Source organism: Streptomyces sp. CA-181903, from assembly GCF_050937075.1.
Classification (GTDB): Bacteria; Actinomycetota; Actinomycetes; order Streptomycetales; family Streptomycetaceae; genus Streptomyces.
In genome coordinates, this window is the sequence record NZ_JBNJLY010000001.1 from 4,232,489 (window position 1) to 4,457,765 (window position 225,277).

Annotated in this window: 199 protein-coding genes, 1 tRNA gene, 3 rRNA genes, 15 pseudogenes and 2 riboswitches (2 of these 220 cut by a window edge); of the genes and pseudogenes, 106 read left to right on the forward strand and 112 right to left on the reverse strand. The window is 72.6% G+C overall.

Going from position 1 to position 225,277, the window contains the following annotated elements; translation table 11 throughout:
• From cseB to ACQEVS_RS18975, 4 genes and pseudogenes are all read right to left on the reverse strand, one after another.
• Nucleotides 1-175: pseudogene (gene cseB, locus ACQEVS_RS18960) on the reverse strand (two-component system response regulator CseB) (it extends 535 nt beyond the left edge of the window).
• A 16-nt stretch (nt 176-191) separates the two neighbouring features.
• Complete coding sequence (locus tag ACQEVS_RS18965) at nt 192-878, reverse strand: hypothetical protein (RefSeq protein ID WP_433021905.1); 687 nt, start codon at nt 876-878, stop codon at nt 192-194.
• A 36-nt stretch (nt 879-914) separates the two neighbouring features.
• A pseudogene (locus ACQEVS_RS18970) lies at nt 915-1,413 on the reverse strand (SigE family RNA polymerase sigma factor); the annotation flags it as partial.
• 218 nt (nt 1,414-1,631) lie between these two features.
• Nucleotides 1,632-2,558 carry an A/G-specific adenine glycosylase gene (locus ACQEVS_RS18975; protein ID WP_433021907.1) on the reverse strand — a complete coding sequence of 309 codons (927 nt, stop codon included), beginning with the start codon at nt 2,556-2,558 and terminating at the stop codon, nt 1,632-1,634.
• 173 nt (nt 2,559-2,731) lie between these two features.
• On the opposite strand from ACQEVS_RS18975, the gene ACQEVS_RS18980 reads away from it, so the two are divergent.
• From ACQEVS_RS18980 to ACQEVS_RS18990, 3 genes are all read left to right on the forward strand, one after another.
• Nucleotides 2,732-2,974 carry a hypothetical protein gene (locus ACQEVS_RS18980; protein WP_433021909.1) on the forward strand — a complete coding sequence of 81 codons (243 nt, stop codon included), beginning with the start codon at nt 2,732-2,734 and terminating at the stop codon, nt 2,972-2,974.
• Between the two features lie 212 nt (nt 2,975-3,186).
• Nucleotides 3,187-3,735, forward strand: coding sequence for a pyridoxamine 5'-phosphate oxidase (locus ACQEVS_RS18985; RefSeq protein ID WP_433021911.1), 549 nt, complete (start codon nt 3,187-3,189; stop codon nt 3,733-3,735).
• A 202-nt stretch (nt 3,736-3,937) separates the two neighbouring features.
• Entirely contained in the window at nt 3,938-4,792 is an 855-nt protein-coding gene (locus tag ACQEVS_RS18990; protein ID WP_433021913.1) for a hypothetical protein, read from the forward strand.
• An 83-nt stretch (nt 4,793-4,875) separates the two neighbouring features.
• Here ACQEVS_RS18990 and disA read toward each other — a convergent pair whose 3' ends face one another.
• The gene (disA, locus tag ACQEVS_RS18995; protein WP_185942240.1) at nt 4,876-6,009 is read right to left on the reverse strand and encodes a DNA integrity scanning diadenylate cyclase DisA; all 1,134 of its coding nucleotides are present in this window, start codon (nt 6,007-6,009) and stop codon (nt 4,876-4,878) included.
• A gap of 97 nt (nt 6,010-6,106) precedes the next feature.
• Entirely contained in the window at nt 6,107-7,597 is a 1,491-nt protein-coding gene (gene radA / locus ACQEVS_RS19000; protein ID WP_433021915.1) for a DNA repair protein RadA, read from the reverse strand.
• A gap of 470 nt (nt 7,598-8,067) precedes the next feature.
• Here radA and ACQEVS_RS19005 point away from each other — a divergent pair, with 470 nt between their 5' ends.
• Nucleotides 8,068-9,888, forward strand: a complete 1,821-nt coding sequence (locus ACQEVS_RS19005) for a BACON domain-containing protein (RefSeq protein ID WP_433021917.1) — start codon at nt 8,068-8,070, stop codon at nt 9,886-9,888.
• Between the two features lie 708 nt (nt 9,889-10,596).
• On the opposite strand, the gene ACQEVS_RS19010 is transcribed toward ACQEVS_RS19005, so the two are convergent.
• Complete coding sequence (locus ACQEVS_RS19010) at nt 10,597-11,400, reverse strand: hypothetical protein (RefSeq protein ID WP_433021919.1); 804 nt, start codon at nt 11,398-11,400, stop codon at nt 10,597-10,599.
• A 45-nt stretch (nt 11,401-11,445) separates the two neighbouring features.
• Between ACQEVS_RS19010 and ACQEVS_RS19015 the strand changes: the two genes are divergently transcribed.
• From ACQEVS_RS19015 to ACQEVS_RS19035, 5 genes and pseudogenes are all read left to right on the forward strand, one after another.
• The gene (locus ACQEVS_RS19015) at nt 11,446-12,378 is read left to right on the forward strand and encodes a Ppx/GppA family phosphatase (protein ID WP_433021921.1); all 933 of its coding nucleotides are present in this window, start codon (nt 11,446-11,448) and stop codon (nt 12,376-12,378) included.
• 23 nt (nt 12,379-12,401) lie between these two features.
• Nucleotides 12,402-13,226, forward strand: a complete 825-nt coding sequence (locus ACQEVS_RS19020; protein WP_078588148.1) for a sugar phosphate isomerase/epimerase family protein — start codon at nt 12,402-12,404, stop codon at nt 13,224-13,226.
• Nucleotides 13,223-13,861, forward strand: a pseudogene (locus ACQEVS_RS19025) (TetR family transcriptional regulator); the annotation flags it as partial. The gene ACQEVS_RS19020 and the pseudogene ACQEVS_RS19025, both read left to right, overlap by 4 nt.
• Nucleotides 13,862-14,060: 199 nt before the next feature.
• The gene (gene ilvD, locus ACQEVS_RS19030; protein ID WP_433021923.1) at nt 14,061-15,902 is read left to right on the forward strand and encodes a dihydroxy-acid dehydratase; all 1,842 of its coding nucleotides are present in this window, start codon (nt 14,061-14,063) and stop codon (nt 15,900-15,902) included.
• A 126-nt stretch (nt 15,903-16,028) separates the two neighbouring features.
• Nucleotides 16,029-16,790, forward strand: a complete 762-nt coding sequence (locus tag ACQEVS_RS19035) for a PepSY domain-containing protein (RefSeq protein WP_433021925.1) — start codon at nt 16,029-16,031, stop codon at nt 16,788-16,790.
• A 301-nt stretch (nt 16,791-17,091) separates the two neighbouring features.
• On the opposite strand, the gene ACQEVS_RS19040 is transcribed toward ACQEVS_RS19035, so the two are convergent.
• Complete coding sequence (locus ACQEVS_RS19040) at nt 17,092-19,341, reverse strand: serine/threonine-protein kinase (protein WP_433021927.1); 2,250 nt, start codon at nt 19,339-19,341, stop codon at nt 17,092-17,094.
• A gap of 164 nt (nt 19,342-19,505) precedes the next feature.
• Here ACQEVS_RS19040 and ACQEVS_RS19045 point away from each other — a divergent pair, with 164 nt between their 5' ends.
• The 6 genes from ACQEVS_RS19045 to rrf all read left to right on the forward strand — a co-directional run bounded on the left by ACQEVS_RS19045 (nt 19,506) and on the right by rrf (nt 26,095).
• The gene (locus ACQEVS_RS19045; protein ID WP_433021929.1) at nt 19,506-19,868 is read left to right on the forward strand and encodes an SH3 domain-containing protein; all 363 of its coding nucleotides are present in this window, start codon (nt 19,506-19,508) and stop codon (nt 19,866-19,868) included.
• A gap of 54 nt (nt 19,869-19,922) precedes the next feature.
• The gene (locus ACQEVS_RS19050; protein ID WP_433021931.1) at nt 19,923-20,261 is read left to right on the forward strand and encodes a hypothetical protein; all 339 of its coding nucleotides are present in this window, start codon (nt 19,923-19,925) and stop codon (nt 20,259-20,261) included.
• Nucleotides 20,261-20,413: a hypothetical protein gene (locus tag ACQEVS_RS19055; protein ID WP_433021933.1), complete on the forward strand. Its 153-nt coding sequence runs from the start codon at nt 20,261-20,263 to the stop codon at nt 20,411-20,413. Before ACQEVS_RS19050 ends, ACQEVS_RS19055 begins: the two co-directional genes overlap by 1 nt.
• Nucleotides 20,414-20,976: 563 nt before the next feature.
• Nucleotides 20,977-22,502, forward strand: a 16S ribosomal RNA gene (locus tag ACQEVS_RS19060).
• A gap of 275 nt (nt 22,503-22,777) precedes the next feature.
• A 23S ribosomal RNA gene (locus ACQEVS_RS19065) occupies nt 22,778-25,902 on the forward strand.
• A gap of 77 nt (nt 25,903-25,979) precedes the next feature.
• A 5S ribosomal RNA gene (gene rrf, locus ACQEVS_RS19070) occupies nt 25,980-26,095 on the forward strand.
• The 16S, 23S and 5S rRNA genes sit together here, the layout of an rRNA operon.
• Before the next feature lie 82 nt (nt 26,096-26,177).
• Here rrf and ACQEVS_RS19075 read toward each other — a convergent pair.
• Together ACQEVS_RS19075 and ACQEVS_RS19080 are read right to left on the reverse strand one after the other, a co-directional pair.
• Nucleotides 26,178-27,149 carry a hydroxyacid dehydrogenase gene (locus ACQEVS_RS19075; RefSeq protein ID WP_433021935.1) on the reverse strand — a complete coding sequence of 324 codons (972 nt, stop codon included), beginning with the start codon at nt 27,147-27,149 and terminating at the stop codon, nt 26,178-26,180.
• A gap of 148 nt (nt 27,150-27,297) precedes the next feature.
• A complete protein-coding gene (locus tag ACQEVS_RS19080; RefSeq protein ID WP_433021937.1) occupies nt 27,298-28,236 on the reverse strand; it encodes an alpha/beta hydrolase in 939 nt (312 codons plus the stop codon).
• A 132-nt stretch (nt 28,237-28,368) separates the two neighbouring features.
• On the opposite strand from ACQEVS_RS19080, the pseudogene ACQEVS_RS19085 reads away from it, so the two are divergent.
• Nucleotides 28,369-29,359 (forward strand): annotated as a pseudogene (locus tag ACQEVS_RS19085) (GlxA family transcriptional regulator).
• Nucleotides 29,360-29,410: 51 nt separating this feature from the next.
• Here the strand turns inward: ACQEVS_RS19085 and ACQEVS_RS19090 are convergent.
• From ACQEVS_RS19090 to ACQEVS_RS19115, 6 genes are all read right to left on the reverse strand, one after another.
• Nucleotides 29,411-30,580 carry a type VI secretion protein gene (locus ACQEVS_RS19090; RefSeq protein WP_433028181.1) on the reverse strand — a complete coding sequence of 390 codons (1,170 nt, stop codon included), beginning with the start codon at nt 30,578-30,580 and terminating at the stop codon, nt 29,411-29,413.
• Between the two features lie 346 nt (nt 30,581-30,926).
• Nucleotides 30,927-32,348 carry an ATP-binding protein gene (locus ACQEVS_RS19095; RefSeq protein WP_433021939.1) on the reverse strand — a complete coding sequence of 474 codons (1,422 nt, stop codon included), beginning with the start codon at nt 32,346-32,348 and terminating at the stop codon, nt 30,927-30,929.
• 117 nt (nt 32,349-32,465) lie between these two features.
• Nucleotides 32,466-34,019 (reverse strand): SCO6880 family protein, encoded by a 1,554-nt coding sequence (locus ACQEVS_RS19100; RefSeq protein ID WP_433027686.1) that lies wholly within the window; start codon nt 34,017-34,019, stop codon nt 32,466-32,468.
• Nucleotides 34,020-34,021: 2 nt separating this feature from the next.
• On the reverse strand, nt 34,022-35,401 hold the full coding sequence (locus tag ACQEVS_RS19105; protein WP_433021941.1) for a hypothetical protein: 1,380 nt from the start codon (nt 35,399-35,401) through the stop codon (nt 34,022-34,024).
• Entirely contained in the window at nt 35,391-36,263 is an 873-nt protein-coding gene (locus ACQEVS_RS19110; RefSeq protein WP_433021943.1) for a hypothetical protein, read from the reverse strand. Before ACQEVS_RS19110 ends, ACQEVS_RS19105 begins: the two co-directional genes overlap by 11 nt.
• Before the next feature lie 239 nt (nt 36,264-36,502).
• Nucleotides 36,503-36,811, reverse strand: a complete 309-nt coding sequence (locus ACQEVS_RS19115; protein WP_004955155.1) for a hypothetical protein — start codon at nt 36,809-36,811, stop codon at nt 36,503-36,505.
• 463 nt (nt 36,812-37,274) lie between these two features.
• On the opposite strand from ACQEVS_RS19115, the gene ACQEVS_RS19120 reads away from it, so the two are divergent.
• Complete coding sequence (locus ACQEVS_RS19120) at nt 37,275-38,717, forward strand: serine/threonine-protein kinase (RefSeq protein WP_433021945.1); 1,443 nt, start codon at nt 37,275-37,277, stop codon at nt 38,715-38,717.
• Nucleotides 38,718-38,775: 58 nt separating this feature from the next.
• On the opposite strand, the gene ACQEVS_RS19125 is transcribed toward ACQEVS_RS19120, so the two are convergent.
• The 3 genes from ACQEVS_RS19125 to ACQEVS_RS19135 all read right to left on the reverse strand — a co-directional run bounded on the left by ACQEVS_RS19125 (nt 38,776) and on the right by ACQEVS_RS19135 (nt 40,610).
• Nucleotides 38,776-38,994 carry a DUF397 domain-containing protein gene (locus ACQEVS_RS19125; RefSeq protein WP_433021947.1) on the reverse strand — a complete coding sequence of 73 codons (219 nt, stop codon included), beginning with the start codon at nt 38,992-38,994 and terminating at the stop codon, nt 38,776-38,778.
• A 69-nt stretch (nt 38,995-39,063) separates the two neighbouring features.
• Nucleotides 39,064-40,017 carry a GlxA family transcriptional regulator gene (locus ACQEVS_RS19130; protein WP_433021949.1) on the reverse strand — a complete coding sequence of 318 codons (954 nt, stop codon included), beginning with the start codon at nt 40,015-40,017 and terminating at the stop codon, nt 39,064-39,066.
• On the reverse strand, nt 40,014-40,610 hold the full coding sequence (locus tag ACQEVS_RS19135) for a cysteine hydrolase family protein (protein WP_433021951.1): 597 nt from the start codon (nt 40,608-40,610) through the stop codon (nt 40,014-40,016). The genes ACQEVS_RS19130 and ACQEVS_RS19135 overlap by 4 nt, the downstream gene beginning before the upstream one ends.
• Nucleotides 40,611-41,038: 428 nt before the next feature.
• Here ACQEVS_RS19135 and ACQEVS_RS19140 point away from each other — a divergent pair, with 428 nt between their 5' ends.
• The gene (locus ACQEVS_RS19140; RefSeq protein ID WP_433027689.1) at nt 41,039-41,464 is read left to right on the forward strand and encodes a DUF3995 domain-containing protein; all 426 of its coding nucleotides are present in this window, start codon (nt 41,039-41,041) and stop codon (nt 41,462-41,464) included.
• 19 nt (nt 41,465-41,483) lie between these two features.
• On the opposite strand, the gene ACQEVS_RS19145 is transcribed toward ACQEVS_RS19140, so the two are convergent.
• Both ACQEVS_RS19145 and ACQEVS_RS19150 read right to left on the reverse strand, forming a co-directional pair.
• Nucleotides 41,484-41,684, reverse strand: coding sequence for a DUF397 domain-containing protein (locus ACQEVS_RS19145; protein ID WP_433021953.1), 201 nt, complete (start codon nt 41,682-41,684; stop codon nt 41,484-41,486).
• A gap of 10 nt (nt 41,685-41,694) precedes the next feature.
• On the reverse strand, nt 41,695-42,582 hold the full coding sequence (locus tag ACQEVS_RS19150) for a helix-turn-helix domain-containing protein (protein ID WP_433021955.1): 888 nt from the start codon (nt 42,580-42,582) through the stop codon (nt 41,695-41,697).
• A gap of 235 nt (nt 42,583-42,817) precedes the next feature.
• On the opposite strand from ACQEVS_RS19150, the gene ACQEVS_RS19155 reads away from it, so the two are divergent.
• The 4 genes from ACQEVS_RS19155 (at nt 42,818) to ACQEVS_RS19170 (ending at nt 47,215) form a co-directional block, all read left to right on the forward strand.
• A complete protein-coding gene (locus tag ACQEVS_RS19155; protein ID WP_433021957.1) occupies nt 42,818-43,279 on the forward strand; it encodes an ATP-binding protein in 462 nt (153 codons plus the stop codon).
• Nucleotides 43,280-43,365: 86 nt separating this feature from the next.
• Nucleotides 43,366-45,147 (forward strand): protein kinase domain-containing protein, encoded by a 1,782-nt coding sequence (locus tag ACQEVS_RS19160; protein WP_433021959.1) that lies wholly within the window; start codon nt 43,366-43,368, stop codon nt 45,145-45,147.
• Nucleotides 45,148-45,284: 137 nt separating this feature from the next.
• Nucleotides 45,285-46,289 (forward strand): NlpC/P60 family protein, encoded by a 1,005-nt coding sequence (locus tag ACQEVS_RS19165; protein ID WP_433021961.1) that lies wholly within the window; start codon nt 45,285-45,287, stop codon nt 46,287-46,289.
• A 191-nt stretch (nt 46,290-46,480) separates the two neighbouring features.
• Nucleotides 46,481-47,215, forward strand: a complete 735-nt coding sequence (locus tag ACQEVS_RS19170) for a phosphatase PAP2 family protein (RefSeq protein ID WP_433021963.1) — start codon at nt 46,481-46,483, stop codon at nt 47,213-47,215.
• A 78-nt stretch (nt 47,216-47,293) separates the two neighbouring features.
• Here ACQEVS_RS19170 and ACQEVS_RS19175 read toward each other — a convergent pair whose 3' ends face one another.
• Together ACQEVS_RS19175 and ACQEVS_RS19180 are read right to left on the reverse strand one after the other, a co-directional pair.
• Nucleotides 47,294-48,871: an FAD-binding oxidoreductase gene (locus tag ACQEVS_RS19175; protein ID WP_433021965.1), complete on the reverse strand. Its 1,578-nt coding sequence runs from the start codon at nt 48,869-48,871 to the stop codon at nt 47,294-47,296.
• 102 nt (nt 48,872-48,973) lie between these two features.
• Entirely contained in the window at nt 48,974-49,207 is a 234-nt protein-coding gene (locus ACQEVS_RS19180) for a hypothetical protein (protein ID WP_433021967.1), read from the reverse strand.
• A gap of 210 nt (nt 49,208-49,417) precedes the next feature.
• Here ACQEVS_RS19180 and ACQEVS_RS19185 point away from each other — a divergent pair, with 210 nt between their 5' ends.
• On the forward strand, nt 49,418-50,407 hold the full coding sequence (locus tag ACQEVS_RS19185) for a hypothetical protein (RefSeq protein WP_433021969.1): 990 nt from the start codon (nt 49,418-49,420) through the stop codon (nt 50,405-50,407).
• Nucleotides 50,408-50,582: 175 nt separating this feature from the next.
• On the forward strand, nt 50,583-50,777 hold the full coding sequence (locus tag ACQEVS_RS19190) for a hypothetical protein (RefSeq protein WP_433021971.1): 195 nt from the start codon (nt 50,583-50,585) through the stop codon (nt 50,775-50,777).
• Between the two features lie 204 nt (nt 50,778-50,981).
• On the opposite strand, the gene ACQEVS_RS19195 is transcribed toward ACQEVS_RS19190, so the two are convergent.
• Nucleotides 50,982-51,470, reverse strand: a complete 489-nt coding sequence (locus ACQEVS_RS19195) for a metal-sensitive transcriptional regulator (RefSeq protein ID WP_433021973.1) — start codon at nt 51,468-51,470, stop codon at nt 50,982-50,984.
• A gap of 287 nt (nt 51,471-51,757) precedes the next feature.
• On the opposite strand from ACQEVS_RS19195, the gene ACQEVS_RS19200 reads away from it, so the two are divergent.
• Both ACQEVS_RS19200 and ACQEVS_RS19205 read left to right on the forward strand, forming a co-directional pair.
• On the forward strand, nt 51,758-52,378 hold the full coding sequence (locus ACQEVS_RS19200; RefSeq protein WP_171171115.1) for a DUF47 domain-containing protein: 621 nt from the start codon (nt 51,758-51,760) through the stop codon (nt 52,376-52,378).
• A gap of 6 nt (nt 52,379-52,384) precedes the next feature.
• Nucleotides 52,385-53,383, forward strand: a complete 999-nt coding sequence (locus ACQEVS_RS19205) for an anion permease (RefSeq protein WP_433021976.1) — start codon at nt 52,385-52,387, stop codon at nt 53,381-53,383.
• A gap of 226 nt (nt 53,384-53,609) precedes the next feature.
• Here the strand turns inward: ACQEVS_RS19205 and pstB are convergent, their stop codons facing one another.
• The 4 genes from pstB to pstS form a co-directional block, all read right to left on the reverse strand.
• Complete coding sequence (pstB, locus tag ACQEVS_RS19210) at nt 53,610-54,389, reverse strand: phosphate ABC transporter ATP-binding protein PstB (protein WP_433021978.1); 780 nt, start codon at nt 54,387-54,389, stop codon at nt 53,610-53,612.
• A 46-nt stretch (nt 54,390-54,435) separates the two neighbouring features.
• Nucleotides 54,436-55,503, reverse strand: coding sequence for a phosphate ABC transporter permease PstA (gene pstA / locus ACQEVS_RS19215; RefSeq protein WP_433027692.1), 1,068 nt, complete (start codon nt 55,501-55,503; stop codon nt 54,436-54,438).
• 11 nt (nt 55,504-55,514) lie between these two features.
• Nucleotides 55,515-56,483, reverse strand: a complete 969-nt coding sequence (pstC, locus tag ACQEVS_RS19220; RefSeq protein WP_433027695.1) for a phosphate ABC transporter permease subunit PstC — start codon at nt 56,481-56,483, stop codon at nt 55,515-55,517.
• Between the two features lie 170 nt (nt 56,484-56,653).
• Nucleotides 56,654-57,784, reverse strand: a complete 1,131-nt coding sequence (pstS, locus tag ACQEVS_RS19225; RefSeq protein WP_433021980.1) for a phosphate ABC transporter substrate-binding protein PstS — start codon at nt 57,782-57,784, stop codon at nt 56,654-56,656.
• Nucleotides 57,785-58,262: 478 nt separating this feature from the next.
• On the opposite strand from pstS, the gene ACQEVS_RS19230 reads away from it, so the two are divergent.
• Nucleotides 58,263-59,336: an NlpC/P60 family protein gene (locus ACQEVS_RS19230; RefSeq protein WP_433021982.1), complete on the forward strand. Its 1,074-nt coding sequence runs from the start codon at nt 58,263-58,265 to the stop codon at nt 59,334-59,336.
• A 484-nt stretch (nt 59,337-59,820) separates the two neighbouring features.
• Nucleotides 59,821-61,071: a PP2C family protein-serine/threonine phosphatase gene (locus tag ACQEVS_RS19235; protein ID WP_433021984.1), complete on the forward strand. Its 1,251-nt coding sequence runs from the start codon at nt 59,821-59,823 to the stop codon at nt 61,069-61,071.
• A gap of 23 nt (nt 61,072-61,094) precedes the next feature.
• On the opposite strand, the gene ACQEVS_RS19240 is transcribed toward ACQEVS_RS19235, so the two are convergent.
• From ACQEVS_RS19240 to ACQEVS_RS19250, 3 genes and pseudogenes are all read right to left on the reverse strand, one after another.
• Complete coding sequence (locus tag ACQEVS_RS19240) at nt 61,095-61,433, reverse strand: DUF2516 family protein (RefSeq protein ID WP_398278000.1); 339 nt, start codon at nt 61,431-61,433, stop codon at nt 61,095-61,097.
• Between the two features lie 141 nt (nt 61,434-61,574).
• A complete protein-coding gene (locus ACQEVS_RS19245; RefSeq protein ID WP_433021987.1) occupies nt 61,575-62,231 on the reverse strand; it encodes a hypothetical protein in 657 nt (218 codons plus the stop codon).
• A gap of 61 nt (nt 62,232-62,292) precedes the next feature.
• Nucleotides 62,293-62,652 (reverse strand): annotated as a pseudogene (locus tag ACQEVS_RS19250) (helix-turn-helix domain-containing protein); the annotation flags it as partial.
• 161 nt (nt 62,653-62,813) lie between these two features.
• Here ACQEVS_RS19250 and ACQEVS_RS19255 point away from each other — a divergent pair.
• Complete coding sequence (locus tag ACQEVS_RS19255) at nt 62,814-63,272, forward strand: DUF6228 family protein (protein ID WP_433021989.1); 459 nt, start codon at nt 62,814-62,816, stop codon at nt 63,270-63,272.
• Between the two features lie 118 nt (nt 63,273-63,390).
• Here ACQEVS_RS19255 and ACQEVS_RS19260 read toward each other — a convergent pair whose 3' ends face one another.
• Entirely contained in the window at nt 63,391-63,744 is a 354-nt protein-coding gene (locus tag ACQEVS_RS19260; protein ID WP_433021991.1) for a DoxX family protein, read from the reverse strand.
• A gap of 116 nt (nt 63,745-63,860) precedes the next feature.
• Between ACQEVS_RS19260 and ACQEVS_RS19265 the strand changes: the two are divergent.
• Both ACQEVS_RS19265 and ACQEVS_RS19270 read left to right on the forward strand, forming a co-directional pair.
• Nucleotides 63,861-64,749, forward strand: a pseudogene (locus ACQEVS_RS19265) (LysR family transcriptional regulator).
• Nucleotides 64,750-65,044: 295 nt separating this feature from the next.
• Nucleotides 65,045-65,500: a GNAT family N-acetyltransferase gene (locus tag ACQEVS_RS19270; protein WP_433021993.1), complete on the forward strand. Its 456-nt coding sequence runs from the start codon at nt 65,045-65,047 to the stop codon at nt 65,498-65,500.
• A 13-nt stretch (nt 65,501-65,513) separates the two neighbouring features.
• On the opposite strand, the gene ACQEVS_RS19275 is transcribed toward ACQEVS_RS19270, so the two are convergent.
• The 5 genes from ACQEVS_RS19275 to ACQEVS_RS19295 form a co-directional block, all read right to left on the reverse strand.
• A complete protein-coding gene (locus ACQEVS_RS19275) occupies nt 65,514-65,858 on the reverse strand; it encodes a winged helix-turn-helix transcriptional regulator (RefSeq protein ID WP_433021995.1) in 345 nt (114 codons plus the stop codon).
• 61 nt (nt 65,859-65,919) lie between these two features.
• Nucleotides 65,920-66,513 (reverse strand): NADPH-dependent FMN reductase, encoded by a 594-nt coding sequence (locus ACQEVS_RS19280; RefSeq protein ID WP_433021997.1) that lies wholly within the window; start codon nt 66,511-66,513, stop codon nt 65,920-65,922.
• 404 nt (nt 66,514-66,917) lie between these two features.
• On the reverse strand, nt 66,918-68,156 hold the full coding sequence (locus ACQEVS_RS19285) for a GNAT family N-acetyltransferase (protein ID WP_433021999.1): 1,239 nt from the start codon (nt 68,154-68,156) through the stop codon (nt 66,918-66,920).
• A 97-nt stretch (nt 68,157-68,253) separates the two neighbouring features.
• The gene (locus ACQEVS_RS19290) at nt 68,254-69,243 is read right to left on the reverse strand and encodes an asparaginase (RefSeq protein WP_433022001.1); all 990 of its coding nucleotides are present in this window, start codon (nt 69,241-69,243) and stop codon (nt 68,254-68,256) included.
• A 38-nt stretch (nt 69,244-69,281) separates the two neighbouring features.
• Nucleotides 69,282-69,935, reverse strand: a complete 654-nt coding sequence (locus ACQEVS_RS19295; RefSeq protein ID WP_433022003.1) for an RsiG family protein — start codon at nt 69,933-69,935, stop codon at nt 69,282-69,284.
• 147 nt (nt 69,936-70,082) lie between these two features.
• On the opposite strand from ACQEVS_RS19295, the gene dtd reads away from it, so the two are divergent.
• Complete coding sequence (gene dtd, locus ACQEVS_RS19300; protein WP_351504943.1) at nt 70,083-70,508, forward strand: D-aminoacyl-tRNA deacylase; 426 nt, start codon at nt 70,083-70,085, stop codon at nt 70,506-70,508.
• A 164-nt stretch (nt 70,509-70,672) separates the two neighbouring features.
• Here dtd and ACQEVS_RS19305 read toward each other — a convergent pair whose 3' ends face one another.
• From ACQEVS_RS19305 to ACQEVS_RS19330, 6 genes are all read right to left on the reverse strand, one after another.
• Nucleotides 70,673-71,653 (reverse strand): YgfZ/GcvT domain-containing protein, encoded by a 981-nt coding sequence (locus ACQEVS_RS19305; RefSeq protein WP_433022006.1) that lies wholly within the window; start codon nt 71,651-71,653, stop codon nt 70,673-70,675.
• 53 nt (nt 71,654-71,706) lie between these two features.
• A complete protein-coding gene (locus tag ACQEVS_RS19310) occupies nt 71,707-72,159 on the reverse strand; it encodes a Fur family transcriptional regulator (protein WP_433022008.1) in 453 nt (150 codons plus the stop codon).
• A gap of 19 nt (nt 72,160-72,178) precedes the next feature.
• Complete coding sequence (locus ACQEVS_RS19315; protein ID WP_433027698.1) at nt 72,179-73,204, reverse strand: ABC transporter substrate-binding protein; 1,026 nt, start codon at nt 73,202-73,204, stop codon at nt 72,179-72,181.
• Nucleotides 73,205-73,245: 41 nt separating this feature from the next.
• Nucleotides 73,246-74,016 carry an ABC transporter ATP-binding protein gene (locus tag ACQEVS_RS19320; RefSeq protein ID WP_433022010.1) on the reverse strand — a complete coding sequence of 257 codons (771 nt, stop codon included), beginning with the start codon at nt 74,014-74,016 and terminating at the stop codon, nt 73,246-73,248.
• On the reverse strand, nt 74,016-75,098 hold the full coding sequence (locus ACQEVS_RS19325; RefSeq protein WP_433022012.1) for a FecCD family ABC transporter permease: 1,083 nt from the start codon (nt 75,096-75,098) through the stop codon (nt 74,016-74,018). The genes ACQEVS_RS19320 and ACQEVS_RS19325 overlap by 1 nt, the downstream gene beginning before the upstream one ends.
• Before the next feature lie 99 nt (nt 75,099-75,197).
• A riboswitch (cobalamin riboswitch) is annotated at nt 75,198-75,327 on the reverse strand.
• Nucleotides 75,322-75,927 carry an FABP family protein gene (locus ACQEVS_RS19330; RefSeq protein WP_185941587.1) on the reverse strand — a complete coding sequence of 202 codons (606 nt, stop codon included), beginning with the start codon at nt 75,925-75,927 and terminating at the stop codon, nt 75,322-75,324. Its footprint overlaps the riboswitch before it by 6 nt.
• A gap of 276 nt (nt 75,928-76,203) precedes the next feature.
• Here ACQEVS_RS19330 and ACQEVS_RS19335 point away from each other — a divergent pair, with 276 nt between their 5' ends.
• Nucleotides 76,204-76,569 carry a DsrE family protein gene (locus ACQEVS_RS19335; protein ID WP_004949161.1) on the forward strand — a complete coding sequence of 122 codons (366 nt, stop codon included), beginning with the start codon at nt 76,204-76,206 and terminating at the stop codon, nt 76,567-76,569.
• Between the two features lie 62 nt (nt 76,570-76,631).
• Here the strand turns inward: ACQEVS_RS19335 and ACQEVS_RS19340 are convergent.
• The 6 genes and pseudogenes from ACQEVS_RS19340 to ACQEVS_RS19365 all read right to left on the reverse strand — a co-directional run bounded on the left by ACQEVS_RS19340 (nt 76,632) and on the right by ACQEVS_RS19365 (nt 81,296).
• Nucleotides 76,632-76,909: pseudogene (locus tag ACQEVS_RS19340) on the reverse strand (DUF3099 domain-containing protein).
• A 173-nt stretch (nt 76,910-77,082) separates the two neighbouring features.
• A complete protein-coding gene (locus ACQEVS_RS19345) occupies nt 77,083-77,370 on the reverse strand; it encodes a DUF1416 domain-containing protein (protein WP_433022015.1) in 288 nt (95 codons plus the stop codon).
• 57 nt (nt 77,371-77,427) lie between these two features.
• Entirely contained in the window at nt 77,428-78,270 is an 843-nt protein-coding gene (locus tag ACQEVS_RS19350; RefSeq protein WP_433022017.1) for a sulfurtransferase, read from the reverse strand.
• Nucleotides 78,271-78,538: 268 nt separating this feature from the next.
• Nucleotides 78,539-79,336, reverse strand: a complete 798-nt coding sequence (locus ACQEVS_RS19355) for an LmeA family phospholipid-binding protein (protein ID WP_433022019.1) — start codon at nt 79,334-79,336, stop codon at nt 78,539-78,541.
• A 199-nt stretch (nt 79,337-79,535) separates the two neighbouring features.
• Nucleotides 79,536-81,014 carry a hypothetical protein gene (locus ACQEVS_RS19360; RefSeq protein WP_433022021.1) on the reverse strand — a complete coding sequence of 493 codons (1,479 nt, stop codon included), beginning with the start codon at nt 81,012-81,014 and terminating at the stop codon, nt 79,536-79,538.
• 21 nt (nt 81,015-81,035) lie between these two features.
• The gene (locus ACQEVS_RS19365) at nt 81,036-81,296 is read right to left on the reverse strand and encodes a MoaD/ThiS family protein (RefSeq protein ID WP_433027701.1); all 261 of its coding nucleotides are present in this window, start codon (nt 81,294-81,296) and stop codon (nt 81,036-81,038) included.
• 284 nt (nt 81,297-81,580) lie between these two features.
• On the opposite strand from ACQEVS_RS19365, the gene ACQEVS_RS19370 reads away from it, so the two are divergent.
• Both ACQEVS_RS19370 and ACQEVS_RS19375 read left to right on the forward strand, forming a co-directional pair.
• On the forward strand, nt 81,581-83,314 hold the full coding sequence (locus tag ACQEVS_RS19370) for an ABC transporter ATP-binding protein (RefSeq protein ID WP_433022023.1): 1,734 nt from the start codon (nt 81,581-81,583) through the stop codon (nt 83,312-83,314).
• Nucleotides 83,315-83,549: 235 nt separating this feature from the next.
• Nucleotides 83,550-85,445, forward strand: coding sequence for an ABC transporter ATP-binding protein (locus ACQEVS_RS19375; protein WP_433022025.1), 1,896 nt, complete (start codon nt 83,550-83,552; stop codon nt 85,443-85,445).
• A 141-nt stretch (nt 85,446-85,586) separates the two neighbouring features.
• On the opposite strand, the gene ACQEVS_RS19380 is transcribed toward ACQEVS_RS19375, so the two are convergent.
• Nucleotides 85,587-86,438, reverse strand: coding sequence for an alpha/beta hydrolase (locus ACQEVS_RS19380; protein WP_433022027.1), 852 nt, complete (start codon nt 86,436-86,438; stop codon nt 85,587-85,589).
• Nucleotides 86,439-86,709: 271 nt separating this feature from the next.
• Here ACQEVS_RS19380 and ACQEVS_RS19385 point away from each other — a divergent pair, with 271 nt between their 5' ends.
• Both ACQEVS_RS19385 and ACQEVS_RS19390 read left to right on the forward strand, forming a co-directional pair.
• Complete coding sequence (locus tag ACQEVS_RS19385) at nt 86,710-87,513, forward strand: winged helix-turn-helix domain-containing protein (protein WP_433022029.1); 804 nt, start codon at nt 86,710-86,712, stop codon at nt 87,511-87,513.
• Between the two features lie 24 nt (nt 87,514-87,537).
• Nucleotides 87,538-88,566 carry a LacI family DNA-binding transcriptional regulator gene (locus ACQEVS_RS19390; protein ID WP_004943907.1) on the forward strand — a complete coding sequence of 343 codons (1,029 nt, stop codon included), beginning with the start codon at nt 87,538-87,540 and terminating at the stop codon, nt 88,564-88,566.
• A 155-nt stretch (nt 88,567-88,721) separates the two neighbouring features.
• On the opposite strand, the gene ACQEVS_RS19395 is transcribed toward ACQEVS_RS19390, so the two are convergent.
• The gene (locus ACQEVS_RS19395; protein WP_433022032.1) at nt 88,722-89,990 is read right to left on the reverse strand and encodes a damage-control phosphatase ARMT1 family protein; all 1,269 of its coding nucleotides are present in this window, start codon (nt 89,988-89,990) and stop codon (nt 88,722-88,724) included.
• A gap of 343 nt (nt 89,991-90,333) precedes the next feature.
• On the opposite strand from ACQEVS_RS19395, the gene ACQEVS_RS19400 reads away from it, so the two are divergent.
• The 6 genes from ACQEVS_RS19400 to ACQEVS_RS19425 all read left to right on the forward strand — a co-directional run bounded on the left by ACQEVS_RS19400 (nt 90,334) and on the right by ACQEVS_RS19425 (nt 96,069).
• On the forward strand, nt 90,334-91,599 hold the full coding sequence (locus ACQEVS_RS19400; protein ID WP_433022034.1) for a S1C family serine protease: 1,266 nt from the start codon (nt 90,334-90,336) through the stop codon (nt 91,597-91,599).
• Nucleotides 91,600-91,822: 223 nt separating this feature from the next.
• Nucleotides 91,823-92,662: a response regulator transcription factor gene (locus tag ACQEVS_RS19405; protein WP_433022036.1), complete on the forward strand. Its 840-nt coding sequence runs from the start codon at nt 91,823-91,825 to the stop codon at nt 92,660-92,662.
• A complete protein-coding gene (locus ACQEVS_RS19410) occupies nt 92,659-94,056 on the forward strand; it encodes a sensor histidine kinase (RefSeq protein WP_433022038.1) in 1,398 nt (465 codons plus the stop codon). Before ACQEVS_RS19405 ends, ACQEVS_RS19410 begins: the two co-directional genes overlap by 4 nt.
• Nucleotides 94,057-94,141: 85 nt before the next feature.
• Nucleotides 94,142-94,384, forward strand: coding sequence for a hypothetical protein (locus tag ACQEVS_RS19415; RefSeq protein ID WP_433022040.1), 243 nt, complete (start codon nt 94,142-94,144; stop codon nt 94,382-94,384).
• A complete protein-coding gene (locus ACQEVS_RS19420) occupies nt 94,385-94,930 on the forward strand; it encodes a Clp protease N-terminal domain-containing protein (RefSeq protein WP_433022042.1) in 546 nt (181 codons plus the stop codon).
• Nucleotides 94,931-95,181: 251 nt separating this feature from the next.
• A complete protein-coding gene (locus tag ACQEVS_RS19425) occupies nt 95,182-96,069 on the forward strand; it encodes a hypothetical protein (protein WP_433027704.1) in 888 nt (295 codons plus the stop codon).
• A 95-nt stretch (nt 96,070-96,164) separates the two neighbouring features.
• Here ACQEVS_RS19425 and ACQEVS_RS19430 read toward each other — a convergent pair whose 3' ends face one another.
• Nucleotides 96,165-97,994 carry a bifunctional metallophosphatase/5'-nucleotidase gene (locus tag ACQEVS_RS19430; RefSeq protein WP_433022044.1) on the reverse strand — a complete coding sequence of 610 codons (1,830 nt, stop codon included), beginning with the start codon at nt 97,992-97,994 and terminating at the stop codon, nt 96,165-96,167.
• Nucleotides 97,995-98,197: 203 nt separating this feature from the next.
• Between ACQEVS_RS19430 and mshD the strand changes: the two genes are divergently transcribed.
• The 7 genes from mshD to ACQEVS_RS19465 all read left to right on the forward strand — a co-directional run bounded on the left by mshD (nt 98,198) and on the right by ACQEVS_RS19465 (nt 105,890).
• A complete protein-coding gene (gene mshD, locus ACQEVS_RS19435; protein WP_433022046.1) occupies nt 98,198-99,130 on the forward strand; it encodes a mycothiol synthase in 933 nt (310 codons plus the stop codon).
• Nucleotides 99,131-99,231: 101 nt separating this feature from the next.
• Nucleotides 99,232-99,765 carry a GntR family transcriptional regulator gene (locus ACQEVS_RS19440; RefSeq protein ID WP_433022048.1) on the forward strand — a complete coding sequence of 178 codons (534 nt, stop codon included), beginning with the start codon at nt 99,232-99,234 and terminating at the stop codon, nt 99,763-99,765.
• Nucleotides 99,762-100,697 carry an ABC transporter ATP-binding protein gene (locus tag ACQEVS_RS19445; protein WP_433022050.1) on the forward strand — a complete coding sequence of 312 codons (936 nt, stop codon included), beginning with the start codon at nt 99,762-99,764 and terminating at the stop codon, nt 100,695-100,697. The genes ACQEVS_RS19440 and ACQEVS_RS19445 overlap by 4 nt, the downstream gene beginning before the upstream one ends.
• Entirely contained in the window at nt 100,694-101,722 is a 1,029-nt protein-coding gene (locus ACQEVS_RS19450) for an ABC transporter permease (protein WP_433022052.1), read from the forward strand. Before ACQEVS_RS19445 ends, ACQEVS_RS19450 begins: the two co-directional genes overlap by 4 nt.
• 499 nt (nt 101,723-102,221) lie before the next feature.
• Nucleotides 102,222-104,348: an RNA degradosome polyphosphate kinase gene (locus ACQEVS_RS19455; protein WP_433027707.1), complete on the forward strand. Its 2,127-nt coding sequence runs from the start codon at nt 102,222-102,224 to the stop codon at nt 104,346-104,348.
• Nucleotides 104,329-105,465, forward strand: a complete 1,137-nt coding sequence (locus ACQEVS_RS19460) for a CHAD domain-containing protein (RefSeq protein ID WP_433022054.1) — start codon at nt 104,329-104,331, stop codon at nt 105,463-105,465. Before ACQEVS_RS19455 ends, ACQEVS_RS19460 begins: the two co-directional genes overlap by 20 nt.
• On the forward strand, nt 105,462-105,890 hold the full coding sequence (locus ACQEVS_RS19465) for an NUDIX hydrolase (protein ID WP_433022056.1): 429 nt from the start codon (nt 105,462-105,464) through the stop codon (nt 105,888-105,890). Before ACQEVS_RS19460 ends, ACQEVS_RS19465 begins: the two co-directional genes overlap by 4 nt.
• Before the next feature lie 206 nt (nt 105,891-106,096).
• On the opposite strand, the gene ACQEVS_RS19470 is transcribed toward ACQEVS_RS19465, so the two are convergent.
• Nucleotides 106,097-106,912 carry a class I SAM-dependent methyltransferase gene (locus ACQEVS_RS19470; RefSeq protein ID WP_433022058.1) on the reverse strand — a complete coding sequence of 272 codons (816 nt, stop codon included), beginning with the start codon at nt 106,910-106,912 and terminating at the stop codon, nt 106,097-106,099.
• Between the two features lie 187 nt (nt 106,913-107,099).
• Between ACQEVS_RS19470 and mshA the strand changes: the two genes are divergently transcribed.
• A complete protein-coding gene (gene mshA / locus ACQEVS_RS19475) occupies nt 107,100-108,467 on the forward strand; it encodes a D-inositol-3-phosphate glycosyltransferase (RefSeq protein ID WP_433022060.1) in 1,368 nt (455 codons plus the stop codon).
• Nucleotides 108,460-108,987, forward strand: a complete 528-nt coding sequence (locus ACQEVS_RS19480) for a YbjN domain-containing protein (RefSeq protein ID WP_433022062.1) — start codon at nt 108,460-108,462, stop codon at nt 108,985-108,987. The genes mshA and ACQEVS_RS19480 overlap by 8 nt, the downstream gene beginning before the upstream one ends.
• 12 nt (nt 108,988-108,999) lie before the next feature.
• On the opposite strand, the gene ACQEVS_RS19485 is transcribed toward ACQEVS_RS19480, so the two are convergent.
• Nucleotides 109,000-110,298, reverse strand: coding sequence for an MDR family MFS transporter (locus ACQEVS_RS19485; protein ID WP_433022064.1), 1,299 nt, complete (start codon nt 110,296-110,298; stop codon nt 109,000-109,002).
• Nucleotides 110,299-110,438: 140 nt separating this feature from the next.
• On the opposite strand from ACQEVS_RS19485, the gene ACQEVS_RS19490 reads away from it, so the two are divergent.
• Nucleotides 110,439-111,200, forward strand: a complete 762-nt coding sequence (locus ACQEVS_RS19490; protein WP_185941564.1) for a phosphoglyceromutase — start codon at nt 110,439-110,441, stop codon at nt 111,198-111,200.
• Nucleotides 111,201-111,564: 364 nt separating this feature from the next.
• On the opposite strand, the gene phoU is transcribed toward ACQEVS_RS19490, so the two are convergent.
• Complete coding sequence (gene phoU, locus ACQEVS_RS19495; protein WP_433022066.1) at nt 111,565-112,254, reverse strand: phosphate signaling complex protein PhoU; 690 nt, start codon at nt 112,252-112,254, stop codon at nt 111,565-111,567.
• Nucleotides 112,255-112,466: 212 nt separating this feature from the next.
• Between phoU and ACQEVS_RS19500 the strand changes: the two genes are divergently transcribed.
• Both ACQEVS_RS19500 and ACQEVS_RS19505 read left to right on the forward strand, forming a co-directional pair.
• Nucleotides 112,467-113,723: a sensor histidine kinase gene (locus ACQEVS_RS19500; protein ID WP_433022068.1), complete on the forward strand. Its 1,257-nt coding sequence runs from the start codon at nt 112,467-112,469 to the stop codon at nt 113,721-113,723.
• Nucleotides 113,724-113,799: 76 nt separating this feature from the next.
• Entirely contained in the window at nt 113,800-114,480 is a 681-nt protein-coding gene (locus tag ACQEVS_RS19505; RefSeq protein WP_433022070.1) for a response regulator, read from the forward strand.
• A 131-nt stretch (nt 114,481-114,611) separates the two neighbouring features.
• On the opposite strand, the gene ACQEVS_RS19510 is transcribed toward ACQEVS_RS19505, so the two are convergent.
• Nucleotides 114,612-115,331 (reverse strand): DUF461 domain-containing protein, encoded by a 720-nt coding sequence (locus ACQEVS_RS19510; RefSeq protein WP_433022072.1) that lies wholly within the window; start codon nt 115,329-115,331, stop codon nt 114,612-114,614.
• Nucleotides 115,332-115,853: 522 nt separating this feature from the next.
• Between ACQEVS_RS19510 and ACQEVS_RS19515 the strand changes: the two genes are divergently transcribed.
• The 4 genes and pseudogenes from ACQEVS_RS19515 to ACQEVS_RS19530 all read left to right on the forward strand — a co-directional run bounded on the left by ACQEVS_RS19515 (nt 115,854) and on the right by ACQEVS_RS19530 (nt 118,573).
• Nucleotides 115,854-116,336 carry a CarD family transcriptional regulator gene (locus ACQEVS_RS19515; RefSeq protein ID WP_003953493.1) on the forward strand — a complete coding sequence of 161 codons (483 nt, stop codon included), beginning with the start codon at nt 115,854-115,856 and terminating at the stop codon, nt 116,334-116,336.
• Between the two features lie 367 nt (nt 116,337-116,703).
• Nucleotides 116,704-117,524, forward strand: a pseudogene (gene ispD, locus ACQEVS_RS19520) (2-C-methyl-D-erythritol 4-phosphate cytidylyltransferase).
• Complete coding sequence (gene ispF / locus ACQEVS_RS19525) at nt 117,514-118,005, forward strand: 2-C-methyl-D-erythritol 2,4-cyclodiphosphate synthase (protein ID WP_433022074.1); 492 nt, start codon at nt 117,514-117,516, stop codon at nt 118,003-118,005. The pseudogene ispD and the gene ispF overlap by 11 nt, the downstream one beginning before the upstream one ends.
• 169 nt (nt 118,006-118,174) lie before the next feature.
• Nucleotides 118,175-118,573, forward strand: a complete 399-nt coding sequence (locus ACQEVS_RS19530) for a PPOX class F420-dependent oxidoreductase (protein WP_433022076.1) — start codon at nt 118,175-118,177, stop codon at nt 118,571-118,573.
• A 50-nt stretch (nt 118,574-118,623) separates the two neighbouring features.
• Here ACQEVS_RS19530 and ACQEVS_RS19535 read toward each other — a convergent pair whose 3' ends face one another.
• Both ACQEVS_RS19535 and ACQEVS_RS19540 read right to left on the reverse strand, forming a co-directional pair.
• Nucleotides 118,624-119,880 carry an acyltransferase family protein gene (locus tag ACQEVS_RS19535; protein WP_433022078.1) on the reverse strand — a complete coding sequence of 419 codons (1,257 nt, stop codon included), beginning with the start codon at nt 119,878-119,880 and terminating at the stop codon, nt 118,624-118,626.
• Between the two features lie 106 nt (nt 119,881-119,986).
• A complete protein-coding gene (locus tag ACQEVS_RS19540) occupies nt 119,987-121,114 on the reverse strand; it encodes an acyltransferase family protein (protein WP_433022080.1) in 1,128 nt (375 codons plus the stop codon).
• A gap of 301 nt (nt 121,115-121,415) precedes the next feature.
• Between ACQEVS_RS19540 and cysS the strand changes: the two genes are divergently transcribed.
• From cysS to ACQEVS_RS19555, 3 genes and pseudogenes are all read left to right on the forward strand, one after another.
• The gene (cysS, locus tag ACQEVS_RS19545; RefSeq protein WP_433022082.1) at nt 121,416-122,804 is read left to right on the forward strand and encodes a cysteine--tRNA ligase; all 1,389 of its coding nucleotides are present in this window, start codon (nt 121,416-121,418) and stop codon (nt 122,802-122,804) included.
• A gap of 90 nt (nt 122,805-122,894) precedes the next feature.
• Nucleotides 122,895-123,845, forward strand: coding sequence for a 23S rRNA (guanosine(2251)-2'-O)-methyltransferase RlmB (gene rlmB / locus ACQEVS_RS19550; protein ID WP_433022084.1), 951 nt, complete (start codon nt 122,895-122,897; stop codon nt 123,843-123,845).
• Between the two features lie 141 nt (nt 123,846-123,986).
• Nucleotides 123,987-125,587 (forward strand): annotated as a pseudogene (locus ACQEVS_RS19555) (DoxX family membrane protein).
• 66 nt (nt 125,588-125,653) lie between these two features.
• Here the strand turns inward: ACQEVS_RS19555 and ACQEVS_RS19560 are convergent.
• The 3 genes from ACQEVS_RS19560 to ACQEVS_RS19570 all read right to left on the reverse strand — a co-directional run bounded on the left by ACQEVS_RS19560 (nt 125,654) and on the right by ACQEVS_RS19570 (nt 128,196).
• Nucleotides 125,654-126,376, reverse strand: a complete 723-nt coding sequence (locus tag ACQEVS_RS19560) for a nucleotidyltransferase family protein (RefSeq protein ID WP_433022086.1) — start codon at nt 126,374-126,376, stop codon at nt 125,654-125,656.
• A 66-nt stretch (nt 126,377-126,442) separates the two neighbouring features.
• Nucleotides 126,443-126,859, reverse strand: a complete 417-nt coding sequence (locus tag ACQEVS_RS19565; RefSeq protein WP_433022088.1) for a hypothetical protein — start codon at nt 126,857-126,859, stop codon at nt 126,443-126,445.
• Between the two features lie 200 nt (nt 126,860-127,059).
• Nucleotides 127,060-128,196: an ABC transporter ATP-binding protein gene (locus ACQEVS_RS19570; protein ID WP_433027710.1), complete on the reverse strand. Its 1,137-nt coding sequence runs from the start codon at nt 128,194-128,196 to the stop codon at nt 127,060-127,062.
• A 212-nt stretch (nt 128,197-128,408) separates the two neighbouring features.
• On the opposite strand from ACQEVS_RS19570, the gene ACQEVS_RS19575 reads away from it, so the two are divergent.
• A tRNA-Thr gene (locus ACQEVS_RS19575) sits at nt 128,409-128,482 on the forward strand.
• A gap of 244 nt (nt 128,483-128,726) precedes the next feature.
• Here ACQEVS_RS19575 and ACQEVS_RS19580 read toward each other — a convergent pair.
• A pseudogene (locus ACQEVS_RS19580) lies at nt 128,727-130,894 on the reverse strand (MMPL family transporter).
• Nucleotides 130,895-131,174: 280 nt separating this feature from the next.
• Here ACQEVS_RS19580 and ACQEVS_RS19585 point away from each other — a divergent pair.
• Complete coding sequence (locus tag ACQEVS_RS19585) at nt 131,175-132,311, forward strand: aminopeptidase P family protein (protein ID WP_433022090.1); 1,137 nt, start codon at nt 131,175-131,177, stop codon at nt 132,309-132,311.
• A gap of 8 nt (nt 132,312-132,319) precedes the next feature.
• On the opposite strand, the gene ACQEVS_RS19590 is transcribed toward ACQEVS_RS19585, so the two are convergent.
• From ACQEVS_RS19590 to ACQEVS_RS19600, 3 genes are all read right to left on the reverse strand, one after another.
• Nucleotides 132,320-133,873, reverse strand: coding sequence for an MFS transporter (locus ACQEVS_RS19590; RefSeq protein WP_433022092.1), 1,554 nt, complete (start codon nt 133,871-133,873; stop codon nt 132,320-132,322).
• Between the two features lie 145 nt (nt 133,874-134,018).
• Nucleotides 134,019-134,516 (reverse strand): hypothetical protein, encoded by a 498-nt coding sequence (locus tag ACQEVS_RS19595; RefSeq protein WP_433022094.1) that lies wholly within the window; start codon nt 134,514-134,516, stop codon nt 134,019-134,021.
• 90 nt (nt 134,517-134,606) lie between these two features.
• Nucleotides 134,607-136,160 (reverse strand): M4 family metallopeptidase, encoded by a 1,554-nt coding sequence (locus ACQEVS_RS19600; protein ID WP_433027714.1) that lies wholly within the window; start codon nt 136,158-136,160, stop codon nt 134,607-134,609.
• A gap of 426 nt (nt 136,161-136,586) precedes the next feature.
• On the opposite strand from ACQEVS_RS19600, the gene ACQEVS_RS19605 reads away from it, so the two are divergent.
• Nucleotides 136,587-137,144, forward strand: a complete 558-nt coding sequence (locus tag ACQEVS_RS19605; RefSeq protein ID WP_433022096.1) for a GNAT family N-acetyltransferase — start codon at nt 136,587-136,589, stop codon at nt 137,142-137,144.
• Nucleotides 137,145-137,301: 157 nt separating this feature from the next.
• Here the strand turns inward: ACQEVS_RS19605 and ACQEVS_RS19610 are convergent, their stop codons facing one another.
• From ACQEVS_RS19610 to ACQEVS_RS19620, 3 genes are all read right to left on the reverse strand, one after another.
• Nucleotides 137,302-137,490, reverse strand: coding sequence for an antitoxin (locus ACQEVS_RS19610; protein WP_398271580.1), 189 nt, complete (start codon nt 137,488-137,490; stop codon nt 137,302-137,304).
• A 152-nt stretch (nt 137,491-137,642) separates the two neighbouring features.
• The gene (locus tag ACQEVS_RS19615) at nt 137,643-137,927 is read right to left on the reverse strand and encodes a hypothetical protein (protein ID WP_433022098.1); all 285 of its coding nucleotides are present in this window, start codon (nt 137,925-137,927) and stop codon (nt 137,643-137,645) included.
• A gap of 273 nt (nt 137,928-138,200) precedes the next feature.
• Nucleotides 138,201-138,776: a TerD family protein gene (locus ACQEVS_RS19620; RefSeq protein ID WP_433022100.1), complete on the reverse strand. Its 576-nt coding sequence runs from the start codon at nt 138,774-138,776 to the stop codon at nt 138,201-138,203.
• 217 nt (nt 138,777-138,993) lie between these two features.
• Between ACQEVS_RS19620 and arfB the strand changes: the two genes are divergently transcribed.
• Nucleotides 138,994-139,422: an alternative ribosome rescue aminoacyl-tRNA hydrolase ArfB gene (gene arfB, locus ACQEVS_RS19625; protein ID WP_433022102.1), complete on the forward strand. Its 429-nt coding sequence runs from the start codon at nt 138,994-138,996 to the stop codon at nt 139,420-139,422.
• 188 nt (nt 139,423-139,610) lie between these two features.
• Nucleotides 139,611-139,874, forward strand: a complete 264-nt coding sequence (locus ACQEVS_RS19630) for a chaplin family protein (protein WP_433022104.1) — start codon at nt 139,611-139,613, stop codon at nt 139,872-139,874.
• A 45-nt stretch (nt 139,875-139,919) separates the two neighbouring features.
• On the opposite strand, the gene ACQEVS_RS19635 is transcribed toward ACQEVS_RS19630, so the two are convergent.
• Nucleotides 139,920-140,471: a flavin reductase family protein gene (locus ACQEVS_RS19635; RefSeq protein ID WP_433022106.1), complete on the reverse strand. Its 552-nt coding sequence runs from the start codon at nt 140,469-140,471 to the stop codon at nt 139,920-139,922.
• 433 nt (nt 140,472-140,904) lie between these two features.
• On the opposite strand from ACQEVS_RS19635, the gene cdgB reads away from it, so the two are divergent.
• From cdgB to ACQEVS_RS19650, 3 genes are all read left to right on the forward strand, one after another.
• Nucleotides 140,905-142,770 (forward strand): diguanylate cyclase CdgB, encoded by a 1,866-nt coding sequence (gene cdgB / locus ACQEVS_RS19640; RefSeq protein ID WP_433022108.1) that lies wholly within the window; start codon nt 140,905-140,907, stop codon nt 142,768-142,770.
• Nucleotides 142,771-142,936: 166 nt separating this feature from the next.
• Entirely contained in the window at nt 142,937-143,275 is a 339-nt protein-coding gene (locus ACQEVS_RS19645; RefSeq protein WP_433022110.1) for a hypothetical protein, read from the forward strand.
• 11 nt (nt 143,276-143,286) lie between these two features.
• Nucleotides 143,287-143,862, forward strand: coding sequence for a hypothetical protein (locus tag ACQEVS_RS19650; RefSeq protein ID WP_433022112.1), 576 nt, complete (start codon nt 143,287-143,289; stop codon nt 143,860-143,862).
• Nucleotides 143,863-143,923: 61 nt separating this feature from the next.
• On the opposite strand, the gene ACQEVS_RS19655 is transcribed toward ACQEVS_RS19650, so the two are convergent.
• Nucleotides 143,924-144,781 carry a helix-turn-helix domain-containing protein gene (locus tag ACQEVS_RS19655; protein ID WP_433027717.1) on the reverse strand — a complete coding sequence of 286 codons (858 nt, stop codon included), beginning with the start codon at nt 144,779-144,781 and terminating at the stop codon, nt 143,924-143,926.
• Between the two features lie 177 nt (nt 144,782-144,958).
• Between ACQEVS_RS19655 and ACQEVS_RS19660 the strand changes: the two genes are divergently transcribed.
• From ACQEVS_RS19660 to ACQEVS_RS19670, 3 genes are all read left to right on the forward strand, one after another.
• Nucleotides 144,959-145,279: a hypothetical protein gene (locus ACQEVS_RS19660; RefSeq protein ID WP_433022114.1), complete on the forward strand. Its 321-nt coding sequence runs from the start codon at nt 144,959-144,961 to the stop codon at nt 145,277-145,279.
• Nucleotides 145,279-145,548, forward strand: a complete 270-nt coding sequence (locus ACQEVS_RS19665; protein ID WP_433022116.1) for a DUF6255 family natural product biosynthesis protein — start codon at nt 145,279-145,281, stop codon at nt 145,546-145,548. The genes ACQEVS_RS19660 and ACQEVS_RS19665 overlap by 1 nt, the downstream gene beginning before the upstream one ends.
• 117 nt (nt 145,549-145,665) lie before the next feature.
• Nucleotides 145,666-145,905, forward strand: coding sequence for a hypothetical protein (locus tag ACQEVS_RS19670; RefSeq protein ID WP_433022118.1), 240 nt, complete (start codon nt 145,666-145,668; stop codon nt 145,903-145,905).
• 115 nt (nt 145,906-146,020) lie between these two features.
• Here the strand turns inward: ACQEVS_RS19670 and ACQEVS_RS19675 are convergent, their stop codons facing one another.
• The 5 genes from ACQEVS_RS19675 to ACQEVS_RS19695 form a co-directional block, all read right to left on the reverse strand.
• Nucleotides 146,021-146,869: a class II fructose-bisphosphate aldolase gene (locus ACQEVS_RS19675; RefSeq protein ID WP_433022120.1), complete on the reverse strand. Its 849-nt coding sequence runs from the start codon at nt 146,867-146,869 to the stop codon at nt 146,021-146,023.
• Nucleotides 146,870-147,157: 288 nt separating this feature from the next.
• Entirely contained in the window at nt 147,158-148,090 is a 933-nt protein-coding gene (locus ACQEVS_RS19680) for a 1-phosphofructokinase family hexose kinase (protein WP_433022122.1), read from the reverse strand.
• Between the two features lie 122 nt (nt 148,091-148,212).
• The gene (gene nagA / locus ACQEVS_RS19685; RefSeq protein WP_433022124.1) at nt 148,213-149,367 is read right to left on the reverse strand and encodes an N-acetylglucosamine-6-phosphate deacetylase; all 1,155 of its coding nucleotides are present in this window, start codon (nt 149,365-149,367) and stop codon (nt 148,213-148,215) included.
• Nucleotides 149,367-150,344 (reverse strand): ROK family protein, encoded by a 978-nt coding sequence (locus ACQEVS_RS19690; RefSeq protein ID WP_433022126.1) that lies wholly within the window; start codon nt 150,342-150,344, stop codon nt 149,367-149,369. Before ACQEVS_RS19690 ends, nagA begins: the two co-directional genes overlap by 1 nt.
• Nucleotides 150,345-150,630: 286 nt before the next feature.
• Nucleotides 150,631-151,542, reverse strand: a complete 912-nt coding sequence (locus ACQEVS_RS19695; RefSeq protein ID WP_433022128.1) for an SIS domain-containing protein — start codon at nt 151,540-151,542, stop codon at nt 150,631-150,633.
• 296 nt (nt 151,543-151,838) lie between these two features.
• Here ACQEVS_RS19695 and ACQEVS_RS19700 point away from each other — a divergent pair, with 296 nt between their 5' ends.
• The 3 genes and pseudogenes from ACQEVS_RS19700 to otsB all read left to right on the forward strand — a co-directional run bounded on the left by ACQEVS_RS19700 (nt 151,839) and on the right by otsB (nt 154,534).
• On the forward strand, nt 151,839-153,125 hold the full coding sequence (locus ACQEVS_RS19700; RefSeq protein WP_433022130.1) for an extracellular solute-binding protein: 1,287 nt from the start codon (nt 151,839-151,841) through the stop codon (nt 153,123-153,125).
• Between the two features lie 144 nt (nt 153,126-153,269).
• Nucleotides 153,270-153,502, forward strand: a pseudogene (locus ACQEVS_RS19705) (DUF3263 domain-containing protein).
• 171 nt (nt 153,503-153,673) lie between these two features.
• Nucleotides 153,674-154,534: a trehalose-phosphatase gene (gene otsB, locus ACQEVS_RS19710; protein ID WP_433022132.1), complete on the forward strand. Its 861-nt coding sequence runs from the start codon at nt 153,674-153,676 to the stop codon at nt 154,532-154,534.
• 209 nt (nt 154,535-154,743) lie between these two features.
• Here otsB and ACQEVS_RS19715 read toward each other — a convergent pair whose 3' ends face one another.
• The 3 genes from ACQEVS_RS19715 to ACQEVS_RS19725 all read right to left on the reverse strand — a co-directional run bounded on the left by ACQEVS_RS19715 (nt 154,744) and on the right by ACQEVS_RS19725 (nt 158,151).
• Entirely contained in the window at nt 154,744-155,517 is a 774-nt protein-coding gene (locus ACQEVS_RS19715; RefSeq protein ID WP_433022134.1) for a hypothetical protein, read from the reverse strand.
• Between the two features lie 153 nt (nt 155,518-155,670).
• Nucleotides 155,671-157,137 (reverse strand): alpha,alpha-trehalose-phosphate synthase (UDP-forming), encoded by a 1,467-nt coding sequence (locus tag ACQEVS_RS19720; RefSeq protein WP_433022136.1) that lies wholly within the window; start codon nt 157,135-157,137, stop codon nt 155,671-155,673.
• Between the two features lie 66 nt (nt 157,138-157,203).
• On the reverse strand, nt 157,204-158,151 hold the full coding sequence (locus ACQEVS_RS19725; protein WP_433022138.1) for a glucosyl-3-phosphoglycerate synthase: 948 nt from the start codon (nt 158,149-158,151) through the stop codon (nt 157,204-157,206).
• A gap of 164 nt (nt 158,152-158,315) precedes the next feature.
• A riboswitch (SAM riboswitch) is annotated at nt 158,316-158,450 on the forward strand.
• A 17-nt stretch (nt 158,451-158,467) separates the two neighbouring features.
• Here ACQEVS_RS19725 and thrC point away from each other — a divergent pair.
• The 4 genes from thrC to groL all read left to right on the forward strand — a co-directional run bounded on the left by thrC (nt 158,468) and on the right by groL (nt 162,951).
• Complete coding sequence (gene thrC / locus ACQEVS_RS19730) at nt 158,468-159,748, forward strand: threonine synthase (protein ID WP_433022140.1); 1,281 nt, start codon at nt 158,468-158,470, stop codon at nt 159,746-159,748.
• A 54-nt stretch (nt 159,749-159,802) separates the two neighbouring features.
• The gene (locus tag ACQEVS_RS19735) at nt 159,803-160,078 is read left to right on the forward strand and encodes a MoaD/ThiS family protein (protein WP_433022142.1); all 276 of its coding nucleotides are present in this window, start codon (nt 159,803-159,805) and stop codon (nt 160,076-160,078) included.
• Nucleotides 160,079-160,609: 531 nt separating this feature from the next.
• Complete coding sequence (locus ACQEVS_RS19740) at nt 160,610-160,813, forward strand: cold-shock protein (protein ID WP_004954158.1); 204 nt, start codon at nt 160,610-160,612, stop codon at nt 160,811-160,813.
• Between the two features lie 515 nt (nt 160,814-161,328).
• Complete coding sequence (gene groL, locus ACQEVS_RS19745; RefSeq protein WP_004954155.1) at nt 161,329-162,951, forward strand: chaperonin GroEL; 1,623 nt, start codon at nt 161,329-161,331, stop codon at nt 162,949-162,951.
• A gap of 52 nt (nt 162,952-163,003) precedes the next feature.
• On the opposite strand, the gene ACQEVS_RS19750 is transcribed toward groL, so the two are convergent.
• From ACQEVS_RS19750 to ACQEVS_RS19760, 3 genes are all read right to left on the reverse strand, one after another.
• Nucleotides 163,004-164,332 carry a PTS transporter subunit EIIC gene (locus tag ACQEVS_RS19750; protein WP_433022145.1) on the reverse strand — a complete coding sequence of 443 codons (1,329 nt, stop codon included), beginning with the start codon at nt 164,330-164,332 and terminating at the stop codon, nt 163,004-163,006.
• A gap of 275 nt (nt 164,333-164,607) precedes the next feature.
• Nucleotides 164,608-165,546, reverse strand: coding sequence for an N-acetylmuramic acid 6-phosphate etherase (murQ, locus tag ACQEVS_RS19755; RefSeq protein WP_433022147.1), 939 nt, complete (start codon nt 165,544-165,546; stop codon nt 164,608-164,610).
• 22 nt (nt 165,547-165,568) lie between these two features.
• A complete protein-coding gene (locus ACQEVS_RS19760) occupies nt 165,569-166,516 on the reverse strand; it encodes a MurR/RpiR family transcriptional regulator (RefSeq protein ID WP_433022149.1) in 948 nt (315 codons plus the stop codon).
• 62 nt (nt 166,517-166,578) lie between these two features.
• Between ACQEVS_RS19760 and ACQEVS_RS19765 the strand changes: the two genes are divergently transcribed.
• Together ACQEVS_RS19765 and ACQEVS_RS19770 are read left to right on the forward strand one after the other, a co-directional pair.
• Nucleotides 166,579-166,941, forward strand: a complete 363-nt coding sequence (locus ACQEVS_RS19765) for a hypothetical protein (protein ID WP_433022151.1) — start codon at nt 166,579-166,581, stop codon at nt 166,939-166,941.
• Nucleotides 166,942-167,158: 217 nt separating this feature from the next.
• Nucleotides 167,159-167,434, forward strand: a complete 276-nt coding sequence (locus ACQEVS_RS19770; RefSeq protein WP_152262052.1) for a DUF4031 domain-containing protein — start codon at nt 167,159-167,161, stop codon at nt 167,432-167,434.
• 175 nt (nt 167,435-167,609) lie between these two features.
• Here ACQEVS_RS19770 and ACQEVS_RS19775 read toward each other — a convergent pair whose 3' ends face one another.
• Nucleotides 167,610-168,272 carry an HD domain-containing protein gene (locus tag ACQEVS_RS19775; protein ID WP_433022153.1) on the reverse strand — a complete coding sequence of 221 codons (663 nt, stop codon included), beginning with the start codon at nt 168,270-168,272 and terminating at the stop codon, nt 167,610-167,612.
• A gap of 66 nt (nt 168,273-168,338) precedes the next feature.
• On the opposite strand from ACQEVS_RS19775, the gene ACQEVS_RS19780 reads away from it, so the two are divergent.
• On the forward strand, nt 168,339-169,037 hold the full coding sequence (locus ACQEVS_RS19780) for a copper homeostasis protein CutC (RefSeq protein WP_433022155.1): 699 nt from the start codon (nt 168,339-168,341) through the stop codon (nt 169,035-169,037).
• 104 nt (nt 169,038-169,141) lie between these two features.
• Here ACQEVS_RS19780 and ACQEVS_RS19785 read toward each other — a convergent pair whose 3' ends face one another.
• The 4 genes from ACQEVS_RS19785 to ACQEVS_RS19800 all read right to left on the reverse strand — a co-directional run bounded on the left by ACQEVS_RS19785 (nt 169,142) and on the right by ACQEVS_RS19800 (nt 174,857).
• Nucleotides 169,142-170,359, reverse strand: a complete 1,218-nt coding sequence (locus tag ACQEVS_RS19785) for an MFS transporter (RefSeq protein WP_433022157.1) — start codon at nt 170,357-170,359, stop codon at nt 169,142-169,144.
• Nucleotides 170,360-170,404: 45 nt separating this feature from the next.
• A complete protein-coding gene (locus ACQEVS_RS19790) occupies nt 170,405-170,677 on the reverse strand; it encodes a hypothetical protein (protein ID WP_433022159.1) in 273 nt (90 codons plus the stop codon).
• Nucleotides 170,678-171,194: 517 nt separating this feature from the next.
• Nucleotides 171,195-172,310 carry an FAD-dependent oxidoreductase gene (locus ACQEVS_RS19795; RefSeq protein WP_433022161.1) on the reverse strand — a complete coding sequence of 372 codons (1,116 nt, stop codon included), beginning with the start codon at nt 172,308-172,310 and terminating at the stop codon, nt 171,195-171,197.
• A gap of 471 nt (nt 172,311-172,781) precedes the next feature.
• Nucleotides 172,782-174,857 (reverse strand): HelD family protein, encoded by a 2,076-nt coding sequence (locus ACQEVS_RS19800; RefSeq protein WP_433022163.1) that lies wholly within the window; start codon nt 174,855-174,857, stop codon nt 172,782-172,784.
• 289 nt (nt 174,858-175,146) lie between these two features.
• Here ACQEVS_RS19800 and ACQEVS_RS19805 point away from each other — a divergent pair, with 289 nt between their 5' ends.
• Complete coding sequence (locus ACQEVS_RS19805; RefSeq protein ID WP_433022165.1) at nt 175,147-175,308, forward strand: hypothetical protein; 162 nt, start codon at nt 175,147-175,149, stop codon at nt 175,306-175,308.
• Nucleotides 175,309-175,316: 8 nt separating this feature from the next.
• On the opposite strand, the gene ACQEVS_RS19810 is transcribed toward ACQEVS_RS19805, so the two are convergent.
• On the reverse strand, nt 175,317-175,610 hold the full coding sequence (locus ACQEVS_RS19810) for a hypothetical protein (RefSeq protein WP_433022167.1): 294 nt from the start codon (nt 175,608-175,610) through the stop codon (nt 175,317-175,319).
• A gap of 120 nt (nt 175,611-175,730) precedes the next feature.
• On the opposite strand from ACQEVS_RS19810, the gene ACQEVS_RS19815 reads away from it, so the two are divergent.
• Nucleotides 175,731-176,138 (forward strand): hypothetical protein, encoded by a 408-nt coding sequence (locus ACQEVS_RS19815; RefSeq protein WP_433022169.1) that lies wholly within the window; start codon nt 175,731-175,733, stop codon nt 176,136-176,138.
• Between the two features lie 21 nt (nt 176,139-176,159).
• Here the strand turns inward: ACQEVS_RS19815 and ACQEVS_RS19820 are convergent, their stop codons facing one another.
• Nucleotides 176,160-177,809: a DNA repair helicase XPB gene (locus ACQEVS_RS19820; RefSeq protein ID WP_433022171.1), complete on the reverse strand. Its 1,650-nt coding sequence runs from the start codon at nt 177,807-177,809 to the stop codon at nt 176,160-176,162.
• A gap of 346 nt (nt 177,810-178,155) precedes the next feature.
• Between ACQEVS_RS19820 and ACQEVS_RS19825 the strand changes: the two genes are divergently transcribed.
• Genes ACQEVS_RS19825 through ACQEVS_RS19835 form a run of 3 tightly spaced genes read left to right on the forward strand, consistent with a single transcriptional unit; the run spans nt 178,156 to nt 179,555 of the window.
• Nucleotides 178,156-178,344 (forward strand): ribbon-helix-helix protein, CopG family, encoded by a 189-nt coding sequence (locus ACQEVS_RS19825; protein WP_433022173.1) that lies wholly within the window; start codon nt 178,156-178,158, stop codon nt 178,342-178,344.
• A complete protein-coding gene (locus ACQEVS_RS19830) occupies nt 178,331-178,702 on the forward strand; it encodes a VOC family protein (protein WP_433022175.1) in 372 nt (123 codons plus the stop codon). Before ACQEVS_RS19825 ends, ACQEVS_RS19830 begins: the two co-directional genes overlap by 14 nt.
• Entirely contained in the window at nt 178,695-179,555 is an 861-nt protein-coding gene (locus ACQEVS_RS19835; RefSeq protein ID WP_433022177.1) for a class I SAM-dependent methyltransferase, read from the forward strand. Before ACQEVS_RS19830 ends, ACQEVS_RS19835 begins: the two co-directional genes overlap by 8 nt.
• A gap of 18 nt (nt 179,556-179,573) precedes the next feature.
• On the opposite strand, the gene ACQEVS_RS19840 is transcribed toward ACQEVS_RS19835, so the two are convergent.
• From ACQEVS_RS19840 to ACQEVS_RS19850, 3 genes are all read right to left on the reverse strand, one after another.
• Nucleotides 179,574-182,369 carry a helicase C-terminal domain-containing protein gene (locus tag ACQEVS_RS19840; RefSeq protein WP_433022179.1) on the reverse strand — a complete coding sequence of 932 codons (2,796 nt, stop codon included), beginning with the start codon at nt 182,367-182,369 and terminating at the stop codon, nt 179,574-179,576.
• A gap of 327 nt (nt 182,370-182,696) precedes the next feature.
• Nucleotides 182,697-184,202 carry an MFS transporter gene (locus ACQEVS_RS19845; protein WP_433022181.1) on the reverse strand — a complete coding sequence of 502 codons (1,506 nt, stop codon included), beginning with the start codon at nt 184,200-184,202 and terminating at the stop codon, nt 182,697-182,699.
• A gap of 612 nt (nt 184,203-184,814) precedes the next feature.
• A complete protein-coding gene (locus tag ACQEVS_RS19850) occupies nt 184,815-185,237 on the reverse strand; it encodes a tail fiber domain-containing protein (protein WP_433022183.1) in 423 nt (140 codons plus the stop codon).
• Nucleotides 185,238-186,246: 1,009 nt separating this feature from the next.
• Here ACQEVS_RS19850 and ACQEVS_RS19855 point away from each other — a divergent pair.
• Together ACQEVS_RS19855 and ACQEVS_RS19860 are read left to right on the forward strand one after the other, a co-directional pair.
• Entirely contained in the window at nt 186,247-187,389 is a 1,143-nt protein-coding gene (locus ACQEVS_RS19855; protein WP_433022185.1) for a hypothetical protein, read from the forward strand.
• A 471-nt stretch (nt 187,390-187,860) separates the two neighbouring features.
• Complete coding sequence (locus tag ACQEVS_RS19860) at nt 187,861-188,493, forward strand: hypothetical protein (RefSeq protein WP_433022187.1); 633 nt, start codon at nt 187,861-187,863, stop codon at nt 188,491-188,493.
• A gap of 254 nt (nt 188,494-188,747) precedes the next feature.
• On the opposite strand, the gene ACQEVS_RS19865 is transcribed toward ACQEVS_RS19860, so the two are convergent.
• Entirely contained in the window at nt 188,748-189,236 is a 489-nt protein-coding gene (locus ACQEVS_RS19865) for a MarR family winged helix-turn-helix transcriptional regulator (RefSeq protein ID WP_433022189.1), read from the reverse strand.
• Between the two features lie 40 nt (nt 189,237-189,276).
• On the opposite strand from ACQEVS_RS19865, the gene ACQEVS_RS19870 reads away from it, so the two are divergent.
• Together ACQEVS_RS19870 and ACQEVS_RS19875 are read left to right on the forward strand one after the other, a co-directional pair.
• Nucleotides 189,277-190,173 (forward strand): alpha/beta hydrolase, encoded by an 897-nt coding sequence (locus ACQEVS_RS19870; protein WP_433022191.1) that lies wholly within the window; start codon nt 189,277-189,279, stop codon nt 190,171-190,173.
• A gap of 501 nt (nt 190,174-190,674) precedes the next feature.
• Nucleotides 190,675-191,058, forward strand: coding sequence for a hypothetical protein (locus tag ACQEVS_RS19875; protein ID WP_433022193.1), 384 nt, complete (start codon nt 190,675-190,677; stop codon nt 191,056-191,058).
• A gap of 362 nt (nt 191,059-191,420) precedes the next feature.
• Here the strand turns inward: ACQEVS_RS19875 and ACQEVS_RS19880 are convergent, their stop codons facing one another.
• Nucleotides 191,421-192,368: a helix-turn-helix domain-containing protein gene (locus ACQEVS_RS19880; protein WP_433022195.1), complete on the reverse strand. Its 948-nt coding sequence runs from the start codon at nt 192,366-192,368 to the stop codon at nt 191,421-191,423.
• Nucleotides 192,369-192,785: 417 nt separating this feature from the next.
• Here ACQEVS_RS19880 and ACQEVS_RS19885 point away from each other — a divergent pair, with 417 nt between their 5' ends.
• Entirely contained in the window at nt 192,786-193,601 is an 816-nt protein-coding gene (locus ACQEVS_RS19885) for a class I SAM-dependent methyltransferase (protein ID WP_433022197.1), read from the forward strand.
• Between the two features lie 10 nt (nt 193,602-193,611).
• Here ACQEVS_RS19885 and ACQEVS_RS19890 read toward each other — a convergent pair whose 3' ends face one another.
• The 3 genes from ACQEVS_RS19890 to ACQEVS_RS19900 are packed head-to-tail and all read right to left on the reverse strand — an operon-like array spanning nt 193,612 to nt 196,576.
• Complete coding sequence (locus ACQEVS_RS19890; RefSeq protein ID WP_433022199.1) at nt 193,612-194,448, reverse strand: ABC transporter ATP-binding protein; 837 nt, start codon at nt 194,446-194,448, stop codon at nt 193,612-193,614.
• A complete protein-coding gene (locus tag ACQEVS_RS19895; protein ID WP_433022201.1) occupies nt 194,445-195,545 on the reverse strand; it encodes a FecCD family ABC transporter permease in 1,101 nt (366 codons plus the stop codon). The genes ACQEVS_RS19890 and ACQEVS_RS19895 overlap by 4 nt, the downstream gene beginning before the upstream one ends.
• Nucleotides 195,542-196,576 carry a FecCD family ABC transporter permease gene (locus tag ACQEVS_RS19900; RefSeq protein WP_433027720.1) on the reverse strand — a complete coding sequence of 345 codons (1,035 nt, stop codon included), beginning with the start codon at nt 196,574-196,576 and terminating at the stop codon, nt 195,542-195,544. The genes ACQEVS_RS19895 and ACQEVS_RS19900 overlap by 4 nt, the downstream gene beginning before the upstream one ends.
• Nucleotides 196,577-197,088: 512 nt before the next feature.
• Here ACQEVS_RS19900 and ACQEVS_RS19905 point away from each other — a divergent pair.
• A complete protein-coding gene (locus tag ACQEVS_RS19905) occupies nt 197,089-197,757 on the forward strand; it encodes an HAD family hydrolase (RefSeq protein ID WP_433022203.1) in 669 nt (222 codons plus the stop codon).
• A gap of 60 nt (nt 197,758-197,817) precedes the next feature.
• Here ACQEVS_RS19905 and ACQEVS_RS19910 read toward each other — a convergent pair whose 3' ends face one another.
• Nucleotides 197,818-198,063, reverse strand: coding sequence for a hypothetical protein (locus ACQEVS_RS19910; protein ID WP_433022205.1), 246 nt, complete (start codon nt 198,061-198,063; stop codon nt 197,818-197,820).
• Between the two features lie 345 nt (nt 198,064-198,408).
• Here ACQEVS_RS19910 and ACQEVS_RS19915 point away from each other — a divergent pair, with 345 nt between their 5' ends.
• Nucleotides 198,409-198,792 carry a cold-shock protein gene (locus tag ACQEVS_RS19915; protein ID WP_433022207.1) on the forward strand — a complete coding sequence of 128 codons (384 nt, stop codon included), beginning with the start codon at nt 198,409-198,411 and terminating at the stop codon, nt 198,790-198,792.
• Between the two features lie 123 nt (nt 198,793-198,915).
• On the opposite strand, the gene ACQEVS_RS19920 is transcribed toward ACQEVS_RS19915, so the two are convergent.
• The 4 genes from ACQEVS_RS19920 to ACQEVS_RS19935 form a co-directional block, all read right to left on the reverse strand.
• Entirely contained in the window at nt 198,916-199,785 is an 870-nt protein-coding gene (locus ACQEVS_RS19920) for a 1,4-dihydroxy-6-naphthoate synthase (RefSeq protein ID WP_433022209.1), read from the reverse strand.
• Nucleotides 199,785-200,678, reverse strand: a complete 894-nt coding sequence (locus ACQEVS_RS19925; RefSeq protein ID WP_433022211.1) for a futalosine hydrolase — start codon at nt 200,676-200,678, stop codon at nt 199,785-199,787. Before ACQEVS_RS19925 ends, ACQEVS_RS19920 begins: the two co-directional genes overlap by 1 nt.
• A 2-nt stretch (nt 200,679-200,680) precedes the next feature.
• Nucleotides 200,681-201,139, reverse strand: a complete 459-nt coding sequence (locus ACQEVS_RS19930; RefSeq protein ID WP_433022213.1) for a DUF2771 domain-containing protein — start codon at nt 201,137-201,139, stop codon at nt 200,681-200,683.
• Between the two features lie 152 nt (nt 201,140-201,291).
• On the reverse strand, nt 201,292-202,764 hold the full coding sequence (locus ACQEVS_RS19935; RefSeq protein ID WP_433022215.1) for an MFS transporter: 1,473 nt from the start codon (nt 202,762-202,764) through the stop codon (nt 201,292-201,294).
• A gap of 344 nt (nt 202,765-203,108) precedes the next feature.
• Between ACQEVS_RS19935 and ACQEVS_RS19940 the strand changes: the two genes are divergently transcribed.
• Nucleotides 203,109-204,017, forward strand: coding sequence for a DUF3027 domain-containing protein (locus tag ACQEVS_RS19940; protein WP_433022217.1), 909 nt, complete (start codon nt 203,109-203,111; stop codon nt 204,015-204,017).
• Between the two features lie 103 nt (nt 204,018-204,120).
• Here ACQEVS_RS19940 and ACQEVS_RS19945 read toward each other — a convergent pair whose 3' ends face one another.
• From ACQEVS_RS19945 to ACQEVS_RS19955, 3 genes and pseudogenes are all read right to left on the reverse strand, one after another.
• Nucleotides 204,121-204,495, reverse strand: coding sequence for a PIN domain-containing protein (locus ACQEVS_RS19945; protein WP_433022219.1), 375 nt, complete (start codon nt 204,493-204,495; stop codon nt 204,121-204,123).
• A complete protein-coding gene (locus ACQEVS_RS19950; RefSeq protein WP_433022221.1) occupies nt 204,492-204,746 on the reverse strand; it encodes a ribbon-helix-helix protein in 255 nt (84 codons plus the stop codon). The genes ACQEVS_RS19945 and ACQEVS_RS19950 overlap by 4 nt, the downstream gene beginning before the upstream one ends.
• A gap of 74 nt (nt 204,747-204,820) precedes the next feature.
• Nucleotides 204,821-205,069: pseudogene (locus ACQEVS_RS19955) on the reverse strand (plastocyanin/azurin family copper-binding protein); the annotation flags it as partial.
• A 269-nt stretch (nt 205,070-205,338) separates the two neighbouring features.
• On the opposite strand from ACQEVS_RS19955, the pseudogene ACQEVS_RS19960 reads away from it, so the two are divergent.
• From ACQEVS_RS19960 to ACQEVS_RS19970, 3 genes and pseudogenes are all read left to right on the forward strand, one after another.
• Nucleotides 205,339-208,454 (forward strand): annotated as a pseudogene (locus ACQEVS_RS19960) (sacsin N-terminal ATP-binding-like domain-containing protein).
• 240 nt (nt 208,455-208,694) lie between these two features.
• Complete coding sequence (locus ACQEVS_RS19965) at nt 208,695-209,375, forward strand: DUF6585 family protein (RefSeq protein ID WP_433022223.1); 681 nt, start codon at nt 208,695-208,697, stop codon at nt 209,373-209,375.
• A 115-nt stretch (nt 209,376-209,490) separates the two neighbouring features.
• Complete coding sequence (locus ACQEVS_RS19970; RefSeq protein WP_433022225.1) at nt 209,491-210,414, forward strand: trypsin-like serine peptidase; 924 nt, start codon at nt 209,491-209,493, stop codon at nt 210,412-210,414.
• Between the two features lie 159 nt (nt 210,415-210,573).
• Here the strand turns inward: ACQEVS_RS19970 and ACQEVS_RS19975 are convergent, their stop codons facing one another.
• Both ACQEVS_RS19975 and ACQEVS_RS19980 read right to left on the reverse strand, forming a co-directional pair.
• A complete protein-coding gene (locus ACQEVS_RS19975) occupies nt 210,574-211,458 on the reverse strand; it encodes an NAD-dependent epimerase/dehydratase family protein (RefSeq protein WP_433022227.1) in 885 nt (294 codons plus the stop codon).
• Complete coding sequence (locus tag ACQEVS_RS19980) at nt 211,455-211,907, reverse strand: nuclear transport factor 2 family protein (protein ID WP_433022229.1); 453 nt, start codon at nt 211,905-211,907, stop codon at nt 211,455-211,457. Before ACQEVS_RS19980 ends, ACQEVS_RS19975 begins: the two co-directional genes overlap by 4 nt.
• Nucleotides 211,908-212,033: 126 nt before the next feature.
• Between ACQEVS_RS19980 and ACQEVS_RS19985 the strand changes: the two genes are divergently transcribed.
• Together ACQEVS_RS19985 and ACQEVS_RS19990 are read left to right on the forward strand one after the other, a co-directional pair.
• Nucleotides 212,034-212,636 carry a TetR/AcrR family transcriptional regulator gene (locus tag ACQEVS_RS19985; RefSeq protein ID WP_433022231.1) on the forward strand — a complete coding sequence of 201 codons (603 nt, stop codon included), beginning with the start codon at nt 212,034-212,036 and terminating at the stop codon, nt 212,634-212,636.
• A gap of 68 nt (nt 212,637-212,704) precedes the next feature.
• Nucleotides 212,705-212,896, forward strand: coding sequence for a DUF1059 domain-containing protein (locus tag ACQEVS_RS19990; RefSeq protein ID WP_433022233.1), 192 nt, complete (start codon nt 212,705-212,707; stop codon nt 212,894-212,896).
• Between the two features lie 158 nt (nt 212,897-213,054).
• On the opposite strand, the pseudogene ACQEVS_RS19995 reads toward ACQEVS_RS19990, so the two are convergent.
• A pseudogene (locus ACQEVS_RS19995) lies at nt 213,055-215,495 on the reverse strand (HAD-IC family P-type ATPase).
• A gap of 20 nt (nt 215,496-215,515) precedes the next feature.
• Complete coding sequence (locus ACQEVS_RS20000; protein WP_433022235.1) at nt 215,516-215,818, reverse strand: DUF2530 domain-containing protein; 303 nt, start codon at nt 215,816-215,818, stop codon at nt 215,516-215,518.
• Between the two features lie 224 nt (nt 215,819-216,042).
• Between ACQEVS_RS20000 and ACQEVS_RS20005 the strand changes: the two genes are divergently transcribed.
• The 4 genes and pseudogenes from ACQEVS_RS20005 to thpR all read left to right on the forward strand — a co-directional run bounded on the left by ACQEVS_RS20005 (nt 216,043) and on the right by thpR (nt 220,308).
• The gene (locus tag ACQEVS_RS20005) at nt 216,043-217,509 is read left to right on the forward strand and encodes an NCS2 family permease (RefSeq protein WP_433022237.1); all 1,467 of its coding nucleotides are present in this window, start codon (nt 216,043-216,045) and stop codon (nt 217,507-217,509) included.
• Between the two features lie 322 nt (nt 217,510-217,831).
• Nucleotides 217,832-218,209, forward strand: a complete 378-nt coding sequence (locus tag ACQEVS_RS20010) for a MarR family winged helix-turn-helix transcriptional regulator (RefSeq protein WP_185941661.1) — start codon at nt 217,832-217,834, stop codon at nt 218,207-218,209.
• 25 nt (nt 218,210-218,234) lie between these two features.
• A pseudogene (locus ACQEVS_RS20015) lies at nt 218,235-219,616 on the forward strand (MFS transporter).
• A gap of 128 nt (nt 219,617-219,744) precedes the next feature.
• Nucleotides 219,745-220,308: an RNA 2',3'-cyclic phosphodiesterase gene (thpR, locus tag ACQEVS_RS20020; RefSeq protein WP_433022239.1), complete on the forward strand. Its 564-nt coding sequence runs from the start codon at nt 219,745-219,747 to the stop codon at nt 220,306-220,308.
• Nucleotides 220,309-220,662: 354 nt separating this feature from the next.
• Here thpR and ACQEVS_RS20025 read toward each other — a convergent pair whose 3' ends face one another.
• Nucleotides 220,663-221,640: an aldo/keto reductase gene (locus ACQEVS_RS20025; protein ID WP_433022241.1), complete on the reverse strand. Its 978-nt coding sequence runs from the start codon at nt 221,638-221,640 to the stop codon at nt 220,663-220,665.
• Nucleotides 221,641-221,868: 228 nt separating this feature from the next.
• On the reverse strand, nt 221,869-222,567 hold the full coding sequence (locus ACQEVS_RS20030; protein ID WP_433022243.1) for a DinB family protein: 699 nt from the start codon (nt 222,565-222,567) through the stop codon (nt 221,869-221,871).
• 629 nt (nt 222,568-223,196) lie between these two features.
• Here ACQEVS_RS20030 and ACQEVS_RS20035 point away from each other — a divergent pair.
• Entirely contained in the window at nt 223,197-224,213 is a 1,017-nt protein-coding gene (locus tag ACQEVS_RS20035) for a helix-turn-helix domain-containing protein (RefSeq protein WP_433022245.1), read from the forward strand.
• Between the two features lie 111 nt (nt 224,214-224,324).
• On the opposite strand, the gene ACQEVS_RS20040 is transcribed toward ACQEVS_RS20035, so the two are convergent.
• Together ACQEVS_RS20040 and ACQEVS_RS20045 are read right to left on the reverse strand one after the other, a co-directional pair.
• Nucleotides 224,325-224,606: a cupin domain-containing protein gene (locus tag ACQEVS_RS20040; protein ID WP_433027724.1), complete on the reverse strand. Its 282-nt coding sequence runs from the start codon at nt 224,604-224,606 to the stop codon at nt 224,325-224,327.
• 100 nt (nt 224,607-224,706) lie between these two features.
• A protein-coding gene (locus ACQEVS_RS20045; RefSeq protein WP_433022247.1) for a putative protein N(5)-glutamine methyltransferase crosses the window boundary here: on the reverse strand, nt 224,707-225,277 show its 3' portion. The gene runs 395 nt beyond the window's last position; 571 of the gene's 966 nt are visible here — the last part of the coding sequence; the start codon falls outside the window, past its right edge; its stop codon occupies nt 224,707-224,709.

Here is a 225,277-nt window from a genome sequence, read left to right on the forward strand (position 1 = left end):
CGGGCACCATCACGTCGAGCAGGGCGATGTCGGGACGCCGTTCCCGGAACCGCTCCAGGCCCTGGAGCCCGTCGGGCACGGCGGTGACGACGAAGCCGTCCCGTTCGAGGGCGAGCTGCGTCGCTTCGCGGATCACATCGTCGTCCTCGACGAAGAGCACATGCGTATCGGCCACGCCGCTCCCAGCCCTCCTAGCCCGAATTCTCGCTCTTGCCCGTGCTGCCGCCGACCTTGCTGAAGTCGGTGTGCGTGCGCCCGGTCTCCCGGAACTTCCCGTCCGACCAGTGGTAGGTCACCTCGTCCTCGCCCGAGGGGTCGGCGACCGGGTCACCCGAACCGTAGATCTGCGAGGTGATCAGCAGGTCCCCGCGGTCGATGTCGGCGTAGACGGGCGACTGCTCGGACGAGAACACATTCTCGTATGCGTCTCCCTTGGCACGGTACACATACGAACCGATGCCGATGGCGTCACCGCAGGTCAGGATGTTGACGATGACATCGTCCCGGGAGCCGCCGGTCAGCTGACCGTAGATCACGTCGACCGGGTACTGGTCCTTCACGCACGGCTTGAAGTTCTTCTTGACCGAGTCGCTGATCTTCGGATCGGATTTGATCAGAGCAGCGGCGTCGATCTTCCGCCGGGTGGGCGGCGCGGACGGCGTCGCCGTGCGCTTCGCCGCCTTCGCCGCAGACTGCGGCTGGGCGGGGCCCTCCTTGCGGACGCCCTCGCTGCTGGTGTTGCAGCCCGCGAGCAGCAGCCCGGCGACCGCGGCGAACGCCGTGACCGTCCCGCCGGCGATCAGTGCGGGGCGGGCGGGCCTCGTGGCCGGATCGGTCCGGCCGGCCTCCTCGCCGATCGCCTTTCTCAGGCCGCGCACCGTTCCTGCCCCGCTCGTGACGATCGAGGGCGTGGAAGTCCAGGTCCCGGTTCTCCAGCTCCTGGCGCAGCCTGGCCAGCGCCCGGTGCAGGGTGCTCTTGACCGTGCCGGTCGACATGCCGAGCGCCTCCGCCGTCTCCTCGGTGCTCATCTGCTCCCAGTGGCGCAGGACGACGACGCTGCGCTGCTTGGGCGCCAGAACCCCGAGGACGTCCATCAGCAGCGCGCGGTCGGCGTGCTGCTCGGTCCCGTCCTCGACGCTCGCGTCGGGAAGCTGCTCGGTGGGCACCTCGTCGAGCTTACGGGCCCGCCACCACTCCGTACGAGTGTTGATCATGACACGGCGGAGGTAGGCGTCGGCCAGCGACTTGTCGGCTATGCCGTCCCAGCGGCCGTACGTGCGGACCAGCGCGGTCTGGAGCAGGTCCTGAGCGTCGATGGGGTCCGGCACGAGCCGCCGCGCACTCCGCAGGAGAGCGTCCTGACGGTTGCGTACGTACTCCTCGAAGTCCAGAACCTTGCCGCTGCTGGCCATACTCGCAGCCTCCATTCCGCTTGCGTCCCCGTGCCTGCCGGTGCGCGCCGGACGGTTCTCCAGCACGCAGAGGACGCTACGGAGGAGCTGTTGCGACGCGATGTGCAGCAGCACTGCGGCTGGTGCACAGCTGTCCATAGGTTGTGTAACAGGTGGGGGGTAAGGGCAGCTCTGTCCGATTCAAGAGGGGTCAGAGGGACTCGGAGGCAGGGCCTCCGCTACGTCAGCGGCAGCCGGTACGTCCCGTCCTCCAGCGGCTCCACGAGCCCGTCCGCCACCAGCCCGTCCAGGGCCCGGGCCCGCTGCACGGGCTCGTCCCAGACGGCGTCCAGCGCCTCCTGCGGCACCGGGGCCACCGCCTCCCGCAGTACCGCCAGCAGCTTGCCGCGGACCTGGCGGTCGGTGCCCGCGTAGGTCTGGCCGCGGCGCGGCGGCCCGTCGTGCTCGGGGGAGCCGGCGGCGCGCCAGGCGCAGCGGGCGGCGATCGGGCAGCGGCCGCAGACCGGCGTGCGGGCCGTGCACACCAGCGCGCCCAGTTCCATGGACGCCGCCGCCCAGCGGGCGGCCACCGCCTCCTCGCCGGGCAGCAGCTCCCGGGCCAGCCGGCGCTCGGCGGCGGTGGTCGCGTTCGGCGGGTACTGGACGCCGGTGACGGCCCGGGCGAGGACGCGGCGCACGTTGGTGTCGAGGACGGCGTGGCGCTGCCCGTACGCGAAGGACGCCACGGCGGCGGCCGTGTACTCGCCGACGCCCGGCAGCGCCAGCAGCTCGGCGTGGTCGTCCGGCACCTCGCCGCCGTGCCGCTCGGTGATCGCCGTCGCCGCGGCGTGCAGCCGCAGCGCCCGGCGCGGGTAGCCGAGCCGGCCCCAGGCCCGGACGGCCTCCCCGGGCGGCTCGGCGGCCAGGTCGGCGGGGCGCGGCCAGCGGGCGAGCCACTCCTCGTACACCGGCAGGACGCGGCTGACGGGCGTCTGCTGGAGCATGAACTCGCTGACCATCACGCCCCAGGGGCCGGCCTCCGGCCGTCGCCAGGGAAGGTCCCGGGCGTGGGCCTCGAACCAGGCGATCACCGGGAGGTGCAGGGCGGTTTCGGGGCGGGAGGCGGAGCCGGGCGTCTGCTTCGGCAGGGCGGGAGTCGTAGTCATGGCGCTCCCGATCCTGGCACGGGGGCGCGCGGGCGGGAAAACGCCGACTTCAGGGGTGCTTCGGGGGGCGTGAGGGGGCGGTCGGGCGGAACGGCGTGGGTGCGGGGGTCTCGTACGGGTGATACCGGGCGGCGCGAGGGCCCTCGGACGGTCCGGCCGCCGACGATGGAGCCGTGGAAGGCCGCCGTGAAGCCCCGCCCCTGGTCCGCTGCCGCGCGTGCGCGAACCCGCTGTGGTGGGACATGACGCCCGTCCCCGGCCTCGCGCCGGGCTGGTACTGCTCCGCCTGCAAACACCCGCCGGAGCGCTACCGCAACACGGCCGCCGCCGCTCCGCTCTGCCCCGAGGGGTGCCCGAGCGCGATCGTCGAGACGACGGCGGACGGGAGCCGCCGCTTCATCTGCCACCGGTCGTGAGCGGCCGGTTTCGGATGTGGCCGTAACGGCGCGTGATCGGGCCGGGGTTGATCCGTGATCGAAGTTGGGTCGGTCTGCGTCGGGGTCAGAGGTGGTTCGCGTCGGGGCCAGCGTCGGTTCGCATCGGGACCCGGGTCGGTCCGCGCCGGGGCCTGCGTCGGCTCGTGTCCGGCGGCGGGGAGCGGAATGGGGTCATGACGGAGACTGGACCCATGACGGAGACGCACACCGGTCCGGCCGCGGGCCCGCCGCCGGAGATCCGCGCGGCCCTCGGCGCGCACACCACCCTCACCCTCGCCTACGGCGACGAGGAGGGGCCGCAGGCGTGCGCGGTGCTCTACGCGATGCGCAACCGGCCGCCGTGCGGGCCCGGTTCACCCGGGGACGGGACCGGAGGCGAGGAAGCCGACGGGGAAATCTCCCTCGTCTTCGTCACCTCCACCACCACCCGCCACGGCCGTGCCCTCGCGTCCGGGAACGCCCCCGTCGCGTTCACCGTGCAGCGCGACGGCCAGGAATGGACCGCCCTCACCGGCGTCCAGGGGCGCGGCACCTGCGCCCTCCTCAACGGCGCGGAACGCGCGGCGGCCTGGGACGCGTACCGCGCCCGCTTCCCTTACGTGGAGCGTTCGGAGCGGCTGCGGCAGGCGATGGACCGGACCGAATTCTGGGAGCTGCGCCCCGACTGGCTCCGACTCGTCGACAACGGACGGGGGTTCGGGCACCGGACGGAATGGCGCCGGCCGGACGCCCGCTGCTGAAGAGGCGTGAGATTTGCTGCGCGAAACGACAGAAAGGCGCGCCTCGCCGGTCGGATGATGAGAAAAGTAGGCACTCATACGGCGGGTACGGGGTGGAGCCCGGCCGGATCTCTCGTAGAGTTTTCGCGTGGGATCACTGCGCAATCCGATCGGGCCGCTTCCCTCCTCCATCTACTGGCGCCGGAGGGGAGTTGCGCTTGCCGTGCTCGGCCTCCTGGCCCTCCTGGTGGTGTGGCTGCTCACGCTCGGCGGTGAGGACGGGTCGTCCGACGGCAAGAACGGCGCGTCCAGGGGCGGCGGTGACTCGGGCGGCGCCACCATCACGCCCGGCCCGACCCCGTCCGGGCCGCACTACAGCCAACGGCCGGGCGGCCGTGACGAGTCGAACGGCACCGGCGGTACGGGCAGTGGCGGCGGCAGCGGTGGTTCCGGCCGGGACCAGGGCGGCAGCGTCGGCGGTCTCGGCACCGTCGGCGGCGGCAGTGGCGGCGGGGCCGGTGGTACGGGCGGTGGCTCGGGCGGCGGCGCCGGTTCCGCGGGTGGTTCCGGTGGTTCCGGTGGTTCCGGTGGTACGGGCGGTGGCTCCGGTGCGGGGCCGGCCGCGGGTGTGCTGGGGGCGGGTGACGCCAAGGTGCTGGCCAAGAACGCCTCGGTCCCTGACTGTACGTCAGGTTCGTTCCAGGTGACGGTGCGCAGCGTCAAGGGCTCCTACGGGCCGGGCGAGCGGCCGAAGTTCGAGATCGTGCTCAAGAACACGGGCAGCGGCGCCTGCAAGGTCGACATCGGCTCACCGGCCGCCTTCCTCAAGATCACCGATCCGGCCGGGGCGCAGCACGTCTGGGCGTCCGACGACTGCCCCCGCGGCCGGGGCGAGGTGCTGGTGGAGGTGCCCGGGTCAGGCGAGACCAAGCGCACCCTGGAGTGGGACCGCAAGCGCAGTGCCCCGCAGTGCGCCGCCCCGTCGGCCGGGGCGGTGGCCGCGGCGGGCACCTACCGGGTCGAGGTCAAGATCGGGGGCGTCGTCGACCGCGGGCAGTTCGTCCTGGACAAGGGCTGAGCGCCGGGCTTCGTACGGCGGGCTTCGTACGGCGAGAGGGGGTCCCCGGCCGGGGACCCCCTCTCGCCGTCGCGTCCCAGGCCCTACACGTACCGCTCCAGGATCGACGACTCCGCCAGGCGGGACAGCCCCTCGCGGACCGAGCGGGCGCGGGCCTCGCCGACGCCCTCCACGGCCTGGAGGTCGTCCACGCTCGCGGCCAGCAGCTTCTGCAGCCCGCCGAAGTGCTCCACCAGCCGCTCGATGATCGCGCCGGGCAGCCGCGGCACCTTCGCCAGCAGGCGGTAGCCGCGCGGCGAGACGGCCGAGTCCAGCGTCTCCGGCGAGCCGCTGTAGCCCAGCGCCCGCGCCACGATGGGCAGTTCGAGGAGCTCGGTGTGGGTGAGCGAGTCGAGCTCGGCGAGCGCCTCGGGGACCGTCCGGGTGCGCTTGGCGGTCGGCTCGGGGACGTAGTCCCGGACGACCAGGTCGCGCTCCGGCTCCACGCCCGCGATCAACTCGTCGAGCTGGAGGGAGAGCAGCCGCCCGTCGGTACCCAGTTCGACGACGTACTCGGCGATCTCCGTGGCGATGCGCCGCACCATCTCCAGGCGCTGCGAGACCGCCGTGACGTCCCGGACCGTGACCAGGTCCTCGATCTCCAGGGCGGAGAGCGTGCCGGCCACCTCGTCCAGGCGGAGCTTGTACCGCTCCAGGGTGGCCAGCGCTTGGTTGGCGCGGGACAGGATCGCGCCGGACTCCTCCAGCACGCGCCGCTCCCCGTCCACGTACAGCGCGATCAGCCGCATCGACTGGCTCACGGAGACGACGGGGAAGCCGCACTGGATGGAGACCCGCTGCGCCGTGCGGTGCCGGGTGCCGGTCTCCTCCGTCGGGATCGACGCGTCCGGCACGAGCTGCACGCCCGCCCGGACGATCTTGGTGATGTCCTTGTCGAGGATCAGCGCTCCGTCGAGCTTGCACAGCTCGCGGAGCCTGGTCGCGGAGAACTCCACGTCGAGGACGAAACCGCCGGTGCACATCGAGTCGACGGTCTTGTCCATGCCGAGGACGATGAGCCCGCCCGTATTGCCGCGAAGAACGCGCTCAAGGCCGTCGCGCAGGGCCGTGCCGGGCGCGACGGCGCTCAGCGAGGCGCGCATCAGCCCGTCGGCATGGGAGCCACCGGAGCCGCCCCCGGCCCTGCCGGGGCCCGATGCCCGGTCGTTGGCTGCCACTGCACTCCTCCGGTCGCATGGTCAACGGTGGCCGCGGACCGCCCCCGCGCCCCCGTTTCCGGTCTGGTGCTGGGGGAGGGCGGGACCAGGGGAAAGTCTACTGGCGCCGAGCCGATTGAAGAGGGGCGTCCTCCGGCCGGGCCCGAGCCGCCGCCTTCCCGCCGCCGTCGCCCCTGCCGTCGTCACCGCCGTCGGCTCCCCCGGACCGGCGCCGGCCGCGGGGGAGTACCCGCAGCGCATCGCCTATGTCGGCGACCTCCAGCACCCGCATCCCGGCGGGCACCTTGCCCGGATCCGACGGCACCAGGGCATGTGTGAAACCGAGCCGGTGCGCCTCCGCCAGCCGGCGCTGGACGCCCGTGACCCGCCTGACCTCGCCCGCGAGCCCCACCTCGCCGATGGCCACCAGGTTCTTCGGCAGCGGGGTGTCGCTCGCGGCGCTGGCCAGGGCCAGGGCGACGGCCAGGTCGGCGGCCGGCTCGGACAGCTTCACGCCGCCGACGGTCGCGCTGTAGATGTCCCGCTTGCCCAGGGCGCTGATACGGCCCCGCTGTTCGAGCACCGCCAGCATCATCGAGACCCGGGACGTCTCCAGGCCCGAGGTGGTGCGGCGGGGCGACGGGATCTGGGAGTCCACCGTGAGCGCCTGCACCTCGGCCACCAGCGGGCGGCGGCCCTCCAGGGTGACCGTCAGGCACGTGCCCGGCACGGGCTCCGCCCGGCGGGTGAGGAACAGGCCGCTCGGGTCCGTCAGGCCGGTGATGCCCTCGTCGTGCAGCTCGAAGCAGCCGACCTCGTCCGTCGCCCCGTAGCGGTTCTTCACGCCCCGGACCAGGCGCAGCCGGGCGTGCCGGTCGCCCTCGAAGTGGAGGACGACGTCCACGAGGTGCTCCAGCAGCCGGGGGCCGGCGATCGCGCCGTCCTTCGTCACATGGCCGACGAGGAGCGTTGACATCCCGCGCTCCTTCGAGGCGCGGATGAGGGCACCGGCCACCTCGCGCACCTGGGCCATGCCGCCGGGGGCACCGTCGATCTCCGGCGAGGCGACGGTCTGCACCGAGTCCAGGATCAGCAGCGAGGGCTTGACCGAGTCCAGGTGGGCGAGGACGGCCGACAGGTCCGTCTCGGCCGCCAGGTACAGGTGCTCGGAGAGGGCGTTGATGCGGTCCGCCCGCAGCCGCACCTGGCTCGCCGACTCCTCGCCCGTCACATACAGCGTCCGGTGCTCGTCGGACGCCGCCTTCGCCGCGACGTCCAGCAGCAGCGTCGACTTGCCCACCCCCGGCTCGCCCGCCAGCAGCACCACGGCGCCCGGCACCAGGCCGCCGCCCAGCACCCGGTCGAGCTCCGGGACGCCCGTACCGCGCGCGGTGGCCTGCCGGCCGTCCACCTGCCCGATGGGCAGCGCGGCGGACGTGACCCGCCCGGGCGCGGTCGTCCGCACGGCGGGCGCGCCGTACTCCTCGACCGTCCCCCACGCCTGGCACTCCGGACAGCGGCCGAGCCACTTCGCGGTGGTCCAGCCGCACTCGGTGCAGCGGTAGGAGGGCCGGTCCTTTGCGGACGAACGAGAGGTACGGGCAGCCATGCGAGCCACCGTAGCGGCAACCACTGACAACGCTCGGCCGCTTCGCTGTACGGAGGGGGAGCGCGGTCTGCGGGGGAGGGCGGCGGGCGGGTCGCCCTGTTGGTCCTCGCCGGGGTGGGCGGGGCGTCCCGCCGGCCTTGGCCGGGGCGCGGACGGGGCGCTTCGTCGCCCTTTGCCGGGGGCGGGCCGTCTCGCGCCGGGGCCCGCGCCGTGCTGGGAGGCCGGTGGCCCGTGCCGGTCGTCCCCGGCGTCCGGCCGGCCGGACGAGCCGGCTCCCGTCGTACGTGCCCGGCGCGCCCCGGCATCCCCGCGCACCCGCCCCGCCCCGGCGTGCCCCGGCGCGCTCCGCGCCGTCGAGTCGCCCGGAACGTACCGATACGGCGGCCCTTCTCGGGATGAGCTCCCTCGTACGGGGTAAACCCGGCCGAGCACCGCGAAGCGCCCATCCGGGTCCCCCTACGGTCGCCGGAATGATGACGAGCAGGTACGAGCAGCCCCCGCACGCCCCCGGCGGGTCCCGGCCGCCCCGCCGCGCGGCGGATTCCCCGCGGCCCTCGGTCGTCACTCCCGACCCCGACGACCCACCGCCACCCGTGGTGCCCCACTTTCACCTCTCCCGGGTGGCCCCCTACCTCAACGGCCTCTACACGTACTGCCTGTTCCTCCTCCGCGAGCCCGACATGGCGACCTGCGCGCTCGCCGAGGCCCTGGCCCTGGCCGAACGCCGCGTCGACCGCGCCCCCTACGGCCCGGCCAGACCCTGGCTGTACGCCCTGGCCCGCTGGACCTGCCGACGGCGCCTCGCCGCCGGCCCGGCGGCGCCCCGGTGGGCCCCCGGGGCCGACCCGCTGGCCTGGCCGGAGGCGGCGGGCACCGACGCGGTACAGCGCGAGGCGCTGGAGCTGTCCGTGCGGCACGGTCTGCCGTCCGACGCCGTCGCCACCGTGCTGCGGCTCGCTCCGGAGATGGCACGGGCCCTGCTCGCCGGCGCCGCCTGCGAGGTCGAACGCACCCGCACCGCGCTCGCCGTCGTCGCCGCCGGCCGCTGCCCGGACGTCGCCCGCTTCGCCGCCGGCGGGGCCCCCGGGGTGCCGCTCGGCCCGGCGGCCCGCCGCGAACTGGTCCGGCACGTGGACGAGTGCCCCGGCTGCCGGCGCACGGCGGAAAGGGTGACCGCGGGCGCCCCCTGGCCGGGCACCACCGCGTCACGCGCGGAACTCCCCCTGTTCGAAGCACCCCTGGCCGCCCTCCAGGCCGCCCTGCGGCACGCCCGCGCCGCCCGCGCGGGCAGCCCGCGCTACGACCGCGAGGGCTACCCGCTGCCGCCCGCCGACCGGTCGGGCCGGCGCACCCGGCTGCGCCACCGCGCCGTCACCACCACCGTCGTGGCGACGGTCGCCGCCGCGCCCGCCCTGGCGCTGTGGGCCGCCTACCGGGAGACGCCGTCGGGCGACCGGCACGGCACTGAATCGGGAGAGGGCGCCGTCGCGTCCGACGAGGCGCCCGCCGACGATTCTGAGCGCCCCTCCCGCCCGCCCGTTCCCGAGCCGGGTGACGAGGAGCGGGCGGAGGATCGCGCCGCGTCCGGTGAAGCCGGTGATCCCGGCGCTACGGGCGCCACCGGACCCGTCGGCGGCGTCAGTGGCATCGACGGCATCGGCAGTGGCGCCGCCGGTATCCCGCGCGACTCCCGCAGCCCTGGCAACCCCGGTGCCGCCGGGCCCTCGGGAGACTCCGCTCAGCCCGCGGCCTTCGCCACCACAGGCGCCGCGGACGCGACCGTCTTCACCGCCAGGACTGGCACCGCCGACGCGACCGCCTTCGGCAGCGCAACCGACCCGGCCTCCGTCCCGCCTCCGCCCGCCGCACTCATCGTTACGCCCGCGGCCCCGGCCCCGTCGACCGCCACTCCCGCCGCGCCACGGCGCGCCGCCGATCGTCCCGCACCGTCCGCCAGGCCCGCCCCACCCGGTCCGTCGGGCCCATCAGGCCCGTGGTCCGGCTTCGGGCGGCTGACCGTGGCGGCCCAGCCGAGCGGTCAGGACACGCTCGTCACGGTCACGGCCGTCGGCGGCGAGGTGCACTGGGCGGCCACGCCCGGCGCGGCCTGGCTGCGCCTCGGCCGGACGGGCGGTGTGCTTCTGCCCGGCCGTTCCCTGACCTTCACGGTCGCCACCGACCCCGACCGGGAACCGGCCGACCCCTGGCGGACCCAGGTCCGCCTGGCACCGGGGCCGGCCACGGTGCCGGTCGACGGCCCGGGACGGCTCCGACGGACCGAGGCCATCTGAGACGACGCGGAGGGGGCGGGGCGGGGGCGGCACCTGCCGCCCCCGACGGGCATCCGGGTCCCCGACGGGCATCCGGGTCCCCACTGGTGACCCATCTCCGACGGCGACCCCGTCTCCGACGGGCACCCGGTCCCGACGGCGATCCCGTCTCCGACGGGCACCCGGTCCCGGACCGGGCACCCATGTCTCCCCAACGGGCGTCCGGTCCCAGTGGGTCTCCGGCCCCCCAGCGGCTCCCCAGCCCGGGGGCGGGTACGCGCCCTGCGGAACACCCGCCTCGTAAACCGGTCCGTCCAGGGGTTACGTGGCGGTGGGGGAGGGCTCTCCGCCTGCGCAAGCCTGTCCGGGCCCGGGCGGCCGGCGGGCCGGGAGAGGGCTTCGCCCGCGCAGGTCGGTCTTGGCCTGGGGCTGTGCGGCCGATGCGGCGGGAGAGGGCTCCGCCCGCGTACGCCGGTCCGGCCCGAGCCCTCTCGGTCGATGGGTCGGACCAGGACCTCCCTCCGCACGCCGACCCGGCCTTGGCGTGCCGCCTTGCTCAGCCGGGCCCCGCCTCGCACGGGCCCAACCTGGCCCGGTCACCGCCTGGCCCGGTCGACCCGTCCAGGCCGTCCGGCCCGGCCGACCCCGTATCGTCCCGCAGCTCCCGTCAGGCCCGGCAAGCCCAATGAACACCGGCGAGCCCGCGAACACCGGCAAGCGCCGGCACCCTCACCCCACCGGATCCACCGGATCCGCCGGATGCGGAGCCATGGGCAACAGCGAAGCCATCCGCTCCTCGCACAGCTCCACCAGCCGCGCGTACCCCTTCTTCCCCATCAGTTCCACCAGCTCCGCCCGGTAGCTGACGTACACCGGCTCACCGGCCCCGTGCGCCGAGCGCGCGGAGGTGCACCACCAGTGGAGGTCGTGGCCGCCGGGGCCCCAGCCGCGACGGTCGTACTCGCCGATGGTGACCTGGAGGACCTGGGTGTCGTCGGGCCGGTCGATCCAGTCGTACGTCCGCCGGACCGGCAGCTGCCAGCACACGTCCGGCTTGGTCTCCAGCGGCTCCCGGCCCTCCCGCAGGGCGAGGATGTGCAGGGAGCAGCCGGCGCCGCCCGCGAAGCCGGGGCGGTTCTGGAAGATGCAGGAGCCCTTCCACCGGCGCGTCTGCCGCTCGCCGTCCTCGTCGAGCTGCGTCCAGCCGTCCGGCGAGGTGCCCTCGCCGTGGAACTGCCAGATGTCGGGGGTGAGCCGCGCCACGTGGCCGGCCACCCGCCGTTCGTCGTCCTCGTCGGAGAAGTGCGCGCCCAGCGTGCAGCAGCCGTCGTCCGCCCGGCCCGCCTTGATGCCCTGGCAGCCGCTGCCGAAGACGCAGGTCCACCGGGAGGTGAGCCAGGTCAGGTCGCAGCGGAAGACCTGTTCGTCGTCGGCCGGGTCCGGGAACTCGACCCAGGCGCGGGCGAAGTCGAGCCCGACCTCGTCGGGCGCGCTCTGCTGCTTGGCGGGCTTCGCCTTCTTCGTCTTTGCCACACCTCAAGCCTATGTGTCCCCACCGGTCCCAGTAGCGTGCACGGCATGAGACTCGGTGTCCTGGACGTGGGATCGAACACGGTCCACCTGCTGGTGGTGGACGCACACCCCGGCGCCCGCCCGCTGCCCGCCCACTCCCACAAGGCCGAACTGCGCCTCGCGGAACTCCTCAACGGCTCCGGGGCCGTCACCGACGCCGGTGTCGAGCGGCTCGTGGACGTCGTCCGGGACGCGCTCCGGGCGGCCGAGGACAAGGGTGTCGAGGAGGTCCTGCCGTTCGCCACCTCAGCCGTCCGCGAGGCGCCCAACGCGGACGCCGTCCTCGCCCGCGTCCACGAGGAGACCGGCGTCCGGCTGTCGGTGCTCTCCGGGGAGGAGGAGGCGCGGCTCACCTTCCTCGCCGTCCGCCGCTGGTTCGGCTGGTCGTCCGGCAAGCTGCTGGTCCTCGACATCGGCGGCGGCTCCCTGGAGATCGCCTACGGGCAGGACGAGGACCCCGACGCCGCCGTCTCCCTCCCCCTCGGCGCCGGCCGCCTCACCTCCACCCGCCTCCCCGGTCCGCTGCCCGACCCCGAGGACCTCCGGGCGCTGCGCCGCCACGTCCGCGCGGAGATCGCCCGGACGGTCGGCGAGTTCGCCCGGCTGGGCGCCCCCGACCACGCGGTCGCCACCTCGAAGACGTTCAAGCAGCTCGCCCGCATCGCCGGCGCCCCGGGCTCCGGCGCCGGGCTGCTCGCCCAGCGCGTCCTGACCCGCAAGGCGCTGGCGGACTGGGTCCCCCGGCTGGCCGCCATGACGCCCGAGGAGCGGGCCGAGCTGCCCGGCGTCTCGGCGGGCCGGGCCCCGCAGCTGCCGGCCGGTGCGCTGGTCGCGGAGGCGGCGATGGACCTGTTCGGGGTGGACGAGGTCGAGCTGTGCCCGTGGGCGCTGCGGGAGGGCGTCATCCTGCGACGGCTGGACCACCTGCCCGCCGTGTGACGGGCGGTCGTACGCTGTCCTTCGTGACAGAGCCAGTGGTGCGCATCCCGGATGCGAAGGTCGCCCTGTCCACGGCCTCGGTGTACCCGGAGTCCACGGCGACGGCCTTCGAGATCGCCGCCCGTCTGGGCTACGACGGAGTCGAGGTCATGGTCTGGACCGATCCGGTCAGCCAGGACATCGACGCCCTGCGCCGGCTCTCGGACTACCACCGGATGCCGATCCTCGCCGTCCACGCGCCCTGCCTGCTGATCACGCAGCGCGTCTGGTCGACCGATCCGTGGGTCAAGCTCCAGCGGGCGAAGGCGGCGGCCGAACGGCTCGGTGCGAGCACCGTCGTCGTCCACCCGCCGTTCCGCTGGCAGCGCTCCTACGCGCGGGAGTTCGTGCGCGGCGTCTGGCGGATGGCCGACGAGACGGACGTCCGCTTCGCCGTGGAGAACATGTACCCGTGGCGCTACCGGGACCGCGAACTCCTCGCCTACGCGCCGGACTGGGACGTCACCAAGGACGACTACCGGCACTTCACCGTCGACCTCTCCCACACGGCGACGGCCCGTACGGAGGCGCTCGACATGATCGCCCGGATGGGTGACCGGCTCGCGCACGTCCACCTCGCCGACGGCAATGGCTCCAACAAGGACGAGCACCTGGTTCCCGGGCGCGGCAAGCAGCCCTGCGCGGAGCTGCTGGAGCGGCTGGCGGTCAGCGGTTTCGACGGTCACATCGTGGTCGAGGTCAACACCCGGCGGGCCATGTCGGCCGCCGAGCGGGAGGCGGACCTGGCGGAGGCGCTGGCCTTCACCCGGCTGCACCTCGCCTCGCCGACGGGCGCGGCCCGGCCGTGACCGAGCCCCCCACGCCGCCCCGGCCCTCCACGCCGCCCGCGCCCAGACGCCGCGGCCGTCCGCCCCGCGCGGAGGCCGGGGCCGGCCCCGGCGCCCGGGAGCGCATCGTCGCCGCCGCCCGCGCGGAGTTCGCCGAGCGCGGCTACGACAAGGCGTCCATCCGGGCCATCGCGCGGGGCGCGGACGTCGATCCCGCCCTCGTCCACCACTACTTCGGCCCCAAGGAGCGGGTGTTCGCGGCGGCCGTCGAGGTCGCCTTCGCGCCCGCCCTGCCCGCGCCGGACGTCCTGCTGGAAGGCGACCGGGAGCACGCGGGCGAACGCATCACCCGGTTCGTCCTCGGTGTCTGGGAGAACCCCGTCACCCGCGAGCCGGTGCTCGCCATCCTCCGCTCGGCCGTCGCCAACGAGACGGCCGCGGGCGTCTTCCGCGACCTCGTCACGCACCGGCTGATGCTGCGGATCGCCGGCGGACTGGGCATTCCGGACGCGCAGTTGCGCTCCGAGATCGCGGCGGCGCACCTGGTGGGGGTGGTGATGCTGCGGCATGTGATCAAGGTGGAGCCGCTGGCTTCGGCGGATTTCGACGTGGTGGTGCGGATGGTGGCGCCGGCGGTGCAGCGGCATTTGGAGGGGGGTAGGCCCCGGCCCCGCCCTTTCTCCGTTTCCTGCGGGGGCTGCGCCCCCGCACCCCGAAACCGCGCTCCGCGCGGTTGTCCTCAAACGCCGGACGGGCTGGTGGAGGGACCGGGGCTATCTCACATCCCGGAAACCGTGTCCGGATCACGGATCCCCCACGTACCCTCGAATCCACACCACGACGAGCGGAGCGAACATGCCCGAGCTGAGGTCCCGTACCGTCACCCACGGCCGCAACATGGCGGGCGCCCGAGCCCTTCTGCGCGCCGCCGGTGTAGCGCGCGAGGACTTCGGCAAGCCGATCATCGCGGTGGCGAACAGCTTCACGGAGTTCGTGCCGGGGCACACCCACCTCCAGCCGGTCGGCCGGATCGTCTCGGAGGCGATCAAGGCGGCGGGCGGCGTGCCGCGCGAGTTCAACACCATCGCCGTGGACGACGGCATCGCCATGGGCCACGGCGGCATGCTCTACTCCCTCCCCTCCCGCGACCTGATCGCCGACTCGGTCGAGTACATGACCGAGGCGCACTGCGCGGACGCGCTGATCTGCATCTCCAACTGCGACAAGATCACGCCGGGCATGCTGATGGCCGCCCTCCGCCTGAACATCCCCACCGTCTTCGTCTCCGGCGGCCCGATGGAGGCCGGCAAGACGACGCTCGTGGACGGCACGGTCCGTACCAACCTCGACCTGATCAGCGCCATGTCGGAGGCCGTCTCCGAGACGGTCTCGGACGAGGACCTGGCCCGTATCGAGGAGGCCGCCTGCCCCACCTGTGGCTCCTGTTCCGGCATGTTCACCGCCAACTCGATGAACTGCCTGGTCGAGGCGCTCGGCCTGGGCCTCCCCGGCAACGGCTCGGTCCTCGCCACGCACACCGCCCGCAAGGAGCTGTACGAGGCCGCGGGCCGCACGGTCGTCGAGATCACCCGCCGCTGGTACGAGCAGGACGACGCGACGGTCCTGCCGCGCTCCGTCGCCTCCCTCGCCGCCTTCGAGAACGCGATGGCCCTCGACGTCGCGATGGGCGGCTCCACCAACACCGTCCTGCACCTGCTGGCCGCCGCCCAGGAGGCCGGGCTCGACTTCGGCATGTCGCGCATCGACGCCGTCTCGCGCCGCGTCCCCTGCGTCTGCAAGGTCGCGCCCAACGGCTCGTACCACATGGAGGACGTGCACCGGGCCGGCGGCATCCCCGCCATCCTCGGCGAGCTGCACCGCGCCGGGCACCTCCACGAGGACGTGCACAGCGTGCACGCCGACTCGCTCGCCGAGTGGCTCAAGCGCTGGGACGTGCGCGGCGGTTCGCCCGCGCCCGAGGCCGTCGAGATGTTCCACGCCGCCCCCGGCTGCGTCCGTTCGGCCGAGGCGTTCTCGCAGTCCGAGCGCTGGGAGACGCTCGACCTCGACGCCGCGAACGGCTGTATCCGCGACACCGCCCACGCCTACTCCGCCGACGGCGGCCTCGCCGTCCTGTACGGCAACCTCGCCGAGGACGGCTGCGTCGTGAAGACCGCCGGCGTCGACGAGTCGATCTGGACGTTCGAAGGACCGGCGGTCGTCGTCGAGTCCCAGGAGGAGGCGGTGGACGCCATCCTCACCAAGCGCGTCAAGGAGGGCGACGTGGTCGTCGTCCGCTACGAGGGCCCCAAGGGCGGCCCCGGCATGCAGGAGATGCTCTACCCCACCTCGTTCCTCAAGGGGCGCGGCCTGGGCGCCAAATGCGCGCTGATCACCGACGGCCGCTTCTCCGGCGGCACCTCGGGCCTGAGCATCGGCCACGCCTCGCCCGAGGCGGCGTCCGGCGGCACGATCGCCCTCGTCGAGGACGGCGACCGCATCCGCGTCGACATCCCGTCCCGCACCATCGAACTGCTGGTCTCCGACGAGGACTTGGCGGCCCGCCGCGCGGCCCTCGGCGGCGTCTACGCGCCCCGGAACCGCGAGCGCAAGGTGTCGCAGGCGCTGCGGGCGTACGCGGCGATGGCGACCAGCGCGGACAAGGGCGCGGTGCGGGACGTCACCAAGCTGGGCTGAGCCCGACCGGCCCGCCCTCTTCCGTCCTCTTCCGTCCTCCTCCGTGTACCGCTGTGTACCGCACGCCCGGGTGATCCGCGCGGGCGGCGGGACATGGAGGGCGGCGGCCGGGCAAAACGCTCACTCATGGCACCGAGTGGACTTGACCAGGACCGTACGGACGACAGCCCTTCCTGTTACTCACGCCCGCCCCACCCCCGTTGCCCGCGCCCGCCCCGCCGCGCCGCCCTGCTGGCCGTCTGCGGCGCGGCGGCGGCCGGCCTGCTCCTCGCCGGGTGCGGGGACGACGGCGGGAAGGCCGCCTCCCCGTCGGCCGGAGCGTCGCCGTCCGGCTCCCGGGCGCCGACGGTAGAGGGCCCGAGCCCCGCCCCCGAACGGCCGCTCACCACGGACCAGGCCGAGCGCAAGGCGCTGGTCCCGGCCGCGAAGACCGGCTGGGAGCAGGCCGCCCGGGCCGCGACCGGTGACATCGCGGGAAGCAGGCTCCTCGCCGTCGAACTGAAACGCGCCCCGGACGGTGGGCCCGAGTGGCACGCCGAGGTCGCGACGGCCGACGGAACGTCCCACTCCGTCGTCGTGGACGGCGTCACCGGCAAGGTCAAGAAGTCGTCCGCGGACGCCGGCCAGGACGGCGACGACAAACGCGAACGCGCCGACCACCTCAAGGCAGTCCGCGTCACCCCGCACGACGCCGCCGCGACGGCCACCGAACGGAAAAAGGGGACGATCACCACGCTCGAACTGGAGACGAGCGACGAAAAGACCGGAGGAAGCAAGAAACTGATCTGGAAGGCGGACGTCGTGACCCCGAACGACTGGAACAAGACCACGTACGACATCGACGCGACCGACCGGGCGGTCCTGCGGGAGCACGCCGACCACGACTGACGGCACCGGGCCGCCGCGGACGGCAGCGCACCGGATCGCACTTGACCACCGGACCGCAGGGAAGCGCACCCGGCGTCGCGACCGCCCGCACCCGCGACCGCCCGCACCCGCGACTGACGGCACCCCGACTGACGACACCGCGCGGCGACCGACCCACCGGGACCGGCCCACCGGGACCGGCCCACCGGGACCGGCCCGCCGCCGTACGTCCGTCGCCCGCCCCCGCGACAGCCGCCGCGGGTCGGCCCCCGGCGGCGGCCCCCACCGTCCGCGTCCCCTGGACGCCGGTGCGGCGCTCCGGTCAGCGCCAGTGCTCCGGTTCCCGCCCGTTCAGCGCGAACACCGTCCCGTCGGGCGCGGAGCCGTACACCTTCCCGCGCGTCGCCACCGGCGGCGGCAGCACCCCGGGGAAGCCCTGCCCGGCCTTGGCCAGCCTCGGTTTCGTCTGGCCGAGCAGGTCGCCGCCGAGCGCGTCCACCGCTATCAGCCGGCCGTCCGCCGCCGAGAAGTACACCCTGCGGTGGTCGGCCACCAGGGCCGACGCGTTGGCCACGGACGTCTCCGTCCGCCACAGCTGCAGTCCTCGTTCGGTGTCCACCGCGGTCAGCCCGCCGTCGTTCGACAGCACGTAGACGGAGTCCCGCCGCGCCACCGCGCTCGCCGCGATCACCGGTGCGCTCAGCAGCACCCGGCGCTCCCGGTGCGCCGACGGGTCGTAGCGGACGACGGCGGAGACGCGGTTGTCCGTGTCGGCGGCGGTCAGATAGAGCCCGCCGTCCCACCGGGCGCCGACGACGGACAGGTTGCCGTTCGCCGTCCACTGCCACAGCGTCTTGCCGGTGAGCGGGTCCACGGCGACGATCCGCGTGGACCGCCCGTCGTCCGACGGCGTGACGGCGTAGGCGGGACCGGTGCCGTAGGAGGAGAAGACCGGGGTGCGGATGCCCGGGATGCCGTGCCGCCACCGCTCCTTGTGCGTCCGCGCGTCGAGCGCGGTGACCGTGCCGTCCTCGGCGACCAGCAGGATGGTGTCCCCCGCGAAGGAGACCCGCCCCCCGTACCGCGACACGTCGCCGGCCCAGCGCTGGCGTCCCGAGGCGGCGTCGAGGGCGAGCAGCCGCCGGCCGTCGGCGGACTGGACGTGCACCAGGCCGCCGGCGACGACGGGGGCCGCCGGCGCCGCGTCCGCCCGCCGGCCCGTCTCGTCACGCCGCCACGCCACCGTGCCGTCGTAGCTGTCGATCCGGACGGCGAGCAGCCCGGGAGCGGAGCAGTACAGCGCGTCCTCGGAGTGGTCGCAGAAGGCAGGGCGGGCCTCGCCGGGCTTGCCGGGCGGCTTCCCCGGAAGCAGGATCTGCCACGGTTGCCAGACGGTGCTCGCGGCGGTGGCCCGGGTCTGCAGCGGCTCGTCCTCGGTGTCGGTCTCGCGGACGGCCCATCCGGCGCCGACGCCCAGCGCGACGGTCGCCACCGCCCCCACCGCGAACCACGTGACGCGCCGCCACCGGGACCGCCCGGCCGGCGGTTCCTCGTCCCCGCCGCGTGCCGCGCCCTGGGCCGGGAGCCGGGCGGGGTGGGTCACGGGAGTCTCCGACCGCGCGGGCCGGGCCTCCGCCCGGGGCGGGCGCAGGGCGCGGCGGGGCGGCCGGGGCGGCGGCTCGTACGGAACGTCCGGCAGCCGGGGCGCGGCCTCCGGCAACCAGGCGGGGACGAGCCGCCCGCCCGGCGGGGGCTCCGGCAGCCGGGACATGATGACGTCCGGCGTCGGCCGCAGCCCGGGCTCCTTCGCCAGGCAGTCCCTGAGCAGCGGAACGAGGTCCTCCGGCACCCCCGCCAGCTCCGGCTCGTCGTGCACCACCTGGTACGCGACGAGGTACGGGCTGTCGGACGCGAACGGCCCGCGCCCGGTCGACGCGTGGACGAGCACCGACGCGAGCGCGAACACGTCCGCCGCCGGGCCCACTTCGCGCGGCCGCTGGAACTGCTCGGGCGCCATGAACGGCGGGGTGCCGACCAGCTTCCCCGTCTCCGTCCGCAACTCGCTGTCGTACGGCCTGGAGATGCCGAAGTCGATCACCTTCGGCCCGTCCTCGGAAAGGAGGACGTTGCTGGGCTTCAGATCGCGGTGGACGACCCCGGCCCGGTGGATGTCGCGCAGCGCCTCCGCGAGCCCCGCCGCCAGCCGGCGCACCTCGTCCGGGGGCAGCGGACCGTTCCGCTTGATGTACGCGGCGAGGGTCGGCCCGGCGATGCACAACGTCGCCATCCACGGCCGGTCGCAGTCCGGGTCGGCGTCCACGACCGGTGCGGTGAACGCGCCGCTGACCCGGCGTGCCGCCGCCACCTCCTGCCGGAACCGCGCTCTGAACTCCGGGTCCGCCGCGTACTCGGCGTGCACGACCTTGACGGCGAGCCGCAGCCCCGAGGGCGAGTGCGCCAGGTGGACGACCCCCATGCCGCCCGTGCCGAGCCGGCCCTCCAGGCGGTACCGGCCCGCGTACTCCGGATCCTCCGCTTCCGGGCCGCTCCCGGTGTCGCGCAGCGGCGGCATTCCCCACCCCCGTGTCGTCTCGGCCGCATAGGCGGCTTGCGGAGCCTAATCGATGGGGCACCTGATGCCCGGGAGGACGTGCCCGACCTTGCTAGCCTGCGCATGTCATCGGCCCGTCAACAACAGTTCTTTGACGGTCATTTCGAAACAGGAGAGGGCGCACCATGGCCGGCGAAGAGATCGTCGAGGAGCAGGACCGAAGCGTGGCCGGGAACGGGACCCTCGTCGTCGAGGCGTCGCCCGCGTCATCCATACCGTCCGTTCAGGCAGCGGCGGACGCCGTCTTCTACTCGCTGGCCCCCGGGTACCAGGTGAACGTGCGCAGCGGCCCCAGCACCAGCAGCCGGCTGGTCAAGGTCCTCTCGCAGGACACCCGCGTCGCCATCCGCTGCCAGACGCGCGGCGAGACCGTTTCGGGGCCCTGCGGTACGACGAACATCTGGGACAACATCGCGCCGGGCCAGTATGTATCCGACGCCTATGTGAAAACCGGGAGCAGCGACTTCGTGACGGTGCGGTGCGGATGATGATCGATATTGATCGACACTGATCCCGGGCGACACCAGGTCAATAATCGGCGCATGAGCACGCAGAAGCGGACAACGCACTCCGCCGGCCCGCCGGAGCCCGAGCCCATCCGGTTCTTCGGAACGACCTGGGTCGAGCACGACGGCGGCTACGCCTGGCGCCGCGCGGGTGTCGCCGCCGGCGGCCTGGCCGCCGCCGTGGCGGGCGCCTTGGCCCTGCGCCTCGGGTATCAGGGCCTCGCCATCGCCAAGGTGGGCGGCCTGGTGAACGTGATCGTGGTGGTCGGGATGGCCGTCTGTACGGCCCTCGCCTTCCGGCGCACGTGGGAGGGGTTCGTCCGGGGCGGGGAGAGGCGGGGGAAAGAGGGGGCGGGGAGTCTACCCAGTCCCTGATGGTGATCGGCTTCATCGGCGTCTTCCTCGCGTGGTCCCTGCGGGCGTTCCAGGAGGCCCCCGGCGAGAAGCTGCACCGGCGGGAGTACGAGGAGCGGGCGCGGCGCGCGGGGGCGAAGCGGGCCGCGAGGGGCGGTGGGAAGCAGCGGTGAGGGGGTGGGCACGAGCACTGCCGAACCTCGTGTAGAGTTCTTCGAGTTGCCACGGCGTCCGCGAGGAAGCCGGGGCGGCACTTCACGCCAACTCGGCGGGATCCTCTACTGCACGGCCCTTGAACGGGATTGATTTCGGCATGCCGGAATTCGGTTCTGTTTGAGCCCCAGGCACCGATTAGGCGCCGCCGGGGAAATCCGGTAAAGTAGTGATCACGCCGGAAGGCGCGAAACAAACCCCGCTCCAGCAGGGGGCCGGAAACGGAATCCGAACCGGAAACGGAACGGAAAACGGATCTGGTAAGGTTGGAAACACCGAAGGGAAGCGCCCGGAGGAAAGCCTGAGAGAGTCTCTCGGGTGAGTACAAAGGAAGCGTCCGTTCCTTGAGAACTCAACAGCGTGCCAAAAGTCAACGCCAGACTATAAAACAACCCCGTCCACGGATCCTTGTGGTCCTGGATGAGGTTCCTTTGAAAAACACAGCGAGGACGCTGTGAACGACCGGGCCTATTCCGCCTGGTCGTTCCGCTCAACGCGAGTGTCACCCGATTACGGGTAAACATTCACGGAGAGTTTGATCCTGGCTCAGGACGAACGCTGGCGGCGTGCTTAACACATGCAAGTCGAACGATGAACCTCCTTCGGGAGGGGATTAGTGGCGAACGGGTGAGTAACACGTGGGCAATCTGCCCTGCACTCTGGGACAAGCCCTGGAAACGGGGTCTAATACCGGATACGACTACTGAGCGCATGCTCGGTGGTGGAAAGCTCCGGCGGTGCAGGATGAGCCCGCGGCCTATCAGCTTGTTGGTGGGGTGATGGCCTACCAAGGCGACGACGGGTAGCCGGCCTGAGAGGGCGACCGGCCACACTGGGACTGAGACACGGCCCAGACTCCTACGGGAGGCAGCAGTGGGGAATATTGCACAATGGGCGAAAGCCTGATGCAGCGACGCCGCGTGAGGGATGACGGCCTTCGGGTTGTAAACCTCTTTCAGCAGGGAAGAAGCGAAAGTGACGGTACCTGCAGAAGAAGCGCCGGCTAACTACGTGCCAGCAGCCGCGGTAATACGTAGGGCGCAAGCGTTGTCCGGAATTATTGGGCGTAAAGAGCTCGTAGGCGGCTTGTCGCGTCGGATGTGAAAGCCCGGGGCTTAACCCCGGGTCTGCATTCGATACGGGCAGGCTAGAGTTCGGTAGGGGAGATCGGAATTCCTGGTGTAGCGGTGAAATGCGCAGATATCAGGAGGAACACCGGTGGCGAAGGCGGATCTCTGGGCCGATACTGACGCTGAGGAGCGAAAGCGTGGGGAGCGAACAGGATTAGATACCCTGGTAGTCCACGCCGTAAACGTTGGGAACTAGGTGTGGGCGACATTCCACGTCGTCCGTGCCGCAGCTAACGCATTAAGTTCCCCGCCTGGGGAGTACGGCCGCAAGGCTAAAACTCAAAGGAATTGACGGGGGCCCGCACAAGCAGCGGAGCATGTGGCTTAATTCGACGCAACGCGAAGAACCTTACCAAGGCTTGACATACACCGGAAAGCGCTAGAGATAGTGCCCCCCTTGTGGTCGGTGTACAGGTGGTGCATGGCTGTCGTCAGCTCGTGTCGTGAGATGTTGGGTTAAGTCCCGCAACGAGCGCAACCCTTGTTCTGTGTTGCCAGCATGCCTTTCGGGGTGATGGGGACTCACAGGAGACTGCCGGGGTCAACTCGGAGGAAGGTGGGGACGACGTCAAGTCATCATGCCCCTTATGTCTTGGGCTGCACACGTGCTACAATGGCCGGTACAATGAGCTGCGATACCGTGAGGTGGAGCGAATCTCAAAAAGCCGGTCTCAGTTCGGATTGGGGTCTGCAACTCGACCCCATGAAGTTGGAGTTGCTAGTAATCGCAGATCAGCATTGCTGCGGTGAATACGTTCCCGGGCCTTGTACACACCGCCCGTCACGTCACGAAAGTCGGTAACACCCGAAGCCGGTGGCCCAACCCTTGTGGAGGGAGCCGTCGAAGGTGGGACTGGCGATTGGGACGAAGTCGTAACAAGGTAGCCGTACCGGAAGGTGCGGCTGGATCACCTCCTTTCTAAGGAGCACATAGCCGACTGCAGACAAACGTTCTGCACGGTTGCTCATGGGTGGAACGTTGACTATTCGGCACAGTTGCAAGGGACTTGTTAGTACTGCTTCGGCGTGGAACACAGGATCTGATGTGACTGGGTCGGGCACGCTGTTGGGTGTCTGAGGGTACGGGCTACGGTCTGTATCTTCGGTCCGGCCCCGGTGAAGCGCCAGCTTGTCTGGTGTGTGACGGGTGGCTGGTCGTTGTTTGAGAACTGCACAGTGGACGCGAGCATCTGTGGCCAAGTTTTTAAGGGCGCACGGTGGATGCCTTGGCACCAGGAACCGATGAAGGACGTGGGAGGCCGCGATAGGCCCCGGGGAGCTGTCAACCGAGCTGTGATCCGGGGGTGTCCGAATGGGGAAACCCGGCAGTCGTCATGGGCTGTCACCCGCTGCTGAACACATAGGCAGTGTGGAGGGAACGCGGGGAAGTGAAACATCTCAGTACCCGCAGGAAGAGAAAACAACCGTGATTCCGGGAGTAGTGGCGAGCGAAACCGGATGAGGCCAAACCTTCGACGTGTGATACCCGGCAGGGGTTGCGTCGTGGGGGTTGTGGGATCTCTCTTTCATAGTCTGCCGGCTGTGAGACGAGTCAGAAACCGTAGTGATAGGCGAAGGACATGCGAAAGGTCCGGCGTAGAGGGTAAGACCCCCGTAGCTGAAATCATTGCGGCTCGTTTGAGAGACACCCAAGTAGCACGGGGCCCGAGAAATCCCGTGTGAATCTGGCGGGACCACCCGCTAAGCCTAAATATTCCCTGGTGACCGATAGCGGATAGTACCGTGAGGGAATGGTGAAAAGTACCGCGGGAGCGGAGTGAAATAGTACCTGAAACCGTGTGCCTACAAGCCGTGGGAGCGTCGCACAAGGAGCTTGCTTCTTGTGTCGTGACTGCGTGCCTTTTGAAGAATGAGCCTGCGAGTTTGCGGTGTGTTGCGAGGTTAACCCGTGTGGGGAAGCCGTAGCGAAAGCGAGTCCGAATAGGGCGACCAGAGTAGCGCGCCCAAGACCCGAAGCGGAGTGATCTAGCCATGGGCAGGTTGAAGCGGAGGTAAGACTTCGTGGAGGACCGAACCCACCAGGGTTGAAAACCTGGGGGATGACCTGTGGTTAGGGGTGAAAGGCCAATCAAACTCCGTGATAGCTGGTTCTCCCCGAAATGCATTTAGGTGCAGCGTCGTGTGTTTCTTGCCGGAGGTAGAGCACTGGATAGGCGATGGGCCCTACCGGGTTACTGACCTTAGCCAAACTCCGAATGCCGGTAAGTGAGAGCGCGGCAGTGAGACTGTGGGGGATAAGCTCCATGGTCGAGAGGGAAACAGCCCAGAGCATCGACTAAGGCCCCTAAGCGTACGCTAAGTGGGAAAGGATGTGGAGTCGCAGAGACAACCAGGAGGTTGGCTTAGAAGCAGCCACCCTTGAAAGAGTGCGTAATAGCTCACTGGTCAAGTGATTCCGCGCCGACAATGTAGCGGGGCTCAAGCGTACCGCCGAAGTCGTGTCATTGCAGTACATACCCCCAACGGGGACTGTGATGGGTAGGGGAGCGTCGTGTGCCGGGTGAAGCAGCCGCGGAAGCGAGTTGTGGACGGTTCACGAGTGAGAATGCAGGCATGAGTAGCGATACACACGTGGGAAACGTGTGCGCCGATTGACTAAGGGTTCCTGGGTCAAGCTGATCTGCCCAGGGTAAGTCGGGACCTAAGGCGAGGCCGACAGGCGTAGTCGATGGACAACCGGTTGATATTCCGGTACCCGCTTTGAAACGCCCAATATCGAATCAGGCGATGCTAAGTCCGTGAAGCCGTTCCGGATCCTTCGGGTGATGGAAAGTGGTGGAGCCGACGACCCAGACTTGTAGTAGGTAAGCGATGGGGTGACGCAGGAAGGTAGTCCAGCCCGGGCGGTGGTTGTCCCGGGGTAAGGGTGTAGGCCGTGTGGTAGGCAAATCCGTCACACGTTAAGGCTGAGACCTGATGCCGAGCCGATTGTGGTGAAGTGGATGATCCTATGCTGTCGAGAAAAGCCTCTAGCGAGTTTCATGGCGGCCCGTACCCTAAACCGACTCAGGTGGTCAGGTAGAGAATACCGAGGCGTTCGGGTGAACTATGGTTAAGGAACTCGGCAAAATGCCCCCGTAACTTCGGGAGAAGGGGGGCCATGTCCGGTGATGGGATTTACTCCTTGAGCTGGGTGTGGCCGCAGAGACCAGCGAGAAGCGACTGTTTACTAAAAACACAGGTCCGTGCGAAGCCGTAAGGCGATGTATACGGACTGACGCCTGCCCGGTGCTGGAACGTTAAGGGGACCGGTTAGCTCCATTTCGGTGGGGCGAAGCTGAGAACTTAAGCGCCAGTAAACGGCGGTGGTAACTATAACCATCCTAAGGTAGCGAAATTCCTTGTCGGGTAAGTTCCGACCTGCACGAATGGCGTAACGACTTCTCGACTGTCTCAACCATAGGCCCGGTGAAATTGCACTACGAGTAAAGATGCTCGTTTCGCGCAGCAGGACGGAAAGACCCCGGGACCTTTACTATAGCTTGATATTGGTGTTCGGTTCGGCTTGTGTAGGATAGGTGGGAGACTGTGAAGCATGCACGCCAGTGTGTGTGGAGTCGTCGTTGAAATACCACTCTGGTCGTGCTGGATGTCTAACCTGGGTCCGTGATCCGGATCAGGGACAGTGTCTGGTGGGTAGTTTAACTGGGGCGGTTGCCTCCTAAAGGGTAACGGAGGCGCCCAAAGGTTCCCTCAGCCTGGTTGGCAATCAGGTGTTGAGTGTAAGTGCACAAGGGAGCTTGACTGTGAGACCGACGGGTCGAGCAGGGACGAAAGTCGGGACTAGTGATCCGGCGGTGGCTTGTGGAAGCGCCGTCGCTCAACGGATAAAAGGTACCCCGGGGATAACAGGCTGATCTTCCCCAAGAGTCCATATCGACGGGATGGTTTGGCACCTCGATGTCGGCTCGTCGCATCCTGGGGCTGGAGTCGGTCCCAAGGGTTGGGCTGTTCGCCCATTAAAGCGGTACGCGAGCTGGGTTTAGAACGTCGTGAGACAGTTCGGTCCCTATCCGCTGTGCGCGTAGGAGTCTTGAGAAGGGCTGTCCCTAGTACGAGAGGACCGGGACGGACGAACCTCTGGTGTGCCAGTTGTTCTGCCAAGGGCATGGCTGGTTGGCTACGTTCGGGAGGGATAACCGCTGAAAGCATCTAAGCGGGAAGCCTGCTTCGAGATGAGGACTCCCACCCACTTGATGGGGTAAGGCTCCCAGTAGACGACTGGGTTGATAGGCCAGGTGTGGAAGACCGGTAACGGTTGGAGCTGACTGGTACTAATAGGCCGAGGGCTTGTCCTCAGTTGCTCGCGTCCACTGTGTTGGTTCTGAAACCACGAACAACCAAAGTGCCGGTTGTTGAAATTGTTTCATAGTGTTTCGGTGGTCATAGCGTTAGGGAAACGCCCGGTTACATTCCGAACCCGGAAGCTAAGCCTTTCAGCGCCGATGGTACTGCATGGGGACCGTGTGGGAGAGTAGGACGCCGCCGAACTAAATTTGATGAAGAGCCCCTGGCTCGGATTGTGAAAACAACCCGAGCCAGGGGCTCTTCTGCGTTTACGGCCTTTCCCCGTTCAGGCCATCCGCGCCCATTCCTCCCGGCGCACCACTCCCACCAGCGGCTCGCCCCGTGCCAGTCGCCCCACTTCCTCCACCGCGAACGTGCCCAGCCGCCGGACCTCGTCCCCCTGACAGCCGGCGATATGCGGCGTGAGGAAGACGTTCGGGAGGGAGAACAACGGGTGGCCGGCGGGCAGGGGTTCGGGGTCCGTCACGTCGAGGAAGGCGTCCAGCCGGCCCGAGGCGCACTCCCGTACCAGCGCGTCCGTGTCGATGAGTGCGCCACGCGCGGTATTGACGACCGTGGCGCCGTCCGGCAGCAGGGCGAGGTGTTCGGCGTTCAGCAGCCGCCGCGTCTCCGGGAGTTCGGGGGCGTGAAGCGTGACGATCGAACTCGTCGCACACAGGGTGTGGATATCGGTGAGCTCGACGCCCAGCCGCTTCGCGTCCTCGGCGGAGACATAAGGGTCGTACAGCAGCACCCGGTAGCCCGCCTCCGAACCGCGCAGCCGGGACAGCACGCGCCGGCCGATCCGGGAGGCGCCCACGACCCCCACGGTCCGGCCGTCCGCCCCCTCCCGCGCCCCGAACGTCGGCCAGCGCCCCGCGCGGTAGCCCGCCGCGGCGCCGAGGGCCTTCTTCGCGGCCAAGGTGATCTGGGCGTAGGCGAATTCGGCGACCGGGCCGGCGTTGGTGTCGGCGGCCGAGGAGACGGTGAGACCCCGCTCCCACACGGCGGGGGTGACGATTCTCCTCACCGAACCCCCCGTGTGCACCAACGCCCGTAAGCCGGGTGCCGTCGCGAGGGTCGCCTCGTCCAGGACGAGGGAGGTGCCCCAGCCGGTGACGACGACGTCCGCCTCCGCCAGGGACCCCACGGGCGTCGCCCATCTCGTGAGCCGTGTCAGCAGCTCCGGAGGGAGTACGGCGGCTTCCTGCCGCTCGCCCATCGCCACCCATACGCACAGATCCGTCGCGATCGTCACCTTGCGCGCTCTGCCCTTCCCTCCTGTGGGGGAAACGTCCACCGGTGTCCCGTGGGGGAGAAGGGGGTGAGAACTCGCCACCGTCTTCGAGCGCGTCCACACCCCTCAGTCGCGGTGGCGGGTCGTGATGGCAGGCCGCGGTGGCCGGTCAGTGGTGGAGGGCCTCCCGCAGGGCACGTACCTGGTCGGCGAGGTTGCGTTCGCTGCTGCGGGCCTGGGGGAAGAGCAGGTCGAAGCCGTGGACGGCGCCGGGGACCTGGACGAGTTCGGTGGTGACGCCGGCGGCGGACAGGCGTGCGGCGTAGTCGCGGCCCTCGTCGCGGAGCGGGTCGACCTCCGCCACGGCGATGTAGGCGGGCGGCAGCCCGCTGAGGTCGGTGGCGCGGAGCGGGGAGGCGTACGGGGCGGAGTGGGTGCCCTCGGCGTAGTACTCCCAGGCCAGTTCCATCGCCCGCCGGTTGAGGACCGGGGTGTCGGTGAACTCCCGGGCCGAGGCGGTGGCCAGGCTGCCGTCCACGCCCGGGTAGGTCAGCGACTGGAAGAGCACGCGCGGGCCCGCCTGGTCGCGGGCGCGCAGCGCCGTGGAGGCGGCGATGTTCCCGCCGGCGCTGCCGCCGGCCACCGCGACGCGCGCGGGGTCGCCGCCGAGTTCGGCGGCGTTGGCGGCGATCCAGGTCAGGGCGGCGTAGGCGTCGTCGGCCGCGGCCGGGTAGGGGTGTTCGGGCGCGAGACGGTAGTCGACGGAGACGACGACGGCCCGGACGTCGCGTGCGTAGCGCAGGGAACGTCCCTCCTCGGCCTCGGGGGAACCGTAGGTGAAGGCACCGCCGTGCACGTAGAGGATGACCGGCAGGTCTTCGGGGGCGTCGGGCCGGTAGACGCGGAGCCGCAGACGGCCTCCGGGGCCGGGTATGTACAGATCACTCACCTTGACCTGGTCGTCGACGGGTGTGTCGGGGCGGGCGCGCAGGAGTGCGTAGCGCTGCGGGTCGGCGAGGACCGCGTCCAGGCCGTGGACGGGGAAGACGCCGGTGTCGGCGGTGTCGAGCAGGGATTGAATCTCGGGATCGACGGCGGGGACGGGCATGGCTGTTGGTCACCTTCCTGGTACGGACCGGGTGTTGGCCGGAGTCGGCGGACTGCGGAACCGGACTCAGTCTCTGCCGATCGCGAGCGGCACAGAAGTGGCCCGAGGGCCACCATCTGCAACTATTGGGCCATGACCGTTATGGCACCTCATCGTGTGGCCGTGCTCGCCCTCGCACCGGTGGTGGCCTTCGACCTGAGCATCCCGGCCCAGATGCTGGCCGGGGTCGAGACCCGTACGGGGCATGCGGCCTACGAGGTGCGCACCCTCACCCCGGACGGTTCGCAGGTGCCGACGGTGAACGGGTACGGCGTCACGCCGCAGGGCGACCTGTCCCTGCTGGAGGACGCCGACACGGTGATCGTGGCGGGGACCCGCTGCCCGGAGGTGGTCGAGGACGGGTCGGTGGAGCCCCGCGTCGCGGAGGCGTTGCGCGCGGCCCGGCAGCGCGCCCGGCTGGTGTCCCTGTGCACCGGTTCGTTCGTCCTCGCGGCGGCCGGCCTGCTGGACGGCGGCCGGGCCGCGACCCACTGGCGTTACGCGCGGCAGTTCAGGCGGCTCTTCCCCGCGGTCGACCTCGACACCGACCCGCTGTACATCGCCGACCGCGGGATCCTGACCTCGGCCGGCGGCGCGGCGGCCATCGACCTGTGCCTGCACCTGGTCCGGGAGGACCACGGCAGCTCCGTGGCCAACCGCGTGGCCCGCTACAACGTGGTCGCGCCCCTGCGGGACGGCGGGCAGGCGCAGTACGTCGAGCGCCCGGTCGGGGAGGACGCGGGTACCTCGACGGCCGGGGCGCGGGCGTTGATGACCGAGCACCTGGACCGGCGGCTGTCCCTCAAGGACCTCGCGGCGCATTGCCACATGAGCGTACGGACGTTCACCCGGCGGTTCCGGCAGGAGACCGGTCTCTCCCCCGCCGCATGGCTCACCTCGGCCCGTCTGGACCACGCGCGCCACCTGCTGGAGTCGACGGAGCTGCCCGTGGACGACATCGCGGCCAGGACCGGCCTGGGCAGCGGAACGAACCTCCGGCAGCACATGCGGGATGCCCCTGGACACCACCCCGTCCGCTTACCGCAGGGCGTTCCGTGCTTCCCCCGCGGCGCACTCGTCGTAGGGGAGCAGGGGCCGGCCGGCTCGGCGTCCCACGGTCGGTGGGCAGGCGCGCTCAGCCGGTCAGGGTGCGGCGGGGCCAGCGGGTGCGGGCCTGTTCTTCCGATCGCATCAACGCCAGGGTGGGCATGCCCAGTTCGGCGCCGTCCTCCAAGAGGTCCGGGAGGGCGGGGAGCGGGGCCACGGCGGCGACGTCGTCCAGGACCAGGGTGAGTGGTGGGTCGAGCCGACCGGAAGGTGACCGTTCGGCCACGCCCCGGCCGCGCTCGACCACGTTCGCGGTGAGTGCGGTCAGCAAGGGCATCGCACCCGGGCGGGTGCGGGGATCCTCAATCGCCTCACCCACCACGTAGAGCGTTCCCATCTCCGCGGCGAATGATTCCAGCGCGAGCACATCCGACCGATTTGGATTGCACGCGTCGCGAATGTGGACCGAAGACAGCGCATTGAGGGCGCGGGTCGTCAACTCCTGTGCCATGTCTCTTCGTTCCGGGTGCCCGGTCAGTGCGGACTCCAGTTCGCCCGCCGCGCCGGCCGCCGCCTTGGGGTTGGTGCGGAGGATCCGTACGGGCTCGTGGGCCGAGGTGCCCTGGGCCCAGCGGTGCACCTGCCGGAACGGGCGGCCGTCCACCGCCGCCGCGTGCAGCCAGCAGCCCAGCAGCGTCTCCGCCGTCTCCGCGGTCAGCGAGTCCAGGGCGCTCAACGGACGGACGGGCGCGAGGAGCGCGTTCGCGCGGGCCGCGGCCGTGGTGCGCGATTCGCAGTCGGCGGCCGGGTTCCAGCGGAGCCGGTCGGGGGTGTCGAGGAGGTGGCCCGGGTCGAAGACGCGGACCGGGCCGAGCTTCGCGCGGGAGTCCTTCGTCTCCGCCCACAGCCCGGGGTCGCTGGTGGTGACCAGCACCGGCCCGGCGGCCTCCAGGATCGCCCGGGCCGCCGCGGAGCGCCGGTCGGTGCCGTAGACGAGACGTCGGGGCGCGGCGGGCGGGCGGGGGAGGGGATGAGCGTGGGGTGGTCGGGCGGGGGTGCGGCCGATTCCGACGGGGGTGCGGTTGCTGGTGTCGTTGCCGGGGGCTGCTGTGCTGTCGTCGGGTGGGGGGCTGCCGCCTGCGGTTCCGCTGCGGGCAGCTCCGTGGGCACCGGTGCGGTTGCCGCCTCCGCGTGCCCCGGGCCGTCGCCCATCGCCGGTACCGCCGCGTCCCTCCGGAACCGTCGGACGCGGCGCCACCGGGCCAGCGAGCCCAGCGCGAACACCAGCAGCACCACGGCCACCAGCGCCTCGCTGATCACGATGCCCCAGAACAGCCCGTACCCCGACAGCTCGTCGGGCGGGGTGTCCGGCCAGGCGGCGGACAGGTCGCGCGGGTCGGACATCAGGTGCCGCAGGGCCAGGGGGGTGTGGGTGAGGGTGACGGCCTCGGGCCAGTCGCCGTGGGCGAAGAAGCCCGCCAGGCCCGTCGCCGACCACAGCAGCACCGTCGTGCCCAGCAGGAAGGCGAAGACGCCGACCAGCAGGCCGTCCGGCACCCCGCCGGTGCCCCGCTCGCCCGGAGGCCGCGAACCCTGCGCCACGGTCAGGCCACCGTCGACCGGGGCGTCGTGCCGTACACCTCGTCCGGGTCCGGATACCGTTCCCGCGCCGCGGCCGCGCGGTCCGCCGCCGTCCGTTCGGGGGCCGGGCCGCGGTCGACGACGCCGTCCTCGGTCATGGCGCGGTCGGTGTAGACGAGCGGGCGTTCGGCGTCCGTGATCAGGTGTTTGACGACCTGGACGTTGCCGTTGACGTCCCAGACGGCGATGCCGGGGGTGAGGGTCGGGATGATCTCGACGGCCCAGCGGGGGAGGCCGAGGACCCGGCCGGTGGCGCGGGCCTCGTCCGCCTTCTGGGCGTAGATCGTCCGGGTGGAGGCCATCTTGAGGATGGCGGCGGCCTCCTTGGCGGCCGCGCCGTCGACGACGTCGGAGAGGTGGTGCACCACGGCGACGAAGGACAGGCCGAGCCGGCGACCGAACTTCAGCAGCCGCTGGAACAGCTGGGCGACGAAGGGGGAGTTGATGATGTGCCACGCTTCCTCGACGAGGAAGATGCGCTTCTTGCGGTCGGGCCGGATCCAGGTGTGTTCGAGCCAGACGCCGACGATCGCCATGAGGATGGGCATGGCGATGGAGTTGCGGTCGATGTGGGAGAGGTCGAAGACGATCAGTGGGGCGTCGAGGTCGATGCCGGCGGTCGTCGGTCCGTCGAACATGCCGCGGAGGTCGCCGTCGACCAGGCGGTCGAGGACGAGCGCGACGTCCAGGCCCCAGGCGCGTACGTCGTCTATGTCGACGTTCATCGACTCCGCCGACTCGGCCTCCGGATGGCGGAGTTGTTCGACGATGTCCGTCAGCACCGGTTGCCGGTCGGTCACCGATTCATTGACGTAGGCGTGGGCGACCTTGAGCGCGAAGCCCGAGCGTTCGTCGAGGCCGCGGCCCATGGCGACCTCGATGATCGTGCGCAGCAGGGCGAGCTGGCCGGTGGTGGTGATGGACGGGTCGAGCGGGTTGAGCCGGATGCCGCCGTCGAGGGCGGCCATGGGGTCGAGCCGGATCGGGGTTATGCCGAGCTGCTGGGCGATGAGGTTCCACTCGCCGACGCCGTCCTCGCCCTGCGCGTCGAGGACGACGACCTGCCGGTCGCGGAAGCGGAGCTGCCGCAGGACGTAGGTCTTCTCCAGCGCCGACTTGCCGTTGCCGGACTCGCCGAGGACCAGCCAGTGCGGCGCGGGCAGTTGCTGGCCGTACAGCTGGAACGGGTCGTAGATGTAGCCCTTGCCGGAGTACACCTCGCGCCCGATGATCACGCCGGAGTCGCCCAGGCCGGGCGCCGCGGTGGGCAGGTAGACGGCCTGCGCCTGCCCGGTGGAGGTGCGGACGGGCAGGCGGGTCGTCTCCACCTTCCCGAAGAGGAAGCTGGTGAAGGCGTTGGTGATGGCGGAGAGCGGATCGAGCACGGCGGTCGCCCCTAGGTCTAGCGTCGTCTGCGGCGTCTGGCGTTCATGGGCCGGTCGTGCCGGTCGTGCCGGTCGTTCCCGTGGTGCTGGTCCTGCCGGTTCTCCCGGGCCCGCCGGTCATCGCCGGATGCCGGTCGCGAACGGCAGCGTGTTGACGAAGGCCCTGTGGTGCTCGCGGTCGCACCACTCCAGCTTGAGGTAGCTCTTGCCGGCCGACGCTCTTATGGTCCGCTTGTCGCGGGCCAGTTCCTCGGGGGATCGGGATGAGACGGTGATGTAGCCGACGAGGTTGACGCCCGCGGCGCCGCTGGCCAGGTCCTCGCCGCGCTGGTCGACGCGGGAGTGGTGGGCGACGTCGCGCGGGTCGACGACGCGGTTCATCTTGGCGGCGCGGGAGGCGTCGGCGTCGTCGTTGGTCTTCTCGGTCAGCATCCGCTCGATGGCGACGTCCGTGGGCTCCAGGTCCATGCAGACGGCGACCGTGCGGATGACGTCCGGGGTGTGGACGAGCAGCGGGGCGAGGAAGTTGACGCCCACCGGGGTCATCGGCCACTCCTTGATCCACGCGGTGGCGTGGCACCACGGCTCGCGCGTCGACGACTCGCGGGTCTTCGCCTGGAGGTACGTCGGCTGCAGGGCGTCCAGTTCGGCGGGCCAGGCGTTGCGCTGGGTCATGGCCTGGATGTGGTCGATGGGGTGGTCGGGGTCGTACATGGAGTGCACGAGGGACGACAGCCGGCTCTGGCCGAGCGGCTGCCGGACGCGGATGTCGGCCTCGGCGAGCCGGGCGCAGATGTCCGTCAGTTCGCGGGCCATGACGACGGCGAGGCCGCCGTCCCGGTCCAGCTTCCGCTTGCCGCCCCCCTGCCGGGAGGCGCGGGCGATGGCCTGCGCCTCGGCGGAGAGGTCGCGGGTGTAGTGCATGCAGGCGACGAGGTAGGCGCGGTGCTGCTCGGAGGAGGTGGAGACCATCGACTGGAGCTGTTCGTAGGACTCCTTGAGCCACTCCGGCGTCCTGTCGTCGCCGCGCCGCTCGACGTCCTTCGCGTGCGCGTCCGGGTCGGCGGGCAGGGTGCGGGCCAGCATCTGGAGGCGGGTGACGTAGCCGTCCCCGTTGGCGACGTGCTTGAGCAGCGTGCCGAACCGCTCGACCAGGGCCTCCTGGTCCTCCGAGTCGCGCAGGCCGACGCCGGGGCCCTCGATCTCGATCGCGGCGGTGACGGTACGGCGGTCGGCGTGCAGCAGGACGGCGATCTCGTCCGGACCGAAGGGGGCGGACAGCCAGTTGATCCGGCCGATACCGGGCGGCGGGCCGACCTCCACCTCGCGCCCGTCGAGCCGGGTGCCGGCCTCGACGGCGGCGGAACGGTAGGTGACGCCGCGGCGCAGGGAGCGCTTGTAGCTGCGGTTGATCTCGAACCACTTGTAGAACGTGCGCTGCTTGTAGGGCACGTAGACGGCGGCGAGCGCGAGCGCGGGGAAGCCGGTGAGCGTGAGGATCCGCAGCGGCAGGATGGGGACCAGCAGGCCGCACATCATGCCGAGGAAGGCCCCCGCGATGATCAGTCCGATCTCACCGGTCTCCCGGTTCTTGCCGACGACCGCGTTGGGGCGGGCCCGGCCGATCAGATACGTACGGCGGGCCGCGACCGGCGGGGACTGCGCCTCGATCGTCAACTCCGCTCACCTCCAGAGGTATTGCCGTTGTTCTGTGCCCGCGGTTTCGGGGCGGCTCCGCCCGGGGCGCCGCCGCCGGGTGCGCCGCCGCCCGTGCCCGGGGGCCGGCGGGCGCTGTGCGCGGCGACGCCGCCGGAGAGGGGGTTGGCGGGACGGGCGGCCTGGGTGCCGCCCCCGCCCCCGCCTCCACCGCCGCGGGCGCTGTGAGTGGTGATGCCCTGCTTGACCAGGGAGGCGGGAGAGGAGATCACGGCCGCCGCCTGGCGGGACGCGGCGTCCCTGCTGGCGTTGCGGCTGCTGATGATCTCGTCGCCGAAGCCGGGGACGAAGCGGTAGATCATCGCGCTGGAGAAGATGGCGAGGATGATGATCGCCAGGCCGGAGACGACGGCGGACAGCTCCTTCGGGCCCTGCCCGGAGGAGAGCGCTCCGGCGAGCGCCAGCACGATCACGATGATCGGCTTCACCAGGATCACCGCGATCATGATGCCCGCCCAGCGGCGGACGTGCCCCCACATGTTCTTGTCGACGAGCCCCGAGTAGACCGCCGTGCCGAGCAGCGCGCCCGCGTACAGCAGCGCCGCCCTGATCACCAGCTCCAGCCAGAGCACGCCGGCGGCGAGGACGGAGACGAGGGAGACGACGATCAGCATGATCGGTCCGCCGCCTATGCCGTTGCCTTGCTTGAGCGCTTGCGAGAACGCGCTGAAGAACTGGTCGTTCTTCGCGCCGGTGCCCGAGGCGATGGCCTCCGTCACGGCGTCCGTGGCCTGGACGACGGTGTAGAGGATCAACGGGGTGAAGGCGGAGGCCAGCACCGTCAGCCACAGGAAGCCGACCGCTTCCGTCACCGCTTCCGTGAACGGGACGCCACGCACGGCGCGCTTGGCGACGGCCAGGAGCCAGAGGACGAGCGTCAGGATCGTCGACGCGGCGAAGACGACGGCGTACTGGCGGAGGAAGGTGCTGTTCGTGAAGTCCACGTTGCTCGTGTTCTTCACGGCTTCCGAAAGCTTCTCGACCGTCCACTGGGCCGCTTCGGCGCAGCCTTTGGCCAGGGCGGCGGCGGGGTCCAGGGCGGTGGAGGTGTCGGGGGGGCTTTTCGGGGTCTTGTCGGAGGGGGATTGGCAGTATTGGCGGGCGGGGCCGATCAGCAAATCGCAAGGGTTGTTGCCCTGGCTTGCCGACGAACTCGGCCCTGGAGAGGGCATCCCGCTTCCGCTCGGCGTGGGCGTCGGGGTCGGCGCCTTCGTACCGTTCGGTGTCGGGGTGGGGGTGGGCGCCGCGATCACCCGAGACGCGAGGACGACGACGGTAGCTTGCAGTCCCACGAGAGCTGAAGTGAGCGTAAGTGCACGGCGTGGCTTACCGGGCATAGGTGAAGCCTCCGTACTCCTTGACCGCCTTGGTGATGTCCTCGGCGCTGGCTGCGGGCACGTCCTGAGGGACTGGGGCCGGACCGTCCCGCTGGCTGTCGTCTTCGACCTTCCAGTCACCATCGGTCCACTTCAGCGTGAACGTCCAGGTCTTCCAGGTCGTACGCACGGGGTCCGTGGACCCGGCACCTGCCATGCCGATCAAACCCGAGTACCAGACCGATACCTTGGCAGTGTCCTCGGAATACGACTCGACCTTGGTGCCGACCGGCACGGTGCGGGAGATGAAGGTCTTGCCTTGCGGCGGGTTACCGGAGGAATCGAGGCCGAGCCGCTTGAGGAAGTCGGGCGAGTAGGCGTCGTCTTGCGGCTGCTTGAGTTTCGCGGCCGCGGCAGGAGTGTAGATCGTCTCCACGATGGCGTGGCGTCTGTCGGTCTTGAACATGCCATCTCCGCCCATCAGCACCGCGAAATTCGCCGCCGCCGACTGGGCCCCCTGCTCGTCGTGCGCGAACCCCGACGGAATCCCCCCGTTCTTCCCCTCCACCGGCTTCACCCCCGAAGGCGCCGTCGCGCTGCTCCCGCCCTTCGCTGAGCTCCCGTTGCCGCTGTCCGACGACGACTTGTCGCCGCCGCGGTTGGCGAAGGCGATGGCGGCGACGAGGAGGACGACCACCGCGACGATGGTGATGAGGTTCCGGCTGGGGCGTACCGGGCGGCGTTGGGGGGCGTAGGGGTCCACCTCGCCCTCGGGGAGCCGGGTGCGGGTCAGATGGTGGTCGTCGGCGTCGTACCCGCCGTAACCCCCGCCGTCGCCGCCGGAGCCCTGACCGCTTCGGTAGCCGTCGTCACCGAGACTCATCGCGTGCCTGCTCCCTCATGCGTCGTCGCGGGCCTGCCGCCATGAGACGACGGTAGCGGTGCGGGCGGTTTCCGGGGGGAGGGCGTGAGGGAGTGAGGGGGCATCAGGAAGCAGCCTTGTGTGGGGGGACCCGCGGGGTGTGCGGGTTCGCGCGGGGTGGAGACGCCGTACGGGCGCGCCGGTGCGGGGGCGCGCCGGGTGTCCGCCGGCCGGGGCGGCCGGGCCCGGCGGACGCCGGATCACACGGCCATGCCGTAGACGATCGTGAACAGCGTGCCGAGCGAGCCGATGATGAACACACCGGTCAGTCCCGCGACGATGAGGCCCTTGCCCTGTTCCGCGCTGAAGGTGTCGCGGAGCGCCGTCGCGCCGATGCGCTGCTTCGCCGCGCCCCAGATCGCGATGGCGAGGCAGAGCAGGATCGATACGGCCATGATGACCTCGATCATCACCCGGGCCTCGCGGCCCAGGCTGCCGAAAGGCCCCCAGTTTGGGGCGATTCCGCCGATAATGGTGTTGATGTCGCCTTTTCCGGCTGCCAAGAACATTCGTAACTCACCGCCCCTAGAGGGTAGTTGCGCCGCCTCTGCCGCATGGCAAAGGTCGGTACCTATCTTCGCTGACGATGCCGCACTTGTATGTCGACTTGGCGGCATTTTTTGATGGAACCCGCATATGCCCGCGGCATCTCCGGTCGGTGCGGCCGCCCTGTGGTCATCCGGCCCGCCGGCCGTTGTCAGTGGGTAGCTCTATGGTGACTCTGTGTATCACGCATGCCCACGGCGGGCAATGGGCGTGGGGGCAGGGGGTGTACGGATGTTCGGGGAACCGTTGGTGTGGTCGGTAGGCTGTGGGGGCCGCTCTCGCACGCGCCGCAGGGGGCGGTCGCGGGGCTGGTTCATCGCGTTCATCGCACTCATCGCATGGTTCGTGGGGTGCGTCGAGTTCAAGGGTGGTAGGGGTGCTGGTTGCCGAACGCTACCGGCTGGGGAGTTGCTCGGCCGGGGCGGTATGGGCGAAGTCTGGCGCGGCCAGGACGAGGTGCTGGGCCGTCAGGTCGCGGTCAAGCTGCTCCTTGGCGACGACGGAGACGACTCCGCCGCCCAGCGCTTCCGGCTGGAGGCGCAGACGGCGGCCCGGCTGAATCACCCTCAAGTGGTGTCGGTCTACGACTTCGGTTCCTGGGACGGCCGCTTCTATCTGGTGATGGAGCTGGTGAACGGCCCCAGCCTGGCCCAGCAGCTGGCCGCCCGCGGCCCGCTCTCGCCCGCCGGGGTCGCCGACGTCGCTGCGCAGGCCGCGGCGGGGCTGGCGGCCGCCCACCAGCAGGGGGTCGTCCACCGGGACGTGAAGCCGGGCAACCTCATGCTGGACCGCAGCGGCACGGTGAAGATCGGCGACTTTGGCATCGCCCGCTTCGTCGACGAGACGTCGGCGGGGCTGACCAGGGCCGGCCAGATCGTCGGTACGAGCACCTACCTCGCTCCCGAGCGTGCGCTGGGGCGCGTGGCGGGGCCGGCGTCGGACGTCTACGCGCTGGGGTGCGTTCTCTACCACTTGTTGGTCGGGCAGCCCCCGTTCTGGGCCGAGAGCCCCACCGCGCTCCTGTACCTCCATGTCGACACCCCGCCGGCGCCGCCGCGGGAGCACCGGCCCGAGGTCTCGCAGGCCCTCGACGGCTACCTGCTGCGCATGCTCGCCAAGGAACCGGAGGAGCGGCCCTCGGCGCGGGAAGTGGCCGACTGGTTCGCGAGCGGCGCCTGGCGGAGCGACCGGCAGCCGATGGGCCAGGCGCAGCCGCCGATGTCCGCCGGGAGGCCCGTGGGCGCGATGTCCTCGCCGCTTCCGGCGCCGCCCTCCCCGCCGTACACACCGCCGGCGGCACCGTCCTCCCCGCCGTACGTGCCTCCGGCGGGGCCGCTCGCGGGGCCTCCGCCGGGCATGTCCGGGGCCGGCCACGATCCGATGCTCCACCAGGAGAGCGTGACGACGTACGCCCTCCCCGGTTCTCCGGCGACGCGCTCGACCCCCGCCCTGTCCGGGCACCGCCGGGCCGACGCCGGCCGGGCCGGGACGGGGCAGGGGACGCGCGGGGGCAAGGGGCTGCGCAGCCCGAAGGCCGTGGCCGGTGCGGTGGCGGGAGTGGTGGCCTTCGCCGTGGCGGCGGTCATCGGGGCGTCCCTGTTCGCCTCCGACGGCGGCGACGACAACGGGGTCCGCCCGGGCGGCGGGCAGACCGGGGAGATGAGCGAGGGGCTGCCGCAGGACGGCGGTGCCGCGGACAAGACCCGGCATGTGGCACCCGCCGCCACGCCTTCGCGGGCGTCGCGGGGCGACGGGAGCGAGCGGAAGAAGGGGAAGAAGGACCACGGCCCGGCCCGGCACGACCGGCACGGCAGTGGCGCGGACGACGGCGACGAGAGAGACGGCGGGGACAGCGGAGACGACGACTGACGGTGACGACGGTGGGGACAGCGGGGACGGCGACTGACGGCGGGTGCCGCCCGTGCGCTCAGACGTCCTCGACGAAGTGGTCGAACTCGCCGGCCCGCACGCCGAGGACGAACGCCTCCCACTTGGGTTCCGTGGTGATGACGACCTTCTCCGGTGTGAGGTTCTCGCGGAGGTAGACCTGTCCCTCGCCGTCGAACGCCACCTCAAGGTAGGTGGTGTCCGTCGGGTCGTCGGTGGCCGGGATCCAGTCCAGGCCGTCCGGTACGCGCTGTGGCACGACGTCCCCTCTCGCTCCTGCTGTGACGCTGACGTCCGCCCACGATAGAGGAGTTGGGGGTGGGGCGGTCTACCGGAAGCCGGCCGGTTCGCGGTCTCCGGTGGGAGCGGGGCAGCTCTGCGCCCGGCCCCTGAGCCGGCGGAGCATGCGGGCGTCCTGGAAGCCGACGGCGCGGGCGGCCGATTCCACCGTCGAGCCCTGGGCGATGAGGTGCTCGGCGTGCTCAAGGCGCAGCTCCTGCTGGTAGCGCAGGGGCGTCAGGCCGGTGGCGTGAGTGAAGTGACGGGTGAGGGAGCGTTCGCTGAGACCGACGGACGAGGCCAGGTCGGAGAGGCGGAGGACGGAGGTGTAGCGGGAGTCGATGAGGTCCTGCGCGTGGTGGACGGCGTCGCTGAGGTGCGCGCGGTGCCGCAGCATCGCACTGTGCTGCTGGTCGTCGCCGTTCCGCCGGGCGAAGACGACCATCTCCCGGGCGACGCGCGCCGCGGTCGCCGCGCCGTGCCGGAGGGCGACGAGGTGGAGGGCGAGGTCGATGCCGCTGGCGATCCCCGCGGAGGTGATCAACCGCCCGTCGGTCACGTACAGCACGTCCCGCACCACGTGTGCCTTCGGGTAGCGCCGGGCCAGGGCGTCCTGGACGTCGTGGTGGGTGGTGCAGCGCCGGCCGTCCAGGAGACCGGCCCGGCCCAGGGCGTCCGCGCCCGCGCAGATGCTGGCCACGGTCCCGCCGGCGTCGTGGTGTTCGACGAGCCGGTCGAGCAGCGCACGGGGGATGTCCACGTGTTCCCGGAGACCCTTGGTGCGCCAGCCGGGGACCACGACCAAGTCGTCGGGCGTCAGCGCCGGCCACTCGGTGCCGGCGCGCAAGGTGATGCCCTGGGCCGTGGGGACGTCTTCCCGCTCGCTCACGTACGTGATCCCGTAGGGGTGCCCGAGGTCGTCGGCCGTCGAGAAGACCTGGGCGGGGCCCGCGAGGTCCAGCAGGTGGAGCCGCGGCACGAGCAGGAAGACGACGCGGGTCACGATCCGGTCAGCTCCTCGGTCAGCTCGTCGACGGTGGCGATTCGCGCGAACCGGCCCGCCAGGACGTACTCGGTACGGGCCACGATCGCGTCGGTCCGCAGCGTACGCGGGTCCGCGAGGATCTCCTCCAGCGTGCGGCCCTCCGGGGCGTCCGGGTGCTCGATCGGGTGCGTGGCCGTCGCGTCCGTCACGAACGTCACGTCGTACCCGAGGTCCGACGCCACCCGGGCCGTCGTCTCGCAGCACTGCTCCGTGCGGATACCGGTGATCAGGACCTCGCGGACGCCCTGCTGGGTGAGGTACTGCTGGAGGTTGGTGGTGGTGAAGGCGTTGTGCGACGACTTGACGAGCACGGGCTCGCCCTCTGCCGGCTCCAACCCCTCGATTGGCCGGTTGAAGCCGCGCTCGGGGTCGAAGACGGTGCCGGTGCCCGGCTCGGAGTGCAGGATCCAGACGACCCCTTCGCCCTTGGCCCGCTGGGCCGCGAGCAGGCGGTTGATCTTCTCGACGACGTCGGGGTTGTGGGTGGCGGCCCAGTTGGCCCGCTGCCGGAAGGACTCCTGGACGTCGATCACGATGAGTGCGCTGTTCATGGCTTCATCCTGCGGCGCGGGGCGTGCCGCCTGAAGGCTTGATCGGGCCCGGGTCCGGAACGATCCGGTCACGCGGTGCCGGTGCACGGCGGATGGCCGCGGGCGCGGCGCCTCAGCGCACCGGCGAGCAGTCGCAGGGCCTCGCGGCCGGTCCTGGTCACCGTGCGTCCCGCGCCGCGCGGACACGGTTTCAAGCGGCCGTTCCGGCCCGCCACTGCCGCCGAGTGGCCCGCCTCGTGGAGGAGGCCCGCTCCCCCTGACGGGGGAGCGGGACCGTCCGCCCGGACGATCCGCCCGGCACGCCCGCCCGGCGAAGGTGGACCCATGGACCTCACCCCCACGCCACTGCCCCTCGGGCAGCCCGCCTTTCCCCGCCGCTCCTTCGGGCCGCCGCCTACGCAGCCGCCGCCTGGGCCATCGCTTTCTCCCTGGTCCACCTGTACTGGCTCTTCGACGGCCGGATCGGCCTGCCGGCGGGTCTCTCCGTGCGCGGCAACACCCCGCTCCTGGTCATCGACGTCCTCGCCGTCCCTGTTTGCGCCGTGGCCGCCGCGCTGGCCCTGGCGCTCGTCCGGCCCTGGGGCACACGCTTGCCGGCCGGACCGCTCACCGTCCTCCTCTGGGGCACCACCGCACTGCTGCTCTTCCACGCCATGCCGTCCGTTCCCGACTGGGCGGCCCTGGCCGTCGGCGCTCGTACGGCTTCCGACCTCGACGCGATGGGCAGGTTCGCGACCTTCCTGTACGAGCCGTTCTTCATGGCCGGCGGGCTGCTCTTCGGTCTTGCCTGCCTCGGCCGCCGGACGAGGCGCCCGGAGGGCGCGTTCGATCTTCGGAGCGCGGGTGCGAGGTGAGAGCTACTCGGCCACGACACTAACGACCGGCGTTCAGCCGCCTGTTCCGGATCAGAGTGAGGAGGGAGCGGAGGGCGGTGGGGTTGAGGGTGAGGACGGTTCCGGGGGCGTCGCTCTCGCGGAGGCGGAGGGTGCCGGCTCCGAGGGCGGCCACCTCCAGGCAGTCGCCGTTGCCGCCGCTGGTACTGAAGCTCGACTTCTGCCATTGGGCCATCGGCATGGGACGCCTTTCACAGGGTGTACAGCAAGTGGTGGATGAGGCTCAGGGAGTCTCTGTCCGTAGAGAACTCGCGTTCAGTTCTTGGGTCAATCGGCGGCAGGGCGATGGCTTGCAGGTCCTCGAACGACTTGCTGAAGCCCCGCAGATGTTGCTGATCGCTGATGAAGGGGGACGAGGCCGGTTGCTCGATGTAGACAGTGTCGAGCTCGGGTACGGCCGCCTGGAAGACAAGGAAAGGCGTGTTGGACGAGGGCGGATAGACGCCGGTCTTGAACGGCAGGAGCTGAATCCGTATCTGAGGGAGGCGGGCCATGCGGACCAGGTGCTCGATCTGGTCGCGCATGACGTGTGGCGGTACGAACTGCAGCCGCAGGGCGGTCTCGTGGACCACGGCGTGGAACCGCAACGTGCCAGACAGAACCGCGTCCTGTCGCCGTAGCCTGAATTCGATGTACTTCTCGCGAAGCGCCGGATCGGCGTCGCTTTCCCCACCTTCGATGAGTGCCCGGACGTAGTCGGGCGTCTGGAGCAGGCCGGGCACGTAGAGCCACTGGAAAGACCGGCACGATACGGACGACGCCTCCAGCTCCGCCAAATCAAGGGCCTCGCTTGCCATATGGCGCTTGTAATCGGACCACCACCCCCGTCCAGTGGACCGTCCCATCTCCACGAGCGCGTCTACCAGCGGTTCGGATCGGCAACCGTACGCGTCAGCAAGTGCCCGTAGCTTCACCTCGGGAATGGCTGTGCGAGCCGCCTCGATGTGGCCCAGGTGGGGCGGGCCGAGTCCCGCCACGGCGGCGGCCTCGCCGACCGACAGCCCGGCGGCAAGGCGGAGTCTGCGCAATTCAAGGCCCAAGCGGCGCTGCCGTTGGGTGGGGTTGGCGCGTAGGCCCATGCATGCCCTCCTGCGGATCGTCAGCAGTCTGCCGGGTTTTGGTCGGCGCGAGCCACTCGATGGGGGCAATCACCCTGAACGGGTTGCAGGTTGGCAACCGAAGTCCTCTACGGTCGTCGCGACCGCCCTTCCCGCCGCCGTAAGCCGGAAGCGCACCGTCGAGCGGAGCCATGCGCGTCGACGGCAATGCCACCGCATGAGACGGACGGGCACCGGTGAACTCAAGGAGTCACGCATGTGTCCCATCACCACCCTGGCCCCGGCCGCCGGCCCGCACCCGCACCTCCGGCCTCGTACCGACTTCTCCTTCGCGTTCCCGCCCGCGCCCGCGTGGGTGGGCATGGCGAGGGAGGCCGTGCGGACGGCGATCGGGGACGTCCATACGTCCGAGCTGACGGAGATGGCCATGTTGCTGACGTCCGAGTTGGTGACCAACGCGATCGACGCCTGTCGTCGTACAGGGTGTCCGGCGCCGGTCGGGGTGCATGTGGAGTGGGCGGCGGGTGGGGTGCGGGTGCTGGTGCGGGACGACGCGCCGGGGCTGCCCGTGCCCGTTCCGCCCCGGCGGTGGGAGCCGGACGAGCGGCCGGAGCGCGGCAACGGGATGCTGATCGTCGGGGCGTGCGCCACGGACTGGGGGGTGTGCCGGCACGGGCCGGGGACCGGGAAGACGGTCTGGTTCCAGCTCGGTTCCTGACAAGGGCCGGACGCCGTGTGTGATCTTCGTCCACGGTGTTCTCCCGGGCCCTCCCGGGCCGCTCCGCCTGTGGCAGAGTCTGGCCCGTGGATCCCCTGCGCCCTCACGACCCCCCGGCTATCGGCCCGCACACGCTCCTCGCCCGGCTCGGCAGCGGCGGCATGGGACAGGTGTACCTGGGCAGGTCGCCCGGCGGGCGGCAGTTGGCGATCAAGGTGATCCGGGAGGACTTCGCCCAGTCCGGCGACGCGGCGGCCCGCTTCCGGCGCGAGGTGGAGACGGTACGGGCGGTGCGCAGCGCGTACACGGCCAACCTGGTGGACGCCTCGTTGGAGACGGCGCCGTACTGGCTGGCCACCGAGTACGTGCCGGGCCCGACGCTGACGCGGGTCACGGGCGAGCGGGGGCCGCTGCCGCCGGAGACGTGCTTCCGGCTGTTCGCGGCGCTCGCGGAGGCGCTGGAGCAGGTGCACGAGCACGGGATCACTCATCGGGACCTCAAGCCGCACAACATCATCCTGTCGCCGGTCGGGCCGAAGCTGATCGATTTCGGGATCGCGCGGGGTGCGGAGCAGACGGCTCTCACGCGGACCGGTGTCGCGCCCGGTACGCCCGGTTACACCGCGCCCGAGGTCATCACGCGGAACGAAGTGACGTCCGCCGCCGATGTGTTCGCGCTCGGCGCGACGATCGCCTGCGCGGCGACGGGGCGGCCGCCGTACGGGGAGGGGTCGCTGGAGTCCGTCGTGTACCGGGTCGTGCACGGGGAGGTCGACGTCGACGGGGTCGAGCCCCGGCTGGCCGAGCTCGTCCGGGCCTGCACGGCGGCGGACCCGGGCGCGCGGCCGGCCCTCTCCGAGGTGATCGGGCGCTGCGGCGTGACGTCGTCGCTCGTCGACGATCCGGTGTACGGCGCGTTCGCCGGGCTCGGGGAGCGGGCCCCGGAGGATGTTCCGGCGGCGATGGCGGCCGGCCTGATACCTCAGCGGCCCGTGGGGGCCGCGTACACGCCTACGTACGCCCCGACGTACGTACCGCCACCGCAGGCGCCCGAGCCGCCGCGGCGCCGGTCCCGGCGGGGGCTGTGGATCGGCGCGGCGGCCGGTTCTGTGGCGCTCGGGGTCGCCGTCGGGCTCGTGGTCGCCCTGCCGGATGACGGCGACCGCACATCGGGGACCGGTGCGGTCGGTGCCGATCCGTCCGGACAGCCGGCCGCCGTGCCTTCCGGGCTGCCCGCCGGCACCCTCGGCCCGGCCGGAAAGCCGGGCGGCACGCCGCAGAGTCCCTCGGCCGCGAGCGCCCCGCCCACGAGTGCGGGACCGCCCGCGGGGCCCCAGGAGGAGCCGAAATACATCGAGGCCACGAATCCGAACCGGGACTTCTGGAGCCCGGCCGGCGGATCCGGTATGGGCAGTTGCAACATGCCGTCCGAGGAGCGGAGCGAGCACTTCCAGGCGGCGATCCAGGCCATCGACAACCCGGCCGAAGGGCCGGTGGTGACCGCCGACGGCGGAGGGATCTCCTTCCGCCTCAAGTACGCGGATCCGAAGCTGGAAAGGCCGTATTACGTGTCGGTGGCGGTGAAACCGCCGCACGAGATCGATCCCGGGACCGGTAAGGCGTCCAAGTTCACCAACCTCGGTATGGGGTACACCAGCACCCCCGTCGACCTGTTCGCCAGTGGAGATCCGACGAAGGACGTCGAGTTGAGATATCCGGACGACTTCCGGGCCATGCAGGGCGGCAAGCCCTACGCCTCGGCCGTGCCGTTCCACGCCGACCCCGGCGACTGGACCGTGATCTTCTATCACGTCAAGGGGCCGAAGGAGTACGCCAGCGTGATGTGCCGGGGATTCACGGTGCGGTAGCGCTCGACGCATCCGCCGCACACACCGGCTCACACCCGGCCGCGCCGACCGGACGAACGCGCTCCCCCGCTCTGTACCTTCGGCCAAAGCCTTCCGAACCGGGGGTATATGGAGCCGCACTGGGGGAGTATTGGCGGGTGCGTAAGTGGTGGGTGGGCATCGGTATCGGTATCGGGCTGGGCATGAGCCTCCTCGGGCTGCTCTTCTTCGCGACGTTCACCATTGCCGGCAACATCGCGGGTGGGGCCCGGGGCGCCGTGGGCCTGGCCAAGGGCGCGGTTCCCGTGGAGTACCAACCGCTGATCGAGAAATGGGGCAATCTCTGCCCCGCGATCTCGCCGCCGCTGCTCGCGGCTCAGCTCTACACCGAGAGCAACTGGAACCCGAAAGCGCGGAGCCCCGCAGGTGCGCTGGGAATCGCCCAGTTCATCCCCGAGACCTGGGCCCAGTACGGGGTGGACGCCAACGGCGATGGAAACCGAGACATATGGGAACCGGCCGATGCCATCGCGTCGGCGGCCACCTATGACTGCGCCCTGGCGCGGGACGTCAAGGGCATTCCGGGCGACGCCACGAACAACATGCTGGCCGCGTACAACGCGGGTGCCTACCGCGTCATCAAGGCCGCGGGCGTCCCCGCGATCAGCGAAACCCAGGGCTACGTCAGATCCATCCGCGACCTCGAAAAAAGCTTCGCCCGCCCCGTAGGCCGCGTAGCCCCCTCCCAGCAGGCCGCAGGGGCCATCTACTTCGCTCAGGAGCAGCTGGGGAAGCCGTACCTGTGGGGCGGGGAGGGGACCGCGGCGGATGGGGGGCGGTTCGACTGTTCGGGGCTGACGAAGGCGGCTTACGCGTCCGTGGGGATCGAGTTGCCGCGTGTCGCGAACGATCAGTGGAACGCCGGGCCGCACCCGAAGCGGGACGAGCTGATGCCGGGGGACCTCGTCTTCTTCGCGCACAACCTGAACGACCCGCGTTCGATCCATCACGTGGGGTTGTACGTGGGCGGGGGTTACATGATCAACGCGCCGCACACGGGGGCCGTGAACCGGTTCGACAAAATCGACACGCCGGATTACATCGGTGCCACGCGCGTGACGGATGCGGGGGCGAAGGCGTTGCCCAGGGCGAACGGCGTGTGAACCCTGGGCCTCCTGCTCCGCCCCTGGTCACCCTTGGATAACGTCCTGGTGATCATTGAGTGGAGAGCGGAACGCCGGGTCGGATGGGCGCGTTCCATGGGGGTGGGCGAGCCGCGCCTCACCATGGGCGCACGGACCACGGGGGTTTGGCAGCTGCACCGAGCTACAGGCGACAGATAAGGGGGCACCACATGCCCGGACACGAGGCGGTCCATCCCCTGGCGGAGGCCAAGGGAGGCTCGTCGGGCCCCGACGTCAGCCTGCTGTACGACATCAACGGGCTGGCCAAGGACGCCCCGGGGTGGCTCGACCGCACGATGGAGTTCGTCGGCGAGTACGGAATCGTCGTCGGGCTCGGTGTTCTGATGGTCTGTGCGTGGTGGAGCGTGCGCCGCGCCCCGGACGCCCCCGGTGGCGTCGCCGCGCTGCTGTGGGCGCCCCTGGCGGCGGGCCTGGCGCTGCTCGTCAACGTGCCGATCCGCGGCTTCGTCCGGCGCCCCCGCCCGTTCCTGGAGCACCAGGGGCTCGACGTGCTGGTCAAGGGCAAGACGGACTTCTCGTTCGTCAGCGATCACGCCACGCTCACCATGGCGTTGGGCGTCGGGCTGTTCGTGGCGCACCGCAGGTACGGGCTGATCGGCATCGGCCTCGCGTTCCTGGAGGGCTTCTGCCGGGTCTTCATGGGCGTGCACTACCCCACGGACGTGATCGGCGGTCTGGCGCTCGGCACCGCCGTGGTGCTGCTGCTGGCGCCGCTGGCGATGATGCTGCTGACGCCGCTGACCGGGTGGGTCGCCGCGTCGCGCGCCGGGTGGCTCGTACGGTCGCGGAGCGCGCCCGCGCCGATCGTCGTCGCGGAGGAGCCGGACGGCGGCGGTGTCACGGGACGTCAGACGCAGCGGCACGACAAGGGATTGGCCGCGTAGGCGTCAGCGGCACATGCGAGCGGCCCCGGCCTCCTGGAGAAGAACAGGAGGCCGGGGCCGCTCTCGTACAGGCCGCGATCACAGCGCCTGCGGGAAGTCGAACACCCGTTGCGGGTCGTACTGCCGCTTCAGTTTCGTCAGCCGGTCCGCCGCGTCCCCGTAGTACGCCCGGCGCCAGTCCTTCAGCCCCGCGTCCGCGTAGTTCTGGTAGGCGGCGCCGGACGCGTACCGGCGCATCGCGGCGTGGATGCCGTCCAGCCAGGCGACCTGCGGGCCGCCGGACGCCGTGGGCCCCCACGAGGTGAGGTACTGGGCCAGGAACCGCGAGCGGCGGTGCACGAACGCCGTGTCCAGCGGCTTGACGCGGTTGACCGCGCCGCCGAGCGCCGTCAGCTGAATCGATCCGCCGCCGCCCCCGCCCTTGCGGCCGAACCGTTCCGTCTGGTCGAGGAGGGTGCGGATGCCGGCGGCGTCGAGCGAGCGGTCGTAGAAGTCGGAGCGCGCCGCGTACGTCTCGCGGCCGAGCTTGCCGGCCTTGTCGCGGCCGGGGGTGCGGCCCGGGAGGTGGGACTGGGCGAGGGTGAGGTCGGCGCAGCCGGCGTAACGGCGCATGCTGTCCAGGTACGGGCGGCTGCGCACCGAGATGCTCGCCTTGCCGCCGCCGACCTTGGCGGCCAGTTTGTCCAGCGCGTTGGCGAGGCCGCTCTTCGCGCCGAGGGAGAAGGCGGCGACGGCGATGTGCGGGGTGCGGCCGGGGGTGACGGAGAGGTCGCAGGCGGACCAGATCTCGTCCGGCTGGCTCGGCCCCCACTCCTGCCAGGCGCGGATGACGTCGGCGGCCTTGGCCCACGGCCAGGAGACGTAGCCGGTGACGCCGTCGCCCACCCGGCGGGTGCGGAAGCGGAGTTCGGTGACGACGCCGAAGTTGCCGTTGCCGGCGCCGCGCAGGGCCCAGAAGAGGTCGGGATTGCGCTTGGCGTCGCACTCGACGGTCTTGCCGTCGGCGGTGACGAGGGTGGCGCCGGTGAGGCTGTCGCAGGTCAGGCCGTACGCCCGGGAGAGGACGCCGTGGCCGCCGCCGAGGGTGAGGCCGGAGACGCCGACCGTGGGGCAGGAGCCCGCGGGGATGGTGACGCCGCTCGCCGCCAGGCCGGTGTAGACGTCGATGAGCTTGGCGCCGGCGCCGATGACGGCGGAGGACGAGGTGGGGGTGCGGATCGTCCTCAGCCGCGAGACGTCGAGGACGAGCCGCCCGTCGCCGCCGGACCAACCGGCGTAGCTGTGGCCGCCGTTGCGTATGGACACCGGTATGGAGAAGCGGCGGGCGAAGGAGAGGCAGGCGGCTATGTCCTGGGTGCCCGCGACGTAGGCGACGCCGGCCGGGCGCTGTCCGTCGTAGCGGGTGTTGTAGAGCTGCCGGGCGGTGGCGTAGTCGGCGTCGTCGGGACGGATGACGCCGCCCTTGAGGCCCTTGCCGAGGGCGGTCCAGTCCGCCGCCCGGACCTTGGCGGAGCGGGCGGCGGTGCGAACCGCCGTGTTCGCCGGGGCCGCCGGAGTCACCGGGGCCGCGGTCGCCGTGCCGCCCACGAGGGCGGGTGCGGCCCAGGCCGCCGCGGTCAGTCCCGTCGCGGCCGTCAGCAGTGTGCGCCTGTCCATGGTGCGTTCGCCCCCGTTGTTCCCGTGTGCCCTGATACCTGTACCGACGTAAGGAACAGATGATCAGGGTGGGGGAACGGTTCCCGGGGCGGGGGCGAGGGATCAGTGACCGGTCTGTGCCAGATGCCCGTCCGCGTCGGTGCGGGCCTGGGAACGGGCCCGGCGGGCCGGGCCGAGCCAGCCGCAGGTGCAGCGGGCCGAGCAGAAGGCGCCGCGTTCACCGGTGCTGACGTGGTGTTCGACTGTGGTGGACGGTACGGAGGGTGCCGTTGGGGGCTGCGCGGAGGACGGTATGGAAGGCCGCGCGGGGCGCTGTGCGGGGTGCGTCTCGGACACATCACCACGCTACCGGCCGGACCGGCCGGACCGGCCGCCTCCGTCTGTTCCCGTCGGCCGTCCGCCCCCGTCCGTTCCCGCCCGCCCGCATCCGTCCCCGTCCGCCCCCATCCGTCCCCGTCCGCCGCATTCCGCGACCGTGACGGCGGCCCGGACGCGGTCGTTGGAAGAGAACAGGTTCCACCAGCGCACGGCAGGGAGCTGACGGTCATGGCGGTGCAGGGGCACGGACGCAGGGCCGCGGTGGCCACGGCGGTGGCGGGCGGCCTCGCCCTCGGCCTGCTGGTGACCGGCTGCGCCGAACCGGAACCGGGCGAGGAGGCGCGGGACGCCTTCGGCGGTGGGCACGGCGGGGCGCTGCGGGCGGTGCGGACCACCGGCGAGGCCCACCCGGGGCGGGCGGCCGAGGCGCTGCGCGGGGTACGGGAGGCCCTGGCCGCGGCGGGCGGCGCCCGGGTCCGTACCGTCATGGAGACGGAGAGCGGCGGGACGCGGCTGACGATCCGGGGCGTCGGCGCCTACGACTTCGCACGGCCGGCCGGAAGCCTGACGGTGCTGGTGCCCGAGGACGCCCGGGGGGCCGCCGAGCACCGGCCGATCACCGAGGTCTTCACGCCGGGCGCGCTGTACATGAAGAACCGGGGCGCGGGCGTCCCCGCGGACAAGTGGGTCCGCCTCGAAACGGGCACCCTCGCCGACGGCGACCTCCTCACCGGCGGTGCGACGGACCCGCTCGCGGCGGCCGAACTGCTCGGCGGCGCGCGGGAGGTCACGTACGTGCGCGACGAGGGCGTGGACGGCGTCCCCGTACGGCACTACCGGGGGAAGGTCGACCTGGCGGAGGCGGCGCGGCGGGCACCGGCCCGGGACCGTGCGGCGCTGGCCGCGGCGGCGAAAGGGTTCTCCTCGGGGACCGTGGTCTTCGACGCCTTCCTCGACGACGCGGGCCGGGCGCGCGTCCTGCGCTACCGCTTCAGCGTCCGGGACGAAGGGGAAAAGGGGGAAAGGAGGGAAGGGGGAGAAAAGGGGAAGAGGGCGGAGGACGGTGCTCCCGCGGGCCGTACGGCCGCTCCCGCCACCGCCGGGCCGATGACCGTGGTCTCCACCGTCGAACTCACCTCGTTCGGATTCGCGCCCGACATCCGGCTCCCGGCTTCCGGCGATATTTATGCGGGGACGGTCGCCTCACCGCGCAAATAGCGGAGCCGGGCCTGATTGGCCATGGAAATGGTCCTTCTGTGCCATGCGCGGCGTGTGTACCGATCACTAATCTGGAAACCGGACCCTCGTAAGACGCCCGGCCGGTCCGCCCGGCCGGAGGCCGGTGAGTGAGTGCTCCCGTACCAGACACGCAAGGCCCGAGGAGGTGAATCACGTGGTTTCGCGGCGCGGTTCGGCACCCGGTCCGGATCCCGTGGCCCTCATCGAGATCGACCTCTACGGCGAGTTGATGATCGCCGCCACGGGCGCGGCCGAGGAACGGCTGAGTCCGGACCGGATCGACGAGGTGCTCAGAGTCGTACGGCCCCGGTCCCGGCGGCCGGCACCGCAGGGGGACTCGGACGGCTGAGGGCGGGGCTGAGGGCGGGGTGGCGGACGTACGGCCCGCCCATCTGGGCCGGAGGTTCCTCCCTTTCGGGCGGAAGGACATCCGCCGGGCCCGAGACCCCTCCCTTCCAGTCCCGAGACCCCGCCCTTCCAGCCCCGAGACCCCTCCCGTCCGACCCCGAGACCCCTCCCTCCAGCCCCGGGACCGTTCCCGCCCGGGCCCGGCTCAGGACCGCAGCAGCCGTGCGATGGCCGCCGTCGCCTCGGCGACCTTGGCGTCGATCTCGTCGCCGCCCTTGACCGCCGCGTCGGCGACGCAGTGCCGCAGGTGCTCCTGGAGGAGCTGGAGGGCGAAGGACTGCAGCGCCTTGGTGCCCGCGGAGACCTGGGTGAGTATGTCGATGCAGTAGACGTCCTCCTCGACCATGCGCTGGAGGCCCCGGATCTGGCCCTCGATCCTGCGCAGTCGCTTGAGGTGCAAGTCCTTCTGGTGGCTGTAGCCGTGGGGGCCGTGGTGGGTCCCGGCGCTGTGAGCATTGTCGCTTCCGGCCGTCCCGGTCGTCCCGGCCGCCTCGACGGACCCGGCGGCTTCGGAGGCCCCGGTGGTTTCCCTGCCGGTTCCCGTGCCGGTTCCCGCGGCGGGGGCGGGTCCGCCGTGGCAGGACGCCGTGGCCGGTTCGCCGGTGCCGGCCGCTGTGGTTCCCGTGGTGGTCATGGCGTCCTCCGTTGTCCCGCGCGTTCCGCGCCGTAGGACGGCGTGTCGCCGTCCGTTCGGGGCGGGGCCGCGGAGCGTCCCGTGTCGGTGCCCGGCTTATACCCCACGTATATACCCCTGCCGGGTATATGGTAGCGAAATCCCCGGCGTGCGGCCGTGGAGAGGGTGGTACCGGCTTGGTGTGCACTCTGCCCGATGGGCGACACTGAGGGAATGCCAGTTAGCTGTGGCCGGATGATGCGCCTAGCATCAACGAGACCGAATCCGCTGCACCCCGAGGATCCCACGTGCGCTTTCGTCTGACCCCCAGGGAGACGAGCTTCTACGACATGTTCGCCGCGTCCGCGGACAACATCGTCACGGGCTCCAAGCTCCTGATGGAACTGCTCGGTGCGGAGCCGTCCGCCCGGGCCGAGATCGCCGAGCGGATGCGGGCAGCGGAGCACGCCGGGGACGACGCGACCCACGCGATCTTCCACCAGCTGAACTCCTCGTTCATCACGCCGTTCGACCGCGAGGACATCTACGCCCTCGCGTCCTCGCTCGACGACATCATGGACTTCATGGAAGAGGCGGTCGACCTGGTCGTCCTCTACCAGGTCGAGGAACTGCCCAAGGGCGTCGAGCAGCAGATCGAGGTCCTCGCGCGAGCCGCCGAGCTCACCGCCGAGGCCATGCCGAACCTGCGCACGATGACCAACCTCACCGAGTACTGGATCGAGGTCAACCGCCTGGAGAACCAGGCCGACCAGATCCACCGCAAGCTGCTCGCCCACCTCTTCAACGGCAAGTACGACGCCATCGAGGTGCTCAAGCTGAAGCAGATCGTGGATGTGCTGGAAGAGGCGGCGGACGCGTTCGAGCACGTCGCGAACACGGTCGAGACCATCGCGGTCAAGGAGTCCTGACCCCCGGTGGATACGTTCGCACTCGTCGTGACCATCGCGGTCGCGCTCGGATTCACCTATACCAACGGCTTTCACGACTCCGCGAACGCCATCGCGACCTCGGTCTCCACGCGGGCGCTGACCCCGCGCGCGGCCCTGGCGATGGCGGCGGTCATGAACCTCGCCGGTGCCTTCCTGGGCAGCGGCGTCGCCAAGACCGTCAGCAAGGGCCTGATCGAGACGCCGGTCGGCGACAAGGGGATGGGCATCCTCTTCGCCGCGCTGGTCGGCGCGGTCGTCTGGAACCTGGTGACCTGGTACTTCGGCCTGCCGTCGTCGTCCAGTCACGCCCTGTTCGGCGGCATGGTGGGCGCGGCGCTCGCGGGCGGGACGACCGTCATCTGGTCGGGCGTCGTCGACAAGGTCGTCGTCCCGATGTTCCTCTCGCCGTTCGTCGGCCTGATCATCGGCTATCTGGTGATGGTCGTGATCATGTGGATGTTCCGGAAGTCCAACCCGCACAAGGCGAAGCGGGGCTTCCGGATCGCTCAGACCGTCTCCGCGGCGGGCATGGCGCTGGGGCACGGCCTCCAGGACGCCCAGAAGACGATGGGCATCGTGGTCATGGCCCTGGTCATCGGGGACGTCCAGGACAAGGACGCCGCGATTCCGCTCTGGGTCAAGCTGGTCTGTGCGATCACGCTGTCGCTGGGCACCTACGCGGGTGGCTGGCGCATCATGCGGACGCTCGGGCGGCGGATCATCGAGCTGGACCCGCCGCAGGGGTTCGCCGCCGAGACGACGGCCGCTTCGGTGATGTACACGGCTTCGTTCATGTTCCACGCGCCGATCTCGACGACGCACGTGATCACTTCCGCGATCATGGGCGTGGGCTCCACCAAGGGGTCGCGGGCCGTGCGGTGGGGTGTCGCGAAGAACATCGTGATGGGGTGGTTCATCACGATGCCGGCCGCGGCGATCGTCGCCGCGTTCAGCTATTGGATCGTGCAGCTCGCCTTCGGGTGACCTTGGCTGTCCGACGCTGTCCGACGGATCGGGCCCGCCCCCTGGCACCCAGGGGGCGGGCCCTTTTCGCTCCGCGGCGGCACCGCCATGCAGCGCCGCGGGGCGAGTCGGTGGGGTGCCCCGGTCCCGCCCCTTCGCCGATCCCCGGGGGGCGGACCCCCGGACCCCCTGAAACCGCGCTCCGCGCGGTTGTCCTCAAACGCCGGACGGGCTGGAAGGCCAGGGCCTACCCGAAGCGCCCCGAGATGTAGTCCTCCGTCGCCTGCACCGACGGGTTGGAGAAGATCCGCTCCGTGTCGTCGATCTCGACGAGCTTGCCGGGCTGGCCCATACCCGCCAGGTTGAAGAAGGCCGTGCGGTCGGAGACGCGCGCCGCCTGCTGCATGTTGTGGGTCACGATGACGATCGTGAACCGTTCCTTCAGCTCGCCGATGAGGTCCTCGATGGCGAGGGTGGAGATCGGGTCGAGGGCCGAGCAGGGCTCGTCCATCAGCAGGACCTGCGGTTCGACGGCGATGGCGCGGGCGATGCAGAGGCGCTGCTGCTGGCCGCCGGAGAGGCCGGCGCCGGGCTTGTTGAGGCGGTCCTTGACCTCTTTCCAGAGGTTGGCGCCCTTGAGGGACTTCTCGACGACCCCGTCCAGCTCGGACTTGCGGATCCGGCCGCCGTTGAGGCGGATGCCCGCGGCGACGTTCTCGTAGATGGACATGGTCGGGAAGGGGTTGGGGCGCTGGAAGACCATGCCGACCGTGCGGCGGACGGAGACGGGGTCGACGCCGGAGCCGTAGAGGTTCTCGTCGTCGAGCATCACCTTGCCCTCCACGCGGCCGCCCGGGGTGACCTCGTGCATCCGGTTGAGGGTGCGCAGGAAGGTGGACTTGCCGCAGCCGGAGGGGCCGATGAAGGCGGTCACGGAGCGGGGCTCGACGGTCATCGAGATGTCGTCGATGGCCTTGTGGGCGCCGTAGTAGGCGGAGAGGCCGCTGACGTCGATGCGCTTGGCCATGGGATCACTGCTTCTTTCTCAGGAGCTCAGGAGCGTACGAGGGCGGTCAGCGACCGGCCTTGGGAGCCTTCCAGCGGGCGATGCCCCGGGCCACCAGGTTGAGGATCATGACGAACGCGATCAGTACGAGGGCCGCTCCCCAGGCGCGGTCGTAGCTGGCGTCGTTCCCGGCCGCCCACTGCTCGTAGATGTAGTACGGCAGCGAGGACTGCGCCCCGTTGAACGGGTCGTTGTTGATCACCTGGGAGCCGAAGACCAGCAGCACGATGGGCGCGGACTCGCCGGCGACGCGGGCGACGGCGAGCATGACGCCGGTGGCGATGCCGCCGATGGCCGTCGGGAGGACGACCTTGAGGATCGTCCGCCACTTGGGCACGCCCAGGGCGAGGGACGCCTCGCGGAGCTCGTTGGGGACGAGCTTGAGCATCTCCTCGGTGGAGCGGACGACGACGGGCATCATCAGGATCGCCAGGGCCATCGAGCCGGCGAAGCCCGAGTAGTCGAAGTCCAGCATGATGATCCAGAAGCTGAGGATGAACAGGCCGGCGACGATCGACGGGACGCCGGTCATCACGTCCACGAAGAACGTCACGGCCCGGGCGAGCCGGCCGCGGCCGTACTCCACCAGGTAGACGGCGGTCAGCAGGCCGACCGGCGCCGCGATGGCGGTGGCGATGCCGACCTGCTCCAGGGTGCCGATGATCGCGTGGTAGACGCCGCCGCCGGGCTGGATGGTGAGCACGCCGGCCATGGAGTGCGACAGGAAGCCGCCGTCGAGGACCTTGGAGCCGCGGGCGATGGTCTCCCAGATCAGCGAGACCAGCGGGACGACCGCGATCAGGAAGCACATCCAGACCAGGCTGGTGGCGAGCCGGTCCTTGGCCTGCCGGCGGCCCTCGACCCGGGCCGTGAAGCCGTAGGTCAGTACGACGTAGAGCACGGCGGCGATAAGGCCCCACTGCACCTTGCTGTCCATCCCGGCGCCCAGGCCGATGCCGCAGCCGATGGCGAGGGCGAGGGCGGCCAGGGCGGCGGGGGCCCAGCGCGGCAGCCGGGGCCGGTGCAGGCCGGGGGCCGGTGGGGACGTGTCGTCGGTGGTCGCGGGACGGTTCATGGTCACGTCGCTCACGAGAACTCCTTGCGGCGGGCGATGATCATCCGGGCCGCGCCGTTGACCAGCAGGGTGAGGACGAACAGGACGAGGCCGGAGGCGATGAGCGCGTCCTTGCCGGTCTCGCCGGACTCCTTGAAGCTGCTCGCGATGTTCTGGGCGAAGGTGCCGCCGCCCGGGTCGAGGAGGCTGGTGGAGATCAGGAAGCTGGGGGAGAGGACGGTCGCGACGGCCATCGTCTCGCCGAGGGCGCGGCCGAGGCCGAGCATCGAGGCGCTGATGACGCCGGAGCGGCCGAAGGGCAGGACGGCGGTCCTGATGACCTCCCAGCGGGTGGCGCCGAGCGCCAGCGCGGCCTCCTCGTGCATCTTCGGCGCCTGGAGGAAGACCTCGCGGCTGACGCTGGTGACGATCGGCAGGATCATGATCGCCAGCAGGATGCCGATGGTGAACAGCGAGCGCGCGGCGCCGCCGTGGTAGGCGAGGACGCCGGTCCAGCCGAAGTACTCGTCCAGCCAGCCGTACAGTCCGCCGAGGTGCGGCACGAGGAACAGGGCGCCCCACAGGCCGTACACGATCGACGGCACGGCGGCCAGCAGGTCGATGACGTACGACAGCGGCGCGGCCAGCCTGCGCGGCGCGTAGTGCGAGATGAACAGCGCGATGCCGACGGCCACGGGGACGGCGAGGACCATCGCGATCAGCGAGCTGACCACGGTGCCGAAGGCGAGGACCGCGATGCCGAAGACCGGCGGGTCGGCGTTGGCCTTCCAGTCGAACGTGGTGAGGAAGTTGCCCTCGTCGACGGAGAGCGCGTGGGCGGCGCGGACGGTGAGGAAGACCGCGATGGCGGCCATGATCACCAGGAGGAGGATGCCGGAACCGCGGGAGAGCCCGAGGAAGATCCGGTCGCCGGGGCGGACGGTGGTCTTGGTCGCCTTCGTCGTCCTGGCCCCGAGGGCGGGGGCGGGCTGGGCCGCCACCAGGTCGGGGGTGGCCTGGCCGGGTGGCCGGTCGGCCGGTGCCGGGTTGGCTATGTCCTTGTCATTCACGGAATTCTCCGGTCTGCGGGGCCGGACGCGCTGTGCGTCCGGCCCGTGGCGCGGCGGTGCACCGGATCGTGCGAACGCCCGCTGGGCGGCCGCACGGGGGTTCAGGAGAGGCTCGCGACGTTCTCGCGGACCTTCTTCGCGATCTCGGCGGGCAGCGGCGCGTAGCCGAGCTGCTTGAGCACGGACTGGCCGTCCTCACTGGCGATGTAGGTCAGGAAGGACTTGGCGGCCGGCAGCGTCTCGGCCTTGTTGCCCTTGTCGCCGACGATCTCGTAGGTCACCAGGGTGAGCGGGTAGGCGCCCTCGGCCTTGGTGGTGTAGTTGAGCTTGAGGGCCAGGTCCTTGCCGGTGCCGGTGATCTTGGCCTCGGCGATGGCCTTGGACGCGTTGTCGGGGCTGGCCTCGACCGGGGCCGAGGCGCCGGTGTTGAGCTTCACCGTCTTGATGCTGCTGGCGGTGGCGTAGGACAGCTCGAAGTACGAGATGGCGCCCTGGACCTGCTTGACCTGCGAGGAGACACCGGCCGAACCGTCCGCCGCCTGGCCGCCCTTGGGGGCCCACGCCTTGGCGGGCGCGTACGGCCAGGAGTTGCCGGCCGCGGCCTTGAGGTACTTGGTGAAGTTGTCGGTGGTGCCCGACTCGTCCGAGCGGTGGAACGCCTGGATCTTGGTGTCCGGGAGCTTGGCGTCCTTGTTGAGCTTGGCGATCGCCTCGTCGTTCCACTTCTCGATCTTGCCGTCGAAGATCTTGGCGAGGGTGTCGGCGTCGAGGACCAGGTTGTCCACGCCCGGCAGGTTGTAGCCGATGGCGATGGGGCCGCCCACCATCGGCAGGTTGATGCCCTGGCCGCCCTTGACGACGTCCTTGGACTTGGCGACCTCCTCCGGCTTCAGCGGCGAGTCGGAGCCCGCGAAGGCGGTCTTGCCCTGCAGGAACTCCTGGATGCCGGCGCCGGATCCGGTGGCCTTGTAGTTGATCTGGATGTCCTTGCAGGCGGACATGAAGTTCTTGACCCACAGGTCCATCGCGTTCTTCTGCGCGGACGAGCCGGAGGCCAGGAGCTGGCCCTTGCCCTCGCACTTGACGTTCGACGCGGACTTGGCGGTGCCGTTGCCCCCCTGGCCGCTGTCGTTGTTGTCGTCCGAGCCGCACGCCGTGAGGACCAGGGCGCCGGAGACGGCGATGGCGCCGAAGGCGACGGCCCGGAGCCGGTTCTTGCGCTGAAGCTTCACTTTCGGGTGTTCCTTCCGGGAGCCGCCGCTGGGGCGGCGTGCGAGAGGTAGGTGGTGCGGTTTCGGAATTCTGTGGTGCGGTGTCGGGATTCTGCGGTGTCCGGTCGTGCGTGCGGAGCGGCCGCGCACGGGTGGCGACCGCCCAGCCCCTGTTCTACGGCCGAAATTAAGCAGATCAGGTGAAGCCGTCGAAGGAGCGAGGTGAACGAGGGGTGAACCTCGGCCGTCAGAGCGGTGGCAGGGGTCGGGGAGGAGGGCTCGCGGGAATTCGGGGAGGCGGGACCGAACGAATCGCGCCAGCGCGGGATTCCGGACACTGTGACGCAGATCTCTGTCGGTTCGTCCGTCCCCATGACACGATCCGTTCCGCGCGTTGCGGCATGTGAGGGCGTGGCGTTCGAGTCGCGGAGGTATTCCGGTGGGGCGGAACGGCGGAGCCGTTGGTGGCGTGGACAGGGACGTCGCGGGGGACGCGAGGGTGAGCAGACCCGAGAACCGGATCCCGGCATTCCGCAGAGTGGTCGTCGCGACGGCCGTCGTCTGCGCCGCCGTGACCGCCGGCGCCGCGCTCCCGCAGGCCGCCTGGGCCGACCCGGCGCCGCCCTCGAAGAGCCTGGAAGAGGTCCACCAGGAGGTGGAGGCCCTCTACCGCAAGGCCGAGTCGGCCACGGACGCGTACAACGCGGCGGACGAGCAGACCCGGCTCCAGGAGAAGAACGTCGGCGACCTCACCAAGCAGGTCTCCGCCGCCCAGGAGCGGGTGCGTGAGCTCAAGGACCGCGTCGGCGAGCTGGCCCGCACCCAGTACCGCACCGGCGGGCTGGCGCCGTCCACGCAGCTGTTCATGGCCCGCTCGCCCGAGGAGTTCCTCGACGCGCTCGACACCACCCGCCGGGGGCAGGACGCCACCCGCCGGCTGCTGACCGAGACGGAATCGGCCAAGGGCGAGCTGGAGAAGTACGTCAAGGCCGCCGACGACCGGTGGAAGCGGCTCAAGGACGAGCGGAAGAAGAAGGACGAGGCGAAGAAGGAGATCGAGGCCCGCCTCGACGCCGCCAAGAAGCTGGAATCGCGCCTGGAGGAGAAGGAGCGCGAGCGGCTGCGGCAGATCGAGGAGGAGAAGGCCCGCCAGGCGCAGCGGACGTGGCTCGCCTCCGACGCCCTCAAGGGCGTCTCCCTCAAGGACGCCGGGTCGGCCACCGAGATCGGCCGCCGCGCGGTCGCGTTCGCCACCGCGCAGATAGGCAAGGACTACGTCTGGGGCGCCGTGGGCCCGGACACCTACGACTGCTCCGGCCTCACCTCCCGCGCCTGGGCGACGGCCGGCCTCGGGATACCGCGCACCTCGCAGGAGCAGTGGCGGCAGCTCCCCAAGGTCGACGTCCGGGACATGCGCCCCGGCGACCTCATCATCTACTTCTCGGACGCCAGCCACGTCGCGATGTACGTGGGCGACGGGATGATGGTGCACGCGCCGCGGCCCGGCCGGCAGGTGACGATGGCGGGGGCGGGGTCGATGCCGATCCTCGGGGTGGTCAGGCCGGGCGGGTGAGGCGGGGGCGTGACGGTCGTCCCGTGACGGGCGTCGCGTAATGGTCGTCACGTAACGATCGTCACGCCCGCCGTGTGCGCTCCGCCGGTAACTCCGGTAACTCCGGCCACGGAACGGTGATCACGTAACGTCCGTCACGTAACTCCCGTCACACGAGCGGCAGCACGTGAGGCGGCCCACGTAACGCACGTCACTCGGCGCCCGGTTCGCGCTCCAGAGCGGTCGCCGTACGCGTTTCGGGGGAGCGCGCGATCCGTTCTCGTACGTGCGTGTGCGACGTGACGTTTCTCATGACGTTTTCCTCCCGGCCCGCCCCAAAAGCGGCGTTGGCGACGGCATATGACGGAGGCGGGTGGCTCCGTACCATTCCGTTCGCCCGCGGCCTGCCGCTACTGTCGCGTCGGGCGCCGCCGACCTGCGCGGCGTCGCCCTCGGGGGTGGGGCGCCTCCCGGCGATCGTCGGGGGAGGAAGGAAACCGACGTGATGCCCGTATCCGCACCCGGCCCGATGGCGTCCGCCGCCGGACCGTCCGACGGTGGGCTGACCCTGCTGGTGATCGAGGACGACCCGGCCGGGTCGCTCTCCATGCCCGACATGGCCGACATGACCGTGGTGGCCGGCAAGCCGGTCCGCATCCGCACCGCACGCAACCTCACCGAGGCGGAGCGGCTGCTCACCCACGACGTCCAGTGCATCCTCCTCGACCTCGCCCTGCCCGTCGCCGGGGAGACGGCCGGCGGCGGCCCCGACGCGCCCCGCGACGAGCTGGACACCCTGCGCCGGGTGCTGCGGCTCGCCCCACGGCACGCCGTCCTCGCGCTGACGTCGGAGAACGACGCCGAGCGGGCCGCCGAGGCGGTACGCGTCGGCGCGCAGGACTACCTCTTCCGCGACGAGCTGGACGGCCGGGTGCTCAGCCGCGCCATCCGCTACGCCGTCGAACGCAAGCGCGCCGACCTCGCCCAGCACCAGCTCACCGAGTCACGGCTGCGCGCCCAGGAGAACGCCCGGCTGGAGCGCGGCCTGCTGCCCCACCCGCTGCTGGCCGGATCCGACCTGCGGTTCGCCGCCCGCTACCGGCCCGGCCGCAGCCGCGCCCTGCTCGGCGGCGACTTCTACGACACCGTCCGGACGCCCGACGGCACCGTCCACGCGATGATCGGCGACGTCTGCGGGCACGGCCCGGACGAGGCGGCGCTCGGCGCCGAACTCCGGATAGCCTGGCGGGCGTTGACCCTGGCGGGACTGCACGGCGGCGAGCTGCTCGGCGTCCTCCAGGAGGTCCTGGAGCACGAGCGCGCCGACGAGGAGATCTTCGCGACCCTCTGCACGCTGGACATCGCCCCCGACGGCCGCTCCGCCGCCCTCTACCTGGCCGGCCACCCGGCCCCGCTGCTGACCCGCCCCGGCGAGCCGCCCTGCCTGCTGCCGCAGGACGGCGGCGGACCGGCCCTCGGCCTGCTGCCGCGGGCCCACTGGCCGCGGCTGGACGTGGGGCTCGGCGACGCCTGGAGCCTGCTGATGTACACCGACGGCCTGATAGAGGGCCGGGTGGGCGGCCCGGAGGGCGGTGCGCGGCGGCTCGGGCAGGAGGGGATGATCGAGATGATCGCCCGTCAGGTGAAGGAGGGGCTGTCGGGCGAGGAGCTGCTGGACGCGGCGGTCACCGAGGTGCGGGCCCTGAACGGCGAGGAACTGACGGACGACCTGGCCGTGTTGCTGCTGGACCGCTGAGCCGTCGGCGGGCGCGGCGCGGCTCAACGGCCGCCGTTGTACGGCCCGTACGGCCCGTCGGAGCTGGACCCCCGGCGGCGCGGGCCACGGCCCGTGACCTGCTTCAGGGCCGGGCGGACGTCGACGAAGTAGACGATCGTGGCCACCAGGCCCAGGATCGGCAGGAAGCCCCACACGCCCAGGAACAGGTTCACGGCGACGGCGAGGCCGAGGATGATCAGCCAGAAGCCCTTGTTCTGCTTGTCCGCGGCCCGGTAGGCGTCCTCGCGGTGGACCGCCGCGTTGACGAAGGCGGCCATGGCGAAGACCAGCAGGCCCAGGGACACGAAGGCCCAGATCGTATTGAAGCCCTGCACCAGCATTGCCGCCCACCTCTTGTCCGTCCGTGCGCTGCGTACGGTCGCCCGTGCTGCCCACCGTACTCGGGGAACGGCCGGAAGGCGGGGGAGGTGCCCGGATCTCCCGGCCGTTCGCCGCCCGCCGCTACCCGGCGTGCCGGTCTGTCACGCGTCGGACTTGGCGGTGCCGGCGTCGTCGGACTTCTTGGCGGCGGCGGTGCGCTTGGCGCCGCTCTTGCGGGCGGCGGGCTTGGCCGCTTCCTCGGCGTCCTCGGTGTCCTTGGCAGCCTTGTCGTCCTTGGCGCTCTTGGTGCCCTTGTCCGCGGTGGCGCCCGTGTCGGCCTTCGCGTCCTCGCCTTCCTTGCCTTCCCGGCCGGACCCCGCCGCCTCGTCGGACGGCTCGGTGGCCACCGGGATCTCGGCGACGTCGGCGGGCTGCTCGCCGCGCCAGACCCGCACGGCCTCCCGGCCGCGCTCGGCCAGCTTTTCGAAGGTCTCGCCGCCCCGGGCGGCCAGCCCGACGGCCTGCCCGACGCCCTGGAGCGCCAGGTCCTGGGCGGTCTGCCCGAGCTTCTTCAGGTCGCCGTCGAGGGACCCGACGAGCCCGGTGACCTTGGCTGTGACCTGCGCCTGGGCGTCCTTGGCCTGCTTGCTCACCCGGCCGCCCAGCTCCTTCGGGTCGGTCTTCCGCAGCTGTTCCAGCCGTCCGGGCGCCTCGGCGACCACCTGCCCGAGCTTCTCGGCGGCGAGGTCCGCGGCACCGGCCGCCGCGTAGGCCGTGTCGGTGGCCGCCTTGCGGATGTCCTGGGTGGTGATGGCCATGCGATGGGTCTCCCGTCTCGCGTTGCGGCCGCCCCGAAAGGGGTCAGCCGGAGGACTTGCTGTCGTCGTCCTTCGTCGGCCCGTTCTCCCTGCGGAACGAGTCGTAGATGTCCAGCAGCACCTGCTTCTGCCGCTCGTTGATCGAGGGGTCGGCGAGGATCGCGCTGCGCACCTCCGCCTCCTCCCGGGCCCGCTCGTCGAGGATCCCGGCCTGCACGTACAGCGTCTCCGCCGAGATCCGCAACGCCTTCGCGAGCTGCTGCAGGATCTCCGCGCTCGGCTTCCGCAGACCGCGCTCGATCTGGCTGAGGTAGGGGTTGGACACCCCTGCCGCGTCGGCGAGCTGACGCAGCGTCAGCTGCGCGCTGCGCCGCTGCTCGCGCAGGTACGCGCCGAGGTTGCCGACGTTGAGCGATGCCATGCGCCCGATGCTGCCGCATGTTGCTAACTTTTGCAAGCGACTGCTTGCAGGAGTGTGCGGGCGGGGTGCTCCGGGCCGGCCGGTCGGCCGGAGCATGGGCCCGGCGCTCCGCCGAGGGAATCCGGATGACGCCCGGGCGGCGGCGGCCTGGCGTTCGGCGCATGACCTCACCGCACGATGACGGCGCCGACGGCAAGCCCGGCGTGGCCGTCCGCTGCCAGGAGAACCGTTCCGTCGGCGTGCGGTTCTGCGACCGGTTCGCCTTCGACGCGGACTCCGTCCACTACGCCGTCGAACTGTCGGCCCCCGGCCTGACCGCTCGCGTCGACGAGGTGGTGGCCTGGATCTGGGACGCCGATCTCGGCGCCTATCTGGAGGAGTTGGCCGAGGGGTACCGGGGCTGGGACGGGGAGCGGCGCTGGCGGACGGATGACGGCGATCTGTCGGTGTCGGCCGTCTTCCGTCCGGGCGGGCACGTCGGGCTGACCTGGACGGTGCGCCCCTGGTACGAAGCCGCCGGTGGCTGGAGCGCCTCGGTGACCACCTGGCTGGAGGCGGGGGAACAGCTGGCCGCCCTGGCTTCGGACGTCCGGCACTTCCTCGCGGGAGGGCGGCCGTGACGGCCGTACGCGCCCGGCCGGGGTGGTGGCCCGGGTGCGGAGTCGGCGGGTGAAAGGGGCGCCGTGGGACGGGACTTCGCGAATCGAGTCTCGGGGGAGTCGCGAGTGCGGCCGCCGCTCACGCCTCCACCACCGCCAGCGCGAGCGACCCGGCAGCCAGCGCGAAGTAGGCCCCCGGAAACGCGATGTTGTGGAAGACGCGGGCGCGGAAGTGAGCGATCAGGGCGCCCGCGTAGAAGAGGACGAGGCCGACGGCGGCCGCGATCCCGAGCGGGTGGATGCCGAGGAGGCCCAGCAGGAGGCCGGCGGCGCCCGCCGCCTTCAGCGTGGCGAGCGCGGGGACCCACGACCGCGGGACGTTCACCTCCGCCGAGTTGGCGAGGACGAAGTCGGCCTTGGCGTAGTCGCCGGCGGCGATGACGGCGTTGGCGGCGATCGTGAGGGTGGTGACGACGACGTATGCGGTGACCATGCGGAGCGGTCTCCGTTCGGGGGAGGAGATGGGGTGGGACAGGGGCGGCGCCGGCGCTTCAAGCGTCCGCCGTGGGCCCGGTTGGCGTCCAATACCGGCGTCCATAACCTGACGGAATGGATGTCGACACCCGTCTGCTCCGCTCCTTCGTCGCCGTCGCCGAGGAAGGGGGCGTCACCCGCGCCGCCGAACGGCTGTACGTCTCCCAGCCGGCGCTCACCAAGCAGATCAAGCAGTTGGAGAGCCGGCTCGGGACACCGCTGTTCACCCGCTCCCGCACGGGCATGACGCTCACCGGGCCCGGCCGCGTCCTCGCCGGGCGGGCGCCCGAGCTGCTCGCCCGCTGGGACGCGGCGGCACGGGAGACCCGGCGGGCGGCCGGGCGGGCCGCGCGCGTGCTGCGCGTCGGTTTCCTGGCCAGCGCCGCCAACGAGGCGACCCCGCGCATCGTCGCCGAGTTCACCCGCCGGAGTCCGGGCTGGCGCGCGGACATGCGGCAGGCCGCCTGGTCGAACCCGTCCGCCGGGCTCGTCGACGGCGACGTCGACGTGGCCCTCCTGCGACTGCCCTTCCCCGGCCAGGAGGCGCTGCGCGTGGAGGAGTTGTTCACCGAGCCGCGCTGCGTGGCCCTCGCCGCCGGGCATCCACTCGCCGCGCGGGAACGGATCGCCTTCCACGAGCTGTGGGACGAACCGTTCGTCGCCGCGCCGCCGGAGACAGGACCCTGGCGGGACCACTGGCTGGCCGCCGACGAGCGGGAGGGGCGGCCCGTCCGGGTGGGAGCGGTCACCGATCAGCCCGACGAGTGGCTCAACGCGATCGCCAACGGGTACGGCGTCGCGCTGGCACCCGAATCGGCCACCCGGTTCTACGCGCGGCCCGGGGTGGTGTACCGGGCTGTGAGCGGGGTGAGCCCCAGTCGGGTGGGGGTGGCTTGGGGGGTTGGGGACGAGGGGATCCGGTGGTGGGGAGTTCGTGCGGTGCTGCTTGGAGGTGGTTGGGTGAGGGCGCCCCGGTTCCTCCCCTTCGCCGTCTCCCGGGAGGCGAGCCCCCTTTCGCGGCTTCGCCGCCCGTCCTCGAACGCCGGCCGGGCCGGTAGCGCACGGACGCCACCGACCCGCGGTGCGAACTCGGCCCGCCACGGCCTGCTCGACGGCATTACGGCGACGGCATCGCGGCGTCGGCATCGCGGCCCGGCCGGGCATCTGAGGGGGACGGACGGCAGGCCCGCGCAAGGAACCTGACAGGCTCTCCGGCGGCCGCCGGACCACTCGCCCGGCCGGCGCTAGCATGCCGCCGCATGACCATGCGCAGACAGGACGGGTACGAACTCTCGACCGATCCCGACCGGCTCGACGTCGGTCTTGTCCACCACTGGTTGTCCACCGACGCGTTCTGGGCGATCGGCCGCAGCCGGGAGACCGTCGAGAAGGCCGTCGCGGGCTCCCTCAACTTCGGGGTGTACGAACCAGGGGGCCGGCAGGCCGGTTACGCGCGGGTGGTCACCGACCTGGCGACGTTCGGCTGGCTCTGCGACGTCTACGTCGCCCCGGACCACCGCGGGCGCGGGCTCGGCACCTGGCTGGCGACGGGCGTCCGCGACCACCTCGCCCCGTACCGGCTCAAGCGCCTGCTGCTCAGCACCAAGGACGCGCACGGGCTCTACGCCCAGGTGGGGTTCAGGCCCGTGGACGACCCGGGCCGGCTGATGATGACGACCTTCGAGGACGACCCGCTCCCGGGCGCCGCCGGCTGACGCGCGGCCGGAGTCAGGCCGCCGGGCCCGTCGCCGCCTCCGGGGGCAGCATGCGGCGGGCGCCCCAGGCGCCCAGCGGGGCGAGGGCGGTGTTCAGCGCGTGCCCGTCCTCGGTGAGCGAGTAGTCGACCTTGGGGGGCACGGCGTCGTGTACCCGCCGGTGCACGATGCCGTCCGTCTCCAGCTCGCGGAGCTGCTGCGTGAGGACCTTCTCGCTCACACCCGGCAGGGACCGCCGCAGGGCGCCGAACCGGCGTGGTCCGTCCCGGAGTTCCCAGAGGATGAGCACCTTCCACTTGCCTTCGATCACATGCATGGCGGCGTCGATCGGACAGTGGTACGGCATCAGCTTGGTCATTCCCTCATCGTGCCGCAACGGTCCCCTCCCCGCGTCGGCCGGAGGGTGCCGCGGACGCGCCTCAGACGGTGTACGGGCGGGCCTCCCGGGCCTCGCGGAGCGAGACGGCCCACCAGGTGAGCTGGTCGAGCAGCACCTTGGCCGCCCCGGCGGCCCGGTTCCCGGCCTCCTCGTCGAGGTGGCGGCCGGAGGCGTCGAACTCTCCCCACGGGCTGTGGAAGCTGACGGTCTCGCGGATGGTGACGGCGTGCAGCTCCGCCAGGACCGGCCGCAGGTGCTCGACCGCCCGCAGGCCGCCGGACAGCCCGCCGTAGGACACGAACGCCACCGGCTTGGCCCGCCACGGGGTCGAGTGCCAGTCGATCAGGGTCTTCAGCGAGGCCGGGTAACTGTGGTTGTACTCGGGCGTGATGACGACGAACGCGTCGGCCCGCTCCAGCCGCGGCGCCACCGCGGCGAGCAGCGCCGCGTCGTCCGCGTCCGGCCGGGCGCTGAGCCGGGCCGGGAGCGGGAGTTCGGCGAGGTCGACGACGTCCGCGTCGATGTCGTCGCGCTCGGCGAGGTGGGTGCCGAGCCACCCGGCGACGGTCGGGCCGAAGCGGCCGTCGCGGGTGGAGGCGACGATCACGGCGAGGCGGTAGGGGGCGTGCGGCATTGCGGTTCCTCCGGAGGGGGCGAACGATGGTCGGAGCGCGGCGCGCCTTGGGCGACCGTGGGGCGATCGCGGGGCGACGGGGTAGATCTTGAAGCCTCAAGTTTGGTTGAGGTCAAGCCGGGCACCGGGCGGCCCGTCCCGGTCGGTATGCGACGGCCCACCTCCGGGTCGGTACGCGGCGGTCCGTCCCTGGGGGCGCGTACGCGGTGGTCCGTCCCCGTGGCCGGGTAGGCGGTCCGTCCCGGATCGGGTGCGCGGCAATCCGTCCCCGGATCGGGTGCGCGGCGGTCCGTCCCCTGGGCCGGGTAAGCGACGCCCCCCGGCTCGCCACGCGACGCCCCACCCGGCTCGCCCCGCGACGCCCCGCCCCCGGCTCGGTACACCACGCCCTGCCCCGCCCCCGGTCAGAAGATGTCGGGGCACCACGGCCGGCGCGACGTCCGCAGCAGCAGGTCCGCCCGTGCGGCGGCCCCCGGCCGCTCCTCGGTGACCGACCCGACCGCCGCCAGCCGTACGGCCGACTCGTCGCCGAGGTACAGCGCCCCCAACGTGCCCGCCGCGAGCGTGAGATCGGCGTCCCGCGATGTGGGCGAGCAGACGGCTCCCTCCGGCCCGGCCTCCAGCAGGTGACGACCGGCGGCGTACCCGTCCGGGTCGGTGACCTCCAGGACGAGGTCGCCCTCGGCGGCGTACGTCCGCGCCTCCAGCAGCGCCGGCACGTCGAGCGGGCGCAGCCACACGAAGTCCGCCTGGGTGGTGAGCCGGGCGGCGCGCGGGTCCGGCAGCAGCAGCGGCAGGATGTCGTCGGGCGCGCGGTCGCCGGTGGTGACGGTGGTGATCCAGTCGACGGAGAACAGGTAGTGCCACAGCGCACGCTCGGCGGCCGGGGTCACGGCGATGAGATCGCGCACGACCGCCTTGTTCTCGGGCTGCTTGGCCGTCCAGCGTTCCTCGACGCCGTAGGTGAGCAGGCCGTCCACGCGCCCCTCCGGGGACCGGTAGAGCACATGGAACGGCTCCTTCCAGCCCGTGGGATGGGGGAGGTCGCCGGTGGCGAACCGCCACCAGCGCTCGGTGCGGTCGACCACGCCGTGGCGCTGGGCGCGCAGCCGTTCGTGCAGGCCGGGACCGGACCCGCGGACGGCGGCGCCGTCCGCGAAGTCCACCCGCCCGCCGCACTCCGGGCCCGCGTACCGCCGGTCGAGCCCGGTGCGGGCGATGTGCACCTCCCAGGCGGCCGTGGAGGTGGCGGGGCCGAAGCCGTACCGCCCGTAGATCGGGTACTCGGCGGAGGTCAGGGTCGCGGCGGCGTCCCCACGCTCCTTGGCGGCGGCCAGGTCGCGCGCCATCATCCGGCTGAGCACGCCACGCCTGCGGTGCGTGGGGGAGACGGTGACGTTGGTGATCGCGTTCACGGCGGGCTGCGCGCCACCGGGCACCGACAGCCGTTGCGGGTGGCTGCGGAACGTGCCGACGCACCGCCCGTCGTCGAAGGCGCCCTGGGTGCGGGCGAGGTCCATGCCCGCCGCGCGTACCTCCACCTCCTCCTTGTCGGGTGTCGGGGAGATGAGGAAACCCGCGCGCATGGCGGTCACCCAGGAGGTCAGGTCGCTGTCGCCGATCGTCCGTATGTCAAGTGCCATACGGCGTACGGTAGGTGGGCGCCTCGAGGGAGCGCCCCCGAATTTCGGGGGCGCCCCGCCGGCCCGCGGAGCGTCCCCGTGGGCTCGCCGCCGGTGCTCAGAACGCCGCGCGGATCTCCCCGACGCGCTCGCCGCCGCCCAGCAGCGGGGCGTCGGCGATCCGGGCGAGGACGGGCGCCTCGACGCCCGCCAGCTCCAGCGCCCGGGCCAGCACCGGGCCGAGGGCCCGCAGCGAACCGTCGTCGATCTTGAACGCCAGCGCCCGGCCGTCCGGCAGCGCCACCGCCTGGACCGCCTCCGCGCCCATCTTCGACAGCACGCCCGGCACCTCGCGCATCAGCCAGGTGTCGGGACGGCGGGTACCGGCCACGTACTCCGGGTGGGCGCGCATGGCGTCCGCCACCCGCCGCTCCGGCGAACCGGGCTCGGCGAGCACGAAGTGGCGGAAGGCGCGGGCGAGGCCGGTGAGGGAGACGGCCATCAGGGGCGCCCCGCAGCCGTCCGTGCCGACGTGCGCGACGCGCTCGCCGCTCGCCTCCTCGACGGCGGCCAGGGCGAGCCGCTGGAGGGGGTGGCCGGGGTCCAGGTACGAGTCCACCGGCCAGCCGTTGGCGGCGGACGCGGCGATCATGGCGGCGTGCTTGCCGGAGCAGTTCATGGTGATCCGGTCCCTGACCCGGCCGGCCGCCAGGTACGCCTCCGCCTCGGCGGGGTCCAGCGGCAGGTCCGGCGGGGTCCGGAGGTCGCCCTCGGTGAGCCCGAACTCGTCCAGCATGGTGCGGACCAGCTCCAGGTGGAACGTTTCGCCCGAATGGCTCGCCGCCGCGAGGGCCAGCCGCTCGCCGGAGAGGTCGAGACCGGCCCGGAGGACGGCCGCGGCCTGCATCGGCTTGTTGGCGGAGCGCGGGAAGACCGGCGCGGAGGGGTCGCCGAGCGCCAGCTCCACACTGCCGTCCGCCGCCAGCACCACCAGCGAGCCGCGATGCCGTCCCTCGACGAAACCGGACCGGACGACCTCGGCGAGGACCGGGCGTACCGCGACGTCGTCCGGCGCGGATATCGCGGGGGAAGGGGTGGAGGTGCTCATGGGCCGTGCCTTCCGGGGGCGGGGACCGCCCCGGGGTGTCACGGGAGCAGGTCGTCTACTTGCGCTTCTCCTTCACGGTACCTGCGCGCGATCTCCGCACCGCAATCGTCCGCCGTCCGCTGGAGCTGCCGGCGCCGCTCGGACACGTGCCGCTCGTAGGCCGCGAGCCGGGCCAGCCCCGCCCGCAGCTCGGCGTCCGTCCGGGCGGCCAGATCCGACAGGCCGACCTCGCCGAGCATGTCCTCGGCCAGCCGCCGGTACTCCTCGGCGTGCGGCGTCCCCAGCGTCACATGGCGGGCCGAGGAGCGGTGGGCCGACGGATCGTCCGTGAGGATCTCCGTCAGCCGGTCCACCAGCAGCCGGCGGTCGGACGACGGGGTGCCCGGCGCCGCCCGGCGCTCCAGCTCGGCCCGCAGGATGTCGATGCGGCCCTGGAGCAGCCGCCGGACGTAGCTGAGGTCCGCCTCCTCCCGCCGGGCCTCCTTGCGCACCGCGCGCAGCTCCGTCAGCCGCAGCTCGCCGAGTTGCCGCACGGGAACGTCCGCGAGCCGCCCGGACCGCTGGCTCGGCGGCCTCGCGTGCAGACTGTCCACGGCGTCCCCGGCTTCCGATGCCTTCGCCCTGAGCGCTTCGAGTGTTTTCTCGGGTGTTTTCTCGGGTGTCTTGAGGTGGTCCTCGATCGGTGTGGTCATGCGGCTCCGTCCCCTCACGCCGGGTGCGTACGGAACGCTGTGCCCGCATATCGCACCGCCTGCACGCATCGTGCCACTGTGCCCCGCCCGGCCGCAGGCCGTCTCCACCCGAACGGCCCTGAACGGGCACCCGGCATCATGGACGGCATGCGAGCCGTGGTGCAGAGGGTGAACGGGGCGTCCGTCGTCGTCGACGGCCGGACGGTCGGCGAGATCGTGGGCGAGGGGCTGTGCGTGCTGGTCGGGGTGACCCACGACGACACTCCGGAGAAGGCGGCGCAGCTCGCCCGCAAGCTGTGGTCCGTCCGGATCCTCGCCGACGAGAAGTCCTGCTCCGACGTGGGCGCGCCGCTGCTCGTGATCTCCCAGTTCACGCTTTACGGTGACGCGCGGAAGGGGCGGCGGCCCACCTGGAACGCGGCCGCTCCGGGCCGCTTGGCCGAGCCTTTGGTGGATGAGGTGGTGGCTCGGTTGCGGGAGTTGGGGGCTCGTGTCGAGACGGGGGTGTTCGGGGCCGACATGAAGGTGTCGTTGACGAACGACGGGCCGTTCACGGTGCTGCTGGAGGTGTGAGGGGGAGGAGGCCCCGGTCCCTCCCCCAGAGGGGGCACCTCCATTCGCCGATTCCTGGGGGCGAGCCCCCAGACCCCCCTTGTCGCGGCTCCGCCGCTCGTCCTCAAGCGCCGGACGGGCTGGATGGTCAGCCCGTCCGGCGTTTGAGGACGGGACCGGGCACCCTACGGCTCGACCACGACCTCCTGCGCCGCCGCCGTCCCCTCACCCACGACCAACGCCGCGTCCACCGGGACGTTCCGCTTCACGAGCGCCAGCGCGATCGGCCCCAGCTCGTGGTGCCGCACGGCGGTCGTGACGAACCCGAGCTGCCGCCCGTCAGGCCCGTCCGAGGCCAGCCGTACCGGCGCTCCGTGGCCCGGCAGGTGCACCTCGCTCCCGTCGAGGTGCAGGAAGACGAGACGGCGCGGCGGCTTCCCCAGGTTCTGCACTCGCGCGACCGTCTCCTGCCCCCGGTAGCACCCCTTCTGCAGGTGCACGGCCGTGCCGATGAGCCCGAGCTCGTGGGGGATCGTCCGGTGGTCCGTCTCCAGCCCGAGCCGCGGCCGGTGGGCCTCGACGCGGAGGGCCTCCAGGGCGAGGGTGCCGGCGGCGGGGCCGTGGTCGGCGGCGAAGGACTCCAGCCGTTCGCGCGGCAGGAACAGGTCGCGCCCGTGCGGTGTCTCGCGGACGACGACGCCGTCGGGGACGTCGGCGATGGAGCCGGCCGGCAGGTGGACGACGGCGATCTCGTCGGTGCGGTCGGCGACCTCCACCCGGTAGAAGAACTTCATGCTCTCCAGGTAGGCGAGCAGTGCCTCCTGGGTGCCGGGTTCCACGTGGGCCCAGACGGTCGTGCCGTCGTCGACGAGGGAGAGGGCGTGCTCGATGTGGCCGTTGGCGGTGAGGACCAGCGCCTCGGTGGCCTGCCCGGGCGGCAGCTCGCTGACGTGCTGGGTGAGCAGCAGGTGCAGCCAGCTCAGCCGGTCGTCGCCGGAGACGGCGATCACACCCCGGTGGGAGAGGTCGACGAAGCCGGACCCGTCGGCGAGCGCGCGCTGCTCGCGGAACGGGTCGCCGTAGTGCGCGGCGACGCCTTCGTCCGGACCCTCGGCGGGGACGGCGCCGGGCAGCGACAGCAGAGGGCTCTTGGATTGACGCAGCATGCGCCCAGCCTACGACTCGCGGGGGCACGAGCCGATGCCCCGTAGGGCCCGTCCTACGACCCGTCCGGCGCTTTCCCGGCAGCGGCCTTCCCCGAGGCGCAGGACGCGCACCGCCCGAAGATCGCGAAGTGCTTCATGTCCGTCTCGAAGCCGAACTCCGCGCGCAGCCGCTCCGTGAAGTCGGCGGCCACCGGCAGACCTGCCTCGATCACCCCGGTGCAGTCCCGGCAGACCAGGTGTATGTGGTCGTGCCGGTCCGCGAGGTGGTACGTGGGGGCGCCGTGGCCGAGGTGGGCGTGGCTGACCAGGCCGAGCTCCTCCAGGAGCTCCAGCGTCCGGTAGACGGTGGAGATGTTGATGCCGCCGGCCGTCTTGCGGACCTCGGTGAGGATGTCGTCCGGCGTCGCGTGCTCCAGCCGGTCCACCGCTTCCAGCACGAGCTGGCGCTGCGGCGTCAGCCGGTAGCCGCGCTTGCGGAGATCGCTCTGCCAGTCGGTGTCCACCACGCCTCCAGTCTAGGCGCGGTCAGCCTTCCCGGACCCCCTTCAGGTAGCCGGCCAGGGCCGCTACGGCGTCCGGGTTGCGCGGGCTCTCCACGAGGTCCACATAGTCGAGGACGAAGATCCGCTTGTTCTTCACGGCCGGGACGTCGGCCAGCGGCGGGTAGGAGAGCAGGAACTTCCGCTTCTCCTCGGCGGAGACGCCGCCGTAGTTGTTGATGACGATGACGTCGGGCCGCCGGTCGACCACCGTCTCCCAGCCGACGGTGGTCCAGGTGTCCTTCAGGTCGCTCATCACGTGGTCGCCGCCGGCCTTGGTGATGATGTCGTGCGGGCCCGCGTAGGCGCCCGCGGTCACCGGCTTGTCGCGGCCGTCGTCGTAGAGGAAGACCTTGGGCCGCTTGCCGTCGGCCGGTATCGCGGCCTGCGCGTCCGCGACCTTCTTCTTGAAGCCGGCGACGAGCTTCGCCGCCCGGTCCTCGACGTCGAAGAGCTTCCCCAGGGTGGTGAGATCGGTGTAGAGAGCCTCCAGCGGCGGCATCACGCCCCGCTCCTTGCCGCTGCCGCTGCGGCAGGACTCGGTGAGCACGTACGAGCCGATGCCCAGCTTCCTCAGCGCGGCGGGCGTGAAGCCGTCGCCCTCGCCGAAGCCGTAGTTCCAGCCGGCGAAGACGAGGTCGGCCTTGGCGTCGAGGACCATCTCCTTGTTGATCTGCTTCGTGGACAGCCGTTTGACCTTGTCGTAGCCGTCCTTCCAGGGGATGTCGTCCGCGCGGCTCGTCTTGTAGTCCGGCGCCACGTAGCCGGCCATGTGGTCCTCCAGGCCGAGCGCGAACATGATCTCGGCGATGCCCACGTCGTTGGTCACCACCCGGCGCGGCGCCTTGTCGTACACCGTCTTCACACCGCAGTTCTCGATGGTGACGGGGTAATGGCCGGACGCCGAGGGCTTCTTCGCGTCCTCGGTCGTCGGATCCTCGTCCACCTGTGCCCCGCAGCCCGCCAGGGCGAGGGCGGCGGTCAGGCAGACGAGGACGCGGGCGGTGCGCATGGCTCGCATGGCGGGGCTCCTGGGGAAGGGGGTCACCGGGATCACCGGGGGAGGCGGTCGAAGAGGAGTTGCGGGACGCCGGACACCGGGTGGGGCACCCGGTGCGCCCGGACGCCGAAGACGTCGGCCAGCAGCCCGGACGTCAGCACCTCGTCCGGCGGTCCGGAGGCGACGAGCCGCCCGCCGTGGACGACGTACAGCACGTCGCAGTGGGTCGCGGCGAGGTTGAGGTCGTGCAGCGCGGCGAGCACGGTGAGTCCGGACTCCCGTACCAGCGCCAGGACTTCGAGCTGCTGGCTGATGTCGAGGTGGTTGGTCGGCTCGTCCAGGACCAGTACCTTCGGCCGCTGGGCGAGGGCGCGCGCGATCAGGACGCGCTGCTTCTCGCCGCCGGAGAGGGTCAGGAAGCCGCGGTCCGTGAGGTGCCCGGCGCCGACCCGCTCCAGGGCCGCCGCGCAGACGTCGGTGTCCTCGCGGGACGTGCGGCCGGCCGCCCGCTGGTGCGGCAGCCGGCCCATCGCGACGACCTCGGCGACCGTGAAGTCGAACTCGCCACCCGACTCCTGCGGCAGCGCCGCCAGCCTCCGCGCGCCCTCGCGGGCGGTGAGCCCGTGCAGGTCGTCGCCGTCCAGCAGCACCCGGCCGTGCGTCGGCCGCAGCGCGCGGTAGACGCACCGCAGCAGCGTCGACTTGCCGCTGCCGTTGGGGCCGACGACGCCGACGAACTGCCCGCTCGCGGCCCGCAGTTCCACGTCCCGGACCAGCGTGGCGCCGGCCACCTCGACCGACAGGTCCTCGATGTCGACCCGCATCAGGCCCCTCCGAAGGTGTAGCCGCGCCGGCGCATCAGCAGGATGAAACAGGGCACGCCGATCAGCGCCGTGATCACGCCGACCGGCAGTTCGACGGGCGCGAGCAGCAGCCGCGAGACGACGTCCACCCACACCAGCAGCACCGCGCCCAGCAGCGGCGCGACCGCGAGGACCCGGCGGTGGTCGGCGCCGACCAGCATCCGGGTGGCGTGCGGGACCATCAGCCCGACGAAGCCGATGGCGCCGCTGACGGCCACCACGGCACCGGTGACGGCCGCCACCACGACGAACAGCACCCGGCGCCGCCGCTCGGGGTCGACGCCGAGCGCGGACGACGTCTCGTCGCCCATGGCCAGCACGTTCAGGCCGCGCGCCGACCACAGCAGATAGCCCAGGCCCAGCAGCACGGCCCCGGCGGCGATCGGCACGGACTGCCAGCTCGCCCCGCCCAGGCTGCCGAGCAGCCACATCATCGCCGAGCGGGCGGCGTCCCCGCGGTCCGCGCTGAAGACCATCAGCGTGGTGATCGCCGAGAAGCCGTAGTACATGGCCGTCCCGACCAGCACCAGCCGCAGCGGGGTCAGCCCGTGCCCGGTGCCGCGGGCCGCCGCGTAGACCAGGGCCATGGAGGCGAGCGCGGAGAGGAACGCGGCGCTGGACAGCGCCCAGACGCCCAGCGAGCCGAGCACGCCGAAGAGGAGCACCGCGTTGGCGCCGACGGCCGCGCCGGAGGAGATGCCGAGCACGAACGGGTCGGCGAGGGCGTTGCGGACCAGCGCCTGGGTGGCGACGCCGACGGCGGCGAGACCGGCACCGACCACGGCCGCCAGCAGGGCGCGCGGGAAGCGCAGCTCCCAGACGATGGTGTAGGCGGAGACCTCGTCCGCCCCGATCCTGCCGCCGGTCAGCCCCGCGCCCAGGTAGTGCAGCACCCGCCCCCAGCCGATGCCGGAGGAACCCAGGGCGACGCAGCAGAGGAGGGAGCCGAGCAGGGCGACGGTCAGCCCGGCGATCAGGGGTGGCAGCGGGATCCGCCGTGCCGGTGCGGTGGTGGCGGGTGGGGCCTGGGCGGTGACTGCCAAGGGGGACGCCTTCGGCTCGGGCCGTGGGCCCGGGCACGCGTGCCCGCAGGAGCCCCACCGCGCCGCGGGGGGCCTCCCCTCGCAGTCCACGGCGAGTTGTCAGGAGCTCACACCGCCGCGGGTGATCGGGCTCGCAGAACGGGTGTTCTGCCTACCGTTGCGGGTCAGCGCCGGACTTCGACCGGACTTCCCCCGCGGGGCGCTTCGTACGACAGCCTGGGGCTTACGGCTGCTCGGGGTTGTAGGGGGTGCCGTCCGGGCGGAAGAAGGAGACGCCGTCCGGCAGGTCGTCCGGCAGGTTCCGCGCCCACTCCTCCAGAGCGGCCACGTCGGCGGTCTTCTTCAGCTGCGCGGACATGTACGGCCGCAGCGGCACCTCGGGGGTGGCCTTCTCGCCGACCCACATCAGGTCGCCCTTGACGTACCCGTAGAGGCGCTTGCCGCCGGAGTACGGGCCGGACGCGGCGGTCCGCGCGACCGCGTCGGTGACGATGTCGATCTGCGGCTTCTTGTCGGCGAGCTCGCCGTACCAGACCTCGACGACGCCCTGGTCGCGGATCATGACGACCTCGACCTTGCGGTCCTTGTCGATCCGCCAGTAGCCGCTCTCGGTCTCCAGCGGCCGGACCTTGTTCCCCTCGGCGTCGAGCACCCAGCTGTGCGAGACGTACTCCAGGAAGTCCCGGCCGTCGTGGGTGAAGGTGACTTCCTGCCCGAAGTTGCACTTCTCGGAGCCCGGGAAGTCGGCGACGCCCGCCCCCTCCCACTTGCCGAGGAGGAAGACGAGGGGCACCAGGTCCCGGTGGAGGTCGGACGGAATCTCGATCATGGGCTCAGCTCAGACGATCTGTAGGGGGTGGTCGGGGAGGCTCAGCGCTGGCCCTGGTACAGCTTCTTCCAGGTCAGCCCGGCGAACGAGAGAACGCCGACGGCGACCAGGACCAGCAGGGTGGTGAAGACTGCCTCAAGCACGAGCGCGCTCCTCGGTCGGAGTGAGGGGTTACGGACCTGCGACGAGTCTAGTCGGCCCGCTCCGGAACGGCGGTGTGAGGTGGTACGGGACGCGTAGGGCCCCTGGGCCGGGCGCCCGGCCTACAGTGATCCCATGCGGAAGAAGCTCGTGATCAAGGTGACGGCGGGCGCGGACGCGCCCGAGCGGTGCTCGCAGGCGTTCACGGTGGCGGCCGTCGCCGTGGCGAGCGGCGTCGAGGTCTCGCTGTGGCTGACCGGGGAGTCGTCCTGGTTCGCCCTGCCGGGCCGGGCGGCCGAGTTCGAACTGCCGCACGCGGCGCCGCTGCCGGAGCTGATCGACGGCATCCGGGCGGGCGGCGGCATGATCACCGTCTGTACGCAGTGCGCGGCGCGGCGGGACATCGAGGAGAAGGACCTGATCGAGGGCGCGCGCATCGCCGGGGCCCAGGTCTTCGTCGGCGAGGCCATGGCGGACGGCGTGCAGGCGCTCGTCTACTGACTCGTCCGCCGATTCGATCACCGTCGCGTTCACCGGCGGTCCCGCCGACGTCCGGCCGGCGTCTACTGGCCGTCCCGCTGGTCGTCCCGCCCGCGCCGGTCGTCCAGCTCGTTCCACCAGCGGTCGGACTCGGGGTCGCCCGTCTCCTCGTCCCACCAGCGGTCGTCGGGACCCCGGCGGTTGGCCACGATGGCCGCCACCGGGGGATGACCATCGCGAACAGGCACATGCCGATGGCGGCGGGCACGGACCACAGCCGTACGACGGCCCAGGCCAGGACGAACATCCCGACGCACGTGCCCATCATGGCGAAGTACAGGTGACGCCGCCGCGCGTACATGCTTCAACGGTACGGCGGGGGCCGGTCGCCGTACAGCGTGCGCGGCCCGTCCGGGGGCGCGCCGGGCCGCGGCGCACCGGAGGGCCGCACCCCGCCATCAGGTCGTCCAAACCCCGAGGTGCGGCCCTCCGGCCGTCCGGCGCGCGAGGCGCCGTGCTCAGTAGGCGTCGTCCTTATACGGCGATCGCCACCTCCGCCAGCCCGCCGGGCCGCGCGACGACCGTACGGTCGGCGGTCGCGCCCGGGACGAGCGCGCGCACCGTCCAGGTGCCCTCGGCCGCGTAGAAGCGGAACTGTCCGGTCGCGGAGGTGGGGACCTCCGCGGTGAACTCGCCGGAACTGTCCAGCAGGCGCACGTAACCGGCGACGGGCACCCCGTCACGGGTCACGGAACCCTGGATGGTGGTCTCGCCCGGCTTGGCCGTCGAGGCGTCGGGGCCGCCGGCCTTGGCTCCACACATGCTGCGTACCTTTCCTCGTTCGTGCTGTCGTCGAGGTCCGTGCTGTCGTCGGACGGATCAGTTGGCGCCGAGCTCGATCGGCACGCCGACGAGGGAGCCGTACTCCGTCCACGAACCGTCGTAGTTGCGGACGTTGGTCTGCCCGAGCAGCTCGTGCAGGACGAACCAGGTGTGCGCCGACCGCTCGCCGATCCGGCAGTACGCGATGGTGTCCTTCGACAGGTCCACGCCCGCGCCCTCGTAGACGGCCCGGAGTTCGTCGTCCGACTTGAACGTGCCGTCGTCGTTGGCCGCCTTGGACCAGGGGATGTTGCGCGCCGTCGGGACGTGGCCCGGGCGCTGCGACTGCTCCTGCGGGAGGTGGGCCGGGGCGAGCAGCTTGCCGCTGAACTCGTCGGGCGAACGGACGTCCACCAGGTTCAGGCTGCCGATCGCGGCCAGCACGTCGTCCCGGAACGCGCGGATCGAGGCGTCCTGCGGCTTGGCCCTGTACTCCGTGCGGGGCCGCCGCGGGACCTCGGCGACGAGGTCGCGCGAGTCCAGCTCCCACTTCTTGCGGCCGCCGTCGAGGAGGCGGACGTCCTGGTGGCCGTAGAGCTTGAAGTACCAGTAGGCGTAGGCGGCGAACCAGTTGTTGTTGCCGCCGTAGAGGACGACCGTGTCGTCGTTGGCGATGCCCTTCGCGGACAGCAGCTCCTCGAAGCCCGCCTGGTCCACGAAGTCGCGGCGGACGGGGTCCTGGAGGTCCGTCCGCCAGTCGATCCGGATGGCGGACTTGATGTGGTTCTTGTCGTAGGCCGAGGTGTCCTCGTCGACCTCGACGATGACGGTCTTGGGGTCGCCTGCGTCGATGCGGGCCTGGACCCAGTCGGCATCCACCAGGACGTCGTTGCGGCTCATGCTGTTCTCCTCCGGGGCAGTTGCTGAGGTACGCCGACGGCGCGCCGGGCGCCGGCACATGGCGGTGATGCGGGAGGGGGGCCGGAGCGGCCGGCCGAAGAGGGGGCGGAGCCCCGTCAGGCACGACGACACAGCATGGCGGCCACACGGCACAGGTCGACTGCCCGCCGTTTGGTGAGATCCGCCTGTCGCCTCATGGTGCGATCGTAGGGAGGGCGGGGGAGGGGTGTCACCGGTGTGTCGGCATGTGAGATGAACCGTCTCAAAATCAGCCCGTCCGGCGTTTGAGGACGAGCGGCGAAGCCGCGATCAGGGGGTCTGGGGCGCAGCCCCAGGAATCGGTGAAGGGGAGGGACCGGGGCTCATCCCGCCAGCCGGACACCCGTCCCACCGAGCGTGATCTCCACACCCTTCTCGTTCGTCTCGAGCTTCTCCAGCTTGATCCCCCGGGCAGCCCGGTGATCTCCCGCTCGAAATCCGTCTTCGACCGGATCAGCCCCTCCAGCCCCGGCAGATCCGAAGGCACCTTCTCCGCGTGCACCTTCACCCGCGTATCGCCCACCAGGCTCACCGTGGAGACCACACTCCGCTTCACCACACCCATCGGCAGCGGGATACTGCCCGTCACCTTCACCCGGCTGGTGCCGGACGCGTCCTTGCCGCCGTAGCCGACGGTGATGCCCTGTCCGGCGATGCGGCTGAGGTCCTCGTACGAGATGTGGGCCGTGCCGGAGGCCCGGTCGGCGACGGCGGAGGTGAAGCTGCTGTCAATGCGGACGCCGCGCAGGGTCGCGTCGAAGTCGCTGACCCGGATCGACTTGTCGCCCGAGCCGGCCGTGACGCCGCCGTCGAGCGAGACCTCGACCTCGTCGAGCTTGGAGTCGGCCACCTGGGTCAGGAACGGGAAGCCCTTGATGGAGACGTCAGGTTTGCCCGACATGTTCTGGCTGCTCTGTATCTTGCCCGCCGCCTCGTCCTCCACGTACCAGACCGCCACACGGTCGGCGGCGACGAAGAGGCCGCCCAGGATCACGACGACGATCAGCAGAGTGCGTATGGCGCGCATCGGGTGACGTTCCCCCAGGGTCGGTTCGGGCCTTGCCGTTCCGGCGAGCCTACCCAGCCGGTGGTCAGGCACGTGTGGTCCTGACGACCATGGAGACGGCGAAGGGCCGCCCCCGGTTCTCCGGGGACGGCCCACCGTGACGGGGCACACGGCCCGTCGGGTCGCTCGGGGGCGCCGGAAGAGCGCCCGGCCCGCAGCGTCAGAAGAGCGCCCGGCCCACGACGTAGACCGCCGGGGCGGCGAGCGCCAGCGGCAGGGCGACGCCCGCGGTCATGTGCACGAAGCGCGACGGGTAGTCGTAACTTGCCACCCGCAGGCCGGCCAGCGCGCAGACGCCGGCCGCCAGGCCCAGCAGGGCCGCCGAGCCCCCGGTGTGCGTCAGCTGACCGCCGAGCACGCCCGCGCCCGCCGCCGCGATCAGCGCGACGACCGGGGAGGCCACCGACGGCAGCGGCAGCGCCCGCGCCAGGACGGTCACGGCCACCGCGATGCCGCCGACCACCACCGCGTCCCGGTCCGCGGCCAGGTGACCGGCCGCGAGGACCGCGAGGACGGTCGAACCGCCGGCCGTCGTCAGCCCGTACAGCCGCTCGTCCGGCGAGGCGTGGCTGCGCAGCTGGAGCATGACCACCAGCAGCAGCCAGACGCCGAGCGTGCCCAGCACCACCGTGGGGGCCCGCTCGGCCTTGACGGCCAGCAGCCCCGCGTCGGCGACCAGGCCGCCCAGGAACGCCAACGCGATGCCCTGGCGGGCGGGCCACATCCCGTTGAGCCGGAACCAGCCCGCCGCGGTCACCGCCTGGAGCAGCACCACCGGGACGGCCAGCGCCACCTGGCCGAGGGGCGCAGCGAGCGCCACCAGCGCGGCCAGGACGGCCGTCAGCAGCGCGGGCCGCAGGCCCGGCGACAGGATCTGCGGCCGGCCCTCCGCCTTGGCCTTCTCCGCGGCCGTCAGCGGCCGCTCCGGCTCCCCGGCGACGGCCGGCACCGGCGCGGGCACCGCCCCCGGCCGGCCGTCGGAGCCGGTCGCGAACGCGGCGGCCGGCGCGGTCGACCGGTGCCGCGGCCAGGCGGCGTCGTCGGCGTCCGGCCCGGCGGCACCGGCCCAGGCGGGGGCCTGCGCGGGAGCTTGGGCGGGGGCCTGCGCGGGCGAGGGGACGGAGGGCTGGGCGCCGTACGACGGCTCGGCCACCGGCAGCTGCTGCTGCCAGGTCTGCGTCTCCCAGGTCTGGGTCTCCCATGTCTGCGTCGGCTGGTCGTCGACGGGCGCCCAGCCCTGCTGCCCGCCGGCCGTGGGCCAGGCCGTCCCGCCCTGCTGAGGCGCCTGCGAGTGCTGCTGCTGGTGAGCTTGGGACTGGTGGTGCGACTGGTGGTGCGGCTGCTGCGGCTGCTGCTGAGGGGGGTACGCGTAGCCGTACGCGCCGCCGCCCGTCGTGCCGTCGCCGGCCCCCGGTTCGTACGCCGCGTAGCCGTCGTGGCCGGTGCCGCCCTGGTGACCGCCGTGCTGGTGCCCGGCGTTCTGGTGACCGCCGTGCTGGTGACCGCCGTTCTGATGCGCGGCGTTCTGGTGCGTGCCGTTCTGGTGCGCGGCGCCGTCCTGGTGGCCGTTTCCGTCGTACTCGCCGTACCCGGCGTACGGGTCCCGCGGCTGGTACGGGTCGTGGTACTGGTCGCTCATCGTGCCCTCATCGTGCCGGTGTCACCCTCCTGCGAAGGGCGGGAGCACTTCGACCGTGCCGCCCTCGGCCAGCTGGACCGTGGTGTGCGCGCGGGTGCCGACCGGGTCGCCGTCCACGAGGAAGGAGCAGCGCGCGAGGACCCGCGCGAACTCCGGGCGCTCCGTGTGCCGCTCCCGGGCGGCGGCCAGCGCGGCGGCGAGCGTCGGCGCCGCGTAGGGCTCCTCGGCCGTACCGGCGGCGGCCTTCGCCGCGGCCCAGTACCGGATCGTGCCCGTCGGCACCGCCCGGCCCGGCGACCCCGGTCGTGCCGTGTCTGCGGTCACCACGGCCACCCCGCTTTCACGTTTCGGTTCCCTGTGTAATCGGCTGCGTCGTCGCCGCTTCTTCCGCCTCCATGATGACGGGTACCGGGCCGCCCCCGGCCCCCGGCCGCGAAATCCGGACGGAATCCCCGGGAGAACCCGCAGGGAATCACGGCGGATTCCCCGGGGCGGCGGGGAATCGGGAGGAAACCCCGGGCGAAAACCGGAGGATCGGACGAACGGCGTTCGCATAGGCTTCTCGTGTGCTGGTACGCCTACTCCGAGCCCGAATGAAGCGCTACTCACGCCCCTTGGCGCTGGTGGTGCTCCTTCAGCTCGTCCAAACCCTCGCGACGCTCTATCTGCCGACGCTCAACGCCGACATCATCGACAAGGGCGTGGTGAAGGGCGACACCGGCTACATCCTCACCACCGGCGGGGTGATGGCGGCGGTGGCCCTCGTCCAGCTCGGGTGCTCGCTCGGCGCGGTCTACGTCGGCGCGCGGATCGCCATGGGCGTCGGCCGGGACCTGCGCGAGGAGGTCTTCGACCGGGTGCAGTCCTTCTCGGCCCGTGAGGTGGGCAAGTTCGGGGCGCCCTCCCTGATCACGCGCACCACCAACGACGTCCAGCAGGTCCAGATGCTGGTCCTGATGTCGTTCACGCTGATGGTGGGGGCGCCCATCATGTGCTTCGGCGGCATCCTGATGGCCCTCAAGCAGGACGTGCCGCTGTCCGGCCTGCTGCTGGCCATCGTGCCCGTGCTCGGCGTCGTCATCGTGCTGACCGTCCGGCGGCTGCGTCCGATGTTCAAGGCCGTGCAGGAGCGGGTCGACACCGTCAACCGCGTCCTCCGCGAGCAGATCGCCGGCATCCGCGTCATCCGCGCGTTCGTCCGCGACAAGCACGAACGCGAGCGCTTCCACGCGGCCAACACCGCGCTGATGGACGTCTCGCTGCGCTCCGGCCGGCTGGCGGCCGTCATGTTCCCGGCCGTGATGCTGATCGTGAACGCGGCCTCGGTCGCGGTGCTGTGGTTCGGCGGGCACCGCATCGACGGCGGCGACATGGAGATCGGCGCCCTCACCGCGTTCCTCAGCTACCTGATGCAGATCCTGATGGCGGTCATGATGGCCACCTTCATGTTCATGATGGTGCCGCGCGCCGAGGTCTGCGCCGAGCGGATCCACGAGGTGCTGAGCACCGACTCCAGCGTGGTGCCGGCCGTCGCGCCGGTCGCCGAGCTGCGCCGGCACGGCCACCTCGAACTGCGGGGCGCCGGCTTCCGCTACCCCGGTGCCGAGGAGCCCGTCCTGCGGAACGTCTCCCTGGTCGCGCGCCCGGGCGAGGTCACCGCCGTCATCGGCTCCACCGGCAGCGGCAAGTCCACGCTGCTCGGGCTGATCCCCCGGCTGTTCGACGCCACCGAGGGCGAGGTCCTGATCGGCGGCGTGGACGTGCGCGAGGCCGACCCCGCCCTCATCGCCCGCACGGTGGGACTCGTCCCGCAGAAGCCCTACCTCTTCTCCGGCACGATCGCCTCCAACCTCCGCTACGGGCGGCCCGACGCGACCGACGAGGAGCTGTGGGCGGCGCTGGAGACCGCGCAGGCCCGGGAGTTCGTCGAGGCCATGGAGGAGGGGCTGGAGGCCCCCATCGCCCAGGGCGGCTCCAACGTCTCCGGCGGCCAGCGCCAGCGCCTGGCCATCGCCCGCACCCTGGTGCGCAGACCCGAGATCTACCTGTTCGACGACTCCTTCTCCGCGCTCGACTACGCCACCGACGCCCGGCTGCGGGCGGCGCTGTCCCGGGAGACCGGGGACGCCACCGTCCTCGTGGTGGCCCAGCGCGTGTCCACCATCCGCGACGCCGACCGGATCGTCGTCCTCGACGGCGGCCGCGTCGTCGGCACCGGAACCCACACCGAGCTGATGGCCACGAACGAGACCTACCGGGAGATCGTGCTGTCCCAGCTCACCGAGGAGGAGGCCGCGTGAGCACGTCGGCGAAGTCCCAGCGGCCGACGGGTCCCGAGCGGCCCGGGCCGTCGGCCACCGCGGGCTCCGGAGCGGCGGCCGCCGCCGGACCGGGAGAGCCGTCCGGGCGGCGACAGCCGGGCGGGCAGCCCGGAAAGCAACCGGGGAGCGAACCGGGGAAGCAACCGGGGAACCAGCCCGGAAAGGCCGCCCCGGCCCGCCGGGGCCCGCGCCCGCTTCCGGCATCGCCCGCTTCATGGGCGGCCAGCCGACCGAGAAGTCCGCCGACTTCAAGGGCTCCGCCCGTCGCCTGTTCGCCCGCATGGGCCCCGAGAAACCCATGCTGTGGGCCGTGCTGCTGCTCGCGCTGGCCAGCGTCACGCTGACGGTGGCCGGCCCCAAGGTCCTCGGCCACGCCACCGACCTCATCTTCGCCGGCGTCGTCGGACAGCAGATGCAGGCGGGCACCACCAAGGCCCAGGCCCTCGACGGGCTGCGCCACAGCGGTCACGGCAACATCGCGGACGTCCTGTCCGGCGTCGACTTCACGCCCGGCCAGGGCATCGACTTCGACGCCGTCGGCACGGTGCTGCTCTGGGTGCTGCTGATCTACGTCGCCGCGTCCCTGTTCGGGTTCGTCCAGGCGCGAGTCGTCACCGCCGCCATCCAGCGCACCGTCTTCCGGCTGCGCCAGGACGTCGAGGAGAAGCTCGGGCGGCTGCCGCTGAGCTACTTCGACAAGCAGCAGCGCGGTGAGATCCTCTCCCGGGCCACGAACGACATCGACAACATCGCCCAGACCTTCCAGCAGACCCTGAGCCAGATGATGGCCTCGGTGCTGACCATGGTCGGCGTGCTCGCGGTGATGTTCTGGATCTCCTGGCTGCTGGCCCTCGTCGCGCTGATCACCGTCCCCGTCTCGGTGTACGTCGCCACGGCCGTCGGCAAGCGCGCGCAGCCGCAGTTCGTGGCCCAGTGGGCGTCGACCGGCCGGCTCAGCGCCCATGTCGAGGAGATGTACACGGCCCACTCGCTGGTGAAGGTCTTCGGCCGGCAGGAGGAGTCCGCGGCGGTCTTCCGCAAGGAGAACGAGGAGCTCTACCGGGCCAGCTTCAAGGCGCAGTTCATATCCGGCGTCATCCAGCCCGCGATGATGTTCGTCGGAAACCTCAACTACGTGCTAGTCGCCGTCGTCGGCGGGCTGCGGGTGGCGAGCGGCTCGCTGTCGATCGGCGACGTCCAGGCGTTCGTCCAGTACTCGCGCCAGTTCAGCCAGCCGCTGATGCAGGTCGCCTCCATGGCCAACCTCATTCAGTCCGGCGTCGCCTCCGCCGAGCGCGTCTTCGAACTCCTCGACGCCGAGGAGCAGTCCCCGGACGACGACGAGCGGAAGCTCGGCCGGGTCCGCGGTGAGGTCGCGTTCGAGAACGTCTCCTTCCGCTACGACGCCGACAAGCCGCTCATCGAGGACCTCTCCCTCACCGTCCGGCCCGGCCAGACCGTCGCCATCGTCGGCCCCACGGGCGCCGGCAAGACCACCCTGGTCAACCTGCTCATGCGGTTCTACGAGGTGAACGGCGGCCGGATCACCCTCGACGGCACCGACGTCGCGACGCTCTCCCGTGAGGAGCTGCGCTCCCACATCGGCATGGTCCTCCAGGACACCTGGCTGTTCGGCGGCACGATCGCCGAGAACATCGCCTACGGCGCCGACGGGGCCTCGGCCGAGCGGATCGTCGAGGCGGCCAAGGCCACCCACGTCGACCGCTTCGTCCGGACGCTGCCCGACGGCTACGACACGGTGATCGACGAGGAGGGCGGCAACGTCAGCGTCGGCGAGAAGCAGCTGATCACCATCGCGCGGGCGTTCCTCGCCGAGCCGGAGATCCTCATCCTGGACGAGGCCACCAGCTCGGTGGACACCCGCACCGAGGTGCTCATCCAGCAGGCCATGGCCGAGCTGCGCTCCGGCCGCACCAGCTTCGTGATCGCCCACCGGCTCTCGACGATCCGCGACGCGGACGTGATCCTCGTGATGGAGTCCGGGCGGATCGTGGAACAGGGTGATCACGAGTCGCTGCTGGCGGCGGACGGCGCGTACGCGCGGCTGTACGCGGCACAGTTCGCCCAGCCGGTGGCGGAGGAGGCGTAGGGAGCTCCGGCGCCGCCCTTTTCCCCGGCCACCGCCGGGAGGCGCCCCCTCCGGGGGAGTTCGAGGGACAAGCGGCGGAGCCGCTTTCGGGGGTCTGGGGGCTCGCCCCCGGGAATCGGCGAAGGGGTGGGACCGGGGCGCCTACCCCTCGACCACCCACCGGGCGATCCGCCACATCAACCCGTCCGGCGCCGCCGACTCCGCGTGACCGAAACCAGCTTCGATCCACAGCTCCGTACTCGCCGGATCCCCGGCCGCCGCGAGCGCCCGCGGATGATCGAGCGGAAAGTACGGATCCCGATCCCCGTGCACGATCAGCACCCGCCGAGGCCCGATCGACCGCACCGCCTCCACCGGCGGCACCGGCACCGGATCCCACTCGCCGGAGTGCACTCGCGTCCGCAGCGCCCATCGGGCCACCGCCCGCCCGGCAGGGCGGGTGACCGCCCAGTGCAGCCGCCGCATCGGGGCCGTGCCCCGGTAGAACCAGCGGGCGGGAGCGCTCACCGACACCACCATGTCGGCGTGTGCCTCCATGCGCCCCTCGTGCTTTCGGCCGGTCTCCGGGAGGTACAGGCCGCCGTGGCGCAGTGCCACGGATCCGCCCATCGAGAAGCCGACCGTCGCCACCCGCTCGTACCCCAGCCGCCGGGCCCAGCCGACGGCCGCGGCCAGATCCAGCACCTCCCGGTCGCCGACGGTGGAGTGCCCACCCGAACGGCCGTGTCCCCGGAACGAGAACGTGACCACGCCCGTGTGCTGGGCGAACACCCCCGCCGCCCGGCGCAGCGCGGGCCGGTCGAGGGCCCCCGTGAAGCCGTGCGCGAGCACGACGGCCGGGGGCCGCGGGCCCTTCCCGGACGGCGGCGGTCCGGGCTGGTGGGCGGCCTCCACCCGCACTCCGTCGGCTGTCAAGAGGACGATGCGATGACCACCCGAAGTGACCGACGAAACACAAGGTCGGGCAAAGTCGTCGGCCCCCGGGAAAGTCATGTGGGCTATTCTGCTGCGCAGAGAGGATCCGGGCAGAGTCGCCCCCGGGTCCTTTTGTGCATTCGGACGTGCGCGCCCCGCGGACGACCGGGCGCACGCGTGCTTCCGGGCGCGCACCCGAACACTCCCCCAGCACCACGCCTGGGTGGTACCCCCGTCGCAGGGACCGAGGAGGAACCGACGCCATGGGCGAGCGAAGCGCGCAGGACAGGAACGGCAGGACCGAAGCCAGGCCGGGGGAGAGGACACACAGCGGGGCGGGTGACCGTCGATGAGCTCCCTCCTGCTGCTGACCAACGCCCTCCAGCCCTCCGCCGAGGTGCTGCCCGCGCTCGGGCTGCTGCTGCACAGCGTCCGCGTCGCCCCCGCCGAGGGTCCCGCGCTGGTGGACGTGCCGGGGGCCGACGTCATACTGATCGACGGCCGGCGGGACCTCCCGCACATTCGCAGCCTCTGCCAGCTGCTGCGCTCCACCGGCCCCGGCTGTCCGCTGCTCCTCGTCGTCACCGAGGGCGGCCTGGCCGCCGTCACCGCCGACTGGGGAGTGGACGACGTCCTCCTCGACACCGCCGGCCCCGCCGAGGTGGAGGCCCGGCTGCGGCTGGCCATGGGCCGGCAGCAGATCTCGACGGACGACAGCCCCATGGAGATCCGCACCGGCGACCTGTCCGTGGACGAGGCGACGTACAGCGCCAAGCTCAAGGGGCAGGTGCTGGACCTCACCTTCAAGGAGTTCGAGCTGCTGAAGTACCTGGCCCAGCACCCGGGCCGGGTCTTCACCAGGGCGCAGCTCCTCCAGGAGGTGTGGGGCTACGACTACTTCGGCGGCACCCGGACCGTGGACGTCCATGTGCGGCGGCTGCGGGCGAAGCTCGGGCCCGAGCACGAGTCGCTGATCGGGACCGTCCGGAACGTCGGTTACCGGTTCGTGCTGCCGGAGAAACCGGACAAGAGCGAGAAGACGGACGCCCCCGCTCAGGCGGCCGAACGGGTGACGGAGCCGCCGGCGCGGACCCCCGCCGCGGAGGCGTCGGCCCCCGGCCGGACAAAGAGTCCGCGACCGGCCGAACGGTAGGTGGACCCGCGTAGACTGCCGCGCGTGGCCAAGGTGACGCGGGACGATGTGGCGAGACTGGCGGGGACATCCACCGCGGTGGTCAGCTACGTCATCAACAATGGACCGCGCCCGGTGGCACCGGCGACGCGGGAGCGGGTGCTGGCCGCGATCAAGGAGCTCGGCTACCGGCCGGACCGGGTGGCCCAGGCGATGGCCTCCCGTCGGACGGACCTCATAGGTCTGATCGTCCCGGACGCCCGCCAGCCCTTCTTCGCGGAGATGGCGCACGCGGTCGAACAGGCCGCGGCCGAGCGCGGCAAGATGGTCCTCGTCGGAAACTCCGACTACCTCGACGAACGCGAAGTGCACTACCTGCGGGCCTTCCTGGGCATGCGGGTCTCCGGACTCATCCTGATCAGCCAGGGCCCGAGCGAGCACGCCGCCATAGAGATCGACGCGTGGGACGCCCGCGTGGTCCTCATGCACCGCCGCCCCGACGCGATCGACGACGTGGCCGTGGTGACGGACGACATCGGCGGTGCCCAGCTCGCGACCCGGCACCTCCTGGAGCACGGCCACCCCTACGTCGCCTGCCTCGGTGGCACCGAGCACACCCCGGCCGTCGGTGACCCGGTCACCGACCACGTCGAGGGCTGGCGCCGGGCCATGCGCGAGGCCGGCCGGTCCACCGAGGGCCGGCTCTTCCACGCCCCCTACAACCGCTACGACGCCTACAAGGTGGCCCTGGACCTGCTCTCCGGCCCGGACCGCCCGCCCGCCGTCGTCTGCGCCACCGACGACCAGGCGATCGGCGTGCTGCGCGCGGCCCGGGAGCTGCGCATCGACGTCCCCGGCGAGCTGGCCGTCGCCGGCTTCGACGACGTCAAGGAGGCCGCCCTCACCGACCCGCCGCTCACCACCGTGGCCTCCGACCGGCAGGCGATGGCCCGCTCGGCCGTCGACCTGGTGCTGGACGACGGCCTGCGGTTCGCGGGGACGCGGCGGGAGCGGCTGAAGCAGTTCCCCTCGGCGCTGGTCGTCCGGCGGTCGTGCGGGTGCGGCGGGGAGTAGCGGACTGCCGGGCCCCCGGCACCGGCGCGGCCACCACAGGCCGCGCCACTGTTTCCACCGTTTCCACCGGTCTCGTGGGTCCCACCGGGCCCATGCGCGGCGCTGTCCGCGGGGCGTCCGCCCCCTCGGCCGCCGATGCCCTCCCCCCGTCCCGTTCACGGCCGCAGCCGTGTCTGGACGAGGGCCTGCGATCCGTCCGTGCGCCAGTCCGGCCGCGAGGCGTCCAGCCGGTCCACGGTCTCCTTCGGGAGCCCCACGGCCACCTCGGACTTCAGGGTGCGGAGTGCGACGAGCGAACCGGGCACGCCGGACACGGCGTCGGCGAACGGGCGGTCCGCCGGCCAGGCGCGGTCGCCCACCAGGCGCCGGTAGTTGAGGTCGCCCTTGAACACGCACAGGCCGGCCGAGGCGAGGCCGGCGCGGAGATCGGCGGGCATGTCGGCGAATTCGAGGGGCGAGCAGAAGAACTCGTGGGTGGCCTGCCGGAGCCGGCCGGTGGCGGCGGCCTCGCGGAGGCGCCGGGCCGCCCGGCCCGCCTCGTTCCCGAAGGCGGCCATGCGCACCAGGCAGTCCCGGACGTCCGAGGCCGTGGCGTCGGAGACGTAGTACGGCCGCGGCTTGACGTGCAACACCACGGACGTCGCGCGTCCGGTCGTCAGCAGGTGGTCCACGAGGAGGAGGTCGGCGAGGAGCTCCCGGCCCGCGTTGTCGAGGATCACGTGAACGCCGCCCGGCGGGCGACGGCTGATGTGCTTCCACAGCGTCTCGACGTCGTCCGCGAGCAAGGGGACGCCGGAGGCTCCCGGACCGTCGGCGGGGTGGCCGTTCGCGGGACCGCCGCTCGTGGGACCGCCGTCCGTGGAGTCGCTGTTCGCGGGGTCGGTGACCGCCTGGACCAGCCGGAAACCCAGGTCGGCGCGGTTGCCGTAGAGGGAGGCCAGGACCAGGGCGCGGAACGCCTCGTCGGGCGGCGCGCCGGCGAGCCCGTCCAGCCAGGCGGTATCGGACTCCAGCCCGGGATCGGCCAGTTCGGCGCTCTTCATGGGGCCGAACGGATCGACGCCCTGCCAGGGGCCGGGGGAGAAGTGGTCCACGCACTCCAGCAGGCGCAGGTAGAAGTAGCTCTCCGCCCACAGGAACGGCGCCTCGCTCCACGGCCGGCCGTAGTGGCGCCGGTCCCGGGTCGCCCACGGAGCGGCCGCGGCCGTCTCCGGCGCGGGCGGCCGGACCCGGCCCGTGCGGGACTCGTCCAGCAGGGCGTCCAGCCGGGCTCTCTGCTCCGGCCCGTACGGATTGCCCTCGCACAGCCGCCGGACGAGGGCGGGGTGCCGTTCGTGGAAGACCCCCCAGCCGTAAGCGCCGGGGTCGGCGATGCCATGGACGGGGGCCGTGCCGTTCGCGTTCGGTGCCGTCATCGCGGTCATCTTCCGCACTCCTCGCTCCTCGAACACTCCGAGCGCGATCCCGGGCACGTCCCCGGGCGCTGCGGAGGAAACCGAATGGACGGGGAGGGGTGGAGAAGGGAATCCGGTGCTCCCGGAGCCGTCCCCGCCCCTCCGCAACATCAGGATGCCCGCCGGACGGCGCCGTATCGCCCGTTCGGACCATGACGGAACCCTGTCAGGGGCGCTCAGGAATGTCCGCGCGCCCCACGATCGTCCGGGCAGGACGCCGGAGGAGTGCCCCGGCGATGGCCACGCATCCTTCTGGCGAGCTTCTCAGCGCTCACTCAGACTGTTCTCATGAACAGGGAGGACAGTCATACATATGACGACGGAGAACCCCCGCCCGAGCGGTCGCCAGCACCCTGAGTCCCCCCGCGCCTACCCCGCCCCGCCGGCCCGGCCGCCGCAGGGCCCGGTGAGCACGCCGGACGGCTCCACCGTCTGGCCCGGCGGCACCACGGCGGCCGGCGCCGACGCGAGTGGCGCCCACGGCAGCGGCACGTACGCCTCCGGCGTGCACCGAAGCGGCGCGTACGCTCCCTTCGGCTCCGCGAGCCCCATGGGCCCCGACGCTTACGGCGGCGGACACGGCGGTCACGGCGGTCACGGCGGGTATGGCGACCACGGCGGTCCCAGCGGCCCCAGCGGTCTCGGTGGCTACGCCTCCTTCGGCCACGCCGCCCCCGCCCCGAAGCCGCCCCGCCGCCGCGGCGCCCGTACCCTCGTCGCGACCTGCGCCCTCGTCGCCGCCCTGGTCGGCGGCGGGTCCGCCGCGCTGGTCTCCGGGCTGACCGGCGGCGGTGGCGACACCGGCCGGCCGACCCCGGTGTCGAACGCGGCCAGTCGCAGCGCGGGGGTCAGCGCCGTGGCCCAGGCCGTCAGCCCCAGCATCGTGGAGATCAAGGCGGCCACGTCCGGCGGCCGCTCCACCGGTTCCGGCGTGATCGTCAGCGCGGGCGGCGAGGTGATCACCAACAACCACGTCATCGCCGGCGCGGACACCGTCCAGGTCACCCTCCACGACGGCACCACCAAGAAGGCCAAGGTCGTCGGCACCGACCCCGGCAAGGACCTCGCCCTGATCAGGATCGAGGGGGCGAACGGCCTCAAGCCCGCCAAGCTCGGCGACTCGGGCAAGCTCCAGGTCGGCGACCAGGTCGTCGCGATCGGCTCGCCCGAGGGCCTCACCGGCACCGTCACCAGCGGTATCGTCTCCGCCCTCAACCGCGAGGTCACCGTGCCCAAGGAGCAGGGCGGCGGGGGCCGGCAGCGCGACAACGGCCCGCAGTGGCCGTTCGAGTTCGGCGGCGAGCAGTACAACGGCGACACCGGCTCGTCCAAGACCACCTACAAGGCGATCCAGACCGACGCCTCCCTCAACCCGGGCAACTCCGGCGGCGCGCTCATCAACATGAACGGCGAGATCGTCGGCATCAACTCGGCCATGTTCGCGCCCGGTTCCGGAGGTGGCGGCGGCTCGTCCGACACCGCGGGCAGCGTCGGCCTCGGCTTCGCCATCCCGGTCAACGACGTCAAGGCCGACCTGGCCGGTCTCCGCGCGGGCGGCACGGGCGGCAGCGGCGACTGAGCCGCGGGCCGCAAGAGCCGCGGAGGGCCGCGTGGGAAGCTGAGGTACCGGCGGACCGGCCGCCGGCCGCCCGGGCGACCGTCGGGATGATCGCCGAGCCGTGGCACCCGTCGGAAGAAGCCCCGGCACCTGCCGTAAGCAGCCGCGGCGACCGCCGAAGCGGCCGAAGCGGCCACCGGCAGCAGCCCAGGCGACCGCAGAGAAGAACACGTGAGGAACGTCGATGAGCTCCGCCGACCCGTCCGCGTCCACGACCGCGCACGCCCCCGCGCCCACCCGCATCCTGGTCGTGGACGACGAGCCCGCCGTCCGTGAGGCGCTGCGCCGCAGCCTCGCCTTCGAGGGCTACGGCACCGAACTGGCCGTCGACGGCCTGGACGCGCTCGCCAAGGTCACGGCGTACGAGCCCGAACTGATCGTCCTCGACGTGCTGATGCCCCGCATGGACGGCCTCACCGCCGCCCGCCGGCTGCGCGCCGGCGGCGTCACCACCCCCATCCTCATGCTCACCGCCCGCGACACCGTCGGCGACCGCGTCACCGGCCTGGACGCCGGCGCGGACGACTACCTCGTCAAGCCGTTCGAACTCGACGAGCTGTTCGCCCGCATTCGCGCCCTGCTCCGCCGCAGCGCGTACGCCGCTCCGGCCGCGCCCGAGGAGACGCACGTCCTCACCTTCGCCGACCTGCGCATGGACCTCGACACCCGGGAGGTCACGCGCGGCGCGCGCCAGGTGGAGCTGACCCGCACCGAGTTCACCCTCCTCGAGCTCTTCCTCGCCCACCCCCGTCAGGTGCTCACCCGCGAACAGATCCTCAAGCACGTCTGGGGCTTCGAGTTCGAGCCGTCGTCCAATTCCCTCGACGTGTACGTGATGTACCTGCGCCGCAAGACCGAGGCCGGCGGCGAGCCGCGCCTCGTCCACACCGTGCGCGGCGTCGGCTACGTCCTCCGGGCGGACGGCGCGGAACGGCCGGACGGCGCGGCGCGAGCGGACGGTGCGGAACGGCCGGACGGCGCGGCGCGGACGCACGGTGCGGGACGACCGGACGGCGCCGCATGATCAAGCGTTTCCGCCGGCTGCCCCTCCGCTCCCGGCTCGCCCTGCTGACGGCCGCGGCCGTCGCCGTCGCCGTCGCGGTGGCCGCCGGAGCCTGCTGGATACTGACCAAGGAACAGCTCGAACAGCAGCGGGACACCACGCTGAGCCGCCAGAAGGTCGCCGACGACTACGTGCAGGGGCTGCTCGACCGGTGCGGCACCCGCGTCCCCGACAAGCTCGTCTCCCCGTCCCCGTACACCATCCAGGCCGTCACGGCCGACGGTGTCGCCTGCACCCAGCTCGGCCGGTCCCCGATCCGCGTCGCGGTCGAGGACGTGGCCGTCGCCACCGGGCGGCTGGACGACACCCTGCACGACGCCCGGGCCGACGACGGCACCGAGATGCGCGTGGCCACCTCCCGGGTGACGCCCGGGCTCGCCGTGATGATCGCCCAGCCTGCGAGCGACGTCGACCGGCCCATGAACGCGCTGGCCATCGTCCTCGTCGTCACCGCCGGCGTCGGTGTCCTCGGCGCGGCGGCCATCGGCCTCGTCATCGCCCGCGCGGCCCTCCGCCCGGTGGACCAGCTCACCGGCGCCGTCGAACACATCGCCCGCACCGAGGACCTGGCCGTCCGCATCCCCGCCGAGGGCGAGGACGAGATCGCCCGGCTCTCCCGCTCCTTCAACTCCATGACGGCCGCGCTCGCCTCCTCCCGGGACCGCCAGCAGCAGCTCATCGCCGACGCGGGCCACGAACTGCGCACCCCGCTCACCTCCCTGCGCACCAACATCGACCTGCTCGTGCGCAGCGAGGAGACCGGCCGGGCCATCCCGCCCGAGGACCGCAAGGCGCTGCTCGGCAGCGTCAAGGCGCAGATGACCGAACTGGCCGATCTCATCGGCGATCTCCAGGAGCTCTCGCGTCCCGACAGCGCCCCGGGCGCCGCGCCCGTCCAGGTCGTGGGGTTGCACGAGGCGGCGGCGCGGGCCGTGGAACGCGCCCGGTTGCGCGCCACGGGGCTCACGCTGACGGTGGCGCTCGACCCCTGGTACGTACGCGCCGAGGCGCCCGCGCTGGAGCGCGCGATCGTCAACCTGCTGGACAACGCGGTGAAGTTCAGCCCGCCCGGCGGGGAGATCGAGGTCCGGCTGTCCGGTGGCGAACTCACCGTGCGCGACCACGGCCCGGGCATCCCCGCCGAGGAACTCCCGCACGTCTTCGAACGCTTCTGGCGCTCCCCGTCCGCGCGCGGCCTCCCCGGCAGCGGCCTCGGCCTCTCCATCGTCGCCCGCACCGTCCGCCGCGCCGGTGGCGAGGTCGGCCTCCGGCCGGCGGAGGGCGGCGGCACGGTGGCCGTCGTCCGGCTGCCCGGGGCGGCGGTGGAACCCCCGGCGGAGGCGCCGGGGGTGTGAGGGCAAACGGTGCCCGTCGAATCCCTCCGCGCGCACGCTGTCAGGAATCCTTGACAACGTCTCGATGTCAGGAAATCCTGACAGCATGACGGATGACGGCACGCCGGCCGATCTGGTCGGCCGAGTAACCGACAAGGACCCGGCCGTGGGCATGCAGGCCGTGGTCGCGCTGCGGCGCCTGCTGGAGGAGCTCGAACGCCTCCACGTCGACAACGCCCGTGACCAGGGCTGGGCATGGCAGCGCATCGCGGACGCACTGCGGGTGAGCAGGCAGTCCGTGCACGAGAAGCACGCGGGCAGGCGCAAGGCCGAAGGCAAGGAGAGCTGAGTGTTCGACCACTTCACCGACCCCGGGAAACAGGCCGTGGTCACCGCACAGGACCAGGCCGTGGATCTCGGCCACGACTTCGTCGGAACCGAGCACCTGCTGCTCGGCCTCCTCGGCACCACCGGCGGCGGCGCCGGCGCGGTGCTCACCGGATGCGGCGTCGACCTGCCGCGGGCGCGCGAGCGCGTCGTCCGGCTGCGGCAGGCGGACGGGACGCCGGCGACGGGCGGGCAGGAGGCGAAGGACGCCCTGGCCGGGCTCGGCATCGACGCGGACGAGATCCGCCGCCGGGCCGACGACTCCTTCGGCGCGGGTGCCTTCCGGTTCCCGCGCCCGGCCTACACGGAGAACGCCAAGAAGGCGTTGACGGCCGCCGTCCACGAGGCCCAGGCCCTCCGGCACGACCGCATCGGCACCGAACACGTCCTCCTCGGCCTGCTCGCGGTGGACGAGGGAACGGCGCTGAAGGTGCTCGCGGCACTCGGCGTCGAGATCACCGTCATCCGGCCGACGGTCCTCGACGCACTGGACCGAACCGCCTCTTGAGCCACGCGGAGGCGCGCGGCGCCGCTCGGGCTTCCCCCGGGCGGCGCTTCGGTATGTGCCGCGCGCCGTGGCGAACAGGGAGGAACGCGGGTTCGCAAGGGAACAGTTGATCGCGCCAGGCTTCGAATGGGTGATCGCTTGGCGAAAGCGGGGTGAGCGCTTCGCGGTAGTCGTACGTTCAGCCCATGGTCACGTCACAACATGAGACATCGCACCGGATCTTTCAGGAGCACCCCGGGTTGTTGTCGCCCGTGTTCCGGATCCTTGGTGTCTCCCTGCCGGAAGAAGCGGCCGTCGAAGTGCTCACGGGCGACGTCACGGAGATCCGCCCGTTGGAACGCCGGGTGGACAGCGTTCTGCGTATCAGGCCGCCCGACGGTGGCGACGGGTTCCTGCTCGCCATCGAGGCGCAGGGGCGCAGGGCCGAGGACAAGCCGGTGAGTTGGGCCTACTACCTGTCGTTCCTGATGGCGAAGTACTCCTGCCCGGCGCTCCTGCTCGTCGTGTGCCAGGACAAGGCCACGGCAGGCTGGGCGGCCGGCCCTTTTCCGCTGGGCCACGCCGAGTGGACGACGCTCTCCGTACAGCCGCTCGTCCTGGGGCCGGGCAATCTTCCGGTCATCCTGGACGTCGAAGAGGCCGCACAGGACCTCACCCTGGCGGCGTTCTCCGCGCTGACACACGGGCGGCATCCGGACGCCACGGCCATACTGGAGACACTGGCTCGAGCGCTGGACACGGTCGACCGGGAAACCTCCAAGTACTACTGGGAAATGCTGGAGATCGGCCTGGGGGACACCCGGGCAAGGGAAACCTGGAGGAAGCTGATGAACGTCCGCACGTACTTCCCCGGCCGCGGCACCCTCATTGAGGAGACGTACGACAAGGGCCTGGCCGATGGTCGGGAGAAGGGCCTGGCCGAGGGCCAGGAGATGGGCCGGGCCGAGGGGTGCGCCGAGGGTCGCCTCAAGGAGCGTGCCCAGCAGGTGCTGCGCACCCTGGCCCACCGCGAGATCGACGTGCCGGACGCGGTGCGGGAACGCGTCAGCGGCTGCGCAGATCTCGACACCCTCGGTCTGTGGCTCGACCGCGCCTTCACCGTCACCCGCGCCGAGGACCTCTTCGACGAGCAGCCCTGACGTCGGGAACCATCACGGCCGCGTTACGACGTCGCGCCCCGCGGCGGAGGGATCCGCCGCGGGGCGACGTCACGGATGGTGCCGTCGTCCGGTGCTTACTTCACGACCGTGATCCGTCCCGCCTCCGGCGGGGACAGCGGGCTGGTCTTGGTGGAGTGCGCGCCCAGGTAGGCGAGGAAGACGTCCAGGTCCGACGCGCCGACGCGCTTGTTCTTGGCCTCCTTGAAGGCGGTGAAGCCGTCGCCGCCGCCCATCAGGAACTCGTTGGCCGCGACGCGGTACGTCTTCGCCGGGTCGATCGCCGTGCCATCGAGCTTCACGGACGAGGCGACGACGCGGTCGGCGCCGGTCTTCGTCAGGTCCAGGGTGTAGGTCAGGCCCTTGCTGATCTGCAGGATCTTCGGCTGGGGGCCGTTGACCGCGCCGCTGACCTGCTGCTGGAGGACGGAGATGACCTGCGCGCCGGTGAGGTCGGCGGTCTGCATCATGTTGGTGAACGGCTGGACGGTGAACGCCTTGCCGTAGGTGACGACGCCGTCGCCCTCGCCGCCCGCCGCCTTGTAGGCGAGGTCGGAGCGGATGCCGCCGGGGTTCATGAAGGCGATCCGGGCGCCGCCCTTGTCGGCCGGGGCCAGGGCTTCCAGCTGGGAGTCGGCGATGACGTCGCCGAGCGGCTTCTCGTACGCGTCGGAGCCGCGGCCGTTGATGTCGGCGCTGATGTAGCCGACGGGCCGGTTGGCGACCGGCGCGGCGAGCGCGTTCCAGCGGGCGATGAGGGAGGTCATGTCCGCGGCCTTGGGGCGGTCGCGGTCGACGACGTGGTTGGTGGCGTGCGGCCGGGTGACCGGGGTGCGGACGAAGTCACGGGTGCGGCGGTCGTACGTCAGCGTGGTGTCCGTGTACAGGCGGCCGAAGGAGGCGGCGGAGGTCACCGTGCGCGGGTTGCCCGCCGGGTCGGGGATGGTGCAGGCGTACGCCTGGTGCGTGTGGCCGGTGATGAAGGCGTCGACCTTCGGCGTGACCTTCTTGGCGATGTCGACGATCGGGCCGGAGATGCCCGCGCCGGCGCCCGGGCTGTCGCAGTCGTCGTTGTACGCGCCCGAGGCCGGCATGCCGCCCTCGTGCACGAGGGTGACGATCGCCTTGACGCCCTGGCGGTCGAGCTCCTTGGCGTACTTGTCGATGGTCGCGACCTCGTCGGCGAACTTCAGGCCCTTGACGCCCTCGGCCGTGACGACGTCGGGGGTGCCCTTGAGCGTCAGGCCGATGATGCCGATCTTCACGCCCTTGTGCCGCCAGATCGTGTACGGCTTGAGGATGGGCTTGCCGGTCTTCTCGTCGGTGACGTTCGCGGCGAGGTAGGGGAAGTCCGCGCCCCGGAACTTCTTGCCCTTCTCGAAGCAGCCGTCCTTGGGGTGGCAGCCGCCGCGCTGCATCCGCACCAGCTCGGCCCGGCCCTCGTCGAACTCGTGGTTGCCCACCGAGGTGACGTCGAGCTTCAGCTTGTTGAGCGCCTCGATGGTGGGCTCGTCGTGGAAGAGGCCGGACATCAGCGGGCTGGCGCCGATCATGTCGCCGGCCGCCGCGGTGATCGAGTACTCGTGGCCCTTGCGCGCGGTGCGGAGCGCGTCGGCCAGGTACTCCATCCCGCCCGCGGGTATGACCTTCTTCGTCCCGTCCTTCTGCTTCTCCGTGACGGTGCCGGACGAGCCCTGCGGCGGCTCCAGGTTGCCGTGCAGGTCGTTGAAGGACAGCAGCTGGACGTCGACGGTCCGGCCGTGCCCGTGGCCGTGGTCACGGCCGTGACCGTGCGCGGTCGCCGCCCCGGCGGGCGCGGCGGCGAGGACACCGGCGGTGGCGGCGAGGACGGCGGCGCTGGCGGTCAGCCGTCTCGCGAGACGCTTCCGTGGCGGCGTCGCGTGCATGGATTCCCCTTTGTGAATGTTCGTGCTGGTTTGGCGAATGCCGGGTGGTGCGGTCTGCCGCAGCCTACGGTCAACGCGCGTAGTGCACAGGAGGCTTGAGGTGACGAATCGGTAGCGCCCGGGCGTTTCCTCCGTGCCGTACGCCGTGGTCGCCCCGCCATGCACCCCTGTTCCGGATTCGGCCGCGGCATAGGCTCGGTGCCATGACTGACGAGTGGAACGACGACAGCGGGCGGCGCCGGATCGAGGTGCTGGACGAGCCGGCGCCCGAGCGCGCGCGGGACGTGCTGCAGCTGATCGCGGAGGCCGCCGCGGCCGACGGCCGGCAGGCCGTCTCCGAGCAGGGCCGGCTCCAGCTGAAGGGCGGCCGGCCGGGCGTCCGGCACCTGATGCTGCACGACGTGACCGACGGCGCGGAGGTCCTCGCCGGGTACGCGCAGCTGGAGGACACCGATCCCGTCGAGGCGCCCACCGGCGAGCTCGTGGTGCACCCGGCGTACCGGGGGCGCGGCCACGGCCGGGCGCTGGGCAACGCGCTGCTGCGGGAGTCCGGCAAGCGGCTGCGGGTCTGGGCGCACGGCGGCCACCCGGCCGCGCGCCACCTCGCGCAGGTGCTGGGGATGAGCCTGTTCCGCGAGCTGCGGCAGATGCGGCGTCCGCTGGCCGACCTCGATCTCCCCGACCCCCGGCTGCCCGACGGCGTGACCGTCCGGACCTTCCGGCCCGGGGACGACGACGCGGCCTGGCTCGCCGTCAACGCCGAGGCGTTCGCCCACCATCCGGAACAGGGCTCGCTCACCCAGCGCGACCTGGACGACCGCAAGGCCGAGGGCTGGTTCGACCCCGAGGGCTTCTTCCTCGCCGAACGCGACGGCGGGATCGTCGGTTTCCACTGGACGAAGGTGCACGCCGAGGAGGGCCTCGGCGAGGTGTACGTCGTCGGCATCCGGCCCGGTGCCCAGGGCGGTGGCCTCGGCAAGGCCCTGACCACCATCGGCCTCCGCCACCTCGCCGCGGCCGGCCTGCCGACGGCGATGCTCTACGTGGACGCGGACAACGGGCCCGCCGTGTCGGTGTACGAGCGGCTGGGGTTCACGGTCCACGAGACGGACCTGATGTACCGCACGGAGTCCTGAGCCCGGACGGGACGTGTGTTGACGAGGGAAGCGGAGTGACGTCATCCTGCTTTCACTAGGCATTTGGTGGAATGCCGGTTCAGCGGAGGCAGGGTGAGGTCGTGGTCGAGTTCCGCATCGACCGCCGCAGCGGCGTCGCTCCTTATGTGCAGATCGCCCGGCAGGTCGAACAGGCGCTCCGGCTGGGCCTGCTGATGCCGGGCGACCAGCTCCCCACCGCCCGGGAGGTCGTGGCGGCCACCGCCATCAACCCCAACACCGTCCTGAAGGCGTACCGCGAACTCGACCGCGCGGGCCTGGTCGAGGCGCGCCCCGGACTCGGGACGTTCGTCCGGCGCTCCCTGGCGCGGCCGGGAGCCGCCGCGGACTCGCCGCTCCGCGCCGAGCTGGCCGGCTGGGCGGAACGGGCCCGCGCGGCCGGTCTCGACCGGGACGACGTCTCCGCCGTGGTGGCATCCGTCCTGGACGAATGCTTCGGCGGCGCGCCTCCCGACGGCTCGTACGCCACCGGCCATGTCAGTCACACCGACCAAGCCGACCACCCTGACCAACCCCGCCACACCGATCCCGTCGGCCATACCCACCACACTCACCCTGCCCACCCCACCCACCACGCCGACGAGGGGACCGCATGACCGACCTGACCTACGTCCCCGGCGGAACCGCCGTCGAGGCGGCCGGGCTGGGGGTGAAGCACCGGCGCTCCTGGGCGTTGCGGGACTGCTCGTTCCGGGTGCCCACGGGACGGGTCTGCGCGCTCGTCGGGCCCAACGGCGCCGGCAAGTCGACCCTGCTCTCGGTCATCGCGGGGCTGCGGCGGCCGGAGACGGGGCGGCTGGAGGTGCTGGGCGGGCCGGTGGGGCACCGGGGGACGCGGCCCCGGGTGGCGTACCTGTCCCAGGACAAGCCGCTGTACCCGCAGTTCACCGTGGCCGACACGCTGCGCATGGGCCGCGAGCTCAACCCCGGCCGCTGGGACGGGGCGGCGGCGGAACGCCTGGTGCGGGAGGGGAACCTGCCGGCGCACGCGCGCGTCGGCGCCCTCTCCGCGGGCCAGCGCACCCGCGTCGCCCTCGCCCTGGCCTTCGGCAAGCGCCCCGACCTGCTGCTGCTCGACGAGCCGATGGCCGACCTCGACCCGCTGGTACGGCACGAGATGACGGCCGCCCTGATGGCCGAGGCCGCCGAGCACGCCACCACGATCGTGCTGGCCTCGCACGTCCTCTCCGAGCTCGACGGCGTCTGCGACTACCTGTTGCTGCTGGGCGGCGGCCGGATCCGGCTGGCGGGCGAGGTCGAGGACCTGGTCGGCGTGCACCGCGTCGTCGTGGGCCGCCACGAGGGGCCGGGGCTGCCCAGGGCGTTCGACGCGCACACGGTCGTCTCGGCGCGGACGACGGGCCGGCAGCTCACCGCCGTCCTCCGGCCGGAGGGGCCGATCGCGGGCCGGTGGGAGACGTCGGAACCCACCCTGGAGGACCTGCTCCTCGCCCACCTGCGCGCACCCGGCGTCCCCCCGCTGCTGACCCCGAGCGCCGAACCCCGGTCCGGGAGGGCCGCCGCGTGACCGTCACTCTGTCCTCCGCTTCCTCACCCGCCCCCGCCGAATCCACCGCACCGGAGCCCGGACGCGGCCGGTTCCGGCCGAGGGGTTTCGTCTGGCTCGTCCTGCGCCAGCACCGGGCGACCCTGGTCGTCCTGACGCTGCTGCTGGTCGTCGAGCTGGTGCAATTGGCGCTCCTGGGATACCTGTTGCGGAAGGACGCGGACGTCCGGGCGCTCGCGGACCTCTGCGCCGGCGGTGGCCGGGAGTGCGCCGAACGCTGGTCGCCGGCCGCCGACTTCCAGGCCGGGTACGGTGACGCGCTGCACTTCAACGGGCTGCTCGTGCAGTATGTGCCGCTGCTGGCGAGCCTGTTCACCGCCGGTCCGATGGTCGCCCGCGAGCTGGAGAGCGGTACCTGGCGGCTGGCGTGGACGCAGTCCCTCCCGCCGGCGCGCTGGCTCGCGGCCAAACTCGCGGTGCCCACGGCACTGGTGCTCGTCGGGGTGTCGCTGATGTCGGCGCTCTACACCTGGTGCTGGACGGCCGTGCCCACCGAGCTGCTGCCCGGCCAGCGCTGGTACGACTCGTTCGGGATGCTCGGCCCGATGCCCGTCGCCGACGCGCTGTGGGGGGTCGCGTTCGGGGCGCTCGCGGCGCTGGTGACCCGGCGCACGGTGCCGGCGATGGTCCTGACGCTGGTGGGGTACGGGGTGGTCCGGTCCGCGCTGGGTTACGTACGGCCCGACCTGTGGCCCCGCACCCGGACGGTCTCGCTGGGCATGCCGGGGTACCCGAATGACGGCACCTGGGTCATCGGGCGCGGCCTGATCACCCGTTCGGGTGAACGGCTGTCGGACGATGTCTGTGGCGTCGGGGTGTCCCCCGAGCGCTGCCTCACCACCCACAACGCCGACCGCTGGTACCTGGACCACCATCCCCCGGCGGACCACTGGCCCCTGGCGTGGCTGGAGGCGGGCATCCTCACGGCCCTGGCCGCACTCGCCGCCTGGACGGCGCTGCGGTGGGTACGGCACGTCGTGCCGTAGGCCCGGCCGCGCCCCGCGGCGTGCCACCGGAATCCTCCGGTCACCGCCGGGAGGCCCCGGGTTCCCCGCACGCCATGTGGGCGTTACCCGTGATTCAACCGCGGTTGCCAGTCTTGCGGAATGCAGCCGGTCGCCCCCACGCACGACAACGCAGGCCACGCGCCGCCGCGGTCTCCGCCGTGCCCGCCCTCCCGGGCGAGCGGAACAATGAGGGCATGGCAGATCCTCCGGCGTCCTCGCGCCCCGGGAAGCGGAGCGGCCGTCCGGCGACCGGAACGGGGGCCCGCGCCCCGGCGGTCTCCCGGCCGCCGGGCACCGGCCGGGCCCGGCCGGCCCGGACATCCCCGAACCGGAACCCGACCTGGACGCCGACCTCGACGGCTACGCCGCATACGACGCGTACGACGGGCACGAGCCCGCCCCCTGCGCGGCGGTTCCCTACGCGGCCGCCCCCTACACGGAGGCCCTCGACGCGGCGGCCCGCGCGGCGGACGCCGGGATCGACTACGCGGACGGTTACGACGGCCGCGAGGAGGACCCGGCCCGCGACGGCGAGCCGCTGCCCGAGAACCGCTTCCTGGACCGCGAGCGCAGCTGGCTGGCGTTCAACGAGCGGGTGCTGGAGCTGGCCGAGGATCCGGCCACCCCGCTCCTGGAACGCGCCAACTTCCTGGCGATCTTCGCGAGCAACCTCGACGAGTTCTTCATGGTCCGCGTCGCCGGCCTCAAGCGCCGCATCGCCACCGGCGTCGCCACCCGCTCCGCGTCCGGCCTCCAGCCGCGCGAGGTGCTGGAGCTGATCTGGACCCGCTCCCGGGAGCTCATGGCCCGGCACGCCGCCTGCTACCAGCAGGACGTCGCGCCCGAGCTGGCCGAGCGGGGCATCCACCTGATCCGCTGGGCCGAGCTGACCGACAAGGAGCAGGCCCGCCTCTTCACCCTCTTCCGCCGGCGGATCTTCCCCGTCCTCACCCCGCTCGCCGTCGACCCGGCGCACCCCTTCCCGTACATCTCCGGGCTGTCGCTCAACCTGGCCGTGGTCGTCCGCAACCCGGTCAGCGGGCATGAGCACTTCGCACGGGTGAAGGTGCCGCCGCTGCTGTCGCGGTTCCTGGAGGCGTCGCCGCAGCGGTACGTGCCGCTGGAGGACGTGATAGCGGCGCACCTGGAGGAGTTGTTCCCGGGGATGGAGGTGCTGGGGCACCACATGTTCCGGGTGACGCGCAACGAGGACCTGGAGGTCGAGGAGGACGACGCCGAGAACCTGCTCCAGGCGCTGGAGAAGGAGCTCATGCGCCGCCGCTTCGGCCCGCCCGTGCGGCTGGAGGTCGAGGAGTCCATCGACCCGTACGTCCTGGACCTGCTCGTCCGCGAGCTGAAGATCTCCGACGCGGAGGTCTACCCGCTGCCGGGTCCGCTCGACCTCACCGCGCTGTTCCACATCGCGGCCCTGGACCGGCCGGAGCTCAAGTACCCCACCTTCGTCGCCGGGACGCACCGCGACCTGGCCGAGGTGGAGTCCGCGACGGCGCCGGACGTGTTCGCCGCCCTGCGCGAGCGGGACGTGCTGCTCCACCATCCGTACGACTCGTTCTCCACCTCCGTCCAGTCCTTCCTCGAACAGGCCGCGGCCGACCCGGACGTCCTCGCCATCAAGCAGACGCTCTACCGGACGTCCGGCGATTCCCCGATCGTCGACGCCTTGATAGACGCCGCGGAGTCCGGGAAGCAGGTGCTCGTCCTGGTCGAGATCAAGGCGCGCTTCGACGAGCAGGCGAACATCAAGTGGGCGCGGAAACTGGAGGAGGCCGGCTGCCATGTCGTCTACGGGCTCGTCGGCCTGAAGACGCACTGCAAGCTGTCCCTGGTGGTACGGCAGGAGGGCGACACCCTCAGACGCTATTCACACGTGGGAACGGGCAACTACCACCCGAAGACCGCCCGGCTCTACGAGGATCTGGGGCTGCTCACCGCCGACCCCCAGGTGGGCGCCGACCTGTCCGACCTCTTCAACCGGCTCTCCGGCTACTCCCGCCGGCAGACCTACCGGCGGCTGCTCGTCGCCCCCCGCTCGCTCCGCGACGGCCTGGTCGCCCGCATCACCCGGGAGATCGCCCACCGCCGGGACGGCCGTCCGGCCTCCATCCGGATCAAGGTCAACGCGATGGTGGACGAGACGGTGATCGACGCCCTCTACCGCGCCTCGCGCGCCGGGGTCCCGGTGGACGTATGGGTGCGCGGCATCTGCGCCCTGCGGCCCGGGGTGCCCGGACTGTCGGAGAACATCCGGGTCCGCAGCGTCCTCGGACGGTTCCTCGAACACTCCCGCCTCTTCGCCTTCGCGAACGGAGGGGAGCCCGAAGTGTGGCTCGGCAGCGCCGACATGATGCACCGCAACCTCGACCGGCGCATCGAGACGCTCGTCCGGGTCACCGACCCCGCGCACCGCGCCTCGCTCAGCCGGCTGCTGGAACTCGGCATGTCCGACCGGACCGCGTCCTGGCACCTAGGCCCGGACGGCGGCTGGACCCGGCACGCGACCGACGCCGACGGCCGGCCGCTGCGCAACGTCCAGGAAATCCTCATCGACGCCCGGAGGCGCCGGCGTGGCACAGCGACCCCGTGACTCCTCGGGCGCCCTCACCGCGGCCGGGGGGCGGCCCGACACGACGACGGACACGGCCGGCGGGCCGCCGCCCCAGGTACGCCGCGGCGCGGAGGGCAGGGAGCGGCCGCCGCACGGCACCGGCAGCGCCGCCGACGTCCTCGCCCGCTACCTCCACCAGCAGGCGACGGAGTTCCTGCGCGGCCTGCGGCTGCACGGCGACAGCGGGCACGGCGCCGGGACCGCGGCGGAGGAGGCGGCCGAGGCCGTCCGCCTGCTGCGCGGTGCCGCCCGCCGCATCGCGGGGACGCTCCAAGTCTTCCGCCCGCTGGTCGAGGTGCCGTGGACCGATCAGTTCCGGTCCGAACTCGGCTGGCTGACCGAGGCGTTGGGACGCGAGTACGCCTGCGCGGCACGGCTCGCGCGGCTGCGGGGCGCGTTGCACCGGCTCTCCGGCGCGGCCGAGGCCGGAAGCGCCGCCGCACCCGCCGTGGGCGCCGCGCGCGCCGGCGCGCTGCTGGAACGCCAGCTCACGCTGGCCCGGACACGCGCCCACTCGGCGGCGCTCCAGGCGCTCGGCTCCGCGCGTTTCCACGCGGTCGCCGACGCCGTCGCCGTCCTGTCGACCGATCCGCCGCTCGACTCCGCCGCCCACGACCTGCGGGCCCAGGAGGCCCTGCCGCTGCTGGCCGAACAGAGCCACCGGCTGCTCCTGGAAGCGGTCGACACCCTGCCACTGGCCGCCGCCGGCCTCCCCTACAACGGCGAGGCGCTCTCCCACGGCCTCGCCGAAGCGGGCGTCCCCGCGGCCGAGAGCAGGCAGGACGCGCCCTGGCACCAGGTACGCCTGCTGGTCCGGCTGCGCCGGTACGCGCAGGAGGTGCTCGACGAACAGCACCAGACGGAGGTGGAACCCGGCCTCACCATAAGGCTGCTGAGCGCCGGCCAGGCCCTCGACCACCACCGCGACGCGGCCGAGGCCGCCGCCTACGCCGCGGCCGCCGCCCGCACCCCGCGCATCGCCCCGGCCACCGCGTACGCCCTCGGCGTCCTCCACGCGGACCAGCGGTACGAGGTCGAGGCCGCGCGCTTCGCCTTCGGCCGGGTCTGGCAGCGGATGGGGGTGCCTGCCCGGTGAAGCCGGTACGGCCGCCCGCCGGGGCGGTGGTCCGCGCGGCGGGGTGCGTGCTGTGGCGGCGGGGGCCGGAGGGGATCGAGCTCGCGCTCGTCCATCGGCCGAAGTATCTGGACTGGTCGTTTCCGAAGGGGAAGCTCAAGAAGGGGGAAGAGGCGCGGGTGGGGGCGTTGCGGGAGGTCCGTGAGGAGACGGGTTTGGACTGCGTCCTGGGGCCGGCTCTCCCGACCTCGCGTTATCCCGTCGCGGACGGGCGCCTCAAGGAGGTCCGGTATTGGGCGGCACAGCCGGTCAGCGGGGCGTTCGCCCCCAATCGGGAGGTCGACCGCCTGGCGTGGTTGTGCCCTGACGAGGCGCGTTCTCGTCTGACACACGACCGGGACCGCGGGCTGGTGGACGCCTTGCTGGCGGCTTTGGGAGTGGATTAGCCCCGGTCCCGCCCTTTCACCGTTTCTGCGGGAGGGCCCGCACCCCCGAAGCGCGCTGCGCGCTCCCCCAGAGGGGGTGCCCCCAGTCCTCAAACGCCGGACGGGCTGGAATAGCCTGTCCGGCGTTTGAGGACGAGCGGCGAAGCCGCGAAGGGGGTCTGGGGCGCAGCCCCAGGAAGCGGTGAAGGGGAGGGACCGGGGCACCGTCACCCCCGAGGGGCCACCGCCTCCCACCGCACCGTGACCTCCCCCTGCCGCCACCGCCGAGGCCCGTCGGCAAGCGGCCAGTCCCCGGCGAGCGAGGACACCGCCCGGATCCACCGCTGCCGGGCACCCAGCGAAGCGTAAGGAGCGGCCGCCGCCCAGGCCCGGTCGAAATCCCGGAGAAAAGCGTGCACGGGCTCCCCGGGCACATTCCGGTGGATGAGCGCCTTCGGTAGCCGCTCCGCCAGGTCCGACGGCGCGCCGAGCGACCCCAGCCGCGTCGCGAAGGTGACGGTCCGCGGGCCCTCGGGCCCGAGCGCGACCCACACGTGCCGCCGCCCGATCTCGTCGCAGGTGCCCTCGACGAGCAGCCCGTCGGGGTCGAGCCGGGCGCACAGCCGCGCCCAGACGGCGGCGACGGAAGCCTCGTCGTACTGCCGCAGTACGTTCGCCGCCCGGATGATCAGTGGCCGGCGCCCGGCGGCGAGGGGCACTTCGAAGCCGCCGTGGGCGAAGGTCAGCCCGTCCCGTTCGTAGGGCACGGCGGCGGCCACCCGCGCCGGGTCGATCTCGACGCCGACCACCCGCGCGTCGGCCCGCACCCGGCGCAGCCGGTCCAGCAGTTCGACGGCGGTCCAGGGGGCGGCGCCGTAGCCGAGGTCGACGGCGACGGGGTCGGCGGCGCGGCGCAGGGCGGTGGCGTGGGCGGCGGTGATCCAGCGGTCCATCCGGCGCAACCGGTTCGGATTGGTCGTGCCGCGCGTCGCCGTCCCGACGGGGCGGTGCGGCGGGGCGGGGGCGGGTCGGGCGGCGGCCATGCACCGAGCGTAAGCGGTTCCGGCCCGGCGCCGGACGGTGAGGGCCGCATCACTCTTTGGTAAAGGAGGGAAGGGGAATCCCCGACCCCGTGTTCGAAGGGTTGACCTCTGCATCAGGTCCCCGCACCGGGCCCCTGACGCATCAGACCCACGCACGCCCCCCACAGGCGGACGGAGGACCCGAACGGTGAGCCAGTACGCACCCCGGCGCGGCACGCGCCGCACCCGTACGCATGGCAGCCCCTTCTCCCGGAGCCAGCAGTTCCTGCGCCGTGCGCAGGGCCGGCTGCCGCGCCGCGTCGCGATGCTGAGCGTCCACACGTCGCCGCTGCACCAGCCCGGCACGGGTGACGCGGGCGGCATGAACGTCTACATCGTCGAGCTCGCCAAGCGGCTCGCCGCGCTCGGCGTCGAGGTGGAGGTCTTCACCCGGGCGACCACCGGGCAGCTGCCGCCCGCCGTGGAGCTGGCGCCCGGCGTCCTCGTCCGGCACATCGACGCCGGCCCGTACGAGGGGCTGGCGAAGGAGGAGCTGCCGGCCCAGCTGTGCGCCTTCACCCACGGGGTGACGCAGGCGTGGGCGGGGCACCGGCCGGGCTACTACGACCTGGTCCATTCGCATTACTGGCTGTCCGGCCACGTCGGCTGGCTGGCGGCCGACCGCTGGGGCGTGCCGCTGGTGCACGCGATGCACACGATGGCCAAGGTGAAGAACGCGGCGCTGGCCGAGGGCGACACGCCGGAGCCGCAGGCCCGGGTGATCGGTGAGACGCAGATCGTCCGCGCGGCCGACCGGCTGATCGCCAACACGGAGGGGGAGGCCGAGGAGCTGATCCGGCACTACGACGCGGCCCCGGACAAGGTCGCCGTCGTCCACCCGGGCGTCAATCTGGAGCGGTTCCGGGAGGCCGACGGCCGGGCCGCCGCCCGCGACCGGCTCGGGCTGCCGCAGGACGCGCTGGTCCCGCTGTTCGCCGGCCGGATCCAGCCGCTGAAGGCGCCCGACGTGCTGCTGCGCGCGGTGGCCGAACTGCTGGACCGCCGGCCCGCGCTGCGCTCGCGGATCGTCGTCCCGGTGGTGGGCGGCCCGAGCGGCAGCGGCCTGGCGAAGCCGGAGGAGCTCCAGAAGCTGGCCGCCCGGCTGGGCATCGCCGACGTGGTCAGATTCCGTCCGCCGGTCGACCAGGAGCGGCTCGCGGACTGGTACCGCGCCGCGTCCGTGCTGGTCATGCCCTCGTACAGCGAGTCGTTCGGCCTGGTGGCGGTGGAGGCGCAGGCGTGCGGCACACCGGTCGTCGCGGCCGCGGTGGGCGGGCTTCCGGTGGCGGTCCGGCACGGGACCAGCGGGTTCCTGGTGGACGGCCACGACCCCGTCGACTACGCGCGGGCGCTCGAACGCTTCGCGGACGCGCCGGAGCTCGCGGACACGATGGGCGCCGCGGCGGCGGCGCACGCCCGGTCCTTCGGCTGGGACACGGCGGCCGCCGCGACGGCCGCGGTGTACACCGAGGCGATCGGCGAGCGGCGGCGTCGCCTACGCTCGTCGCATGGCTGAACGGCAGATGTCCGACGCGAGGACCGTCATCGAGCGCACGCTCGCCGAGGCCGCGATCGAGTGGGAGAGCCCGGCCGACGGCACGTACGTCGTGAAGCTGCCCGGCACCCGGAAGCTGTCGACGACCGTGTCGCTGGTCGTCGGCAACCACTCCCTCTCCGTCAACGCCTTCGTGGTGCGCCGCCCCGACGAGAACCACGAGGCGGTGCACCGCTGGCTGCTGGAGCGCAACACCCGGCTGTACGGCGTCGCCTACGCCGTCGACCACCTCGGTGACGTCTACCTCGTCGGGCGGCTGCCGCTGGCGGCCGTCACGCCGGAGGAGGTCGACCGGATCCTCGGCGTGGTGCTGGAGAACGCGGACGGCAGCTTCAACACCCTGCTGGAGATGGGGTTCGCGAGCGCGATCCGCAAGGAGTACGCGTGGCGCACCGCCCGGGGCGAGTCCACGCGCAACCTGGAGGCGTTCGGACGGCTGACGGGGGAGGGGCGTACGGGACCTGACGCCCCGTCGACCTGACCTGGCGAGCCGTCAGGCGGACTGCGGAGCAGGCCGTTCCTCCCGCTCCGCTCCCCCCGCGCGCACCGCGTCCGTGACGTCCGTGACCTCCGTGACGTCCATGGCGCCTTCTTCCGGCAGGTTCCGGGTCAGCAGCCAGTAGCCGGCCGCCGCGAAGGTGCCGATCACCGCGCACCCGGCCCAGAGCACGTCCGCGCCGAACTCCTCGATGACCGCGCCGCCCGTCAGCGGCGCGACCAGGGCCGACAGCGTCCAGGACAGCGAGAACACGCCCTGGTAGCGGCCCCGCGCGTGGCGCGGCGAGAAGCGCACCACCATGCCGGACTGCGTGGGGGCGTTGACGATCTCGGCGAGCGTCCAGACGACGATGGTCAGCGCGAAGAAGCCGACCGATCCGGCGAACGCGGTCAGGCCGAAGCCGTACCCGGCGAGCAGGGCGGAGAAGACCAGCAGCATCCGCGGGTCGCGGCGTTCGATGAGGCGGGTCACCGGGATCTGGAGGGCGACGATCATGATGCCGTTGACGGCCATCACCATGCCGTAGTCCTGGGTGGAGAGCCCCGCCCGGCCCATCGCCACCGGCAGCGCGACCGAGCTCTGCGTGAAGAGGAGCGCCACCAGGAAGGCCAGGCCGGTGACGCCCATGAACCGCCCGTCCCGCAGGACCGTGCCCAGCCCCACGGCGGGCGCGTCCTCGCCGGGCGCCGACGGCGCGGCCGGCTCGGGCCGCGACTCGGGGAGCGTGAAGTAGGCCAGGACGGCGCAGACCAGCGTGATCGCGGCTTCCCCGAGGAAGCCGGCCAGGTAGCTGTACTCGGCGACGAAGCCGGCCGCCGTGGTGGAGATCGCGAAACCGAGGTTGATCGCCCAGTAGTTGATCGAGTACGCCCGTAGCCGGTCCTCGGGCCGGACGATGTCGGCCATCATCGCGGTGACGGCGGGCCGCGAGGAGTTGCTCGCCAGCCCCACCAGGAACGCGGCGCCCGAGATCGACACGGGATCGTGCACGAAGCCGAGCAGCGCCACCGAGGCGGCCGTCCCGACCTGGGCGATCATCAGGGTGGGCCGCCGCCCGAGCCGGTCGGTCAGCACCCCCGCCCCGACCGAGGCGATCACCCCGCCGAGCCCGTGCAGGGCGGCGACCAGCCCGGCGAAGAAGGCGGAGTAGCCGCGCTCCAAGGTCAGGTACAGGGCGAGGAAGGTGGCGACGAACGAGCCCAGCCGGTTGACCAGCGTGCAGACCCACAGCCACCAGAACGCGCGCGGCAGCCCCGCCACGCTTTCCCTCGCCGCTCTGCCCATCCGCGTCATCACGCGCCCGCCCCCTTGTAAGTGCCGTTCTGGTGCTCCGCACGTTACGAGCGTCTGGCGTGGGCACGCCATTCAATTGACGAGGTGCGTCAAACGGCGCCGTGAGCGGCACCCCCACCCCGTCGATTACGCTCAAGGGCATGGCCGACGCACCGTACAAGCTCATCCTCCTCCGCCACGGCGAGAGCGAGTGGAACGCGAAGAACCTGTTCACCGGCTGGGTGGACGTCAACCTCAACGAGAAGGGCGAGAAGGAGGCCGTCCGCGGCGGAGAACTGCTCAAGGACGCCGGCCTGCTCCCTGACGTGGTCCACACCTCCCTCCAGAAGCGCGCCATCCGCACCGCGCAGCTGGCCCTGGAGGCGGCCGACCGCCACTGGATCCCCGTGCACCGTTCCTGGCGCCTGAACGAGCGCCACTACGGCGCCCTCCAGGGCAAGGACAAGGCCCAGACGCTGGCCGAGTTCGGCGAGGAGCAGTTCATGCTCTGGCGCCGCTCGTACGACACCCCGCCGCCCGCCCTGGAGGACGGCGCCGAGTTCTCCCAGAGCGAGGACCCGCGCTACGCCTCCATCCCCCCGGAGCTGCGCCCCCGCACCGAGTGCCTCAAGGACGTCGTCGTCCGCATGCTGCCGTACTGGTACGACGGCATCGTCCCGGACCTGCTGGCCGGCCGCACGGTCCTGGTCGCCGCCCACGGCAACTCGCTGCGCGCCCTGGTCAAGCACCTGGACGGCATCTCCGACGCCGACATCGCGGGCCTCAACATCCCCACCGGCATCCCGCTCGCCTACGAGCTCGACGCCGACTTCCGCCCGGTCGTCCCCGGCGGCACCTACCTCGACCCGGAGGCCGCGAAGGCCGCGATCGAGGCCGTGAAGAACCAGGGCAAGAAGAAGTAAGCCCGGCGGCCCGGAGCGGGCCCGGCACGGGCAAGGGCCCCCGGGGCGGCGTCGGCCGCCCGGGGCCCTTCCCGTGAGTGACGTGCGAGGCGTGTCAGCCGCAGCCGCCGCCGCATTGGCAGGAGCCGCCCTGCTGGCAACCGCAGGAGCAACCTGGGCCGCACTGGCATCCGCTCATCGCGGGCGCTGCGGGGATCACACGCTCTGGGGTGTTCGCGAGAGAACCGGTCATGCGGTACCTCCTCGATGGGTGGTCTGCCACACCCCACTCAACGCTCACTCGGCATCGGTCGTCAATGCGCTCGGTGTACGAGTGTGTGGGCGCACCGGGTGCGTCGGGGGGCGTACGGGCGCACGCGGGGTATCACGAGGTTTCCCCCGCGCCGGGGGCGCCCGCCGTCTGGTTGAGCTCGTCGGCGTGCTCGCCCGTGACCAGGTAGACGACGCGCTTGGCGACCGAGACGGCGTGGTCGGCGAACCGCTCGTAGTAGCGGCCCAGCAGGGTCACGTCCACGGCCGTCTCGATGCCGTGCTGCCAGCGGTCGTCCATCAGGTGCTGGAAGAGGGCGCGGTGCAGCAGGTCCATGGCGTCGTCGTCCTGCTCCAGCTGGAGCGCCAGGTCGACGTCCTTGGTGATCAGCACCTCGCCCGCCTTGGCCATCAGCCGCTGGGCGAGCTGGCCCATCTCCAGGACCGTGGAGTGCAGGTCGCGGGGGACCGCCGTGTCCGGGAAGCGCAGCCGGGCCAGCTTCGCGACGTGCTGCGCGAGGTCGCCCGAACGCTCCAGGTCGGCGCTCATCCGCAGGGACGTCACCACGATCCGCAGGTCCGTGGCGACCGGCTGCTGCCGGGCCAGCAGCGCGATGGCCCGCGCCTCCAGGTCCCGCTGGAGGTCGTCCACCTTGCTGTCGCCGGCGATCACGGCCTCCGCGAGCTTGAGGTCCGCGTCCAGGATCGCCGTCGTGGCACGCCCTATGGCGGAGCCGACGAGCCGCGCCATTTCGACCAGCCCGTCGCCTATCGAGTCCAGCTCCTCGTGGTACGCGTCCCGCATCGTGTCCTTCTCTCGCTTCGAGTCGTGCGGCGGCCGGGACCGCGTTCCGGTGCTCTTCGGGCCGCCCGGTACCACGATCCGGCCGGAACGCGACGGGTGTCGACCCCCGGAGTGAACCACCGCCGACCTCAAGGTGAACTCTCGGCAACGTGTGTTCGAGGCGCCCCCCTTTTGGCTGTGGGGCTGTCGGTGCCCCCGCATAACCTGGAGGCATGAACGTGGACGCGGCCGTCGCCGCAGCGGCAGCCCTCGCCGGCCTGTGTACCGGTGTGATCGCCATGCTGGCGTTCCGCTGGAGCGAGCGCGACCAGGCGCGCCCCAGCCGTAGCTCGCTGCACACCGACGCGGTCCTGCCGCCAGGTGTCGACACCGTGCTGTCCGTGCTGCGGTCCTCTGCCGTCGTCCTCGACGAGGGGGACGCCGTCGTCAAGGCCAGCTCGGCGGCGTACGCCCTGGGCCTGGTGCGCGGGGGCCGGCTCGCGGTGGACGAGATGCTCCAGATGGCCCGGGACACCCGCCGCGACGGGGAGATACGCCAGGTCGAGCTGGACCTGCCGCGCCGCGGCACCGGCCGCGGGGAGGCCCTCGCGGTCTCCGCCCGGGTGGCGCCGCTGGGCTCCCGCCTGGTCCTGCTGCTGGTCGAGGACCTCACCGAGGCCCGCCGCATCGAGGCCGTCCGGCGGGATTTCGTGGCCAACGTCAGCCATGAGCTCAAGACCCCGGTCGGCGCGCTGTCGCTGCTCTCCGAGGCCGTGATGGACGCCAGCGACGACCCCGAGGCCGTCACCCGCTTCGCCGGCCGGATGCAGATCGAGGCCACCCGGCTGACCAACCTGGTCCAGGAGCTGATCGACCTCTCCCGGGTGCAGAACGACGACCCCCTGGAGGACGCCGAGCCCGTCCGCGTGGACGAGCTCGTCGCCGAGGCCGTCGACCGCTGCCGCCACCAGGCCGGCACCAAGCAGATCACCATGGCCTCGGGCGGCGCGGCCGGCCTGCACGTCTGGGGCAACCGCGGCCAGCTCGCCGCGGCCCTCGGCAACCTCGTCGAGAACGCCGTCAACTACAGCCCCGCCCGCACCAGAGTGGGCATCGCCGCCCGCCGGGTGGCCGCGCCCGGTGGCGATCTGATCGAGATAGCCGTCACCGACCAGGGCATCGGCATATCCGAGAAAGACCGCGAGCGGGTCTTCGAACGCTTCTACCGGGTGGACCCCGCCCGCTCCCGCGCCACCGGCGGCACCGGCCTCGGCCTGTCGATCGTCAAGCACGTGGCCGCGTCGCACGGCGGCGAGGTCACCGTCTGGAGCGCGGAGGGCCAGGGCTCCACCTTCACCCTCCGCCTCCCGGAGGCGGGCGTCGGCCGCGACCGGCTCCGGCTGAGCCGGCTGGACACCGACGATCCCCAGGACGCGGCCGAGGCGACGGGCCACCTCCACGGCCTCGCCACCCCGGAGCCGCACCGGTGAGTCGCCCGCGCCCCACGCGCCCCGCCGTCTTCTTCCGCCCGCACCGCCAGAACGAGATCCGACCGGAGGTCGCCCCGTGACCCGAGTGCTCGTCGTCGAGGACGAAGAGTCCTTCAGCGACGCGTTGTCCTACATGCTGCGCAAGGAGGGGTTCGAGGTCGCCATCGCGGCCACCGGCCCCGAGGGCCTGGAGGAGTTCGAGCGCAACGGCGCCGACCTCGTCCTGCTCGACCTGATGCTGCCGGGCCTGCCCGGCACCGAGGTCTGCCGGCAGCTGCGGGGACGCTCCAACGTGCCCGTCATCATGGTCACCGCGAAGGACAGCGAGATCGACAAGGTCGTGGGCCTGGAGATAGGGGCCGACGACTACGTCACCAAGCCCTTCTCCTCGCGCGAACTCGTCGCCCGCATCCGCGCGGTGCTGCGCCGCAGGGGGGAGCCGGAGGAGGTCGCGCCCGCGGCGCTGGAGGCCGGCCCGGTACGGATGGACGTGGACCGGCACGTCGTCACCGTCTCCGGCGGCAAGGTCGACCTGCCGCTGAAGGAGTTCGACCTGCTGGAGATGCTGCTGCGGAACGCCGGACGGGTGCTGACCCGGATGCAGCTCATCGACCGGGTGTGGGGCGCCGACTACGTGGGCGACACCAAGACGCTCGACGTCCACGTCAAGCGGCTGCGCGCGAAGATCGAGCCCGACCCGGGGGCCCCGCGCTACCTGGTGACGGTGCGCGGCCTCGGCTACAAGTTCGAGCCGTAGGCCGCGGGACCACCGCGGAGGTGCGGCCAGGGCCCGGGAGCCGTCGGCTCCCGGGCCCTGCCGCGTTGTCCGCCCCGGGTTCCCGGACGGGCCTCCGGTTCGCGGACGGCCCCCGGGGTTCCCGGAAGGACTCAGTGCTCGGCGTCGGGCGACGCCGGGGTCTGGCGGCTCTTGTCGCCCTTGTCGTTCTTGTCGCCGGTCTCCGGCTTCCCGTCCTTCTTGGACTTGTCCTCGGCCTTGCCGGACGCCGGAGCGGTCGCGCCCGCCGGCTTGCCCTGCTTTCCGCCGCCCGGCTTGCCCGGCTGCGGGGACTGCGAGCCCTGCGGGGACTGGGACGGCTCCGCCGGGCCCCAGTCCTTGAAGTAGCTGGTGGCCGGGACGACGAGGGCGCCGACCCGCACATCACCGGTGCGGCTGAAGACGAACGACAGCTGCTGCTGCGCGCCGTCCTTGAGGCTCTCACGGCCGTTCGGCAGGACGGCGGAGGCGTTGCCCTTGCCGCCGAGCGTCACCGAGCCCCCGGCCGGGACCACGACAGGGCCGCTGCCCTTGGCGCCGGTGAGCTGCACCGCGACGTTCTTGCCGGGCAGCTTGACGGCGGTCAGCGTCTGGTCCTTGACGCCGTTGTTGAACACCTGGCCCGTGATCACGGCCGGTCCGGTCGTGGTCTGCCCCGGCTGGGTGACCACGTTGACGTTCTGGAGCTTGATGTCACCGACGGATGCGGCGACGTTGTCCGGCTTGACCTGCAGCGTCTGCGCGTCGTTGCCCGCCGCGCAGGCGGAGAGCGAGGCGATCGAGAGCGCGAGGACGGTGGCGGCGAGAGCGCCGCGTCGAAGGCTGCTGCTCACGGCGGCGGCATCTCCTTGGACGAAGTAAGGGGTGTGTCAGCGGGCTTAGGTTACCGAGCCGTCGGGTGGCCCCCGCACCCGACCCGCCCCTCAAGGTCCACTCGGCCGTCGAGCGTCCTACCACCGGCTTATCGGAGGAGCCGTCCGGTGGATTATCGGTAAGGAATGTGAGTGGTGAGGGGGAACGAGTTCCGGAATTGATCAAGTTCGGCTTGATCAATTCCGTAATCCGCGCGCGGAAGCCCCCGCCGCCCCGAACGGAGTACCGGAACTGCCACGACCGGACCCCGGCAAAACGGGACGTTCGACCGCTCGCGTGCCCGTCCCGGTACGTGTAACGTGCCCGTTTCGCTTGCCCCGGACAACCGCTCCGACCTGCGAATACCTGCTTCCGGAACCCTCGCGCAGCACGTCCCGGCCGTTGTTGTCAAGCCCCGAGATATGCCCTGACCTGCGGAAACGCCATTCAGAACGAACACTTCCCGTGTTAGACTGGATAGCCACGGAAGGGGTACCTGTCACATGACGTTCAAGGTTGGCGACACCGTGGTCTATCCCCATCACGGGGCCGCGCTGATCGAGGCCATCGAAACTCGCCAGATCAAAGGCGTGGACAAGACCTACTTGGTGCTGAAGGTCGCCCAGGGTGACCTGACGGTTCGGGTGCCGGCGGACAATGCGGAGTTCGTCGGTGTTCGCGATGTGGTCGGCCAGGACGGGCTCGACCGGGTCTTCGAGGTTCTTCGGGCGCCGTACGCCGAAGAGCCGACGAACTGGTCCCGCCGCTACAAGGCGAACCTGGAGAAGCTCGCCTCCGGCGATGTGATCAAGGTCGCCGAGGTCGTGCGCGACCTGTGGCGCCGGGAGCGCGAGCGCGGTCTGTCCGCCGGTGAGAAGCGCATGCTCGCCAAGGCCCGCCAGATCCTGGTGAGCGAGCTCGCCCTCGCGGAGAACACGAACGAGGACAAGGCCGAGGCCCTGCTCGACGAGGTCCTCGCGTCCTGACGCACACCTGACGCTCAGGTGCCGGCTCCCCGCCGCACAACAGAAGTGCGACGCAGAGGTCGCGACGTGGAAGTGCCGCGGTGCCCGCTGACGAACGAAAGCTCGTCCGACGGGCGCTGCGGCATCTCTGCTCCGGCACGGCATCTCGGCTCCGGCCGGGACCGGTGTTCCCCGCCCGCGCCACCCATGGCCCGTACCACCACGCCGAAGGCGGGTGCGCGGACGTCGGTGGACGGGCGGCCGGACCAGTCGTTCACGGAAGGGGCTGGTCACGGTGAGCGCCCGGCACTACCCGAGCTCTGCTCGCTCGGGGTTCCCCCAGGCCATACCCAACTCGGCCGAGGAAGCAAACCTGAACGCCAACGCGATGTCTGATCGAGCCATTCTTCCCGACGGACCGGAGCAGGGCGGTGCCCCGACGGCCCCCGCGCCCCGCACCGCCGCGGTGATCCCCGCGGCCGGTCGCGGCGTCCGGCTCGGCCCCGGCGCGCCCAAGGCGCTGCGCGCCCTGAGCGGTACGCCCATGCTGGTCCGCGCCGTCCGCGCCATGACCGCCTCCCGGGCGGTCTCCCTGGTCGTGGTCGTCGCCCCGCCGGACGGCGAGGCCGAGGTGCGTTCCCTGCTCGACGAGTTCCCGCTCGCGGGCGACCGGACCGAGGTCGTGGTCGTCCCCGGCGGAGCCACCCGGCAGGAGTCCGTCGGCCTGGGCCTGAAGGCGCTGCCCGACGACGTCGGGACCGTGCTCGTCCACGACGCGGCCCGTCCGCTCGTGCCCGTCGACACGGTCGATTCCGTCGTCGCGGCCGTCCGCGCCGGTCATCCGGCCGTGGTGCCGGCCCTGCCGCTGGCCGACACGGTCAAGCAGGTCGCGCCGCGCGCCGTGGAAGCCGCCGCCGGTCCCGGTGCGGCCCCCGAGACCGTCACCGGCACCCCGGAGCGCGCGCTGCTGCGCGCCGTGCAGACCCCCAGGGCTTCGACCGGCGCACGCTGGACGCGGCCCACGCGGAGTTCGAGACGGCGGCCCGCGAGGGCGACGGCGCCACCGACGACGCCGGGATGGTCGAGCGGCTGGGCGTCCCCGTCGTGGTCGTCCCCGGCCATGAGGAGGCGTTCAAGGTGACCAGGCCGCTGGACCTGGTGCTGGCCGAAGCGGTGATCGCCCGGAGGAGGGCCAACGATGGCTTCTGACGCGCCGGTTCTGCCCCTGGTGGGCATCGGCACCGACGTGCACGCCTTCGAGGAGGGCCGCGAGCTGTGGTGCGCGGGCCTGCTCTGGGAGGGGGCGACGCACGGTCTCGCCGGCCACTCCGACGGCGACGTCGCCGCGCACGCCGCCTGCGACGCGCTGTTCTCGGCCGCGGGCGTCGGCGACCTGGGCGCCCACTTCGGCACCGGCCGGCCCGAGTGGTCCGGCGCCTCCGGCGTGACCCTGCTGGCCGAGGCGGCCCGCATCGTCCGCGCCGAGGGCTTCGCGATCGGCAATGTGGCGGTGCAGGTCATCGGCGTCCGCCCGAAGATCGGCAAGCGGCGGGACGAGGCGCAGCGGGCGCTGTCCGAGGCGGTCGGCGCGCCGGTGTCCGTCTCCGGGACGACCACCGACGGCCTGGGGCTGACCGGTCGCGCCGAGGGCCTGGCGGCGGTGGCGACGGCGCTGGTCTACCGGCGCTGACCGGTGGGTGCCGCGTCCGGGCGGCACCCGCGCCGTACGGCGCGCCAAGCCCTTGTGCGCCGTCGCGCCTTTGCGTGACGGCGCGCTGGCATACCGTGATCCGGTACCGACACTCCGTCGTGCGCGCGCCCGCCCGGCGCGCGCCCGTCATCTCGAGGGAAGGGCCCGGATGCTCTCGGACGACCTGAAGCAGTACCTGGACGACAATCCCGCCTTCGTCACCGTCGCCACGGTCCAGCCGGACGGCAGCCCGCAGCTGTCCGTCACCTGGGTCAAGCGGGACGGCGACGACCTGCTGATCTCCACGACCGTCGGGCGCCGCAAGGAGAAGAACCTCCGCCGCGACCCGCGGATCACCGTCATGGTGAACCCGCCGAACGCCCCCTACACCTACGCCGAGATCCGCGGTACCGCGGAGCTGACCACCGAGGGCGGTCAGGAGCTCATCGACGAGCTGTCCCGGAAGTACACGGGCAAGGCGTACGCGGACTTCAACCCGGACGCGAAGAACGACGGCCGGCGGGTCGTCGTGCGGGTCGTCCCCCGCAAGGTGGTCGGCAGCCTCTGAGCGGCCGTGCGCGCCCGCCGGGGAACGGCGGGCGCGTCCGCGGTGGTCCGTCAGCCGCCGTCGGCCGCCCCGGCGCCCACGCGGCCGGCCTCGGCCGGTTCGAAGGGCTTGGGGTGGCGGGGCTCCTGGAGGATCGTCAGGCCGCTCTGCGGGTCGGGTGTGCGCAGGGCGGGGACGGTGGAGTTGCGGCGCATGTCCTCCATGCCCTGCTGCATCGCGCGCCGCAGGCGTTTGCCCACCGGGCGTTCGACGCACCGGTGGATCAGCCAGGCGGCCGTCAGCATCACCGCGATCAGGCCGGCCACCAGCGGGTACGGCGGGATGTGGGAGCGCAGGCCGTGGATGACGGTCATGCCGATGTACTGGTGGATGAGGTACAGCGGGTAGGTGAGCGCGCCGGCGGTGGTGAGCCAGCGCCACTGGATCCGGTCGAAGTACCCCAGCGCGATCAGCGCCATGATCACGAAGGCCAGGAACACCATCAGCTTGGCCGGCCAGGTGGGGATGCTGTTGTTGGTGTTGTCGGCGACCCGCTTGGGCACCCCGTGCAGCGCGATCAGCAGGGAGACCGTGACGATGGCCCAGAGCAGCGCCGTGGGCTTGAAGCGGTGCATCAGGTAGAAGGCGATGCCGGCGACGAAGTAGGGCGTGTAGAGCGGTGTGGCCCACATCTCCAGGAGCTTGCTGCCGGACTGCGGGGCGATGACGGCCGCGACGGTCCAGACGCCACAGAACAGGACGCACTTGCGGTACGTGACGCCGGTGGCCACCACAATCGCGAAGAGGACGTAGAACTTGAGCTCGATGAACAGCGTCCAGTAGACGCCGTCCACGTCCCACACCCCGAAGGCCTCCTGGACCATCGTGAGGTTGGTGAGGACGACGTCCCAGCTCTCCACGCTGCGCACCTGCGGCCAGAGTGTGATCACCCCGGCGGTGAGGAAGACCGCGAACCAGTAGGCGGGGTAGATCCGGGAGACGCGGGAGACGACGAAGTCGCCGAGCGACCGCCCCCAGGTGCTCATGCAGATGACGAATCCGCTGATCAGGAAGAAGATCTCGACGCCCACGAAGCCGTAGCGGGTGACCGTCCGCAGGACGGGGAAGACCTTGTCCGGGTGCTGGTCCCAGCCGCCGCGCAGAGCGGTGTAGTGGAAGACCACGACCATGAGGGCCGCCACCAGACGGAGTCCGTCCAGTACGGCGAGCCGGGGTGCCGGGCGCCGGACGGCTCGTGGGGCGCCGTCGAGTTCACCTCGCCTGGCGAAGCGCATGTCGTCCTCTTCCGTGACTAGTGGGATCGTCATACAGAGTGGGGGTGTGCGGGAATGCTGACACAGAGGACGTGTGCATGGCTGCGACCGTGGTCTCCTGTCCCTGTTTTTCTCCACCGTCTCCCCTGGATGGTGGTATTCATCCACGCCCTTCGCCGACGGTCCGGTGACGGCCGGGTGACCGGGCGGTGCCGGTGGCGTCCGGCGGTCCGGCTCCCCGCCGGGCGACGGCGCGCCGGAGCGCGTCCCCGAGCCGGCGGGCCAGCGGGCGCTCGATCCCCCGGTGCACCAGCCAGGCGGCCGACAGCACCCCCGCCAGCAGCAGGGGGAGCAGGACCAGGCGTGGAAGGTGTCCGTCCGCGTGCCGGATGACCACCCACCCGACGCGCTCGTGGAGCAGGTAGAGGGGGTAGGTCAGCGCACCCGCGGTGGACAGCCAACGCCAGTCGAGCCGTCGTGTCCACCCCAGTGCGACCGCCATCACGGAGAGGTAGAACACGCCGACCAGGGCGAGGGTGGGCCAGTGGGGCACCCGGTGGCCCATGTACGCCTCCGCGCGGTGCTCCGCGACCAGCAGATCGTGCTGGGCGATCAGGAAGGTGCCGCCGACGATCAGCCAGAGGAGCGGGGTCGGGCGGAAGCGGTACATCAGGTAGAAGGCGATGCCCGCGATGAAGTACCAGCAGTCGTAGGGCAGCAGGACGCGTTCGAGCAGCGGGTCGCCGGTCGCCCGGGCGACGACCGCCCCGGCGCCCCAGAGGCCGCAGAACGCCACGACGCGCCGGTAGTCGAGCCCCTTGTGGACGACGAGCGCGAACAGCAGGTAGAAGCGGACCTCGATCCAGAGGGTCCAGTACACGCCGTCGACCGGTTCCACTCCCAGGGGGTCCTGGAGCATCGTGAGGTTGACGGCGACGTCCTGGAGGGCGGCGGGGGAGTTGACCTCCGGCCACAGCCGGACGACGAGGGCGACCAGCAGCACCGCGAACCAGTAGGCGGGGAAGAGGCGGGTGAACCGGGAGACGGCGAACCGCCCGACGTCCTTGCCCCAGCCGCTCATGCAGATCACGAACCCGCTGATCAGGAAGAAGAGCTGGACGCCCAGCCACCCGTAGGACGCGGGCAGGTACGCGGTGGGGAAGAGGGCGCGGGCGGAGCGGTGGCCCCAGGCGCCGCTGTCGAAGGCGATCCAGTGGTACGCGACGACCATCAGCGCCGCGCACAGCCGCAGCCCGTCCAGGGCGGCCAGCCGGCCCGGGCGGCGCACGGGGGTGCCGGTGGCCGCTCCCGGGGTTGGGGGTGGTCGTGCTGTACCGGCAGAGTGGAGTGCAACGCCCCTCCTGGTGTCCGCGGCGCTCCGGTCCCGAGGTGTGCCCGGGAAGTTATCACGCGGAATTGCATTTTTGTCGCAAAACATTAAATAGCGGGCAAAGCGTGCCGAAGGGTTGTACGCGATCCGCTCCGCGCCCGGACGCGCACGCCCCCGAGAGCGGCTCGGGGTCCGGATCAGGGTCGCATCCGGGTGCCGGGCGCCCGGGGCACTGCCGTGGGCCCACTACCCTGGTTCCGTGACTATTCGCCTGTACGACACCAGCGCCCGGCAGATCCGTGACTTCTCCCCGCTCGTCCCGGGCTGCGTCTCGATCTACCTGTGTGGCGCGACCGTGCAGGCGGCGCCCCACATCGGGCACATCCGGTCGGGTCTGAACTTCGACATCATGCGCCGCTGGTTCGTCTACCGCGGCTACGACGTGACGTTCGTCCGCAACGTGACCGACATCGACGACAAGATCATCAAGAAGGCGGCCGAGCAGAACCGCCCCTGGTGGGCGATCGGCTACGAGAACGAGCGCGCGTTCAACGCCGGCTACGACGCCCTGGGCTGCCTGCCCCCGACCGTCGAGCCGCGGGCCACGGGCCACGTGCCCGAGATGATCGAGATGATGCGCGGGCTGATCGAGCGCGGTCACGCCTACGCCGCGGACGGCAACGTCTACTTCGACGTCCGCTCCTACGCCGACTACCTCCGCCTCTCCAACCAGGAGCTGGAGAACCTGCTCCAGCCCTCCGGCGAGGGCGAGACGGGCAAGCGCGACCCGCGCGACTTCGCCATGTGGAAGGCGGCCAAGGAGGGCGAGCCCAGCTGGGAGACGCCCTGGGGCCGCGGCCGTCCGGGCTGGCACCTGGAGTGCTCCGCGATGGCGCACAAGTACCTGGGCACCGCCTTCGACGTCCACGGCGGCGGCCTCGACCTGATCTTCCCGCACCACGAGAACGAGATCGCCCAGGCCAGGGCGTTCGGCGACGACTTCGCCGCCTACTGGGTGCACAACGCCTGGGTGACCATGAGCGGCGAGAAGATGTCCAAGTCGCTGGGCAACTCGGTGCTGGTCTCCGAGATGGTCAAGGAGTGGCGCCCGATCGTCCTCCGCTACTACCTGGGCACCCCGCACTACCGCTCGATGATCGAGTACAGCCCGGAGGCGCTGCGCGAGGCCGAGTCGGCGTTCGCGCGGATCGAGGGTTTCGTGCAGAGGGTCGTCGAGAAGGCCGGTCCGGTGGAGCCCGCGGCCGAGGTGCCGCCGGCGTTCGCCGAGGCGATGGACGACGACTTCGGCGTCCCGCAGGCGCTGGCCGTGGTGCACACCACCGTCCGGCAGGGCAACGCCGCCCTCACCGCGGACGACAAGGAGGGCGCCGTCGCCCGCCTGGCCGAGGTGCGGGCGATGCTCGGCGTCCTGGGCCTGGACCCGCTGGACGAGCGGTGGTCGGGCGGCGACCGCGGCGACGATCTACACGGCGTGGTCGACTCGCTGGTCCGGATGGTGCTGGAGCAGCGCCAGGCGGCCCGCGCCCGCAAGGACTACGCCACCGCCGACGCCCTCCGCGACCAGCTCCAGCAGTCCGGTCTCGCGATCGAGGACACCCCGTCCGGTCCGCGCTGGTCGCTGTCCTGAGCATCGTTCGCCGTCCTGAGCGACACTTTTCGTACGTACGTCTACTGAGCCGCGGCCGGCGGCTCTGGCAGTGAAGAAACAGGTGACCCCATGGCCGGCAACAGCCAGCGCAGGAACCGCCGCACGTCCAACAAGAAGGGCGCGACGGTCGGCAGCGGCGGCCAGCGACGCCGGGGCCTGGAAGGCAAGGGCCCGACCCCGCCCGCGAGCATGCGCAAGGGCCACAAGAAGAACCGCGTCGCCAATGCCGCGGCCAAGCAGGCCGCCCGCCGCCCGGCCCCGCGCCGCGGTGGCCCCAAGGGCACCAACGAGCTCGTCGTCGGCCGCAACTCGGTGGTCGAGGCGCTGCGCGAGGGCGTCCCCGCGACCACGCTCTACGTCCAGCAGTACCTGGACAACGACGAGCGCGTCCGCGAGGCGCTCCAGCTCGCCACGGACAAGGGCCTCAACCTCATGGAGGCCCCGCGTCCGGAGCTCGACCGGATGACCAACGGTCTCAACCACCAGGGCCTGGTCCTCTCGGTGCCGCCGTACGACTACGCGCACCCCGAGGACCTCACCGCGGCGGCGCAGGCCGACGGCGAGGACCCGCTGATCGTCGCCCTCGACGGCATCACCGACCCGCGCAACCTCGGCGCCGTCGTCCGCTCCGTCTCCGCCTTCGGCGGGCACGGCGTGGTCGTGCCGGAGCGGCGCGCGGCCGGCATGACGGCGAGCGCCTGGAAGACCTCGGCCGGCACCGCCGCCCGGACGCCCGTGGCCCGCGCCACCAACATGACGCGGATGCTGGAGGCGTACCAGAAGGAGGGCCTGATGGTCGTCGGCCTGGCCGCCGACGGCGACGTCGAGCTGCACGAGCTGGACGCCCTGGAGGGCCCGGTCGTGATCGTCGTGGGCAGCGAGGGCAAGGGCCTCTCCCGGCTCGTCGGCGAGACCTGCGACTTCCGGGTGCGGATCCCGATGCCGGGCGGCGCCGAGTCGCTGAACGCCGGTGTCGCGGCGGGCGTCGTGCTGTACGAGGCGGCGCGCCGCCGGGCGTGAGGCGCGGGCCGTTCGCAAGGCCCCGGACGGGCTGATTTTCGGCCCGTCCGGCCCTTGCGGGCCCGCTCGTTGTCCGCCTTGACGGGTCTCGGACACCCGTGTCGGTCAAGGCAGTGTCCTAAGCTCCGGTCACTCGGTTAGATGAGCGTGGACACCAGAACACCCCGCACACCTACGGGGGGAAGCTCTTCCGGGTACGACGACCAGCCCGCGCTGAGTACGGTGAAAGTCCCGTCCGACCCCGCGCAGGTCTCCGGCAACCACCTGAGCTTCCGCGTGCAGCTCGCGCGTCCCCCGCACGCCGCCGCCCGGCACTACGCCGGGGTCGCCGCCGACACGGCGCAGCTGCCCACCGTCAAGGGCCCGGCCAGGCGCCGGGCCCCCGTGGTGTGGAGCGGGCGGGCGGAGCCCGGTGACGCGGCGCCGACCAGTCTCCTCGACGCCGTACGGGAGTCCGGGGCCGCCCGCGCCGTCGGCGGCGGTGAGGCCGGGGCCACCCAGGTCCTGCCGCGGATCGGCGTTGACGACGCCCCGACCACCGTCATCGGCCCCCGCGGGCCCCTGGAGCCGGGTGAGCCGCTGCTCAGCGGTATCCGTCCGGCCCGTGGCGCGTTCGACGAACAGCCGTACGGTCATGGCGAGTTCGACGGGGCCGAGGACGACTGGCCGGACGAGGAAGACGACTCCAGGGCCGACGGCCGCGACTCCCTGCTGCACGCGTACTACCCCGGGCGCCGGATGAACCTGGGCGTCGTCCTGCTGCCGCTGCGCGTCTTCCTCGGGCTGATCTCCGTCTACGCCGGCATGGGCAAGCTCTGCGACCCCGTCTACTTCGACGGCGGCAAGCGCGGCTCCATGGTCACCTGGCTGACCTCCCTGCACCCCTGGCCCGCCGCCGCCCCCTCCGGGAGCTGGCGCTGGCCCACCCGGTGGGCGCGGGTCTGACGGTGGCCTTCCTCCAGATCATCGTCGGCGTCCTCACCATCTTCGGCCTCTGGCAACGCCTCGCCGCCGCCATCGGCGTCCTGCTCTCGGCCACCCTGCTGGTCACCGTCAGCTGGCGGACCGTACCGGCCTACGACGCGCCGGACATCATCTACCTGGCCGCCTGGAGCCCGCTGGTGATCGCCGGCGCCCCGGTGTACTCGGTCGACGGCCGGCTCGCCGGCGAGGCGTGGCGGCGGCTCGGCCCCCGGGCCGGGATCGGGCAGCTGCGGCGGCGGGTGCTGCGCCGCGGCACGATCATGGCGACGGTGCTCATCGGCCTTTCCCTGCTGGTCGGTTCGATGCTCGGCGGCGCCGTCCGCTCCTCGCGGCCGGCTCCGGCGCCGGGCCCGTCCGCCCCGCCGGTCAACAACCTGCCCGGCTCGCCGCTGCCGCAGCGTCCGTCGGCCGGTTCCACCCCGCGCGGCGGGGCGCACGGCTCCGCGACGCCGGGGACGCCCCGGCCGAGCGCCACGGGCCGGAAGTCCCCGTCGCCGAGCGTGAAGCCGACCGCCCCCGGATCGGTCAAGACGCCTACCGGAGCGGCGACTTCAGGCCACGCGGAGGCCGGCACCGGTGGTCCCCGCCCCGCGACCCGGACGCCCCACCAGCGTCCCGCCGCCCCGGCGGCGCCGCACAGCCCCTCGGGTGCCGCGACCACCGGCGGTTCGGGCGGCGGCGGGACGTCGTCGGGCGGCACGGGGTCGTCCGGCGGCTCGACGGGCGGCGGGGGCGCCCTCGGCGGCCTCCTGGGCTGACACCGGTACCGCGCGCCGCGGCCCCGTACCCGAGCGGGTACGGGGCCGCGGCGCGTGACGTGGGCGTCAGCCGGCGAGTTCCCTGGCCGCCTCCGTCAGGTCCTTGGCCGTGTCGATGGCCCGCCAGTAGGCTCCGTGCGGCAACGGGTAGCCGGCCAGCCGCCGTTCGCGGGCGAGGCGGGGGAAGGTGGTGCGCTCGTGGTCGCCGCGCTCGGGCAGCAGACCGGCGAAGCCCGCGGAGAAGACGTAGACGCCCGCGTTGATCAGGTAGGGCGAGGGCGGGGCCTCGATGAAGTCCAGGACGTGCCCGAACTCGTCGGTCTCCACCGCGCCCCAGGGGATCCGGGGCCGGGCCAGGGCGAGGGTCGCGGTGGCGTCCCGCTCGTGGTGGAAGGCGGCCATCTCGCGGAGCGAGAACCGCGTCCAGATGTCCCCGTTGGTGGCGTACCAGGGCCGGTCCGGGTGGGGGAGCGAGGCGGCGGCGTGCCGGAGGCCGCCGCCGCGGCCGAGCGGCTCCTTCTCCACCACCGTCGTCACCCGCAGCGGGAGATCCGCCGACGCGAGCCACGCCTGGAGCACCTCGGCGAGGTGGCCGCAGGAGACGACGGCGTCGGTGACGCCCTCGGCGGCGAGCCACGCCAGCTGGTGGCCGATGATCGGCATGCCGGTGCCGGGGATCTCGACCATCGGCTTGGGGCGGTCGTCGGTGTAAGGGCGAAGCCGTGACCCCTGGCCTCCGGCCAGGATCACGGCTTGCGCGGGAGTGGGGACGGGGTGCGTGCCGGTCATGCCCCGCACGATATGCCGTGCCGCGGGGTGCGGTGCGACCGGCCGCCGCCGGGGGCGGGAGGGCCGTCAGTGGCCCTGGGCCACCCCGGAGGCGTACGACGTGTCGCAGACCGGGCGCGAGTACGCCTGGGCCTTCTTCGCGGAGTGGTACTTGGCGACGGCGGCCTGGCCGAGGACGCGGGCGATGTCCACGCAGTAACGGGCCAGCGAGGGGCGGCCGTTGGTGGCGGCCTGGAGGTGGGTCAGGGCCACCCCGGGGTTCTTCTCCTGGAGCTCCGTGAGCAGCTTGTCGCGCAGCACCTCGTGCGGGGCGCGGGCCCTGGCCTGGCTGGAGGCGGCGTCCGAGGAGGCGGTGAGCACCTGGGACTCGGCGTTGGGCGCCGCCCACGGGACCCGGGTGACGGCGAGGGTCCCGGAGAGCACCATGACGACGGGGAGGACGAGGGCGAGGGTTCTGCCGATGCGGCGGGCGGCCTGGTTCATGCCGCAGATGGTAGCGAGGCGTAATGAGACCGCGACATTTAGTCACCCGATCGGGTGGCATTACCTCGGCCCTTCGGTGGGAAGGGTTGACGCCCGGGCGGCCGGACCTGGGGCGGGTGGCGCGAAATCGGTGACGCGTCCGGTTGACGGGGTGTGAGGGCCGCCGTGCCGCCCGCGCCGGGGCGGCACGGCGGCGTGAATCAATCGCTCAGCCGCTCGCCCGACGAGGTCGAGAAGACGTGCAGCTCACCCGGGCGGGGGACGACGTGCAGGGCCGAGCCCTTCTCCGGCACCCGCCGGCCGTTGACGCGGACCACCAGGTCCTTCTGCTCGCCGCCGAGTTCCGCCGTGCCGTACACGTAGCCGTCGGCGCCCAGCTCCTCGACCACGTTGACCGTGACGGCCAGGCCGGCGGGGGCGTCGGCGGCCTCCTTGCTCAGGAGCCGCGCCGTCTCGCCGTTCTGCTCGACCACGTCGAAGTGCTCGGGGCGGACGCCGACGGTGACCGTCCGGTCGCCGCGGTCGGCCGCGGCGGCCAGCGCCTCCCGGGAGACCGGCACCACGCTGTTGCCGAACTTGACGCCACCGTCGGTGATCGGCACCTCGACCAGGTTCATGGCCGGGGAGCCGATGAAGCCGGCGACGAAGAGGTTGGCCGGGCGGTCGTACATGTTGCGCGGCGAGTCGATCTGCTGGAGCAGCCCGTCCTTGAGCACCGCCACCCGGTCGCCCATGGTCATGGCCTCGACCTGGTCGTGGGTGACGTAGACGGTGGTGATGCCCAGGCGCCGCTGGAGGCCGGCGATCTGGGTACGGGTCTGCACGCGGAGCTTGGCGTCCAGGTTGGACAGCGGCTCGTCCATCAGGAACACCTGCGGCTCGCGGACGATCGCCCGGCCCATCGCCACCCGCTGCCGCTGGCCGCCCGAGAGCGCCTTCGGCTTGCGGCCCAGGTACTCCGTGAGGTCCAGGATGCGCGCCGCGTCCTCGACCTTCTGCCGGATCTCCGCCTTGGGCACGCCCGCGATCTTCAGGGCGAAGCCCATGTTGTCGGCGACGGTCATGTGCGGGTAGAGCGCGTAGTTCTGGAACACCATGGCGATGTCCCGGTCCTTCGGCGGCAGATTGGTGACGTCGCGGTCGCCGATGCGGATGGCACCGCCGTCGACGTCCTCCAGCCCCGCGAGCATCCGCAGCGAGGTGGACTTCCCGCAGCCCGACGGGCCGACCAGGACGAGGAATTCGCCGTCCTCGATCTCGATGTCGAGCTGGTCGACGGCGGGCTTGTCGGAGCCCGGATAGATCCGGGTCGCCTTGTCGTACGTGACCGTGGCCATGGTGGTGGGTCCCTTCACCGGCAGGAACGTGCCGGACGATCCGAGTAGAGGGAGTGGTGCTGAGTGGTCCAGTCCAATTCGGACGGGATGCGGTGACGGTACCCGGGGAGCGGGCCGTTGTCAGCAGGTCGCTTCGCGAAAAATTGGGGGGAGCGGTGGGGCTGTCTGCGGTTAGACTGCTTCTCACGTGCTTGCCGCGTGCTTGTTCGCGTGCCGCCTTAGCTCAGCTGGCCAGAGCACCTGTCTTGTAAACAGGGGGTCGTCGGTTCGAATCCGACAGGCGGCTTTGTGTGTGGAGCCCGGGCTTGGGGCCCGGGCTTTGCTGTGCCCCCGCACCCCCGAAGCGCGCTGCGCGCGCTGTCCTCAAACTCCCCCAGAGGGGGCACCCCCAACGGGCTGAATCAGCCCGTTGGGGGTGCCCCCTCTGGGGGAGTTTGAGGACATGGGGGTCTGGGGCGCAGCCCCAGGAAACGGTGAAAGGGTGGGTCTGGGGCGCCCCCACCGCCGCAGGCAGCAGGGGCGCCGCCGGGCTACCGCCGGCCGGAGTACGAGGCGTGGTCCTCGTACGAGTCCGTGCCGGCGTACGGGGCCGGCTCCGCCTGACGCGGAGCGTCCTGGTGGCCCGGCCACCACGCCTTGTGGCCGAGGAGCGACGTCACCGTAGGCACCAGCAGCATGGCCATCACGAACGCGGTGAGCAGGATGCCGAAGGCGACCGCGAAGCCCATCTGCTGGAGCATGGAGTTCTCGGCGAGCAGCAGCACACCGAACGTGCCGGCGAGGATGATCGCCGCGGAGGCGACCGTCGGGGCCGACTGGGCGACCGCGGTGCGGATGGCGTCGCGTGGGGCCACGCCCTTGCGGACCTCCTCGCGGAGGCGGGCGACCATGAGGATGTTGTAGTCCGTGCCGATCGCCACCACGAAGAGGTAGATGATGATCGGCAGCATGAACAGCATGCCGTCCTCGCCCTTGAGGTCCTGGAAGAGCCAGACCGTGGAGCCGAGGGTGGCGCCGAAGCCGAGGGCGACGGCGATCATCAGGTAGAGCGGGGCGACCAGGCTGCGCAGCAGCAGGCCCAGGATCAGCATGATCGCGAGGCCGGCGACCGGGAAGACGACCTTGTAGTCGTGCTGGACGGCGTTCTCGATGTCGGTGAGGACCGCCGAGGTGCCGCCGACCAGGGCCTCGCTGCCCTTGGGGGCCGCCTCGTGCGCGGTGTCGCGCAGATCGCCGCCGACGAGCTTGATGGCCTCGTCGTGGTTGGGCTTGGCCTTGGTGACCACGCTGAACTGGGCGACGGACCCGTCCTTGTTGGGGAGGGCCGGGCTGACCGTGGCCACGCCCTTGACGGCCGCGAGCTTGCCGCGGAACGCCTCCAGTTCGCCCTTGTCGAGCCGCGCGCCGTCCTTCGCCTTGACGAACACCATGGCCGGGTCGGCCTGGCCGGCGGAGAAGCCCTTCTGGAGGTCCTTCATCGCCTGGACGGACTCCAGCTTCTCGGGCAGCTGGCTGTCCATGTCCCACTGCGACTTGAAGCCGAAGGCGCCGATCGCCAGGACGGCGAGCACCACGGTGGACAGCGCCGCCACGATGCCGGGGCGGCGGGAGACCAGCCCGCCGACCGCGTTGGCGGTGCGGTTCTTCGGGGTCTTCTTCCACGCCTTGGACGGCCAGAACGCCTTGGTGCCGAGCAGCGAGAAGACGGCGGGGACCAGCGTCAGGGCGGCGATCAGGGTCACGGCGACGGCGATCGCCAGGGACGGGCCCAGGGCCTTCATCATGCCCATCGTGGACAGCAGCAGGGCCAGGAACGAGGCGATGACCGCGCCGGCGGCGGAGGCGATGGTCTCGCCGACGCGCGCGACCGCCTCGGCCAGGGCCGCCTTGGGCTCCTCACCCTTGCGCAGCAGTTCGCGGTAGCGGAAGAGCAGGAAGAGGATGTAGTCGGTGCCCACGCCGAAGAGCACCACGATGAGGATCGGGGTGACGCTGGCGTCGGCCTTCAGCCCGCCGACGTCGGCCGCCGTGCCGATGAGGCCGTTGGCCACCATGGTGACGACCAGGATGATGAGGACCGGCAGGATGGCGATGAGCGGGCTGCGGAAGATGACCAGCAGCAGCACGATGATGAGGACCAGCGTGGCCATCATGATCATGCCGTCGGTGTCGCCGGACTGCTCCTTGGAGTCGAGGCTGGACGCCGCCTGACCGGTGACACCCAGCTGCAACTTGGTGTCCTTGAGCAGGGGTTTGGCGTCCTTGCGGAGCGACTTGATCGACTCCATGACGGTGTCGTCCGACCAGTTCTTCTCGCCGGAGTAGATGTTGGCCAGGGCTATCTCGCCATTGGGCGAGACCGCTTCGGGCCCCGTCGTCACCTTGGATATCTTCTTGTAGTGCTTGTCCTGGAGGGCGGCGGCGACCTTCGCCACGTCCCGCTTGTCCTGGGCGGTGAGCTTCCCCCGTCGGCACGCTTGAAGACGCCTGTGGCGGCCGCCTGTTCGTCCTGGGGGAACGCCTTCTCCTGGACCTTGCCCGCCTGCACGGACTCGTAGTGGGACGGAAGGAACTCCGCCTGGTCCGTGGTGGACTTCAGGCCCGGCGCCAGGACACCGAGGGCCACGGCTGCCACGATCCAGGCCAGGATCGTGAGCCAGGGCCTATGGACGGCGAACCGTCCGACTCGTCGGAACATGGTGTGGAGCTCCCCCTTGGAATTGCTTGGATCTACGAGAACACTGAGTGGATACTGAGTGGGTGGTGCAAGGATCGGACGCGGCCCGGCGGAGGGTACAGATGTCCGAACGGGCATCCCTACGCTAGGGACGCTCTTTATCCGGGTCCAACGATTACTCGAGGATTCAGGGGAAAATCGGTCCCGGGGTGGGGTCGTCTCCTCCCCTCGGAGGAGAGACGTCTCAACCCTGGGGTAGAGATCACCTGCCGAACGTCTCCACCCGGATTACGCTGCCCCCATGGCGATCACGTCGATGGAAGCGTCCTCCGGCCCGCTGGACCCGGACCACTACGCGGCCCGGATGGAGCGCGCGGCCCGCTCCGCCGCCCAGGCCGGCATGGCCGGACTGATCATCGCGCCCGGCCCCGACCTGGCCTGGCTCTGCGGCTACCACCCGCCCGTCACCGAACGCCTCACCGCGCTGGTGGTGACCCCGGGCCGCCGGCCGCTGCTGCTGGTCCCCGAGCTGGAACGGCCCGACGCGGAAAAGGCGCCCGGCGCCCCGGCGTTGACCGTCGCCGGCTGGCGGGACGCCGAGAACCCCTACGACGCGCTCGCCGGGCACCTCGAACCGCAGGGCCGCTACGGAGTGTCCGACAACACCTGGGCGCTGCACCTGCTGGCCTTCCAGCGGCTGCGCCCCGGCGGCGCCCACGCCGCGCTGACCGAGGCGCTGCCCATGCTGCGCGCGGTCAAGGACGCGTACGAGGTCAAGCGGCTCGCGGCGGCGGGCGCGGCGGCCGACGCCACGTACGAGGAGATCGTCCGGCTGCCGTTCGCCGGACGGCGGGAGCGCGAGGTGGCCGCCGACCTGGACCGGCTGCTGCGCGAGCACGGCCACCAGCAGGTGGACTTCACCATCGTCGGCTCGGGCCCCAACGGTGCCAATCCGCACCACGAGGCGGGGGACCGGACGATCCAGGACGGCGACATGGTCGTCATGGACTTCGGCGGCCTGATGGACGGTTACGGCTCCGACACCACCCGTACGGTGCACGTGGGGGAGCCGGGCGCCGAGGAGCGCAAGGTCCACGACCTGGTCCGGGAGGCGCAGCAGGCCGCGTTCGAGGCGGTCCGGCCGGGGGCCGCCTGCCAGGACGTCGACCGGGCCGCCCGCCAGGTGATCGCACGCAACGGGTACGGCGAGTACTTCGTCCACCGGACGGGCCACGGGATCGGCGTCACCACGCACGAGCCGCCGTACATGGTCGAGGGCGAGCACCTGACGCTGGTCCCGGGGATGTGCTTCTCGATCGAGCCCGGGATCTACCTGCCGGGCCGGTTCGGGGTGCGGATCGAGGACATCGTGGTCTGTACGGAGGACGGCGGGCAGCGGCTGAACACGACGGGCCGGGAGCTGCTCGTCGTGTCGTGACGGCGGTCCTACGGGCGGGTCCGGCGCGGCTCCCGTGCCGCCCGGGCCCCGCCGGCCTCGCCTTCCGGCGTCCGGTCGCCGTGGCGCGGCGCCGGGGCCGTGATCACCACCCAGGCCACCGCCGAGGCGGCCAGCATGATCACCGAGGCCACGGCCAGCCCGACGTGGAAGCCGTGCACCACCCCGTCCTTGGCGATCGCCGAGCGCGCCGCCGGCGTCACCGGCCCGGTGGCCGCCGCCGACTTCAGGTGCGCGGCGATGTACGTGCCGGCGGTGGAGGTCGCGATGGTGTTGAGCAGCGCGGTGCCGATCGAACCGCCCACCTGCTGGCAGGTGTTGACGGTGGCGGAGGTGACGCCCGAGTCGTTCGGGTCGACGCCCTTCGTCGCGGTGTCCATCACCGCCACGAAGATCAGGCCCATGCCCAGGCCGAACAGGATCGTCGACGGCAGGACGTGCACCGCGTAGTCCGCCTTCACCGGCAGGAACGTCAGCAGGAACAGGGCGACGGCCGCCAGCAGCGTCCCCGGCGTGATCAGCAGCCGCGGCGGCAGCCGGTGCAGCAGCCGGGACGCGATCTGGGTGCTGGTGATGATGATCGTGGCGGACATCGGCAGGAACGCCAGGCCGGCCTGGACCGGCCGGTAGCCGAGGACCAGCTGGAAGTAGTACGTCATGTACAGGAACATCCCGAACATGGCGATCACGGCGAGGGCCAGCGTCAGGAACGCCCCCGCGCGGTTGCGGTCGCGGACGACGCGCGGCGGCAGCAGCGGGCTGCCGGCCCGGGTCTGCCACCAGCCGAACAGCGCCAGCAGCGCGACGCCGACGACGAGCAGGGTGAGCACCCGGGGGCTGTCCCAGCCGCGCGGCTCGGCCTCGCTGCACCCGTAGACGACGGCGACCAGGCCCGTACAGGCCAGGATGACGCCGCGCAGGTCCAGCCGGGTGCGCCGCTCGGGGCGGTGGTCGTGCAGGGACCACAGGCCGCCGGCGAAGGCGATGAGGGCGATCGGGGCGTTGACGTACATGCACCAACGCCAGTCGAGGTACTCGGTGAGCAGACCGCCCGCCAGCAGCCCGACGGCCGAGCCGGCGCCCGCGATGCCGCTGTACACGCCGAACGCCTTGCCGCGCTCGCGCGGGTCGGTGAACGTCGTCGTCAGCAGGGAGAGCGCGGAGGGCGCCAGCAGGGCGGCGAACACGCCCTGCAGCGCCCGTGAGCCGAAGAGCTGCCAGTCGGTCCGCGCGGCACCGCCCAGCGCCGAGGCGACGGCGAAGCCGATCAGCCCGGCGAGGAAGGTCCGCTTCCGGCCCACCAGGTCCGCGATCCGGCCGCCGAGCAGCAGCAGTCCGCCGAAGGCCAGGGTGTACGCGGTGATCACCCACTGCCGGTTGGTGTCCGACATCGACAGGTCGCGCTGGGCGGACGGCAGGGCGATGTTCACGATCGTCGCGTCGAGGACGACCATCAGCTGGGCGAGACCGATGAACACCAGACCCCACCAGCGGCGGGGGTCGGTGGCGGTGGTGGTGGAGGTCGGTTCGGATGTGGGACTCATCGCGGAACCTCGCAGCCATGGGGTGCAGAAGCTCTCGGATCAGCCTAGGTGCTGTGGGGGAGGGCCGCCTCTTGGGTCACCCGGGCCCCAAGAGCCCCGGCGGTCGCCGCCGGGGCTCCGGCGGTCGTCGGGCCCCCGGCGGCCGTCACACGCGCGGGAAGCGGCTCTGCAGCGTCCAGACGACCGGGTTGTCCGCCAGTCCGTCGTGCAGGTCGGAGAGGTCGGCGATCAGGTCGTGCAGGAAGTCGCGGGCCTCGCGGCGGAGCGCCCGGTGGTCGAGGACGAGCGGGGGCTCGTCGGCGGGGACCCAGTCGGCGGTGACCTCCACCCAGCCGAAGCGGCGCTCGAAGAGCAGGCGGTCGCTGGACTCGGTGAAGTCCAGCTCGGAGTACTGCGGCGTGGCCGACCGGGAGCCGCGCGGGTCGCGGTCCAGCTCCTCGACGATGTCGCACAGCGCCCAGGCGAAGTCCAGCACCGGCACCCATCCCCAGGCTGTGGACAGCTCCCGGTCCTCCTTGGTGTCGGCGAGGTAGACGTCGCCGCAGAAGAGGTCGTGCCGCAGGGCCCGGACGTCGGCGGTGCGGTAGTCCGTCTGCGGCGGGTCCGGGAAGCGGCGGGAGAGCGAGTAGCCGAGGTCGATCACGTCCCCGATGGTGTCACGACGCCCGTGCCCCCGGCGCGGCGGCCGGGGGCACGGGCTGCGGTCCCTGGGGGACGCTGCGAAGGGGCCGGGTTACTTGACGTTGATGGCGGACCAGGCCGCCGCCACCGCCTTGTACTCCGCGCTGTTGTTGCCGTAGAGCGACGCGGCGGCGTTCAGGGTGCCGGTACGCGCCTTGGCGTAGTTGGTGTTCGAGGTGAACTGCGTGGTCAGCGCCTTGTACCAGATCTTCTGGGCCTTGTCCCGGCCGATGCCGGTGACCTTGGACCCGTCGGCGGTCGGGCTGTCGTAGTTCACACCGTTGATCGTCTTCTTGCCGCTGCCCTCGGAGAGCAGGTAGAAGAAGTGGTTGGCCGGGCCGGACGAGTAGTGGACGTCCACGCCGCCGATGCCGGAGTACCAGCTGTCCTTGGACCGGCCGTCCCTGCTCGGCTTGTCCATGTAGCGCAGCGGCTTGCCGTCGCCGTTGATGTTGATCTTCTCGCCGATGAGGTAGTCGCCCACGTCGGTCTTGTTGTTGGCGTAGAACTCGACGGCGGTGCCGAAGATGTCGCTCGTCGCCTCGTTGAGGCCGCCGGACTCGCCGCTGTACACGAGCTTGGCGGTGGCGGCGGTGACGCCGTGGCTCATCTCGTGGGCCGCCACGTCGAGGGCGGTGAGCGGGTTCTTGTTGTTCTGGCCGTCGCCGTAGGTCATGCAGAAGCAGGCGTCGGACCAGAAGGCGTTGACATAGCCGTTGCCGTAGTGAACGCGGGAGTAAGCGGCCTTGCCGTCGTTGCGGATGCCGTTGCGGCCGAAGACGTTCTTGTAGAAGTCCCAGGTCACGGCCGCGCCGTAGTGCGCGTCGACGCCGGCCGTCTGCCGGCCGCCGCCCCAGGTGTCGGTGCTGTTGGTGAACAGCGAACCGGTGCCGGACGTCCCCTGGTTGAGGTCGTACGTCTTGTGGCCGCCGCGCGCGCCGTCGATGAGCTGGTACTGCGAGCCCGACTTGGTGGTGGTCAGCGGGACGGTGCCGCTGTAGGTGCTGGTACCGGTGCCGGTCTCGATGGCCTCGTACTGGTACAGCTTCTTGCCGGACGCCGCGTCGGTGATCACGTGCAGCTCGCTCGGGGTGCCGTCCTTCTGTACGCCCGTGACCACGGTCTCGTACGCCAGGACCGGCTTGCCCTGCGCGGCCCAGACGACCTTGCGCGGCGCCTGGCCGGCCGGCTTGGCGGTCTTCTGGTCGGCGGCGGCGCTCAGCGCGGACTTCTTCGCCTCGGCCGGGGCCAGGGAGGGGCTGGTCGAGGGCACGGCTATGGTCGCGTCGGTCGCCTTGGTGACCGCCCGCCCGCCCTTCGCGCCCTTGCCCTCGTGGACGATCAAGTCGCCGCCGAGCACGGGCAGTCCGTCGTAGGTGCGCTCGTAGCGCGTGTGGACGGTGCCGTCGGCGTCCTTGACGACGTCGCGGACGATCAGCTTCTCCTTGCCGCCCAGGCCGATCTTGGCGGCGGTCGCCGACGCGCCGCTCTGGGCCTCCTGGAGGGCGGCGGTGCGCTGGCTCGCGGAGAGTGCCAGCGGCAGCCCTCCGCTGTCACGGTCACCCGAGGCGCTCGCGCTGCCCGTCTGCATGCCGACGACGACCATCGCGGCGGAGGCGACGAGGGCGGCGGCACGCAGGGCGGTGGTGCGGGGGGTGGCGGTGAGTCTCAACTCTGTCTCCTCTGAGGGGGGTTGCGGGCTGCCCGAGGTGTGAGCGGCCCGCTGGTGGTGAGAGGTGCAGGAGCGAATGGAGGAGAGCGTGCCAGCAACTGACCGTTTTTGACAGGGGCGCAACAAGGATGTGATCTGCTGTTATCTAAAAGGGGTCAGTTCCGGTCGGAGTTGGGGCTTCGGGTTTAAGAAAGGAAGAGTTGGGGCTGTAGTGGCGTGTGTGACGCCTGGGACGTGTAGTGAAGTCGTGCCGGGGCAGGGGAGTTCGGGGCGAGTTCGCGGGGATTCGTCCCCTGGGCGCGGACGGCGTCGTCAGGACGCCCCGCGCGGCACCCGGGCAGGCCGGAGCGAGGAGGCGGAGTGCAGGTCAGGACCTACGCGGAGGGGTGTGTTCCGCCGGAGTTGGCCGTTCGGGCGGACGCGTTGCGCGCCCAGGTGTGGGCCGGCGGCGGACCGCCCGACCCGGCGCTGCGCCCGGTCGCGATGCTCCTCGTCTCACCGGCGGGCGAGGTGACGGCGGCGCTGGACGTCCTGACGAAGGAGATCGAGCACGCGGGCGCGCGCTACCGCGCCGCCGGGCTGAGCGCGGTCGTCACCGACCGGGCCCGGCGGGGCCGCGGGCACGGGCGGCGGCTGGTGGCCGCCGCGCGGGAGTGGATCGCCGCGGACGGGGCGGACATCGGGCTGTTCACCTGCGACCGGCCGCTGCGGCCCTTCTACGAGAGCGCGGGCTGGGAGGCGCTGGAGGGCACCGTCCTCGTCGGTGGGACACCGGGTGATCCCTTCCCGAGCGACGGTCCGGGACTCGACAAAGTCACCATGGCCGGATTCTTCTCCGCCCGGGCGCGGCGGGCGGCGGGGGCGTTCCGGGGATGCCGGATAGGTCTGTATTCCGGGGAGATCGACCGGCTGTGGTGAAGCGTCGGTGAAGCGGTGGCCGCGGGAGCGGGACCGGTCCACGCACGGCGCCGGACGGGCCGACCGTTCCTGGTCGGCCCGTCCGGCGCACGGGGGTGACGCGGAGGGCGGCCGGCCGCGGCGCTGAACCGCCACGGCCGGCCGCCCGGGGGCGCCCTTACGGCTGCCCGTCGGTGGGCGGCCGGTTGCCGAGCTGCTCGTCGATCTTCCGCTGGGCGGCGTCGACCTGGCTCTGGTACTTGTTCCCGGTCCGTTCGTCGAAGGCGTCACCGGCCTTCTCGACCCCCTGCCGGGCGGTGTCCTCATGGCCCTTGAGCAGGCCCTTGAGCTTGTCGAGCATGGACATGGGTGTCCTCCTTACGCATGCCTGACCCACCCAGGATCACCGCATTCGTCCCGGTCCGCACTCCGGCGGCGGTGTGGGTTCGTGGCGGTGCGTGCGTGTGTTGTTGTCGAAGTGGTGCGTGCCAGGTTGTCGCGATGGTGCGTGCCGGCCGGTCAGCGCCCGCCCCAGGGCACGTCGCCCGTCCGGTCCTCGGGCCCGATCGTCGGGTCGAGGGCCGAGTCGTACGACCCCGTCCCCCGGCAGTGCCGGCACTGACCCGTGCGGTGCACGGTTTCGGCCGGGCCGCGGAACGGGTCGGGGCCGGGGTTGTGGGCGAGCACGCGGGGGACGAAGCCGGATCCCTGACACCAGTGGCAGACGGGGTGCGGACGATGCCCGTCCGCGTCGTCGTCACCGGGCTCGGGGGCGGGCTCCTGGGGTTCCTCGCTGTCGGCCATCGCGTCCGATGATGACGCGCGGGGGCCCGGACGTCCCCCGAAAAGGAGGCTCTTCATCCGTACGGGGTGCGGGCGGCCGGGCGCCGGCGGTGCCGGGCGGTCAGGTGTCGGCGGCGCCGCGGGCGGCCGTCCTCGTGGGTGAACCAGGTGTCCGGAGGCCATGGGTGGCCGACGCGCCCGTGCTGTCCTCGGCGCACCAGGGAGCGCGAAGCCCCTCTGGCGGAAGGGGAGCCGGAGGGGGCTTCGTACGGCCGCTCAGCGGCGGGTGGGACGTCAGACGTTGACGCCGAAGTCCTGGGCGATGCCCTGGAGTCCGGACGCGTAGCCCTGGCCGACGGCGCGGAACTTCCACTCGGCGCCGTTGCGGTAGAGCTCGCCGAAGACCATGGCCGTCTCGGTGGCCGCGTCCTCGCTCAGGTCGTAGCGGGCGATCTCGGCGCCGCCGGCCTGGTTGATGATGCGGATGTAGGCGTTGCGCACCTGGCCGAAGTTCTGCGAGCGCGTGGTGGCGTCGTAGATGGAGACCGGGAAGACGATCTTGTCGACGTCGGCCGGAAGGGCGGCCAGGTTGACGTTGATCTGCTCGTCGTCGCCCTCGCCGGCGCCGGTGGTGTTGTCGCCGGTGTGCACGATGGACTGGTCCGGCGTCTGCTTGTTGTTGAAGAAGACGAAGTGGGCGTCCGAGTAGACCTTGCCGCCGGGGTTCACCGCAATCGCGCTCGCGTCGAGGTCGAAGTCCGTGCCCGTGGTGGTGCGGACGTCCCAGCCGAGGCCGACGGTGACGGCGGTCAGGCCCGGGGCCTCCTTGGTGAGGGAGACGTTGCCGCCCTTGGACAGGCTTACAGGCATGGGGGTGATCCCTTTCTCGTCGACTCGCGGACCGCGTGCTGCTGCCACACGGTCCCGTCACCCGGGATAACGCCGACGACGGGGGGCGGGGTTCCATCCCGCTTTACTTTCTTTACTGATTTCTGATGGTCGGTCGGAAGGCGGCGGCACGCGGTCCCGGCGCGGAACGGGGCATAACGAGGTGACGCGGGCGGGCCGGACGGGGGACCATGGGGGCATGTCCGGTCCCTACGTCATCCGCGGTTCCGTCAGCCTGCCCGAGGCGGAGCTCGTCTGGCGCTTCTCGCGCTCCTCCGGGCCGGGCGGGCAGCACGTCAACACCAGCGACAGCCAGGTGGAGCTGCGCTTCGACCTCGCCGCCACCGACTCGCTGCCCGCCGTGTGGAAGGAGCGCGCCCTGGAGCGGCTCGCGGGCCGGCTGGTGGGCGGGGTCGTGACCGTACGGGCGTCGGAGCACCGTTCGCAGTGGCGCAACCGGGAGGCGGCGGCCGTCCGGCTGGCCGCGCTGCTGGCCGAGGCCACCGCGCCGCCGCCGAAGCCGCGGAAGCCGACGCGAATACCGCGCGGCATCAACGAGCGGCGGCTGCGGCAGAAGAAGCAGCGCGCGGAGACGAAGAAGGGGCGCTCCGCGCGGGATTGGAACTGAGGGATCCGCCGGGTCGCCGGGCGTCCCGCGTGTGTGTGCCGTGCGCGGGCGCGGGGGACGAGCGTGTGCCGCACGTGACCGAACCGGGGGAAGCGGAGTTGGGTCAGGGTATGAACGTCCGCATTCGTGCCGTTACCCGTCCGGTCCGCGTCGTCGTATGTCTCGCCTTGCTGGGAACCGTGCAGGCGGTGGCCGTCGCGCCGGCCCGGGCCGGGGGGCTCGGGGGCCTGCTGTCGCCCGCCATGGGGAACGGCTGCGCCGCGCGGGACGAGGGTACGTCCGCCCGTGGTGCCACCGCCGCGAGCCAGGGCTCCACGGCCGGCAACCGGCTCGGCGTTCCCTTCGCCGGTCCCACGAACCAGTGCGGGGGCGCCGACCTGCCGGTCGGTTTCGTGCAGGGCGGCGTCGGGCGGAACGTCCTGAACATCGACTTGTTCGGCGACCAGACGTAGTGCGGGCCCCGGCGTCCGGCCGGCCGCCGCCCGCTCGGGACGGGCTCAGGACAGGTGCCGGTACCGGCCCTTGAAGTACGTCAGCGGTCCGGTCTCCGTCGTCGAGGCGGCCGCCTTGAGGACGCGCCCGATGAAGAGGGTGTGGTCGCCCGCGACCACCCGCTGTTCCGTCCGGCACTCCAGTACCGCGAGGGCGCCCCGGACGAGCGGGGAGCCGGAGAGCTCGCCGCGGTCGTGCGGGAGGTCCTCGAAGAGGAGCCGGTCGCTGACCCGTCCCTTCATCGCGAACCGTCCGGCGACCTGGCGCTGGCTCTCGGCGAGCAGGGAGACCGCCCAGAGGGGCTGCCGGGCGAGCAACTCCTCCATCCGGGAGTCGTTGCGAACGCTCACCATCACGAGGGGTGGGTCCAGGGACACGGAGAGGAACGCCGTCGCCGTCATGCCGACGTCCTCGCCGCGGGGGCCGTCGTCGGGATCGTGCGCGGTCACCAGGACCACGCCCGCCGCCAGGCGGGCGAGGGCGGCGCGGAATTCCTCGGCGGTCACACCGTCAGCATGCGGTATGCGGGCCTCGGTGGGCGAAGTCGTCTGCAACACACGATGCACGCTAGCCGCCCGTGACGAACCGCTGCATCGGGCTGCGGGACCAGGACCCTCCTGGTAATGGGGACTAGGCCCTCCGTAGTCCCGAGAACGTTCCGGCCGCCTTTCCGTCCCGTCATTCGATCGCTTGTTCGCATCGTTTCCGCTTCCCGTCCGTACCGCCTCTGACCTCGTCGATCTCTTCGTGAAACCCCGGAATGGGTGCCGCAAAAACGCGACAGGCTCTGCCTTATTTGCGGACCGAAATAGAGGGCGGCTGCGAATGCAAGGTAAGGGTCATCGTTACGCGCTGTGACATGAGTCACAGAAGGCCCTATTTGTTGACCCTGTGTACCGAGTTGTCAGCTCCCTGTGATTCAGTGGCCGTGTAATCGGACGACAAGAAAATCTGGAGAGTCGCTGTCGAGGTCTCGGGGGAGAGCGAGCTATGGACACCGAGTCGGAGCCGTATGTGCGTCTGACGACCCTGCGGCAGGTTCACCAGGCGGTGGCGAATCTGAACACCGCCCGCAGCCTCGCGGACACCTTGCAGACCGTCGCGGAGGGCGTGGTGAACGGGCTCGGCTACGAGCTCGCGGCGGTCAACCTGGTCCGCCCGGACGGTGACCTCGTGGTCGCCGCCGTCGCCGGGAGCGCGAGTGCCGAGGCGTTCCTGTCCGGCCGGGTCGGTTCGCGGGTGTCCTGGGAACGCCGGCTCAGCATGGGCGAGCGCTGGGGCGAGCTGCGCTTCATCCCGTACACCGAGGGCTGGGTCCTCGACGACGACGACGTCCCGCAGTGGCGCACCACCGGCCCCGCGCCGCGCTTCCCCGACGAGTGGCACCCCATGGACCGCCTCCTCGCGCCCATGTACTCGGCCGGCTCGGCCGGCGGCGATCTGCTCGGCGTGATCTCCGTCGACCGGCCGCGCAACGGCCGCCGCCCCGGCGCCTGGGGCCGGGAAGCGCTCCAGATGTACGCGTTCCAGTCCGCGATCGCGATCAGCAACGCCAAGCTGCGCGCCAACATGCAGCGCGCCCTCGTCCGCCTGGAGCGCGAGCAGCAGGCGCTGCGCGCCAGCGAGGAGAGCTTCCGGCAGGCGTTCGAGTACGCGCCCAGCGGCATGGCCATCGCCGAGCTCGGCGGCGACCAGCACGGGCGGCTGCACCGCGCCAACGACGCCCTCTGCCGGCTGCTGGGCCGCTCGGCCTCCCAGATGCGCCGCTACTCGTTCTCCGACCTCGTCCACCCCGAGGACATCGGCACCCTGCTGCGCACCTCCGCCGAGGGCGGCCGGGCCGAGCTGCGGCTGCGCCGCCGGGACGACACGTTCGTCTGGGTCTCGCTGCGCAACTCGGTGGTCGCCGACGCCGCCGACGGGCCGCGCTTCCTGCTCACCCACGTCGAGGACATCGAGGACCGCAAGCGGCACGAGCTCCAGCTCGCCCACCGCGCCAGCCACGACTCCCTCACCGGCCTCCCCAACAGCGCCGAGCTGCGCGCCCGGCTCAGCAGCCGGCTGTGCGCCCGCCCGCCCGGCGGCGATCCGCACGCCACGGCCGACCACGGCCCGTTCGGGCGGCTGGAGGGCTTCGACGAGGTCGTGGGCGTCGGAGACCCCTTCGGCGGCCCGTTCGGCGAGCCGCTGGGGATACCGGGCGGCCCGGAGAGCATCCCGGGCGGCATTCCGGGCGGCGACGGCGCGTACGGGCACGACCGCGCCCCGGACCCGCTCGCCGACGACCGGCCGGCCGGCGGCTACCGCCCGAGCGACTACGCCGTCGGCGACTACGGCATGGCCGACTACCCAGCGGGGGCGGGCGACTACGGAGCGGCCTACTCCGGCTCCGGCGGCTACGACCACCGCGACCACCACGTGCACACCGTCCCGCTCGACGAGGACAGCGACGAGAGCGAGAAGGGCCTCGCCGTCCTCTTCTGCGACCTGGACGGCTTCAAATCGATCAACGACCGCTTCGGGCACCACACCGGTGACGCGGTCCTGATCGAGGTCGCCCGGCGGCTCAGCAGCGGCGTCCGCGACGGCGACACCGTGGCCCGGATGGGCGGCGACGAGTTCGTCGTCCTCGCCGACGGCCTCGGCCGCGCCGACGCGGAGGACCTGGCGGTCCGGCTGCGCAACGCGATCATCCCGCCCATCCGGGTCGACGGGCGGGCGGTGCGGGTGGGGGCGAGTTTCGGCATCGGCTGGGCCGGCTGCGGGATGTCCGCCGACGAGGTGCTGCGCTCCGCCGACCAGCGGATGTACGTCGAAAAGCGGTCCCGCGCCCGGACCGGCCGGCGGGCCGGTTGACCGGCCGGTAGCCCAAGTGGCAGGGGCGTGCCCCTTGCCGCACGGGGTAGGCTGCGCCGATGCGGCACCGCCGCCGGACCGTGGTGGCCGAACCGGCCTCGACAGCCGCGGATCCGGTACACGAACGTGGGTGCCGGACGGCACATCACGTGGGGAGTGACAGGGGATGACGGCCGGTAACAACGGCAACGGTAAGCCGGAGGACGAGGATCCGTTCGGCTACCTGTACCGCTCGGAGGGCGGCGACCAGGGCGCCGACGCGGCTGCGTCCGCGCCGCAGCCCGGCGTCCCCCGTACGTCGTACAACCAGGTCCGGCCGGTCGGCTCACGCCAGTACACGCCACAGCAGGGCGGCGCCACGTACGGCGCGGGCATGCCCGCCCCCCAACAGCACACCCCGCACTACGCCGCCCCGGAGACCCTCCCCGGCGGCGCCCCCGCCAGCCGGGCCCCCCGCCCGGCGCCCCGGGCCCGCAGCGCCCCAAGCGGCGCGGCCTGCTCATAGCCGCGATAGCCGTGGTGGTCGTGGTCGCCGGCGGCATCGGCGCGGCGGTGTACGCGAACCAGGGCGACGGGGACGACGGCAAGAACAACTCGGCGCAGCAGACGCCGTCGGACAAGCCGTCCGAGAAGACGGATAAGAAGGACGGCAAGAAGGACGATTCGAAGCCTTCCGCCAAGCCCGTCAAGGACATGAACCGGGACGCGGCGACCCTGCAGCTGGCTGGTGGAGCGTCCACGGCGAAGGACGTGAAGGGTGCGCCCACGGAGGGCGGCGTCTACGTCACCATGAAGCAGGGGTCTTCCATCGAGTGGAAGGACGTGCCCGTCACGGACGCCGGCAAGTACACGGTGTGGGTGGACTACGGCGCGCAGAACGGGGCGGCGACCGGCTCGCTCTGGGTCAACGGCGAAAAGCTGAGCAGCACGGTCGACTGGAAGAAGTGGCCGGGGGACGGCTGGTCGCACACCTTCAACTACATCCAGCTTGAGGGCGGCAAGGCCGACATCAAGCTGTCGTGCGAGTCGCAGTGCAACATCAATGTGGCCCGGGTGAAGATCCTGCCGGGTTGGTACAAGTCGAAGTCATAGCCTGCCGTCCCGGCGGCCGCCGTTTCGGCGCCGGGATGTCGGGGTGCTCGCGTGTTGTGGATCAAACGTCTTTGAGCAGGCGGGTGATGAAGTCGCGGGAGGCGGCCATGTCGAGGGCCTGCTCGCGGAGTTGGTTGAACGCCGTGTCGTAACGGACGGTGTGGGCGTCCTCGTCCAGGCAGAAGGACGTCGTCAGCGGCTCGATCGCTACGACCGGCTCGCCCTCGTCGAAGTGGAAGACGGTGTACGCGCCGCTGAGGCTGGTGTGCGCGCCGGTGGCGAACGGGACGACTCGTACCTCCACGTTCGGCATCTGTGAGACGTCCAGCAGGTGCTTGAGTTGTTCTGCGAGCACTTCGGGCGGTCCTGCCGGGCGTCTCAGGCACGCCTCGTCGAGAACGCAGCGCATCATGAGCGGCGAAACAGGTTGGTCGTCGAGCCGGCGGCTGTGCAGGGCCTGTTGGCGTTTGATGCGGAGTTCGGCGACGGTCCTCACCTGGCGGCTGGTGTTCCACGCGCGGCCGGCCTCGATGACCGCCAAGGCGTAGTCCGCGGTCTGCAACAGGTCCGGAATGGCCAGTGCCGCGTAGGTGTCCGCTTGGCTCGCCAGCTCTTCGAGCTCGATGAGGTCGGCGGTCGAGTCGTCGATGACATCACTGTATTGAGTGAACAGGCCCCGTCGGCGGTTGGTCTCGGCGAGCTTCGCGAGCCTTCGGATCTCGGCGATCCGTACTTCGTCGTGGAAGCCGTACACGACGAAGAATCTATCGAGGGGGCTCCGCAGCTTGCCGTTCTCAATCTTGCTCAGGCTCGGCGATGAGGTGCCGAGCAGCTTGGCGGCCTGCGCAAGGCTCAATCCGGCCCGGATCCGCAGGGTTCGCAGCTCCGCCCCGAGCCGCCGACGCATCACGGTGGGCATGGCGTCCGACAACTGATCACCCCCTCGTTTCGCGGGGCGACTCTACGGCAACCGTCAGCATGCGTACGCCGATTAATCCCTTAGTGGTAACACTAAAGCGAAACGTTGCAATAAAGCACTTCGGAACTCCACAGTGGCCGTGGGGGGCGATTCAAGCCACTTCCGGGGGTGCGAGCAGTGACATACAGAGCAGGCAGCTACGTGGTGGACGTCCGCAGCGGCCGACTGGCGCAGGTAGCGGAGGCCGTCGACGGTCTCGTCCACGTACGGAACCTGGACAGCGCGGGCGAGTCGTGGGCCGCCCCGCCCGACGCCCTCCGCCTCGCGACCCGCGAGGAGCGGCAGGCGGCCGGGCTGCGTCCGTACCAGACCGGCTGCGACGAGTGCGCCGCGCTCGAAACGGTCAGAAGGGTGGCCGGAGGCGGCGACGCCACCGCCGCCGCGTACACACACTGGATCGTGGCGCACGCCGCGTCCGCGATGGGGAGGAGCAACTGATGCGATCCGTCGGACGTTTGATGCGGCACTGCGGGCACCGCTCCGGCTGGGAGCGCGGCGTCGGCGAGGAGCGCTGCCGCGACTGCGGCGCCCGCCGCTTCACGGGTTACGCGGCGCTGCTGATGCCGGAACGCCCGGTGGCGGCGGCCACCCGGCCGCCCCGCGACCCCGCCCGGGCGGACCGCGCGGCCGCCGCCCTCATCGCACGCGGGCTGCACCGCGTCAGCCGATGGGGCACCAGCACCCGCATGTGGCGGCTCGCCTCGTGAGTGACCGACGGCCGGCGGTCGGGCCGCATGGCGGCAGGCAATATCCATCCCTCCCGCTCCAAGAGCTAGTGGGAAAGGCTCGTTGGGCGCCAGGTCCACGGGACTACGCTTCGAGGCATGATTCTCGGCCCCAATTACGCCCTGGAGAACCGGCTGGCCCGGGTGGAGCGGAAACTCGATCTGATCCTGGAGCACCTCGGCATCCAGGATGCCGATGCCCCGTACCTCGCGGAGGTCCGCGCACTCGTGCGTGAGGGCAAGACGATTCAGGCGATCAAAGTCCACCGCGAGGCCACCGGCGCGAGCCTCAAGGAGGCGAAGGACGTGGTCGACGCCATCAAGGAGGGGCGCCGCTGAGGGACGGCCCGCGGGGTCGTCCACAGGCAAGGGCGACTGGAAGCGCACATGTCGGAGCGGTACGAGGAGCCGGAACGGCGTCCTGGGTGAGCGTGCGCACCGCTCCGGCCGTTCGTCACCTCGTTCCCGCGCGGTGCGGCCCTGCCAGCACTTCAAGGAACCGCTCCACCGTCGCCGCCATCGCCTCCCGCGCGGGAGCGAGGTAGCGGCGGGGGTCCACCGTCGACGGGTGGGCCTCCAGGAAGGCGCGGACGGCGCCGGTGAAGGCCGTGTTGAGGGCCGTGCCGACGTTCACCTTGCGGATGCCCGCCGCGACCGCGCGGCGGAGCTCGTCGTCCGGGACGCCCGACGAGCCGTGCAGTACCAGCGGGACGGGGACGGATTCGCGCAGGGCGGCGATCAGCGGGTGGTCGAGGGACGCCGTGCGGGACGTCATCGCGTGGGTGCTGCCGACCGCCACCGCCAGCGCGTCCACGCCCGTGTCGGCGACGAACGCCGCCGCTTCCGACGGATCGGTACGGACTCCCGGCGTATGGGCGTCGCCCGGTTTGCCGCCTACGCGGCCGAGCTCGGCCTCCAGCCAGAGACCGCGCGCGTGCGCCCAACGGGCCGCCTCCGCCGTGGCCTTGACGTTCTCCGCGTAGGGGAGCGCCGACGCGTCGTACATCACCGACGAGAAGTCGTGCGCGCTCGCGGCGTGCAGGAGGTCCACGGACTCGACATGGTCGAGGTGCAGGGCCAGGGGAGCGGACGAGGCGCGGGCCACGGCCGCCGTGGCGGCGGCGATCGGGGCGAGGTCGCCGCCGTGGAACTTCACGGCGTTCTCGGAGATCTGGAGGACGGCCGGGCGGCCGGCCGCCTCCGCGCCGGCCGCGATGGCCTCCGCGTGTTCGACGGTGATGACGTTGAACGCGGCGACGGCCGCGCCGGAGGCGAGGAGGTCGGCGGTACGGGCCAGGGGCATCGGGTCAACTCCCGTGCGAGGGTGCGGGGGTGCGTCGTCCTGCGGCGGCGGGGGCCGGGTGTCGTGTGTCCGCTCCGGGCGTCGGCCCCGGGCCGGTGGGGTGGACGCTCACCGGCGGCCCCGGTCGCGGCCGGGTGGGCCTCGGCGGTCGGCGGGACTCCGCCGGTGCGACGTCCGCGCGGTCCCCGATCGCGATCGGGCGGCCACCCCGGCCGGTCTTTCGGTGCGTCCGGACCGGCCGCCCGCGCGGGGCGCCCGATTGTCCAAGCCGCCCGCCCCGCAGCCCCCTCACACCGCCACCACCTTCACCAGCGGCAGCGCCGCCTCGTAAGCCTCCGCGTCGAACTCCCCGGCCACCGGCGCCCGTACCGTCGCCGCCGAGACGGCGATCGCGCGGCGGAGGCGGTCGGGCCAGGGGAGGTCGTCCAGCCAGGCCGACAGCAGGCCGGCCACGGCGGAGTCACCGGCGCCCGTCGGGTTGCCCTTGAGGCGGGCGGGTGGGGTGGCGCGCCAGGTGCCGTCGGGGGTGATGGCGAGCATGCCGTCGGTGCCGAGGGACGCGGCGACGGCGTGGGCGCCGCGGCGGCGGGCGTCGAGGGCGGCGCGCATGGGGTCGGTGGAGCCGGTGAGGGCGGCGAGTTCGGCGGCGTTCGGCTTGACGACGTCGGGGCGGGCGGCGACGCCGCGCCGCAGGGGTTCCCCGGAGGTGTCCAGGAGGACGGGGATGCCGCGGGTGCGCGCCTGGCGGATCAGCTGTGCGTAAGCGCCCACCGGGACGCCCGGCGGGAGGCTGCCGCAGAGCGCCACTGCCCTTGCGCCGTCCAGGAGTTGGGCGTAGCGGGCGGTGAAGGACGCCCATTCGGCGGCGGTGATCGCCGGGCCCGTCTCGTTGAGCTGGGTGGTGTCGCCGGTGCTCGCGTCGACGACGCCGACCGTGCGGCGGGTGGAGCCGGTGATCGGGACGAGGGCGTCGACTAGCCTTCCCGGCGTGTCCGCGGCGGTCGCGGCGAGCAGGGCGCGGAGGGTCTCGCCCGTCGGGCCGCCCGCGAAGCCCGTAACGGTGGTGTCGTGGCCCAGCCGGGCGAGCACCCGGGAGACGTTCAGGCCCTTGCCGCCCGGCCGTTCGACCGCCTCGGCGACGCGGTGCGAGGTGTGGGGACGGAGCCGGGGGACCCGATAGGTCAGGTCGAGCGCGGCGTTGAGCGTGACCGTGAGGATCATCGGCGCCTCTCTCGGACCGGTCCGCGGGGACCCGGGGACACGATTGCGGGAGCGATCATGCCAAAACAGCGGCGGCAGGCCCAGTCCCCGGACCTGCCGCCGTTCCCCAAGCCGGGGAGGAATCACCGCACTTCGGGTCGGACCAGCCATTCGCCCTTGCGCATCACGCCGACGAGTTCGAACGCGCCGTCGAGGACGACGAGGTCGGCGTCCTTGCCCGGTTCCAGCGAGCCGACGCAGTCGGCGACGCCCAGCAGCCGGGCCGGGTTGGCGGACAGGGCGGCGACCGCGTCCTCGACCGGCAGCCGGTCGACGGTCACCGCGCGGCGGAACGCCGTGTCCAGGGTGAGGGTCGAGCCGGCGATCGAACCGGCCGTCGGACCGTCCGCGATCCGCGCGACCGCGTCCTTGACCTCCACCCGCATCGGGCCGAGCGCGTACATGCCGTCGCTCATGCCCGCCGCGCCCATCGCGTCCGTCACGAACGCGACCCGGTCGGCGCCCGCGCGGGCGAACGCCAGCTCCAGGACGGCCGGATGCAGATGCGTCCCGTCGTTGATCAGCTCGACGGTGACCCGCTCGTCCTCCAGCAGCGCCGCGATCGGGCCGGGCGCGCGGTGCAGCAGCGTGGGCATGGCGTTGAAGAGGTGGGTGGCGACGGTCGCGCCCGCGTCGATGGCGTCCAGCGTCGCCTCGTACGTGGAGTCCGTGTGGCCGACCGCCGCGACGACGCCCAGGTCCGCGAGCATCCGGACGGACTCCAGGCCGCCGGGCAGCTCGGGGGCGAGTGTCATCATCCGGGCCGTGCCGTGCGCCGCGTCGACGAGCTTGCGGACGTCCGCCGGGTCCGGGTCGCGCAGCAGCTCCGGCTGGTGGGCGCCGCACCGGTGCGGCGAGATGAACGGGCCCTCGAAGTGGACGCCGGCCAGATCGCCCTGCTGGGTGAGCTCCGCGAGGACGGCCGCCTGCCGGGCGAGGTCGGCCAGGTCGCCGGTGACGGTCGAGGCGACCATCGTCGTCGTGCCGTGCGCGCGGTGCGCGCGGACGGCCGTCAGGGCCTCCTCCGGGTCGCCGGAGGAGAAGGAGGCCCCGCCGCCGCCGTGGACGTGCATGTCCACGAAGCCGGGGACGATCCAGTGGCCGGTCAGGTCCCAGGTCGGCGTCTCCTCGGCGGCGTCCGCGACGACGCGGGTGCCTTCCACGGTGACGCGGCCGTGCTCCACCACCCCGGTCGGCAGCACGACCCGGGCTCCGTCGAGAACCGTTCGTTCGACCATCAGGCGGATACCTCCGTGGATTCCGTGGCTGCTGTGGCTGGCGTGGAGGCCCGGGCGGCCAGCAGGTCCCGGGCGAGCAGACCCGCGCCCAGGCAGCCGGCGGTGGCCCCGAGGGCCGCCGGGACGATGAGGGGGAGTTTCTGGAAGGTGAGGCGCTCCGCGACGGCGGCGCGCAGCGGGCCGAACAGCGTTTCGCCCGATTCGGCCAGCCCGCCGCCGACGATCAGCGTACGGGGGTCGAGCAGCGTCAGCCCGACGACGAGGCCGTCGGCGAGCGCGTCCACCGCCTCTTGCCAGACGCGGCGCGCGCGGGCGTCGCCGGCCTCGACGGCGCGGGCGCAGGCGGCGGCGTCGGCCGCCGGGTCACCGCTCGCCGCGGCCCAGGCGCGGCCCACGGCGGCGGCCGACGCGAGCGTCTCCAGGCAGCCGCGGCCGCCGCAGCCGCACTCCGGGGCGTCCGGACCGCGGCGCACGGCGATGTGGCCGATCTCGCCGGCCGAGCCGTTCGCGCCCTCCTCGACGCGGCCTTCGATGCCGATCGCTCCCGCGATGCCGGTGCCGAGGGCGACGAAGAGGAAGCGGTCCGCGCCGCGGCCGGCGCCGAGGCGGCCCTCGGCGAGGCCGCCCGTCCTGACGTCGTGGCCGAGGGCCACGGGGGTGCCGCCCAGGCGGCGGCTCAGGAGGTCGCGGAGGGGGAGGTCGCGCCAGCCCAGGTTGGCGGCGTAGACGGCGGTGCCGGTGTCTGTGTCGACGACGCCCGGGATGGCCACGCCGACCGCTGCGGCCGGTTCGCCGAACTCCTTCTCGCCTTGGTCGCGCAGTTCCGCCGCGAGGTCGAGGATGCGGGCGACTACGGCGTCGGGGCCTTGGTCGCGGTCTGTCGGGCGGAGGGTTTCGTGGACGAGGGTGGTGTCCGCGCCCATGAGGGCGGCTTTTATCCCGGTGCCGCCCACGTCGAGGGCGATGACATGTTTCACCGGGACAGTTTCGCGCGTGGGGGTGGAAAGGTCTAGTCCACTGTTCGGGGGTGGGTGGGGTGCGTGGGGGTGCGCCTGCGGCGGGCTGTGCCCCGGTCCCACCCCTTCGCCGATTCCTGGGGCTGCGCCCCAGACCCCCTTTTCGCGGCTCCGCCGCTCGTCCTCAAACGCCGGACGGGCTGATTAATCAGCCCGTCCGGCGTTTGAGGACAGCGCGCAGCGCGCTTCGGGGGTGCGGGGGCTTGCCCCCGCAAGAAACGGTGAAAGGGCGGGACCGGGGCACTCCTCAGACGCCGAGCACCACGCTCCGCGTCAGCCCCCGCGGCCGGTCCGGGGCCAAGCCCCGCGCCTCCGCGACCGCGACCGCCACCCGTTGGGCTCGGACAAGCTCGGCCAGCGGGTCGCTCGGCGTATGGACGAACGTTCCGCCGGCCGCGCCGACCGCCCCCTCCAGCCCCTCAGGAACAGGCCCGAAAGCCCACGTCACCCGCCCCGGCCCGGCGATGGCCACCGGCCCGTGCCGGTACTCCATGGCCGGATACGACTCCGTCCACGCCCCCGCCGCCTCGCGCATCTTCAGCGCCGCCTCCTGGGCCACGCCGTACGCCCAGCCGCGCCCGAGGAACGTCCACTGCGACGCGGAGAGCAGCGCGTCCGGCAGCGGCTCCGTGACGGCGGCGGTCGCCTCGTCGGCGGCCCGCCGTACGGCGTCGGGACCGCCCGGGAGAGCGGACCGCAGCAGGGCCAGGGCCGTCGTCGCGAACCGGGTCTGGACGACGGACTCCTCGTCCGCCCAGTCCAGTACCGCCAGCGCGTCGGCCGCGTCCCGCACCGGCGTGGCGGGGTCGGCGGTGAGTGCCAGCAGCGGCGTGGTGCCGCGGAGGGCGGCGAGCAGGTCCAGGACCTCCGTCGTGGTGCCGGAGCGGGTGATCGCCACCACCCGGTCGTAGCGGCGCGCCGTGGGGAACTCGGACGCCGCGAACGCGTCCGTCTCGCCCTCGCCCGCCGCCTCGCGCAGGGCCGCGTACGCCTGTGCCATGAACCAGGACGTGCCGCAGCCGGTGACGGCGACGCGCTCGCCGGGCCTGGGCAGCCCGGCCGTGGCCGGGGCGGCGTCCGCGGCCCGGCGCCAGCAGGCGGGCTGGGTGGCGAGTTCGGAAGCGGTACGGGAGCGGGACTCGGGGGGTGATACGGCCATGACCTGGGCTCCTTGCGGTCTGCGTGAGCGATCCACGAGCGATCCGTGAGTGATCCATCAGTGATCCATCAGTGATCCGTCCGTGCCCCACCGTGGATAGCAGCCCGCCGCCGGGAGGGGGAAGGGCGAGGCCGGAGCGAGCCCTTGTTCGAAGAGCCTTTAAGGTGGCGCGGGAGAACGTGCGGAGCCTGCGGCTCCCGCGGTCCCCACCGGGCAGGCCGTCCGCATCACGGCCGGGGGCACGCGCACGGGCACGGCACGGTCACACGGGTCACAATCACAAGGGCGGAAAGCAAGTGCAGCGGCGGCGGTTCTTGAGTCTCTCGGCGGCGGGTGCCGCGACGGCGGCGATGGTGCCCGCACTTTCGGCGTGCGGGAGCAGTGGTCCCGGGGGCGGCAAGAAGACGCTGCGCCTGGTCGCCGCCGAGTACGGCGACGGCAAGCCGGAGAACAGCTCGAAGAAGTACTGGGACTCGGTCGCCCGGACCTTCATGGGCGACCACAAGGGCGTCAAGGTCGACGTCGAGGTCTACAGCTGGACCGAGGTCGACAAGAAGGTCGCCGACATGGTCGCCCAGGGCAACGCCCCGGACATCGCGCAGATCGGCGCGTACGCCGACTTCGCCGCGGCCGGCAAGCTCTACAGCGCCGACCAGCTGCTCTCCATATCCACCCAGGCCGACTTCATCGCCTCGATCGCCCGCGCGGGCGAGGTGCACCGGACGCAGTACGGCCTGCCGTTCGTCTCCTCCACCCGACTGCTGTTCTGCAACGAGACGCTGTTCCGCAAGGCCGGGATCATCAAGCACCCCGAGAGCTGGGCCGAGGTCCAGACCGCCGCCGCGAAGCTGAAGGCCGCCGGGGTGAAGGTCCCGTTCGGGCTGCCGCTGGGCCCCGAGGAGGCGCCCGCCGAGACCATGCTGTGGATGCTGGGCGGCGGCGGTGGCTACACCGACAAGAACGGCAGCTACACGATCCGTTCGCAGGCCAACGTCCGGACGTTCGAGTGGCTGCGGGACGAACTCGTCGGCAAGGAGCTCACGGGCCCCAACAACCCCGCCCGTGTCAACCGCCAGGACCTCTTCGACGCCTTCTGCAAGGGCGAGGTCGGCATGCTCCACGGCCACCCCAGCCTGATGCAGCAGGCGGAGGCGGCCCAGATCAAGTACGAGATGGTGCCGCTGCCCGGCATCGACGGCAAGGCCAAGTCGACGATGGGTGTCGCCGACTGGGTCATGGCCTTCAAGACCGCCCCCCGCAAGGAGGTCGGCCTCTTCCTGGACTTCCTCTACGGCACGCAGACCGTGCTCGACTTCACCGGCAAGTACGACCTGCTGCCGGTGACCACGTCCGCCTCCGAGCAGATGTTCAAGGACGACTCGCGGCGGTCGAAGAAGCTGCGGCCGTTCCTGAAGCCGCTGCCGGAAGCCGAGTTCTACCCCGCCGACAAGACCTCCTGGGCCAAGGTCAGCAAGACCATCAAGGAGAAGATCGGCGGCGTCGTGCAGAAGGGCGCCGACGTGGCCGGCATCCTCGACGAGATCCAGCGCGAGGCGGACTCCACGGACGGCGTGGCCCGCTAGGTACGGCGTGGCCCGCTAGGCACGGAGGCGGGGGTGGCGGCCCGGATCGTTGCGGGGTCCGGATCCTTGCCGGGCCCGGATCCTTGCCGGGCCCGGGTCCTTCCCGGGCCTTGGCCCTCCCCGCCGTCGCCTACGCTGGACCGCATGGAAGACAGGCCCCTCTCCGAGCGGGACCTGGCCGTGCTCGCCCTCGAACGGCGGTCGTGGCCCGGCCCCGGCGCCAAGGAACGGGTCGTGCGGGAACGGCTCGGCATCACGCCCACCCGCTACTACCAGCTGCTCAACGCCCTGCTGGACGACCCCGGGCCCTGGCCCACGACCCCGTCACGGTCAACCGGCTGCGCCGGCTGCGCGAGACCCGGCGGGCCCGCCGCTGAGCGAGTGCCCGTCCCGGTGGCCCCTGGCGGCGACGGAGACGCGGTGTTCCCTTGCTGGGGCGCGGAAACGCGACGGTCCCTCCCGGCCCACGCGAACACGCTCCGAAACCCCGCCCCACGAAATCCGCGAGCCCCCGACTCGACGGCGCGCGCCTGGGTAGGGTCGACGTCATGGGCAGCCACCCCCTTCCGGAACCCGTGACGTCCGCCGGGCGCGAGGGCCTCGCCGCGCTCCTCGCCCGGCCCGGCCGCGCGATCGTCGCGCTGGACTTCGACGGGACGCTCGCCGAGATCGTCCCCGACCCCGAACGCGCCCGGGCGCACCCCGCGGCCGTCCCCGCGCTCGCCCGGCTCGCGCCGCACCTGGGGTCGGTGGCGGTGATCACCGGCCGGCCCGCCGGGGTCGCCGTCCGCTACGGCGGCTTCGCCGGGGTGCCGGGCCTCGAACGCCTGGCGGTGCTCGGCCACTACGGCGCCGAACGCTGGGACGCGGCCACCGGCACCGTCCGCTCGCCGGCCCCGCACCCGGGCATCGCCGCCGTCCAGGCCGAACTGCCCGGCGTGCTCGACGCGTCCGGCGCCTGGCACGGCACCTGGGTCGAGACCGCGCCCATCGAGAACAAGGGCGGCCGGGCCATCGCCGTCCACACCCGCCGCGCGCCCGATCCCCAGGGAGCCTTCCAGGCGTTGGAGGAGCCGCTGGCCGAACTCGCCGCACGCCACGGGCTGATCGTCGAGCCGGGGCGGCTGGTGCTGGAGCTGCGCCCGCCGGGCATGGACAAGGGCGTCGCCCTCGCCGACCACGTCCGCGCCACCGGCGCCGACTGCGTCCTCTACGCCGGGGACGACCTCGGTGACCTGGCCGCCTTCGACGCGGTGGAACGGCTGCGCGCCGACGGGCTGACCGGCGTCCTGGTGTGCAGCGGCAGCGCGGAGGTCACCGAACTGGCCGACCGGGCGGACTTGGTGGTGGACGGTCCGAAGGGCGTGGTGGGGCTGCTGGAGGCGTTGGCGGACGGGGTGACGGAGTGACGGAGTGAGGCGATGACACGGTGACGGGGTGCTGAGTGGCGGGTGATGCGGTGACGGGCGGGGCTTCGAAAGGCTGACGCGTCCGCCGGCTCTCCCCGTAACCGCCCTTACCCGTCTCCTTCCCGACCGCTTCCCGTCCCGTTACGCCTCCGTCTCGTCCCCTTGCACCCCTGCCCTCCGCCCCTGTCCCCGCCCGCGCCCCGCCCCGCTCACTCGCCGTCCGCGTCGGCCCCCTCCCGGCGCCCCTTCGCGTCGTCCTTGACGCCGACCGCCGCCAGCGCGGTCGTCCAGTCCCGGGCGATGGCCTGCTGCGCCTTGCGCAGGTCCGCCTTGCCCGAGCAGATCGCGTTCTTCAGCTTCGTCTCGACGACGTCCTTGGGGTTGTTGGGGCCCGCCCCGTCCTTGTGGCCGGGGGAGGGCGGCTCGACCCACAGGTTGCGCGGGTCGTTGGGGTCGCCGCCGAGCTGGAGGCTGATGAGGTGGTCGTACTCGGCGTCGTGCAGCGACTTCTTGTAGCCGTAGGAAGCGGCGTTGGCGGTCTTCTCGCGGTTCGTGATGTTCACGGGCGGCCTGATGCCCTTGGTGTAACCGCCGCGGCAGATCGTGGTCTTCAGCGTGTCCGGGGTGACCTTGGGGTTGGTCGCCCCGGGGGTGCACTTGGGGTCGGGCAGCGGCTCCTTGGCCGTCGTATAGCGGTAGGTGCACGTGCCGGGAGCGGGCTGCTTCTGCACGGTGTACGAGGACTGGGGGCCCGGCCCGACCGGTACCGACCCGTCGCCGGAATCCGCGCCGGATCCGGCGGACGAGGACGGCCCCTTGGCCGCGTCGGGCCCGGTGGGCGAGGCCGTACCGGTGGCCGAGGCCCCCTTGTCTGCCTTGGCGTCCGACTTCCCGTCACCGGAATCCGACGAACAACCGGCGGTGGTCACGGCGAGGACGGCGGCCGTGGCGGCAACGGCCGCCCAACGAGGTGCGATCGACATGCCCCATGACTACCCGTCCGCACCGCCCGTCAGTCGGGCGACCGAAGCGCACCGGCGCGCACGGCAGCCCGCCACACGCCCCGACGCCCCTCCCGTCCCCTGACCTCCGGTTCCGTCCCCTGGCCGCCGGGCCCGCCCCCCAGCCGTCCCGCGCTACAACGCCCGCAGCGCGTCCAGCTGTTCGACGAACCAGCGCGCCGGCGGCAGCGCCGTCGCCGCCGCGGCCAGCCGCTTCGACCGGTCCGCGCGCTGCCCCGGGTCCATCAGCAGCGCCTCGTGCAGGGCGCGGGCGGTGGCTTCGACGTCGTACGGGTTGACGACGATCGCGTCCGCGCCCAGCTCCGCCGCGGCCCCCGCCTCCCGCGAGAGGACCAGCGCGCAGCCGTCGTCGGAGACGACCGGCACCTCCTTGGCGACCAGGTTCATCCCGTCGCGGATCGGGTTGACCAGGGCGACGTCCGCCATCCGGTAGGCCGCGAGGGAGCGCGCGAAGTCGTCCTTGACGTGCAGGGCGACCGGCTGCCAGCCGGGCGTCCCGAAGTCCTCGTTGATCCGCCCGGCGACGCGTTCGACCTCCGCCGTGTAGTCGCGGTAGACGGTCAGGTCCTGCCGGGACGGGTACGCGAACGCGATGTGCACGACGCGTTCGTGCCACTGCGGGTGGTCCTCCAGGAGCCGCCGGAAGGCGTGCAGGCCGCGGACGATGTTCTTCGACAGCTCGGTGCGGTCCACGCGGACGATCGTCCGGCGGCCGGCCCCGACCTGCTCGCGCAGCGCGGCCATCCGCTCCTCGACGTCCGGCCGGTGGGCGCGCTCGCGCAGGAAGGCGGCGTCCGCGCCGAGGCCGTGGACGCCGAGCAGGGTCGTCCGCCCGTCGAGGCGCACGGCCGTCGCCGTCCCGTCGTCCGCGCGGACGACCTCCGCGCCGAGGACGTCCGCGCAGCAGGCGGCGAACGCGTCGGCCCAGCGGCGGGTGAGGAACGCCGCGCGGTCGCCGCCCAGGATGCCGCGCAGCACCTGCGCGGCCACGTCGTCGGGGAGCATCCGGTAGTAGTCCGGCGGCGCCCAGGGGGTGTGGGAGAAGTGACCGATGCGCAGGTCGGGGCGGCGCTCGCGGAGCAGGCCGGGGACCAGCGTCAGGTGGTAGTCCTGCACGAGCACCACCGCGCCCTCGGCGGCCTCCTCGGCGAGCGCGTCCGCGAAGGCGGCGTTGTACGTCTCGTAGGCGGCCCACTGCTCGCGGAACCCGGCGTCGAAGACGGGCTCCAGCGGCGTCTGGTAGAGCAGGTGGTGGACGAACCACAGCACCGAGTTGGCGATGCCGTTGTACGCGGCGGCGAAGGTCTCGGCCGGGACGTCGAGCATCCGTACGCCGTACCCGCCGGTGTCGGCCGGGTCGAGCCGGCGGCCCGCGCGGCGGGCGGCGAGCCGGTCGCCCTCGCCGAGCGCGGCGCAGACCCACACCGCGCCGGAGTCCGTACCGATGGCGCTGAGCCCGGAGACCAGGCCACCGCCGCCCCGGCCGGAGGTCAGGGAGCCGTCCTCGGCGACCCGGTAGGAGACCGGGCCGCGGTTGGAGGCCACGACGATGGGGGCGTTCTGCACGTGCTCAGCGACCATGACGCGAGCCTTGCCACGCCGCCATCCGCTCAAACGTACGCCTCCCCCTCTTGCCCGTTCCCGCGTCTACGCCGCGCGGTGCCGCGCGTACTCGGGGATCCGCGTCATCGGCGGGCGTTCCTCGGTGTCCACCGGGTACGTCCGCGGAACGAAACCCTCCGGCGTGCGCTCGAACTGGGTCAGCTCCGGGCGCACCAGCGGTTCGCGGCCCAGCCGCGACTGGGCGGTGCGGTAGATGGCGGCGGCCATCCGGCCCAGCGCCCGTCCGTCCTGGTGGCGGTGCTTGCGCACCCCGACGTCGACCTGGGCCAGCGCGTCCAGGCCCACCGTGTGCAGCGCGTCGACGAGCAGGCCGAGCTCCACGCCGTAGCCGACGGGGAACGGCAGCCGCTCCAGCAGCGAGCGCCGGGCCGCGTACTCGCCGCCCAGCGGCTGCACGAAACCGGCCAGCCGCGGCCAGTGCAGATTGAGCAGCGGGCGGGCCACCAGCTCCGTCACCCGGCCGCCCTGGCCCGCCGCCTCGCCCAGCGGACGGTCGTACATCGCCTTGACGAAGGCGACGTCCGGGTCGGTCAGCAGCGGGCCGACGATCCCGGAGACGAAGGCGGACGAGAAGTCGCGCAGGTCGGCGTCGACGAAGCAGACGACGTCGCCGGAGGTCACCAGCAGGGACCGCCACAGCACCTCGCCCTTGCCGGGGACGGTGGGCAGCCCGGGGAGCACGTCGTCCCGGTGCACGACCCGGGCCCCGGCCGCCGCGGCGACCCGGGCCGTGCCGTCCGTCGAGCCGGAGTCGAGGACCACCAGCTCGTCGACGAGCGGCACCTCGTCCGTCATGAGGTCGCGGCGGATCGCCGCGGCGATGTCGCCGACCGTGGCCTCCTCGTTCAGCGCGGGCAGGACGACGCTGACCGTGGTGCCCGACGCGCGCTTCGCGGCGAGCAGCCGGTCGAGCGGGCGGTCTGCCGCGGTCCAGGACCGCCGGGACAGCCAGCGCTCCACCTCTTCCAGCACGTGAACGACTCCTCGCTTGTGAACGGTGTGGTGATCTGTCTCGCGGTGCGAAACGGCCCTCTCGCCGCGCCGCACCTTCAGATACAGTCTTGAACAACGCGGAGCACGCTCGTATGTCGGGGGTGCCGCGTGCACAAACGCCTGGGCCGCGCCCAGTGCCATACCGCTCATCCAGAGGGGCAGAGGGACACGGCCCGTTGAAGCCCCGGCAACCCTCCAGCCGGTCTCCTAGTGAGGCTCCCGGCGGGGAAGGTGCCAATTCCGTCTCGTGGCGAGGTTCGCCACGGGGAAGATGAGGAGAAAGGGCCTCGCCTCCATGGCTGTGCAAGCCGTCGAAAGCGTCACTTCCGCCACCGCTTCCTTTGGTCCCGCCGTCGCGCTGTCCTGCCGCGAGTGCGGCGAGCGCGTCCCCCTCGGGCCGGTCTTCGCCTGCGCCTCCTGCTTCGGCCCGCTGGAGGTCGCCTACGAGCTGCCGCTCGGCGACCCGGAGGGCCTGCGGCGGCGCATCGAGTCCGGACCCGCGAACATCTGGCGGTACGCGCCGCTGCTGCCCGTCCCCGCCGACGTCGCCTCCCGGCCCAACCTCCGGCCCGGCTTCACCCAGCTCGTCCGCGCCGACAACCTGGCGCGTGAGCTGGGCGTGACGGGTGAGCTGCACGTCAAGGACGACTCCGGCAACCCCACCCACTCCTTCAAGGACCGCGTCGTCGCGGTCGCGGTGGAGGCGGCGCGCGCCTTCGGCTTCACCACGCTGTCCTGCTCGTCGACCGGCAACCTGGCCGGCGCGGTGGGCGCGGCGGCCGCCCGCGCCGGACTCCGGTCCTGCGTCTTCATCCCGCACGACCTGGAGGCCGGCAAGGTCGTCATGGCCGCCGTCTACGGCGGTGACCTCGTCGGCATCGAGGGCACGTACGACGACGTCAACCGCTTCTGCTCCGAGCTCATCGGCGACCCGCTGGGCGAGGGCTGGGGGTTCGTCAACGTCAACCTCCGCCCGTACTACGGCGAGGGCTCCAAGACGCTCGCCTACGAGATCTGCGAACAGCTGGGGTGGCGGCTGCCCGACCAGCTCGTCATTCCCATCGCCTCCGGCTCCCAGCTCACGAAGATCGACAAGGGGCTGCGGGAACTGATCACCCTCGGGCTGGTGGAAGACCGCCCCTACCGCATCTTCGGCGCCCAGGCCGAGGGCTGCTCCCCGGTCTCCCGCGCCTTCAAGGACGGCCAGGACGTGGTCCGCCCGGTCAAGCCCGACACGATCGCGAAGTCCCTGGCCATCGGCAACCCGGCCGACGGGCCGTACGTGCTCGACATCGCCCGGTGTACGGGCGGCGCGGTCGAGGACGTCACGGACCCGGAGATCGTGGACGCGATCCGGCTGCTCGCCCGCACGGAGGGGATCTTCGCCGAGACGGCGGGCGGCGTGACGGTGGGCGTCACGCGAAAGCTGCTGAAGGCGGGGGTGCTGGATCCCTCGCTGACGACCGTGGTGCTGAACACGGGGGACGGGCTGAAGACGCTGGACGCGGTGGCGGCGGGGCCTTCGGTGACGATCAGGCCGAGCCTGGGGGCTTTCCGGGAGGCGGGGCTGGGGTAGAGGGGGGCACCCCACACTCACACGCGCCACACCACTCACAAGAAAGGCCACCCCATGAGCGTCACCGTCCGCATCCCCACCATCCTCCGCACCTACACCGGCGACCGAGCCGAGGTCCCCGCCCAGGGAGCCACCCTCTCCGAGGTGATCGCCGACCTGGAGAAGAACCACCCGGGCATCGCCGCCCGGCTCCTCGACGACGCCGGCAAACTGCGCCGCTTCGTCAACGTGTACGTCAACGACGACGACGTCCGCTTCGAGGGTGGCCTCGCCGCGGCGACCCCGGACGGCGCGGGCGTGTCGATCATCCCGGCGGTGGCGGGCGGCTGAGCGCCTGCGGCGCCGAGCGTCTGAGCCCCGTGGCGCCGGGCGTTCGACGGCAACGAGCGCCGCGCCGGACGATGAACGCCGCATCCGGCAACGAGCGCCACACCGGCAACCAGAGCCTCACCCGGCAACAACAGCCGCACCCGAACCACGAATTGCCCCGGCCGCTAAGCGGACGGGGCAATTCCGTCTGTTGAACCGCGATACAGTTGGGACGTTCCCCCTCCGGTGTCAGAGCCGAACGCATATGAGAACCCGTCAAGTTGCGCAGGAATTACGCGCGCGAATTGTCGGGTTGGCTGGCGTATGTCCGGCCCGACTTGCCCTGGAACATCCCCTGTTGGGCGTAAATCGCCGCTCGGCGATGCCGGTATTTCTCGTCCGTCTGACCTGTTGCAGACGGCATCCGTGCAGATACATTCAGCCGCGGTCGACGCGTTCCGGCGCACACCCCTCGGTGTCACAAGGGGTGAGGTCTGACCCGGGTCCGCGAAGTGCGGTCCTGCGCAAGGGCCAGTAATAGGGGAGTTAGGCATGGCTCAGGGCACCGTCAAGTGGTTCAACGCGGAGAAGGGGTACGGCTTCATCGCGGTCGACGGTGGTGCGGATGTTTTCGTCCACTACAGCGCGATTCAGATGGACGGCTACCGCACCCTGGAAGAGGGGCAGCGAGTCGAGTTCGAGATCTCGCAGGGCCAGAAGGGACCTCAGGCCGACATGGTGAAGGTGACCGCCTGACCGCGGCGCATCGACCACCGATCGCTCAGTCTGCCGAAGGGGTCCGCACCGGCAGGTGCGGACCCCTTCGCCATGCCCTCCGCGGCCCTTCCCGCCCGCCTGTCCTGCCCGTTCACCTGCTCTGCCCGTCCCGTCCGCCCTGCTCGTCCGTCTGTTCGGCCGTCCGTCCGGCCGGCCGGCGATGCGGGGGAGTGCGCCGGCCTCCCGGTGGGAAGGGTCTCCGGGGCGCCTCCGGGATGTCCCGGAGGCGGCTGCGGGTTCCGTTCGAAACGAGCCCCGAAAGCCCTCCGGGACGGCGTCCGGGATGACCCCGGTCTTCGGAGGGACGCTTGCACTCGGAGGTGCCGAGTGCTAATCATTGGCTTAGCACTCTCCGAGTGAGAGTGACAGACTTGGACCGTCGGTGAGGTCCACGAGCCCGGCGGGGCAAGGAACCGCCGAGCGTGTGGGCCGTCCGTCGCGGGCGCCTGCGCGGTCCGGAGCAATCCACCCCCAGTCCGGGAGGACCACTTCACATGGCCAAGATCATCGCGTTCGACGAGGAGGCGCGGCGCGGCCTTGAGCGCGGTATGAACCAGCTCGCCGACGCCGTCAAGGTCACCCTCGGCCCCAAGGGCCGCAACGTCGTCCTTGAGAAGAAGTGGGGCGCCCCCACGATCACCAACGATGGTGTCTCCATCGCCAAGGAGATCGAGCTGGAGGACCCGTACGAGAAGATCGGCGCCGAGCTGGTCAAGGAGGTCGCGAAGAAGACGGACGACGTCGCCGGTGACGGCACGACGACCGCGACCGTCCTCGCCCAGGCGCTGGTCCGCGAGGGTCTGCGCAACGTGGCCGCCGGTGCCAACCCCATGGCCCTGAAGCGCGGTATCGAGAAGGCCGTCGAGGCCGTCTCCGCCGCCCTCCTGGAGCAGGCGAAGGACGTGGAGACCAAGGAGCAGATCGCTTCCACCGCCTCCATCTCCGCCGCCGACACGCAGATCGGCGAGCTCATCGCCGAGGCGATGGACAAGGTCGGCAAGGAAGGCGTCATCACCGTCGAGGAGTCCCAGACCTTCGGTCTGGAGCTGGAGCTCACCGAGGGTATGCGCTTCGACAAGGGCTACATCTCGGCGTACTTCGCCACCGACATGGAGCGTATGGAGGCGTCCCTCGACGACCCGTACATCCTGATCGTCAACTCGAAGATCAGCTCGGTCAAGGACCTGCTGCCGCTCCTCGAGAAGGTCATGCAGTCCGGCAAGCCGCTGCTGATCATCGCCGAGGACGTCGAGGGCGAGGCCCTGTCGACCCTGGTCGTCAACAAGATCCGCGGCACCTTCAAGTCCGTCGCCGTCAAGGCCCCGGGCTTCGGCGACCGCCGCAAGGCCATGCTCGGCGACATCGCCATCCTCACCGGTGGCACGGTCATCTCCGAGGAGGTCGGCCTCAAGCTGGAGAACGCCGGTCTCGACCTGCTCGGCCGCGCCCGCAAGGTCGTCATCACCAAGGACGAGACGACCATCGTCGACGGTGCCGGTGACAGCGACCAGGTCCAGGGCCGCGTCAACCAGATCCGCGCCGAGATCGAGAACAGCGACTCGGACTACGACCGCGAGAAGCTGCAGGAGCGCCTCGCGAAGCTGGCCGGCGGCGTGGCCGTCATCAAGGCCGGTGCCGCGACCGAGGTCGAGCTCAAGGAGCGCAAGCACCGCATCGAGGACGCCGTTCGCAACGCGAAGGCGGCTGTCGAGGAGGGCATCGTCGCCGGTGGTGGCGTGGCCCTGCTCCAGGCCTCCCAGGTGTTCGAGAAGCTGGAGCTCGAGGGCGACGAGGCCACCGGTGCCAACGCCGTCAAGCTGGCCCTGGAGGCTCCGCTCAAGCAGATCGCCGTCAACGGTGGTCTCGAGGGCGGCGTCGTCGTGGAGAAGGTCCGCAACCTGACCGTCGGCCACGGCCTCAACGCCGCGACCGGTGAGTACGTCGACATGATCGCCGAGGGCATCATCGACCCGGCGAAGGTCACCCGTTCCGCCCTGCAGAACGCCGCCTCCATCGCGGCGCTCTTCCTCACCACCGAGGCCGTCATCGCCGACAAGCCGGAGAAGGCCGCCGCGGCCGCTCCGGGCGGCATGCCCGGTGGCGAGATGGACTTCTGAGCCGACCCGGCTCGCCAGTCCTGAAGGCAACGGACCGAGGGCGGCATCCCCATCACGGGGATGCCGCCCTCGGGCGTTTCCGGGGAAAGCCGAAGAAGTACGTGGCCAGGAAGCCGGCCGCGTACCCGACCAACAGCCCCGCCGCGTACACCACCACCGCCTCGACCGGCCCCTGCTCCCCTCTGAGCAGCGGGAACAGCGCCCAGCCGGACGGCCCGATCGCCGTCGCGCCCACCGTGCCGCCCCCGTCCTGCGCCATGAACCCCACGAATCCGCCGCCGAAGGCGCCCCCCACACAGGCCGTCGCGAAGGGCCGCCCCAGCGGCAGCGACACCCCGTAGACCAGCGGCTCGCCGACGCCCAGCAGCCCGGCCGGAAGGGCCGAACGCACCGTCCGCCGCACCGAGACGTCGTGCGGCAGCCGCAGGTAGACGGCGACCGCCGCCCCCACCTGGCCCGCGCCCGCCATGGCGAGGATCGGCAGCAGGACCGTACTGCCCCGCTCGGCGATCAACGTGGCGTGGACCGGGATCAGCGCCTGATGCAGCCCCAGCATCACCAGCGGCAGGAATAGCCCGCCGAGCACGAACCCGGCCAGGGCACCCCCGTGCGACAGCAGCCAGTCCGCGAACTGCCCCACCGCGCTTGACGCTTCGCCCGCCACCCACATCAGCCCGTACAGCGTGGCCAGCCCCGGCAGCAGCACGGTGAGCGTGGGGGTGACCAGGACGTCCAGCGCCTCGGGCACGATGCGCCGGCACGTCCGCTCGACGGCCACGGCCAGCGACGCCGCGGCCAGCGCCCCGAGCACCCCGCCCTGCCCGGGCGTCAACCCCCGCCCGAACGCGTCCACTTGCCCTACCCCGGGCCAGACGGCGACGGCCGCGACGGCTCCACCGAGGACCGGCGTCCCGCCGAACTCCTTCGCCGTCTGGTACCCGACGAAGACGCCGATCAGCGACATGAACCCGGACGCGACGGCGTTCAGCGCCGGCACGAGCGCGGGCGCCCACTGGAGATTGGCGAGCAGGCCGGCGAGGCCGGCGATGATGCCGCAGCCGATCAGGGCGGGGATGAGGGGGACGAAGATCCGGGCTACGCGGCGGAGGGCTTGTTTGGTGGGGGTGGTGGTGTGCGTGGATTCCGCCAGGGCGGCGGCCACTCGGGTGACCGTCCCCGGGCCCAGGACGACCTGAACGGCCGTGCCGTCCATGACCACCCCCAGGACTCCGGGGGTGGCCCGGAGCTCCGCCGTCCGGACGAGGGCGGGGTCCGCTACGTCCGCGCGGAGGCGGGTCATGCAGTGGGTGAGGGAGCGGAGGTTGGCAGGGCCTCCGAGGAGGGGGAGGAGGGTGGTGGCGAGGTGGTGCTCGGTGGGCATGGGGGATGTGTGCCACGCGGGGGCGCCGTTTGTAACGGTGGGGTGCCCCGGTCCCTCCCTTTCACCGTTTCTTGCGGGGGCAGGCCCCCGCACCCCCGAAGCGCGCTGCGCGTGCTGTCCTCAAACTCCCCCAGAGGGGGGACCCCCAACGGGCTGAATTCAGCCCGTTGGGGGTCCCCCCTCTGGGGGAGTTTGAGGACGAGCGGCGAAGCCGCGAACAGGGGGGCTGGGGGCGCAGCCCCCAGGAAACGGTGAAAGGGCGGGACCGGGGCACCTCACCGCCCCCGCGCAGCCTCCAGCGCCACCCGCAGATGCCCCCCGGCATCGGCCAGCAACCGGCCCGCCTCAGCAGCCCCCACCCCACCCAGCAGCACCAGAATCGCGTGCTTCACCTCTCCGCCCGTGGCGGTCAGCGCCGCCTCGATCTCCGCGTCGGACGCCCCCGTCGCCAGCGCGACGATATGCCGCGACCGCGCCCGCAGCTTCGCGTTGGAGGCGCGGAGGTCGACCATCAGGTTCCCGTACGTCTTGCCGAGGCGGATCATGGTGATGGTCGAGATCATGTTGAGGACCAGCTTCTGGGCGGTGCCGGCCTTGAGGCGGGTGGAGCCGGTGAGGAGTTCGGGGCCGACGATGATTTCGATGGGGTGGTGGGCGGCGGCGCCGAGTGGGGAGCCCTCGTTGCAGGAGAGGCCGATGGTGAGGGCGCCGGCCGCGCGGGCCCGGGTGACGGCGGCGACGGCGTACGGGGTGCGGCCGGAGGCGGAGACGCCGACGACCGTGTCATCGGGGGTGAGGTCCAGCGCGGCGAGGTCGGCCGCGGCGGCGTCCGCGTCGTCCTCCGCGCCCTCGACGGCCGTCACCAGCGCCTCCGGGCCGCCCGCGACCAGGCCGACCACCCGGCCGGGCTCGGTGGCGAACGTCGGCGGGCACTCGCTGGCGTCCAGCACGCCGAGCCGGCCCGCCGTGCCCGCGCCCGCGTAGACCAGCCGGCCGCCGCGCGCCATCCGTTCGGCGGTCGCGTCGATGGCGGCGGCGATGGCGGGCAGCCGGCCGGCGACGGCCGTGGCGACCGTCGCGTCGTCGGTGTTCATGACGGTCGCGATGTCCAGGGTCGGCAGCCGGTCGATGTCCGCCAGCTCGGGGCGGAACGCCTCCGTGGTGAGGTGGGCGAGCTGGGCGCGGAGGGCGGCCAGGGAGGTGGACGACGGCATGGTGGCCTCGCTCGGTCTCGGGTCAGCGCGGGTCGGGCCGCGCGGCGTGGCGGTGGGCGAGTGCCTCGTAGGAGGCGGAGAGGGCGGGCGCGGCCCGCTCGTACGTCCGCTGCGCGACGCCGATGAACAGGCAGTCGACGACCAGCAGCTGGCTGGTCCGGCTGGACATGGCCGCCGGGCGAAGTTCGCTCTCGCGGGCCGTGGACGTGGCGAGGACGTGGTCGGCGTACTGGCCGACGCCGCCGGCCGGGTCGCCGGTGACGGCCACGGTGGTGGCGCCGTGCTCGAAGGCGGCCCGCAGGGGTTCGATGACGTCGGTCGTCCGGCCGGAGTGCGTGATGGCGATGGCGACGTCGCCGGAGCGCAGCTGGACGGCGTTGGTGACGGCCAGGTGGGGATCGGCGGGGGCGTGCGCGATCACGCCTATGCGCAGCAGCTTCTGGACGAGGTCCTGGCCGACGAGGTTGGACGCGCCGATGCCGTAGACGTCGACGCGCCGGGCGGCGGCGAGCGCGGCCACCGCCGCCTCCAGGGCGGCGGTGTCGAGCCCGGCCGCCGTGTCGGCCAGGCACTGCGCCTCGTCGTGCGCGAGCTTGGCGACCACGCTCGGCAGCGGATCGTCGACGGCGATGTCCGCCGTGACGGCCGGCGCCCGGCCCGCCGCCCGTTCCGCGGCCAGCGCGGCGAGCGCGAGGCGCAGCTGACGGTAGCCGGGGTAGCCGAGCACGCGGGCCGTGCGGACGACGGTGGCCTCGCTGGTGCCGGTGCGCTGGGCGAGTCCGGTGACGGTCAGGGCAGCGGAGCCCTCCGGGTCGGCGACGAGGGCGTCGGCGACGCGCCGCATGGAGCGCGTCATGGTCGGCGCGAGCGTACGGGCCTTGGCGGCGAGCGCGCCGGGAGCGGGCGGAGCGATGGGCCTGCGCAGTGGTGGGAGACGGCGTTCGGCGATTTCCTTCGGATCGCTGCTCACCCGGTGAAAGGTATTTTCAGCCGGATGTGCCGTCAACCATCCGCGTCCCGGACAATGGGGCAATGGAGCTCGAACAAGCACTGCACGCGGCCCGGGCGCTCGTCCTCGACGACCTGACCGCCGGGGGCGTGGCCGACCCGGACGTGGTCTCGCTGGTGGAGGACGCGGTGGCCGGCCGGCGGTGGTGGGTCGAGCAGTGGCCGGAGGGCGTGGCCTTCGTCGCCGGGCTGATCGCCCAGGACGTCCAGGACGCCCTGCTGGAGCGGCACGGCCGCTGGCCGCTGTGCCCGGTCTGCACGGGCTCGGGCGACCCGCACGCCCTGGAGGTCGAACCGGAGCTGGGGCCGGACCCGCACTGGGCCTGCACGAAGCAGGCGGTGATCGTGGCCCCCGTCGGCCGGCTGGCGTCGGCCCTGCGCGGCTGACGGCGACCGGGACGGCAGGCGGCGGCTGGAACGTACGGACGGGGTCGGAACGTACGGATCAGGTCGGCGTGTACGGACCAGGTCGGCGCGTACGGATCCGGCCGGCGCGTGTGGATCAGGCCGGTACGTGTGGATCAAGTCCGCACATAGGGATAGGGCCGGAAGGAACGTACGGGCCAGGCCGGAACGTACGGATCGGAGAGTCGAAGGCGATCGCGTGACCCTCTACATCGACCCGCCGCAGTGGCCGGGACACGGCCGCATGTGGTCGCACCTCGTGAGCGACGTCAGCTTCGACGAACTGCACGCGTTCGCCGCCCGCATGGGCCTGCCCGGGCGGGCCTTCGACGGCGACCACTACGACGTGGCGGCGTCCTCGTACGCGGACGCGGTGCGGCTGGGCGCGGTGGAGGTGCGGAGCCGGGACGTGGTGCGGCTGCTGCGGGCGGCGGGACTGCGGAGGCGGAAGCGGCCGGGGGCGCGTCCGGGCTGAGTCGGGCTGGGCTCGGGCCCGGGTTGTGTCCGGGTTGCGTTCGGATTGTGTTCGGGCTTCGGGGTGCACCCAGACTGTGAGCCGCGCCCGGCTCTTGGCCCGCGCCCGGCTCTTGGCCCGCGCCCGAGCTTCGGCCCGCGTCCGGGCTCAGGCCGGTGCGCGGGCCGGATCCGCGCTACGTGGTGAGCAGCGCGAGCTCCGTCGTGAGGTTGTGCCGGGCGGCGCGCTCCCACCGCTCGTATCCCAGCGGGGTGCGGAACAGCCGGGGCAGGCCGAGCAGTTGGCGCAGGACGGCCGCGCGCCCGGCCCGGAACGCCTCGTCGGGCACGAAGCCGTACTCCTGGCGCACCTCCGCCGCGTAAGCGGCGTACGCCTCGGGGGTCCCGCCGAGGACGGCCAGATCGGCGTCGCACAGCAGCTCGCCGTTGCGGTCGCCGGGGGCCGGGTCGTGGCCGACGGTCAGCAGGACGAGCCGGACGACCTCGGCGGTGACGTCCTCGGGCATCCCGAGCTCCGCCAGGGCGCGGCCCGCGAGCCGGGCGCTGCGCTCCTCGTTGGTCGAGCGCTCGGGCAGGTAGACCGCGTCGTGGAACCAGGCGGCGAGGCGGACGGCGGCGAGGTCGCGGGCGGACCGCGCGTGCCCGGCGAGTTCGTCGACGCGGTCGAGGACGGCGGTGAGGTGGGCGGTGGTGTGGTAGCGGCGCTGCGGCTCCGACCAGCGGGTGAGCAGGTCGGCGGCGTAGCGGGCGGGGTCCGGGGCGTCGGGGTTCTCGCCGCCGGCCGCGAGGACGGCGTCGGCCCAGCGGGCTTCCAGGGACGGGTAGGCGGGGGTGGCCATGGGGCCATTGTGGTGCAACCGAGGGGCGTGCTTCCTCGGCGGGCGCCGGTGTGGCACCCTTGTTACATGTCTAGACCAATTCTCGAAGTGATCGCGCTGGACGCGGCGGACGCGGTGGCGGCGCGGGCCGGCGGGGCGGACCGGCTGGAACTGGTCAGCGACATGGCGGCCGACGGCCTGACCCCCTCGCTGGAGACCTTCGCGCGGGTGCGGGAGGCCGTCGACATCCCCGTCCGCGTGATGCTGCGGTCCTCCGACGGCTTCGGTGCGGGCGGCGCGGCGGAACTCGACGCGCTGTGCGCCGCGGCGGCGGCACTGCGGGCGGAGGGCGCAGAGGAGTTCGTCCTCGGGTTCCTCGGGGAGGACGGCCGGGCGGACCTCGCCGCTGTCGACGCGCTGTGCGACGTGCTCGGCCCCGACGCCCGCTGGACGTTCCACCGGGCGATCGACCGGGCGGCCGACCGGGACGCCCTGCGCAAGCAGCTGGCCGACCGGCCCGGTCTCGACACGTACCTCACCGCCGGATCGGCGTCCGGGGTGGACGACGGTCTTTCCGTGCTGCTGGCCGAGGCGGCGCGGGGTGACGAGCCCGGGTACGAGCCGCGCATTCTCGTGGGCGGCGGGCTCAAGTTGAAGCATGTGCCGGTACTGCTGGAGGCGGGCGTCGACGGGTTCCACATCGGAGGTGCGTCCCGTCCCGGTGGCTGGGACGCGCCGGTGGATGTGGCGGCGGTGCGGGTTTGGCGTGAGGTGCTGGGGGAGTAGGCGGGGTGCGGGGCGCCCCTGTCCCGCCCTTTCACCGTTTCTTCCGGTTCTTCCGGTTCTTCCAGGGCCGCGCCCCGGACCCCGGCATCGCGGCGAAGCCGCTTTCAGAGGGTCTGGGGCGCGGCCTCCGGAAGAGGCGAAGGGGAGGAGGGGTCGGGGTGTGCCTCAGCCCCGGCGGTCGCGGGACGTGCCCGCCGGACCGTGGTCAGCGTGACGGTCACCGCGCCCGCCATCGCCACCACCGACACCAGCGGGAACCAGCGTCCCCCGAGCACGTCGATCGCCGTGCTCCCCACCACTCCCGCCGCGGCCAGTCCGAGGTAGAGGGCGCTGCTGTTCAGTGACATCAGCAGGGGTGCGCTGGGCGGGTCGACGGAGATCAGGCGGTGGGGCAGGGCGACGGCCATCGACCAGCCGACGAGCGGGCTGACGGCGGCGTAGCAGAGCGCTCCGGGCATCGAGCCGGAGAGCAGGGGCAGGGAGCCGTACGCGAGTGCGCCGAGGACGCCGCCGGTGAGCAGGACCGCGCGGACGCCCAGCCGGTCGACGAGCCGGCCGCCCAGCCAGTTGCCCGCCATCGACGCGAGGCCGGAGACCAGCAGGATCAGGGAGAGCCGGTCCTGGTCGCCGCCCGTGGCCGGGCGGACCGCCGTCGCCAGGTAGATGTAGATGGAGTTGACGGCGACGAAGACGAGGAACGTCGTGAACGTCCCGGCGATCACTTGGCGGTTGCGCAGCGGCGCCAGGCGTTCCCGTATGCCGGGCGCGGCCGTCGCGGCGGGCAGGTCGCGCAGCAGCGCGGCGAGGCCCGCGAGCGCGGCGGCGCCCAGGGCGGTGACCAGCCACATCGTCCAGCGCCAGTCGGCGCGTCCGAGGTAGGCGCCCAGGGGGACGCCGAGCACGGTGGCCACGGTCATGCCGCCGAGCACGGTCGCGATGGCGCGGCCGCGCCGCTCCGGCGGGACGAGGGTGGTGGCGACGGCGTTGGCCGTCGGGGTGTAGAGCGCGGCGCCGGCGGCGGCGAGGATCCGGGTGGCGAGCAGCGTTCCGTAGCCCGGGGCGAGCGCGCTGAGGGCGTTCGCGAGCGTGAAGATCGCGAGTGCGGTGAACAGCACCCGCCGCCGGTCCCAGCGGGCGGTCACCGTGGCGAGGACGGGCGCGAGCAGCGCGTACGCCAGGCCGAAGACGGTGACGAGCTGTCCGGCGGCGGCGAGGGAGGTGCCCAGGTCGTCGGCGATGCCGTCGAGGATGCCGGTCATGACCATGGAGTCGGTGCCGACGGCGAACGCGCCGAGGGCGAGCAGGAACAGGCGGAGACGCACGGGAGTCCTTCCGGGCAGTTCCGGGCAGGTAAAGTTGGACGTGCGTCAAACAATAGAGATTGTTGGATGGCTGTCAAACAGTATTTCGGGCCCGGCCGTGTCCTCAACCCCCGTGGCGCGGCGCCCCGGTGACGGAAGGTGGAAACGGTGACGACCGTGGAGGGCGAGCTGCTGCCGCAGCCCGACGTCGAGGACATCCGGCTGGAGAAGATCCTCAGCGCGCTGGGGGACCCCGTCCGCCTGCACCTGTTCCACGTGCTGGGCACCGACGAGCAGTGCGACTGCGACTCCGTCCGCCTCGGCCTCGGCCATCTGCACAAGTCGACGGTCTCGCACCACATGCGCGTCATGCGCGAGGCCGGCGTCACGTCCACCCGCGTGGTCGGCCGCAACCGCCGCGTCGCCCTGCGCCGCGAGGATCTCGACGCGCGGTTCCCGGGGCTGGTCGACGCGCTGTTGGCCGCCGGCGGGGAGGCCGGCGCGGGGGTCGGCGCGGAGGCGGGTGCGGGGGAGGCGGGGGTGGGGGCGCCGTGTGACGACGGCCGCCGCCGGACCCGGCGCCCGGACCCCGTGCCCGGACCCCGCGCCCGGGCGGCGCGATCGGCCGGGCGGCGCGGGCGCGTGGGCGCGCGGGCGCGTGGGCGCGTGTACGCGTCGGGGTGGCGGGCGGTGGTCGTACGCGGCCGCGGTGACGGCGGGCGGCGCGTCGGCGGGCCCCGGACGTCGGCCGACGCCCGGGCATCCCCGGGCGTCCCGGCCGCCCCGAAATCAACCGGGCGCCCCGACGCTCCCTTGAACTCCCGCGACGCTCCCCGGACATCGAACGCCGGACGCCCTACCGGGACTGCTTGGCCCCGACGGCGGCGAGCAGACCCTGAACCGGGTCCTCGCCCTGCTCCGCGCCGAACGCGGCGGCCTCGGCGCTGCGCGGGAACATGGCCTGCTCGTACGCCGTGAGCGCGGCCTCGACGTCGCCGGGGTGCGCGGCGAGCGCCTGGCCCAGCTCGGCGCCGTCGAGCATCGCCAGGTTGGCGCCCTCGCCGTTCGGGATCGCGAGGTGGGCGGCGTCGCCGAGCAGGGTCACTCCCGGCACCCGCTCCCAGCGGTGCTCGGCCGGCAGGGCGTAGAGCGGCCGCAGGACCGGCGCGACGTCGCTGTCGGTGATCAGCGCGGTGAGCTCCGGCGCCCAGCCGTCGAACTCCCGGGCGATCCGCGCCTTGGCCGCGGCGGCGTCGGTGAAGTCGATGCCGTCGAACCACTCCCGCGGCTCGACCACGCCCACATAGGTGTGCAGCGTGTCGCCCTTCTCCCGGTGGGCGAAGATCTCCCGGCCCGGCTTGGCCGCCATCATCGACCCGCCTCCGACCGTCTTCGCGGCGGAGGGGTGCCGGGTGTCGGCGTCGTAGAGGTAGGTCTCGACGACCGACCTGCCGCTGTACTCCGGTTCGACGGCGGAGAGCAGCGGACGGATCCGCGACCAGGCGCCGTCCGCGCCGACCAGCAGGCTCGTCACGACGGTGCCGCCGCCGGCGAACGCGACCTCGTGCCGGCCGTCGCCGAGCGTGCGGGCGCCGGTGACCTTGTGCCCCCAGCGGACGGTCCCTGCCGGGAGCGAGTCGAGCAGCAGCTGCCGCAGCTCGCCGCGCTGCACCTCGGGACGGCCCCCCGTGCCGTCGTCGGCCTTGTCGAACAGCACGCTCCCGTCCGGCGCGAGCACCCGCATGGCCTGGCGGCCCGCGAGGATGAGACTCCGGAACTCGTCCGTCAACCCGGCCGCCTCCAGGGCGATTTGCCCGTTGTAGTCGTGGATGTCGAGCATCCCGCCCTGTGAACGCGCGGCCGGCGAGGACTCCGCCTCGTAGACCGCCGACGGTATGCCGTGGACATGCAGGACGCGGGCGAGCGCGAGTCCGCCGAGACCGGCGCCGATGATCGTCACTTCGGTGGCCATGGGACTGCCTTCCTGATCGTGCCACGCCGGGCGGCTCCCACGGCGGGTCGCGCCGGGAGCACCGCTCCGGTGGGCCGGGACGCTGGATGCTGGTGGCCGGTACCGGTGACGACCGGCCCCGACCTGCTCCAATGTCCCGCCGCCCGCCGACAGATCAGTGACAGTCCGCCGACCGCCGTCGACCGCGGCCGACAACCGACCGACAGCGGGAAGGGCGCCGGCCGCGCGAGGTCGAGGCCGGCGGATCCGGCCGTGGCGTCGAGGAGCCGTTCGGCGGCCGACCCGTCGGCGGTACGGGGGCCGAGCGTCGACGGGCGCGTTCGTCTCCGGTTCCGGTTCCGGTTCCGGTCGGGGATGGGGACGGGGGCGGGGACGGGCGGGTGCCGGTTCCGCGACCGGAGGGCGAGGAGGCACCCGCGTCATCCCGCGTCACCCCCGCGTCATCCCTCGCCACCCCGCATCGCCTCCGCATCACCCCAAAGCCGCCGGCAGCGGCTCCGCGTGCAGCACCGTCAGCCCGGACACCGCTCGGGTGAGGGCCACGTACAGCCGCCGCAGGCCGGTGCGTTCGTCCGGTTCGCCCGCGACGACGGCGGCGGGCTCGTCGAGGACGACGTGGTCGTACTCCAGGCCCTTGGCGAGGGAGGCCGGGACGAGGGTGAGGCGGGCGTCGGCGGTGGTCTCCTCGCCCGGGGCGAGGTGGGGGAGGCCCGCCTCGGCGAGGGCCGCCGCGAGGGCGGGGACGCGGACGTCCGCCGCGATCAGGCCGACGGAGCCCTCGCGGCGGAGCGCGGAGCGGCAGGCGGCGACCACCGCGTCGTCCAGCGCGGCGGGTCCGGCGACGGCGCGGACCGCGAAGTCGCCGGCGGCCTCGCGCACCGACGTCGCCTCGGACAGGCCGGGGGCGATGGCGGGCAGCAGCCGCGACGCGTAGGCGATCACCTCGCGGGGGACGCGGAAGCCCTGCGTCAGCTCCTCGACGGCCGCGTCCGGCTTGCCCAGGTGGGCGAGGGCCTCGCGCCAACTCGCCGTCGCCCAGGGCGTGGTGCCCTGCGCGATGTCCCCCAGGACGGTCGCCGAACCTGTGGTGCAGCGGCGGCCGACGGCCCGGTACTGCATGGGGGACAGGTCCTGCGCCTCGTCCAGCACCACGTGCCCGAGCGAGGGCGTCCGCTGGACCAGGTCCGTCGCCTCGTCGATCAGTACCGCGTCCGCCGCCGACCACTTGGCCGTCCGCACGCTCCGCGCGGGCTTCGTCCACAGGACGGCCCGCTGCTCGTCCTTCGTGAGCAGGCCCGCCGCGTGCTCGGCGAGGAACTCCGGTTCGGACAGCAGCCGCAGCACCAGCTTCGCCGGGTCGACGGCCGGCCAGACGGCCTTGACGGCCGCCTTCACGGCGGCGTTGCGCGCCACCGCGTCCTGCACCCGGTCGTCCGGCGCCTCGCCCGCCTGCTCCATCCGGACGAGCACGGCGTGCGCGATGCGCTGCGGCAGGGCCTCGCGGGCGGCGCCGTAGCGGATGTCGCGGGCGAGGAGCTCGCGGACGATCTCCTCCACCTCGTACGCCGGGACGCGCCAGCGCCGCGAACCGCGCACCACGACCACCGGGTCCACGGGCATCGTCACGCCCGCCCTGACCGCGCGCCGCAGCACCTCCGCCATCCGCGCGTCGCCCTTGACCGTCGCCGCCCCGGCGGAGTCCGTCCCGCGCACCTCCACGTGCGCGACCAGGTCGTCCACCGTGGCCTGCGCCACGTTCAACTCGCCGAGTGCGGGCAGCACTTGCTCGATGTAGCGGAGGAAGGACCGGTTCGGCCCGATGACCAGCGTGCCGGTGCGGGCGAGCCGGTCGCGGTGGGCGTACAGCAGGTAGGCGACGCGGTGCAGGCCCACCGCCGTCTTGCCGGTGCCGGGCGCCCCCTGGACGCATACCGTGCCGCCGATCCCGGCGCGGACGATCTCGTCCTGCTCCGGCTGGATCGTCGCGACGATGTCCCGCATCGGGCCGACGCGCGGCCGCTCGATCTCCGCCTGGAGCAGGGCGCTCGTCCGCTCGGCGCCCGACGCGTCCGTCAGGTCCTCGTCCTCGTACGCCGTCAAATCGCCGCCCGTGTAACCGAAGCGGCGGCGGCGTCCGACGCCCAGCGGCTCCTTCTTCGACGCCCGGTAGAACGGCTGCGAGACGGGCGCGCGCCAGTCGACGACCATGGGGTCGCCGTGCGCGTCGTGCACGTGCCGCCGCCCGATGTAGAACCGCTCCTCGCCGCCGCCTTCCCCCGTCGCGTCGGCCGGCGCCTCCTCGTAGTCCAGCCGCCCGAAGAAGAGGGGGGCGTGCGCGAGGTCGGCGAGCGCCGTGATGCGCTCCTCGATCTGGCGGTTCAGGACCTCCGCGTTGACCCAGTTGGCCGTGACGTCCTTGATGTCGAGCGCCTCGACGTCCTCCCGCATCGCGCGCAACGCGGCGCGTGAGGCGGCGAGATGGGCGCGCTCGCGGGTGAGCGGGTCGAGCTGTGCGGGGGCGTGCTGATCAGGGGCGTGCGCGGGCACGGCATGGCCTCCAGGGCGGCTGTCTGCGGGTGTACGTACGAGCCGGGGGCCGGCCGGTTTCCGTCCGGGCGGCGGCGCTCCCGGGACACGCGGCGGGAGGCGGAAGTCCGCGATTCTACGGACGGGGACGCAAGGGCGCCAATGATTTTCCGCGCGCCCCCAGGCGGCTCTCAGGGTCGGAGTCCGTCTCCCGTAGGGGTAGGCATGATCCCTGAGTCGTACGGCGGGGTCCCTGCGGTTACACCGCCAGAGCGATGCACGGCGGGTCCGCGGATTCCATCATGGACACATGACCACCGCAGGGATCACCTCAGCCGCCCAGGGCGCCGAGCACGGCGCCGCCACCGCTCTCTCCGAGGCCCTCCGCGCCCTCAAGGTATTCGCCGGCACGGCCGTCAGCGTCGTCCTCCTCGGCCGCTTCGAGGGGGAGGAAGCGCTGGTCAAGCGCTGACGGAGGGGTCAGTCCTCCACGAGGAGGATGTCCGCGTCGTCGAAGATGCGCAGCACGACCAGCAGCAGCCGCCCGCGGGAGACCATGTACTCCGCCACGATCTGCGAGGTCAGACGGATCTCCCGATCCTGCTCACCGATGCCGATGGGGCGGGACAGCTCGGTGTAGGGGTCCCGCGCCAGCAGCTCCACGGCCTTGTCGAGGGAGGCTCTGCACGCTGGGTCGAGACGGTCCCGCTCACGTGCCGCCGGTTCGGTGTACAGCACCTCGTGGACGTCCTGGTGGGGCACTGTTCCCTCCATGCCGTCGCCGATGCTCCGGCCAGGCTACCGAGCGGAGTCGGGTCCTCCGGCCTACCTGCCTGAGTACCCCTACCCGCGCGGACTGAGTACCCGCCCCGATCCGCCCGCCGCCGCCGGGCGGTGGGATGGCGGCATGGCCACTCAGACTACGAGAAAGTCCGCCACCGCCACCCCGCCCGGGGGCTCCGCCGGCTGTCCCGCCGGATCGACCGGCGGCTCGGGGAGCGGGACGAGCGCTGGGCGAAGGGGCCGGCGGCCGTCTCCCTCCTCGCCCTTCCCGCACTGCTGTATTACGCGTTCAGTGACGACTTCCTCGTTCTCGGCGACGGCCCGTTGACGGCCGTGCTGTTCGCGGCAGCCCTCGCCCTGGCGCTCGCGTGGCTGCTGCCGCACCGGAAGTCGATGCGGTCCGCGCGCCTCACCTTCACGGTCGCCGCGACCCCCCTGATCGTGCTGCCGGTCATGCTGGCCGCCGTCGCGGTGGAGGTGCTGGTTTTCGGCTGCCTCTTCTACCCGTGGGCCGTCTGACGCCTTCCCGGCCGAGCCGCCTCAGACGTCATCCCCCGCCAGCAGCTCGTCCGCGTCCACGATCCGGTACGCGTACCCCTGCTCCGCCAGGAACCGCTGCCGGTGGGCCGCGAAGTCCTGGTCGATCGTGTCGCGGGCGACGACCGAGTAGAAGCGCGCCTCGTGCCCGTCCGCCTTCGGGCGGAGGACGCGGCCGAGCCGCTGGGCCTCCTCCTGGCGGGAGCCGAACGTTCCGGAGACCTGGATGGCGACCGTCGCCTCCGGCAGGTCGATGGAGAAGTTCGCGACCTTGGAGACGACGAGCACCGAGATCTCGCCCTGCCGGAACGCGTCGAAGAGCTTCTCGCGCTGCGCGTTGCTCGTCTCGCCCTTGATGACGGGCGCGTCCAGGTGCTCGCCCAGCTCGTCGAGCTGGTCGATGTACTGGCCGATGACCAGCGTCTGTTCACCCGCGTGCCGCCGCACCAGCGCCTCGGTGACCTTCCGCTTCGTGGCCGTCGTCGCGCAGAAGCGGTACTTCTCCTCCGCCTCGGCCGTCGCGTACGCCAGCCGCTCCCCGTCCGTGAGGTTGACGCGGACCTCCACGCAGTCGGCGGGCGCGATGTAGCCCTGCGCCTCGATCTCCTTCCACGGCGCGTCGAACCGCTTCGGCCCGATCAGCGAGAACACGTCCGACTCCCGCCCGTCCTCCCGGACGAGCGTCGCCGTCAGCCCGAGCCGCCGCCGGGCCTGGAGGTCGGCGGTGAACTTGAAGACGGGCGCGGGCAGCAGGTGCACCTCGTCGTAGACGACCAGACCCCAGTCGCGGGAGTCGAACAGCTCCAGGTGGGGATAGATCCCCTTCCGCTTGGTGGTCAGCACCTGGTACGTGGCGATGGTGACCGGGCGGATCTCCTTCCGCGTCCCGCTGTACTCGCCGATCTCGTCCTCGGTGAGCGACGTCCGCTTCACCAGCTCGTGCTTCCACTGCCGCGCCGAGACCGTGTTCGTGACGAGGATCAGCGTCGTCGCCTTGGCCTCGGCCATTGCCCCCGCCCCGACCAGCGTCTTCCCCGCGCCGCAGGGCAGCACGACGACGCCGGAGCCGCCGTGCCAGAAGCCGTCGACGGCCTGCCGCTGGTACGGGCGCAGCGCCCAGCCGTCCTCGCGCAGCTCGATCGGGTGCGCCTCGCCGTCCACGTACCCCGCCAGGTCCTCGGCCGGCCAGCCGAGCTTCAGCAGCGCCTGCTTGATCTGGCCGCGCTCGGACGGGTGCACGGCGACGGTGTCGGGGTCGATCCGCTCGCCCACCAGCGGCTTGATCTTCTTCGACCGCAGGATCTCCTCCAGCACCGGCCGGTCCGTGGTCTCCAGGACCAGCCCGTGCACCGGGTGCTTCAGCAGCCGCAGCCGCCCGTACCGCGCCATCGTCTCGGCGATGTCCACGAGCAGCGCGTGCGGCACCGGGTAGCGGGAGTGGGTGACGAGCGCGTCGACGACCTGCTCGGCGTCGTGCCCGGCCGCCCGCGCGTTCCACAGGCCGAGCGGCGTCACACGGTAGGTGTGGATGTGCTCGGGGGCCCGCTCCAGCTCGGCGAAGGGCGCGATCGCCCGGCGGCAGACCTCGGCCTGCTCGTGGTCGACCTCCAGGAGGAGTGTCTTGTCCGACTGGACGATCAGCGGTCCGTTCACGTACGTGTCCGTCCTTCCGTGGGGCCGTCCGTCCTTCCGTGCGGCCAAACGTCCAGTGTGCCTCATCCGCCGGGGGCGGCGGGGGTGTGAGGGGTGCCCCGGTCCCTCCCTTTCACCGTTTCCTGGGGGCTGCGCCCCAGACCCCCTTTTCGCGGCTTCGCCGCTCGTCCTCAAACGCCGGACGGGCTGATTTCAGCCCGTCCGGCGTTTGAGGACTGGGGCACCCCCTCTGGGGGAGCCCGCAGGGCGCTTCGGGGGTGCGGGGGCCTGCCCCCGCAAGAAACGGTGAAAGGGCGGGTCCGGGGCACCCTTCCCACCCCCACCCTAGATTGCTAGCATCCTAGCCATGCCCGCCGATCGCCAGGTGAAGCAGTTCAACGTCTACCTGCCCACCGACCTCATCCGAGAGGTCAAACACCACGCCGTCGACACCGAACGATCGCTCTCCTCGATCGTCGAGACGGCCCTGACCGAGTACTTCCGGCGCCTCGCGGACGCGGACGCCGGGGAGGGGAGTACGCGTGACGACGACTGACGGAATCAAGGGGTTCCTCGTCGAGACCCGCAACTACGGCGCGACGGCCGCGTTCTGGAAGTCGCTGGGATACGAGAGCGTGCTGGAGACCGATCACGGCTCCGGGCAGTGGTCGCACCCGGCCGGCGGGCCGTACGTGTTCATCGTCGAGCAGCACGAACGGGAACCGGTCACCCGGCCCGTCCTCACGGTGGCGGATGCCAACGCGTTCGCGCCCGCTCGCGCGCCGGAGTTCGCCCGGCCGTTCACGCCGACGCACTGGGGTGTGCGGCAGGCGCTGGTCCTCGACCCCGACGGGCGGACCGTCGCCCTCGAAGCGCCGCTCCCCGAGGGGGAGGCAGGGGGACACCATGACTGACCCGCGGCGCACCGTCCCCGACCACACCGCCGTCCGCGTCGCCCTCTGGCGCGCCCTGCACGTGCGGGCCGACGCGCCCCCGCACGTGCTCCGCGACGAGATCGGGCTGGAGCTCGCCGCCCCCGGCCCCGGCTGGCGCGAGCGTGACGACATGACCATGCCGGGCGTCGCCGGCGTCCGCGCGTCCGTCGTCGCCCGGGCCCGGTTCGTCGAGGACCTCGTCGCCGAGCGTGCCGCCGAAGGCGGGGTGACGCAGTACGTCATCCTCGGCGCGGGTCTGGACACCTTCACCCAGCGGCACCCCGAGCCCGCGGCCCGTATAAGGGTGTTCGAGGTGGACCGGCCGGACACGCAGGCGTGGAAGCGACGGCGCCTGGCCGAGCTCGGTCACGCGCCGCCGCCGTGGCCGACCTTCGTGCCCGTCGACTTCGAGGCGGGCGACTCGTGGTGGGAGCGGCTGACCGCGGCCGGGTTCGACCGGACCGTGCCGGCGGTCGTCGCGTCGACCGGCGTCAGCATGTACCTCAGCCATGAGGCCAACGTCGCGACGCTCCGGCAGGCCGCCGCGCTCGCGCCGGGCTCCGTGTTCGCGTCGACGTTCCTCCTGCCGCTCGACCTGCTCGAACCGGACCAGCGGCAGGTCCAGGAGATGTCGATGCGCAACGCCGCCGCGTCGGGCACCCCTTTCGTCAGCCTCTACGCGCCCGAGGAGATGCGGCGGGCGGCGCTGGTAGCCGGGTTCGCGAAGGCCGTGCACGTCTCGCCGGACGAGCTGGCGGAACGGTACTTCGCCGGGCGTCCCGACGGCCTGCGTCCGCCCCGGGCCGAGCAGTTCCTCGTCGCGGAGGTGTAGCCGGACCGCCGGGCGCGCTTACGACACGTGTTCCTCCGCCAGCTCCGCCACCCCCGTGACCCGGTGCAGCGCGAACGTCCGCACCTCGTCCGTCGTGTGGTCGTACGCCGTGACGTAGCCGCCCTCCACCCGGACGGGCGCGATCACGCGCTGGCTCGCCGCGCCCTCCGCGTTGACGTAGCCCATCCACACGGCGGCGCCGGTCAGGACGGCCGCTTGCATGGTGGCCAGCGTCTCGGCGGAGGTGGTGCGGGGCAGGGCGGCCGCGCCCGCGGGGGCCGGGGCGGCGGGGGACGGCCTGCGTTCGGCCGTCGCGGCGCGGTCGCCGGCCCGGACGGCGCGGACGGCGGCGGCGAGCAGCGTGTCGTCGGGCGCGGGCGGGCCGTCGGGGACGGGCGCGGGGGGCGTACGCGGCGGAGTGCGGTGCGCGTCGGCGCGCGTGACCAGGACGTCGCCCTCCGCCGACTCCGCCGCCGGCGCGTAGCCCATCGCCCGCAGCCCCTCCAGCAGCGCGTCCGGCGCGGCCTGGGACGCGAGCACGGTCGGCGCGAGGCGGCGCAGCCGCAGGGCGGCCGAGCGGCGGTCGGCGAGGATCTCGGCGAGCGTCGCCTCGTCGTCGCAGCGCAGGTAGGACGAGGCCGCGCCGACGCGCAGCCGGCCGTGGCGGCGGGCCACGTCCTCGACGAGGTAGGTGAGCGGCTGGGGCAGGGGCGTACGGGAGTGCTCGGTGAGGAAGGCGAGGAGGTCGGACGCCGACTGCCCGGCGTCCAGCGCCCGCCGCACCGAGTCCGGCGTGAAGCGGTACACCGTGGCGCCGCCCTTGGACTCGATGTCCGCGAGCACGGCGAGCCGCCGGGCGAGCGGGCGGTGCAGCGGGCCGGGCGCGACGGCGGTGAGGTCGGCCTGGACGAGGACGTGGTCCAGCGGCTCGGGCAGCAGCGGCGCGAGGGTGGCGGCGGCAGCGGCCTCCGCCCTGGGGGTGCGGCCGGGCGTGGTCTCCGCCGGGCGCTCGGGGGACGTGTGGGCTGCTTGGGCCGTTTGGGTCGTGTGTGTCAGCAAGGTGCGGCCGGGGGCCGAGAGGGCGCCGCGACCGGTGACGCCGAGGAGTTCGGCCTCCGCGAGCGCCCAGCGGGCGAGGCGGGAGCGGAGGTCCTCGCCGACCGGGCCGGGCTGACCGGTCGCGCTCGCCGGTCCGGCGGGGCTTGCCGTTCGGGTGGGGCCGGCCGATCCGGCGGGGCTTGCCGCGTGCGCCGAGTGCTCCGCGTGCGCTGACCCGGCCGAGTCGGCCCGGCCTGCCGACATGGCTGAGCCCGCTGAGGCCGCTGCGGCCACCGAGCCCGCTGAGGCCGCCGACGCGGCCGAGCCTGCCAGGCCCGGTGAGCCCGCCGGGCCCGGTGAGCCGGCCGAGCCCGCTGCTCCCGCCCCGGGGTAGCGCGGCGGCCGCTCCCACGCCAGGCGCGCGAGCAGCGCGTCGGCGGGGACGGCCGCCCCGGCCGGAAGGCCGGCGAGCAGCGTGAGGACGCGCCGCCGGACCTCGGGCGCCGGCGACCGGTCGAGGTCCGGCCCGAGTGCGGACAGCGTGCGGCCCTTGGCGTCCCTGGTGCCCGCGAGGCCGGGGGTACGGGTGGTGGCGAGCCAGGCGCCGGCCAGCCACGCCCAGCGCTCGGCGGCCGGGAGGTCCAGCCACTCGTCGTACGCCGGGGTGGGCACGTACCGCTCGTCCACGTCCCCGTCCGACGCCAACAGGCCCGCCGCGTAGGCGAGTTCGGCCCAGAACGCGGCGACGGGTCCGGGCACGTCGAGGACGGTCGAGGCCCGCTTGAGGTCGCGGACGCTCAACCCGCCCGCGCGCAGCACCAGCGGACCGGCCGTCTCCCAGTCCGACAGCAGCTCCTCGACGGCGGCCAGCGCCGCGAACGCCTGCCCGGCGGCCGTCGCGTCCACCGTCTCCGGCGCGTACGCGGTGACGGGCGCCGGCGCGGGCGCCTCCGGCTCGGGCGCGCGGTGCGCACGCCCGCCGCGCAGGTGCAGCGCCGCCTCCCGGGGCAGGACGACACCGCCGGGCCCGGTCGGCAGCAGCAGCCCCCGGTCCAGCAGCCAGCGCAGGTGAGGGGCCGGTTCGGCGGTCACCGTGCCGTACGGCGGCCCCCAGACGAGGCGTTCGAGTACGGCCCGCGCACCCTCGGGCGCCTGCGCCAGCAGCGCCGCCATCCGGGCACGGTCCTCGAACAACTCCGTCAGCGCGGCGACCGCCGTCACCGGATCGTGGGTGGTGGGCAGTCCGGCCGCCTCGATGATCTTTTGCAGCCGTCCGGGTGACATCCCGGCCGTGGCCTCGGCGACGGTCGGGCCCAGCCCGGTGGCGGAAGGCCGGCTCGCGGTGGGCGCCAACAGCTCGCGGGCCGTACGGACCAGGCGCAGCCGGTCGTCGCCGCCCCACACCAGCGCCTGCCGGCGCAGCTCCGCGACGGCGCGCGGCAGCTCGGCCGCGATACGCGGATCCGCCGGTTCGTCGCCCGTCATCAGCCTGGCCAGCCGCTCGTACGGGCACGGGTCCGGCGCCACGGCCAGCGCCTCCGCGACCTGGATCACGAACCGGTCCAGGCGGTCCAGCGCCCGCGCCACGGACGCCCGCGTGGCCGCCCGGGTGGCCAGCTGGGTGAGGTCCCCGGGCACCGGGTTCACCAGGTCGGGCCGCGCCCGCAACAGCTCCGCCAGCGCCTCGTCGGGCCGCTCCCGCAGCTCCTCGGCGAGGGTACGCGGCCCTCCGCCGGCCCTGCCGCCGCCGCTGCCGGTCTCCCGAGAAGTGGTCATTCTGTTAACGGTACCGGGTGGAGGGAGGCGGGGGCGGGGGCCGCTGTCCGGTGGTGCGGTCGAAGGCCGCGCCGCGCTGGGTGGGGTAACCGGCGGGGGCGGGGCGGCGGGGCGAGTCTTCAGGGCGTGCGCGGAGGCGGTGAAGTCCTGCCGGTCGTTTTCGGTGGGCGGCTCGGTCGCTCTTCCTCTCTTCCTCCCGAGTGCCCGTGGGGGTTCACAGAATCTCGTTGTCGATCCCGAAGGTGGGATGTCAGCCCTCGTTGCCGTGTGTGACGTGTACGGGGCGAGGCGGCGGCACGGGGAGGTGCCGCCGCCTGGGGAACCGGCTTACCGGGCCCGGTTGTTCGTGTGCTTGCGCTTGCGCTTGGGCTTGGGCTTGGGCAGGAAGAACATCAGGGCCCACATCAGGGTGAGGAGGCCGCTGGCCCACCACAGGACGGTGGTGAAGGCGTCGCGGTGGAGTGCGGCGTCGGGCGAGTCGCCGGTGGTGGTGAAGAACACCAGGGCGGTCAGTGCGGTGCCCAGGGCGATGCCCAGGTGCATGACGGTGTTGAACAGGCCCGAGGCGGACCCGGCGTCCTCGTGCGGCACCCCGGCCAGCGACATGTCGGCGAGCGGGCCGCTGACCATGCCGAGGCCGAACCCGATCAGCACCACCGCAGCGGTCATCGCCGGCAGCGTCAGACCCCCCTGACGTGCGTCGATCTGGAGTCCGTAGGCAGCCATCGCGGCGAGCGTGATGAGGACGCCGGCCTGCGGCAGCCGGCGGGCGAAGCGCCCGCCGCTCTTCGCGGCGATCGTCGCGCCGGCCAGCTCTCCGAGGGAGAGCAGCACGAAGGCCAGGGCCGCGTGGAAGGGGCTCATGCCCAGTCCGTGCTGGAGGTAGAGGGTCCAGGTCATGAAGAACAGCCCGCACAGCAGGCCGTGCGTCAGCTGCGCGGCCATGCCGCCGGAGAACTGCCTGTTCCGGAACAGCGACAGGGGCACGAGCGGGGCGCTGCCCTGCTTGCGCTGCTGGTGGCGCAGGAAGACGCCGAGGGTGAGGAGACCGGCGGCGAGCATGGCGTGGCACCACAGTGGCCAGTGGTGGAGGTGCCCCTCGGTGAGGGGGAAGACGATCAGGACGATGGCCAGGGCCGACAGCAGCATGCCGGTCAGGTCCAGCCGGGTGGCCTTCCCAGCGGTCGATTCGGGGATGAAGCGGCGTCCCAGGAGGAGGACGGCGAGGCCGACGGGGAGGTTGACCAGGAAGATCGGCCGCCAGGACAGTCCGAACAGGTCGGCCTCGGTAAGGAGGCCGCCCATCACGGGGCCCAGGACGTTGGCGAGCGACATGACGGCCCCGTACAGACCGAACACCTTGCCGCGGTTCTGGCCGTCGAAGGTGACGTGGAGGGTGGCCAGGATCTGCGGGATCATCACGGCCACGCCCACGCCTTGCAGGGCGCGGGCGCCGATCAGCACGCCGGGCCCGGCGGCCAGGCCGCACAGCAGCGAGGCGGTGGTGAACACGACGGTGCCGATGAGGAGGATTTTTCGCCGGCCGTAGAGGTCGCCGAGGCGTCCGCCAGTGATCAGCCCGACGGCGACGGGCAGGGAGTAGCCGGTGGTCAGCCACTGGACGGCGTCCGGTCCGGCGCCGGTCGACTCCTGGATCGCGGGCAGGGCGGTCAGGACGACCGACTGGTCGATCATGTCCATCAGCTCGGCGCCCAGCAGCACCAGGAGGGCGATCCAGGCGGTCAGGCCCGTCTTCGACAGGCCGGGTGTGGGGTGGTGGTGTGGGGGTTCGGTGGTGTGCTGCGGCTCGTTGTCGAGTGCGGGGGAAGGCACTGTGGGGGCTCCTGATGCACGGAGTCGGGGAGCCCTGCCATCAGCCGCACCGGGGCCGGAAAACACGAAACCCGGGGCAGACGGCAGAGCTGCACCCGGAAAATGACAGGGAAAACGCGGGGGTGGGTGACGCAACTCAGGCCAGCGCGACGTCCGCCCCCGGACACGTCTGAAAGATCAGCACGTGGGGGAACTGCGGACGGCTACTTGGCCTGGGAGATAAGTCGTCACCTCGAAACACAGCGCCGGGCCCCGGAACGGGCACAAGCGGAACCCGAAAAGCGTAAAGGCCGCTCCGGTGTCCGTGCAACGCGATAACCCACCTGTAACCCACCTGTTCCCCGCTGCGGCCTGCACTGCCGGGTCCGCGAGGAGACTTTTCAGGCAGTCCGCGGGGTCCCCCCCGCATCGTGAAGCTTCGATTCGCGCGGACTGCGACGCGGACTGCGACGTCGCCGGCCCGCCGCGGCTGCTCTCGCCGGTACCCCCAGCCATGGCCCTCGCTTCGACGGGGCGGACGGGCGTCTTTTGTCTTTGCGGCATGGTGACCGCCGCCGTGCGCCCGTGGCTTCGCCCCGGGGCGCCCGGGACAGTCGTCGTCGCCTGCCGCCGTCAGGGAGCGGGCGGGGTGGTCCTTTCAGGCGGGCCGGTGGCTTCGGGCGGACCGGCCCCTTGAGGCACGTCGGTCCCCTCTGACGGGTCGATCCCCTCCGATGGGTCGGTCTCCTCCAAGCGACGGGTGAGGCTGTCGACCTGACGCTGGAGTTCGGTGAGCCGGCGGTGCAGCGCCTGGATGGACACGAGGGCCACGCCGTTGGCGTCGGCGCAGGTGATGGCGGTGTCACTGCCGCCCAGCCCGAAGGCGGCCCACCAGTCCTGGGCCATGGGGCCGAGGTGACGGACGTGCGGCTCCTCCCAGTTGTAGCGCCAGGTCGAGACGGGCAGCGCCAAGACCTTCTCCAGGACGGCGAATCCATTCACCACGGCTGCGGAGGTCTCGCCGACCGTCCCGACCGTTCCGACCGTCTCGGCCACCTCAACACCATCGACCGTTTCGGAGCCGGCAGTGGAGGCGAGGCCGGCGGCGTCGCCGCGATGGTCCGCGCCCGGACGGTGCGCGCTGCGATGGCGGGCGCTGTGGTGGTCGGCACTGCGATGGCCGGCACTGCGGCGGTGCGCGCTCCGCAGCCGGGCGCGCACTCGCGCGAGCCACCCCTTGCCCGGTCCGCGACCCCGTCCGGATGCGCGTCCGGATGCTCCCTTCACCCCCACGCCACGGGAACGATGTCACTCTTCAACCGCCGATCGGAGAGCACCAAGCCGGTCAGCGAACCCGCGCCACCGGCCGCCTGACCCACCCCCTGACCCACCGCGCCACCCACACCTGAGAGCACCAGGCCGACCCCCGCCCCCGCGCCTTGGGCAGCGGAGCCGACAGCGCTGCCGACGTCCTGGGCCTGTGCCGGCCCGGCCGCGGTCACGCCGGCCGTCACCAGCCCCGCCGTGGACGAAATGACCAGGACCCACCGTCGCCAGCGCTTCACGTCGCCTCCCGGACTCGTAGGTGCCTTGCGCTGCCTTGCGTGCTTGTGCGTGCCGTATACGTGCCTTGTGCATGCGCCTTGTACGTGCCTTGTACGTGCCTTGGTCAGAACGGAACGTTCGGAACGCCGTGGAGAGGCTGCCCGTCGCGGAGCACGTGAGACGCGGGCCCCCGGGCTCGCGGAAGCGCCCGCGGGCGCACCCGTTCCGCGCCCGCCCCGGCCGTGACCTCGCGCGTGCCCGAGGATGGTTTCGGCGTGCGTTCCGGCGGGACGCGGGCAGCCGGTCGCCGACCGGTGGCGGTCGGCCGCCACTGATCCTCGCGGCAACGGGCGGCGGCGCCGCGTGCCCGTACGCCCGTGCGGTGCGGCCGCGCCGCACGGACCCCGTTCGCCCGCCCGGGCGCCCCCGGCCGTTCTCGCGGACAGCCGTCGGGAGGAGCGGGTACCGTCGGGTTCGGGCGGCGGCGAGGCGTCGGAGGTCACCGGGCAGCTTGGGGGACGTGGTGGGGATCGAGAGCGATCAGCTCGTCTACGACTACCTCAGCAAGGTGGGCGACATAGCCCAGCGGCGGTCCCTCACGTCCGGGGACCGGATGCGCCTGGTCACCCGGCTGCGTACGGAGATCGAACGGCGGCGGGCGGTCGAGGGCGCCGATACACCGGCCGCCGTGCGCCGCATCCTCGACGGGCTGGGCACGCCGGACGAGGCGGTGTCCGGCGCGGACGGGGCGGCGGGCACGGCCGGCGCGGCCGGCATGGACGCGGCCGGGTCAGGAGCGAGGGCGGGAACAGGGCGCGCGGGCCGCGTCCCCGCGCAGCGCGCGGAGCCCGGCGCGGGCGCGGAGACCGGCACGGGCGCCGTGCGCTTCCCCGACGCAGGCGCGCCCCCGCACCTGGCCACGGAGGAGGAACTGCGCGGCCCGTCCGCTCCCGCCGGGGCGGCGGACGAGTGGTGGCGCGTGGAGCGGACCCCCTTCGACGCGGCCGGTGGGACGGGGACGACGCACGGTTTCACGGGCGGGATAGAGATCCCCGACATACTCAAACTTCCGCCCGGACCGGAGGAACTCGCCCGGTGGCAGGCGGAGGCGGCGGCCGGTGAGCGCTCAGGCGACCCCCGCCTGCCGTCGGCCGGCGTCGGCGCGCAGACACCGGCCGGGGTGGGGACGGGGACAGGAGTGGCACCGGGGACAGGCGTCGCGGGCCCCCGCCGCCGTTTCCCGTTCCGCCGCGCGGGTGGTGCGGGCGGGGTCGGTGGTGTGGTGGGCGGAGAGGGCGCCGGGGCGGCGGGCGGCCCCGCGGGCACCATCCCCGTCAGCCCGATGCTCGCCCTCGTGGCGATCCTGCTCGTCGCCGGTGCGGTGCTCGGGCAGTTGCTCGTCATGGCCGCCGGCTGGGCCCTCGCCTACATCACGCGCAGGCTCACCCGGGCCGAGTCCAAGTGGGCCGTGATGGGCGTCCCCGGCCTGGCGGCGGGCGCCGCCCTGGTCTGGCTCTGGGGCCGCCTCGAACACCGCTGGGGCGACCCGATAGCCCAGGGCGAACTGGGCGCCGCCCTGGCCGACGCCTTCCCGGTCGTCGTACGGGTGGCCGCCGTCGGCTCGGCGTTGTTCGTCCTCTGGCGGGCGCGTCGCCCGGGGTGACGCCGGTCGCCTCGACGGTGCCGTGGACACGTACTACTGCCGCGGATACGTACTACCAGAGGTACGCGCGGGCGTACGGTCGGCGTCGCGCTTCCGCCGCGCGGAGACGGCGGGGGCGGCCTGCCGGGCGATGAGCCGGGGGAGGCGTTCCGGTCCCGCGCGACGCTCCCGCTGAGGGGCGCGGCGCCGTCACCCCGAGCCGGGCCGAAGCGCGGACGCGCCCGGGTGAGGGCGTACTTGCCCGCGCCCGGGTGAGGGCGTACTTGCCCAGGCGGAGGTCAAGACCCGCACCAAAGCCGAGGAGCCCACCGGCCGTTCCCGTCATGCTCCCCGGAGCCCGCCGCTTTCCCCCGCGAGGCTGAGCCGTCCCGTTCTCAGGGCGGACGTGCCGCCCCCGCGCCCACCGCGATCTTTGTAGCGACCAGGCGTCGCCCACCGGATCAGCGGTACGGCCGGACCAGGAGGACCCCCATGACTGCTCGCCCCCGCATGGCAAGACTGCACGGCCGGCCGGCGGCGGGCGTCCCCCGCTGGGCCGTGTGGGCCGCGTACGCGACCTCGCTGACGGTGCTGCCCGCCGGGCTCTGGCGGATCCTGAGCGTCGACTTCCGTGTGCCGCTCATGGAGGTCCCGGTGGACGCCGGCCCGCCGCCGGCGTGGTTCGGCGGCGAGTGGTGGTACGTCATCGCGCTGAGCGTGACCAGTGAGGCCCTGGCGTTCCTGGCGGTCGGTCTGGTCAGCGAGTGGGGCGAACGGTGGCCCCGGTGGATTCCGCGACTGGGCGGCCGCCGGGTCCCGATCCTCGCGGCGGTCGTCCCCGCCGGCCTGGGCGCGACGGTGAACACCCTGCTCTGGCCGTACTCGCTGACGTTGATCAGCCTTGGCCAGAAGGTCGACGGGTCCGGCGACGCGGGCTTCGGCATGCACGGCTGGCGGGCAGCCGTCTTCTACGGCGCGTACTGGCCGCTGGCCGCCTGGGGGCCGTTGCTCGGAATCCTCACCGTGCACTACTACCGCCGACGGCGGGCCGCCGAGGCCGCCGGGGCCGGGGCGAGGGGCACTACGGCGAGGCAGTGCGCCGGCGCTCCCACGGTTTGGCGATGATCCCACCAGCGGCGGAGACGTCTCCGGACGCTTGAGCAGCCGCCGCCCACACCCGCCGTCCGCAGCCGCCGCCCACACCCGCCGCCGTCCGCGACCGACACCCGCCGCCGACGCCCACCGGACGCCGCCCGCCTGCCCCGCCGTGCCCGTCCTGCGTCGGGACTTCGGCGAAAGCGGGTCCGGGGCCGCGCTCCGGCGTGGTCCATACCACGACGGCGACGCCCCCCTCGCCGTACGCCCCCCTCCGTCACCTTCTAGCCGACGGGCATGCCGACCCTGTCGTGTTCGAGCGCGGTGCGGAGTCGCCGCAACGCCTGTGCCATGGTCTGCAACTCTTCGGGCTCGATGGCTGCTTGGATGAGTTCGCTGATGGCCGCGAACGCGCCCTCCGCGTCGTTGACGAGCTCGATGCCGGCGTCGGTGAGTTCGAGCAGCGAGGAGCGGCGGTCTGCGGGATTGGGGACGCGTCGGACCCAGCCACGCTCTTCGAGGCGGTCCATCCCCTTGCTGGTCGCTCCGACGCCGATGGCGAAGAACCCCGCGAGGTCACCGACGCGGGCGCCCGGGTGATCGCGTAGATAGCGGAGGAACTCGAACTGCGAGGCCGCGATCCCGTGGCTGCTGCGCAGCCGATCGTTGAGTGCGTTGTACAGGCGGGTCTCGCACCGCACCAGATCGCTGAAGAAAGTCGCGGTCGTCGCCCAGGGCTCTTTAGATGCCGCGGCATATGTATTACCTTCCACGGCATATAGTTTAGCGACGCGCCTCTGAAGGGGTACAGCTATGAGCAAGGCACAGCGCGCGACGGTCGACGCCATGCTGCGGCGGGGCTCGCAGGGCTTCCGGCCACTGCCTGTCGAGCGGATGCGCGGCGACTTCGCGGCACTGATGGCACTGTTCCCGGTCCCGGAGGTACGCACGACCGAGAGCGTGCTCGGAGAGCGGCCCGCGGTGCTGGTCGAACCGGAGGGCGCGGCGCGTCCTGGCACCATCCTCTACTTCCACGGCGGCTCCTTCTCCCTGGGATCACCGCGGACGGCGATGGGGCTGACCGCCGGCCTGGTGACCCGTACCGGGTTCCGTGCGCTGTCGCTCGACTACCGGCTCGCGCCGGAACACCCGTTCCCCGCCGCGATCGAGGACTGCCTCGACGCGTACCGGGCGCTGCTCGACGACGGGGCCGCCCCGGAGTCCGTCGCGTTCGCCGGTGACTCGGCCGGCGGGGGCCTGGCGGTGACGACCACGCTCGCGGTCAGGAAGGCCGGGTTGCCCGTACCCGGTGCCATCGTCGCGTTCTCCCCCGGCCTCGACCACACCCGTACGGGTGCCAGCATGGACACCAAAGCCGGTGTCGACCCCTTCTTCACCCGCGAGGGCATGGCCCACACCGGCGACTGGTACCTCGGCGGGCAGGACCCGCATCAGGAACTGCTCGCGCCGGCCGTCCTGGCCGACCTCACCGGCTTCCCGCCGCTGCTGCTGCAAGTCGGCACGAACGAACTCCTGTTGGACGACTCGGTGCGCCTCGCCGAACGAGCCCGGGACGCCGAGGTCGACGTCATCCTGGACGTCACGGCCGGGGTGCCGCACGTGTTCCAGTCCTTCGTCGGCCAACTCGACGAAGCCGGCCACGCGCTCGACCGCGCCGCCCTGTTCCTCACCCAGCACCTCAGCGCCTGAAGGAGAACTCCGGAGCGACATCGCGGACACCCGACGGCCGCCAGACTCTCCTGGTGAACAGCCCTCTTCTTGTCGCGACACGGCGATGCCAGTGCAGCCGGACACCCGACGCGTGGTCGTGGCCCGGGCGCCGAGTGGCCTCGTGATCGTCGGCCGCGACGATGTGCCGGGTGGAGGGGTGGCCGGCGAACGCGCGGGTGTGAGTTCGGACGGACGGAGGCGCGTCCCGCGAGGTGGCGGGGCGTACGGGGTGAGTGGGCCGGGTGGGGTGCGCCATGTCGGCAGAACGACCGGGAAGTGATGGGCGGTTGCCGCGAAGTGAGGGTTTCCGGCCGTCCGTTCTCCGCTTGGGGCGCGGCGGTGGCGCGCGGACGGCACGGTTGTCCGACGGGTCCGGGTCCGGTACCGGCCAACTCCCGTGCCGCACTGGGTGACCGCCGCGCCGACGACTAGCGTCGGCCGGCGCAACGACCAACCCGGCATCCAGGCAAGGGAGGACCCATGAACATCCGCCCCCGTGTCGCGGTCGTCACCGCTTCACTGGCCCTCGCGGGCGGAGCGGTGGCAGGTTTCGCGGCACCCGCGTCCGCGTCGGTCGTGGAGGCCGCCGCGACGCCTGTCGCGGCACCCGCCGCGACCGCCCCCTCCGCCGCCGGCGGACCGGCGGCCCTCACCTGCGGCACCTGGCGGTACCTGCGGGGCGACAACGGCCATGGCGCGTCGATCACGTGCTACGGGCAGTCGTTCAGCTCGTACGTCGTCTGCCACCGCGCCGATGGGATCGACTACGTCCGCGTCGGCGACCGCGTCCGCTCCGGCCACACGTCGACCGCGTGGTGCGACCTCAACGGTGAGGTCGTCGACGCCGGGGCGATCCCCGGCTGACGCGCGCCGCACGTTCACGCATGGTTGCCCGCCCCACCGGCCGCTCCGTCGACACCGACGAGCACGGCGTTGCTCCGGTACTCGCGGCGGAGGGTGGAGCGGGCGGCCCGGACGGCGCGCTCGCAGCCGCCACGGGTGTGGAGGGGGAGGGGAGTGCCTGCGGGGATCCGAAGCGTGGCGCGTCTCGGGACGCGAGTCCCGGCGGCACGTCCCCGGATGGGTCCAGGAGGCCCGGCGGGCAGGATGAACGGCAGCCGGCGGGGTGAGCCGGTGACGCAGGAGGCGCACGGGCCAGGACCCCCGATACCTCACCGCTCCGGTGTCTCCGGCGGATCCGTTCCCACCGGTCGCCACCGGGTCTCCTACGAGCGGACCGCCACTCCCGTCACCGAGCCGGCCCGCGTCCCCGGAGGAGCGAGGCCGGGCCTGCCGACCGCGTACCCGCGCGGATCGCCGGTATAGGCGCCGCACCAGTCGTCGGCGAGGGCGCGGAAGCCGTCCGGCGTACAGCCGGCGAGCAAATGGAATTCGCGAATGAGGTGGGACTGGTCGGTGTAGCCGCACGTCGCGGCGGCTTCGGCCCAGGAGGGCGTGCGGGTGCCGCGCATGAGCGCCATGACGCGCTGCAGCCGGGCTATGCGGGCCACGGATTTGGGCGTCAGCCCGACCTCTTGGTGGAACCGGTCGGTCAAGTGCTGCCTCGACCAGTCGACTTCGTCGGCCAGGACGCTGATCGACGCCGTCCTCGCGCCCATAAGCCGTCTCCAGGCGTGATCGACCTGGGGCGGCAGGGCCGGCCCCATACCGATGTGCCTGAGCAGGAATTCATCGCTGATCCGGAAGCGTGCGGCCCAGTCCGGAGCCTCGGCGAGCCGTTCGGCGAACCGACGGCCCTCGGGGGTCAGGAGGTCGGCGAGGTGCACGGTCCTGTGCGCCAGTTCCCGCAGGGGAAAGCCGAACAGCGCCCGGGCGCCCAGCGGCGTCAGAAGTATCGCCATGCCGTACCCCCGGCCGGACTGCCGGATGGTCAGCGGGCGATCACACAGACCGGTCACCGGGGAAAGCAGGGAGGGCCCTGCCGGGACCGGTACGGCCGCGTCGGTGACGAGATGCCGGACCGGCGCCTCGAAGTCGATGGCGACCATCACCGCCGCCGGCGCCGTGACGCGTCGCAGCTGCGGTCGGGGAAGCGAGAAGTCCTGCCCGGTGTAACCCAGAACGTGGTCGGCCAGCGCCGGATGCGGAATGCCGTGGGCCAGGCGGGCTGAATGCGCCTCCTGTACGACGGTCGCCGTCGTCCGGACTGCCATGGGCCCGCTCCCTCCGGAGGCCCGGCGCGCGGATTGCCGTGGCGTGATCCTACATTTTTCCAATCCCGCACCCCCGTCGGGAGATTAGCTTCGGCCAAGCCGCTGCCACGCGGCGCACGGGGACCCGTCGTGTACCACTCCGACGGGGGTGAAGTGGTACACGCGGGCTCTCGCGCGGCCGGGACGGGCGGGGCGCTGGAGAAGGCTGTCGAGCAGTACGCGGGCGAGGGGCCCGCCGAATCGTCCGTGTTCCGCAGGCAGTTGAGGCGACGCGGATGGTCGAGGGGTATCCGGGCGTCCGTCGGCCGCCGCGTGACCCTCACTACGGCCGGCCGGCCGCGCCGCCTTCACCGCCGCGAACGCCACCCGCCGCGGCCCCCTGGACAGGGCGACCGGACAGCGCACAGCATGCTCCCCATGACGCAGCCCCCCGTGGTCGCCCCCGAAATCATCGCGTTCTACACCGACGGGTACGACGAGGCAACGCGGTTGACGTCGTCCGCCGACGGCCGGCTTGAGCTGGTGCGTACTCAGGAGTTGCTGCGGCGGTATCTTCCGCCCGCGCCCGCGGTGGTGCTGGATGTCGGGGGCGGTCCCGGGGTGCATGCGCGGTGGCTGGCCGGTGATGGGTACGACGTGTGTCTGGTCGACCCTGTTCCGCGTCACGTCGAGGCCGCGCGCGGAGCCGGGTGCCGGGCCGAGGCCGGGGATGCGCGGTGTCTCGCGGCGGGCGACGGGTCCTGCGATGTCGTGCTGTTGCTGGGGCCCCTCTACCACCTCCTGCGACGACAGGACCGGCTGCGGGCCCTGGCCGAAGCCCGTCGGGTCCTCAAGCCCGGCGGCCTGCTCGCCGCCGCGGCGATCAGCCGTTACGCCTCCCTGTTCGAGCACACGGCCACCACCTGGCTCGATCGCGGAGGCGTGCGCGACGCGGTCGTGGACATCCTGGCCACCGGGCGGCATGAGGCCGGGCGCAAGGGCTTCACGGCCGCCTACTTCCACACCGCCGACGAGCTGACGGACGAGCTTGGCCGGGCCGGGTTCCGGGACGTGCGGCTGTACGGCGTCGAGGGGCCGGCCTGGGGGCTGTTGAAGGCCGTCGAGCGGCATACGGGCGAGGAGCTCGGCGGGTCGGCCATGTTCCGGGCGGCGCTTGAGGCGGCCCGGATGGCCGAGGGGTATCCGGAACTGCTGGCCGCCGGCTCGCACCTGCTGGCCTTCGGACGGGTTTGAGGTCCCCGCCTCAGACGGTGCCGGTGCGGCCCGGTGCCGGGGGGCCCGGGACGATCAGCGGGCCGCCCGTGACCGGGTCCGGGACGACCACCGACTCCAGGCCGAAGACGTCGCGGACGAGGTCCGCCGTCACCACGTCCCCCGGCCGGCCCTGGGCGACGACGCGGCCGTCCTTCATGGCGACCAGGTGATCGGCGTAGCGGGCGGCCTGGTTGAGGTCGTGGAGGACGGCGACGACCGTGCGGCCGCGGTCGGTGTTGAGGCGGCGGACGAGGTCGAGGACCTCGACCTGGTGGGCGATGTCGAGGTAGGTGGTCGGCTCGTCGAGGAGGAGCAGGTCGGTCTCCTGGGCGAGGGCCATGGCGATCCAGACGCGCTGCCGCTGGCCGCCGGAGAGTTCGTCGACCGGGCGGTCGGCCAGCGCCGCCACGTCCGTACGCCGCATCGCCTCGGCGACCGCCCGCTCGTCGGCCTCCGACCACTGCTGCCACCAGCGCTGGTGCGGCTGCCGTCCGCGCGCGACGAGGTCCGCGACGGTGATCGCCTCGGGGGCCACCGGGGTCTGCGGCAACAGGCCGAGGCGGGTGGCCAGTCGGCGGGTGGGGATGCGGGTCAGTTCCTCGCCGTCGAGGAGGACGGCGCCGGACACCGGCTTCAGCAGCCGTCCGAGGGCGCGCAGCAGCGTCGACTTGCCGCACGCGTTGGGGCCGATGATCACGGTCACCCCGCCGTCCGGGACGTCGAGGTCGAGGCCGTCCACGACCGTCCGCTGCTCGTAGGCGAGGGTCAGGGAGCGGGCGCGCAGGCGTGCGGACGTCTCCCGAATCGCTGTTTGCTCTCGCGTCATGCCGACTTTCCTCCCGTGCGGCCGCGGATGATCAGCCGGATCAGGTACGGCGCGCCGACCGCGGCCGTGAGGACGCCCACCGGGAGCTGGGTGGGTTCGAAGAGCTTGCGGGCCAGCAGGTCCGCCAGGACGACGATCAGGGCGCCGGTCAGGGCGGAGCAGACGAGCGGGATCTGTGCCGTCCGCGTCGTACGGCGGGCGATCTGCGGGGCGAGCAGCGCCACGAAGTCCACCGGGCCCGCGGCGCCCGTCGCCACGGAGGCCAGGACGACGCCGAGCAGGACGAGCCCCGCCCGCACCCGGTTCAGGCGGACGCCCAGCGCGGTGGCCGTGGCGTCGTCCAGCGCGACCGTGCGCTGTGCACGCGCGGCCCAGCACAGCGGGACGGCGAGGACCAGCAGGGTCCACGCCACCGGCGCCGCCGCGTCCCAGCCGGCGCCGTTGAGCGAACCGGTCATCCACACCTTCGCCTGCTGGGCGACCAGGTAGTCGCCCTTGGTCAGGAACAACTGCGTGACCGCCCGCAGCGCGATGGCGAAGCCGATGCCGATGAGCACGAACCGGCCCGCGTGCAGCCCGCCGCGCCACGCGAAGAGGTAGACGAGGGCGGCGGCGAGCAGCCCGCCGGCCGTGGAGAGGTAGGGGAGCGTCGCGTACGAGGTGACGCCGAACGTCATCGCGCCGACCGTCAGCGCCCCCGCGCCCTGCGACACCCCGATGATGTCCGGGCTGGCGAGCGGGTTGCGGGCCACGGTCTGGATGAGCGCCCCCGCGATGCCGAACGCGGCGCCCACCAGCAGGCCGACGGTCATGCGCGGCAGCCGGAAGGTGCCGACGACCAGTTCGTCGGGGGACGGCCGGCCGAGGAGGACGTCCAGGACCGAGCCCGGCGCGACGAAGGTGTCGCCCACGCACAGGTACGCCAGGCAGGCGGCGGCCAGCGCCGCCGTCAGACAGAGGGCGACGGCCGCGCTGCGGCGGTGGAGGAGGAAGGAGGCCCGGCCGGCGCGGGCGCGGACGACCGTGTAACCGGTGGGGCGGGAGGGGCGGGACGGGTGCGCGCCGGTCTCCGTACGGCCGGGGGACGGCGCCGTCATGCCGCCACCTTCCTGCGACGGGCGAGCCCCACGAGGAACGGGAGGCCGATGAGGGCCGTCATCACACCCGCCGGAACCTCGCTGTCCGCGTAGATCACCCGCCCGACGACGTCGGAGAGCAGCAGTACGACCGGCCCGAGCAGCGCCGCCATCGGCAGCAGCCGGCGGTGGTCGCCGCCCACGAGCGCCCGGGCGATGTGCGGCACGGCCAGGCCGACGAACGCGATCGGGCCGGCGGCCGCGACCCCCACACCGGTGAGGACGGTGGCGCCGGTGCCGGCCGCGATCCGCACGGCCGCGACGTTGCGGCCGAGGCCGCGCGCCACGTCCTCGCCGAGCGCGAGCGCGTCGAGACCGCGAGCCACGGACAGCACCAGCACCGTCCCCACCAGCAGGAACGGCCACATCTGGCCCACGATCGCCTGGTCCCGGCCGGCCAGCGAGCCGATCTGCCAGAACCGGAACTCCTCCAGCGCCGACGCCCGGGTGGTCAGCACGCCGGAGATCACCGAGACCAGCAGCGCGTTGATCGCCGCCCCGGCGAGCGCCAGCTTGACGGGCGACGCGCCGCCGCGGCCGCGCGAGGCGATCGCGTACACCGCGACGGACGCCACCGCCGCTCCCGCGAACGCGAACCACACCTGTCCCGTCAGGGTGTGCACCCCGGCGGCGGCGATGGCGAGGACGACGCCGAGCGAGGCGCCCTGGCTGACGCCGAGGATGCCCGGGTCGGCGATCGGGTTGCGGGTGACGCCCTGCATCACCACCCCGGCCATGGCGAGGGCGGCCCCCGTCATCAGGCCGATCAGCGTCCGCGGCAGCCGCAGCGAGCGGACGACGCCGGCCGTCGTGTCGTCCCCGCCGTGCAGCAGGGCGTCGAGGACGCGGTCCGGCGGGATCGTCCGGCTGCCCACGGCCAGGCTCAGCAGCACCGCCGCCAGCAGCGCCACGACGGCGGCGGCCGTCCAGCCGACGCGACGCCGGACGGGGACGGGACCGGGGCGGGTACTGGGGGCGGGCGGTGGTGGCAGGGCGGGGGAGCCGACCGGGTCGGGCGGGGCGGGTATGGCTTCCACGGCGTGGGTTCCGGCGGCTCTCTCGATGGGGCGGACGGGGGCTGACGTCGAACGGGCGAGGCGGGCGGGGCGGGTGAGGCGAGCTGAGCGGGTGAGGGGGCGGGGCTCGGGGCGTACGGCGAGGGCTCGTGCGCGGGTGCCACGCGGACGCGACGGCGCGCACGACCGCTCTGACCGAAAGGCCCGAGTTAGGTCAGGCTAAGTCTACGGTGGGGGCCGGGGCGCCGAGGAGGGGTGTGCGCCGGGGGACGTGCACGCGGGCGCGCGCGGGACAACCGGTCGGGCCACTGGTCGAGGGCCGCCCGGAGGTCGCCGGGCCGTCAGGGGCAGCCGGAGGCAGCCGGGGGCAGCCGGGGGCCGTCGGGGGCCGCACCCGCCGCACCCACCCCGCGCCCCCGTCCTCACCCCGCACCCCGTCCCCACCCCGCCCGCGCGGGAGTCCGTCCCCCACGCGCACAATGAGCCGCATGACCACGCAGCCCCGCGCCGCCGTACCGGCGGCCCCCTTCACCGTCGGCTTCGACCTGGACATGACCCTGATCGACTCCCGGCCGGGGATTCGGACGACCTACGAGGCCCTGGCCGCCGAGACCGGTGTGTTCATCGACGCGGAGCTGGCGGTCAGCCGGCTCGGGCCGCCGCTGTTCCAGGAGCTGCGGGAGTGGTTCCCGGAGGAGGACGTGCCGCGGGTGGCCGACCATTACCGTGCCCTGTACCGGGAGCTCGCGATCACCGGATCGCTCGCGATGCCGGGTGCCCGGGAGGCCCTCGCCGCCGTACGGGAACTGGGCGGCCGGTCCATCGTCGTCACCGCCAAGCACGGCGGGAACGCCCGGCTCCACCTCGACCACCTGGCCCTGGAGCCGGACGCGCTGATCGGCGACCTGTGGGCCGAGCAGAAGGCGGTCGCCCTGCGCGAGCACGGCGCCGGCGTCTACGTCGGCGACCACACCGGCGACGTCCGGGGCGCCCACGCCGCGGGCGCCCTGTCGGTCGCCGTCGCCACCGGTCCCTGCCCGGCCGCCGAACTGAGCGCCGCGGGCGCGGACGTCGTCCTCGACGGGCTCGCGGACTTCCCCCGCTGGCTCCGCGCCCACCGGGCGGCGGTGGCGGAGGCGGAGGCGGCCTCGGCCTGACCGCCCGCGCGGCGCGAGCCCGGAGTCAGGCCCGGAGCCCAGCCCGGAGTCAGGCCCGGGTCAGCGCGCCGCCGACGCCTCCCGTGCGCGCCGCCGCTGGTCCGCGGCGGTGCGCAGGACGCCGGCCGCGGCGATCAGGAAGCCGACGCCCATGAGCATGCAGACGAAGTAGGCGGCCGACGGCAGCGGGTCGGCGCCCAGGAAGAGCGGGGCGACGGTGGCCATGGTGGCCACCGCGCCCACGAGGAAGACGATCGCGCCAGCGCGCACCAGCAGATCCCCGGCCGGGGGCGTTTCGTTGCTCACCCGAGCAGGGTAGTTGCCTTGTGGCGGGCGTGCGCCCGCGGCTGCCCGACAGGGCTGTGGCCAGGAGGGGTGCGGAGGGACCGCCCGACGGCGGGGCGGGAGCGGACACCACCGGAGGCGCGCCGGACGCGCAGAGGTACGACCTGAGGACGTCTTGTCACCGGGCCCGGGACCATTAGCCTTGGTTCTGGCTTCGGTTCAGCGGGTTTCGCGACCCGCTGCCGTGCTATCCAGCGCCGTTTTCGCTTGCTTTCAGATGTTTCGATAATTTCCCACACTTACCAACCGTTTCCGATACATTCCGACCGTTTCCGATTTCCGACGAGTACGAGGACGAGGACAGACGTGCCTACCGGCAAGGTCAAGTGGTTCAACAGCGAGAAGGGCTTCGGCTTTCTCTCCCGCGACGACGGCGGAGACGTCTTCGTGCACTCCTCGGTGCTCCCGGACGGGGTCGACGCCCTCAAGCCAGGCCAGCGCGTGGAGTTCGGCGTCGTCGCCGGGCAGCGCGGTGACCAGGCCCTCTCCGTGACGATCCTGGACCCGACCCCCTCCGTGGCGGCGGCGCAGCGCCGCAAGCCCGACGAGCTGGCCTCGATCGTCCAGGACCTGACCACCCTCCTGGAGAACGTCACCCAGCAGTTGGAGCGGGGCCGTTACCCCGACAAGGCGTCGGGCTCCAAGATCGCCAACATGCTGCGGGCGGTGGCGGACCAGCTCGACGTCTGACCGGACGGGGCGGCCGGCAGAGGTCGCGGAACACGGCCACCGGACGGCCGCCGGCCCGACCGGGAGCCGTCGGCCCGGCCGGACGGGAGCCGTCGGCCGGACCGGACGGGAACCGGGCGCGCGTCAGACGAACCTGAGCGCGTCCGGTCCCACGGCCGGTACGAGCCCCTCCGCCGCCGCCCGGGTCAGCAGGCCGCGGACCGCCGCGTAGCCGCTCTCCCCGAGGCCGGCGGTGAACTCGTTGACGTACAGCCCGATGTGCTGGTCGGCGACGGCCGGGTCCATCTCCTGGGCGTGCTCCATGACGTACGGACGCGACGCCTCCGGGTCGTCCCAGGCCATCCGCACGGACGTCCGGGCCGCCTCGGCCAGCCGCCGCAGCGTCTCCGCGCCCAGCGAGCGCTTCGCGATGATCGCGCCCAGCGGGATGGGCAGGCCGGTGGTGGCCTCCCAGTGCTCGCCCATGTCGGCGAGGCGGGTGAGCCCGTAGTTCGCGTAGGTGAACCGGGCCTCGTGGATGACCAGACCGGCGTCCACCTTGCCGTCCCGCACCGCCGGCATGATCTCGTGGAACGGCAGGACGACGATCTCGCCCACACCGCCCGGCACCTCGGCCGCCGCCCACAGGCGGAACAGCAGGTAGGCGGTCGAGCGTTCGCTCGGCACCGCGACCGTCCGGCCGGCCAGTTCCGCGGGGTCGGTGATCCCGCCGGCGGTCAGCACCAGCGGCCCGCAGCCGCGCCCCAGCGCACCGCCGCAGGGCAGCAGCGCGTACTCCTCCAGCACCCACGGCAGCACCGCGTACGACACCTTGAGCACGTCGAGCTCGCCGCGCTCCGCCATGCCGTTGGTGACGTCGATGTCCGCGAACGTCACGTCGAGGGGCGGCGCACCGGGGACGCGGCCGTGCGCCCAGGCGTCGAAGACGAACGTGTCGTTGGGGCAGGGGGAGTAGGCGATGCGGATCGGCTGGTCCACGGTCGGCTGGTCCATCAGTCTCGGCTGCCTTCCTCGGTGATGTCCTCTGGGGCGGCGTCCTCTGGGGCGACGGCGGGAGTGGCGCCGGCAGCCACGGCGGAGGTGACGCCGGAAGTCACGGCGGGAGTGGCGGCTGAGGTGACGGCGGAGGCCCCCGGCCGTACCGCCGCCGACGCCTCCGACTTCAACCCCGGCGCCAATGCCACCGACTTCAACGCCGGGCCCACCTCCCGGAACGCCTCCGTCAGCGCGGCGAGCGCGTCCCCGATGCGCCAGGCGGCCCGGTCGCGCGGGCCGACCGCGTTGGAGACGGCCCGGAGTTCGAGCACCGGTACACCGTGCGCCGCCGCGGCCTCGGCCACGCCGAAGCCCTCCATGGCCTCGGCCAGGGCGTCCGGGTGCCGGGCGGCCAGTTCGGCGGCGCGGGCCGCCGTGCCGGTCACGGTGGAGACGGTCAGAACGGCCCCGGGCCGGGCGCCCGTCGCCGCGCCGACGGCGTCGGCCAGCGCGTCGTCCACCGGGTGCGCGTCGACGCCGAAGCCCAGCTCGGTGACGGGCAGGAAGCCCTCCGACGTGGCCGCGCCCAGGTCGGCCGCGACTATCCGGCGTGCGACGACGAGCCCGCCGAGCGGCGCGCCGGGGGCGAAGCCGCCGCCGATGCCCGCCGAGACCGCCAGGTCGTACGGGGCGCCGGCGAGCGCCGCCGCCGTGAGCGCCGTGGCCGCGCCGGACGCCGCCGCGGCGGGGCCCACCCCGGCCGCCAGTACGTCGTACGTCACGCCGGCGGCCGTCGTCCTGTGCAGGACGGCGCCGCCGGGCAGCGCGACCTCCTCGGGGTCCGCCGGACCGCCGGCGGCCGTCACGGACGACCGCTCGGCGGCGACGGCGGTGACGACGAGGACGCGCATCGTCAGTTGTCGTTCTTCAGCGTGTAGTTCCAGACGCCGTACGTCTTCTTGTCGCCGACCATGAAGATGCTGATCTTGGCCTCGTCCGTGCCCTGCTGGAGGAAGGAGGCGGCGGACAGGGTGCGGTACGTCCGGGTGGAGACGTCACTCCGCTGGGTGCCGGAGGCGACGAACCAGCCCTTCTTGGCGACCTTGGGGTCGACGCCCAAGTGCAGGAGGCCGTCGGCGGGCACCTTGAGGGTCTTGCCGCCCTTGCCCAGGCAGTCGGCGATGTCGGACTGCTCGATGCCCCCCTTGCCGTCGTAGCAGGCGGCCTCGGAGTGGACCTCGGACTTGTCGGCGGTCAGCGTCGTCAGCGGAGTCGGCTTGTCGCAGGCGGAGAGGGCGACGACACCGAAGGTCACGGCCCCGAATGCGGCAGCGACGCGGCGGCTTCTGCCCCGGAAAAACGCAGCGGTCATGCGGGCAGGCTATCTGGCCACGTCAATCCCGTGTCGCGCGGGTGCGGCGAGGCGCGTCGGACCGTCGGGGATCGGGTGGTGTGCGGGGGTGGGGAGGGGCGGCGAGGGGCCCCGGGGACGTGACTCGCGGGGGCCCGGTCACCCGCCGCGCATCACGCCACCCGCGATTGCGGCGTACCCCGCCGGGCGGCCGTCAGCAGGCCCCGGACGGCCGTCGCCACGCCCAGCGCCAGGAAGCCGGCGGCCACCGCCATGCCGAGGACGCCGTTGAGCGGCAGCAGGATGCCGATGCCGCCGCCGAGCACCCACGACATCTGGAGCAGCGTCTCGGACCGGGCGAACGCGGACGTCCGGACCTCCTCCGGGACGTCGCGCTGGATCAGCGAGTCCAGCGACTGCTTGCCCAGCGCCTGCGAGATGCCCGCCACCGCCGCCACGAGGACGATGAAGAACGCGTTGGTGAGCGCCGCCGCGACGACCGTCGAGGCCAGGGCCGCGGTGAGGACGACGGCGATCGTCTTCTCCGGGCCGCGGGAGCGCAGCAGCGCGCCGATCGCGGTGCCGAGGGCGTTCCCCGCGCCGGCCGCCACCGCGACCATGCCGAGCGAGAACGCCGGGCTCAGCCCGCTCAGCGGGTGGACGCGGAGCAGGAACGCCAGGAAAAAGGTGAGGAAACCGGACAGCATGCGGAGCGCGCTGTTCGCCTGGAGCGCGTGCAGCACCGAGCGGCCGACGGTACTGAGACCGGGCTTGGGACGGCGTTCCCGCAGTGCCCGCCGCTCCCGCCACGCCCGCCACGGTCCGGGGCCGCGCCGGCTCGGGGCAGGCCGTCGCGGCAGGGCGCGGGACTGGGCGCGGTGGGGCAGCCGGGGCCGGTGGTGCCGGTGTTCGTCCGACGCGAGGCGGGCGCGGGACTCGCCCTTCGCCGAGTCGACCACGTGCGGCAGGGACAGCGACAGGTAGGCGCCGAGCAGGAAGACGACGCACGCGCCGTACAGCGGCCAGGCCGGCCCCAGGTGATGCAGCCCCGCTCCCAGCGGGGCGGCCACTCCCGTGGCCAGCAGTCCCCCCAGCGTCACCCGGGAATTCGCCTTCACCAGCGAGATCCGTGGTGGCAGCAGCCGTGGCACGACGGCCGAGCGCACCACCCCGTACGCCTTGGAGGCCACCAGCACCCCGAGGGCCGCCGGATAGAGCTCCAGGCCGCCGGTGGCGACCGCGCCCGTCATGGTCAGCGCCAGGACCACCCGGGTGATCATCGCCGCGGCCATGGCGGCCCGGCGTCCGTGCGGGAGCCGGTCCAGCAGCGGGCCGATCACCGGGGCCAGAAGGGTGAACGGGGCCATGGTGATCGCCAGGTAGAGCGCCACCCGGCCGCGGGCCTGGTCGGTGGGGACGGAGAAGAAGACGGTCGAGGCCAGCGCGATCGTGATGAGCATGTCGCCCGCGGAGTGCACCGCGTGCAGCTCGATCAGCTTGGCCAGGCCCGACTCGCCCGCCCCGTGCGCGTGCGTCGCCTTGCGGACGCCGCGCGCGGCGAACGCCACGGGCGCGCGCAGGGCGCGGCCGACGCTCCGGCCGCCCCGGCGGAGCGGACCGCCATGTGCTGACCGGATGACACCCACGACGTCATCTTGCCCCACCTGGAGCGGAGTACGGCACACTCGGCCGGGTCGCTTCGGCCGGGGGCTCCCGGGGGCGTACCGGAGCGGCGCGGGGAGCTCACCGAAACCCGGGTATCCCCCGGGCGGTCACCCGGGGTAGCGTGCCCCACGCGCCACCAGCGGTCGTTCTTGGCCGCGCGCCGAGTCTCGATCCCGCAGAATGGACATGACCAGGTGCGCCCGAGGCCGTTCGGGCGCGGACGTCGACGCGGTCCTCCGGTCCGCTCCGTCCGCCGACCCGGCCGCTCGGCTGGCGCACTCGTGAGACGGCGTGGAAGAGAGAATCGATTCTTGTGAGTGCTGCGATGCGAAGCCGTACCCCGGACCGCCTGTGCGCCGAGGCGGTCGAACTGGCCCGTACGGCGGCCGAGGAGGCCGCGCACCCCGGGCAGGTCGGTGACCACGTCGAGGTCACCGCCGACGGGGACCGCGTCGTCACGCACTACTTCCGCTGCCTCGACCCCGGCTACCGCGGCTGGCGCTGGGCCGTCACCGTCGCCCGCGCCTCCCGCGCCAAGAACGTCACGCTCGACGAGACGGTCCTGCTGCCCGGCCCCGACGCCCTCCTGGCCCCCGAATGGGTGCCGTGGAGCGAGCGGCTGCGCCCCGGCGACCTCGGCCCCGGCGACCTGCTGCCCACCGAGGCCGACGACCTGCGGCTGGAGCCCGGCTGGACGGGCGCCGAGGAGCCGCCGCCGAACTCCGTCATCGCCCCCGAGGCCCTCTCCCACGAGCTGGCCGACCTCGCCGACGCCGAGGACGCCGAGGTGGCGCCCGGCCCGCCCGCCGCCCAGCCGACCGCCCCCGCGCGCGGCTCCCTCACCTCCCTCGCCGAAGAACTCGGCATGCGTCGCGCCCGCGTCCTGTCCCGCTACGGCCTGCACATCGCCGCCGACCGCTGGGACGAGTCGCACGGCGCCAAGACGCCCATGGCCCAGGCCGCCCCCGCCCCCTGCGTCAGCTGCGGCTTCCTCATCCCCATCGGCGGCTCCCTCGGCCAGGCCTTCGGCGTCTGCGGCAACGAGTTCGGCGCGGCCGACGGCCACGTCGTCTCCCTCTCCTACGGCTGCGGCGGCCACTCGGAGGCCGCCGTCATGCCCAAGCCGCCGCGCCCGGCGCCACCGGTCATCGACGAGACGGTTGTCGACGTGCTGCCGATGGGCGACGCGGCGCGGGGGTCCGACGAGGCGGACGAGGACCTGGGGCACGCGTAGCGCTCACGCGGGGCGTTGGCGAAGGCGGCGGCGGCGCGCCCCGGCGCGCCCATGGGCGTCCCGCCCGCGAACCGACCGCCGGACGGACGCGGTGGTCCGCCGGTCAGCCGGGGTCCAGCGGGGTGATGCCGGTCTCCGCGTACAGGCCGGGCTCCAGGGACAGGACAGTGACGGGCTCCCCCGCCGCGACAGCCTGCCAGGCGATCGCGGCCGTGTGGGCCACCGGCCAGTCGGCGCCTGGCCACCGCATGGCGTCCACGGCGTGAGCTGTCGTGAACGGGACCGGCTCGGCGAAGCGCAGGGAAGCTGCGTGCTTGCCCGCGCCCGCGACGCGCCGTTCGGCGGCCGTGACGGCCAAGGACGGGATCAGGAGGCGGCCGCCGCCGCGAGAACTCTCGATGTACAGGCCGGTGAAGAACGAATCGGCCTGGTACAGGGCGGCCAGAGCGGTGTGATCCAGTACGGCGGTGAGGGTCACGCGGCGGCCGTGCCCTGGTGCGCGCGGATCGCAGCCCAGGCGTCCCGGCCGGCTCGCTGCACCGGCTCGGTGTACTCGATGCCGAGCTCGCGCGCGGCTTCCCGGGCGCGCTGCTCCCGTTCCGCTTCGGTGTGTTCCCGCGCCGCGAGTTCCTCCAGCAACTCGGTGATGGTCGTGCCGCGTTCTGCCGCGAGAACCCGCAGGCGATCGCGGACCTCTTCCGTGGTCTTGATGCTTGTCGGCTTACCCATACGGCGATTCTACCGCCGGTAGAGTCGCCGTGCGGGGGCTTGCCCGAGAGCTTGTGGCCACCGCCGGCCCGTCCTCAGCCGGCCGTGACCGTCCCCCGCATCTCCGGGTGGATGTCGCAGTGGTACGGGAACGTCCCGCTCCGGGAGAAGGTGTGGGCGAAGGTTCCGCCCCGGCCGAAGGGGCCGGAGTCGAAGGAGCCGTCGTCGGCCGTCACCGTGTGGTCGGTGCCGTCGTCGTTGGTCCAGGTGACCGTGTCGCCCGCGGCGACCGTCAACTGGTCGGGGACGAAGGAGAAATCGCGGATGGAGACCGTGGCCATGGGGTTCCCCTTTCGGCCTCGGGGAGTGTGACCCGCCTGACGGGGCGATCTGCCCCGCCGCCACCCGCCCCAACCGCCCTGTCACCCTTACGAGTCCGGCGGAGAGGCGCCGGAGCGCGCCCGGGACGCCCGTGGGTGACGGGGACCGGCGACGCGTCGTCCCCGCCCCCGGTCCACCCCGCCCCGCCGCCCCCGCGAACACCCGCACGGTACGTTCACCCTTGCAAGGCCCACCCCGTGGGCAGAGCTCCACGCAGAGGAGACGAGACGACGTGAGCGGCACAGCGACGGACCCGTTCGGTACCGGCCGCCTCCGCCGGGGGTGCTGGACGCCTGGGCGGCTTCGGCGGCCCGGTTCCGGGAGGACGCCAACGCCGAGGAGGACCTGGCGCTCGGCGGCTACCGTGACCGTCTCGTCGTCGAGCTGGCGCAGAACGCCGCCGACGCCGCCGCCCGCGCGGGCGTCCCCGGCCGGCTGCGGCTGACGCTGCACCCGGCGCACGCCGACGGCCCGGCCGTCCTCGCGGCCGCGAACACCGGGGCGCCGCTGGACGCGGCCGGAGTGGAGTCGCTGGCGACGCTGCGGGCGTCGGCCAAGCGGGAGGAGACGAGCGCGGCGGGCCGCTTCGGCGTCGGTTTCGCGGCCGTCCTCGCCGTCAGCGACGAGCCCGCCGTCCTCAGCCGTTCGGGTGGTGTCCGCTGGTCGCTGGCGGAGGCGCGCGGGCTCGCGGAGGCGGCCGCGGCCGACGCGCCCGCGCTCGGCGACGAACTGCGGCGTCGCGAGGGCCACGTCCCGCTGCTCCGGCTGCCGCTGCCCGCCGAGGGCGCGGCGCCCGAGGGCTACGACACCGTCGTCGTGCTGCCGCTGCGCGACGGCGCTGCCCAGGACCTGGCCGAGCGGCTGCTCGCGGGCGTGGACGACGCCCTGCTGCTCGCCCTCCCCGGACTGCGGGAACTCGTCGTCGAACTGCCGGGCGCGGCACCCCGCACCCTGACGACGCGTCAGGAGGCCGGGCACGTCGTCGTCGAGGACAGCGCGGGGGAGACCACCCGCTGGCGCGTCGAGCGGGCCGGCGGCCGGCTGGACCCGGCGCTGCTCGCCGACCGCCCGGTCGAGGAGCGGCTGCGCCCGAACTGGGCGCTGACCTGGGCCGTCCCCGTGGGCCCGGACGGCGCCCCGGCCCGCCCCCGGACCGCGCCGGTGCTGCACGCCCCGACGCCCACCGACGAGCCGCTGGGCCTGCCCGCGCTGCTGATCGCCACGTTCCCGATGGACCCGACGCGCCGGCACGCCGCGCCCGGTCCGCTCACCGACTTCCTCGTGGGCCGCGCCGCCGAGGCGTACACCGCGCTGCTGCGCGAGTGGCGTCCGGTGTCGGCGGGGATCCTCGACCTCGTCCCGTCGCCGCTGGCGCAGAGCCCACTCGACGCGGAGCTGCGCAGCCTGGTGCTGGAGCGGCTGCCGAGGGTGGCGTTCCTGCCGAGCGCGTCCGCCGCGCCGGAGGGTGAGGAGGCGTACGCGCTGCGGCCCGCCGAGGCGGAGATCGTGGAGGGCGCGGGCGCGAACACCGTGGCCGTGCTCGGGGAGCTGTTCCGCAGCCTGCTGCCGGCGGGGCTGGAGCGACGCCAGGAGCTGCGCGCGCTCGGTGTGGCGCGGGTGTCGCTGGGGGAGACCATCGACCGGCTTGCGGGCGTCGAGCGGACGGCGGAGTGGTGGTGGCGGCTGTACGACAGCCTCGCCGGGGTGGACCCGGACCGGCTGAGCGGCCTGCCCGTCCCCCTCGCCGACGGCAACCGCACCGCGATCGGCCCCCGCCAGGTGCTGCTGCCGCCCGCCGACGCCGAGGCGGCGTCCGGCGCGGAGCGGCTGTCCCGGCTCGGCCTGAAGATCGCCCACCCGGCGGCGGCCCACCCGCTGCTGGAGAAGCTGGGCGCCACGCCGTCCTCGCCGCGCGCGGTGCTCACCACCCCGCAGGTCCGGGCCGCGGTGGCGCACTCCCTCGACGCGGCGGAGGCGTGGGACGAGGACGCGCTCGACCCCGACGAGCTGGCCGACACCGTGCTCGCGCTCGTCCGCGACGCCGGCCTCGCGCCCGGCGACGAGCCGTGGCTCGCCGCGCTCGCCCTGCCCGACGAGGACGGCGAACTCGCCCCGGCCGGAGAACTCGTCCTCCCCGGCAGCCCGTTCGAGCAGGTCATCCGCCCCGGCGAACTCGCCGCCTGCGACGCCGCGCTCGCCGAGCGCTGGGGCGAGCGGCCGCTCACCGCCGTCGGCGTCCTCGCGGACTTCGCCCTCGTCCGGGCGACGGACGTCGTCCTCGACCCCGACGAACTGGAGCCGCGCGACGGCGACTTCCCCGAGCCCGACGACGCCGGGCTGCTGGACGCCGTCGACGTCTGGTGCGAGGACGTCCTCGACGGGCTCCCCGAAACACCCGTGCCGCCCGTGGCGACGGAGCTCACCGCCGTCCGCGACCTCGACCTGGTCGCCGACGACGCCTGGCCGCAGGCCCTCGCCATGCTGTCCCGGCCGCCGCTGCGCGACGCGCTCACCACGCCCGTCCGCGTCCTGCTGCCGGACGGCACGACGGAGAGCGTCCGCCCGTACACCGCCTGGTGGCTGCGTGGCCACCCGGTCCTCGACGGCCGCCGCCCGGCCGGGCTGCGCGCCGCCGGCGGCGACCCGCTGCTGGACGGCCTGTACGAGGAGGCGGACGCGACCGGCTTCGCGGACGAGCAGGTGCTGCGCGCCCTCGGCGTCCGCACCACCGCCGCGGCCCTGCTGGACGAACCGGGCGGCGCCGCCGAGCTGCTGGCCCGCCTCGCCGACCCCGAGCGCCCGGTGCGCGCCGACCGCCTGCACGCCCTTTACGGGCTGCTGGCCGCGCTCGACCCCGAGGACGTGACCCTCCCCGACGACCTGCGGGCCGTCGTCGACGGCGAGGTGCGGGTCGTCGACGCGGCGGACGCGCTGGTCGCCGATGCCCCCGACCTCCTCCCGCTGGCCGCCGGCCTGCCGCTGCTCCCCGTCCGCCCGGACCGCGCCGCCGACCTCGCGGAGCTGTTGCAGGTGCGACGGCTGAGCGAGGCGGTGCCCGCGGTGGTGGAGGCGAGCGCCGGGGAACCGCGCGAGGTCCCCGACGGCGTCCGCGTCCTGCTCCCGAACGCGCCGACGAGCTACGTCGAACACGAGGAACTGACCGTGGACGGCGTGGATTTGGACTGGCGCCTCGGCCCGGACGGCGTCCTGCACGCCACCACCCTGGAGGGCGTGGCCGCCGGCCTCGCCTGGGCGGCCGGCCACTGGTCTCGCCGCTTCGAGGCCGCCGCGCTGCTGGAGGACCCGTCGCGGACGGCGGAACTGGCGCGGGACCGGTGGTTCGACTGACGCCCGTGCGCAACGGCGCCGTGACGAGGGGCGCTTACGGCGGATGAGGCCGTACGCGGTGGTGCGGCGGGGCGGGGCGCCCTCCGCCGCCGCGTACGGTGTCGGGGCGAACCGGGCGACGGCGCGGGCGCGTTCTCCCGACGCGCGAGCCCGGGTGGTGCGGAACCGGCGCGGGCGGGACGGGCGCGCCCCTCCGGCGCTACGCTGCCCGGTATCCGATCGGACGCACGGGGGTGCCGCATGCCGGAAATGATGCTGCCGAGGGAAGGCGACTGGCGGGTCTTCACGCCGGAGGCTCGGGAGGCCGCCGAACGCCGTGACCTCGGGGAACTGCTCGAGGTGTACGCGCTGACGAACGGCTTGTCCCCCAAGAAGGCCAATAGGGTCTACGAGTTCGCGAGGGGCGTCGTCCGCCACAACCACGGGAAACCGGCGCTGGCGTTCCACCTCGACGACATGACCGAGGTGACGGCGAAGGTCACCCGGCGCACGTACAACGGCCGTTACGACGCGACGTACTTCACCTACACCATCGCCTGCGTGGAGGGCGGTCCGCTGAGGCTCGACGCCTACTACAAGCACGAGGGCAACCACGGATACCGGTATTACGGGATGGGTGAGGCGCTCCGCAGGCACGTGGCCGCCCGACGGCTGCCGGCCGACCGGGAACGGCTCAGGCAGGGGTACGAGGTCACCTTCGGGGACTTCGGCCTCAGCCCCGGCGGCCTGATCTGGAAGGGCAAGAAGCCGGTGCCCTGGGGGCTCGTCGGGCCGGCCCGGGTGAAGGAGGGCCGGGTGACGGTGGAGCTGGCCGGCGGCTGGACGAAGAAGCGCACCCGGGAGCTGGGGAACGTGCCGGACTACGAGGTGTTCCTGACGCTCTTCGCCGAGTTGCGGGAGTCGCTGCCGCGCGTGGGCTGAGGCGGGGGCGGGGCCGACGCCGTGGAGGCGCGCCCGAGGAACCGCGCGGCCTCCGCCCTCGTCTCCCTGCCCGACACAACCGCCCCTCGCGTCCCGTCAGGAGACCACCTTCCCCATGCGTGCTCCCCGTCCCGCCCGCCGCGGGCTCGCCGCCGCCGTTCTGGCCGTCACCGCTGCGGCCGTTGCCGCTCCCGCCTCCGCCTCGGCCGCCCCGGCCGCCTCCTCCGGTGTCACCGGCCGGAACGCCGCCGCGCCGGCCGTCGCCGAGGTGGCGTACACGGCGAAGGAGCGCGCGGAGGCGCTCGCCTACTGGACGCCGGAGCGGATGCGGAAGACCGGCCGGGCCGTGGACCTGGGGAAGACCGGTCCGCTGGCGAAGCCCTGGAAGGGCCCGCGGATGAAGACCGTCGGGCGGCTGTTCTTCGTCAACGCCAACGGCGACGACACCTGGTGCACGGCCACGGCCGTCCGCAGCGGCAACCGTTCCGTGGTGATGGCGGCCGCACACTGCGTCCGCCGGCCGGCCTCGCCCGTCAACACGTACACGGACCTCGTGTTCGTGCCCGGCTACGACAAGGGGGAGCGCCCGTACGGCGTCTTCCCGGTCGCCGCGACCGTGACGCCCGCCTCCTGGGCGAAGGACGCGGTCGGAGACGTCGCCGCGCTGACCGTCGACCCGGTCAAGGGCCGGAAGCTGACGGACACGGTCGGCGGCCAGCCGATCGCGTTCGACCGGAAGCCGGGCGAGAAGGTGACGTCCTTCGGCTACCCGGCGTCCCGCCCGCAGCGCGGCGAGGAACTGCTGACCTGCACGGGGACGACCAAGGCGGGACCCGACGACGAGGTGGTCATCCCCTGCGACATGGCGGGCGGATCGAGCGGCGGCCCCTGGCTGGCCGGCTTCGACGCCAAGTCCGGGCTGGGGACGCTGGTGTCCGTCAACAGCCACGGCGACTCCCCGGACGGCAGCCGGACGATGTCCGGCCCCCGCTTCGGCGCGGTCGCGAAGGCCGTATACGAGCGGGCGCAGCGCGGCTGAGCCGGGCTGACGTGGGCGCGTCCTCTGGGGGAGGCCCGGGGGCGTCTCCCCGGGCTCCCGCCGACCCCTTCTCCGAGGCGTCCGTCCGGAGCGAGGGGCCTGTCGGAAGCGAGGCGCCCGCCGGGGCGTGGCGTCCGCGGAGCGCCCGGCCGCGACGCGTCAGCGCCAAGCGGAGGCCCGCGCGCCCACCCCGCCCGGCACACCCAGCGCGCCCCGCGCGAACGCCTCCGCCGCGAACGCGCGGAAGTCGCGCGGGTCGCGCCCGGTCATCCGCCGTACCTCGTCCGTCACCCGGTCCTCCGACCCCGCCGCGATGTCCTCGTCCAGCCGCGTCAGGAGCGCCGCGAACGGCTCGGGCAGCCCGTCCGCGATCAGCCGTTCCCGCAACTCGGCGGCGGGGACGGGCCGGTGGCGGGCCGGGCGGCCGGTGACGTTCGCGACGACGGCCGCCGCCTCGGTGTAGCCGAGGGCGCGCGGACCGGTGAGGACGAGGTCGCGGCAGGGCGCCGCCGGGTCCGTGAGGGCGCGGGCGGCGACGGCCGCGATGTCGTCCGCGTCGATGAAGGCTACGCGCCCGTCGCCGGTCGCCGTCACCAGTTCCCCGCGCTCGCGAAGGCTCCGGGCGTGCGCGTGGCCGCCGCCGAAGTTCTGCATGAACCAGGACGGCCGGAGCACCGCCCACTCCGCGAACAGGCCGCCGGCCAGCGCCTCGTGGACCTTCCCCGCGCCCGGCCCGCCGGCGGTGAGCGCGGACGAGCTCAGCAGCACGGCGCGCCGCACGCCTGCCGCGCGGGCGCGTTCGAGGAAGGGCAGCATCACGGCGGCGGGGTCGGGCTCGGCGACGGGCGGGACGAGGTAGAGGCGGTCGACGCCGCGCAGGGCGGCCTCGTGGCCGGCGGGGTCGTACCAGTCGAAGCCGGGCGACCCGTCCGCGGGCGTCCGGGACGCCGCCCGCACGGGGTGCCCGAGCGCGGTGAGCCGGGCGGTCAGCCGGCTGCCCGTCGTCCCCGTGGCGCCGGTGACGAGGATCGTCCCGGCGGTCATGCCGCGTCCGCCGGGACGGACTTGGCGTCGAGGGTGGAGCCGGGCAGGGCGAGCGGGTTCCAGTAGTCCCGGTAGCGGACGAAGCGGCCGTCGCGGACGGTCACCACGGCGATGTAGTCCATGACGTACGGCTCGCCGGTGGCGACCGTCCGGCCGGTGGCCCGCATCTCGACGATCACGGTCTCCGGCGCGGTCGTCCGGTGGATCTCGACGGTGGGGAACGCGTGCAGGTCGATGTGGTCCGTGTAGTCGGCCACGTACGCCTCGACGGCCGCCCGGCCGTCCAGCCGGCGGGGGTAGCCGGGCGGGGCGAAGGGGAACTCGACGACCGCGTCGTCGTGGCAGAGGCCGGCCCAGCCGCCCATGTCCTTCGCCAGCAGCAGGTCCAGGCCGCGGCGGACGACGGCGGCGGCGTCCGGGGGCGCGTCCGTGAGGTGGGGTGGGGTCATGGCGGTGTCCTCTTTAGGATGGGGACCGGAATAGGCGGACCGGCGGTCCGCTTCAACGTAACGGACCGTTGGTCCGCTTAGCAAGGGTTCCGTGCCGGGCGCACGGGGACAGGAGCCGGGAGACCCATGACCGCACGCGAAACCCAACGCGGCCCCCGCGCGGACGCCGTCCGCAACCGGGAAGCCGTCCTGGCCGCCGCCGACGCCCTCTTCGCCCGCTCCGAGAGCCCCCGGAGCGTCTCGATGGACGACGTCGCCGCGGCTGCGGGGGTGGGCAAGGGCACGCTCTTCCGGCGGTTCGGCGACCGTACGGGCCTCATCCGGGCCGTCGTCGAGGCCCGCACGGGCTCCCTGCGGGAGGCAGTGGAGTCCGGCCCGCCGCCGCTCGGCCCGGACACCCCGCCGCGCGAACGCGTCCCCGCCCTGCTCGACGCCCTGCTCCGCTTCAAGCTGGACCACCGGCACCTCGCCCTCGCGCTGGAGGAGGCCGGCGCCGGCAGCCCCTACGCGGCGGGCCACTACGGGTGGTGGCACGACGTGCTCGCGGACGCGCTGCGGCGGCTGCCGGGCGGGGACGGGGGCGGGGATGACGCGTCCTTCACCGCCCACGCGCTGCTGGCGGCCGTCCGCGCCGACCTCGTCGAGCACCTCGTCGGCGAGCGCGGCCAGGATCCGGAACGGCTGCGCGCGGCACTGGCCGCGCACGTGAGGCGGGTGCTCGGCGACTGAGGTGCGCCTCGGCCGCGTCCTACGCTGGGAAGTACCGATCCGGTTCGTTCGGGACCCGGGAGGCCGAGATGACCAGGAAAGTGGCGGACTGCCGCAAGTACCCCAGCGAGTCGCACTGCACGCTCACCATCTCCGGCGAGGAGGACGAGGTCCTGCGGGCCGCGGCCGAGCACGCCGTCTCCGTGCACCGGCACGAGGACACGCCGGAGCTGCGCGAGAAGCTGCGGGGCTTGCTGGAGGACGAGCGGCCGCCCGCGTGAGATCACCGCAGACCGTCGGCCGGCGGGCACCGGTCCCGGCCGCCCGCCGCGTCATCCCGCCCGGGCGGAATCGGGCTCCCACTCGCGCCGGAATCTCCCGCTCAAGCCGAAAGCTCTCGCTCGCGCCGGAAACCGCCGCTCAAACCGGAAGCTCCCGCTCACGCCGGAAACCGCCGTCCCACCCACCTCCAGGCGACCTCCAGCACCACCGCCGCCACCGCCGCGATGCCCACCGCCGCCCACGGCAGCGCCGTCCCCACCAGTTTCAGCGCGAAGAACCTTTGCAGCCACGGCACACCCAGCACCACCAGGAACGCCATGCCCATCGCGGCCACCAGCAGCACCCGCCACCACGTGTACGGCCGGGCGATGATCGCCAGCACCCACATCGAGATCAGGAACAGGGTGAGCGTCGCCGCGCTGGTCTCCGCGTCCAGGGCGCCCGGGCCCGCCGCATAGTGGTGCCTGGCCAGCAGGTAGGTGGCGAAGGTGGCGAGGCCCGCGATCAGTCCGGCGGGGACGGAGTAGCGCATCACGCGCCGGACGAAGTGCGGTTTGGCGCGCTCCTTGTTGGGTGCCAGGGCCAGGAAGAAGGCGGGGACGCCGATCGTCAGGGTGGACAGCAGCGTCAGGTGCCGGGGCAGGAACGGGTACGGGACCCGGGTGCAGACGACGAGGATGGCGAGCAGCACCGAGTAGACGGTTTTGGTCAGGAACAGCGTGGCGACCCGCGTGATGTTCCCGATGACCCTGCGCCCCTCGGCGACCACCGAGGGCAGTGAGGCGAAGCTGTTGTTGAGCAGCACGATCTGGGCGACGGCCCGCGTCGCCTCCGAGCCGGCGCCCATGGCGACGCCGATGTCCGCGTCCTTCAAGGCCAGGACGTCGTTGACGCCGTCGCCGGTCATCGCGACGGTGTGCCCGCGCGCCTGGAGCGCCCCGACCATGTCCCGCTTCTGCTGCGGGGTGACGCGGCCGAAAACCGACCCCTCGTCCAGAGCCTTGCCCATGTCCTCGCGCTCGGCGGGCAGCTTGCGCGCGTCGACGGGCGACTCCGCGCGCGGCAGCCCGAGCTTGGCGGCGACCGCGCCGACGGAGACCGCGTTGTCGCCGGAGATGACCTTGGCGGCGACCTTCTGCTCGTCGAAGTACCGCAGGGTGTCGGCCGCGTCGGGCCGCAGCCGCTGTTCGAGGACGACGAGGGCGGCCGGGCTGACGTCCTCGGCGACGCGCGGGTCGTCCAGGTCGCGGGCGGCGCGGGCGAGCAGCAGGACGCGCAGGCCCTGGGAGTTGAGCTCCTCGACCTCGTCGAGCGCCCGGTCGCCCTCCCGGAGCAGCACGTCGGGCGCGCCCAGCAGCCAGGTGGCGGACTCGCCGTCGGGGAGTGGAGTTCGGCGCCGCTGTACTTGCGCGCGGAGGAGAAGGGGAGCGCCTCGGCGCAGCGCCAGCCCTCGCCGTCGGGGTAGGCGTCGACGATCGCCTTGAGGCTGGCGTTGGGGCGCGGGTCGGAGTCGCCGAGGGCGCCGAGCACCTGGCGGACGTATGCCTCCTCGGCCTCGGCGAGGAGCCGCAGGTCGGAGACGTCCATGCCGCCCTCGGTGAGGGTGCCGGTCTTGTCGAGGCAGACGACGTCGACGCGCGCGAGGCCCTCGATCGCGGGCAGCTCCTGGACCAGGCACTGCTTGTTGCCGAGCCGGATGACGCCGATCGCGAAGGCGACGGAGGTCAGCAGCACCAGCCCCTCGGGGACCATGGGCACGATCCCGGCGATCATCCGCCGGACGGCCTCCCGCCAGTCGTGGTCCTGCACCACGAGCTGGCTGATGACCAGGCCGACGGCGGTGGGGACCATCATCCACGTGACGTACTTGAGGATTTGGCTGATGCCCGTGCGGAGTTCGGAGTGGACGAGGGTGAAGCGGGACGCTTCCTCGGCGAGCTGCGCCGCGTACGCCTCGCGGCCCACCTTGGTGGCGGCGAACGCGCCGCCGCCCGCGACCACGAACGAGCCCGACATGATCGCGTCGCCGGGTTTCTTCAGCACCGGGTCGGCCTCGCCGGTCAGCAGCGACTCGTCGATCTCCAGGCCGTCGCTCTCCAGCACCTCGCCGTCGACGACGCACTTGTCGCCGGGGCCGAGTTCGATCACGTCGCCGAGGACGATCTCGCCGGTGGCGAGGGGGACGGGCGTGCCGTCGCGGCGGACGGTGGGCTTGGACTCGCCGATGACGGCGAGCGAGTCCAGGGTCTTCTTGGCGCGCAGCTCCTGGAGGATGCCGATCGCGGTGTTGGCGACGATGACGAAGCCGAAGAGGCCGTCCTGGAGCGGGCCGACGACCAGAATGATCAGGAAGAGGACGCCGATGATCGCGTTGAAGCGGGTGAAGACGTTGGCCCGGACGATCTCGCCCACGGACCGCGAGGAGCGCACCGGGACGTCGTTGACCTCGCCCCGGGAGACGCGCTCGGCGACCTCCGCGGCGGTCAGCCCGGGGTGCCGGTGCGGTGGTGAGGCGGGAGCGTCGCGCGTGGCTCCGCCCGGAGTCCCCTCCGTGGCCCCTTCCGCGGCCTCGCCCGCGGTCTGCGCCGGATCGCTCATGCATCCGACGGTACGGGCGTTCAGCCCGTTTCACCTTCCGAAGGAATGCTTTCGGCCGCATTGTGCTCGCGTTCCCGCGCCGCCGCGTGCCGCTTGATCGCGGCGTCCCGCTTGCGGACGTACCAGACGCCGATGAGGCCGAGCCCGCCGCCGGCCAGACAGGTCCACAGCCACCACAGGTGGCCGCCGTCCGAGAGGCGGCCGTAGAAGGGGAGCTGGACGACGAAGAGGACGAACCACACGATCGTGCCGCCGGTGATGGTGGCGACGACATTGCCCTCCAGGGGCTCCGGCGCCTCGTGCCTGGGTGTCCACTTCGTCATGGCGGCCAGCCTAGCCCGTCCGATCGCGACGATCTTGGCCGGATCCCGGGGCCTATAGGGGTCTACGCGCGGAGATAGCAATTCAGGGCTTGTTTATTCATACTGAAACGAGTCGGATCTGATCGGTTGCTTTCGTATGAACATCCATCCGCGTCCGATCCGGCCTCCCTCCCGCCAACCGCTCCGTGGGCCTCGGCCCCCGTCCCGTACGTCTGAGGTCCCGCATGCCCTCCTCGGCCACCGCACCGGTCGACGCCCAGCAGCCGTCCCCGACGCCGTCCGGCGGTCCCCTCGACCGCTACTTCCGGATCACCGAGCGGGGTTCGTCCGTCGCCCGTGAACTGCGCGGCGGTCTCGCCACGTTCTTCGCGATGGCGTACATCATCATCCTGAACCCGATCATCCTCGGGGCCGGCCAGGACAAGTTCGGGCACCACCTCGACAGCGCCCAACTGGTCACCGCCACCGCGCTGATGGCCGGCCTCAGCACCGTCCTCATGGGCGCCATCGGCAACGTCCCCATCGCCTGCGCCGCGGGCCTCGGCATCAACGCAGTCGTCTCGCTCCAGCTCGCCCCCAAGATGAGCTGGCCGGACGCGATGGGCATGGTCGTCCTGGCCGGCCTGGTGCTGATGCTCCTGGTCGCCTCCGGCCTGCGGCAGCGGGTCATGGACGCCATCCCCAACGGCCTCCGGCGCGCCATCGCCATCGGCATCGGCCTGTTCATCTCGCTGATCGGCCTGGTCGACTCGGGCTTCGTCACCCGCAACCCGGACGCCGCCCACACCACCGTTCCGATGGGCCTCGGCCAGGGCGGACAGCTGCACGGCTGGCCGGTGCTGGTCTTCGCCGCCGGGCTGGCGCTGACCTTCATCCTGGTGGTCCGCAAGGCGCCCGGGGCGATCCTGATCGGCATCGTCGTGATGACCTTCGTGGCGATCCTGATCAACGAACTGGCCGTGATCCCGGACGTCAACTGGGGCCTCAGCGTCCCCCGCATCCCCGACAGCGTCGTCGCCACCCCCGACTTCGGCCTCGTCGGGAACATCAGCCTCTTCGGCGGCTTCCACGAGGTGGGCCTGCTCACCGGCTGCCTGTTCGTCTTCACCGTGCTGCTGTCCGGGTTCTTCGACGCGATGGGCACGATCATCGGCGTCGGCGAGGAGGCCGGGCTCACCGACGAGAACGGTCAGCTGCCCAACATGGGCAGGATCCTGATGGTGGACGGCGTCGCCGTCGCCGCCGGCGGCCTCGGCTCCGCCTCCGCCAACACCTGCTTCGTCGAGTCCACCGCCGGCGTCGGCGAGGGCGCCCGCACCGGCCTCGCCAACCTCATGACGGGCGGCCTCTTCCTCCTCGCCCTGATCTTCACCCCGCTGGCGACCGTCGTCCCCTCCCAGGCCGCGACCCCGGCCCTGCTGGTCGTCGGCTTCCTGATCATGGCGGCCAACGTCAAGGAGATCGACTGGAGCGACTTCACGATCGCGATCCCCGCGTTCCTGACAATCGTCTCCATGCCGTTCACCTACTCCATCACCAACGGCATCGGCATCGGCGTCCTCGCCTTCATCCTCCTCCGCGTCGCCGACCGCCGCGCCCGCGAGATCCCCTGGCTCCTCAACGTGGTGGGCGCCTGCTTCCTCGTCTACTTCATGCTCGACCCGATCGAGCGCGCGCTGGGCGTGAAGTAGCCCTCCCGTGCACGGCCACGACAACGGCCGGGACCGCCGTACGACGGCGGTCCCGGCCGTTGTATTTGCCGCAGCCAGGGCACACGCCCGGCGCTGTGCGCCCCCCTGTGGCCCGCCCCTGGGACCCCGCTGCTCCCGTGCGCCCGCCCGTGCACACTTTTCTTAGGTGAAATAATGAGTTAATCTAATGAACATGCCGGACCTGTCCCGCACCTCTTCCCCCGAGGTCCCCGATCCCGCACAGCAGTCCTCGGACACCGCCGCCGCCGGCAGTGGCACCGACCCCGACACGGACGCCGTCAACGCGTTGCGCTCGGGTGTCATGCGGCTGTCCCGGAGGCTCAAGCACCAGCGGGTCGACGAATCGCTCAGCCCGGCCGAGATGTCCGTCCTGGGCACCCTGGCCCGGTGCGGTTCGGCCACCCCGGGGGAGCTGGCCCGCAAGGAGCACGTCCAGCCGCCGTCGATGACCCGCATCGTCGCGCTGCTGGAGAGCAAGGACCTGGTCAGGCTGGAACCGCACCCCGAGGACCGCCGGCAGAAGGTGGTCACACAGACCGAGCGGGCCGAGGCCATGCTCGAAGAGAGCCGGCGCAAGCGCAACGCCTGGCTGGCCGAGCTGGCCGGGCGACTGGACGAGGACGAGTGGGCGACGCTGCGCGCCGCCGCACCGGTACTGGAGAAACTCGCGCACTTGTAGCCCGAGCAAAGGAGGCGAACCCACTTTGAGTACGGGACCCGGAGCAGACTCCGCACCCGCACCGAACCGCCACGACGACGCACGCACCACCCCCCTGACCCGCAAGGGGGCATGTTCAGCTCGCTCAGGATCCGCAACTACCGGCTCTTCGCCGTCGGCCAGGTCGTGTCGAACACCGGCACCTGGATGCAGCGAATAGCCCAGGACTGGCTGGTCCTCGGCCTCACGGGTTCCTCCGCCGCGGTGGGCATCACCACCGCCCTGCAGTTCCTGCCGATGCTGTTCCTCGGTCTGTACGGCGGCGTCATCGCCGACCGGTGCCCCAAGCGCATCCTGCTCCTCGTCACCCAGGCGGCGAGCGGGCTGACGGGCCTCGCGCTCGCGGCCCTCACCCTCTCCGGCCACGTCCAGGTGTGGCACGTCTACCTCACCGCCCTGGCCCTCGGCCTCGTCACCGTCGTCGACAACCCGGCCCGGCAGGCGTTCGTCCATGAGATGGTCGGCCCCGCCGACCTGGGCAACGCCGTCAGCCTCAACTCGGCCAACTTCCAGACCGCCCGGCTGGTCGGCCCCGCCGTCGCCGGTGTGCTGATCACCGCCGTCGGCAGCGGCGCCGCCTTCCTCTTCAACGGCCTCTCCTACGTGGCGCCCATCGCCGGCCTGCTGATGATGCGCACCTCGGAGCTGCACAAGGCCGAGACCGCCCCGCGCGGCAAGGGCCAGCTCCGCGAAGGGCTGCGGCACGTCCGCGAGCAGCCCGACCTGCTCTGGCCGATCATCCTCGTCGGCTTCGTCGGCACCTTCGGCTTCAACTTCCCCATCTGGCTCACGGCGTTCGTCAACGACGTCCACCACGCCGGCGCCGGCACCTACGGCCTGCTCAACACCCTGATGGCGGCCGGCTCCCTGGTCGGCGCCCTGCTCTCGGCCCGGCGCGGCAGTTCGCGGCGGCGCGTCATGGTCGGCGCGGCCCTGGCGTTCGGACTGCTGGAGGTCGCCGCCGCACTGTCGCCCAGTTTCTGGCTGTTCGCCGTGCTCCTGGTGCCCATCGGGATGTTCGGCCTGACGATCAACGTCACCGCCAACTCCAGCGTGCAGCTGGCCGTCGCCCCCGCCATGCGCGGCCGGGTGCTCAGCCTCTACATGATGGTCTTCATGGGCGGCACCCCGATCGGCGCGCCCCTCGTCGGCTGGATCACCGACACCTGCGGGGCCCGCATCGGCTTCGCGGCCGGCGGCGCGATCTCCGTCCTGGCGGCGGCCGGCATCGGCCTCGGCCTGGCCCGCGCCGCCGGACTGCGGCTCCAGGTCGACCTGCGACAGGGCCGCCGGCCCGTACGCTTCGTGCCGCGCCGGCCGGCGGCGGAGGAACGGCAGGAGGCGGGGGCGCTGACGACGGCGGCGTGAGGTGAGGCGACGGGGGCTCCCGGGCCTCTCGTCGGGGTGAGGCGGCGGGGCTCTCGGCCCCGCCCCTCCTGACGGCCGGCCGGCCGGCTTCCCGCTGAGCGAACTCCATCCGGGCGACACTGGTCAGCATGCGCCTCTTTGTCGCCGTCGTTCCGCCGCAGCCCGCCCTGTCCCAACTCGGCGAGGCGGTCGCGCGTTTGCACGCCCTCCCCGACAGCGGGCGGCTGCGCTGGGCCGACCCCGCGACCTGGCACTTCACCCTCGCCTTCCTGGGCGAGGTGGACGAGGCGGTGTTGCCGGACCTCACCGAGCGCCTGGGCCGGGCGGCCCACCGCCACCCCGCGCACGAGTTGCGGCTCGCGGGCGGCGGCCGGTTCGGCGACCGCGTCCTGTGGGCCGGCGCGGACGGCGACGTCGCGACCCTCCGCGCGCTCGCCCGCTCCGCCGGCGCGGCGGCCCGGCGGGCGGGCGTCCCCGTGGACGAGTCCCGCCCGTTTCACGCGCACCTCACACTCGCCCGTGCCGGTGGAGGCGTCGCCCTCCGGCCTTACGCGGAGGCGCTCGCGGGCTTCCAGGGCGCGCCCTGGACCGCCGAACGCCTGGAACTGGTCCGCAGCCGGCTGCCCGGCTCGGGGGTTCCGGGGGAGCGGCCCCGCTACGAGACGGTGCGGTCCTGGGGGCTGGGGCGCTGAGGGGGTGCTGAGGGGGTTCGTTACCCTTCCAAGGTGGACCCGAAGACCAGAAACCGGATCATGACCGGGGCGCTTGCCCTGATGCTCGTCATTGTGGCCGTGGTGGCGGCTGTGCGTTGATCCGCCTGCGGCGGGCTGTGCCCCGGACCCTCCCTTTCACCGTTTCTTGCAGGGCTGCGCCCCGCACCCCGAAACCGCGCTCCGCGCGGTTGTCCTCAATCGCCGGACGGGCTGAAATCAGCCCGTCCGGCGATTGAGGACGAGCGGCGAAGCCGCGAAAAAGGGGGTCTGGGGGCTTGCCCCCAGGAATCGGCGAAGGGGCGGGACCGGGGCACAGCCCGCCGCAGGCGCCCCCTACCAGGCGAAAGCCTCCGGCGTCTCCCCCGGCCCAGGAAAGATCTCGTCCAGAGACACGAGCAACTCGTCCGGCAACTCCAACTCCACAGCCTTCAGGGCGGAGCCCAACTGCTCCACCGTCCGAGGCCCCACGATCGGCCCGGTGACCCCCGGCCGCGCCAGCAGCCACGCGAGCGCCACCTCGCCGGGCACGAGCCCGTGCGCGTCCACGACGTCCTCGTACGCCTGGATCCGCTCCCGCACCGCCGTGTTCGCGAGCGCCTCCGCGGACCGCCCCGTCTCGGCCGCGCGGCGGATCGCCCCGCCCAGCAGCCCGCCGCCCAGCGGCGACCAGGGGATGATCCCGAGGCCGTAGGCCCGCGCCGCGGGGACGACTTCCATCTCGGCCCGTCGCTCGACCAGGTTGTACAGGCACTGCTCGGCGACCAGCCCGTACGAGCCGAGCCTGCGGGCGGTCTCGTTGGCCTGGGCGATGTGCCAGCCGGCGTGGTTGGACGATCCGGCGTAGAGGATCTTGCCCTGCTGGACCAGGACGTCGACTGCCTGCCAGATCTCCTCCCAGGGCGTCTTCCGGTCGACGTGGTGGAACTGGTAGAGGTCGATGTGGTCGGTGCGGAGCCGCCGGAGGCTGGCGTCCACGGACCGGCGGATGTTGAGCGCCGACAGCCGCGACCGGTTGGGCCACTCTCCCTCGGCCCCCGGTTCCGTCGCGCCGTACCCCTTGGTGGCCAGCACCACCTTGTCCCGCCGGCCGCCGCCCTTGGCGAACCAGTCACCGATGATGGTCTCGGTCCGGCCGCGGTCGTCGCGGGAACCGTACGTGTTGGCCGTGTCGAAGAAGTTGACGCCGGCGGTGAGGGCGGCGTCCATGATCGCGTGGCTGTCGGCCTCGTCGGTCCGCGGTCCGAAGTTCATCGTCCCGAGAACGATCCGGCTGACACTGAGTCCCGTGCGCCCGAGCTGCGTGTACTCCATGTCCCCAGCCAACGCCTTGGGGCGGGCGGGAATCAAGGGTGACTCTTTCGAGGGCGCGGCGGCCGGGGGGACGCCACGGGGCGGCCCGCCGCCGGCCCGCCGTCCACGCCCGTCGCCACCCGGCCGACGGCCGCCCGCGCTTCGCGGCCGCCCGCGAGGAGTGCGAGGAACCGGCGGCCCTCGCCGCACCCGGGGTACGCGGATCGAGGACGGTGGAAGTCGCCCCCGCTACTCCCGCGGCCGCCCGTCCCACCGCCACCGGGTGACCCTTTCCCGGCCCGGGAGTTCGCCGCGGCCGGTGGCCCACAGCAGCGTCGCCCACGGGTCGGTGTCCGCCGGCGCGTCCGGGAACAGGCGGGCGCGCACGCGGGCGCACACGTCGGCGGGCGGGTCCCAGGCCAGACCGAGGCCGCCCGCGAGGTCGTGGGTGTGGAGGAGCGCCTCGACGGTGCCCATGGCGGCGAAGCCGGCCGGGTCGGACGCGCCGAAGACGTGGTGCGCGCGTACGTCCGGCGGGGTCGTCCGGACCATGGCGACCAGCAGCGCGCCGCACGACTCCAGCACTTGGAGGAGCCCCTCGGGGCCCGCCGCGCGGTCCGCGTGCACGACGTTCGCCGGGCCGCCCGGACGCCGGCTCTCCCAGACGAACGGAACCTCGCCGTCCTGCGGGGGCCGCCGTGGCCCCAACTGGGCCGCGTAGGCGAAGAAATCGTCACTCAGGTGCTCGACGGTCTCCCAGCACGTCCACTTCAGGCCACTCGCCGGGCGGTCCCAGGCGGACGGGTCGGCCCGCCGGAGGGTGTCCGACGCGAGCCGTACGACGAGGGCCAGATCGTCGGCGGCGGAAGCGGAAGCGGGAGCGGGAACGGCAGCGGCAGGGGGAGTTGGAGCAGAGGCCGGAGCGGACGCGGCGGCAGGGGACGTCATCGGGGGCGCGGTACGACCGGGAGGCGGAGGGGTCACCATGCGGCGAACGTACTGTGCGCACCGGGGCTCCCGACAGCGCATTTCGCACACAGGGGCGCGTACGGCGTCACCCCCGGGGCACCCGGTGGGGGAGGGCGCCGTCCCGCCCCCACGCGGGACGGTGCCCTTCCGCTTCGTCCAGGCTGCCCCCCAGCAAGCCCTGTCGCCCCCCGTAAGCCGACAGGGCCGCCTGGACCGCGCCGCGTCGGCGGCGCCCGGGCCGATGTGGAGGCGGCCCGTCCGGGGAGTCTGGGACAGGCGGGACCGCGCCCGCAAAGCCCTTCGGCCCTGGCCGAATACCGGTACCACCGGGGGCCGGAGGGGAGCGCCCGGGCGCGCTTAACATAAGCGGAAGAACGAACCCCTTCGTCCCGTACGTACCCATGCGTGCCATGCGTGCCGCGCACTCCACGCATTCCATCCGTTCCCATCCGTTCCGTGCGTTCCGCTGTGAAGCGGCCGTGTGTGCAGCGGTGGGACGGCCTTGGGAGGGCACGGGACGGCCGGGGGAGGCCATGGAATGACCGTGTACGGTCATGAGGCCCGCTCGTTCCCGTGTTCCCCGCGCAGCGACCGGAGGGAGGTCTGCCATGACCCTGCGCCTGCACTTCGAGGCGGAGGACCTCGCCCGGGTCCGCGTCACGCCCGTACCCGATCCGCTCGCGGAGGCCACGTTCAGCCTGCCGCTGCTGCAGAGCCCCGGCCTGGGCGCGACCGCGTTCGACGGCTGGCGGGAGCGGTCGCTGCGACGGCTGACCCCGGCCGTCCGGCCGCTGCTGGAGCTGGCGCCGGCGGGCCTCGACGAGTACGTGCCCGAGGCGTTCATCCGGGCCCGGGGCTCGGCCTCGCTGGACGACAGCCTGCGGGCCACCTGGAGCATGCCGCGCCGGATCTGGACGGTGGACCTGGCCGCCGCCGAGGAGTGGCGGCCCGCCGTCCCCCGCTGGATCGGCGACCTGCACACCGGCGACCGCGAGGCCGCCCGGCTCGTCGACCGCGGGTTCCGCGCCTACTACGACGCCGCCATCGCGCCCTACTGGCCCCAACTGGCCGCCGCCGCCCACGCGGACCGGATCCACCGGGCCCGGGTCCTCGCCGACCACGGCGTCGAGCGGCTGCTCGCCGACCTCCACCCCACCCTGCGCTGGGAGTCGCCGGTCCTGCACGCGCCCTGCACGCTGGACATCGACCTGCGCCTCGGCGGCCGGGGCGCGCTGCTCATCCCCACGTTCTTCCTCACCGCGCCGGTGTTCCGGCTGGACAACGCCGACCCCGACGCGCCCCTGGAGATCCGCTACCCGATCGCCCGCGGACCCGCCGACCACCTCTCCGTCCTCACACCGTCCGCCGGCGCCGGGCACACCGGCGAACTCGCCCACTTGGAAGCCCTGATGGGCCGCACCCGCGCCCGCGTCCTCGCCGCCGCCGCGACCGGCGGCAGCACCGCGGAACTCGCCCGGTCCGCCGGCGTCTCCCCGGCCTCCGCCAGCGAACACGCCACCGTGCTGCGCACGGCGGGCCTCATCACGACGCGCCGCGCCGGCCCGTCGGTGCGGCACGCGCTGACGCCGCTGGGGCGGGCGCTGCTGGAGAACGGGCCCGGGTGAACGGATCGAGGTGAAGGGGCCGGGGTGAAGGGGCCGGGGTGAACGGATCGAGGTGAACGGGCCGAGTTGAAGGGGCCGGGGTGAACGGGCGCGCCCGGTAGCGGTACCGCGTCAGTCCGCCGCTTGCTCCATGATCACCAACGTGCCGTGGCTGTCCGGCAGTACGGCGTGCGGAGTGCCCGCCGGGACGGTGTACAGCGCACCCGGTCCGACGTCCACCGGGCGCCCGGCGACGGCCAGCCGGAGCAGGCCGTCGAGCACGAGCAGCGCCTCGGCGGCCTCGTGTCGCTCCTCCGGCACCGGACGCCCGTCCATCCGCAGCACCTTGATGCGCGCGGTCCCCACCTGCCCCACGATGAGCGAGTTCCAGGCTTCGGGCAGCCGAGCGGACACATCGGGCAAGTGGGTCGGACCTGCTGCTTCTCTCGGGCACATGGGCACACGTCTCCTCCGCGGCCGGCACGAGTGGAGAGGCCGGCCGCCGCTGTGTTCATCAGGGATGACGGGAGCGTATGCGCACCGGGTCGTCGACTGGTCGACCGTTCGGCAAAGATCCGGAAGAGGGGCGGGCGCCGCCGCGTCCCGGCCGCGTGCCGATGACGACCGTCGCGTCCCGCTCGTCGCAGACCGCCAGGCGCGGCACCAGCCCCGCGCCGGCGAACAGGGCCATCGACCGCACCGCCTGCCGCTCGCTCGTCTCCATCAGCAGCCGGCCGCCCGGCGCCAGCCACCGGACCGCCTCCGCGGCCACGCGGCGCTGCACGTCCAGGCCGTCCGCCCCGCCGTCGAGCGTCACCAACGGCTCGTGGTCGCGCGCCTCGGGAGGCAACAGGGGGATCTCGCCGGTGGGGACGTACGGGGCGTTGGCCACCAGGACGTCCACCCGGCCCCGGAGGCGCGCGGGAAGCGGGGCGTAGAGGTCGCCCTCGTACACCCGGACGGCCGGTCCGAGGTTGCGCCGGGCGTAGTGGACGGCGGCCGGTTCGACGTCGGCGGCGTACAGCTCGACGGTGTCCAGGGCCGCGGCCACCGCCGCGCCCACCGCGCCTGAGCCGCAGCACAGG

Coding starts and splice junctions, on each gene's coding strand:
- ACQEVS_RS19860 (WP_433022187.1), top strand. CDS start 187,861: ATGACTGCTCGCCCCCGCATGGCAAGACTGCACGGCCGGCCGGCGGCG.
- ACQEVS_RS19405 (WP_433022036.1), top strand. CDS start 91,823: ATGAGCTCCGCCGACCCGTCCGCGTCCACGACCGCGCACGCCCCCGCG.
- ACQEVS_RS19695 (WP_433022128.1), bottom strand. CDS start 151,542: ATGGCCGTATCACCCCCCGAGTCCCGCTCCCGTACCGCTTCCGAACTC.
- ACQEVS_RS19235 (WP_433021984.1), top strand. CDS start 59,821: ATGCCCGTATCCGCACCCGGCCCGATGGCGTCCGCCGCCGGACCGTCC.
- ispF (WP_433022074.1), top strand. CDS start 117,514: ATGGCTTCTGACGCGCCGGTTCTGCCCCTGGTGGGCATCGGCACCGAC.
- ACQEVS_RS19840 (WP_433022179.1), bottom strand. CDS start 182,369: ATGACCACTTCTCGGGAGACCGGCAGCGGCGGCGGCAGGGCCGGCGGA.
- ACQEVS_RS19780 (WP_433022155.1), top strand. CDS start 168,339: ATGTCTAGACCAATTCTCGAAGTGATCGCGCTGGACGCGGCGGACGCG.
- murQ (WP_433022147.1), bottom strand. CDS start 165,546: ATGCCGTCGTCCACCTCCCTGGCCGCCCTCCGCGCCCAGCTCGCCCAC.
- ACQEVS_RS19670 (WP_433022118.1), top strand. CDS start 145,666: ATGATTCTCGGCCCCAATTACGCCCTGGAGAACCGGCTGGCCCGGGTG.
- ACQEVS_RS19750 (WP_433022145.1), bottom strand. CDS start 164,332: ATGCCCACCGAGCACCACCTCGCCACCACCCTCCTCCCCCTCCTCGGA.
- ACQEVS_RS19890 (WP_433022199.1), bottom strand. CDS start 194,448: ATGACGCGAGAGCAAACAGCGATTCGGGAGACGTCCGCACGCCTGCGC.
- ACQEVS_RS19675 (WP_433022120.1), bottom strand. CDS start 146,869: ATGCCCCTGGCCCGTACCGCCGACCTCCTCGCCTCCGGCGCGGCCGTC.
- ACQEVS_RS19470 (WP_433022058.1), bottom strand. CDS start 106,912: ATGGCCGCCGCCCGACCCGCCCCCGCCCCGCCGCACCGCCCCGTCGGG.
- mshD (WP_433022046.1), top strand. CDS start 98,198: ATGACTGACGAGTGGAACGACGACAGCGGGCGGCGCCGGATCGAGGTG.
- ACQEVS_RS19360 (WP_433022021.1), bottom strand. CDS start 81,014: ATGAGCGACCAGTACCACGACCCGTACCAGCCGCGGGACCCGTACGCC.
- pstA (WP_433027692.1), bottom strand. CDS start 55,503: ATGAACCGTCCCGCGACCACCGACGACACGTCCCCACCGGCCCCCGGC.
- ACQEVS_RS19335 (WP_004949161.1), top strand. CDS start 76,204: ATGCGGAAGAAGCTCGTGATCAAGGTGACGGCGGGCGCGGACGCGCCC.
- ACQEVS_RS20035 (WP_433022245.1), top strand. CDS start 223,197: ATGACCCTGCGCCTGCACTTCGAGGCGGAGGACCTCGCCCGGGTCCGC.
- ACQEVS_RS18975 (WP_433021907.1), bottom strand. CDS start 2,558: ATGACTACGACTCCCGCCCTGCCGAAGCAGACGCCCGGCTCCGCCTCC.
- ACQEVS_RS19255 (WP_433021989.1), top strand. CDS start 62,814: ATGACCTCACCGCACGATGACGGCGCCGACGGCAAGCCCGGCGTGGCC.
- ACQEVS_RS19980 (WP_433022229.1), bottom strand. CDS start 211,907: ATGACCCCACCCCACCTCACGGACGCGCCCCCGGACGCCGCCGCCGTC.
- ACQEVS_RS19185 (WP_433021969.1), top strand. CDS start 49,418: ATGGCGGTGCAGGGGCACGGACGCAGGGCCGCGGTGGCCACGGCGGTG.
- ACQEVS_RS19355 (WP_433022019.1), bottom strand. CDS start 79,336: ATGCGCGCCATACGCACTCTGCTGATCGTCGTCGTGATCCTGGGCGGC.
- ACQEVS_RS19585 (WP_433022090.1), top strand. CDS start 131,175: ATGGCGATCACGTCGATGGAAGCGTCCTCCGGCCCGCTGGACCCGGAC.
- ACQEVS_RS19040 (WP_433021927.1), bottom strand. CDS start 19,341: ATGCCGCCGCTGCGCGACACCGGGAGCGGCCCGGAAGCGGAGGATCCG.
- ACQEVS_RS19385 (WP_433022029.1), top strand. CDS start 86,710: ATGAGCTCCCTCCTGCTGCTGACCAACGCCCTCCAGCCCTCCGCCGAG.
- ACQEVS_RS19985 (WP_433022231.1), top strand. CDS start 212,034: ATGACCGCACGCGAAACCCAACGCGGCCCCCGCGCGGACGCCGTCCGC.
- ACQEVS_RS19795 (WP_433022161.1), bottom strand. CDS start 172,310: ATGGCCACCGAAGTGACGATCATCGGCGCCGGTCTCGGCGGACTCGCG.
- ACQEVS_RS19735 (WP_433022142.1), top strand. CDS start 159,803: ATGAGCGTCACCGTCCGCATCCCCACCATCCTCCGCACCTACACCGGC.
- ACQEVS_RS19515 (WP_003953493.1), top strand. CDS start 115,854: ATGACGTTCAAGGTTGGCGACACCGTGGTCTATCCCCATCACGGGGCC.
- ACQEVS_RS19430 (WP_433022044.1), bottom strand. CDS start 97,994: ATGCACGCGACGCCGCCACGGAAGCGTCTCGCGAGACGGCTGACCGCC.
- ACQEVS_RS20025 (WP_433022241.1), bottom strand. CDS start 221,640: ATGGAGTACACGCAGCTCGGGCGCACGGGACTCAGTGTCAGCCGGATC.
- ACQEVS_RS19175 (WP_433021965.1), bottom strand. CDS start 48,871: ATGGACAGGCGCACACTGCTGACGGCCGCGACGGGACTGACCGCGGCG.
- ACQEVS_RS19045 (WP_433021929.1), top strand. CDS start 19,506: ATGGCCGGCGAAGAGATCGTCGAGGAGCAGGACCGAAGCGTGGCCGGG.
- ACQEVS_RS19350 (WP_433022017.1), bottom strand. CDS start 78,270: ATGAGCCGCAACGACGTCCTGGTGGATGCCGACTGGGTCCAGGCCCGC.
- ACQEVS_RS19315 (WP_433027698.1), bottom strand. CDS start 73,204: ATGCGCACCGCCCGCGTCCTCGTCTGCCTGACCGCCGCCCTCGCCCTG.
- ACQEVS_RS19870 (WP_433022191.1), top strand. CDS start 189,277: ATGAGCAAGGCACAGCGCGCGACGGTCGACGCCATGCTGCGGCGGGGC.
- ACQEVS_RS19415 (WP_433022040.1), top strand. CDS start 94,142: ATGACGGATGACGGCACGCCGGCCGATCTGGTCGGCCGAGTAACCGAC.
- ACQEVS_RS19875 (WP_433022193.1), top strand. CDS start 190,675: ATGAACATCCGCCCCCGTGTCGCGGTCGTCACCGCTTCACTGGCCCTC.
- ACQEVS_RS19270 (WP_433021993.1), top strand. CDS start 65,045: ATGACCATGCGCAGACAGGACGGGTACGAACTCTCGACCGATCCCGAC.
- ACQEVS_RS18985 (WP_433021911.1), top strand. CDS start 3,187: ATGACGGAGACGCACACCGGTCCGGCCGCGGGCCCGCCGCCGGAGATC.
- ACQEVS_RS19920 (WP_433022209.1), bottom strand. CDS start 199,785: ATGGACCAGCCGACCGTGGACCAGCCGATCCGCATCGCCTACTCCCCC.
- ACQEVS_RS19620 (WP_433022100.1), bottom strand. CDS start 138,776: ATGCCTGTAAGCCTGTCCAAGGGCGGCAACGTCTCCCTCACCAAGGAG.
- phoU (WP_433022066.1), bottom strand. CDS start 112,254: ATGCGGGACGCGTACCACGAGGAGCTGGACTCGATAGGCGACGGGCTG.
- ACQEVS_RS19120 (WP_433021945.1), top strand. CDS start 37,275: ATGGGCGAAGTCTGGCGCGGCCAGGACGAGGTGCTGGGCCGTCAGGTC.
- ACQEVS_RS19665 (WP_433022116.1), top strand. CDS start 145,279: ATGCGATCCGTCGGACGTTTGATGCGGCACTGCGGGCACCGCTCCGGC.
- dtd (WP_351504943.1), top strand. CDS start 70,083: ATGCGAGCCGTGGTGCAGAGGGTGAACGGGGCGTCCGTCGTCGTCGAC.
- groL (WP_004954155.1), top strand. CDS start 161,329: ATGGCCAAGATCATCGCGTTCGACGAGGAGGCGCGGCGCGGCCTTGAG.
- ACQEVS_RS19110 (WP_433021943.1), bottom strand. CDS start 36,263: ATGAGTCTCGGTGACGACGGCTACCGAAGCGGTCAGGGCTCCGGCGGC.
- ACQEVS_RS19260 (WP_433021991.1), bottom strand. CDS start 63,744: ATGGTCACCGCATACGTCGTCGTCACCACCCTCACGATCGCCGCCAAC.
- ACQEVS_RS20010 (WP_185941661.1), top strand. CDS start 217,832: ATGCGGCTGTCCCGGAGGCTCAAGCACCAGCGGGTCGACGAATCGCTC.
- ACQEVS_RS19055 (WP_433021933.1), top strand. CDS start 20,261: ATGGTGATCGGCTTCATCGGCGTCTTCCTCGCGTGGTCCCTGCGGGCG.
- ACQEVS_RS20030 (WP_433022243.1), bottom strand. CDS start 222,567: ATGACGTCCCCTGCCGCCGCGTCCGCTCCGGCCTCTGCTCCAACTCCC.
- ACQEVS_RS19105 (WP_433021941.1), bottom strand. CDS start 35,401: ATGCCCGGTAAGCCACGCCGTGCACTTACGCTCACTTCAGCTCTCGTG.
- ACQEVS_RS19135 (WP_433021951.1), bottom strand. CDS start 40,610: ATGAACAGCGCACTCATCGTGATCGACGTCCAGGAGTCCTTCCGGCAG.
- ACQEVS_RS19610 (WP_398271580.1), bottom strand. CDS start 137,490: ATGTCCATGCTCGACAAGCTCAAGGGCCTGCTCAAGGGCCATGAGGAC.
- ACQEVS_RS19810 (WP_433022167.1), bottom strand. CDS start 175,610: ATGGAGGGAACAGTGCCCCACCAGGACGTCCACGAGGTGCTGTACACC.
- ACQEVS_RS19285 (WP_433021999.1), bottom strand. CDS start 68,156: ATGGCACTTGACATACGGACGATCGGCGACAGCGACCTGACCTCCTGG.
- ACQEVS_RS19445 (WP_433022050.1), top strand. CDS start 99,762: ATGACCGACCTGACCTACGTCCCCGGCGGAACCGCCGTCGAGGCGGCC.
- ACQEVS_RS19170 (WP_433021963.1), top strand. CDS start 46,481: ATGCCCGGACACGAGGCGGTCCATCCCCTGGCGGAGGCCAAGGGAGGC.
- ACQEVS_RS19245 (WP_433021987.1), bottom strand. CDS start 62,231: ATGGCCATCACCACCCAGGACATCCGCAAGGCGGCCACCGACACGGCC.
- otsB (WP_433022132.1), top strand. CDS start 153,674: ATGGGCAGCCACCCCCTTCCGGAACCCGTGACGTCCGCCGGGCGCGAG.
- ACQEVS_RS19970 (WP_433022225.1), top strand. CDS start 209,491: ATGCGTGCTCCCCGTCCCGCCCGCCGCGGGCTCGCCGCCGCCGTTCTG.
- ACQEVS_RS19195 (WP_433021973.1), bottom strand. CDS start 51,470: ATGACCACCACGGGAACCACAGCGGCCGGCACCGGCGAACCGGCCACG.
- ACQEVS_RS19590 (WP_433022092.1), bottom strand. CDS start 133,873: ATGAGTCCCACATCCGAACCGACCTCCACCACCACCGCCACCGACCCC.
- ACQEVS_RS19345 (WP_433022015.1), bottom strand. CDS start 77,370: ATGTGTGGAGCCAAGGCCGGCGGCCCCGACGCCTCGACGGCCAAGCCG.
- nagA (WP_433022124.1), bottom strand. CDS start 149,367: ATGGTCGAACGAACGGTTCTCGACGGAGCCCGGGTCGTGCTGCCGACC.
- ACQEVS_RS19600 (WP_433027714.1), bottom strand. CDS start 136,160: ATGGTCGTCGTCGGCATGCAGACGGGCAGCGCGAGCGCCTCGGGTGAC.
- ACQEVS_RS19290 (WP_433022001.1), bottom strand. CDS start 69,243: ATGAGCACCTCCACCCCTTCCCCCGCGATATCCGCGCCGGACGACGTC.
- ACQEVS_RS19615 (WP_433022098.1), bottom strand. CDS start 137,927: ATGGCCGACAGCGAGGAACCCCAGGAGCCCGCCCCCGAGCCCGGTGAC.
- ACQEVS_RS19740 (WP_004954158.1), top strand. CDS start 160,610: ATGGCTCAGGGCACCGTCAAGTGGTTCAACGCGGAGAAGGGGTACGGC.
- ACQEVS_RS19035 (WP_433021925.1), top strand. CDS start 16,029: ATGGCACCGAGTGGACTTGACCAGGACCGTACGGACGACAGCCCTTCC.
- ACQEVS_RS19275 (WP_433021995.1), bottom strand. CDS start 65,858: ATGACCAAGCTGATGCCGTACCACTGTCCGATCGACGCCGCCATGCAT.
- ACQEVS_RS19885 (WP_433022197.1), top strand. CDS start 192,786: ATGACGCAGCCCCCCGTGGTCGCCCCCGAAATCATCGCGTTCTACACC.
- ACQEVS_RS19560 (WP_433022086.1), bottom strand. CDS start 126,376: ATGACCGGCACGCACCCCGTCCCCACTCCCGCGCAAGCCGTGATCCTG.
- thpR (WP_433022239.1), top strand. CDS start 219,745: ATGCGCCTCTTTGTCGCCGTCGTTCCGCCGCAGCCCGCCCTGTCCCAA.
- ACQEVS_RS19720 (WP_433022136.1), bottom strand. CDS start 157,137: ATGGTCGCTGAGCACGTGCAGAACGCCCCCATCGTCGTGGCCTCCAAC.
- ACQEVS_RS19115 (WP_004955155.1), bottom strand. CDS start 36,811: ATGTTCTTGGCAGCCGGAAAAGGCGACATCAACACCATTATCGGCGGA.
- ACQEVS_RS19825 (WP_433022173.1), top strand. CDS start 178,156: ATGCCCGCCGATCGCCAGGTGAAGCAGTTCAACGTCTACCTGCCCACC.
- pstB (WP_433021978.1), bottom strand. CDS start 54,389: ATGGCCAAGCGCATCGACGTCAGCGGCCTCTCCGCCTACTACGGCGCC.
- ACQEVS_RS19680 (WP_433022122.1), bottom strand. CDS start 148,090: ATGATCCTCACGGTCACGCTCAACGCCGCGCTCGACCTGACCTATCGG.
- ACQEVS_RS19280 (WP_433021997.1), bottom strand. CDS start 66,513: ATGCCGCACGCCCCCTACCGCCTCGCCGTGATCGTCGCCTCCACCCGC.
- ACQEVS_RS19500 (WP_433022068.1), top strand. CDS start 112,467: ATGAACGTGGACGCGGCCGTCGCCGCAGCGGCAGCCCTCGCCGGCCTG.
- ACQEVS_RS19150 (WP_433021955.1), bottom strand. CDS start 42,582: ATGGGCCTACGCGCCAACCCCACCCAACGGCAGCGCCGCTTGGGCCTT.
- ACQEVS_RS19410 (WP_433022038.1), top strand. CDS start 92,659: ATGATCAAGCGTTTCCGCCGGCTGCCCCTCCGCTCCCGGCTCGCCCTG.
- ACQEVS_RS19490 (WP_185941564.1), top strand. CDS start 110,439: ATGGCCGACGCACCGTACAAGCTCATCCTCCTCCGCCACGGCGAGAGC.
- ACQEVS_RS19930 (WP_433022213.1), bottom strand. CDS start 201,139: ATGACCGCTGCGTTTTTCCGGGGCAGAAGCCGCCGCGTCGCTGCCGCA.
- ACQEVS_RS19565 (WP_433022088.1), bottom strand. CDS start 126,859: ATGAACCAGGCCGCCCGCCGCATCGGCAGAACCCTCGCCCTCGTCCTC.
- ACQEVS_RS19715 (WP_433022134.1), bottom strand. CDS start 155,517: ATGTCGATCGCACCTCGTTGGGCGGCCGTTGCCGCCACGGCCGCCGTC.
- ACQEVS_RS19925 (WP_433022211.1), bottom strand. CDS start 200,678: ATGCGCGTCCTCGTCGTCACCGCCGTCGCCGCCGAGCGGTCGTCCGTG.
- ACQEVS_RS19905 (WP_433022203.1), top strand. CDS start 197,089: ATGACCACGCAGCCCCGCGCCGCCGTACCGGCGGCCCCCTTCACCGTC.
- ACQEVS_RS19480 (WP_433022062.1), top strand. CDS start 108,460: ATGGCTGAACGGCAGATGTCCGACGCGAGGACCGTCATCGAGCGCACG.
- ACQEVS_RS19765 (WP_433022151.1), top strand. CDS start 166,579: ATGGAGCTCGAACAAGCACTGCACGCGGCCCGGGCGCTCGTCCTCGAC.
- ACQEVS_RS19375 (WP_433022025.1), top strand. CDS start 83,550: ATGGGCGGCCAGCCGACCGAGAAGTCCGCCGACTTCAAGGGCTCCGCC.
- radA (WP_433021915.1), bottom strand. CDS start 7,597: ATGGCTGCCCGTACCTCTCGTTCGTCCGCAAAGGACCGGCCCTCCTAC.
- ACQEVS_RS19005 (WP_433021917.1), top strand. CDS start 8,068: ATGATGACGAGCAGGTACGAGCAGCCCCCGCACGCCCCCGGCGGGTCC.
- ACQEVS_RS19965 (WP_433022223.1), top strand. CDS start 208,695: ATGCCGGAAATGATGCTGCCGAGGGAAGGCGACTGGCGGGTCTTCACG.
- cdgB (WP_433022108.1), top strand. CDS start 140,905: ATGGACACCGAGTCGGAGCCGTATGTGCGTCTGACGACCCTGCGGCAG.
- ACQEVS_RS19975 (WP_433022227.1), bottom strand. CDS start 211,458: ATGACCGCCGGGACGATCCTCGTCACCGGCGCCACGGGGACGACGGGC.
- ACQEVS_RS19015 (WP_433021921.1), top strand. CDS start 11,446: ATGAGACTCGGTGTCCTGGACGTGGGATCGAACACGGTCCACCTGCTG.
- ACQEVS_RS19535 (WP_433022078.1), bottom strand. CDS start 119,880: ATGACGATCCCACTAGTCACGGAAGAGGACGACATGCGCTTCGCCAGG.
- rlmB (WP_433022084.1), top strand. CDS start 122,895: ATGGCCGGCAACAGCCAGCGCAGGAACCGCCGCACGTCCAACAAGAAG.
- ACQEVS_RS19655 (WP_433027717.1), bottom strand. CDS start 144,781: ATGCCCACCGTGATGCGTCGGCGGCTCGGGGCGGAGCTGCGAACCCTG.
- ACQEVS_RS19080 (WP_433021937.1), bottom strand. CDS start 28,236: ATGCCCGTCCCCGCCGTCGATCCCGAGATTCAATCCCTGCTCGACACC.
- ACQEVS_RS19940 (WP_433022217.1), top strand. CDS start 203,109: ATGCGAAGCCGTACCCCGGACCGCCTGTGCGCCGAGGCGGTCGAACTG.
- ACQEVS_RS19990 (WP_433022233.1), top strand. CDS start 212,705: ATGACCAGGAAAGTGGCGGACTGCCGCAAGTACCCCAGCGAGTCGCAC.
- ACQEVS_RS19145 (WP_433021953.1), bottom strand. CDS start 41,684: ATGCCGATGGCCCAATGGCAGAAGTCGAGCTTCAGTACCAGCGGCGGC.
- arfB (WP_433022102.1), top strand. CDS start 138,994: ATGTCCGGTCCCTACGTCATCCGCGGTTCCGTCAGCCTGCCCGAGGCG.
- ACQEVS_RS19895 (WP_433022201.1), bottom strand. CDS start 195,545: ATGACGGCGCCGTCCCCCGGCCGTACGGAGACCGGCGCGCACCCGTCC.
- thrC (WP_433022140.1), top strand. CDS start 158,468: ATGGCTGTGCAAGCCGTCGAAAGCGTCACTTCCGCCACCGCTTCCTTT.
- ACQEVS_RS19645 (WP_433022110.1), top strand. CDS start 142,937: ATGACGGCCGGTAACAACGGCAACGGTAAGCCGGAGGACGAGGATCCG.
- ACQEVS_RS19305 (WP_433022006.1), bottom strand. CDS start 71,653: ATGCTGCGTCAATCCAAGAGCCCTCTGCTGTCGCTGCCCGGCGCCGTC.
- ACQEVS_RS19485 (WP_433022064.1), bottom strand. CDS start 110,298: ATGACGCGGATGGGCAGAGCGGCGAGGGAAAGCGTGGCGGGGCTGCCG.
- ACQEVS_RS19775 (WP_433022153.1), bottom strand. CDS start 168,272: ATGGCCACCCCCGCCTACCCGTCCCTGGAAGCCCGCTGGGCCGACGCC.
- ACQEVS_RS19320 (WP_433022010.1), bottom strand. CDS start 74,016: ATGCGGGTCGACATCGAGGACCTGTCGGTCGAGGTGGCCGGCGCCACG.
- ACQEVS_RS19880 (WP_433022195.1), bottom strand. CDS start 192,368: ATGGCAGTCCGGACGACGGCGACCGTCGTACAGGAGGCGCATTCAGCC.
- ACQEVS_RS19570 (WP_433027710.1), bottom strand. CDS start 128,196: ATGGCCACGGTCACGTACGACAAGGCGACCCGGATCTATCCGGGCTCC.
- ACQEVS_RS19295 (WP_433022003.1), bottom strand. CDS start 69,935: ATGACCACACCGATCGAGGACCACCTCAAGACACCCGAGAAAACACCC.
- ACQEVS_RS19380 (WP_433022027.1), bottom strand. CDS start 86,438: ATGACTTTCCCGGGGGCCGACGACTTTGCCCGACCTTGTGTTTCGTCG.
- ACQEVS_RS19950 (WP_433022221.1), bottom strand. CDS start 204,746: ATGGGTAAGCCGACAAGCATCAAGACCACGGAAGAGGTCCGCGATCGC.
- ACQEVS_RS19835 (WP_433022177.1), top strand. CDS start 178,695: ATGACTGACCCGCGGCGCACCGTCCCCGACCACACCGCCGTCCGCGTC.
- ACQEVS_RS19240 (WP_398278000.1), bottom strand. CDS start 61,433: ATGCTGGTGCAGGGCTTCAATACGATCTGGGCCTTCGTGTCCCTGGGC.
- ACQEVS_RS20005 (WP_433022237.1), top strand. CDS start 216,043: ATGCCCTCCTCGGCCACCGCACCGGTCGACGCCCAGCAGCCGTCCCCG.
- ACQEVS_RS19395 (WP_433022032.1), bottom strand. CDS start 89,990: ATGACCGCGATGACGGCACCGAACGCGAACGGCACGGCCCCCGTCCAT.
- ACQEVS_RS19400 (WP_433022034.1), top strand. CDS start 90,334: ATGACGACGGAGAACCCCCGCCCGAGCGGTCGCCAGCACCCTGAGTCC.
- ACQEVS_RS19050 (WP_433021931.1), top strand. CDS start 19,923: ATGAGCACGCAGAAGCGGACAACGCACTCCGCCGGCCCGCCGGAGCCC.
- ACQEVS_RS19330 (WP_185941587.1), bottom strand. CDS start 75,927: ATGATCGAGATTCCGTCCGACCTCCACCGGGACCTGGTGCCCCTCGTC.
- ACQEVS_RS19155 (WP_433021957.1), top strand. CDS start 42,818: ATGTGTCCCATCACCACCCTGGCCCCGGCCGCCGGCCCGCACCCGCAC.
- ACQEVS_RS20000 (WP_433022235.1), bottom strand. CDS start 215,818: ATGACGAAGTGGACACCCAGGCACGAGGCGCCGGAGCCCCTGGAGGGC.
- ACQEVS_RS19805 (WP_433022165.1), top strand. CDS start 175,147: ATGACCACCGCAGGGATCACCTCAGCCGCCCAGGGCGCCGAGCACGGC.
- ACQEVS_RS19530 (WP_433022076.1), top strand. CDS start 118,175: ATGCTCTCGGACGACCTGAAGCAGTACCTGGACGACAATCCCGCCTTC.
- ilvD (WP_433021923.1), top strand. CDS start 14,061: ATGCCCGAGCTGAGGTCCCGTACCGTCACCCACGGCCGCAACATGGCG.